The following is a 183,554-nucleotide window of genomic DNA, read 5'->3' as shown; positions in this document are numbered from 1 at the left end:
GGACGTCGGTGACGACGGCCGCAGTCGTGGCAGGAGGGCCTCGCGCCAGTGCTGTCGATTTCGCCATCGTGCACGCGGCGATCTACGATGCCGTCAACGCCATCGATGGTCGTCACGCCGTTTACAAAGTCGATCCGGCGGCACCCACGGCAGGTGCATCGAAGGAAGCGGCTGCGGCTGCCTATCGAACACTGAAAGGATTGTTCCCCGCGCAGGCCGCCACGTTCGATGTGGCCTATGCAACATCGATCGCGAGCATTCCCAACGGATCGTCGAAGTCGCGCGGCATCGCGGTTGGAGAAGAAGTGGCTGCCCGCATGCTGGAGTTGCGTTCGAACGATGGGCGAACCGCACCGGCTCCCGTGTATCAGTTCGGCACCGGACCCGGCGTGTATCAGGCTACTGTGCCGTTTCCGCCGGCGGGTCAACCGATCAACACCTGGCTGCCGAACGTCACGCCCATGGTAATCAATGCGCCATGGCAGTTCCGTGCCTATGGCCCCCCGGGATTGACGAGTGCGCGATACACGAAAGACCTGCTCGAGACGCGCGCCTGGGGATCGTCGACGAGTACGTTGCGTTCGGAGGCCCAGTCCGAGATCGCGCGATTCCACACGGAAAATCCCAACCAGTTCTGGGGACGCAACTTCGGTGCGTTCGTCGCCCGTCGCAATCTGGGCACGGCCGGCAGCGCGCGACTCATGGCGCTGCTCGCCTTCGCCCAGGCCGATGCGGCTATCGCCTGCTTCGACTCGAAGTACGCCTATGATTTCTGGCGTCCATCCACCGCGATCCAGCAGGCCGATACCGACGGCAATCCACAGACCTCTCCCGACGCAGCGTGGACCTCATTCGTGAATACGCCGCCTCATCCGGAATACCCGGCGGCGCATGCATGCCTGGCGGGTGCGACAGCCGAGACGATCCGTGCGTATTTCGGTACGCGGCACGTGAAGCTTGCTTTCGATAGCACAGTCACTGGCATGACTCACTACTACAGGACAACGGACGACCTCGTCGGGGAAATCATCGATGCACGTGTGTACGGAGGCATGCACTACCGACTCTCCGGTGAAGCCGGCGCGGTGCTGGGCCGGCAGGTGGCGAAGTGGATCGGCCACCACTCGCTGGAGAAAGTGAAATCTGGCAAGCGGTAACGCAGCGGGTCAGGGAGTGTGAGAGGACAGGGATGTCCGTTCACTTCTCCCGTTCCTCCTCTTGTCCTGCGCGTACCTTCGTGCGGGCGGCGCTTCACCGCTCGCACATGCGGGCGTGTTGCACTCCTCGGCTTCGAGGCGTTCCAGCAGGTCGTCGGTGGATGATGTCTGCACGATGGCCTCGGTCTGATCACCGAGCCCGCGCAGCAAGCAGCCGTGCATCTGGCCGGGCTACTCGAAGATCTCCGCGGACGCCAATACCCGCTGCTGCTCGTCGAGGCCACCGAAGATCAGGACCTTGCCGTTGGGCAGCTGCGTCGCCGTGTGGAGCGAGCGTTTCACGCTCATCTGCGGGCCGTCGCGACGCTCCGTCGGGGCGCCGAGCAGCTCAGTCGTCTGAGTGGCGGACGACGCAGATGCGGTGCTCTTGCCACCGACGATCAGTACGCGGGCATCGGTCAGTCGCGCGATGGCTGCAGAGCTGCGCGGCGTGGCCAGATTGAAGCTCTGCAGGAACGTCGACGCGGCCGGATCGAAGCGCTGAACCGACGTCAGCGGCTGGCCATCGAAGTTCTCGCCGCCGAGTACCCACACTGTGCCGTCCTGCAGGGTGTGAGCGACATGCAGATAGCGTCCGCCGTTCTCCGGAGCTGTCATGGTCGTCGAGTTGCCAGTCACGGGATCGTAGAGCTCCGGCGGTGCGGGCTGGTTGTCGAGTGTGACGCCACCGTAGATCAGGAATTTGCGATCGTTGATCCGGACCATCGTGTGGCCGGTGCGGCCGACGTTGAGGCCGCCAGGCAGCAGTGTGAACTTCTGGGTCCGCGGGTCGTACAGTTCCACGGCCTGTGAGTACGGCTGACCTGACACCGCGCCGCCGCTGATCAGGACGCGGCCATCCATCAGCTTCGAGGCGGCGGCGTAGAGACGATTGAACGCTGGCTGGTGGGTGGGCGGCGTCACTGCGCCCGTCTGTCCGTCGATGATCTCGGCATGCGGCGAACTCGTCAGTCCGGCGATACCGCCGTAAACAAGAATGTCGCCGTCATCGAGGGAGATCGTCGTGAAGGCGACCCTGCCGCTGCTCAGGGAGCCGAGATGCTTGAACGTTTCGTCTTTGGGGTCGAATACGTAAATCTTCTCGGGCAGGACGCTCTGCGTGTCTTCGCCGCCGAATACGACGACGCGTCCGTCGGACAGCCGCACCGCTGCATGCTCGGAGCGGGCAAATGGCGCCGCGATCGTGCGAACGCGCTCCCGGTATTTGACGGCGAGATCCAGATTGCGCGTGGCAGTCTCGCCAGCGTCGGTCACCGTCAGTTTGTAGCGAGTATTGGCGGTGAGGATCGGTGTCGTGATCGTCTGTCCGCTGGTCACCACGATGTCGCCAGGCTCGAGGCGGCCGGCACCCTTCGGGAAGGTGGCCGTGAGCTTTGCGGTTTCGCCCACGAAGTAGCCGCTGCTGTCAGCCTTCAGTTGAATGCTCGGGTCGTCGCTCTCATCGTCGCTGCCGCAGCCGGTGAGTGACGCTGTGAGTGCCAGGAGCACGGCCGGCAGGAATGCGCGGCGTTTCCATGCGAGATGTACTGCTGAGGGCATGATGATTCCTTTTCTTAGCCGGACGTGCGCCGGTCGATGACGCAGCGGATATCAGTCTGGTGGCGTATCCCGATGCGAGCATGGCCACGCGAGTCATCGTCGCATCGATGCCTGCGCGTTTCGTAATGGGTTTGTTACGGCGCTGTATTTGGTGTGTTGGGCACGCTCCGCCGCTCGGCGCCGGATGAGTGGACCAGTGTTGGCGGACACCTTCAGAACGCTCATCGGTTTGCGCGGCCAGTCTCTGCCTGTCCCCGCCCCTGAGCGTCGCAACGGAAGGGTGTCCCAGCTCTCATCCTGATCGTTTCAACCTTGTTTCCCGGCTTGAAAGTGCCGACTCGTTCACACAGCGTGGTGCTGGATTCTGTCGGTGGCTGCTAGAGTTCCGCGCACGACACACCCGGGTGAGGTTGAACGATGTCGCGGCTCAGACAGCTGAACGATCTGATCACCAGCATTGCCAGCGAAGCGAAGGCAATCGAGACGGTGAAGAGTGTGCTGCCGAACAGCAGGGAGATGACCGACAATCCAGGCTACGGCGAACCCGGCGTGCGTAACTGCGCGATCATCGCAGAGTTCGTGATCACGTTCCTCAAGCGCGGCAACGTCAACTACAGGCAACTCGTCAACAGCAACACGAAGATGGCGGCGCCTAAAAAAAGCGGAAACTTCGACCTGAAGAGCTACATCAAGGGCGATACGACAGCGCTGCTGTGCGAGTTTGGCGGCCACAATGCGGCCATCCTGCAGGAAGGCAATGCGTACGGCCTCTACCAGGCGGACGACGGCGTTTTTCACGTCTTTCCCCGCCTCAACGACGACGGCGAATCGCACAACATTTTCGGTACGGGAGACGACACGGTGTCGCTGATCAACAAGGAAGTGGAGCGGCTGCAATCCGAGTACGATGGCTATGCGGTCAAGGTGACGCTGGTGCCCTGAGGTCGCGAGGCTCGTCCAGTGAGATATTGCGATCCCGATGCGGACGAAGAACAGTGCGTGACGTAACTGCGATGGCATCGCGCCTCGGTCGCCCGGTCTCTGAATTCATCCAGCGAACCCCGGTCCGCGCCAGTCGTTGATCATTGCCGCAACGACACACAGATCACCGACAATGGATGGGGGTATCGAGACGAACGGCGGAATCGGACCGTCTGGACGTCGAATGGCGGCAAGGTCAGCGTGTATTCTCTCCACACCCTCGCATCGGCTGGGATGTTTCAATGCGTGCCGCATGACCGCGCGAATCGTGCGAATTCTGCTCCTTGGTGTTGTTGCACTGACGGCATCGCTCAGCGCTCTGAGCCGCGCCGACGAAGTCGCGAACTCGAAGCTGTCGCAACCGCTGCTTCCTGGCGTCGGCGCACGTGGCGTGTTCGATCCGTCGGTCACCGAAGTTCCTGAAACGCGCCGATTGTGGATGAGCTATTCGTCATTCGACGGTTCGTTGCATTCGCAATCGGGAGTCAATCTGCGCATTGCTTCCTCGGACGACGGCGAGACATGGCGGGATGTGGGTGTCGTCCAGGAATTCACGGACGTAGAGGTGGGTCCGCTCGCCGCCGCGTCGGATGTGGGAGAGCTCTACGTCGAGGCGGGCAGTCGCGGTACGTGGCAGAACGGGACGTCGACGCTCGTCTACGATCAGCATGCGCCCCGCGCCCAGCGGTGGAAGCTGTTCTGGCAGCAAGCGCTTTGGGTGAACGATGTTCCCAGGTATGCGAGCTACAGCTGGATCGCGCTGAAGATGGCGGACTCCCCCGGGAATCTGGCACATGCGCCGCCGATCAAACTGTTCACGGGCTACCTGACGCGAACGACAGGAGAGTCTGCCGCCGCACCGGCAGTCTCGCCGATCTCCGGTCCAGCGGCGATTCAGCTCGACAAGAAGGATCCGCAGCTCGGTGCATGCATGTTCGGCCAGCCAGCTGCGCTCTCTGCACCCGATGGTTTGTATCTCGCACTCGACTGTGCCTGGCTGGGTACTCGTGCACTTCTGCACACCGTGTTGCTTCGATGCACATATCCCGGTTGCGTTGTGACGGATGCCGCAACCTGGAAAGTTGTCGGCCGGCTCACGGAGCCGCGCGATGGTCCGCAGCTCGGCGAGCACTACGTGGGGCTTGGTGGCACTGCGCTGGTCGAGAAGGGCGGTCGCTACTATCTGATTGCGACGCCGATCGCATCGACAGACAATCGGTACGATGGCTGCAACGTCTATCGGTTCGAAGACCTCACACATGGCGAGCTCGAGCGGCGACGTGGCAAGCTCGTCGTCGCGCAGACTGTCCGCGGAATCCCGGGAACGCATCACGGTGCGTGCGCTGCTCACTCGCGATTGGTGGGCGGAATCCTGTTGAGCCAGATCGTCAGCACCGCCGCGCCGCGCGTCATGCAGATTCGCCGCAGCGGCGTGGAGTTGCCGCGGGATTGAAGTGTGCGTGGAACTTCGTTGGCGGTGTAGCGGAATGCCTCTCTGACGTGATGAGCGACGCTCATGAGGCACGCGCGGCCAGATTTTTGGACCGCACGTGTCATGAGCGGCTGGTCAGTCGTGTGTCGCCGGAAGTTTGACGAGGGCGGTCGTGCAGGTCTGCGCCTTTGCGGGGCCGTTACTGAAGCTGCCGACACCCGTGCCACCGCCAAATGGGCAGGTTGCGGCGCCTCCCGGACAAAACTTGATGTGGTCCGAACCGATCACACCGGACCCGAGATAGGACGGATCGGTACTGGAAATGGTGAACTCCAGCACCTTGCCATCGGTCGAGCGACATCCGGTGCCCGCCGATATGGCAACGACGCTCGAAGCCGTTTTCAAAAAGCCTGACCACCGCGAGCAGGAACCAGCCGCCGGCAACGTGAAGCCTTTGCCGATAAAGCTGGTGCCGCCCTGGCCGAAGCCGCTGTTCACAGCGATGCAATAGTCTGCTGCGTTGCTGCAGAGGGGCGCGATCAGCCCGAGCGTCAACATCAGATGGGATGGCTTCAAGCGAATCATGACGTGTCTCCTGGTCAAGTTGCGGTGTGGCATCGAAGCGAGGTCGTGTTCGCTGATTGCTCGAGAAAACGATGCCACGGATGCGACCGGATCCCGATCGTCCAAAGGGACCGCGTGCCCTTCGGTACGCCACACGCGTATGTCTTCTCTCTCATCCTTCGATGACGTGGGTCGGAAAAATGGCAGCATGCCGATTGATGGGTGTCCTTTCTTGCGTGGTCCTCTCTCAAGTGGTCACGAATCCGGCGTATCGGTAGGATCCGTATCGATCGACTTCGCGTGGCGACTGCGGCTTATGCGGGAGGTAGCGATGTCCACCGGGCACCCGATTGACACCGTGCAGCACGTGCTCGCGCCTGGGTTGCTCGACAAGGAGCGCACGATTGCGTCCTGGACGTTCAACCGTTGGCTCGTGCCCCCCGCGGCGTTGGCAATACATCTGTCGATCGGCATGGCCTACGGTTTCAGCGTGTTCTGGCTGCCGCTGTCGCGTGCGCTCGGGGTGCATGAGCCGGTTGTCTGCGAAGGCGTCGGCTTCGTCGCACGCGTGTTCTCGACACGCTGTGATTGGCCCGTCTCGATGCTTGGCTGGACATACACCTTGTTCTTCGTCTTTCTCGGGTCGGCTGCCGCACTGTTCGGTCACTGGCTCGAGCGCGCAGGTCCGCGCAAGGCAGCATTCATTGCGACGTTGTGCTGGTGTGGGGGCCTGTTCATCTCTGCGCTGGGTGTCTACATCCATCAGATCTGGCTGATGTGGCTGGGGTCGGGGGTGATCGGCGGCATCGGCCTTGGCCTGGGCTATATCTCGCCCGTTTCCACGTTGATCAAGTGGTTCCCCGATCATCGTGGCGTCGCAACGGGACTTGCGATCATGGGCTTTGGCGGCGGTGCGATGATCGGCGCGCCGCTCGCCGATCGACTGATGAACCTGTTCGCGACGGAAAATTCCGTGGGCGTCTGGCAGACCTTCGTCGCACTTGGCGTCATCTATTTCGTTTCGATGATGTTGGGGGCGTTCGGATACCGCTTGCCGCCGCCGGGATGGCAGCCTCCGTCCGGCGCCGTGAAGACAGAGAAGCGACTGGTTACTTCCGCGCATGTGCACGTGAACACAGCGGTCCGCACGCCGCAGTTCTGGCTGTTGTGGGGCGTTCTGTGTCTCAACGTGAGCGCTGGCATCGGCGTCATCGGCATGGCCTCGCCGATGCTGCAGGAGGTTTTCGGCGGTCGATTGATGGGGATTCCGGAGAGGCTCGCGAATCTCGACGAAAGCGAACGCGTGCAAGTGGCGACCATCGCGGCTGCATTTGCCGGGCTGCTGTCGCTGTTCAACATCGCTGGACGCATTGGCTGGGCATCGGCGTCGGACATCCTCGGCCGCAAACTGACCTACACCATCTTTTTCCTGCTGGGCTGTGCGCTGTATGTCTCAGCCCCCATCGCCGGTGAAGCTGGACGCATCGGCTTCTTCGTCGTGATCTTCTGCGTGATCCTCACCATGTACGGCGGCGGATTCGCCACCGTCCCCGCCTACCTGGCTGATCTCTTCGGTACGCAGCATGTCGGCGCGATCCACGGGCGCCTGCTGACCGCATGGTCTGTCGCTGGCATTCTCGGTCCGGTCGTCGTCAACTACATCCGTGAGTTCCAGCTTGGCCGCGGCGTGCCCGCGCATCAGGCGTACAACGTCACGATGTATGTGCTCGCCGGCATGTTGCTGCTGGGCCTGCTGTGCAATCTGATGATCCGGCCCGTCGATACCAAACATCACATGACGAACGAGCAGTTCGCGAGGGAAGTCGCCGCCTCACCCGGACGCCCGTCGAGGCCGGCATCGGATCGTGCCGACGACACGACCAACTATCGCGTGCTGCTCGTGCTCGTATGGACTGCGGTTGTGATTCCACTCGCGTGGGGTGTGGGGGTCACGCTGAGCAAGGCACTTGTCTTCTTTCAATAGCGAGGGCTGACGCGGACTGCCGATCTCACGCCCGCGACCGCCCTCGGGGCCGATATCGCGCCACGAGTAATAGCATCGAGAGCGCAACAGGCACCCAGCTCAGGTCGGTAGGTGACGGCCGACGCCGCGCGAAATCCGGGTCGCGCATCGCGTCGCTGAGCGACCCCAAGTCACTCAGGCGCGCGTACCCGAAGCGGATCTGTTCGGAAAGCGATCGAAGATGCGCCTCGCGCAATCCCGACAAGTGCTCGCCGATCGCTGAGTTCGGGTTGCGCAACCATTCCGGCGTTTGAACGACTTCGTCGGCGCGCCAGTATCCGTCGCGCCGTCCGTCCTCATCGATTCTCGGAATCGGACTCGGCACCGGCGAGCCGGTACCGATCAGCCAACCGCGGATCGGGCTGCTCTTCAGTTCCTGCAGCACTTGCGGTGCGTAGATGGGATCGAGCGGCGGCGCTTCCTGACCGTCGCTCAGGAAAACGATATCGGGTTGGCCGTTCGTCGCCTGGGCGGCGAGCACCGACCAATACAATCCCTTCATGACTTCGCTTGCGTTGGACCAGCGCATGCGGCCATCGATCTTGTCGAGCGAAACGAGCAGGTCATCGTAGTTCGCGCACACTTCCACCGGGGCGAGCAGCAACACGGTACGGTAGCCGGTGAAGGCGCCCCAGCCGACGCGAGAGCCGCATGGCAACGTGTGCAGCGTCTGTCGGGCCGCGGCGCGCGCGAAGGCGAGGCGGCTCACGGGTTCGCCGTCGAGCTCGTAATCCTCGACGTTCATGCTCTGACTGATATCGAAGACGACGACGTAGTCGAATGTATCGCGCGGCAGTTCCACCGCAGGAACGACGAGCGCCAGGATCAGCAGCGCCAGTGCCAGCGCGATGAGGCGCGAGTCCTTGCCGAAGGCCGCGCGCAGCATGCTGCTCATGGCAGGTCTATCCGCACGCCCTGCAGCGTGCTCGTGCTCTGCTCGCGTTCCGGCGGCTCGTCGGATTCGTCGATCTCGTACTCGACTTCGGGCGCAAGTCGCAATGCGAGCTCGAGGTTGTAGCGCGCATCCCAATCCGCCGGCTGCAGGCGCAACAGCTCTCGATAACTCTGTTTCGCCAGCTCGACGAGCGGCAGTGACTGAGTGGGGTCCGCCTGGTTCGCCAATGCATTGCGCATGTACAGATTGCCGAGATTGAACAGTGCATCTGGTCGCAGCTCATCGCGCCGCTCTGCGATCAGCGACTTGTACGCCTTGATGGCAGCGTCGAACTCTCCCGCTTTCGCCAGGGCCACGGCTCGCGCGAAGCGCGCCTGTGGAATGCTCGCGTCGAATTCGGACGCGCGCGCGCCCGTGACCGCGGCATTGACGTGCTCGCTCTCGTGCAGACGCAGTCCCTGGTGTGCGGCAAACGCCGCGCAGGCGAGCGCGATCCCACCGAACGTCCAATGCGCGATTCGTCGTCTCACGACCAGCCCCGCAGCAGCATGGACCGATACACCAGCAGCAGCAGGCATGCGAACGCGGCGAGGCCGATGAAGTAGCGGCTGAAATCCTGTCGCGGAATGCGCTCGAAGAAATCGAGCGGCAGGTTCTGCTGTCTGCCTACGTCTCTGACGGCCGTGGCAAGGTCTTCGGGCGCGTCCGCCTGATATGCGCGATAGGGTGTCTCGAGCGACTGAAAGAAGCGGTGCAGCGCCATCTCCGGCGCGTTCTCCCACCGGGGCAGCGTGGAATCCAGTTCGGCACTGTTGTACGAGCGCAAGTAGATCCAGTACAGCGAGATGCGATTGCGGGCCAGGCCCCGGCGGACACGGTCCGCAGTTTCTTCGTCGAGATACGCGCCGCCGTCCGAAACCAGCAGGATGATCCGGCTGCCGGTATAGGCGCGATCGTCGAACTCGGCGATCGCGGCGATCAGCGCACGTCCCACCTGCGTCTCCGACAGTCCGCGGCCGGTCGCGCCCGCCGCGATGCCCGCCTGCATGACTTCGTCATGTTGAGTGAACGGCACGACGCTGAGCGGCTTCTCGCTGAAGTACATGAGCGAGAAGCGATCGTTCTCGCGTTGTGCGACGAACCGCGACAGGAGATCGCGCGCCGCCGCGCTTTTCTGCAACCCGCGATCCTTGTGGTAGAGCAGAACCGTCGGATCGAGCTCGCGCCAATTGCCAGGCAGCAGGTGGTCGTCCATGCTGCGGCTCCTGTCGAGAAGCACGAGAATCTCCGCGCCGTGCCCGGTGCGTTGAACCTGCGTTTCCGGCCGGCCTGGCTGCGCGAGCGCAACGATGCAGCTCGCAAGCGCGAGCACGCCGAGCACCGGCCATAGCCAACCGATCACGCGACCCAGCGCATCGGTCGGCAGCCAGGCAACGCAGGAGAACGTCAGTGCATCGCGACGGCTGCGCAGCAGCGGCAGCAATGCAAGCGGCAGCAGCAACAGAGCCCAGGGCTGAGCAAAATCGAAAGCGCTGCTCATCGAGCGTACCGCCTCTCCCGTCGTCGCAGCTCGCGACACAGGGCGTGCGTCGAGACCGGCTCTTCCTGCAGCCCGCTACCAAAGAATCGCGCACTCGATTGCGAAAAGAATCGTTCGATCTCCTCGTGCAGCGGCCGAAGGTGCGGCGCTCGCTGAAACAACGTCGGCAGGGTCTCGAGCTGAATGACGCGTCCCGCTGTCCGGTCGAACGCCTGGTGCAGCACTTGCCACGACCGTGGCTCGGCATCGCCGAGATTCCGCATGTCGTGGAGTGCGCGCGCGAAAGGCAGGTTTGCGCGGTCGCGCAGATCGCGCCACTTCACCCATGCGAGCCAGGCGACCAGTGTGATCGCCAGCGCCAGCAAAGTGAGATGCAATCGCGTTCGTGTCGATGCGGTGGGAACGACGGGCGCCGCGCGATCCGCCCGCAATTGTTCGCTCGAGGGTGACGCGCTCGCGGCAGTCAGCGTGCCGGCGGTCATTGGCCACGCCGGAACGCTGAGTTTCGCTCCATCTGTCGACGCGAGATCCCAGGCAGGCAGAACGACGGAGCCGAGCGTCTGCGGCGCATTCATCAACTGATAGCCGACGAGCAGCCAGCGGTGTCCGTCGGGCGTCGTCTCGATCCTCGATCCGCGGCGCTCGAACCAGATGCTCACGCGTTGCGGCGTCAGCGCCGCAGGCTCGAACTGTTGCGGCAGCAGAATACGCTGCGTGACGACATCGCCGATCACGTAGCCGAACGGCCGAGGCTGCACGATCGTCGTGCTCGCTGCGGAATCGCCAGGTTGATCGAGTGCGACCATCGGCACAGGCGTGCCGAGCAACACCAGCGCGACCGAAGCGCAGGCGATGCATTGTCGCGGCCTCACGCAGCGATCTCGAAGAAGTATCGCGACAGCGCGTCGCCGTCGAACTCGCCACAGACGTGGAACGTCCGGATAGCGCGCGCGGCGAACAGCCTGTCGAGTTCCTGGCGCTTGTTATCGACGGACTCGAGCCAGCGATTGCGTACGCTCGGCCGCAGCCAGAGTGTGCGTCGAGCGCTGGATTCGGCATCGTGCACGGCCAGCAATGCATCCTGTGGCGGCGGACGCGTCTCAGCGGGATCCCACGTGACCATGGGCACGACGAATGCCGGTGCGAGTCGATCGAGCACGTCGTCGAGTCGTTCGAGTGGCCAGTGAAAATCGGACACCAGGAATACGAGACCGTCACGTCCGCCGATCCGCAGCGCGGCTTCCTCGAGCCCTTCGATACCGCCCGCCGATCCTTCGCAACCCTTGAGTGCCGCCGCCATGAACGTGCCGGCGCCGCGGTTCCGCAGCGCCGGCACGAACAGGTCGTCGCGCACGTGGTGGTCGAACGCCACCATGCCGAGTGGATCGCCGACGCGAAACGCGCTGTAGCCCAGGGCCTCGACGAAATCTGCGACGACCTGCAGCTTCGATCGAGGCGCGCCGAAGCGCATCGACGCTGATACATCGACGATCACGTGCACACGCACGCTGACACGCTGGCGATGAATTCTCACCAGCCAATCGCCGCGCACTTCACGCAGGCTCGCACGCAGATCCAATCGCCGCGGATCCGGTCGATCGTAAAGACGTCCATGCGAGACGAACTCCTGCCCCGTGCCGAGACTCGACCCGATATGCGAGCCGGGCCGCCATCCCGCGGAACGCCGCGGCACTTTGTAGTGAAATTCGTGCGAGGTGCTCATGGTCATCCCGCGGGCGTCGCGACCTTGTCGAGCATCTGCGCGATCAGCTCATCGGCGATCGGGCCGCGACGCAGCTCGTAGACGGGCGTGAAGAACACGCGATGACCCAGCGTCCAGGGCGCAACGGCGTGAATATCCGCCGGAGTGAGATGCAGTCTTCCCGCGAGCCACGCGACGACCCTTGCTGCGCGCGTCAGAGACATCATGCCTCGTGGGCTCAAACCGGCGAGGATCAGTTTCGACATATCGACGCCGTCGAGCTGCACGCCGAATTGCTGCGGCGAATGGCTCGCATCCCACAAGTCCATCACATAGCGTTGCAGCGTCTCGCTCGCACGCACGCTGCGCTGGATCGCGGCGCCGATCTGATTGAGTTCCTGCCATGGCAGGATTCCCGGCGCCACCCGATCCAGCAACTCATCGACGTCGTGGAAGGCGGGATCGAACACGAGTGAACGACGCACTGCCGGATCGGACGGTGTCGGCATCCGCAGCTCGAACATGAAGCGATCGCGTGCCGCCGATGCCAGCTCGAAGGTTTCCTCTTTCTCGACTCGATTGCGGTCCGCGAACACGATCATGTGCGGAAACCGATACTCCCGGTCGAAGGCCGACACGGTGCGCTCGGCCATCGCGCGTAACAGCAGCGACTGCACCTGCGGGCGTGCGCGGTTGATCTCGTTGAAAAAGAACGTCGCCAGCTGGTCGCCGTGCCGAAGCAGCGGGCCCGGATCGATGCGCGGCTTGCCGTCGCTGTCGACGTAGGTGTGATAGATGAGATCGCCCGGCATCAGATCGACGGTGCCTTCGACACGTTCGAACTCGCCGCCGATCGCGCGCGAGAACGCTCTGAGCACGGTCGTCTTGCCGACGCCGACGTCGCCTTCGAGCAGCACGTGGCCGCGTGCGAACAGGGCCACGTTGATCAGGCGGATGATATCGGGCTGGCCGATGACCGCCTTGGCGACTTCTCCTTCCACGCGCAACGCGCGGTTGCGCCAATCTTCCAATTGCTCCTCGGCTGTCATCGGCGCCTCGCTCGGGAGATGGGGACAAGGCGCTAGGAGAACGCAGTAGCGAGCCGACGTCTGTCAGGACGATCCGCAACGGGTATGGAATTCACTCCGAGGAGCGCCGTTGCGCGCGGCCCCGCCTGAGCGGACCCAAGTACCCGATTTACAGCACCCCATCACGCTCGGACCAACTGGAAGTCATGGAGTGGTCGCCCGACCTCGTTGACGATTGCCATGCCTGACGTGGACGAAATCCGCGAATCAGCGGCCCGGCACCGAACTGCCACTGTCTACGAATACATCAGCGACGTCGTCCCTGACTGCCCCGGATAATAGAGGCGTAACCGCACGATGTAGGTTCGCCCCTTGAAGAGCTTGTGCGTGATGCTGGCATTGCGGTCTTCGCCGCTGTCATCGTCACCCGCCACGAAGCGGGGTTCGCCGTCGATCTGTTCGAACAGTACGAGCAGCGTGTCCGATGCTCCCTTGGTTTCGATGGTGTACTTGCGGGACGCCGCCGGCGTGATCGAGAAGTCGATCTGCTGACCCGCAGCGAGGTTGAAACTCACTGCCTCGAACGGCTCCAGTGTGGTCATCCTGGATTTCAAAGCCGGATACCACTGCAGCGCCCATTGCCTGTCGGCCGCTGAAATCGTCCCGGGCGGAAACAGTCCATTGATATCGTACTTGTCCGGCACATCGATGAGGCCAGGCTCGAACTCGTACTCCATGATCGAGTCAGGATCCCACTTCGAACCCTGCACCTGTTGCGGTGAGAGCCGCTCGATGATGTTGTGATACGTGGTGTCGTGATCCCAATTGTTGGGCGGCGCGGCCAGAGCGTCGTAAACCGCCTGCTCATGCCATTTGATGCCGGCGAACGGATTCTGGTGCTCGTGCTCCATGCCCAGAACGTGGCCGATCTCGTGCAAGGCAGTGCCCGATCCATACTGTGTCGTCAGGCTCCAGCCATAGACTGTCGTTGGTTCATTCAGCGCCACATCCAGAATTTCGCGGCCGACTGCCGAGGCGGACTCGCCATCGGCCGTCGAGTAACCAATGCGAACTTCGGCTTCGCTGAGCTGGGTGACTTCCTGAAATTCGAGACCGATTCCCAACGCCTTCCATTGGGCAAATGCGGTTCGCACTGCATTTGCCTGAACCTTGGGCACGGAGTAGTGGCCGCTCTTGACGAAGCAATAATGCAGCACGGTGCCATTCGCCCATTTCGTCCGCGTCCGCAGGATGGCTGCCGCGCGGCGCGGATTCGCGGTCACATGGTCGGGTAAGCGGGGAATCGGCCGCGGAAGATTTTTGCAAAGCGGCCTGCGCATATAGGTGGACGCCCCGGCCTGGTTCGTTCGTCTGCTGCGCGTGCGTGCCATTGCCGTCCCTCCAGTGGTCCGAGGCTGCACGCTGGATAGCACTTTGGAAGCGAAAGCAACATCCGCTCATACGCGGACGGCGCGCGACTCTCGGCCGTTCGCACTCATCGCAAGAAGTGGCAAGTCACTCGACGAACCCAATCGCGATTACCGCGAGGCGGCGCCGGGGTCCCGATATACTCGCCGAAAATTCCACCGCATGGGGTCACGAATGAAGATTTCGCGCATGGTTGGTGCACTGGCGACGGCTCTCTGGCTGACGTTGCCGTTGTTTGCCCACGCAGCCGATTCTGCGGATACCCAGAAAAAACCAGGCAGGGAAGAGAGGCTGGACAAGCCCATTCCCGAACCGAGGGTGTGGACCTCCCGCCATCAGATCAAGATCGGCGGCAAGGCCATCGACTACGTGGCCACGGCCGGCACTCTTCTCATGAAGAATGAGAAAGACAAGCCCATTGCGCTCTTCGGCTTCACCGCATACGTCCGGCAGGGGCAGGACTCGAGCAATCGTCCCATCGTCTTCGCCTATAACGGCGGACCAGGCTCGGCATCCGCCTGGCTGCACATGGGTATCCTCGGACCGCGCCGCGCTTTCCTGGAAGACGAAACCAGCAACACACGCGGTCCCTTCAGGATCGTCGACAACGAATTCACGTTGCTGGATCGCGCCGACATCGTGCTGATCGATCCGGTGGGCACCGGCTTCTCGCGACCGGTCGGCAAGGCGAAAGGCAAGGATTTCTGGGGAGTCGACAACGACATTCGTTCCGTCTCGGACTTCATCGTGCGCTACCTCGGCGAGTACGGTCGCTGGGGCAGCCCGAAATTCGTGCTCGGCGAAAGCTACGGCGGCATCCGCACGGGAGGCGTGACCTACGACCTGCTGACGCGTCACAACGTCGCGCTCAACGGCATCATCCTCGTGTCGCCCTTCCTCGATTTCGCGACCGGCTCGGCGGGGCTGTCGGTGGACGAGGGCACGGTGAACTTCCTTTCCACGTGCGCCGCGACCGCCTGGTTTCACAAGGTCCTGACTCCACAACCGCCGCAATTGCAGCCCTTCCTGCGCGAGGTCGAACACTGGGCGGAAATCGTCTACGCCCCCGCGCTATTCAGGGGTTCGCGCGCCACCGCCGAGGAACGCCAGAACGTACTCGCCGGACTCGAACGCTACACCGGTATCAGCGCGGCGTACTGGGACAAGGCCAACCTGCGCATGGACGAGAACCGCTTCCTGCAGGAGTTGCTGCGCGCCCGCGGCATCACGGTGGGACGCATCGATTCGCGCTTCGTCGGCGGCATGCCGAACCGTATCGCGGAGAGCACCGCGTTCGATCCATATGCTGCGGCGATCGCGCCTGCCATCGTCGCCACGTTCAACGACTACGTGCGCCGCGAACTCAAGGTGGTGTCCGATCAGAAGTACGAACTTTCCGCGCCGCTATGGAAGGATTGGGACTTCGGCCACGTGCAGCCGGATTCGAACGGAATGAAGCTGCCTTACGCCAGCGTGATTCCGGATCTGTCCTATGCGATGACACTGAATCCGAAAATGAAGGTGCTGGTGCAACAGGGATACTTCGATCTCGCCTGCCCCTACGGTACGGTCACGCACGCCATCGACCATCTCAACATCACGCCGGAGCTGCGCCGCAACGTGCAGATCGAATATTACGAAGCCGGACACATGATGTATGTGCATCCCGGATCCATGAGCAAGTTCAGGGACACGTCCGCCGCGTTCATCGACGCGAACGCAAACTGAAGGGCCGGGCAGTTCGCACATAGGGCGAACCGCCCGACGGAGGCGCGGAGCCGCTGCTGTTCAGGGTGCGGCGCCAGAATGAGGCGCCGAGGGACAGCGCTCAGCTGTCGTATCCCATCGCCGCACGACGTCCGGCCAGCGCTTCCTTCAGGAAGTCCGGTGCTTCGGGTGGCCCGCCGGCGTAGCGCTCGACGTAGAACTCATCGAGCTGGTAATCCATTTTCCGCATGAAGAGCGGAAGCCACGCTTCAAAGCCACCGAGGCTGTGAAAGAAGAACTCGCCCAGGTTCGGGTCCATGAAAGTGATACCGCCCTTCTCCAGGCATGCCGCCATTGCGTGGCCGCCGCCGTCGACATAGTACTGGCCGATCCGCAGGTAGGGGTTGCCGCTGTTGATCAGTGCCGACGCCAGTTGCTGCGGCTGTGGGTCGGCATCGATGCGCGTCTCGCCGGCCTTCTTCAAACCAAACTTGGCGAGCCTGAACGAGGCGCGATCGTCGGTAGTGTTGGTGGCGGTACGGACACCCTGCGCGGCCATGATGAAGCGATACTTCGCGGCACCCATCTCGCTCATGTGTGTGCCCCAGAAGTCGATCTTCTGTGCCTTGCAACCGAGCCAATGCACCGACATTCCGAGGCACCAGCCATTCTCGGTCTTGTCGAACTGGTTCAGTCGATTGTCTTTGCCCTGGTTGTAATAGTGGGTCAGCGAACCGCCGTAGCGTCTCGCGATGTCGCGGCCCACAATTTCTCGTCCGTCATGAAACGCAGCGCGCGCTGCACTTCGTATTTCACGCGAAACTGCGTGTCGGCGCGGGACTGATTCACGAGACTCGCTTTGAAGCTCTGCGTTTCCGCGGCGGTGTGGTATCCGGGGACGCGATGGAACATCAGGCCGAGCCGCTTCAGCGCTCGTGTCTCCGTCTCGGCGTCGCGCTTGATGAGACGCACCCCGCCCAGTGACAACAGCTCGCTCAGTTGCGTCGTCTCGACATCCGACCAGTGTCTGTCGATGTCGCGCAGCACGATCTTGCGAATGACGCTGGTGTTGTAGCCGGTGAACAGGGTATCGCGCCACGCAGGCTGCGTGATTTCATCGAGCGTCTCATTCAAGCGGTCGTAAACATCTTTCTTTCCCACGAATCACTCCCCCCAAGGATGGTTCTCGATACTCCGGCGTTCTGAGTTTCCTGTCGGGTGCGGCACCGACGATTTCCTGTGCGTCGGTAGATTTTCCTGACGATGAAATATGCCAGGCCCTTCCGGCGTCAAGCCTCGCTATGGCACAGATTACCAGCATCGGTCAGGCGTTCGGGCGGTGCCGGTGCGCTGTCGGCCGCCGATTACTGATAATCGACAGCTGGCCTTGATGCAGAACTGCCGTGGAGGTGTCGTGTGCGTTTCTGGAGGACTCGGGCATATGTTCAATGACCGATTCCAAAAAGCGCTCCTGGCTGAATCAGGACGTAGTCGCTGGACGAAGCCAGGTTCTGTTTCACGCGATGCCGGAATTGCTCGAGCGACAAGGTGTCTACGTGCACGCGTTCGGTGTTCAATCCCTGGTGGATCGCAAGCGGCTCGAGCTCCGCGAGAGACATGCCACTGAAAAATACGTCCACATGTCGACTGGACGATGGAAATATCGAGGTCTGCTCGGCTCTCGTTCCGAAGGCGCCGATCACACGATAAGACGGCTCATGGCGGTCATGCCTCGGAACTGCCGGTACAGGATATCGGAGGCGGCTCTTCTGGCACACCCGAAGTGGCAAGCCTGAAAATCTGACCGAACCACCCAGCGCGTCCCTCGAGGAAGGTCTGATTAATTCCGTTCGTGCTGAGCTGGTCGAAGCACCTCCCGAAAACAGTGCGTCAGTTTCAACACTGCAGGGCTCACCCTTCGACCAGGCTCAGGGCGAACGGAGAATAAATCAGAGGTACCTCAAGTCTCCGGCCGTCGCCACAGCCACAGCGCTACGGCCAGCATCATTATCGGCACGGCGATTCGCAGCCACATCGGCACCGGCGCAAACTGCAAGCCAATCGCACTGATGGTCATCGCCAGGGTCGCGGCCATTTTGGCATTGCGCGGAACCACTCCGCGTTCTCGCCATATGCGGATGTGTGGACCGTACGTCGAATGCGCGAGCAGGCGCTGTTCCAGTGCCGGCCACCCCTTGCCTCCTGCCCAGGCCGCGAGGATAAGGAACGGCACGGTCGGCAGAACGGGAAGCGCTATGCCAACGATGCCGAGCCCCAGCGCAAGCAGCGCGGCCAGGCGCCAGAGCAGGATCTGCGTCGAGCGGAACATGCGACATTCTAGTCGTCGGCAGCGGTCTTCTGTGCTGGTGAATCCCTTCCATACCGTTCAGTGGCTCGCAGACCGTATTGTGACGATGGGGCGATGTCCTGACTGACACTCGATGCTGTCCATTTACTTGCCTGCCAGAATCTTCTCGACCGACGAGCAAATGGTGCAGGCGCAACTTCCACAAGATGGACTCCTCGATCGACGGGTTGTCGGAGCGGTGCAATCGCAGTTTCGGCGTTTGCGTCTTCACTACGGGCATGAAGGCATGCCGGATGCAGGAGCCGCCGTCGCGTTGTCGGCAACACGCGCCGAATAAGTCTTGCGCAATCCAAGGGAGCGTCCGCTGCTACAACGCATTCACGGAAGCCCGTGTGCTCTCAGCGGGCGACAATCCGGCGGTGTTCTACGAGCAGGATTCCGGCTCACTGAGACCCGAGTTCACCGCCCATGTCGATCGTCTCTGCGATTTGCAGGAGTTCAATCGGAATCTGATTACCGGAGCCAGTGAGCTGCGCGAGCAATTGCGTGCACGCTAGGGGCACAGGGCAGGGTCCGCACCGACCTGCCGCAGGTAGGCGATCACATCTGCGCGGTCCGTTGCATTGCCAATTCCTGCGAAGCCCATTTTCGTGCCAGTCACGTAGGCATACGGCATCGTGAGGAACTCATCCAGCGTCTTTTCGTCCCACGTCAGTTCCGATGTTTTCATCGCTTCGGAGTAGTCGAATCCGGGCACGCTGCCCGCGGGGCGGCCAATCAGGCCGCAGTGCTTCGGACCGGTGCTGCTGTTTTCCTGCAGCTGATGGCATCCGGAACATTGGACAAAGAGATCCTTGCCGCGCAGAGGATCGCCTGCAGGAGCGCCACTGCCACACGCGGTAAGGAACGTGGATAGCATGCCGAGGAGAAGCCATCGACCGGGATGGGTAGTTGAATTCATCAGTCGCAATACCGGAACCAGGGAAGAAGAGAACCTACCGCAGAATCGAGGTAGCTTCGACCGGGTCGGCGCGAATGAAGAAAAAGTCGCAAAAAATTCCTGTGGGGCTCGCGTGAACTCGTCGATGCGGCTCGGTCATCGCCGATTCATGCCGCACCTTGGGTTCAGTCCTTGAGTCCGTTGCCGCATCCGCGGATATCTGCTCGCGCTGATCCTTCGGAATCTCTGCCCTTGGGCATCTACCGATTCCCCGTCAAACGGGCGGTCAATCGCCGCCGCGTGGCTTCGTCCTCACCTATATCTCTGCATGCCCACTGCCTGTTCCAGGAGGCTATCGCCGCGATCACGCGCGATGTCAGCCAGTGCGCTGTGTGGCCCGACGTATCTCAGCCGCAAAACTCTTAACGGTGAACCCGTCGGGTAGCTGGTCAATGAAGATGACGTCGGAGATCGCGTTCCGGGTTCGAAGCGGCAGGATCGCCTGGTATTCGGCTGATCGATACCACGCCATCGCCGCTTCGCGGTTGGGGAATTCCATCAATATGACCCCGCCGGGCCACGCACCCTCGATCACATCCCCAGCACCCTGAGCCAGCCACTTGCCGCCGTGGGGCGCAACGGTTGCTTCCACCTGGTCGAGATATGTCAGCGCCTCGCTGTTCGGAACGTCGCCAGGGATGCGCAGATGATTGATCAGGTAGGTTTTCATGGATCACGTTTATATGAGATGGAAAAACGCTTGCACGTTGCCGCTTGCCTCGCAAACGCGTACCGCCAAGACTCCTGGCAGATCGTGTCGAAGTGATGTCGCCACTCAATGCGTTGCTTTCAAACGCAATCAACGCGCGCCGGCAGGAGCGGTGGCAAGCCATCGGTGCTGGTTGCTGGGGTGGCAATTAACCCGGCACACCAAGCCGGTGACGTTGCCTTCCAAACGCGGTCTACCGTCCGTCCGGCGACGGCTCGATTGCCGCCACGATCCGCTTCACGAACTCTGCTTCATTGCCTGAGTGCCAGCGCCATACGACCACCAGGTCCTGCTCGGGCAGGATCGTGATGGTGTTGCTGCCCGCGCCGCGCGCACCGTAAGCAGTCGTCGGCAGGTCCGGATAATTTTTACCCTGCGTGTTCAGCCACCAGAGATAGCCGTAGTCGGGTCCATGGTGGCTCGGGGCGAGTGCCGCCTTCACGAATCCGGCGGGCACGATCTGTTTCTCGCCCCACTTGCCGCCGCGCAGCCAGAGATAGCCGAAGCGGGCCATGTCCTGCGCGTTGATCCACATGCCGCCGCCCCAGCGCGTGCCGCCCGAAACCGAGGCGAGCTTGCGGCCGTCGACTTCGACGAAGCTGTTGTGATACGGAATCCAGCGCCATGTGTTGGACGCGCCAATGGGATCCATGACTTCGCGCCGGAAGACGCTGGGCACGCTCTGGCCGAACGTGTGCAGGAGCGACAGGCCGAAGCGGTTGATGCGCACGTCGTTGTATTCGTAGAACGTGCCCGGTTGCCTGAGTTGGCGCGGTTTGCGCTCGCCTTCACCGAACGCTTCCTTGCCGACGAAGTCGTCCTTCTTGCCGAACATCGTGCCCTGCCATTCGCTCTCCTGCTGCAGATGCATCTGCCAGGTCACGAGCGCGTTGTGCGGCGACTCGTAACCGCCGTCCTTCACGGTTTTGCCGACCGGTTCCTCGAGGCTGCGAATCCTGCCGTCACGAACGGCGATTGCAGCGACTGTCGACATCATGCTCTTCGCGACGGAGTAGGTCGGATCGACCCACGTCGTGTCGCCGAACTCGGCCACCACGTAACCCTTGTAGATGACGATGCCATTGGTCTTCGCGCGGATGTCCGGCACCGAGCCCAGCATCGATCCGAAGATGCGCTCCTGGTCGCTGAAATCCATTGCGCGTTCCGATTCGCGGGTGCGGGCAAACTCGATCGCAGACTCGAGCGCGACCGGATCCATGCCGAGTTCACTCGCTGATTTTTTCGCCCAGCTGCCTGCCGGCGGGTAGTAGACGACGGTGGAGGCAGGCTGCGCGGCACGTGCATTGTGGTGGAAGGCGACGAATGAAGTGCTCAATATCAGAGCGCAGGCCGCGAACGACAGACCAGGTTTCATGCCTTGTTCTCCCGCCGCGGTGACGCGCGGCAGGCTCTACTCTACGCTACCTGGCGTTGAGAACTATCTGCTCGTCCTCTACCGAAGCGCGGATCGGAAATCCGCTTTCGAGCAAGCGCACGAACGCCAGTACGTTCGTCGGTCGGAAATTGCCCTCGACCTTCAGCGCGCCGACTTCGGGGTCGGCCACGACGAGCTTGCGTACGTTATAGCGGTTGAATTCCGCAACGGCATGGGAAAGCGGCATCTCTCGGAGCATCAGCACGCCGCGCCGCCAACTCAGATTCAATTCCGCCTCCGCCAGACTCTTGCGCTGAACCAGTAACCCGTCTTCGCGCGAGCGGGCGATCATGCCTACAGTGAGAATGGTGTCGTCCAGTTTCACAACGCCCTCGGTGACAGTGACTTCCAGCGCGTTGCCGTCACGTCGCACCGAGAACTTGGTTCCCACGGCAACGACATGCCTTCCGTCCACGTCGACGATGAACGGCCGGTCATGATCCTTGGCGACTTCGAAGAATGCTTCGCCGCGCTTGAGTTCAATGCGCCGCTCGGTTCGTGTCAGTCTGACGCGCACCTGACTGTCAGTGTTCAGCGTAATCTGGGAGCCGTCGATCATTGGCACCGAAGTGAGTCCGCCCACCGGAGTCGCAAAGTGTTCGCCTTCTCGCTGCAGCTGATAAACGCCCAATCCAATTGCGACTGCAAGGAAAAGACCGGCTGCGATCGCGAAGTGGCGGCTGCTTCGCAGCGCTCTCCGGAAAAACGTCGCTGTGTCGGCCGAGTCTTGCTGGGTCCAGCCATCATTGGCCACGCTGTGAGCGCCGCCGTCCTGAGCGGGCCTGCGGTGCGAATAAAAAAAAGCGGTGAGATTCCATTCTCCAGGCGGCGGCGGGCGATCTCCCGGTACGCCCGCTCCGAGTGCCTTCAGCCGTGCCGATTCCTCCCACGCAAGTTCCAGCCGCAGGAAGGTGATGCGATTCAACGTCGAGGCATCGAGCCACTCCTCGAATCGCGCCTGGTCGGCGTCCGTCCAGGAGTCGGAGTCGCGCCGGATCAGCCAGCCGCTGGCGCTTTCTTCAATGTCGTTGTTGCGGTCCGTGGTCACGGCCTGTCTCGTCACTCTCGAGTTCGTCGGTGTCGTTGATTCTCGGTTCGAGCGCATTCTCTTGCGTGTAGCGCGCCAGCAGGCGCGTGCCGGTTCGCAGGTGCTTCTCGATCGTCTTCTCGGAAAGCCCCATGCGCTCGGCGACTTCCCTCTGCGACAGCTCCTTCACCCGCCTGAGCCATAGCACCTCACGGCACTGTGCCGGCAGTCGATCAAACGCACGAGCCAGCCGTGCGAGCTCCTGATGCGCACTGACCCGCCGTTCCGGCGAGATCTCCTCGACTATGACGTTCAGGAACTCATTATCCCCACCGGCACGGATCGAGACGATCCTCTCTCGACGGATGCGGTCGGCCATCAGGTGGCGGGCAGTCGCGAACAAAAATGCTTTGGGGGACTGCGGGCGAGCTACGCGGGTGGCCTCGTACACCCGAATGTAGGCCTCCTGGCGGATGTCCGCAATTTCGTGATGGCGCGGCCAGACGCGCGCGATGAAGCGCACGAGAATCTCTTCATGGCCGAGGATCTCGCGCTTGAACCAGGAATCGAGTGGTTCGAGCGACGACCCTGACACTCCAACGCAAACCGGCGGCAGTGGTTTCATCGGCTTGAGTGTCTCGTGTCGGCTGGACCTGTCTTGGTTACATGCAAGGTCGGAGCAATACGACACGGCGAATAGGAGTACGTGCTCGGAATCTTCTGCGCGCTCGCGAGCACGGGAGCTATAAGGCCTCTCATGAATCCTCCACAGAGTGCGCACAGATGCTGGTGACGCGGCTCGGTCGACCGTTCCCGGACGTCGCTGCTCTTCTTGGATAGAAAGCGCGGTCCGTGAGACAGCCGGTAGGTGACCGCTGATAGGGCAGGCGACGTTTAAGCACTAAGCATGCCAGTAAGGTGATGGCGACTCGATTGCGCGCGCGGAAGCGCGCTGCCCACGCTTCAGTGATCGCTCTCGTGTGTACTTCAGACTGACTTGTCGAGCGCCAACGCGATACGCGATTCAGCTGGGGAATGCCGTGTTGGCGGATCTACAAGAGAGCGCAGACGCGCAAGGCTCTCTGTTTTACGTCCGCATACCGAGTGATCAGAAAAATATTCGCAGACACTCCGGTGATGTGAGGAGCCGCAGACGCGACATCACGTTTGCTCCAAGAGTGGTGCACGTGATGAAACAGGCGCACCAATTTGCTTCGACATCGATCTGCGTCAGCGACAGACCTGTAGGAAATTTCTCGAACGTTTCTCCTTTCGCTACGAACAAAAAAATCAGGAGGGATTTTCAACATTCAATCGTCTCCTGTGTGTTCGAAAAACAAAGTGCCGGGATTGGGGGATGAGGATCTTGGGGTTCACGGATTTTGGGAGGGTCGGATGTCGAAGTTGATGAGTGTGCGCACCGCCGTGGCGGTCATTCTCGCGGGCTGTTGCATCTCGGCTCACGCAGCAACGGATGCAGCTCGTGCGGTCAATATCCCCGCGGGCGATCTTCGTCAGGCGCTTCTGCAAGCGTCCGAACAGTTCGGCACCGATCTCGTCTACAGGCCTGAGCAGGTCGGCGACGTCCGCACTACCGGTGCGGTGGGTCGGTTCACGACGCAGGAGGCTATCTTCCGACTGCTGCAAGGCACATCGTTCGAGCTGCGCGCGGACCCGAGCGGCGCGATGCTGATCGCGCAGAGCACGACGACGCCAGGTACTCAGACGCAAGAGGCGACCGGTAAGACGATTCGCGTAGCCCAGGTGACGGGACCCAGCAACGCCGCCGATTCCACCAGCGAGCAAAGCGAGCCGCTGGTGGAAGAAGTTGTCGTGACCGGCTCGAACTTGCGACGGACCGGCGCCGAAGATGTGCTGCCGGTCACCACGCTCAGCCAGGACCAGATGCAGCTGCGTAATGCACTTACGCCGGTCGAAATGCTGAGTTCCTTGCCGCAGGTGACCGGTTCGCCTGCTAACGAGTCGCCGCGGGGCGGCGCCGGTGCGCGCGGCGACATTGCCACTGTCACCATGCGCGGTCTTTCAGCCAGCGACACACTGGTGCTGCTGAACGGGCGGCGAATCATCGCGCATCCTACGACGGATGCGCTTCAGTACGCGCCCAACGTCAATCAATTGCCGACGCAGGGGCTCGCACGTATCGAAATCCTGCGTGACGGCGCCTCTTCCATCTACGGCTCGGATGCGGTGGCGGGTGTGGTCAACTACATCACGGCCCGCGATTTTCAAGGCAGCCAGATCAGTGTGCGCCTCGGCACCACGGAGCAGGGTGGTGGCGAGACCCAGCAGGTCGCGCTGACGCACGGCGGTGATTTCGCCAGCAATCGCGGCCGCTTCGTGACGACACTGGAAGCCTTCAATCGCGAAGCCATCTGGCTGCGCGACCGAGACTTCTCGACGACCACCAACAACACCTCGCGTGTACCTGCGCCGTTCAACGCCATCGGTGGCCCATTCGATGGCCGTTCGGGCACCGGCATCTACCCGGTGTTTCGTGTGGGCAGCGGGACGTCGGCCAACTACTTCCGGCCGGTGAATGGTGCGATGACCCTGACCACTGTCGCGCCGACCCGTGCGAACAATCCCGAGTTCTACGGCAACAACAACGCCTACACCATGGGTCTGGGTGAGAGCCAGCGCGTCAACCTGTTCACGGCGCTCGAATTCGATCTCACCGACGACATCACGCTGTTCAGTGATGTGTCGTACTACCACGCCGATTCGAAGATTATCCGCAATCCGATCAATCTCAATGCGCCTTCGGCCGATCAACTCGCGCCGATGTCGATCGACAATCCCTATAACCCGTACGGCTCGCGCTTCTACGATCCCGCCGGTCTGCCCAATGCCGACGGCATGGCGCGACTCGTCGGTACGCCACGCTCGATCACGCTGCAGTCCGTCATCTTCGACCCCAACCAGCGCGAACTCACGGATGTGTCGTCGCAGACGTATCGCGTGGTCGGTGGCGTGCGCGGCACGCTCGCGGATCGCTGGAATTGGGAAGTCGGTGCTCTGCACAGCTATGGATCGGTGACCGACAGCAATCCGTACTCAGTACGCGAAAGCCTCTTCCAGGCGGCGCTGATGCAGACGACGCCGAGCACAGCGTACAACCCGTTCGGTTATACGTTCAAAGTTCAGGACGGCGCGGTCGTGGCCGATCAGCCGTACACGAACAACGATGCCGTGCTCGATTCCTTCACACAGGAATGGCGCCGTGAAGGGCGCAGCGAGCTCACCAGCTTCGATGCCAGGATCGGCGGGTCGCTCCTGTCGATCTGGAGCGGCGACATCACGGCGGGCGTCGGCATGGAGTATCGCGAAGAAGCCTATCGCGACTTTCGCCCGCCCTATGCCGGCATGAATCCGCCGGATTCCGGGCTCAATCCGAACGACAACGATTTCATTCCGGCTTCGCCGAAGCCCGATGCGCGAGGCGATCGGAGCATCAAGAGCTTCTATGCCGAGACCATCGTGCCGCTGGTGTCGAGTGCCAACGATGTGCCGCTCGTCGATACGCTCGAGCTCAGTGCGTCTGTCCGTCACGAGCGCTACGACGATTTCGGCTCGACCACCAAGCCGAAGTTCGGCCTGAACTTCCGGCCGGTCAAGTCGGTGATGCTGCGTGCTTCCTACAACGAGGGCTTTACCGCGCCCAGCCTGCCTCTGCTGTACAACGCTTCGCAGTGGGCGTATGCCGGCGCGCCCGGAAGCATCGATCCTTACCGCCAGACTGCCACGGCGGAAGGGGCATACATTTATCGCAGTGGCACCGCGGGTAATCCGGACCTCGATCCCGTCGACTCCGAAGGAGTGAGCGCCGGTATCGTGTTCGAGGTGCCGTTCGTGCGGGGCCTGAGTATCTCGGCCGACTACTGGCAGATCGAGCAATCCAACATCATCGCATCGCTGGGCGCCGCGCAGATTCGCAACAACGACATGCTGCTGCTCACGGCGTACACGCAGGCGCAGATCGCCGCGGGCGTGCCGATCGACGCAATCGATTTCGGTGAGGGTACCGCGGGGTACAAAGGCGACGCTGCGGTCACCCGCGTTGCACCGACGCTTGAAGATCGTGGCCTGTTCGCCGCGTACAACGCAGCCAATCCAGGCGCGCCGCTCGGAGCCACTGGACGCATCTTCCAGATCGATGCGCCGCCGCTGAACCTCTCGACGGGCAAGGTGGCCGGCTGGGACTTCAACGTCAGCTACAACATGCCCACCGCCATCGGCGACATCGCAATCAGCGCTGATGCGACACATGTGCTGCGCTCGTACACAATTCTCAACGCCCCGGGAACCGCGCCGATCTACACCGAGCGTCTCGATGTGGACGGCAACGCCGAATGGCGCGGCTCGATGACGACCACCTGGCGCAACGGTGGCTGGGCAGCCGGAGTCAGTGCGTACTACATCGGTTCCTATGCGGACAGCAACGCGACCACCACAGGCACCATCTACGAGTCGCTCGGCCGTCCCAACTACATCGTTCCGCAGTACACCGGCAACGCCAATGTGTACCGCTACAAGATCGATGATGTCCTCTACTTCAACGCCTTCGGCTCCTATGCATTCGATTCCGACAACACGTGGCTGTCCGGTTCGAACATCAAGCTGGGAATCATCAACCTGAGCGATGAGGCGCCCCCGGTCGCCGCCGCCAACTTCGGCTACGGCTACAGCGTCGCGGTGCACAGCGGCTTGCTGCAAGGCCGCGCATTCACCCTCGAAATGAGCAAGAAGTTCTGATGACGAATCCAATGAGGAAAGGCGGCACGACCATGAACAGAATCGTCAAACATATAGTGTGCACAGTGCTGGCTCTCGGGCCTATGAGCGCCTTCGCGGCGGCAGCTCCGGGAATGCAGGCGCCTCCGGAGCGCAAGGAAGGCGAGGGACCGTACACGCAGCTGATTCTGCGCAACATAACGATCATCGAAGGCACGCTGGCACCGCCGATCAGTCCTGTCGATATCGTGATCGAGGGCAACCGCATCAAGTCGATCCATCTACCCGGCGCAGTGGGATCGTCCGCCTATTCCAAAGATGTGCCGGTGCTCAAGCCAGGCGGGCGCGAGATCGATGGCAAGGGCATGTATGTGATGCCCGGTCTCATCGACAATCACCAGCACATCAGTCCCCAGATGGAGTACGAGTTCAAGCTCAATCTCGCCCATGGCATCACGACCATTCGCGATCCGGGTACGACCTCCGGACTGGCCTTCATGCAGGAGATCAAGGACAAGAGCGCGAAGAACCTGATCACGGCACCGAAGATCAAGACGTATCTGCGCTTCGGTTACTACCCGGACGGCAGCTTCAATCTGCCGACGACGGAGAAGGCCGCGCGCGAGTGGATTCGCATGGCAAAGGCCGCCGGCGCGGATGGAATCAAGGATGCGGGCTTCACGCCGAACGTGATCAAGGCAGCGCTCGATGAAGCGAAGAAGGTCGGCCTGCGTTCCATGATCCATCATCGGCAGACCATGGTGGCGCGCTGGAACGCATTAGACAGCGCGCGTGCCGGCGTGACCCAGATGGAACACTGGTACGGCCTGCCGGAGGCGATGTTCCTCGATCGCACCGTTCAGGCCTATTCGGCGGACTTCAACTATCAGAACGAACAGATGCGCTTCGGTCAGGGCGGTACGCTCTACTCGCAGGGAGCGGCGCCATACTCCGAGAAATGGAATGCAGTCCTGGACGAAATGGTGGCGCTGGGCTTCACGCTCGATCCGACCATGGTGGTCTACGAAAAGCTTCGTGATTACATGCGTGCACGAACACAGGAATGGCTCGAACCGTATGCGTTTCCGGCAGCTTTTGAAAAGTCGCTGGTGCCGAGCAAGGAACATCACGGTGCGTCGCAACACAACTGGAGCACGAAGAACGAGGTCGACTGGCGTGAGCAGTTTCAGCTGTGGCAGGCGTTCATCAACGAATTCAAGAACCGCGGGGGCCGTGTAACCACCGGCAGCGACGAAGCGATGCTGTTCGGCTTCTCGCTCATTCGCGAACTGGAGCTGTTGCAGGAGGCGGGCTTCAGTCCACTCGAGGTCGTGCGTGCCGCGACTCTGAGCGGCGCCGAAGCGCTCGGTATCGATGACGACACGGGCAGCGTCGAGATCGGCAAGCTCGCGGATCTGCTCATCGTCGACCAGAACCCGCTGGAGAATTTCAAGGTGCTCTACGGCACTGGCTCCATCAAGCTGATGGACGACGGCTCCGTGCAACGGATCGGCGGCGTGAAGTACACGATCAAGGAAGGCGTCATCTTCGACGCGAAGAAACTGCTGGCCGATGCGAAGGCGATCGTCGACGCCGAAAAGGCCAGGACCGGCAAGAAGATCGTGCAGCCGGGTTTCACGCATTAGTTCAAGGTTCTGAGCAAACAAGGGTACGCAGCATCCCGGCGTTCGCCGTCGAGGTGCTGCGTCCAGGGGCAGTCTATGAATCGCATGTTGAAACATCTCGCCTGGAGCGCGCTCGCGGCCGGATCGATCAATGCCTTCGCCGCGGAGAGCGGCAGGCTCGATCCTCCGCAGCGCAAGGAGGGCGAAGGTCCTTACGCCCAGCTCATCCTGCGCAACGTCACCATCATCGAAGGGACGCTCGCGCCGCCAATCAGCCCGGTCGACATCGTCATTGAAGGCAGCCGGATCAAGTCGATCCATCTGCCGGGCGCGGTGGGTTCGTCCGCCTACTCGAAAGACGTGCCAGTGCTCAAGCCGGGCGGGCGCGAGATCGACGGCAAAGGCATGTATGTGATGCCGGGACTCATCGACACGCACCAGCACATCGTTCGCAATCCGGAATACCAGTTCAAGCTGGATCTGGCCCACGGCATCACGACCGTCCGCGATCCGGGTTCGGGTGCCGGCTTCGACTGGGTCCGCAAGCTCAGAGAGCAGAGTGCACAGCACCTGATCACCGCGCCGAAGATCTCGGCATTTTTGCGCTTCGGCTTCTATCCGGACGGCAGTTTCAACCTGCCGACCACAGAAGCGGGCGCGCGCGAGTGGGTTCGCATGGCGAAGAAGGCGGGCGCCGATGGCATCAAGGATGCCGGCTTTACGCCCGACGTGATCCGCGCCTCGATGGATGAAATGAAGAAGGTGGGGCTGCGCTCCATGATCCATCATCGGCAGACCATGGTGGCTCGCTGGAATGCGCTCGACAGCGTGCGTGCGGGCGTGGGCTCGATCGAGCACTGGTATGGCATGCCGGAGGCCATGTTCGAGGACCGCACCGTCCAGTATTTCCCGCCGGACTTCAATTATCAGAATGAGCAGGATCGTTTTGGTGAAGGCGCCAACCTGTGGTCGCAGGCAGCGGCTCCGTATTCAGAGAAATGGAACTCGGTGCTGAACGAGATGCGTCAACATGACACAACGCTGTCGCCCACTTACTCCGTCTACGAGAAGTATCGCGACTACATGCGGGCGCGTACCCAGGAATGGTTCGAAGACTATGCATTCCCCGAGGCGTACGTGCGGCGCTATACCCCCAGCAAGGACACGCATGGTTCGGGGCTGCACGATTGGACGACGAAGAACGAAGCCGACTGGAGCGAGCAGTTCCGCACGTGGATGATTTTTGTCAACGAGTACAAGAATCGCGGCGGCCGGGTCTCGACCGGCAGCGACGAAGCCATGCTGTTCGGCTTTTCCTTGATTCGTGAGCTCGAGCTGCTTCAGGAAGCCGGATTCATGCCGCTCGAAGCGATACGCGCCGGTACGCTGAGCGGTGCGGAGGTGCTCGGTATCGACAAGGACACAGGCAGTGTCGAGATCGGCAAGTTCGCCGATCTGCTCGTCATCGATCAGAATCCGCTGGAGAGCTTCAAGCTTCTCTACGGTACCGGCGCGGTGAAGTTGATGGGCGACGGTTCCGTACAGAGAATCGGCGGCGTGAAGTACACGATCAAGGACGGCGTCGTGTATGACGCGAAGAAGCTGCTGGCCGATGTGAAGTCCATGGTGGACGATGAAAAGGCAAAGACCGGCAAGAAGATCATTCCACCCGGGATGAAGCGTTGAAACGCGGCGCGCTGCAATCTGGAGTGGATCCGTCGGAAACGCGCCGCAATGGTGGCACCGTACCGGTGAGTCCGTTGCGATCGAATGGCGCGCGCCGTGAACAACTGCTCAACGCGACCGCCAAGGTGATCCTCGAAAAGGGCGTCGGCAATCTGACCCTGGATGCAGTCTGCGAGACGGCGCACGTCAGCAAGGGTGGATTGCTCTATTACTTCGACGGCAAGACTGCTCTGCTGGAGGCTCTGGTCGATATTCTGGTCGCACAGGTGGCAGATGCTGCTGAACAGCAGCGATGTTCCGATGCGGATGTGGGTGTCGAAGGTGCTCGTGCCCGCCTTCGCGCCATAGCGTGCATGGGGGAGTTGCCGCGAAGTCAGCAGCTCCGCCAGGTCCTGGCGCTCATTTGCGCTGCATATCCCGAGCTTGCTCAGCGTAGTCGAAGCAAGGCGAGTCAGCGGTCAGGACAGAGTGGGACCAAGGAAATGTCGATTGACGAGCTGCATCTGCGGCTACTGGCGGATGGTCTCTGGTTGGCTGATATATATGAATGCGACCGGATCACCGCCGAGCGCCGCCTTGAGCTGCTCGAGCTGTGTGGGGGCTGACGGCCTCCCGCCCAAGCGTCCCCGCGCGCTACACTCGCATTCTCGTCGTATCTGTCCGAGGGACTTTCGTGCTCGCTTCTTCGCAACAGCGCAACGTCGCGCGTCGTGCGTCCGCGCTGCTCATTGGTTCGATGCTGGCCATCGGGCTCGGTGCCTGCGCCGAGATGTCGCAGATCGTTCAGTCGGGCGCGGCGAGCTCGCAAACCAGCGAGAGCGCTCTGGTCCGGGGGATCAAGGAATCGCTGGAACTGAGCAGCGTCCGTGCCGCAGACCTGTTGTCGGCAGCCGGTGGTTATCAGAACAGCACGCGGTATCGCATCCGGTTGCCGGAGTCGGTGCAGCCACTGGCCTCGCGCCTGCGTCAGTTCGGCTTGGGCAGTCAGATCGACCAGGTAGAGAAGCTGATGAATCAGGGTGCGGAGCACGCGGCGGTCGAAGCGAAGGCCTTGTTCGTCAATACGGTGCGGACCATGACGGTCAATGATGCACTGAGCATCATTCGCGGCAATGACACGGCGGCGACTCAGTATTTTCGTGGACGCACCGAGGCAGAGCTACGCCAGCGCTACCAGCCGATCATCCGCAGCAACCTGCAGCAGATCGGTTTCTACGATCAGTACGACAAACTTCTTTCCGCCTACAAGCAGCTTCCGTTGGGCAACAAGCCGGACCTCGATCTCGAACAGCATGTGCTGAATCGCAGCCTCGATGCTCTGTTCACTCAGGTCGGCGAAGAAGAAAAAGCCATCAGAAAGGATCCGATCGGACGCGGCAGCAGTGCGATTGCCGCCGTCTTCGGTCGGTAGCAGTACATCGGACAGGCAGATCCTTGCCGCGCAGAGGATCGGAACCAGGGAAGAGCAGAACCTGCCCAGAGTCGAGGTAGCTTCGGCCGATGGAGTCTGCCAAAGAAAGGGCGCCGACCGGTCCCGGCCGGCGCCTCAACTTGCTTCTTCGTGTTGCCCGCGGAATCACCCGCACATCAGAATCGGTAGCTCACGTCCATGCCGATCTGGCGACGGAAGGGCAACGCCGCCTGAGCCGAGTACAGTCGGAATCCAAGCGGATCGCCCGCCGCGTCGCCCTGGTACGAAATGGATTCGAGCGTGTCGTCGTCGAGCAGGTTGCGCACCCGCAGCGATGCCGTCCACTTCTCTGCTTCGAGCCCGATCGACACGTTGAGATCGAACGACTCGCCGGTCTCGGCCATGTTGAGCAACGAGTCATACCGTGAACCGACGTAGATGCCATCGGCACGCGCGCGCCAATCGAGGGAAGCGTTGAACGCAGCGCGATACTGCAGATAGGCTGTGGCGGACAGGTCCGGAACGAATCCTTCCTTGCGGCCGGTAATGTCCCCGGTCTGCGTGATTGGATCGCCACCGAAGTAGCGGTAGACGATGTTGCTCGTCGAGCCACGCTTGAAATCGACCTCCGTCCAGGTTGCCGCGGCGCCGATTTCGATTGCATCGGTGAAGAGAAAACGCGTTTCGATTTCGACGCCATAGACATCCTCGTCTCCGGCAACGGCTGCCTGCCCCGAAAATGCCTCGCGGTTGGCGCCGGCCAGGCCGATGTCGATCGTGCCATTGCCGTTGAAGTCGACCTGCGCGCCCTTGGTGTCCTGCTTGCCCTCCCACTGCGAATAGAAGAGTGCCGTGTTGAAGGTCGCGCGACCATCGGCCAGTGTCTTCTTGAGCCCGATTTCGTAGTTGACGATTTTCGACTCGGGGACGATGAGCGGTATTCCCCAACTCGCGGCCAGCTGCCCCCGCCGCTCTGGCGTCAGGAACAGCAGCTGCGGGTTACCCTGCGTCGGCTGATTGCCTTTGGCGACGTTGAGATAGAGATTCGTGTCGTCGTCGGCCTGGAAGCTCAGGAGCAACCGCGGCAGAAAGGCACTGCTCTCGACCACGAGGCTCTGGGCACCCGCGCCCTGCGCCGGGGCGATGATCTTGTCGTTCTGATAACGCCCTTCGAGCGCGATTTCGAGCCGGTCCGTCAGGTCATAGCTGACCGATGCAAAGACCGCCTTGTTTTCGACTTCCTTCGGATTCGGCGCGGGCGCGGTCACCGTGCCCGTGAGACCCGGTACCCGGAAGGTGGGAATCGTGCCGTACGCGAACCGCGCCTGAGTGTAGTAGTCCTGCTCGAGATAGTAGAGACCGCCCATCCAGCGCAGCCGCTGCGACGAATCCGACGTCAGACGCAATTCCTGGGTGATCGTGTCCTGGTCGCGGAACGTCTCGGCCCAGTACGCATCGACGTTCGTCAGATCGTAGTCCATGACGGATTCCTGCTTTTCCGTCTGGTAGCTGCTCAGTGAGGTAAACGTGAGGTTGGCCGGCAATTCGACGTCGAGATTGAGCGACGCCGTGACCATGTCGCGTTCGGTTCTTGGCGAATCGAAAAAGAGCGTGCCCGCCGCCACCGGTATCGTGTCATTCAGATCCGGTTGTCCCCTGAAGCGTAGTTCGCCGCAGTAGAGCGTCGTGGCTCGACCGTTGTTCGTCACGGCGCCGTCGGCAAACGGGCCGCAGTTATGGTCAGCCTGGCGAGCGATCGTCTGTGAGGCGGGCGGGCCATCGACGTTTTGCGTGTAAGACAAGCGCAACAGGGCCGAGACGCGGTCACCCGGCGTCAACAGTGCCGAGAGGACGCCATAGGTGTCGCGCTGCTCGCCGAGACCGTCGCCGCTGGTCGCATCCTTGTACTGGCCACCGCGTGAGTTGTAGCCGCCAACGACACGCATCGCGAGCAGGTTCTCGATGACGGGAACGTTGACACTCAGGCGCCCGCTGTAGTCGTCGTACTCGGCGGCCGACAGATCGAGTTTCGCTTCGAACTCGTCATGCGGTCGTTTCGTGATGAAGTTGATCGCGCCTGCGAACGTGGAGCGGCCGAAATAGGCCGATTGCGGGCCTTTGATGACTTCGACGCGTTCGATATCGTCGAACGCGAGGCCGGCCGTCTGGCCCGAATAGTAGACGCCATCAATGAAGATCGATGCGATGTCGCGGGTCGTGTCGCCGGATGGCGTGACCTGCGACATGCCGCGAATGGCCATGCGCGAGATGCTGCGATCGCCCGGCGTGAAGAAGATGAGTCCCGGCGTATTGGACGACAGGTCCTTGAGATCGTCGATACCGCGTGCGGCGATTTCTGCTTCGCTGAACGCGTTCACCGTCAACGGGATTTCCTGCACGCTCTCGTCGCGCTTGCGCGCGCTCACGACGACTTCATGCAGCACGTCGATCCGATTCGACGCGGCGCCCTCCGTGGATTGCTGTGAGATCGCAGGTGTGCTGACTGTCACACTCAACGCCATTCCCGCGCCGGTCATCAGGCTGCGGATTGTTTTCCGATCTTTCATCAGGTCCCCTTGTTGCACAGAACAGAAAGCGGACGCGTCCTGCAACGCGACCGTGGTCAATGGCTCGCGAACGGTCACTTCAGCGGTGGAAAGATCTTTCCGGCGGCGTCATCTCGAGCGTTGCGACTGGATCCGCGATCATTGCCGGGTGCATGCGTCGGGCCAGTGCCATGATGTCCGACGGTACGTCGTCAACCGACCAGACCTTCTGTCCCATCGCGCGGGCCATGAGCGTGCCCTTGATGTCCCCCATCTTCATCCACGACCGCCAGGCGGTGACGCTCTGGTAGTGCATGACGGCGTCAACGCCCAGGAGTGATGGATCGAGCAACTGGCGAACGCTGCCTTGATATGTCGCCATGTCATTGCCTGAATAGGGCGCGCGGCCGGGTGTCGTCGGAGTCATCGTGGCCGAGACGTCTTCCTGCACCCAGATGTCATCGTTGTGCTGGGCCAGCACGCCGAGCGTCGACTTCAAGCGCATCTCCACGCCAGGGGTTTTATCGGGCGGAGCTACACCGTGGGGAGTTCTGGTCGAGGTCACGGGCCCGAAAGCGATGTGTTCGAGGTCATTCATCTGACCCGTGATCGGATTGCGCCATTTCTCGATGGGCTGGCCGGTCGCCAGATCCACGTAGTACGAAAGTTCGACGATGGAGGATTTGTAATTACCGTCGGGCTGACGCACGAAACGGTGCCAGCTCACGACGTAGTTGTTGAACAACGGCGTGACGGTGGTCCCGACGACGCCGTACCGCGGACCTTTCATCCACCAGAAAGCAATGCGACCATCCAGGCTGGCGCGCAGCTTGACGAGTGCATTCAGCACTTCGTTCGGGTCAGCGGAATTCAGCTGGCCGGCGGTCGTTGCGGACCCGGCCGCCGCCGCCAGGGCGGGCGCCGTGGCGCCGAGAGCAGCGCCTGCAGCAATGAAGGTTCGGCGATTCAGCATGGAGTTTCCTTCTGGTGGGTTTCTTGATTCGACCGTTCCACCCGCCAGAACGGCTGCGATCGAGTTATCCTGTGGACAGGGGGTGATCCCAGGCAATAAGTGTTCCGTCAACGACAGGGCGGTTTCGTCAACGACAGCGCCGTTTCGTGAACGACCGGGGCCATTCGTGAACGACTTGAGTGACGTATGCGATGAACTGGCGAGTGACCCAACTCCAGGTTTCCGAGCGCGCCGCAGTGGTGATTTCTGCGCCTGTATTGCTGGCGGTGGCGCTCGGCTGGTTCCGCGCCGGCGCTATGACGCGCGAGCTGTCACTCCTCGTCGCAATCGTGTTCTGGCTCTGTCTATGGCTCATCTACTGGATCGCCGCGGGCGGGTTCACGCTCGCGCTCCAGCGGCTCGTGCCACCTTTGAAACGCCGGCCATGGTTGCTGCTGCTGCTCGGCGGTCTGTGCGCGAGCGCAGCCTCGGCTTTCTACCTGGAGCCGTATTTCGGGCTGTTCGATTCGTGGCAGTCCGCGGAGCGACGTTTGCGAATCGCCGAGGTCGGTTCGCAGCCACTCACCACCCGGGTTCCGCTGGCGATACTGAACTCGCTTTTCGGCGTCTCGCTCTGGGTAGTCGTCAATCTTTTCGCTTTGCGCTTCGGTCGATCGGAATCACCGCGACAGCCCGCTGCGACGATGCCGATGAGCTCGTCGTCCGGATTGCCTTCGACGGCTTGTGGCGAACCTGCCGGGCACGCACAAGTGATGACAAGTCGTCTGGCGAACCTGCTCGGCGATCAGGTGACGCTCCAGGACATCATTGCCTTGCAGGCTCAGGACCATTACGTCATGACGTATCTGCCGCAAGGCAAGCGACTGATCCTCTATAGATTTCGCGATGCGGTGGCAGAGCTCGCATCCCTGGACGGTGCGCAGGTTCATCGATCCTGGTGGATCAGCGGCTCGGCCGCGCGCGCTGCCCGGCGCGAGTCGGGCAGCATGAGTTTTCGGGTCAGCGAGGATCTGGTCATCCCCGTGGGCCGCACGTGGCGTGAGCATGCACAACGGTTGCGCACGCGAGTCGTCAGTCACTGACGCGAGGCCATCGCGCACGATTGCCAGGTAGCGTCGTTCGAGCTGGCATTCGCGAGGCTCATCGACATGCATTTTCGTCATGCGGGCGTTGAGTCGCTACCCGATACCGCATCGCGGCGGGTCGTTCCAGCGTGCGAGAAGCACAGTTGCCGACAGACCCACCCAGTGGAGCAGATCGCATTTTGAAGTCCCATGCAGCGTCGAAAACTGGATCATCGGGGTCGCGAGTGGGAGCGCTTCGTGCTCGTCGACTACGGTCGCGAGATGCGCTCGATCACGACGACGCCGCAGCCGTTCATGGTCACAACCGTCGCTCAGCGAATCGGAATCTGGTGAGTGTGATCCGAACCAGGAACTGGCAACCGCGGAGGCTCGCCCGGTCGGCCTCCGCGGGATCCGACAAGGACACGCATCGATGGCGCAGCGGGCGCCACCCATTCTGCTATGGAGTCAGTCAGGCTACCTCGGCGTGGGCAGCAAGCCGTGAGCCAGAGCGTATCGCGCGATCTGGTAGCCCAGGGCGGTGCCTGCCCGCGTCGAGTACCGAAAGTGAAATCCGAGCCAGATGCGGGAGTCCGCGCATTCGCGCGCGGCCGCATGGAACGATCCGAAAGTGCGTGTCGATTCGCCCGGCGTAGCCGTCAACGAATCCAGAACGATTTCATCCTGCTTGCCGAACGCGGTGTCGAGGATTGCCAATGTGCAGGCGCACCCGGCCGCGTGCGCAGAAACATATTCCGGAAACGGTGGCGCCGGACGCAGCGACTGCCATTGGTGATCGGCGAGCGTGGCGGAATTGCCGTCGGTGTCCGCGTCGCGAATCGCCGTGTACGGGCGCCAGTGATTGAACGCGTACTTGCTGTCCCAGACGGCAACGTAGGTATCCACGAGGGCGGCATTCATCAACGCAAAGAGTCGCGTCGTTCGCCACAGTCCCCAATGATCATCCACGACCTGGCGGCGCGCCCATCGATTCATCAAGCCCTCGCTGAACTCCATCCACCACACGGCAGCATGTGTCTGATCGGCGGTGCGTACGCGGCTGTGCTCGGCACCGATCTGTTGCACTTCATTGAGCGCGCTCGCGTACGCGCGAGTATCGAGCGCGGGCGGTCCGTGCGGTCGCCATTGCGAGGCTGACTCGAGCAGGAATGGCTTGGCCTGCGCGAGGCCCGGATGCACCACAAACCCATGCCAGTCCGGCGTCGTTTGATACATCCCTGGACCGGCGCGGAATTCGTAGACACCCGGATCGTCCCACCCGTCATCCTGTCGTGCCTCGAGAATGGCAGCGGCCGCAGCGCGGCCGAGTGTCCGTCCGATCGTTCCATGCGACGAGTTACCGGCATCGCCCAGCTGCTGTGCGAGCAACGTATCGATCTGTGCTTGCGCCGTCGGATACTGACTCACCAGAACCTCGCGAGCGGCGTGAGCCACCGCGGCCCGCGGCTCGGCGGTCGGCGTTGCTTGACGAAATACATAACTGTCGAACAGCGGGCAGATCGAGTTCAATGCATCGTGCTGTGCCAGATGCATCATTGCGATGGCGCGCTGACCCTTGAAGGTCGTGAATCGATCCTCCGCGAAAGCAAGCTCATGGGCGAGTTCATTCCATTGCGCCACCATCGCCCCCGACGTTGAGCGTGTGCGGTCGACGTGCGCTGGTGGCGCATTGGTACTTGCACAGATGGGCATGCCGGCGAGGGCAGCGATGCAGGCCCCGAGAAAGGCGCTGAAGTGAGTCATGGCGGCACCCTTTCTAAAGTACGGTCGCAGGAGAGTAGGATCGCGGCATGGGTGCCGGACATGACCTGCCGTCCGCCGTCGATGACGAATCGTCCGCCGAATTCCCGGCGCTGCATTCGGGCTCAAGCGCGCAATCGCCCACCGATACGCTCTCCGAAGTGCTTCGCGAAGTACGCCTGGCGGGATCTGTCTTTTTCCTGGTCGACGCGCTGACTCCGTGGATCGCTGCAGCTCCGAGTGCACGCATGCTGTTGCCTGCGATCTTCCCGCGCGCGCAGCATCTGATTTCCTATCATGTCGTTCGCCATGGCCAGTGCTGGTGCCAGATGCCGCAGCACGAAGCGATGCTGCTCAGCGCTGGCGACGTGCTGGTGGTGCCCCACGGAGATCCGTATTCACTGTCGAGCGAACCGGACATGCGCTCGGAGTGGTCGCTCGAAACCACGTTGAGGTGGTTTCGCGACATGGCTCAGGGCAGGGGGCCGTTCGTGGTCAGCGAAGGCGGTGCGGGGCCGCAGCGTCTGGAGATCGTCTGTGGGTTTCTCGGCTGCGACGTTTTTCCCTTCAACCCCGTGCTGGCCAGCTTGCCCAGGTTGTTGCGCGTACGGCTGTCGGGTGCGGGTTCAGGTGAGCGGCTCGACAGGCTCGTCGAGTACGCCGTGGCCGAAGCACGTGAGCGATCCGCAGGCAGTCGCTGTGTGTTGCTGCGCATCAGTGAGCTGATGTGCGTCGAACTCGTGCGCCAGCATCTGCTCTCGCTGCCGTCGCTGGATACCGGGTGGCTCGCCGCGCTGCGCGACCCGGTGGTGGGTCGTGCACTCGCTCTGCTGCACCAGCGACCCAATGAGCGATGGACGCTGGAGGCATTGGCGCACGAGTCCATCACTTCACGCTCTGTACTTGCCGAGCGATTCACTCACTTTCTGCACGAGCCGCCGATGCAATATCTGGCGCGTTGGCGAATGCATCTGGCGGCGCAGATGCTGCGTGACTCGCAGTCGAGGATCGCGCGGGTGGCCTTCGAGGTCGGCTATCAGTCCGAGGCAACCTTCAGCCGCGCGTTCAAGAAACTGCTGGGTGTCTCGCCAGCGATCTGGCGCACACAGGCTGACGCCTCCATTGCATCGCACATTCAGTCGTCATCATCTCGATGAGTGCATGAGGCGGAATCCCGTCAGCGGCTTACGCTCTCACTTTACGCCGATCCCCACGTTGACCGGATTGAACAGCGTAGTGATTCCATCGACGGTTGCGCGCTGGCGGACAAGTTCTTCGATGGTGTGAACAAGTGCCTCGCGCTCGCTGCCTGACAGACTCAGTTCCTCGAGAATTCCGGCGACGATCGGATTGCTGGAGATGAGCCAGTCCCAGAAGGCGGCGCCGCTGGTGAAGGGCGTCGACTCCGTGATCGTCTCGACCTGCACGTCCTCGAGTCCGGCATCGACGAGTTCGTTGCGCAGCCGTCGCGGGTCCTGCAGTTGGAACGGCAGAGGCGGTGGGTCGGAAGGCGGCCCCGAGAAATCGGGGCGGAGCGTGCGCACGGCGAGGACGAAGAGCGTCAGAAAGTCGATCGAGTGCGGGTCGCCGTAGGCGGTGACGAGTACTTTGCCGCCCGGTCGAGTGACGCGGACCATTTCGCGAATGCCCTTGGGCATGTCGGGGAACAGCATGACACCGAACTGCGAGCCGACGATATCGAAGGTGTCGTCGTGAAACCCGAGAGCATGCCCGTCCATGACGTCACACTCGATCCGCAGATTTTCCCTCCGGGCTCGCTGCGCAAGCAGATCGAGCATTGCCGGAGATTGATCGATGGCAGTGACATTTGCTCCAAGTCTTGCCGCCGGAATTGCGAGCGCGCCGCTGCCGGCTGCGACGTCGAGAAACGACATGCCAGCGCGCAGTCCCACATGCAGCAGCCCTTCGCTGCCAAGCCGCATTTGCGAGGGCGTATTGGTCCTGTCGTAACCCGGTGCAATCGCGTCCCATGCGTCGGGCGGGATCTCATCGTGTGCTACTGCCGATGCTTTGAGAGCTCCGGGATGCATAAGGCCTCCGATCTTTGCGAGATGCCTGAAGGCAGTGTGCTGCGTCCATAGGAGTGGATCTTTGCCGGAACGCCGGGAGTCTTTGCTGCGTGCATGGACGAGTCGTGACCGAGGATCGATGGATGCTCTCTCCTATGCGTTGAACGCAGTGCACATGACCGGTGCGATTTTCTATTACGCCGAGTGCTCGGCGCCCTGGGGATTCGTAGTGCCTGCGCTGCAGCAAGTCGCGCACACCCTGGCGCCGGGCGCGGAGCGGCTTGTCCCGTATCACCTCGTGACCGAAGGTCGGGCACTGGTGAAGTTCGAGGACGAGACGGAGGTGCAACTCGAAGCAGGCGACGTCGTCATCATTCCGCTCGGCGATCCTCACACGGTGTCAAACGGTCGTCCGGCGGAATGGATCGACAGCGGCAGGTCGCTCGGCAGATTCCTTGCTGGCGATCTTCGTACGATGCAACTCGGTGGTGGCGGTGAGCGAACCCGGTTCATCTGCGGCTACTTCGGTTGCGAACGCCATGCCGACAGACTGTTCCTGGCCGGCTTGCCGAAAATGATCCGGATCAACGCACGCGATGATGCGACCGGTCGATGGCTCGAGGACTCGATCCGCTATCTCGTGAACGAAGCCGATCGGTCGCGACCCGGGCAATCCATTCTGCTGTCAAAAATGGCGGAGGCGCTGTTCGTCGAAACGTTGCGTCGTTACATGGAGTATCTGCCGCCGGAGCAGGTCGGCTGGCTTGCGGGGGCGAGGGATCCGATCGTCGGCAGCGCTCTTGCAGTCTTGCATCGACAGCCTGCCGCCCCATGGACCGTCGACGAGATTGCAACCAGGGTTGGGACATCGCGATCGGTGCTGACGGAACGCTTCGCGCGCTTTCTCGGCGAACCGCCGCTCACGTACCTTGCGCACTGGAGGTTGCAGCTCGCTGCCCGCCTGCTGAAGCAAGGAGCGAAGTCGATCGCCGAGATCGCGTTCGAGGTGGGCTACGAATCGCAGGCCGCGTTCAATCGAGCCTTCAAGCGCGAGTTCGGCATGGCGCCGGGACAATATCGGAAGGCTGCTGACTCTGTCTGACCAGCGGCGCAACCGCCACGATGTCGTCGACCGCGAATTTCGTGCCGTAGAGCAGTGCCTTTTTTTCCCAATCGATCGGCGCAGGCCTTCAATGCCGCAGGATCGCTGGGATCTCCGGTCTGAATCTCCGGGCAATTCACGGCACCCGAGGTTCCCGTGCCGCGCTTGTCGATGATCAGGATGTCCCGCTGATTGCGCAGCGAACCAAAAATATTCAGGTAAGCGTCGCGTGTGCCTGTCGTGGAGTAACCCGGTCCACCCTCCTGCGGCAGGAGCGTACCCAGCGCGGGTCGGCTCTGATCGAAACGAGGGCAGTACTCGAAACCAATCGTAATGGAGCCACGCACTGCACCGGTCGGATCGAGCGCTCGCCGGATGGAGCCGCAATAACCGGTGTAATCAGTGTTGCAGTAGTCGAGGGTGAGTGCTCCGACCGGGATGGTCCGTTCCGGCGGCGCGGCGTACGCAACCACGCTGACCAGAACCAGGAGCCAGATCGGACTGCGGATGCACGTGAATCCTGAATGACTCATTGCGCTCCCCTCGCAGATTGTCGTGCAAGGCATAAATGCATCGTGCATGAGTCATCGTCAATGAGAGCGTCCGGCAAATAGGAGCGGAGAGTCTCTACAACGCGGCTCCTGCGCCCCCGGACGCCCCTTGCAGGCAGGCAGATGCACGACACATCCAGCGAGTACCTGCGGATGATTTTCCAGGGTCGTGTTGTCGATGCGTGGCCGGATGGTTTGCAGCGCTTCGCGCGATGGATTCAGCGCCGCCGAAACTGATCGACCTGATCGTGCGCGTGCTGCAGTTCTTCCACGGACACTGCGCTATCGGCGGCAATCTTCTACAGATTGGCTTTTGCTCCGGTCAGTTGAGTTGTCGCTCGCGAATCTGCGAGCGTAGTCCGTCTGCCTGGGAGTAGAAGCCGCGAACGTCGCGAACTGTGCGGCAGGCACTGTAGCCCGCGCCGACGATGGCGACGAACGCACCGAGCAGCAACAGCCGTCTGTTCCGCGTGCCGTTGGTCGGCGCTTGCGGTGAATACGTACTGAAATATCGTCGGAGGTGGGGGCTCAGTCGAAGTTCGACGCAAGGCAGTGGTCAGGGAAGGACGGGGTCTCTGTCCGGCCCTAACGCCGGTAGTCGGGAGGGAGCCAGATGAAGACTGGCTTGGTTGTGTTCCTGATATTGACTGCCGGTGCAGCAATACGACTGTATGGAATCGATTTTGGCCTGCCGTTCCTCTACGACGTCGACGAGCCGGTTTTCGTCAACAGGGCATTTCATCTGTTGGCGCACAAAACGCTCGATCCCGGGTGGTTCGGGCATCCGGGTTCGGTAACGATCTATTGCCTGGCTCTGCTGTTTGCAATCTATTCTGCGGTCGGCGTCGCGGTGGGGCATTTCGCAGATTTCGCTGCGGTAGAGACGATCGCCCGCCTTGATCCCGCGGAGTTTTACCTCGCTGGGCGATTGATGATCGCTGCATTCGGGTTGGGGGTCATCTACCTGACTTTCGAACTGACGCAGAAGATCCTGCATCGCGGTGCCGGGTATATTGCATCCCTGCTCGTCGCAATGGCTCCGCTCGCGATTGAACTATCCCGCCTGATACGTACCGATATCCAGGTCACCTTCTTCCTGCTGCTGATTCTGTTTTTCTGTCTCCGCATCGTCGAGCGGGGATTGCTTCGGGATTACATCGGAGCCGGACTCGCGCTCGGCTTTGCCGTCGCAACCAAATATCCGGCGGTGATTGGCTGCCTGCCCATTGTCGTTGCCTCCATTCGCCCCAACGGCAATGACGGCAGATTTCGGGACATAGCCATCCGCCCGCTGCTGATCGCAGGCGCAGCGGCAGTGGTCGGTACGTTCATTGCGTCGCCCTTTCTGTTTATCGATATCGACACAGTTCTTCGGGATCTGGGCAAGGAGGCCAGAACGGAGCATCTCTCAGCCACTTCGGAGGGTTTCTGGAGTTCGCTGTTTTGGTACGTCACAGACGTATCGCGCAGGAACTTCACGATCATTGGGTTGCTGCTGGCCATTGTTGGCGTGATCGGGCTTCTGAGGAGTGGCCGCAAGAGCGGTGTACTTCTGCTGCTGAGCTTTGTCGTGCCCTTCCTGTTGTTCATCTCCAGTTTGAACCTGCGTTGGGAACGCTGGCTGATGCCGGCGATTCCAGTGATTGCAATGTTCTGCGCGATAGGCGTCGCGTTGACCTGGTATGCCATCCAGAGGCTTCCCCTGTTGATGGTACGAAGGGCAGTGCAGGTGCTTTTCGCTGTGGTGCTCCTTGCTTCAGGCTCCACTCTCATCCACGCGGACTACCTGCGGGCATCCGAGTTGTCGCGGGGGGACACGCGCACGCAGGCGGGCAACTGGATACTCGCCAATATTCCTGACGGGTCCGTGCTGATGATGGAGCGGGGCACGCCACAGCTGCCAAGGGGCAAGTACGTCCTGCTGTGCGAGCAGGATCGTCATGTGGAGGACTTTGGGTCTCTGGGCGTCAGCAATGCGAAGTATCAGAGGGTGAACGGTGTCATCGGGCAGTTGGGAAGCGTCGAGGAGATGCTGAACTCGGCTGCTCAGTATGTCGTCATCAGCAATGAGTACGATCGTCGATTGGCGGAGGGAGAGAAGTTTTCGGCTGACCTGCTGATTTACGACTATCTGTTCAAGCAGGCCAGCCTCGTGCATGTGAGCGTTCCCGTTCAGGGCCGGCTTGCTGGTCCACCCATCAGGGTTTTCAAGATCAAGTGAACTGGCGCAGAGATTCATCCATGAAGGGGATGCGGCCATACAGGTCGCACAGGAATTTCGTCGAGAGGTCGGAGAACTGAAGGCGCCGGACTCGAGCATCACGGGTCTTGTGTTCAGCCTTGCAGTGTCTGTGCCGCAGGATTGAGAGTCTCAAATGCAACAACTCAGCGACCACGCAACGTCGGCCCCGCAAGCGCCGGGCCCTTCCTTCAGTCGGGTCAAGGACGTAACGCTGAGTGTCGTCGTGCCCCTCTATAACGAGGAACTGGTCATCGATGCCATGTACGATCGATTGACCATGGCGCTGCGGGATTGTGTCGACAGCTATGAGATCGTCATGGTCAACGACGGCAGTCGCGACCGCACGTTGCAGCTCGCGCTGGAAATCTGCCGCCGCGACAAGGCGGTCAGGTTGCTCAATTTCTCCCGCAATTTCGGTCACCAGATTGCGATCACCGCCGGCATGGATCGTTGCCGCGGCAGGTGCATCGTGGTCATCGATGCAGACCTGCAGGATCCGCCGGAGGTCATCGCACAGATGCTCGAAAAATGGCGTGAGGGTTACCACGTGGTGTACGGCGTGCGTGCGCAACGGAAGGGCGAAACGTGGTTCAAGAGGGTCACGGCGAAGGCGTTCTACAGATTCCTCCGCCGCATGACGCCGGTGGAGATTCCGGTCGACACAGGCGATTTCCGGCTGATCGATCGTCGCGTCCTCAGCGAACTCTATCGCATGCGGGAGCAGGCGCGCTTTGTACGGGGCATGGTCAGCTGGGTGGGATTCAAACAGGCCGAAGTGCAGTTCGTTCGCGAGGAGCGGTTTGCAGGCGAGACCAAGTACCCGTTGAGGAAAATGCTCAGGTTTGCGATAGATGGCGTCCTGTCGTTCTCGCAGCTGCCGTTGAAAGTCGCCTCGGCGTTCGGGTTTCTGAGCGCCCTCGTGAGCTTCCTGTTCATGGTGTATGGTCTCGTGCAGAGGGCGTTCTATCCCGAGTCCGTGGTGCCGGGCTGGGCTTCGATCTTTTCCGCCATTCTGTTCATAGGCGGCGTGCAATTGATCTGCCTCGGCATTCTCGGCGAGTACGTGGGCCGCATCTACGAAGAGGTAAAGCGTCGCCCGCTTTATATCGTGCAGGACGAAGTCAACTTCGAATGATTCACGGCGCGAATCAGTTGCTGATTTTCGCGATCATCGGTTTGATCAACACGGCAGTCCATTTCCTGGTGTTCCTGCTGCTGATGCGGGCGTTCGATGTGCCGATACTCGTTGCATCGGCACTCGGTTACGGCGCCGGCGTGATCAATAGCTACCTGATGAACCGTCTCTGGACATTCCGCAGCGCTGCACGAGCGACGGCGGCGGAGTTCCTGCGCTTCATCATTGTGAATCTGGTGTCACTGGCGACGAATCTGACAGTCCTGAAATATCTGACTGCGGTTGTGGGTCTGGCGCCAGAGCCTGCGCAACTGGGCGCCATTGTCGCGTCGCTGGGAGTCAACTTCATCGGCAGCAAGTGGTGGGCCTTTCGCTAGCCTGGACGGTTCGACAGCACGCACGCCCCATTCGCTGCGCCATGAAGCGCGAAATTATGGAGCTGCGCCTCTCGTGAGCTCGGTTCCATCCCTCGAAGCGTACTCTAGCGGTCCGCCCGTGCTGTCGCTCCTGCCCGCGTGAAGTCGAATCGCAGCAGCATCGTCCGCTGCACTTCGCTGGTCGACGGAGTGAAAGTCCACTTCCTTGCAGCATCGACGGAAAGTCGTCGGAAGTATCGGCTGGGGCCAGGCTCTGCCAGCGTGGCGGTGATGACCGATCCTTGCGGATCGATGGTTACGCGAACCGCCACTCTGACGGTCCCCCGGATGGTTTGCAGCGCACTATGCGAAGGGTTCGGCAGCACTGTGCCAATGGGGAGTGTCACTTCCGTTCCGGTCACTGCTTTTGCAGCTGCGGATGACGGCTCGGCAGGGCTCACGGGCACGGCTTCGCTCGCAGCAGGCGCGGGTTGCGGCGACGGAGTCTGGATTTCCTTCGGCGCGGACTTGAACACGCTGATTCCGACCCAGGTCAGTGCCACGGCCGCAACTGCAGCGACAAGCAGCGCCGCTATTCGTCTGTGCGAGCGTTCCGGCACGGCGCTCAGGGCGGGGGGCTCCCGCGTGATGTCGGCGCGAATAACGAGCCGGATCGTGGACGGCTTGCCTGACTGAGACTTCGTCTCCGGGGTCGAATCCATATTTGAGTCTGCCATTGTGTCTACCGCGTGTCGGAGCGTTCCTCCAGGTCCCTGATGTCGTCCATCGTCAGCGGGCTCTGGCGCGGCAATCAGCTGCGGGCGGGAGTGTACTCTGCGATGCCCGTGCGCGTACGCGTCGGCTGCCACTTACATGCAGTCCACGGGAACGCGGGTGACGCGACGACGTTCCGGATTGGTCGAGCACGTCTGGTGCTGTAGCGTTGGCCGGGGACAACCGAGGTAAGTGCATGGCAGACCACTTCTGGGATCGCATCGCTCTGCAGCCGCAGACTGTGAACCCCCGGGTGCGATCGACGATCAGACGATCGTTCTTCGCCTACACCGCACTGCTATTGGTGATCGGGTGGGGATATGCACTGTGGTACATCTCCGAAGACCACAGCCGCACGACAGCATTCGCGGCTGAGCAGTTGCGTTCGGTCGCCGCCTCGCTCAATGCGCAGATGGAGGCCATGCTCGCAGATGGTATGGGTTCGGCGGAATCGGCGTTCAACGGCATTCGCAGCAGCGGCGGGCTCGCACAGCTGCCTGCCGGACAGGTCGTTGCGCAGGTCCGCGAAGAAGTAACGGGTGGCCGCTATATTCGCGCCCTGTTCGTCGGCAATGCAGGACGCACCATGGTCGTGGGCAGGAACTTCTCGGAGGAAATCTCCGGCGTGCCGTCGTGGCTGAAGGAGACTCCCCGCGATCTGCAGACGGTCGTGGCGGTGCCGATCCCCGATCCGGCACTGGACGGGCGCAAAGTGATCCCGGTCGCGCGCGGTGTGATCGGTGAGAACCAGGAAATCGCCTGGATCGGCCTGTGGTTCGACGTGAATGAGCTGCTGGATCGCTATCGAACCATCGGCATCGACAGGGGCGCCATCTCCATCCTTCGCGCCGACGGCTGGTTGCTCACCGGGACGTCGGTCGACGGGCGACCGGCGCCGACGCTGACCGACATCAGGGATACGGAACTGTTTGGCCGCATCAAAGCGCTGCCTTTCGACCGCGCTTACGTGCTCGAAGGAATTTCCGGGATCGATCAAAAGCACAAGCTGTTCGGGGTTGCGAAAGCTCACGGCAACGTGCCAGTGAATCTGATCGTATCGCGCGAGTACCAGGCGATCATCGCCCCCTGGAAGCGCAGCGCCGCCATGGTGGTGTTGCTTGCGCTCGGCTCCTCGGCAGTGTTGATTCTCATGACCGTGCTGCTGTATCGCTTCCTTGAAGAGATCAATCGCCGCGAAACCCAGTTTCACAAGCTCTTCGATAATTCACTCGCCAGCATCCTGTTGCTCAAGGATGGCCGCATCGTCGAGAAGAACGGCCAGGCGCGAGAGACCTTCAGGCTGCCTGCGGACCGCACGCTGCGCGGCAGGACGTTCGAGGAAATCTCCGTCGAGGTGCAGGCTGACGGCACGCCCAGTTCAGAGGCGGTCAAGAAGTATCTTGAAAAGATGCGGCGCGAAGGTGGCGCTGCGTTTGAGTGGTTGTTCAGGCGAGCCGACACCGGTGAGCCATTCGAAGCCGAGGTAAACATATCGGCGATCCAGATCGCCGAGGACTCTGTCACGCTCGCCATCGTGCGGGACATCAGCGAACAGGAAGCCGCCAAACGTGCGCTGCGGGACATGAATGCGCAACTGGAGGCGCGCGTCGCACAACGCACTGCGGAACTGCAAAGCGCCAATGCCCAGCTCGGAGCAACCAACCGCACATTGGAAGAGTTCACCGCGTCCGCCTCTCACGACTTGCGTTCGCCCCTGAGCTCGATTTCCGGGCAGGCTGGTCTGCTCGAGATCGACCTTGGCGCTCGACTCGACGGAAGAAGCAGGGAGCGTCTTGCGCGCATTCAAGGCGCCGTGAAACGTGCTTCGGATGTGATCGAAGGACTGCTGTCGCTGGCTCGCATCGCGCGTCATGAACTGCAGGCGGAGCAGGTCAATCTGTCCGAGATCGCCCGAGCAGTGGTCGATGAGCTGCATGATCCGGATTCGGGTCGCGATGTCGACATCTGCATCCAGCCGGAAATGATCGCGCGTGCCGATCGCGGGTTGATGACCTCACTCATCAGCAACCTGATCGGCAATGCGTGGAAGTACAGCGGCAAGCGCCGCCAGGTGTGGATTCACTTCACCCGGGTGCAGCGCGGGAACGAACATGTGTATTGCATCGCCGATCGCGGCGCCGGATTCAGGATGGAGCAGGCCGCGCAGCTCTTTCACGCATTTCGTCGCCTGCACTCGCTCGAGGAATTCAGCGGTATCGGTCTGGGCCTGGCAACCGTTGCACGTATCGTTGCCCGGTACGATGGCAGGATCTGGGCGGAGGCCGAACCGAACATCGGTGCGAAGTTCTTCTTCACTCTGCCGAACGCACAGATCTGTGCTGCGTCCATCGCCCGAGCGCCGCGACAGGTAGCGGCTTCCCGTTGATCTGTCCAGGCCACCGCCAGCGCTCCGCGGATCCTCTCTTATGTTGAGCGAGCGGCGTAGCGATAGGTGCAAGCCACCCGTCCAGGGTCAGATGATCCCTGATTAGGCCTGCTGTCAGCGGATTTTCCTGCTCCTGGTGTCATGCGGGCGCCGCGACGGTCGATATCCGACGCATACCAATCAAGGTTTGCCATCGGAATTCCACCCATGACGGGAAAACGTCACAGCCTGCGTACCCGCGTTCTCACGATCATCGTGTCCTTCGTGCTGATTGGTTTCATCGCCACCATTGCGGCGTTGACTCTGCAGGCAGGTACGATGCAGAGGAAGGTCGCGTTGCAGTATGCCGGCGAGTTGGCGAAGCGCGGTGGCAACGATGTCGCGGTCAGGATCGAGCGGGCGCTCGGCACTGCGCGCTCGACAGCGCAGGCGTTGGCCGGAATGAAAGCGGCGGGGCTCGCTGATCGCGCGGCTGCCGATGCGATGATGAAGGGCTTGCTCGAGGGCAACCCGGACCTTCTTGGCGTGTGGACCGGCTGGGAGCCGAATGCTTTCGATGGACAGGACGCCCACTACGCAGGCAAGAAGGGACACGACGCCACGGGCCGCTACGTGCCCTACTGGAATCGCGGCAGCGGGCAGATGCAGGTCGATGCGATGGTCGATTATGACGTGGCTGGTGCGGGCGACTATTACCAGCTGGCGAAGCAGAGCGGCAACGAAACCATTCTCGAACCCTTCAGTTACAACATCGGCGGCCGCGATGTGTTGATGACCAGTCTCGCTGTGCCAATTGTCGTCGGCGGAAAACTGCTGGGCGTCGCGGGCGTGGATATCGAACTGGCGGATCTACAGGAGATCATCGGCAGGATTCGCGTCTACGACACGGGCTATGCCAGCCTGATTACGCACGCAGGCCTCTATGTCGGCGACATCGATGCAGCCAATGTCGGCAAGGGTCTCGGCAGGGACGCTGGCGTCGACCTGACTCAGATTGCCAATGGGGTCGAGTTCAGCCGCAGCTTCGACAGCGAAGTGCTGAACACCGCTGTTACGCGTATCCATGTGCCGGTGCGCATCGGCGCGACGACCACGCCGTGGTCGTTCGCGATCACTGTCCCGGAGGAGCGCATCATGGCCGGCGTCAGCCGATTGCGTAACACGGCCATCGTGCTCGGGCTGTTGAGCATCGTCGCGGTGTCGCTGGGCCTCAGTTTCGTGCTCGATCGGCAGGTGCTGAGGCCCATCGGTGGTGAGCCGGAAGACGCGGCGAACATCGCCAACGCCGTGGCGCGTGGTGACCTGACGGCGCGTATCGACGTGCGGGACGGTGATACGTCGAGCCTGATGGCTTCGCTCAGGAACATGCAGGCGCAACTGTCCGGCGTCATCTCCGTGGTACGCGACAATGCCGATCGGGTCGCTGCCGGCAGTTCGCAGATAGCGCAGGGCAACGACGAGCTGTCCAGGCGTACACAGGAACAGGCGTCGGCGCTGGAGGAGACGGCGGCCAGCATGGAGGAGATGACGGCAACGGTGAAGCAGACGGCCGACAATGCCCGTCAGGCCAACGTGCTCGCCGTTGGCGTGCGCAACCAGGCGAACGAGAGCGGCGCCATCCTCGCGCGGACCATCGGCGCCATGGGCGAGATCAATGCCTCGAGCAAGCGCATCGCCGACATTATCGGTGTCATCGACGAGATCGCATTCCAGACCAATCTCCTGGCGCTCAACGCAGCAGTCGAAGCTGCCCGTGCGGGAGAGCAGGGTCGCGGCTTCGCCGTCGTCGCCTCCGAAGTGCGCAATCTCGCGCAGCGCAGCGCGAGTGCGGCCAAGGAGATCAAGGGACTCATCGAAGACTCGGTCGGCAAGGTCACGGTAGGTTCGACGCTGGTGGATCGATCGGGCAAGACGCTCGAGGACATCGTCGGCGGCATCAAGAAACTGACGGACATCGTCGCGGAAATTTCCACCGCGAGCCAGGAGCAGGCAGCCGGTATCGAGCAGGTCAACGACGCCGTTACCCAGATGGATCAGACGACGCAGGAGAACGCCGCGCTGGTCGAAGAAAGCGCCGCCGCAGCCGAGAGCTTGCGGGATCAGGCTCAGAAGCTCGTGGAGGCCGCTGCGGTCTTCCGGCTCGCACAGGGCCCATCGACTCCTGTAATAGATGCGACGCCGGTCGAGCAGCACTTCATCGAGCGGCGCGGGCCGCATCGCGCCAGGAACGTGGTACGGCCGGCATTCGGCGGCACGTCGGAAGTATCGGGCCGCGCCAGCGGCGGTTGAGTGCCTCGCGCTCCATCTCGCCGTGCGAGGAAGATCGCGGCTGCCGATGTCGAATGGTCGGCAGCAGATAGGGCATAGTGCCGCCCGGATTCCGCGATCTGGTGTACTCGGCGATGCTGCAGATGCTCGTATGCGATCTGGATGGGACCTTGCTCATGCGCGGCGAGCCCTTCGCTGCGGACGATGTGCAGGCGCTGCACGCGCTCGGTGAGCAAGGTGTCGTCCGGGTCATCGCGACGGGTCGCGCACTTGCGACTGCCAGGAAGGTCATTCCTGCCGATTTTCCGATCGACTATCTGGTTTTTTCCTCCGGCGCCGGCATTCTGGATTGGCGCTCGCAAGAGCTGCTCGTCTCGCACACCTTGCAGTCGCATGAGGCCGAGCGTGCGGTTCAGATGTTTCTGGCGCACGAGCTGGATTTCATGATCCATGCGCCGATCCCCGCGCAGCACGCCTTTCAGTTTCACCGGACCGGCAAACCGAATCCCGATTTCGAACGTCGGCTGGCGCGTTATGCTGCGGAGGGTCGCATGTTCGAGCTGAGCGCAGCGCGCCATCCGGCGAGTCAGCTGCTGGCGGTTGTGCCGGGGGGTGATCCAAACGAACCCTTCAAAACGCTGCGGCGCGAATTGCCGGAACTGAGCGTGATTCGCGCCACGTCCCCGCTCGATGGCCATAGCATGTGGATCGAAGCATTCGCCGCTGGCGTCTCCAAGTCGCAGGCTGCCGCGTGGATTGCACGAATGCGCGGTCTTGCTCGGGAGCACACGTGGGCCATCGGCAATGACTACAACGATTGGGATCTGTTGCGTTGGGCCGGCAGTGCCGCAGTCGTGCAGGGTGCGCCCGCCAGCATGAAGGCGGAATTCATGTCGGTGGACTCGATGAACTCGTGGCTCGGTCGACGTGAATAGGTCGATCGCTATCGCTATGCCTGCCCACTGTGATCAGCCGATCAAGGCGCACGCATCGGGATGAAGAACGGCATCGTACCGGTACTCATGTCATCGCCATCCAGGCAAGCACGCTTGTCGCTCGCCGCACGAAGCTCAGCCAGCGCCTGCGCATGCACCGCATCGGCCGGCACCTGCGCAAACGCCATTGCCAGGCGCTGGTCGAAGCGGTCGGCGTCGGCGGTGTAGTCGACGAGCAGGCGCTTGTTCAGCGCAAGGAAGCGCAACAGCATGGCGATGCTGCGATGCTGCGAAGCCGAATAGGCCCACAGATCTATGCCCAGGCGGCGTCCCAGCCATGCCGAATTGATCAGGCCCTGAGCGAGAAAGAGGCCGTAGTGCAAGGGACGGGTGCGCTTCAGTTCGTTGACTGGCACACCAAAGGCGCTGAGCTGGCTGGCGAAGCGCAGCGGCAGATCAGCCAATACCTCGGCTGCTCGCGCGTGCCGACCGACGAAGGCAGCCAGGGCCGCGACGACGAGGTCGTTCCATACCGCGATGTTGTTCGGTTCGCGCCCGATGCCGCGTGTATCGACATCCACCAGGAACGCCTCGAACCACGATTTCAAGGTGCCCTGTTCGTCGTCGCTCAGCAGGCCGGCACGCGAGGTCAGTACGATGGCGTCGAGCAGCGGCCAGAAACCGCGGAAGTCGACGATGCCCCAGGCATTGCCGGTCTCGCGTCCAGGCGTGACCTGAGCGAATCGCATATGTGGGTTCATGCGCGTGCCGGAAGCGATGAACCACGCACGAAGCATGCGCGCCGTATGTTCGAGAAAGGTCCGGTCACCGGTGAGAGTGCCGGCAAGAGCCGTGGAGCAGGCATCGGTCACCAACTGGTCGAGTGCGGCGCGATCGTTCGTGAGACTTGCCATCGTGCCGCGGGTGGCCGCGTCGTTGCGCTGACCATCGAGATGGCGAACGGTGCCGGCCGCGTCGATGTGGAAGTACGGCGCGACGCTCAGATAGTCGGCGGGGTCACCGCTGTGAGCGCAGCCGGTCTTGTCGCGTACGCTCGGTAGCGGGCGAGCCAGTGCAGCGCGGGCGTGTGCGACGAGTGCAGCCGCTTGCGGGCGTCTGTCCCCTCTGATGAGCGCTGCTTCGTCGTAGCAAAGCAGCCGGCCCGGTGGGTTGTTCGCCGCCACCAGCCGCGCATCGAGTTGTCGGCACAGTGTCTCGACGCCCTCGAAGCGCGAACGCCAGCGCACAATTTCACTGCTTTCGATGCGCTCCTCGCTGGTCGACGCCAGTCGGGCGACCCAGCCGCCTTGAACGAACCGCCCGCGCTCGGGATTGACGGCGGTGGGCTGCGTGTCCCACGCGGCGGTGCGCCACGCATGCCACGGTCCGGGCACACCGAGATTCCGCAGCAATGCAGCCTTGTTGAGATTGCCGTAGCGCAGACGCTCGTCGAAACGCGACTGACTGTCATTGCGAAAGCCGAGTTGTGGCTCGGTCAGGCTGGCGGACACAGAACCCGGTCGCAGCAGTGCGGCATTGTCCCGAACGCGCGCCAGCGACACGACCAGATGCAGTGCCGCAGCGTCGCTCGCAGCGAGGCCACGAATCTGTTCCCAGGCGTCGCTGCAGATGAAGCAGGCGGCATCCCAGGGCAAGGTCCAGCGCGCGATGGCCCGGCCGGCGTCGAGCGCCACATTGCGTGCTTCGTTCAGGCCGATCGCGTACAGGTTCTTGTGGCGGTACTTCCATTCGAGCGCGAAGCTCGAGGTGTCAAACGCAATCTGACTATGGTTTGGGTCGACACGGTCGACACCCGGCGGCAGATCGGACACATCGTTGAAACGCTTCGCGTAGTGGATCATCTCGAACGGCAGACGGATGCATTCATGGCCTGCCTGGCGTATGAGTTCGGCGCAGGCTGCTTCGACGCGCGCGTCCGCGATGCGGTTGAGCACCCAGTGTTTGCGACACCCAGGCAGCTCGGGCTCATGTTCGAGCGTGAAGCGCAGATGGGCCAGCATCTCGTCGGCCCCATGGCGCGGCGGCAAGCTGTTGCCGAGGATCCGATACAGCGCGAACTCCAGCAGTGACGGTGTCGGGACGAGCGAGGTCATGTGGTGATCACGGGTGCAAATACGCAGGAGACACCCACCTGTTCAGGTGGACTGCACAACGATCGAGATCTTCATGAAGGTCGGGAAGTCCGTCAGCTGTGCGCCTGGGCAGGTGTGTGGTTGTGCAGGCGCATGAAGGCCAGCGAAAAGACGCATAAGGCACGGCCGACATCTGGAATGTCATTGTTCTTCTCCGCCAGAGGCAGTCGTTCGCATCGCCGTTCAATCGGCTTGCAGTGCAGGATACCAAGAAAGTGTTCGAGGCACGGGTGGGCCTCGGGCCGATTCCATCATCAACCAACGAGTTCTATGCAGCGCGTGTCAGGCGTGGATACACTCCATTGCCAGCCCGGGGATCGAAAGAAGATGAACAACAGATCTCCGCTGCCACCCTATCGATTTGAATCGATGCATGCCGGGATGCCCTTGCTGCCGGCCTGCAGCAGCGATCAACGTGACGCGGCGGCTGACTTATGACGCAAGCGCTCGGACACCGACCCTCCCTGGCTACCATGGTCGGAATGTTCTTCGCGACGTCGCTCGCGATGCTCGGCAACTACTACATCTACGATTCGATCGGTCCGGTTGCCGAGCTGTTGTCGCGGCAGCTCGGCTGGTCCGACACCCAGATCGGCACGCTCAATGCGATCTACAGCTTGCCGAACATCGTCATGGTGCTGATCGGTGGCGTGCTCGTCGATCGTTACTCCGCGCGCTCGGTCACGTTGTTCACGTCGGTCCTGTGCCTGCTTGGTGCGATCGTCACGGCGCTGGGATCCGAATTCCCGGTCATGGTCGCCGGCCGGTTGCTGTTCGGGCTCGGTGCCGAGACCATGGTGGTGGCGGTGACCGTCGCCTTTGCGCAGTGGTTCGTCGGTCGCTACTTCGCGCTGATGCTCGCGCTCAACATTACGGCAGTGCGATTCGGGTCGTATCTCGCAGATCGTTCACCGACATTCGCCAGCGATCTGTACGCGCAGGGATGGCAATCGCCGTTGTGGCTCGCCGCAGCGTTCGGCGTGCTCTCTGTCGTCGGGGCGCTGGCCTACTGGATCATCGATCGCCACGAAGCGGCTCGTGGCACGCTTGCGATTGCGCCGCCGAGCGATCGCATCGACTGGAGCAACCTGCTGCGGTTTCGGGTCGAGTACTGGCTCATCGTGGGCATCTGCGTGACCTTCTATGCGGTGATCTTTCCGTTTCGCAGCACATTCTCGATCAAGTATTTCCAGGAAGCGCATGGCCTGACCCTGGAGGCGGCGAGCACGCTGAACAGTCATGTGTTTCTCGCTGCAATGTTTTTGACACCGGTGTTCGGCCTGCTCCTCGATCGCGTACAGCGGCACGGACTGCTTCTCACTGTCGGTGCGCTCGGACTGCCGGTGAGTTTCCTGTTGCTCGCTTCCAACGGTACGGAAAATCTGACTGCGGCAACGGTACTTCTGGGCGCGAGCTACTCGCTCGTTCCAGCAGTGTTGTGGCCGGCGGTCGCGCGCTACTGCTCCGCTGAGCAACTCGGAACGGCCTATGGCTTGATGACCGCCCTGCAGCAGGCGGGTGTCTTCGTCGCCAATATCGTGGCGGGGTACGTGAACGATCGCGGTGGCGCCAGCGTCGCGAATCCTGCCGGTTACGATGCAATGCTGTGGTTCTTCGGTCTGCTCAGCCTCGCCGCGTTCGTGTTCGCCATCTTGCTGTCGCGGCAGCGATCGAAGACTGCCGCAGGCGGGCTCGCCAGGGCAGAGATCTGAACGGCTGTCCTTGCTATTGCGACTCTATGGACACCTCCTATCCATCTATTCCCACTGACACCCGCAGTTGTGAAAATGAGAGGGCCCCGGCAAGGGCCCTCTCAAGCAAGAGCTACACAGCTGCCACTGCAGGCGCCTCGAGCGACTCCAGCGGACCAAAGAACTCATAGCGTATGCGGGCAGGCACGACCCCCAGCTCGAGAACGCTGCGATACACCTGCTGCATGAAGGGCTTCGGGCCCAGCAGGTAGAGATCCACATTGCGATCTGCAGGCAGGCGCTGCGCCAGAAGTTGCGTGGTCAGTCGTCCGACGACATCCGGCTGGTCTTCGTGCAGCGGTTCGTCGTAAGCATAAAGTCGGGTCACGGCCGCGTGCTTGTCCACGAGTGCATCGACTTCGCGGGCGAATGCATGCGTGCGACTGTTGCGTGCTGCGTGGATGAAGTCGACACGCCGGCCGGTGCTCGCGGCGGCATGCAGCATGCTCAGTGCAGGGGTGAGGCCGACGCCACCAGTCACGAGCACGAGCGGACGCTCGTTGCCTGGCGGGAGCACGAACTCGCCGCATGGCGGCAGCACATTGAGCAATGTCCCTGGCGTTGCCTGGTCATGCAGCCAGTTGGATGCCTTGCCGCCCTGTTCGCGCTTGACACTGATGCGGTACCCGGCGGTGTTCGGTGCACACGAGAGCGAGTAGTTGCGACGCGTGGACTGGCCATCGATATCCAGCACCAATGTCAGGTACTGCCCGGGTTCGAAGGCGGGAATGGGTCGATCATCCTGCGGGCGCAGATAGAACGATGTGATCACTTCGCTTTCCGTCTCGCGGCGTGCAACGACGAAAGGCCGCACTCCGCGCCAGCCACCCGATCGCCGTTCGTTGGTGCGATACACGGTTTCTTCGGCGGCGGTGAAGATTTTCGCCAGTGCGCCATACGCTTCGGCCCACGCGGCAATGATCTCTTCGGTCGCGGCCGAGCCCAGCACTTCGCGAATGGCTTGCAGAAGGCACTTGCCGACGATGGGATAGTGCTCGGGCAGTACGCCCAGCGCCGCATGCTTCTGCACGATGCGCGGCACTGCATTCGCCAGCGCTTCCAGTCGATCGATGTTGGCCGCGTATGCCAGCACGGCGTCAGCGAGAGCTCGCTGCTGCGTGCCGGCAGCCTGGTGCGATTGATTGAAAAAGGCCTGCACTTCCGGATGCTCGCGGAACAGCAGGTCGTAGAAGCAACGGGTGATGTGTTCCCCGTGCGCTTGCAGCGCCGGAACGGTGGCTTTGACGATCGCGATGGTCTGGGCGGTCAGCATGTCTCTTCTCATTTCATGTGGATGCCGGCAGGAGCCGGGCGATTTCACATATTCAAGTGTCATGCCACGTCTAAATTACTGATCCCACGTGGAATAACAGGGGAATAATCTCCGGGCGTGTCGTTTTGACATCAATGTATGATGTCTGATCGACATCAATGAGGTCACAATGACACCGCTGCGAAACCTGGAGGGCGAAGGCCGTTACGCGGAACTGCTCGCAGTGGCACGGGCGCTGGCGCCGTGCGATGCCATCGCGCTTCTGCGGTTGGACGACAGCGTGCTGGTTCCGGAGGCCACCGAGGGACTGACCGAGGAAACGCGGCACCGGCGTTTCGCCATTGCCGACCATCCGCGCCTTGCCCGCTTCGTGCAGTCCCGCAGTCCCGTCCGACTGCCGGCGGATTGCGGCTTGCCCGATCCGTACGATGGGCTGATCAAAGGAGTGTCTGAACTTTCACCCGTGCATGACTGCGTCGGGATGCCGCTGTGGATCGATGGTGAGCTTTGGGGTGTACTGACGTTCGATGCGTTATCGCCGGACGCGCTCGCGCCACTCGACGAACCACAGCTACGGCGCGTGGAGCAGCTCATGATCGAAGGCATTCAGGCGATTACCGCGAGCAAGGCAGCATCCGCGCATCGACGGCGCGCGGTCGTGGTCCCCCATGCCATTCGCTACGTCGATGCGCCGCGCGAACTGATTGGCAGCAGCACCGCAATGCGACAGCTCCTGCACGATATCCACACCGTGGCGCCATCGGACCTGACCGTGCTGATTCTCGGCGAGACCGGTGTGGGCAAGGAGCTAATTGCCCAGCGCCTGCACGAACAGTCGCCGCGACGCGATCAGCTGCTGGTGCACGTGAACTGCGCAGCGTTGCCCGAGTCGCTGGCCGAGAGCGAGCTGTTCGGTCATCGCAAAGGTGCATTCACCGGGGCGATGCAGGATCGCGCCGGCAAGTTCGAACTCGCGGACGGTGGCACGCTGCTGCTCGACGAAGTGGGCGAGTTGCCGCCGTCGGTGCAAGCCAAGCTCCTGCGTGCTCTGCAGAGCGGCGAGATCCAGCGTCCTGGCAGCGATGCGCCGCTGCACGTCGACGTTCGCGTCATCGCGGCGACGAATCGCGATCTGCGTCAGGAAGTCAGCGCAGGGCGATTTCGCGCTGACCTGTTCCATCGGCTCTCGGTGTTCCCGCTCATCGTGCCGCCACTGCGCGAACGTGGGCGCGATGTGCTCGCACTCGCGGGCGCCTTTCTGGAAGAGAACCAGCGTCGCCTCGAAGCGCGAAATTTCCGCCTGACTCCTGACGCGCGCGAGGCGCTGCTGGCATATGACTGGCCGGGGAATGTGAGAGAACTCGAACACACCTTGAGTCGCGCTGCATTGCGCGCGGTGGCTGAGCAGGGTCACGCTCATCGCTGGATCGGGATAGAGCCGCGGCACCTCGCGCTCGAAGCGGCAGGAGCAAGCGAAGCCGCAGGCGCACCCAGGTTTCGACAGGCGCCCGGGGAGCCCGCCGCTGCTACGACACTGCGAGAGGCAACGCAGTTCTTCCAGCGCGAATGGATCAGCGATGCACTGGGTCGAAACGACGGCAGCATCGCGGCTGCTGCGCGTGCGGCTGGTATGGATCGAGGCAATTTCCATCGACTCATGCGGCGACTTGGCGTGCGCCAGCGGCACTGACACGGGTGCTTGTCGATAGCCGGCACGCCGCTGTCCTGCAACAGTTGCAACTTGTCGAGGCCGGCAACCGCCAGAGGCGGTCGTTTCGATTGATTCGCCCGGTGCTCCGGCTGCCTCCGGTCACTTCACGGGGCCGCCGCGATCTCGTTCGCTGCGCGCAGTCCCGAATGCAGGGCGCCCTGAATCCAGCCTGGCCATGCGGAGGTGTGTTCCCCGGCGAAATGAATGCGCCCTTCGACAGTGGCGGCATGCTCCAGCAGCCCGAACTGCCCGGCCTTGGTGACGCAAAAGGCGCCGCGACTGTATTTCTCGTTGAGCCAGGACCATGTGGTCGCCGATTCGAACCCGTCGCGAACGCCTGGATGAACCTGCTCATACAGATCCAGCATGCGATCGATCTGTGACTGCGGCGCGAGCGCCGAATATTCCCGCGCCAGATCTTCGTAGATGTACGACATGATGATGCCGCGCCGGCCGGGCTGGTTGTACGTCGGGCTCCAGACTTCCATCGGCTGATCGACAGTCGCGAAACCGTTCAGCCCCTGCTGCTCCCAGAATCGAGTGCGTGTCTGTACGAACACACGCGCCACCGGACCGAGGTACATGTTGCGTACCGCATCCGCCTTGCCGGCACTCCAGTACGGCGCGACCTCGATGTCCCGCAACACCGTGAACGGCAGCGTGCAGACGACTCGATCCGCAGTCTCGGTGTGATCCACACCGCCGGCCTGGTACATCACCTTGACGCCTTGCGCCGATTGCTCGATACGGCGGATTTCCGCGCCGTAGCGGATGTGTTCGCTCAGTTCGCCGGCCATTGCCAGCGGCAGGCGATCGTTGCCGCCGCGAATCTTCCACAGCATCGGCACTGCGTGACTCAGTGCATCGTGCGCATAGTCGAGCAGCGAGTCCTCGTAGAAGCCTTGCGTGAGATAGGCGATCGCATCCGTCGATGCGCCCTGTTTGCGGAGGAAGTCGCCGAAACTCACGTCCTTGTATTTGTTGAAGCGCGGATACGGCCAACCGCCACTCGGCAGCGTCCCGATCTCGTCGCGCAGCCGATCGAAATAGAGCGCCGACAATCCACCGAACCCGGCCGCCCGTTCACGCGCGGTGAAGCTGAGCGGCAAGCCTTTCAGATCGCCGGCGCCGTCGTACGGTACGACCTGTCGCTGTCCGCGCCACAGGAACACGCCGCTTCCTGATGCGGGATAGAACGGATCGAGTTCGAGTCCGTAGCGCTTGACGTACTCGAGAGTGAGTTCGTGCGTCGAAGGTATTCTGCCCGCTCCGGCCTCGGCGTAAACGCCGTCGGAGAACGGCTCGCGGATCGTATGAACGCGACCGCCGGCCCAGGTTCGTGCTTCCAGCAGAGTGACCTGAAACCCGAGGTCAAGCAGCTTCAGCGCGGCAGCCAGGCCCGCCATTCCTGCACCGAGCACGAGAACCTTCTTGCCGTTGCCGGATGCTCCGGATTCGCCGATTGCAGCGAGCGCCTGCGAGCGGCTCAGGACCATGCCACCGAGGCCGAGACCGGCGGACTGCAGGAAATGTCGTCGCGATAGTTTCTTGTGCATTGTCATGCCGCGCGAGTCTGTTCGCCGTCGCCGCAGAATATCGCAGACTGGCCGGGGTGGGTCGCGTTTCCTGGCCGGCAGCCCGTGGTGATATCAACAGCTGCAGTTGTGATGAACGGATCGGTGGGCGTGCGGCGCGTCGGCGTTCTGGTTGCGGCGCAGCCGAGGCGTGCTCCCGCAAGGGCAGGAGCGAATCAACTCAATCCTGGCGAAGTGGCCGTCGCTTTGAGCGGCAGCGCGGCCGGGCGAGGAGCGCCGAATCGCTTTCTGATCCAGTCCGAGGCCGGCGTCTCGATGTAGCGGTAGGTGAGCAGTGCGATCACGATCAACAGCGCCAGATACGGCAGCAGCTGGCTGAAAGGTCGATGTCCGCCGTTCTCCCCCTGGCAGTACCAGTACAGCGTCCAGACAGGTCCCTGCAGGATGAACAGCGAATAACTTGTCTTGCCTAGCGTCACCAGCATTCCTGTCAGGGCGGAAGCCGGTACCCGCATCGAAGCGATCGCATAGATGAGCGCGCAGTAACACAGACCGAGATATGCGTCGCTCGCGACGCCGGCGATCTTCGCCGGCAGTACGAGAACGAATCCGGTGGCGGCGATGGCAACACAGCGCCAGATCCTGGGCATCGAGCCATGGCGCATGAACAGGAATGCGAGGGCGATGCCCATCAGGAACTGCACCAGGAAGGTTGGCGGGAAATAGGCGATGTAGCGCGACCATGGAGTCTCGAGCAGAGTGCCCTCCAGCATCAGCGCACGCGCCGCAGTCAGCTCCGCGCGGGCGACATAGATGAAGGCATTCACGATGACGAACACGGCGAGCAGCACCACCAGGCGCCTGGACCTGGCGATCAGGCGATAGGCCCAGGGGAACGTCAGCCAGAAAAATATCTCCGCCGCCATCGACCAAGCCGGCCAGTTCCAGCCGACGGCGGCTTTCGGTATCCATGACTGCGCGAAGATCAAGGTGGGCAGGCCATAGAACCCGAGTGTGCGCAGGAACGCGGTCAGCGTCGGCATCCACAGGAAAAGAAACAAACCGGTGCCAATCCAGGCGAGCACATAGACCGGATAGACGCGGGCGAGGCGCTTCACCCAGAAGTCCCGCAAAGTCTGATTCGGTCGCGCGACGTAGGTCAGCAGGAAGCCCGAGAGAATGAAGAAAAACGGAAAGAAGCCGCCGGAGAACAGATTGGCCAACAGAGGAGAGGGTGCCTGCGAGCGATCGTAGAAGTGATAGATCACGACACAGATCGCCGCAAAGAACCGGGCAATGGTGAGGCCGTCAAGCCCTGCTTTCTTCTGCACGTACGTCCCTGCGTCCACGTCGCAATCCTGGGGTTTTCGTCGGGCGCCTGCGGTGGACTGATCCTGCCTGCGCGAACTCACTCACGTCTGCTTCGATCGGCGAATGACGAGTACTGCAAGCAGGCATTCGGGCGCCGCTCGCATCAAAGGATATCGTTCACCCGCGCATACGTGCAGCGTTCTTTGGTGTGTGGCCATTCGAATCTCAGCGGATCGGGACGGCCAATGCGCGGTCGCCGTTCTCTGTTCCCCCGGGTCAGATCTGCTTGCGGCTGATAGCTGCATGGATTGGAAGTCCAGCGCTGCCCGGGAATGCTCCTTGCAGGTCATGTGGATTTCGCGGACAGTATCCGCGACGACCAAAGAAGAATAGCTGGCAGGCACGGGAGGTCGGCATGCGTTACATCGCGCTGGGGTGTGCCTCGCTCTTTCTGTGGGTGGCAACAGCGAAAGCCGAGTGGCTGGAGGTCAGCGGCGATCACTTCGTCATCTACAGCGATCAGAGCGAGAAGGTCGTAACAAGGTTTGCCGAGCGGCTCGAGCGCTTCCATGGCGCGATGGCGCATCTGTTCGTGAAATCGCAGAACAAGCCAGGTCCATCCAACCGCGTGACGGTCTTCGTCGTTTCGAGCTCGGCAAAAGTCCGCAAAGTCACCGGAACGCAGAATCGGTTTGTTTCCGGCATCTACATTCCTCGCGCAGGATCGTCCGTCGCGGTGATCCCGAGAATCGGCGGCGCATCGACGTACGAACTCTCAGGGGAAACGATCCTCTACCACGAGTACGCCCACCATTTCATGATTGCCGGCCTGACTGACCGGACGTACCCGCGCTGGTTCACGGAGGGATTCGCGGAGTTCTTCGCTGGCGTAAGGTTCAAGGATGACGGCAGTGTCCTGCTTGGCGCACCGGCGACGCATCGGTTCGCAGAACTGGTGTATGCCCCGGAAGTCCCCATCCTGCGATTCCTCGACTTCGACGGCGGCGCCAGTGAGAAGAAGTTCACCTATGACTCGTTCTACGGACAGAGCTGGTTGTTGTTTCACTATCTCCAGATGGGGTCCGGACGTAAGGGACAGCTATCCGAGTATCAGCGGCTGCTGGCAACGGGGCGTTCGGCTCTGCAGGCGGCCGAGGGCGCCTTCGGTGACTTCACGCAACTCGAGAAGGACATGGATGCCTACATGAGGCAACGCAGGATCAATGTCATAAACATCGATGGCGCGGGGCTTACCATTGCCCCGATCACGGTGCGAAAACTGCGTCCGGGCGAGGCGGCGATGATGCCCATCATGATCGAGTCGAAAGTCGGAGTCAGCCGCGAAGAGGCCCTGGGTCTGGTGCCAGACGCCCGCAAAGTCGCTGCGCTTCATCGAGATGACCCCGCAGTGCTCTCCGCCCTAGCCGAAGCCGAGTTCGATGCAGGCAACGACGACGCAGCAATTGCCGCGGCTGACGCCGCTCTCGCCATTGATCCGAAGAATATCAACGCCCACCTCCAGAAGGGCTACGCGCTCGCCAACAAGGTAGAGAGCGGTGTACTGCCGAAGGAATCCTGGAAGGACGTGCGCGGACAGTTCATCAAGGCGAATGCCGCCGAGAACGACCATCCGGTCCCGCTCGTGCGGTTCTATCTCAGCTACCTGAATCAGGGCGAGCGGCCCACGGAAAACGCTATCGACGGCCTCGAGTGGGCGATGCAGCTGGCGCCCTTCGATGCCTCGCTGCGCTGGCTCGTCGCACAGCAGATGATTTCCGATGAGCGCTACCAGGATGCAATTCAGGTGCTGGGTCCGCTTGCTTACAGTCCACACCCCGGTGAGTACACGGACGTGGCGCGCGAACTGCTGAAGAAGGTCGAGGCCGAACTGGACGAAGGCCAGAGGGCATCGCCAGTTTCGCCTGCGGTTGAGTGATCGCTTGAGTTTCTACGGCTTCGATTGTCAAGGCAACGTGGAGCCCAGCTACCTCATGCCAGCTGGCGTTCGCTGATCGGCTGACTGTCTGTCGATGCACTGGTCCGGGATTCCAATCGATGCGACGATCAATTCCAAACAACAATTCCAGTGTCATGTAGCACTGGACACAAGGGGAATCCGATGCGCTTGACTGCTTCTTTGCCGGCCACAATGGCCGCGCTGCTCCTGTCCGCCGTGCCGGCGCATGCCTCTTCTCTCGGCGATGCGATCGGCGCCGACTATCCGTACCTGGATGCGTTGTTCAGACACCTCCACGCCAATCCTGAGCTCTCGATGCAGGAATCGAAGACCTCGGATCGGCTGGCGAAAGAGCTCGGCCAACTCGGCTACAGCGTCACTCGCAACATCGGCAAGACCGGACTGGTGGGTACGTTGCGCAACGGCGATGGCCCGGTGCTGTTGATTCGCGCCGACATGGATGCGCTGCCGGTGCAGGAAAAGACCGGGCTCCCCTATGCATCGAAGCAGCGGCAGGTCGATCTCGAAGGCGAAGACGTACCGGTCATGCATGCCTGCGGCCACGACATGCACGTCACCACGTTGGTTGGGGTGGCGCGGCGGATGGTGGCATTGAAGGATCAATGGCGCGGCACATTGCTGCTGCTCGGGCAGCCTGCGGAGGAGGCGCAGGGCGGTGCACGGGCGATGGTGGCGGACGATCTGTACGGCCGTGTCGGCCGGCCAGACCATGCGCTGGCGCTGCATGTGATCCCGAAATACCCGGCAGGCAAGATCGCCTTCAGCGACGGGATGATGTACTCGAGCGTGGACACGGTACGCATCCATGTACATACGGTGGGCACGCATGGAGCATCCCCCCACCTTGGCAATGATCCGGTCATCATCGGCAGCCAGATCGTGCTGGCGCTGCAGAACATCGTCACGCGCGAAGTCTCTCCAATCGTACCGGCATTGATCACGGTCGGCGCCTTTCATGCCGGCTCCGCGTCCAACGTCATCTCCGATGGCGCGCGACTCGACGTTACGGTGCGAGCGAACGACGAGGTCACGCGTGCGCTGTTGCTGAAGAGTATCGAGAGGGTCGCGCTGAATACCGCGCGTGCCGCCGGCGTGCCCGAGAAACTGTTGCCGGAAGTCGTGATTAGAAGCGACGGCGCGCCGACCACCACCAACGATGCCGCGCTCGCCCAGCGCGTGCGTACTGCGATCCGCGCCGGTATGGGAGACGACGCCTTCGTCCAATGGCGCCAGACCGACATGGGTGCGGAGGATTTTCCCGACCTGGTCGGCGTTACGCCGCCGATTCCGAGTGTGTATTTCGAAGTCGGCGGCACATCGCCGCAGAGGCTTGCATCGGGTGACTGGGCAGACTCTCACTCGCCGCTGTTCATGATCGAGCCCGAGCCGTCCATCAAGGCGGGCGTGGAGGCGATGACATTGGCGGCGCTGGATCTCCTGAAGAAAGACCAGCGAAGTTCAGCCCGAGGCCATCCGTTTCGCGCTGGCTGTCACGGTAGTTTGTCCGTGCGGGTGCCGGCACTCATGACCGGCACCGCCTCTGCTGCGGACTCTGGCTACAGCTTGCGCAGATACGCCAACAACGCCGTGCGCTCCTCGGGCTGCGGTTGACGATCGAAGTTCACGCCATCCGTGGACGCCACCGGCGGTACGACGCCCGGCGCCGCATTCGCTTTCACGAACTTGTAGAACTCGACGTAGTGATCGACGAGTTCTTCGAGAGTGTTCGCACTGTTGTTGTGAAAGTAGGGGGCGGTGTGGCGCAGACCGCGCATGCCCGGAATGTCGAGCTTGTTCCAGTCGTCGAGTGGCGGCGGACCGCCAACGAATCCGGTCAGCAGCGCACGGCCCGGGTCCGAGCTCGTGCGGCGCGTCGTCGTGCCGTTCGCGAGCGTTATTTCATAAGTACGTGCATTGCGCGCCAGTCGCGGCGGGCACGGCGCAAAGTTGAAGCGCGCTGGCGTCACGACGTCCACTCGTCGTGGGCACTGCGTGAAGATCTCATGCATTCGCACGACCGGCGGCTGCGGTGTCGACTGACCGGGTCCGCCGTGACATTGAGCGCAGGCGCGTTCGAACACCTTCCTGCCCTGCTGCTCGAGCGTGTTGAGTCGCGGATCGGCGGTAGGCAGAGGGGTGATGCCGGCATCGATCGCCAGCGAGAGCGCTCGAACACGTTCGTTGGTGAATAGCACCCGCTGCAGGGAGCTCAGATCGTCGAGCAGCCGTTGCGGTGGGGCGGCAGTGATCTGCGCATGACTGGTGAGCGCCGCGAGTGCCTGTTCCTGCAGCGTCAGAAACCGTCCATCCAGCTGATAGCCGCCGCTCGCATTGGGCCCGCGCGGCCAGGGGTTGACCCCGTCTGCACCCGACAGTTTCACGTCCGTCACGCCGGGGACCATGCGCCAGAGATCGACCGTTTGTTCATCCGACGGTGCATTGGTCTCGGGGTCGATCAACCGGATGTTCGGCGGCAGCGCGAAGACGACCCTGATCAGGCCGTTCTGACGCAAATTGCTGTAGTCGCTGGCGTTCTCGCCGTTGATGCGAAAATCGTCGGCATCGATCGGCCGGAACAGCGGGTCATCGGCGTGGCGATTGTAGTGCCGTCGCTTCTGCAGCTTCTGAAATCGCGCCTCCACCGCCGCGGGCGTCAGCCGGAACTGTTCGGTGATCATGTGACAGTCGTTGCAGGAGCGGCCATTGCCATCGAGACCGTGCAGGTTGCGGTCGAAGAACGCGATCAGCCCTCGCAAGACGGCGTCGCAGGGTTCCCCATCGCAGCGGTTGGCGTCTTCGACACCCCGCTTCGAATCAGCCCAGGTCGGACCACCCCAGACCTGGAGGCTTGCCAGCAAGGCATAGATAAAGAGCGTCCTGGCCATCGTGCGCATCGATCTCATGGTGTCTCTCCAGTCGGTTGCCACTGCCGCGGGGGGGGGCTTTCGGGCCGTGACTATCGAGCGGAATCCGCGGAAGATCCTTGGCGGGTCGCTGAAGAGTTCTGATTTATTGTGATTTGCCCGATTTCCCGTTCATGACTGCGCCACGCACGCGCTACGAGTTCGGCGACTTCGTCCTGGACGTCGGCCAGCAGCGCCTGCTGCGTCGTGAATCGGGGGAGACGATCGCCCTGACCTCGAAGGTGTACGAGACGCTGGCCTGCCTGGTTGAGCACGCGGGCGAGACGCTGGACAAGGACGTGTTGTTGAGGGCGATCTGGCCGGAGGTGGTCGTCGAGGAAAACAGCCTCACGCAGAACATATCGACGCTGCGTCAGGTCCTCGGTGAAACGCGTGGCGAAAATCGATACATCGCAACGATATCCCGCAAGGGGTACCGGTTCGTCGCCCGGGTCACGCGGCAGGAGGATGCCGTTGTTTTCCCCACAGCGGGTAGCAGCGATGCGCCGGGGTCTGACTCTGTGGTCGGGCCGAAGCGACGTCGGCCCGGTCTCATGTGGGCGATCGCAGGCGTCGTGATCGTGCTGATCGCGATGGCCGCGCTGCTCGCGAACATTCCGCGCGCTTCCCGCACACCTGCAGATGCCGACCGTCAAACGATCGCGATTCTGCCGTTCAAGCCACTGGTACCGGCCGAACAGAACGCATCGCTCGAACTGGGCATGGCGGAATCGCTGATCTCGAGTCTCGGGCAGCACGGTTCCTACTCGATCGCGCCACTGAGTTCGGTGCGCAGATTCAGCGCGCTGGACCAGGACCCGATTGCGGCGGGTCGCGAACTGCAGGTGGGTACTGTGCTCGACGGTTCGCTGCAGCGTCGCGGCGACCGTTTGCGTGTGTCGGTACGACTGCTGCGTGTGGCCGATGGACGGCAACTCTGGGCGCAGAGCTTCGACCAGGAATTCACCACGATCTTCGAAGTCCAGGATCTCATCGCAGCCAAGGTCACGCAGGCGCTCGCCGTTCGCCGCGTCGGAAGCGAATCACTCCGCGGCGTTGCAACTACTCAGGATGCCGAAGCGTACGCACTTTACATGAGCGGCCGATTCGCCTGGACGAGGCAGAGCGAACAGGACCTGCTGCGTGCGATCGAATTCTTCGAACAAGCGGTTGCGCGTGATCCGAACTATGCACTTGCATACACGGGGCTCGCCGATAGTTACGCGGTCCTGGGGGTCTTCGGGATGCGCGCTCCGCACGAGGTATTTCCCAGAGCCATGGCCGCGGCGGAGAAGGCGTTGTCGATCGATCCCACGCTGGCAGCCGCCCATTCGGCATTGGGGCATATCCTGTTGCAGTACCAGCACGATCCGGCGGGCGCCCAACGCGAGTATCAGCGTGCAATCGATCTCGATCCGACTCTGGCGCTCACAGTTCACCGCTGCGGACTGCTGTCTGCGATGCAAGGCGACTTCGATCTGGCCGTGGCCGCGTCTGCGAAGGCACAGCAACTGGAACCTCTCTGGCTCGCGGCATGGGCTGCCGGGGGGAACTACCTCTACTACGCCAGACGCTACGATGAATCGCTGCAGCTCGTCGAGCAGGTGTTGCAGCTCGACGAACGCATCGACAATGCGCGCGGCTTCCTGATTCGCAATCTCATCGCTACTGGAAACCACGAACGCGCCATCGCGGAGTATGACGAGCGTCCGCTTCAGACTCCCGGCAGCAATGCCTTCCGCGCGCAGGCGCTGGCACTGGCGGGACGACGTGACGAAGCGCTCGCGGAACTGACCCGCGTATTGAAGAAGTCCAGGGAGCGCTACGTCGCCGCGCACGATGTTGCTTTGATCTACGCCGCGCTCGGTGATACGGAGTCGACGTTTCACTGGCTCGAACGCGCGATGGAGGATCGATCGACGCTGCTCGTCTTCCTCGCGCACGAGCCGGGGTTCGATGCACTGCATGGCGATCCGAGATTTGCGTCACTCGTTCGGAGGATCGGGATCAGCCGGGATCGGACAGAGGATCGTCTTCGATGTCGGCTATCGTCGGTTTGACGCGCCCTTCGACCGGGCTTCAGTTCAATAGCAGGAGAGAGTCCCTCATGCGTTGTGTGACCATTGCTCTGCTGAGTCTGCTGATTTCGTCCCCGGTCCTGAGTGAAACCGTGCCCGCAACAGAGATGAAAGCGGTGCTGGTGACGGGCGCCAGCTCGGGCATCGGTCGCAAGATCACCGAGCGCCTCGCGGCCAATGGATATTTCGTCTACGCGGGTGCTCGCAAGGAGCAGGATCTCAACGCGCTGGCCGGGATCAGGAATGTGCAACCCATTCGATTGGACGTGACCGATCAGCAGCAGATCGACGCGGCGGTGGAATCGATCACGACGGCGGGCAGGGGGCTGTACGGCCTGGTCAACAATGCCGGCGTGGCGACACTGGGATCGCTGACCGACATGAAGTCCGGGGAGTTCGGCCTGGTGATGGCCGTGAATGTCGAGGGCCCCTATCGCGTGACGCGGGCCGTTGCACCACTGATCGTTGCACAGAAGGGCCGCATCACGAACATCGGTTCGCTCTCGGGAATCGTCGCGATGCCGGACCTGTTGGCTTACGCCATGAGCAAGCATGCGATCGAGGCCCTTCACGGATTCGCTCGCGGCGAAGATGGCGCCGCTCGGTGTGCAGGTCAATGTGATCGAGCCGGGAAACTACAACACCGAGCTGGGCAGGAATGCCGTGGAGCGAAGCGGCGCCGGAGAGCGCATCGCGGATCGCAGCCAGTACCCGCCGCCGGACGAGGTCGCGGCAGTCGTCGAGCGGGCGTTGTTCGAGCCCAATCCACAGCGTCGTTACATGATCGTCCCGGTTGAACCTGAGGCCAGGCTCGTCATCCGCAAGGAGATCGAGAAGCTGGTGCAGTTGAATGAGGGGCAGCGCTTCACGTATGGACGCGAGGAGCTGATCAGGATGCTCGATGAGGCGCTGGCCACAGCGCGACCGCGCGTGCTTCCCGCGCCGTAGCGGCCGCCATCAGAGTCGAAAATACAGGCGTGACGCTGCATCCCGTGGTGGTCTCGCGGGTGCCGTTGCTCTTCAGGACGGGAATCTGTCGATACTCGGGATCGTTTCCAGTTCTTTATCCCACCCAGCCCGACTGGCTGTGAACAGATGAGCATCCGGTCTTGCGGCGACGGTGCCGCAGAGACAGGAACCGGAGTACTTGCCGCCCATTCGTTCTTCTCCGCCGTCTTGCTGAAACTCTTGCTGCCTTCGCAGCAGCGTTGCACCCGGCGGGTCGTTCGGCAAGTCTGACATCGCTGTGAGTTGCTGAACGCGGCGTACCCGGCGGCCGATTCAGCAGCACTTCTGCCTGTCCGTCCGCCTGGCTCTTCCTGGTGAACGAACCCCCCGGCGCGACCGGTCGACGGAAACAGAAATGCGGCGGATGTGCTGCCACACCCGCCGCATCGTCCGATCCGCTGTCGCAGCAGCGGACCGCTGACACCTCAGCGACCGCTGGCTACCTTGATCGGCAGCGGCGACTGCCTGGACGTACGCGTGGTGATGTACTCGGTGAGTATTGGCTGATCCACGCGAGCCACTGCATTCGCCAATGCGAACTCGACGCAGGCGGCATGCTCCTGCTTTTCGCGAATCGACGTGCCGTTGAGCGAGATGCAGACACTCCGGGCTGCATTCCTGATGCGACCAAACAAAGTGGCGGCACCTTCGGGCTTGTTCAGGTCCAGATCGGCGAACTGCACCGTCAGGGATTTCGTCGACACGTAGAGGCCATCCGCCCGTACACCGCTGACGGCGATGAGGGACAGCACGACGGCGCTGGTGATGTGGCTCAAGGTATTCATGGAAGTCTCCTGGATGGGCGAATGAATATTCAGGCGTGGACAAATCAGCGGCTGCTGGCGATGCGGACCGGCGCCCGGCGCTTTGCCGTGCGATCGTCGACATAGGCAGCGAGAGAAGGGCTGTTCACAGCGGCGACGGCGTTGGATACGGCGAACGCCATGCACGCCTGGTACTGCGTCTTCTGCTGCAACGCCGTTCCGTTCTCAGCGGCGCACACCGCCGCGGCGGCGGCGCGGATGCGACCGAAGAGCGTGGCCGCACCGGCGGTCGTGCCCAGATTCAGGTCGGCGAATGACACTGTCAGCGACTTCGCGCCGTCCGGCATGTCGGCGGAATAGGCGGCGCTCATCGCCGCAAACGTCAGGACGGCCGTGGCAGTCAGGCAGGTAAGAGTCTTCATGAGGGTTCTCCTGGTTGGTTTGGTTTCGCTTTCCGCTCCGTCCGGGCTATTGCCGGGGTGGGAGCGACTGGCGTGGGACGGACGTTGGGCGCGCCAGGTCTTGCGCTCCATGGCCTGACGCTGATGTGTGCGTACTTTGCGTGTGGTTCCGATCTGACGCGTTTCTGATCCGGCAACTGGCTGATCTGCATAGACAAAAAACGCGGCTACGGTATTCTCGTGGGCGTCGCCCTCACTTGGGATCGTCAGCCGCGTATGTCGCCGAACCGTTCGATCAGCTTCGACGGCTGGGTTCTGCGTACCGACGTGGGTGAGCTGGTCAAGGACGGTCGCAAGATCCGCCTGCAGGATCAGCCGCTGCAGATCCTGGACGAGTTGCTGTCCCGTCCGGGCGAGCTGGTGACTCGTGAACAGCTGATTGCACGGTTGTGGCCGAAGGGCGTGGTCGACTTCGACACCGGACTGAACTCGGCGATACGCAAACTGCGCGTGGCGCTGCGGGATGAAGCCGAGACCCCCCGATACATCGAAACCATCCCGCGGAAGGGCTATCGATTCATAGGCACGATCGATCCGCCTGTCGCAGCGGAACCGCCACTGCCGGGTCCGGGTGGGGCGATCACATCAGTCGGCTCACTCCCGCCGGCCGACTCGTCGCCGTTGATACAGCCATCGACCGCGGATCCGGGTCCATCGCCGATCGGGACTGGACCTGCGGCCGTAGCGACTGGCGGTGGGGCTCATCGCCATACGCGCCCTATACATATATATGTGTCCGCGGGTGTGGTGGCGTTGCTGGTCGCCGGGTTGATCGCCTTCGGCTCGTACCGCGAACCGTTGGTCACGAGAACGGCACCCGCTCATGAGGTCGCCTCCGGCGACCGCTCGATCGCTGTACTGCCCTTCATCGCAGCGGCGACCGACGAAAGCAGCGTGCTGCTGGCGCAAAGCATCGCGGATCTCATTCGCACCCGGCTCGAGTCGCTGAACGGCTGGACCGTGATCGCTACTGCGTCGACGTCGCGACTCACCGATGCCGCACAGGACAACAAGGCGGTCGCAGAAAAACTGCGTACACGATTTCTTCTGAAGGGAAGCGCCGCGCGAACTGGCAACCAGCTGCGCGTGGAAGTTCAGTTGCTGGATGCAGCCCGCGATTTGCAGCTGTGGTCGAGTGCATTCAACCGGTCCGTGGCTGACGTGAATACGCTTCGCGACGAGATCCTCCAGCGCGTTGCAAGGGCGTTGCAGGTTCCATCGGGTACTGCCGCATCGCGTATGGCCGCGGGGGAATCAGTCGACCTGGATGCGTATCAACTGTATGTGCGCGGTCAGCAGCTGATCGCGAACCTGCGGGTGGACGACGCGACGGCGGCGATCGAGCTGTTTCGACGCTCGACGACGCTCGACCCTGGCTTTGCGCGCGGCTATCTCGCACTTGCCCAGGCCTACCTGCTGGCGTCTGCGCTCGGCGACTCCAGTGAAGCCGCGCTGAATGAAATGCATGCCGCTGCGTCAGCGGCGCTGGATCGCGCACTGGAACTGAATCCATCGTTCGGTGAAGCAGTGATCGAGCGTGCCCGGCTCACCCGAGATCCTTCGAAAGCGGAGCCTCTGTTTCGCCGCGGACTGGAAAGTGCGCCCAACTACGGCATGGGCTACATGCGTTACGCGGAGTTCCTGTTCGGCGAGTATCGCAAGGGCGAAGCCATCCAGATGATGGAGCGCGCCCGGCAGATCGATCCCCTCAATCCGCGCCTGCATATCCGCCAGGCGTTCTTCACGATGGTGGGGTTCAGCAACGTGGCGGAGCACGACCGCCTGCTGCGCGAGGCACTGGCCATCAGCCCTAAATTCCCTGCCGCGCTCGGTGAACTTGCTCATTCGCAACATGACTACACGGGGGATTTTGCCGAGGGCATTCGGCTCATGGAACAGACGATCGCACTCGATCCGCAGTCGACAGAGACCAGGGAGTATGCGGCGATCATGTATCTGGACGTGGATGATCCGGAGGCGGCAGCGGCGTTGCTGGCGGGCGAGAATCGACCTTCGATGGCGCTCATCGAGCTGGCGCAGTATCGGCGGGATCGAAGCCGGGCTGCCGAGCTGGCCAGAATGCTGCCCGATGGCAGCTTGTGGAGCAGCGCTGCGTTTTCGTCGCCGGCCGATGCAATCCGCGACGAGGCCATTGCGACGGGTGACTACGCATCGGCGCTGAAGCTTCTCGAGTCGCGATATGCGCTCGTGTCGCCGACCCCCGGCTCACGTGGCGGCATGCGGATGTGGGATCGCGGGTTGGCGCTGGTGTATGCGCATACGCTGATACTTGCGGGAGAAGCGGAGCGCGGCCGCAAGCTGCTCACCGCGATCCTGGTGCAGATCGACAGCGAATCGGTGGGCCGGACCGAGCACTGGTTTGCGCGGGAACGTGCCATGGCATACACGCTGCTCGGCGATGACGAGCGAGCACTCCAGGAACTCGCGGCCAGTCTGAAGCTGGGACACTACGCTCGCTGGTGGTACACCGCTGAACTCAACCCGATTTACGATCATCTGCGCCACGATCCCCGGTTCCAGGCGCTCGCGGCGCAAGGCAGGAAGCATCGACTCGAACAGCGTGCCTTGGTCGATGTAATGAGGGAGAAGGGCGACATTCCCCGCCGTGCTGTGCGCGCAGAATGAACATGGCAGATCGCAGAGAGCCGGGATTCATCGAACAGGACGGGTGGCTGCGACGAGTTTTCTCGCGTGGCCGCACTCACGGCATGGCAATGCTGCTCCTGCCGGTGCTGGCTCACAGCGCCGACGAGCTGCAAAGCGATCCTCTGCAGAGCGTCGTAGTCACGGGGTCGCGGATTCGCAGCGAAACCGGCGAAAGCAGCGGTCCCGTTACCGTGGTGACGCAAGAGCAATTGACGCGCGGCGGGAACGATTCACTCGGCAAAGTGCTCCAGACCCTGCCGTACAACACCGGTGCGCCTCTCAATACCAGCGTCAACAACGGCGGTGACGGTTCTACGCGCATCGCGCTGCGTGGGCTTCAGCCCCAGAGAACCGTCATTCTGCTGAATGGCCGGCGTTTGCCGAATGGCGGCATCGGCGCCGACTCGTCCGTCGACATCGATGCCATGCCCTTGTCGATGGTCGAGCGGGTGGAGGTACTGACGACCGGCGCATCTGCGGTCTATGGCGCCGATGCGATCGGCGGAGTGATCAACCTCATCACGCGCCGGGACTTCGATGGCGTCGAAGTGGGCGTGCAACACTCGCAAACAGATCAGAGCGATGGCGCGATTTCCCGCGCCAACGCGCTGGTGGGCGGTGACATCGGCAGCGGCCACTGGATGCTCGGCGCGGACTTCGTGGATCAACGCGGCGTGTTGATGTCTGAGCGTGAGTATTCGGCGATTCCGCTGACGGTGGCATCGCTCGACGGCGCGCGTGTTCCCTTTGGCGCGCTGCAGATTGCGGACGGCCGCTTCGGGGTCGGCGGCGGCAATGCATTGGGACTGCGGCCTGGACCGTATACGCGAGTTGCGGGCGCGACCGGGCAGACCGCCAGCGACTGGCGTCCCGTAACGTCCAATGACGTGTTCAACTTCGCTCCGTACAACTATCTGCAGACACCCAACGAACGCTGGTCGCTCTGGCTGATGGGCAGTCAGCCGGTCGGTGGCGCAGAGCTCTTTGTCGAAGGCTTGTTCACTCACCGTGAGTCGGCGCAGAGCCTGGCACCGTCGCCCTTCATGGTGCAGTCGAACGCAGCGCCGACCTTGCCGGATGGCACGCCGTACATTCCACACAGCAACTATTACAACCCGTTCGGCGTCCCGGTCACCCAAGGTGCACGCCGGTTGGTCGAGCTCGGACCACGCGGCTATTCGCAGGAAGTGGAGATGTGGCGCGCGCTGGCGGGAATCCGCGGCCGCGTCGGTGACTGGAATTGGGAAGTGTCAGGCGCTGTTGCCGAGGCGGATGCAGTCACTCGTGAAAGCGGCGGAGCGCTCGCTGCGCGGGTCGCCGCCGGCATCGGACCGTCGGGTCCAGACGCGGCGGGCAATATCGTCTGCGGCACCCGCGATCCTGCAACGGGCGTCGTGCCGGCCAACGCAATCATCGAGAACTGCGTGCCCATCAATCTTTTCGGTGGCGCAGGCTCGATCACGCAGGAGCAGGTCGATTTCATGAGTGCGTTCGTCACCGACGAGGGCTCCAACTCGCAGCGCCTCGCCAGCATCGGATTCGGGGGCCCGTGGCGAAGTCTGCCTGCAGGCGATATCCAGTGGGCACTCGGCATGGAGTTCCGTCGTGAATCCGGCGCGTATCGGTACGATCCGCAACGCATCAACGGCGCCGTCGGCGCTGGATCCGGCGCCGACATTCCAGGTGGCGACTTCGAAGCTCGTGAAGCGTACGCAGAGGTGCGGCTGCCATTGCTCGATCGGCAGCGCGGTGCAGGTTCGCTCGATGCGACGCTGGGTGGTCGATGGTCCGATTTCAGCACCTTCGGCAGCAATGCGACGTGGCACGCCGGCCTGCGTTGGGCGCCCTCGACAGCCTGGGCAATCCGCGCCGATTACACGACCGTCTTTCGTGCGCCTGCGCTCAACGAACTCTATGAAACGCAGGTCACCAACGTGACGTTTACCCCTGTGGACCCGTGCGGACAGTCGCCGAGCCCCGAACAACAGATCCATTGCGCCGCAAATGGCGTCCCGGGCGGCAGCTATATACAAGCCGAGGACGACGTCAGCCTCCTCAGCGAAGGCGGCAATCTCGATCTCGACCCGGAGAAAGGATATGCCTTTGATGCCGGCATCGAGTTTGGATCGCAGGAAGGCGTTGACTGGCGGGCGAGCCTGGATTTTTTCCGGACCCAGCTCGACGCGTTCATCGAACGCGATGCTCCCGAGATCATTCTGCAGGAATGTGCCAGCCACGGAACGCCGCTGGCCTGCTCGAAAATCCAGCGTTTGCCAGACGGTGCGCTGCGCAGCATCGATGCGCGCCGGAACAATCTGGGCAGCGTGAGCCTGCAAGGGCTCGATTTGAATGGGCGGATGAGTTTTCCCATTCGCGACAGCGAGCTCAGTCTGCATGCGCTGGTGACCCATCTTCTCGAATACGACGTCCAGGTGTTCGAGGGCAGCGTCACGTATGAACGCGTTGGACGCGGCAACTTCGGACTGGTCCTGCCTGAGTGGCGCGCACTGGGCGGCATCAACTGGGCACGTAATGAATGGAGTGCGGGTTATACGTTGCAATGGATCGGCCCGTATGCCGATTGCTCGGAAACGCTCGAGCTAACCTTCTACTGCGGCCAGGTGCCTGCCGTGTTCTATCACGACATCGATGCCGTCTATGAGCGGCACGGCATCAAGGTGCGTGCCGGTGTCACCAACCTGACGGACCAGGACCCGCCGTATCTGAGTGGCGAAGCCAACACCAACGCTGCGACCTATCGACTGCTGGGCCGCACGTACTTCCTGCAGTTGAGCTATGCGATGAAACAATAGCCCTGCGTTTTTTCTGCAGCAGCTTGCTCCCGTGCTCGCGACCATGGAATCCAGAATCGACGAGCTGCCACGGTGTCGGGGGATTCACCGTCGCTGCGAATCCCCCGAACTTGCGTTCCGGCTCAGCTCAGAGCGTGATCGCCGCTTGCATCGCGAATGCGCGTCGGCAGCCCGATCCTGTCGAGCAGATCGAGGAATGGCCGCGGCGGCAGCTCCTCGACGTTCACCATCTTCTTCGCATCCCAGACACCTTGCGCAATGAGCAGGGCGGCTGCCACCGCAGGGACACCGGCGGTATAGGAAATGCCCTGGCTGCCCACTTCGGCGAAGGCTTCTTCGTGATCGGCCACGTTGTAGATGAAGACTTCGCGTTCCTTGCCGTCCTTCACGCCGCGCACCAGATCGCCGATGCACGTTTTGCCCTTGTAGCCAGGTGCGAGCGAGGACGGATCCGGCAGCACTGCCTTGACGACCTTGAGCGGCACGACTTCCTGGCCTTCGGCGGTGCGCACGGGCTGCTCGGACAACAGGCCCAGATTCTTCAGCACCGTGAACACGGTGATGTAGCGCTCGCCAAAGCCCATCCAGAAGCGGATGTTCGGCACATCGAGATTGCGCGACAGCGAATGGATTTCGTCGTGACCCGTGAGGTAGGCCGTGCGTTTGCCGACGACCGGCAGATCCCATTCCTGTTTGACTTCGAACATCTGGTTCGTCGTCCACTGGCGATTCTGCCAAGAATACACGACGCCCGTGAATTCGCGGAAGTTGATCTCGGGATCGAAGTTGGTCGCGAAGTAACGGCCATGATCACCGGCATTGATGTCGATGATGTCGATCGAGTCGATGCGGTCGAAGTACTCGTCGCGCGCCAGGGCGGCGTATGCGTTGACGACACCCGGATCGAAACCGACGCCGAGAACGGCAGTGATGCCTTTCTGTGCGCACAGCTCACGGCGCTGCCACTCGTAGTTGCCGTACCACGGTGGGGTTTCGCAAATCTTCAGCGGGTCTTCGTGAATCGCCGTATCGAGATACGCCGCGCCCGTGTCGATGCACGCGGCCAGCACGGACATGTTGACGAACGATGCGCCGACGTTGATGACGATCTGGCAGCCCGTTTCGCGAATCAGCGTCTTCGTCGCCTCGATATCGAGTGCATCCAGCGCATGCGCCTGCAGTACGCCATCGACCTTCAGACTCTGCTTCCCGCGCACGGATGCGACGATCGCGTCGCACTTGGAAACAGTGCGTGACGCAATATGGATGTCCCCCAGTACGTCGTTGTGCCGCGCACACTTGTGGGCGACGACCTGCGCAACTCCGCCTGCGCCAATGATCAAGACATTGCGTTTCATTCCGCTGTGAGCCTCCAGTGGTGGTGATGAACCCCCAAGCCTACGAGAGGCTTGTTACAAAATCGTCGAAAGAGAATTCGCGCTGCACGGTGAGGCTGCCGTCGAGCTCCCGCAGGACGATCGATGGCATGCGCACGCCGTTGAACCAGTTCTTCTTCACCATGGTGTAGCCCGCGGCGTTCTGGATCGTCAGGCGATCGCCAACTTCCAGCGGCTTGGCGAACGCGAACTCGCCGAAAATGTCGCCCGCGAGACACGACTTGCCGCACACCATGTAGCGATGCGAACCGGCGTTCGGTTCGATGCGGGCCGTCTCGCGATAGATCAGCAGATCGAGCATGTGCGCTTCGATCGAGCTGTCGACGATCGCCAGATGCTTGCCGTTGAACAGCGTGTCGAGGACCGTGACTTCGAGCGTCGTCGAATTCGTGACGGCCGCTTCGCCCGGTTCCAGGTACACCTGCACGCCGTAACGCCCGGAAAATTCTTTCAGTCGATCGCAGAAGCGGTCGAGCGGATAATTCTCGCCCGTGAAGTGAATGCCGCCGCCAAGGCTGACCCACTCGACACGTTCGAGAAGACTGCCGAAGCGTGCTTCGATCTGCGCCAGCATGCGATCGAACAGATCGAAATCCGCGTTCTCGCAATTGTTGTGGATCATGAATCCGGTGATGGCCTCCAGCACGCCTTCCACCTTCGCCGGGTCCCATTCGCCCAGGCGACTGAACGGGCGCGCCGGATCGGCGAGATCGAAGCTGGAACTGCTGACCTGCGGATTGAGTCGCAGGCCGCGCGGCAGATTCGCGGTGCGATCCTTGAAGCGATTCAGCTGCCCGATCGAATTGAAGATGATCTTGTCGGCGTTGCGCGCGACTTCGTCGATTTCGTGACGGGCGAACGCCACGCTGTAGGCGTGCGTTTCGCCGCCGAACTTCTCGCGCCCGAGCTTTACTTCGTTCAGCGAGGACGACGTCGTTCCGTCCATGTGCTCGCGCATCAGGTCGAACACCGACCAGGTCGCGAAGCACTTCAGCGCGAGCAGGACCCTGGCGCCCGAGCGCTCCCGAACACGCTGAATCCGTTGCAGATTCCCGAGCAGACGTCCCTTGTCGATGAGGTAGTACGGAGTCTCGATCATCTCTGCAGAAGGCCAGCCGCCACCGAAGGGGCGCGTATGTTACCGACCCCGGGCCTTTTTGGAAGGATTTTGAGCAGTTAGCGTCGCCGCAGGCGTTTGAACAGCCATGGACTTATCGCAAGATCCGCTTCCGCCTGACGTTGTCCGGGACAGGCCCCCACCGCCAGCGGCAGAGCCCGCCAGTGGCAAGCGTGTGCCGGGAAAGCACGTCGACCCGGATCGGGCTCTTCCGCCAATGCTGGGGTCGGCTTTCCCCGTAGGACTTGCATTGGCCGCAGGGAATCCCGCGATGAAGCTGCAGCACGAGAACGGCAGCGCGCTCACAGTGACGGGGAATAGCGCGGTGCAGGGCCGCGGTCGGCACACCACGTGGCACGAAGCCCTTGCCGCGCACGCGCCAGTCGGTCCAGGCCACGGCATCGATTCGATAGAATGGCTCGATGGATATTTTCGATAGTGCATCGGGCTCGTTGCAGAGCTACCCGTGGGTCATGACGACGTTGCAGGTCGTCCTGCTCGTGCTGGTCATCTGGTTTGCGAATACGCTGACCCGTTCGCTGCTGGTGCGCTCGGTCACGCGCGCCGTGAAGCTGGCGCCATCGCAGTGGGATGCTGCGATCCTCGGACGCGGCGTGATCGCCAGGCTCGCGAACGTGGTACCGGCACTGATCGCGTACTACGGGATCGCGTTCGTGGAAGGGTTGCCGCATGGCGCGGTGACGCTCGTGCGCGGCGTTGCGAGTGCGTATGTCGTGCTGACGATCGCGCTGTCGCTGGCGAATCTGTTGAATGCCATCGGGGCGATTTACGAACAGCGCGATCCCGAGCGGGCTCGTGCGCGTCCCATCAAGGGCTATCTGCAGGTCGCGAAGCTCGTGATCTACCTGCTTGCCGCGATCCTGATGGTTGCAACACTGTTCAATCGCGACCCGCTGTTGTTGCTGTCCGGCCTCGGTGCGATGACTGCGGTACTCATGCTCGTCTTCAAGGATACGCTGCTCTCGCTGGTGGCCAGCGTGCAGCTCTCCACGCACGACATGCTGCGGGTGGGCGACTGGATCGAGATGCCGCAACTGAATGCGGACGGCTTTGCGATCGACATATCGCTGCACACCGTGAAGGTGCAGAACTGGGACAAGACGATCACGACGATTCCGACGTGGCGCCTCATCAGCGAGAGCTACAAGAACTGGCGCGGCATGTTCGAGTCGGGCGGCCGTCGCATCAAGCGCTCGCTGTTCCTCGATCAGACATCGGTGCGGTTCCTTTCTGCCGAAGAGCGAACACGACTGCGGCGCTTGGCCCTGATGGCTGACTACCTGGATGGCAAACAGGCGGAGCTGGAAGAGTTCAACGCCAGGCTCCTCGCGGAAGGCAAGGACACGGTGAATACGCGTCGCGTCACCAACGTGGGCACCTTCCGCGCCTATGTGCAGGCGTATCTACGCAATCATTCGCTGATTCACCAGGACATGACGTTGCTCGTGCGCCAGCTGCAGCCGGGTCCGCAGGGCCTGCCGCTCGAAATCTACTGCTTCACGTCGACGACGGCGTGGGCCGACTACGAAGGCATTCAGGCGGATATTTTCGATCACCTGTACGCGATCCTGCCGCAGTTCGGCTTGCGCGTGTTCCAGCAGCCGAGTGGCGAGGATGTCCAGCGCGCAGTGGCGAGTTGGAAGATGGTTGCGAGTGGCGGGGCCCGTCAGATCGGCGGATGCGAGAACGCGACGGGTGATCGCTAGCGCCGTGCCGGTGATCGCCAGCGCCGTGCCGACGATCGCTGGCACGGGCCTGGCGATCGGTCGGCGGTGCACGGCGCTGGTCACTTATCTGTACTGGCGGTCGCGTGATTTCAGCGACACCTCGCGCCCGAAGTAGTACGACAGTCCGATCTGGAACGTGCGCGTTTTTGGCGATTCCTCAGTCATCGAATAGCCCAGTCGTACGCTGAGCACATCGCCGAGCATTTCGGGCTGATGCTCTACCAGGATGCCGTACGTGTTCTCGTCGTACAGATCGTGACCGGACAACGCAATCTTGAGGCTGTCGAGCGGATACCAGCTCGTCGTCAGCATCGTCGACTCGAGTTCCGGCCCATCGTCCAGCGTGGTGGTGGTGTGAGCCACACCGAACGTGAAGTCACCGAGGTAGTACTCGGCGTCGATACGATAGTGTTCGGTGCTCAGCGTGTTCTCGCCCGTGACCGGAAACAGCGAGCCGCCATTGCAGTCCGGCGACAGCTTGCCGGTGCCATAGCTGGCGCCGATCCGGCCCCACGTCGGCAGACGGAAGAAGAGCGAGGCATCGCCGCCGTAACTGTCGAAGTTGCACGAGGGACGTCCGCCGGGAAGTGATCCACTGTCGTCCTCCAGCACATCCCGTGTGCGCACGCTCGATTCGGAGTAGCGGCCGCCGAGTGACAGGCCGAAGTAGCGGCCGAGCGGCAAGGTCGCAATGAGATTGGCGCCGAGCGTGCCATTCGATGTGCTGTCCTTCGTGTCGCTGTCGATGCTCGACATGCCGAGTTCGAAATGCACGGTCTCGACGGCGCGATTCTCGGCCAGCGCACTGTGGCAGAGGAGCGCCGATGCGGCGACGGCCGCGCCCGCATAGATTCGTGGTGTCATGATGGTGTCGCCTTATGGATCGAGCGGGGCCGGCAGCACGACGATCTGTGTCGTACCCGCAATGAACAGTGTTTTGCCGTCCGCACTGATGGTCATCTTCGCGCTGGCGCCGGGCGCAGCGGCGAGGGGAGTTGCTGCACCGAGTGCCGTGAAGGCTGCGCCATTCTTGGTGGCCGAGATATCGAACGTCAGAATGCCGGCAGCCGCGCTGTCGTACGTGTAGGCGCGCTTGCCATCGGGACGCAGACTCACCGCAAGCGTCGTCTCGGGAAGCTTGCCGAGCAGCGCGAAGTCGGCGCCATAGACATTCACACCATTGAGCACCAGCCGCGTCGCATCGCGATCCAATACCGGTGCGACCGAGTTCTGATTCAACGCCACGCCCAAGGGGGAAAAGGTGCCCGACGCGGCGGCGTAGGTGTAAGCGGCCGGTGCTGTGGTGAGCGTGGAATCGCCCTGAATGATGCCGATGAGGGCGCCATTGGTGGATGAACCCATGCTGGCGTTGTTGAGCGCCGTGGGCAGCTTCGTCATGACGCCGGTGCGAACGATGTAGGTGTACAACTCGGTCGCTTTGCTTTCGGCAATGCCGGTGGTGACGATCGCCAGATTGTTGTTGGCGACGGCCAGAGTCTTCAGGAAGCTCTTTTCCGGCAGGGAAGGTGCGGCGATGGTCGTCGCCGGCGCGAGCGTAACGGGATCGAGCGGAGTCAGGCCGGTTCTGGACAGTGCGAGCAACTGCGCGCCGTCGGTCGATAACGCAATGTCCCGCACACCCGCGATGGCAGTAGTCGTCGCGGGTTCCCACGCACCGCCGGCATGGGCATAGCGGACCACGGTGCCATCTGCGATATCGGTCGAGACCAGCAGGGCATCACGCTGTGCATCGTGACGCAGGGACGTCACCGCGGTGACCGCCGCAGGCCACGGCAGCGTCTGCGCCGTGCGGGTAACCGCGTCGACTGCAATCAATGTGGCCGTGCTCGGCGGTGTGCCCTCGTGCGTCGGAATCCCCAGAGAAACGGCATAGCTGCCCGCGGGCAGCGCCGGATACGCCGCGCGGATTTCGCTGCCATTGACGACCGTCAGGGACGTTGCGGCAACGTCGCCGAACTTCACTGACTGGATGGCGTAGCCATTGAAACCAGAGCCGCGGATGACGGCAGTGCCCGATACGCCCGCGGTCGCGACATTCGGTGCGACGTAGTCGACCACCGGGGAGATCTGGTACTTCGCCGTAACGGTCTGTGAGCCACCGGCTTCAAGGCGGCTGCAGGCGGTGTCGGCGCAGAAATATCCGGTGACGGCGAGGGTCCCGGTGAACCGCCCGGCACCGATGGTGGCGGGATCGCTTGGCGTGACGACGATCTGCGCCGTCGTGCCGTTCACGGCCGTCGTGACTTTGGCAATTCCCTGGCCGGTATGGACCACGGACAGATTGGCAATTCCTGCCGAGAAACTTGCAGTAATCGTCTGTGCGGCGGGCGTTGCCGCGGTGGGTGCTGCCGCGCTGAAGGTCAGCGAGTGAGTGGATAATTCGATCTGCCTGGAAGTTTCGTTGTCATCGCTGCTGCCCGAACAGGCGCAAAGCGACAGCAACAATGCGACGCCCGCAACGCGGCGCGCACCGGTCAAATGATGCACTGGCTCTTCCTTTCAGTTGTATGGCGCGCACCGACAGGCGCACAAGCGTTTCATGCCGCGCGGGCGTGGATCAGTCGAAGTGTTCTTCAGCACGCAGTCGGCGGGCGGAACCGTAGCGTTCCGAGACTTAACGCAACCTGTATGGAGGGCAACATCAGAGCTTCCACTGGTCGTTCGCGCATTCGGTGCGACTGATCGTCTTGCGTAGCGGCCGATCGCAATCCCGCACTCGCGTTCGGCGTGTCTGTGTCTCAGTTCGACGAAGTTTTGTTCGCCGGACAGGACGCGCCGGCTATCCTCGGGCCCCCTTTCATCACATGGATTGACTCCTGACGTGGATTTTCGGATCCGACTGAAAATAGCGGCTGGCAAGCGACTGGCGCGTCGCGGTGGGATCAATCCGCCGCCGATCGGCACCTGGGAGCGCGCCGGCTGGGACGAATGGCACGACGCACTCGACTGGGAACGGCGTCAGCGCGAAGAGCGCGAAGAGCGCGAAAGCCAGGCACATATCACTACCGGTTACTTCAAGCCCATCCGCCGGAAACATGCCTGGTTGCCCGGCAGTATTACCACTTCCCCGATCAGGCAAATCGCCGTGGCGGTTTCCCTTTGCGGAATGTTCTATGTGGCCGGTCGATTCGCCTTTCGCTGGTTTTACTGACTTGAAACATTCGCATCGCCCGGCCAAGCGTCGAGCAGCAACAGTAAGCTCTCGGCATCAACGGTTGCCGGGATCGAACGCGTGGATGGGGAGTCCGGGTGCTACGCTCAGTTCCTGTTCACCCGTATTCCAGGCCCCATGACGGACACACCCCGCGAACCTGTTGTCATTCCTCATGCCGAGCTGTCGGGGGATGCGCTGCGCAGCGTGATCGAGTCATTCGTACTGCGCGAAGGTACGGAGTACGGCAGCCGCGACTATTCGCTCGATGAGAAAGTGGCGCACGTCATGCGCCAACTCGAGCGGGGTGAGGCGCGCATCGAGTTCGATCCGGTGATAGAGAGCGTCGATATCGTTCCAGTGCGTGCAGGCCGGTCGACGACCTCGCGATAGATCCGGATCGTCAGACGAGCGAGAGCTGAAGCATGTCCATTCGCCAACAGCTCAACCATGTCACGTTGGATTGAAAGATCAGGAAATCGATGGCGCATTCCGGTCGGCCGGCTTGACTTATAAATAACCATCGGGCTATAAAATAGCCAACAGGTTATCTATTACACATGCCCAACACTCACGACGTGCTCTTCAGAACGCTGTCCGATCCGACCCGGCGGGCTCTTTTCGAACGACTGTGTCGCGAGGGGGAGCAGACGGTCGGAGCCCTGACAGCGGAGGCCGGTATCTCGCAACCGGCTGTCTCCAAGCATCTTGGGTTGCTGAAGCGGGCGGGGTTGGTGCGTGAACGTCGCGAGGGTCGCCAGACTCACTACAACGCGCAACTCAGTGCGCTGGCGCCGCTGATCGACTGGACCAGTCAGATGACAGGGTTCTGGCAAAGCCGCTTCAATGCACTCGAAGACCTGTTGAAAAGGATGGACCAGTGAACGACACATCGACTGAAACGCTCAGCGTCGTTGTGGAACGGGAAATTCCCTTCCCGCCGGAAAAACTCTGGCGCGCGCTCACGCAACCACACCTCATCGAGGAGTGGCTCATGAAGAACGACTTCAAGTCAGTCGTGGGTCACCGTTTCAATCTTCGCGGCGAGTGGGGCGGCGTGCTGGATTGCGAGGTCCTCGCCATCGAGCCGCATCGGATGCTGTCGTATACCTGGGATTTTGCGCACGACGATGCGGCCTACGCTCTCAAGAGCGTAGTGACCTTTACGCTCACACCGACGAGTTCAGGCACGCATCTGCGCATGGAGCAGTCAGGCTTCCGCAAGACTCAGAAGCAGGCCTGCGGCGGCGCCAGGGCCGGATGGCAGAAGTTCTTTGCAAACCTGGAGCAGGTGGTGGCGCGGATCGACTGACGTCTGTCGACGTCGTCCGGTCACCTTGGGTGCGACTCCATAAGGAGGGTTCTCATGAGCGGGAGCAAGTGGATTCGGCAATTTCACCGCTGGGTATCCATTGCCTTTACGGTGGCCGTCATCATCAACCTCATCGCGCTGGCGCGGCAGGAACAAGCGGTCTGGGTGGGGCTGCTGGCGCTGTTGCCGCTCGTCCTGCTCCTGTTCACTGGTCTGTACTTGTTTGTGCTGCCCTATGCAGCCCAGTGGCGCAGCGGTCGGCGCGCTGTCGAAGTGGAGTGAGCGGCAGCGCCAGGTGAACAACATGAGACGTGCCGCCACTGAAAGGCAAACGCCGCCCGGAGGTGGCGTTGCTATGGAGGGTTGTTCGTCGGTTCGCAGCGTGACGATCAGGTCGGGCGCCTGCGCGACCTGATCGATCCTTGCTCAGATCACGCCGAAGGCCAGCATGGCCTCTGCCACGCGTTTGAATCCGACGATGTTGGCGCCGATGACATAGTTGCCGGGCGAGTTGAACTCCCTGGCCGTTTCGAAACAATCGCGGTGGATGTTCTGCATGATCTCGTGCAGCCGCTTCTCCGTGTGCTCGAACGTCCAGGCATCGCGGCTGGCGTTCTGTTGCATCTCGAGTGCCGACGTGGCGACACCGCCGGCGTTGGCCGCCTTGCCTGGGCCGTACGCGATCCCGGCCGACTGAAACACGCGCACGCCACCCGGCGTCGTGGGCATGTTCGCGCCCTCGCCGACGGCGATGCAGCCGTTCGCAACGAGCTTGCGTGCCGCCGTCTCGTCGAGTTCGTTCTGAGTGGCGCATGGCAGCGCGACCTGGCACGGGATGTCCCACAGGCGTCCGCGCTCGATGTAGCGCGAACCGCTGCGAATTTCGCTGTAGCGGCTGATGCGGCAGCGTTCCACTTCCTTGAGCTGCTTCAGCAGCGGCAGATCGATGCCGCCTTCGTCGTAGATCACGCCATTCGAGTCGGAACATCCCACGACGCGCGCGCCGAGCTGTTGCAGCTTCTCGATCGCGTAGATGGCGACGTTGCCCGAACCGGAGACCACGCACGTCTTGCCTTCGAGGCCTTCGCCGCGCGCCAGGAGCATTTCCTGCGTGAAGTAGACGGTGCCGAAACCGGTGGCTTCGCGGCGCACCAGCGCACCGCCCCAGCTTGGATTCTTGCCGGTCAGCACGCCCGATTCATAGCGGTTGGTGATGCGCTTGTACTGTCCGAACAGATAGCCGATCTCGCGCGCGCCCACGCCGATGTCGCCGGCCGGAACGTCGGTGAATTCGCCGATGTAGTGATACAGCGTCGTCATGAAGCTCTGGCAGAACCGCATGATCTCGCCGTCGGATCGGCCCTTGGGATCGAAGTCTGCGCCGCCCTTGGCACCGCCGATCGGCAGGCCCGTGAGCGCGTTCTTGAAGATCTGTTCGAAGCCGAGAAACTTGACGATGCCCAGATACACCGACGGATGAAAGCGGATCCCGCCCTTGTACGGGCCGAGCGCACTGTTGAAGCCCACCCGGAAGCCGCGAGCAATCTGCACCTCGCCGCGATCGTCCTGCCAGGGCACACGGAAGATCAGCTGACGTTCGGGTTCACAGATGCGCTCGATGATCTTGTGTTCTGCGTACTCGGGATGTTTGTCCAGCACCGGACCCAGGGTCTCCAGTACTTCTTTGACGGCCTGGTGAAATTCGGCTTCGCCCGGATTCCTGCGGATGACCTCACGATAAATTTCTTCGATGCGCTCGACGCCTTTCAAAATAGCGATCCCCTCGGTCCGGCCGTGTGGATGAAGTAGTTATCAGCAACGGCCGCTACCTGGCCGCACCATACTGGAGCATACAGGAGTGAGTTATGGGTCGTTCATCCGGGAGGACCCGCAACATTCACTCAGGATCGGCTCCGTCGCCTAAGCGTGCGAGATCACGATCTTGCCGACGTGCCCACCGCTCTTGAGGAACTCGTATGCGGCAGGGGCTTCCGCAAACGGGAATACGCGGTCCACGAGCGGCTTGATGTTGTTTGCGGCAAAGGCGCGCAGGACATCCTCCAGTGTCCGGCGGCTGCCGCTCGTGATGCCCCGCAGCAGCAGGTTGCGCAGCGTGACCGGGCGCAACGTGGTGGAGATCGCGCCATCGAGCGCGCCGATCAGGCCGATGCGTGCGTTGGGCGCCGTGCAGGCGAGCGATCGGTCGAGGGATGAACCGCCCACTGTGTCGACAACCACACCCACACCGCGACCATCGGTGGCCTCGAGCACGCGTTTTTCCCAGTCTGCATGCGTCCGGTAGTTGACCGTGATCTGCGCGCCGAGCGCACGCATTCGCTCCAGCTTGGCGTCGCTCGATGAAGTGATGACGACGCGTGCCCCGGCCATGCGTGCAATTTGCAGCGCCATGACCGATACGCCACCCGTGCCGAGCGTGAGCACGGTTTCGCCGGCCTGGACCTGTGCGAACTGCTGCAGCGTGAACCACGCGGTGACCGCCGCGGCGGGCATGGCCGCGGCCTCGACGTCGCTCAGTTCGTCAGGAACCCTGACGAGCGATGCGGCCGGTCGCACGACCCTGTCCGCGAGCCAGCCATCGGTGCTGCTGCCGAGATCCTGTTCGAGCACCCGCGGGTCGTAGCGTCCGTCGAGCCAGTTCACGAAGTGCGGACACGACACGCGATCGCCGATGTTGAATCCGGTGACATCGGCGCCCAGTGCGGTGACAACACCTACACCATCGCCGAGCGGGATCATCGTGGCGGGCCGAGGGCGCACGCCGTAGCCGCCGCTCACGATCGCAAGATCGCGATTGTTGAGAGCGCTGGCGCGGACTGTGATCAATACCTGGCCGGGGCCGGGAAGAGGTTGTGGCCGGCTCGCACGCCGCAGCGATGCGATGCCCTTGCGCTCGCCAAGTTCCCAGGCCTCGATCCGTTGCATGGACGTCAGTCCTGCTGATTTGCCCTGCGCGGTCGTGCTACCCGCCAATGCGGCGCTGGCGCCGAGCCCGGCAATCGCTCCGAGCGCGGAGCGGCGAGAGACGGTGATATCGGACACGCATGGACCTTCGTTGGTGGTCTCGCCGAAAGCGAGGGCGCAATGGTGTCAGCAACCACAGTGCCGGCCTATTCCTCTGGCTCATCCCCCCTGTACTTGGCTCATGACTCGCGACGCTGCGCGGGGGTTTCCGGAATGGCGACGATGAACGAGTGTCATCGAACAGCCAGCGGGTCACTCCGAACGGGGCCATCGCCGGTTTGTAATCCAGCCTGCAGGGGGCGCAGGATCGCTCTGTCTGGTTGAGATTCCCGAGCCTGGAATCGATGAAGTGTTCCCCAGCCACAAGGACGACACGCGATGATGGGATACACGAGAGTACTGATGCTGCTTGGCGCAGTTCTGTTGTCGGGCTGTGCGGCGTCGACGTTCACGACGACATGGAAGACACCCGAGGCGACGCCACTGGGGTTCAGAGGCCAGAAAGTCGTGGCAGCGGTGCTGCTCCAGGACGAGGCCGCGCGTCGTCTGGCAGAAGACCGGTTGGCCTATGAAATCTCCGCCCGTGGCGCGGAGGGCCGAACCTTGTATTCGCTGGTGCCGGGCGCGGCTGTCGGCAATGAACAAGAGGCGCGTGCCGCGCTGGAGGCAGCAGACGTGAAGGGCGTCATCGTGATGCGCCCGATTCATGTCGACAAGAATGTCCGTGTCACGCAACCGTATCAGGAGCAGTCCTATGCGAGCTTCTGGGGCGGCTACTACGGCTCCGGCGTTGCGCTGTCGTATTCGTCGCCACGGGAAAGCACGGTGAGTGAGACGACCGTCGTCTACGTTGAAACGCTGGTGTACTCGCTCGAGCAGAACAAGCTGGTCTGGGGCGGTCTGAGCAAATCGACGAATCCCGAGACCCTGGCGGAGCTGATCGCAGAACTGTCGAAAGCGGCGACGTCCGAACTCGAGAAGGCCGGACTGATCAGTAAGCCGTGAGATTCTGGCCCGAGGTCTCCTGCCGCGTCGCCCATCGAACGCCTGGATTCACCCGGGCAGTCGCAACTCCAGGAATTTTGTGGGCGTCAGCCAGTCGCGGAATCCGAGCTGGTCGTACAGCTTCACGGCGATGGGATTGTCCGTTGCGACTTCAACGTTTACGAAGGCGCAGTTGCGTTCCCGCCCCAGCCCGATGGTTGCCTCGACGAGCGCTCGTCCATAGCCGCGCCCGCGATACCGATCGCATACGAAGAGATCATGCAGCTTGAGCATCTCCTTCCCTGAGAACGTGGAGAGCTGTCGAAAGCAGATGGCCAGTCCGCAAACTTCCGTGCCTTCGACCAGCAAGAGCACGTGCTTTGCCGGGAAGTTCGCCAGCGCTGGAATGAGTCGTGCGCGTTCATCATGGGTCATCGCTTGCCGCCGACCGAACTCGCTGGCGGCATGCGCTGCAATCATCTCCACGATGGCACTGCAATGCCGTTCATTCGACAGGTCCGCTTCAATGATCCGATGCATGAATCAGTCTCCGTGAAGCGTGATGGTGCACGGCTGAATCCATCGACTGCGCCCGCGATGCCCGCGGGCGCTCGACCCGAAAACGACAGCGGCTTGCGATGGATTAAAGCAGCGCTCCGAGGATGCCGCTGATCTGCGGGCTGACCATCTGGCTCGCGGCCTCGCGAGCCAGCGGTGAGGCCACTGCGGTTGCGAGCGCACTGTTGAGGTTCTTCGAAATTGCCTGGGTCTGTGCCCCCGTGAGTTCCCTGGCGCCGGCGGTGATCTGTGCGCTCGTCAAAGGTGCCGCACAGCCGCCACCGAGCGAGGCGCACAGCTGGTTCGCGATCTGCCCCGTCAACGCCGACCGGTCGGCGCCTTGAAACAAGCTGCTCAGTTGCGAATCCTGGCTCGAGGACTGCAGGAATATCGAGGCCAGTTGCATCACCGTGTTCATGCCGCCGAGTTGCTGGAAGAGCGAGCCGCCGCCTGCGGACGAGCCGCCGCCCGTCTGGCATCCGCCCAGAACCATCGCAAGTGCGGCAATGGCAAGAGGACGGCATGCAAGGCGTTTGAGGTGCTGTTTCATTGAATCGATCCGAATGGTGATGATGGACTGCGCATCCTACATTTTGCGGCGCCCGCAGGGCTGCGGCGAATGCGCCCGATCGGTACGTGCGGGCCTCCGGACCGAGGGGTTGAGGGTTCCTCGGCCCGCGCGATTCATCCATTCGCTGCACACATGCGATCTGGACCGTGAGCGTCGCAGCCTGCTACGTCGGCAATGGTTGGCCCGCTTGCTCCCGGACGACGAACTGCGCGTACCAGTCCGGCCAGTTTTCATCTCGCTCGCCGGTCTTCTCCTCGTGCTCGCCGTGCGCGACCGATGCGCGTCGCAGCGCAGCCGCGAGCTCAACCGGCGAGGTGAATTTCGTGTCCGATGCGTCCACCCGACCGGGCAATCGCGTGGTGACTTCCTGCAGCAGCCAGCCATTGCCGTCCGGGTCACTGAACGAGGCATACGAGGCGTAACTGTGTCGCTGTGGGTCGCGGCCGGGGAGTGGCGGCGTTCCTGGACCGGCAACGTGAAACACCTCGCTCACTTCGATGCCGCGATCGACCAGGTCGGCGCGCGCGGCTTCGATGTCGGACACGACGAGAAACAGACCGCGTGCCGTACCGGGTGCAGCCGGTGTCACTCCCTTGCCGAAGTGGATCGAGCACGCTGAGCAGGGCGGGGTGAATTGCACGCCCCGAAACGTGTCGCCGACGACGAAGTCGGCATCGAGCCTCCAGCCCAGGTCGCTGTAGAAGCGCTTGGCACGCTCGATGTCAGAAACGGGGATGGCGACGACCTCGAGCGCCATGGTGATTCTTTGTGCTCGTGTCGTTCCGACTGCGGCATCGCTGCGTACCTGCGTACTGCTCATATCCGGCTCCTCAGGTTGGATTGACGGCAACTCCACGGCGCGGATCTCAGCACGGGCGTGGGGGCGAATCCATTGGGGCCTTCCGCGCGGAATTTCTGGCAGTGATGGTCCCGTTACCTGCCAGCCGCGACCGGACTCAACGGATATACTGCGGCGCCTGCCAGCGAATCTTCCCATCTTGCACGCCGCATCCGCTTCGCTCCATCGTCCCGTCCTCGGTATTGCCCTGAAGCTCGGCTCGGTCGTGCTTTTTGCCGGGATGACGTTGTGCGTCAAGCTCCTCGGGCCGCAGATACCGCCCGGACAAAGCATTTTCGTGCGGGGCATCATCTCGGTGCTGGTGCTTGCCTTCATCGCCTGGCGGACGCAGGGGCTGCAACTGTTGCAGACGCGTAACTGGCGATCGCATGCGTTGCGCTCGCTGTCAGGCACGGTCAGCGTGTTCTGTCTCTTCATCGCGGTCACGATGATTCCGCTGGCAGATGCCACGGCGATCTCCTTCACCGCGCCGATGTTCCTGACCGTCCTGGCCCTGGTGTTCCTCGGCGAGAAAATTCATCGATTCCGCTGGACTGCGCTCGGCATCGGCTTTCTGGGCGTGCTGATCATGATTGGCCCCCACCTGTCTTTTTCGCAGGGCGTATCACTCGGCGTGATGGCGGCGCTGGGAAATGCCGTTTTCTCGGCGATCGCCATGGTGTTCCTGCGCAGCATGAGCGGCCGTGAGCATGCGATCACGATCACCTTCTACTTCTCGCTGACGACCATGGCCTGCGCCGCCCTGACCGCGCTGCAGGGATGGCCAGTGCCAACGACGACGCAATGGCTGTTGATCGTGCTGACCGGACTGTTCGGTGTCTTCGGGCAATTGCTGCTGACGTATTCCTATCGCTACGCCGAGGCGTCGGCCATTGCACCGCTCGATTACAGCAACATGATCATGGCGGTGATCCTCGGCTACGTGTTCTTTGGTGAAATCCCGTCGCTCGCCGTGTGGATCGGTGCGCCCCTGGTGGTGGGGGCAGGCCTGATCATCCTGTGGCGCGAGTATTACTTGAAGAAGCAGCTCAGCACGCCGACCGTGGATGCGTGAGACTGGACGACGCTTCCGTAGGTCAGTGCCATTGTCCCGAAGGAAGGCGGGCGCTCGCTCGGTAGCGCCCGCGGGTAATTCCGCCTCGATCAGCGCCAGCGCCAGGCAATTCCCGCGCCGACGAAATCGATGTGATCGTGGTCGATGCCGTAACGCGTGCCTTCGATGTGCAGGCTCAGGTTGCGATACAGGTTCACTTCCACGCCGACGCCGAAGAGCGCATCGCTGCCGTCGTCCTTGCGCTTCACGGTCTGGACGGATGCATTGTCCGTGCGGATGTCAGCGTCCCAGACAAACATACCGGCCCGCGCAGTGATCGCTGCTCGCGATGCAAAGTCATAGCGGGCCACTGCAGCAAGATCGAAGCCGCCGCCGGACACGGGATGCAGGTGATTGGTGTCGGCGACGAATTGCGGCACATCGGCGATTGCGCCGGCAAAGCGCGTTTCGAGTTCGCCGAGATCGACGTAGCCTGCTTCCAGCGCCAGGTAGCTATTCCATTGATAGCCGGCATGCACGCGCCACGCGGTGCGTCTCGCATCATCTACCGACGCAGTCGCGTCGTGGCCCAGTGCCTGCAGCGCGCGAGTCAGTTCACCCTCGCTGATGTCGCTGCGTGCCTGGCCCAGGGTTGCGCCTGCGTACCAGTGAGGTTGCTCATCCGCGGTCGCCGTCATGCTCAGTGTCGACAGCGCGGCGACCGAGGTCCAGCGACCGCTGCGCTTCGCGCCGCGCAGTGCTGCGATCGCAAGGCCCGCGGACAGCAGCCAGAAGTTGAATGAGCCACCGCCACCGCTGCCCCTGGATTTGCCAGTGACGACGACGTTGTTCAGTGAACCCACGCCGCCTGGATCGACCACCGATCCATTGGCCTCGTTGTCGGCATCGTTCGGACCGCCGTCGCGAATCGTCAGGCGCACGCACCAGTCACCGGGATTCAGGCCGGGGCGATAGGCGCTGCTGGATGGCGGTGGGCAGAAGCCTTCTTCGCCCGCTGCAGAGGCCAGTCGATTGCTGTCGTCCTCGACGAAGTTCTGCCAGCGACCCGACGCATTGTCGAACTTGCGATACACGGGCTGCGCCGGGATCACCGCGCGCTGCGGAATCACGACGCCGGTACTTGCGCCGGCCACCGGCAGGTCGGAGACCACGAAGTCGAAGTAGCCGCCCACATTGTTGATGGAGTCCGCGACCAGTCGGCTTCCTGTCACACCGCTCGCGAGTTCCGTCTGATACTGGCCGTGCATTACCGCGTAAGCGCCGAGGGCGAGCCGGGTACCGGGATCCGACTCCATCAAGTGATGGGTCAGCTGTCCGGACCGCTCAGGCAACACGTTCGGCACTCTCGGTGCGTAGCCCGGATGATCCGGCAGACCGTTGGGCAGGAATTGCGTCGCGCCCGCTGGCAACGCCGGCACTGTTTCGAGCACGACGAGTTCGAAGACGTTGCGTGACACCGCCTGCGGTGTGCCGTTGTCCGTCACGACCAGCTCGAAGCGATGGACGCCGACAGGCAGGCTCGCCGGATCGATCGTGATGCCCTGTGCGGTGGTCGTGAACACGGCGCCGCTCGGACCGCTCCACCGCAGGGTGTGCGTATCGTTGCTGTTCGGGTCATTGATGTAGGCATCGAGTGAGATCGGACCGCCGTCACGCGCGACGGCGGGACGCGCAACGCCGTCCTGCGTCTGCGACAGTGTGATCGTCGGTGCCTTGTTGAGCGACGTGAACGTCACCGTCAGCGGGCGACTGTTGCGACCGGCATCGTCCTGCACGGTCAGCTGCACGTGACGATCCGGCGAGCCGGCTGTCATGGTGTGCAGGACTGCGAAGCCGACTTCCTTTTGTGTTTCGCCTTCGTCGAATACGACCTGTCCGTCTTGCAGGTCGTGACCCTGCAGGTCGCCGCTCGCGGCGTAGTTCACGGTGAGCGGATACACCGGCGACGGGCCGTTCAGCGCGATGCGGAAAAAGCCCGAGTTGCCGGCCTGTCCGCCGATCGTCATGTCCGGACCAAGCGAAATCGTAGGCCAGACGTACAGGATCTGCTGCACCGTCGAGCGCACACCACGTGCGTCGGTGGCCTGCCACGTGAGTACGTGCCGGCCGGGTTCATAGCGCGCTGGCGCGTCCACGAGTGTCACTTCGAGTTCAGTGCCATCGAATGCAAGCGCCTGCGGGCGTTCGCTGCCTGGCAGCTGTGTGAGCAACTGCGATGCGTGCAACTCGAGCGAAGCGGGCGGTTCCGAGCCGAAGGTCGGTTCAGTTCTGTGGAAGCTGGCGGTGATCGAGCAGGTGCCTGCGATGGCGGCGGTCGTGAACGTTGCGCCATTCAAGGTGCCGCTGCAGCCCGTCACACCGCTGATGCTGTAGCCGGTTGCAGCCGACACGGCAAAGGACGCGGCTTCGCCGTGGAGCACTGACACACTGGCCGGCGTGATGCTGCCGCCCGTGTCGGCAGTCGCACTGACGGTGTATTCCAGGCGGGAGAAGCTCGCGGTGACTTCGCAGGCACTCGTGATGGCGCCCGTCGTGAAGGTGCCGCCCGAGAGCGTGCCGTTGCAACCGGCGACGTCCGCGACGCGGTAACCGGCATTCGGCGTGATGTTGAAAGTCGTCGTGCTGCCGGAAGCAACGGTTGCGCTGCCCGGATCGATGGTGCCGCCAGTGCCCGCCGAAGCCGTGACCGCGATGCCGCTGTTGCCCGTATCGACCGCGACGTCACCCACGATGGAGTCGAGGCTGTCCAGCGAACCCGCCGCGTAGTACCAGGTGAATTCCTCGCTCGTGCCGGGAGCCAGATCCGCCATGCGCACGAACAACGCGTAGGAGCCATCGCCGCTAGCCGTGATGGCTGACGTGGCCGGGTTCTGGCGGTAGGAGTTGCTGAAACCGCAGCAGGAGTTGATCGACGTGTGCGCCTTTGGCGACGTGGAATAGAACAGGACGCCGGTGGCGTTGGAGGAAATCTTCAGTGCCGTTGCCTGGGTCGCAGCTGAGCTGACGGCCGTGAATGTGCCATCGACAAGATTGCCGCGCAGCTTGGTGGGGCGGTCGCTGGTGCCGACGTAGTCATCGCGGGTGCCGACCCACAGTCGCACGTTGCCGATGCTTGCAGCACTGGTGTTGGTCAGTCGCGTCGTGATCTTGACGAATGATTTGTCGGCAGGCAGCTCATAGGCGCTCCTGAGTTCCAGCGTCTTGTCGCCGATCGTGACAGTGCCGGTCGACACGATCCGTCCATAGCCCTTGGTGGCGCTGGTAGCCGTATGGCCGCTGATGTCCAGGACCTGGTTGGTCAGCGTGGGCTCGACCACCGTGCCGTTGATGTTCCATTCACTGGCGCCGTCACCGTCGATGCCGATCGCGGTGTCGAGCGGATAGGACGAGAAGGTCAGCCGGTACCACTGTGATGCGGTGCCGTCCCAGTAGAAGGGCTGCAGCAGATTGCCGCTCGCGTTGACTGACGCCGCGGCGCCGGTGCCGAAGCGCAGCAGATCATTGTCGAGAACCTGGTACGCAGGTTCGGCGGCGGCGGGGGCTGCGGCACTCAGAAGCCCAAGCAGGGTCATTGCGCAGGCCGCCACCATCTTGCGGGCGTCCGCGAACTTGCCCAGCGGTGCAGGGCAGATCGAACTCAGATTCATCGTCATGGATCTCGGTGTGGTGCAGGACGGCGCAAAGTGTGTTGCGCAGCGCGGACACCGATGTGTGATTCAGTCCTCCTTCCTCAGGACGGCGCGTGTGAGGACCATCACGTGCTTGTGCATTGCAGAGTTAGCGCCATTGCTCGCCCATGGCGGAAGAGTAACGGCGGCCTCGGCGTTTCTCTCAACGACGCGCGCGCTGTTCAGGGGTGATCTAGCAAGCGGTGTCATGGCGCCGGGCGTGAGGCGATTCGGGCGATGTCGCGGTGCGAGCTACGGCGAATCAATGAAGACGGTTTCTGCGCCGCGCTTTTCAAAACACAGATTCACCGTCCGCCCGATGGCGCGGGTTCGGTGATGCGTCATGGCTGGAATCGTGACGGCCTGCCAGGGTTTCAGGCGCAACTCGCGTCCACCCGGCAATTCGATGGCGAGGCAGCCATCGACGACCAGGAAGAGTTCATCCGAGGTGGGATGGAAGTGCCATCGGTAAGTCTCGTCGAACACCGCCAGTCGCAGGCAACTGTCGTTCACCCGGTTGAGGACCATGTTCCGGTACCGCTCGGTAACGGCGGCGCCCTCCGCGAAGAGATCCATGGCGTGAAGGGCCGGATAGCGGACCGGTTCGTTCGAGTAGCTCTCTGCCGTGAACTGCATTGGTTGCTCCTCTGCATGTCAGGGGAGAGTAGAACCTGACTGAACGTGCGAGAAGCGACACTTTGTGCATCAGAACTGTGACTTCAGATTGCAGGTCGCTGCGTCGCCGAAGGCGCTCATCTTTTGGCGAGGAACAGGCGATGACAGCTCGAACAGGCCTCGCGCAGGGTCTTCACCTGCGCCCTGATGGCGGGGAGGTCGTTGGACGCCAGCGTGGTCGTCAGTGTTTTCGATTCCGCCGCCAGCTGGCTCGCGAGCGCCTCGAACTTCACGCGCTCCTGCCAGATGCCGGGAAGCGCGTCGGTGTCGACGCCCGATTCACGGCCGCTGCCGACGGGAAACCAGTGAGCGATGTCGGACGCGAGGGAGCGGATCGTGGCCGCTGCCGTCGTCATCTTGCCGACATCCGGCGAGCCGCTCTTCAGTTGATCGCTGAGCGCCTTGGTGGCCCAGCCCATCGTGTTGAAATTTTCCTGTCGCAACTCGATCAGCTGTCGGGCAGATGCATTTGGGAATGGGGTGTTCGCCATCGCTGTTGCAGCCAGGGCCGCGACGGCGGCACACGTGAGTAGCGCGAGGCCGGCATTCATATGAGCGGAATTGAAAAATCGCATGGAAGTTTCAGTGTGAGTAGGATTCAGGGTGATGAAACCACTGGCTTGCCAGTCGCAGCCTGCGCGGTGAGTTTGTCGATCATGCGGCTGACCACCTGCGGCGTACGGGCGTTGCGCGCCAGCATCGAATACACGACCGGCACGACGAACAGGGTCAGTACCATCGACACGACCACGCCGTAGATCACGACGACACCGACGGGATGCCGGTTCTCGGCGCCTGCGCCGTGAGCGAAGTAGAGTGGAATCGCGCCACCGGCAGCGCAGAAGCTGGTCATCAGCACCGGACGCAGGCGTGTGGCGGATGCTTCGACGATGGCCTCGCGAAACTCACGCCCGGCATCGCGCAGTTGATTGGCGAACTCGACGATCAGTACGCCGTTCTTGGCGGCGAGTCCGATCAGCATGACGATGGCGATCTGGCTGTAGATATTGATGGTGACGCCAGTGATGTACATGCCCAACACAGCGCCGACGATCGCCAGGGGGACGGTCGCCATGATCACCAGCGCATTGACGTAGCTTTCGAACTGCGCTGCGAGCACGAGAAACACGACGAGCAGTGCCCAGGCGAACGTCCAGTACAGCTCGCTCGAGGAGTCCAGGTACTCGCGGGTCGCGCCGTCGAACTCGAGCGCCGCGCCGTCCGGCAGGCGATCTGAAATGAGGTTGCGCATGAAGCCGACCGCTTCGCCCTGTGAGTAGCCATCCTTCAGGCGGACGGTCAATGTCATGGCGCGCAATCGATTGAATCGTTTGAGCTCCTGGGCTCCGGCGGTTTCTTCGAGTCGCGCCAGATTGGCGATGGGGATCAGCTCGCCGGTCCGTTCGGAGCGCACGTAGATGTTGTTCAGATCGGCGGGTGTCGCCCGCTCCGTCTTCAGTCCCTGCAGCACCACGTTGTATTCGCGCCCTGCCTGCACGAACGTCGTGACGATACGCGAGCCGAGCATGGTTTCGAGCGTCTGCCCGAGTGTCTGAATGGAGACGCCGAGTTCGGCGACGCGATCACGGTCGATCTTCACGAGCATCTGCGGCTTGCGTTCCTGGTAGTCGACGTCCACGCGCGAGAAGCCCGGGTTCTTTGCCAGTTCCGGCTGCAGGATCTCGCGCCACTCCGCCAACGTCGCGTAATCAGGTCCCTGCAGGACGAAGGTCGCCTGCTGCGTGTTGGCGCCGAAGCTGCCCATGCCGCTGCCTCGTGCCGTGATCTGTACTTCCGGAAAGTTGACCAGATGATTCTGGATCGCGCTCGCCACTTCTGAACCTGAGCGTGTGCGTTCGTCAAAATCGACGAGGGACACATTGACACTGGCGCGATTCATCGCGGAGCTGCCCATGCCGGCGCCGGACGGCACCGTCGAATAGGCACGCCGGTAGTCCTCGGCCCCCGGCATCGTCTGGATTGCCGTTTCGATCTGCCGCGTTACCCGGTCCATGTACTCGAAGCTCGCGCCCTCCGGCCCGACAATGGACGTCACGATGAAGCCGCTGTCCTGCACTGGCGCTCCTTCCGAGCGCAGCTGGGTGAACAACCATGCCGTGCCGGCGAGCGCGAGGACGGACGCGGCGATGATCCAGCCGCCGCGCGGCAGCAGTCGGTGGAGAATGGATTCATAGCGCTTCGAGATGCGTACGAACGCCACATCGATTGCGTGCGCGACACGACCGCGCGCGATGCCGTTGCGAAACATCTTCGACGACAGCATGGGAACCAGGGAGAGCGCGACGATGCATGAAATGAAAATCGAGGCCGCCAGGGTCAGTCCGAACTCCACGAACAGCCGTCCGACAGCGCCGGTGAGAAAGGACAACGGCACGAACACGGTGATGAGCACGACCGTCGTGGCAATGACCGCAAAACCGATCTCGCGGCTGCCATGCAAAGCCGCCATCAACCCTGACTCGCCGGCTTCCATGTGACGATGGATGTTCTCGAGGACGACGATCGCATCGTCGACGACGAGGCCGATCGCGAGCACGATGGCGAGCAGGGTCAGCGTATTCAGCGAATACCCCATTGCATAGATGAAGATCGCCGAGGCGATGATGGAGACCGGAATCGTCAGCGCCGGGATGAGCGTCGCGCGCCAGCTGCCAATGAATGCGTAGATGACGATCAGCACGCAGCCGAGTGAGAAGAAGACAGCCAGTTCGACTTCGTCGAGCGATGCGCGAATGAAGGTGCCATTGTTGATCAGGATGCTCAGCTGGATGTGATCCGGCAGCGTGGCGGTAATCGCTGCGGTCTCGGCTTCCACCGCCTCCGCGACCTCCAGGGCATTCGCCGTCGATTGCTGTTGAATGGTGAAGTTCACGCCAGGAGCGCCGTCCGATCGCGAGGCGCTGCGCTCGTTCTCCGGTGCCAGCTTCACCTCCGCAATCTCGCCGAGTCGTACGAGATAGCCATCGCCGCCACGCTGGACGATCAGCTGACGGAACTGTTCCTCATTCGTCAGGCGCGTGTCCGTGCGCAACGTGAATTCGCGGTCGGTGGATTCGAGGCGTCCGGCGGGCAGTTCGACGTTCTGTGCGCGCAGTGCTGCCGTGATATCGGCGACGGTCAGATTGCGTGCGGCCGTCGCCTGCCGGTCAGGCCAGATACGCATGGCGGGTCGGCGCGCACCGGCCAGACCGGCGCGCGCGACGCCCGGCAACGCTGCATAGCGATCGATAATATTCCGCTCGGCGTAGTCGGTCAGCTCCATGGGCGACAATCGGTCACTGCGCAGATTGATGAAGGCAACCTGCGATTCGCCGCCGTCGGATTTGAGGATCTGCGGCGTATCCGCTTCCTGCGGCAGCGTCGACACCAGGCGCGAAAGGCGATCGCGCACGTCGTTCGCGGCTTCGTCCATGTCGCGATCGAGCGCAAACTGGATCGTGATGCGTGAGGTCTCATCGGCGCTCGAGGAGGCGAGCTTCTCGATGCCCTCGATGCCGGCGACGGCGTCCTCGATGGGTTGTGTGATACGCGATTCGACCACGGGAGCGGAGGCGCCGCGATACGTCGTCTGCACTGTGACGGACGGACGCTCGGTGCGCGGCATCTCGCGCACGCCGAGCCGAGACAGGCACAGCAGTCCCACGAATACGAGCAGCAGGCACAGCACGGTGGCGAACACCGGCCGGCGGATCGACAGCTCCGAGAGCGTCACGAGCCGGACCCCGCTGCGACCGTCGCTGGCGTTGCATCGGAGACTGTCATGCCTTCGCGAAGCTTGAGTGCCCCGTCCACCACGATGCGCTCGCCGGGAATCAGTCCTGACAGAATCTGCACGCGTCCGGGGACGCGGTGACCGACCTCGACTTCGCGTCGCACGGCCTTGTCATTTTCGACGATGAAAATGTACTGCTTGCTCTGTTCCGGCAGCACGGCACCTTCCGGCACGACGATCGTCGTCTGTCGTTCACGGACGAGCGATGCGGCGACGAACATGCCGGGCGTAAGCTCGCCATTCGCGTTGGAGAATCGTGCGCGCACTTGCACGGCACGCGTGTTTGGATCGATGCGGGGATCGACACTGTCGATCTTGCCGGTGAACACGCGCCCCGGATACACGGGAGTCGTCGCCACCACCGGCAGGCCCTGACGCAGTATCGGTAGCGTCGGTTCTGGCACGGCGAAGTCCACTTTCACTTCGGAGAGATCGTCGAGCGTCGTGATGAGGGTGCCCGGACTCACGAACGCACCCAGGCTGATCCGCCGCAAACCCACCTGGCCGCTGAACGGCGCCCGGATGACTGTCTCGGCCAGTCGGGCGCGCGCAGCTGCGAGCCGTGCTTCATCGCGGAGCAGGTCCGCTTCGAGTTGCTGCAGTTGGGCTTTGGACACGGCGGCCGCTGCGGCCAGGTCGACGCTGCGCTGATACATGCTCCTGCTGTTCGCGAGTGCCGCCTCGGCCTCGGCCATTGCGGCGCGGGGTTGTGCGCCGTCGAGTTCCAGCAGGACATCGCCGCGTGCGATCCGCGCGCCTTCCTTGAAGCGAATCGCGGTGACGAGTGCCGCGACTTGCGAGGTGATCTCGATGGCTTCGTTGGCGCGTACGGTGCCGGTCGACTCCACGACGATGTCGAGCGCCTCCTCGCTTGCGAGCGCGGTGCGTACGACCGCCGCGGTTGCAACGGACGCTCGCGACGACGGATTGGTGCTGTGCTCAGATTTCGTGGACCACAGCAGCACACCAGTGACGATGGCAGCGACGACTGCGCCCGCAACGAGGATCTTCTTCAAACGACAGGTCCTCTATGCCCATGCGACGCGAACCGATCGGGAGTCATTGCGATCGAGCGCCGCGGCGCCGTCTGATCGATCGATCTGCGTTTTCTCTGCTTCATCTTCAATTGCGAGCGCTCCAGTGACAGCGCCCGTTCCATCATCGGCTATCGCTATTGGTTTATTCAGTGCAGCGCATTCGTTTTTGCGCTCCGCTGAGCCAGGGTCATCGAGAGGCGTCGCCTTGCACTGCTTGCGAATGTCTGGATGCACGCATCGCACTGTGTCGCATGCGCGCGCGTGGCGCGACACTATTCGAGTAAATGCGCGTGTCGGTCAAGCGAAATTGTCGTCGTGATTTTCTTGATAAAGATTCATGTCTGCTGCGTCTTACTACGATGGTCCGGGCCATGCTTCGCGAACGAATGCGTGACGCACGAGTGCTGATGCTCACCTGGTTATGTGATCGCACTGCCGAGTCGCAGCACATTTTTCTTCTGCACCTCCGCTGTGCCTGATATGCGACGCCGAACCCCACCCGAATGATTCCCGAATGATTCGTGAACCATGGAATAGCCGCATTGCGGACCAGGTTCGCGCGACGGTGACTGATTTTCGTGACTGGTGCGTCTTAGTTGGTAATGACAAGAAGTATTCGTGAGTGGATGACGGTCGCCAGACGGCTTCGTGGCTGGAATCTCCTGGTAGGCACCGAATCTTGCATAGGAAGGGTCAGTGGGCTGCTGCGAGCGGCAGCCGCTGCCAAGGGATAGTCACTTTCAGAGGGAACTGGCCAATGCAAGTCGAGCCGTGGGAGGAAGAGCGTTGTCCGTCGCGTGTCCCGAAGTCGAGTTACAGCAGTCGTTTGAGCAGTTGAATCGGCGTTTTCGGCCGGGGCTGATGGTGTTTTTCTTGCGTCGCCTGGGTAATCACGCGGAAGCAGAAGACATGATCCAGGAAGTCTTCATGCGGCTCGCCACGATGGATGCCACGCGGGTGCAGTCCCCGGAGGCCTATATTTTCCGCATGGCCGTCAATCTGCTGCGCGACCGCAGTCGCCGCGAGAAGGTCAGGTTCACCCATCGTGCCGAATCGATCGCTGCCGATGAGGCCGGCATCGATCTGCTCGATCCGTTGCGCGTGGTTGCCGGTCGTGAATCGTTGGACGATCTCGCCACGGCACTGCGTGAGCTACCCGAGCGCACCCGTGACATATTCATTCTCTACCGGCTCGAGAACGTGGATAAGCGCGACATCGCGCAGGCGTTCGACATCTCGCTGAGCACGCTGGAGCGACATCTGACGCGTGCCATGGCGCATATCACCCGCTGTGTCAGGGGAGATGCATGAGTTTGCACAGGGAGGGCAGCGCGCCAGCAGAGGATCGAATCGAGCAGGCGAGTTCGTGGTGTGCGCGTCTTGCTGAAGGGACACTCGCGCCGGAGGATCGCAAGGAACTCGATGCATGGCTCGCATCCGACAAGGAAAACGCGCGTGCCTTCGAAGACGTTGCACGGATGTGGCAGTCGTTCGACCAGACGGAGGTGTCGGCCGGCTTGATCGGCATGCGTCGCGATGCACTGGACCGGTTCGAGCAAGGGCACGCGGCGCGGTGGCAGCGCAGTGCGAAGCGCCGCACGGTGGCTGCCATTGCGGCGGGAATCGCGGTCATGACGATCTGCGCCGGCCTATGGATGCGATCTGCGCCGGAGAGCTACATCACCGGGCCTGGCGACCGTCGTGTCGTCACATTGACGGACGGCTCGGCCATCTCGCTGGATGCGCAGACCCGCGTTGACGTGCTGTACAGCGGTGGCCGCCGCGAACTGCAGCTGCAACACGGTCGAGCCAAGTTCTCGGTGGCGCGCGATCCGATGCGTCCATTCAGTGTGACGGCAGCGAACAAGGTCGTCGTCGCCACCGGTACGCAGTTCAGCGTGGAACTGCTCGCTGCTCAGGTGCACGTCATTCTCTACCACGGCAGCGTCGATGTGCTTGCCGGAGAAAATCGGCGCCTGCAGACCATCGGTCAAGGACCGGCACGCGGGCTGGTCCCCGGGAGCGAGCTGATCGCTCCCCTGGTCGACGATGTGGCGCAGGTGAGGGCGGTCGATCTCTCGCGCTCCCTGAGCTGGGAGTCGGGCCAGATCAGCTTCAATGAAGAGCCGTTGTCCGAGGCCGTCGAGCGCATGAACCGTTACACGGATTCGCCGCTCGTCATTGCCGATGAAGCAGCAGGACAGGTTCGCATCAGCGGTACTTTCTTTGCCGGCGACACGGCCGCGTTCATCGAAGGTGTGACCAGTGTGTTCCCCGTGGGAATTGCGACGTTCGACGGTCGAGTCTCATTCGTCAGTACACCCCCTAGATAACCACGCATTCGTCATGAGTTGCGGTTCAGCCAGACGCCGTTACCCGATCGCTGTGCTGGTAACGCTCGCGGCGGCCTCGGCCGGAACCGACTACGCTTCGCCGCAAGCTCAGGACATGACGACGGTCAGCGCGGAGGTTTTCGAGTTCGACATCCCCGCGCAGCCGCTGGGCGACGCATTGCAGTCGTTCGCGCAGCAGCTGCGCCAGCAGGTCACGTTCGACGCCACGGCGCTCGGCGGTTCCCGTTGCAACGCAGTCCTTGGCAGCTTCACCGCAGAAGAAGCATTGCGGCGCTTGCTGGACGGTACCGGCATCAACTTCCGACGCGGTCAGCGCGGCGTCTGGCTCGTAGGTCACACCCGGACGGCGGCGGTATCCAAGGGTCGCGATCGCACGGAAGTCCCACCCACCTCCTCGAGAAGCGCGGCGAACCTTGCCGCTGAACGCCGCTCGCGGGCGGTAGGGGGTGCTGCCACAGCGCCGGAAACCCTCATCGTCTCGGCGTCGCGCACGCCGCTTGCGATGAACCAGATTGCCAGCAGCGTCACTGTCATCTCTGCCGTCGAGATGTCGATACAACAGATCACGGATCCGAAGAGCGCCCTGGCGCAGCAATCGGGCGTCACCGTCGTGACGACTGGCAACGTCGGCGGTGGGACGGGCATCTATGTGCGTGGCGCCTTTCCGCATCACACGCTGTTCATCGTCGATGGCGTGCGCATGAACGATCGTGAAGCGACTTACAACGCGTTCATGGGTGGCGCGGATCTGGGCGGCATCAACCGTATCGAGATTCTGCGCGGACCGCAGAGCCCGCTCTACGGCAGCGCTGCGATGGGTGGCGTCGTGCTGTTGAACAGTGCGCAGGCAACGGCGGAGCCCGCGGGACGGGTGATGCTGACGGCGGGATCCTTCGACACGTATTCCGCTGCAGCGACCGCCATGGGCCGGGCAGGTGCCTTCGGCTATAGCGCATCGCTGAGTCATTACAGCACTGCCAACGATCAGCCCTTCAACGATTTCAAGAGCTGGAACTACTCGACCCACCTGAGCTATGACCTGTCGCCGCTGCTGAAGGTCGGCATGACGTGGCGTGGCCAGGAAGGCGATTACGCGTCGATCGGCTCGCGTTTTATCGACACTCCGGGGATTGCCGACACCTCGAACGACCTGGGCACGCTGTACCTGAACTGGCAGAGCTCCGACACCGTGACGTCGCGCCTTGTCGCCGGCATTCACCGCCGCGAGTACCACTGGCTCAGTGAGACGCGAGAAAGCCTGCAGATCAACAAGCGTCGCATTCTGGAGTGGCAGTCTGCGTGGAAGCCAGCGCCCGCCGTGGAGCTTGTCGCGGGAGTCAACCATGAGAGCTCGGAATACGACGTGGGCGGCAGCCACAGCGACGAAGAAATCAGCGCTGCATTCCTGTCCGGCACGTATCGGGTCACCAACACGCTCACGCTCAATGCCGGCGTTCGTAACGATGCATTCGACTCTGTCGGCGGCGCATCCACCTGGCGTGTGGGCGCTGCCTGGATGGTTCTGCCGCAAACAAAGTTGCGAGCGACGTACGGAACCGGGTTTGCAGCGCCCGGTTCATCGGGTCGCTATGGCGTGCCCGCGTGGGGGCAGCTGCCGAATCCCGACCTCATGCCAGAGCAGTCGCGCGGTTGGGACGTGGGAGTGGATCATGCCGTCATCCCTGGGAGGCTGACGCTCACGGCGACCCATTTCGAGAATCGTTTCGACGATCTGATCGACTGGGAATACATCGATTCATCGCAATACGAAGGCACATATGTGAATCGCGGTCGCGCTTCGACGCGAGGCGTGGAATTCGGTATCAGTGCGCAGCCAGTGACGGGATGGCATTCGCGCTTCGGCTACACGTATCTCGATGCCCAGGACGAGGACGCTCATCAGCGCCTGTCGCGTCGTCCGCGCCATTCGCTCTATGTATCGACGTGGTTCGAGTTTGCCAGCCAGTGGAGCGTTGGCATGGCGGTGCGCGCGCACTCAGATCGTGTCGAGGGCACGGTCCCGGTCGGGGACTATACGGTCGCACGACTGTTCGCGAGCTGCTCGCTTTCGGATCGAATGGTGATCAAGGCGCGTGCCGAGAATCTGTTCGACGAAAGGTACGAAGAGGTCTACGGCTATCCGGCGCTGCCGCGCGGTGTGTACGGCAGCGTGGAATGGAAATTCTGATCGACTGCCGCGGTCCTCGCCGGCAATCGCGCGAAACGACCACGCTGCACACGAAAATAATCTGACGCAGATCGAGCGCGCATCGCTGCTTGTTGCCAAGAAAAATCACACGACTTCCCGCGTGACAGATCGCGAGTCAATGACGTTGATAAAGATTCGATTCTGCTGCGTCTTACTCTGTAGCCGCGCAAAAAAAAACACAGCGGCGCCACGCGAACAACTGGCCAGGTTCAACAGAGAGGGCGAATCAGATGGGAACTGCACCTTCAAGTCGCAGGTCGATTAAATCCTGCACTACTGCTGTGCTTACGACGATGTTCACGCTCGCAGCAAACAATGCGCACTCACAGGAAGTGAAGCGTGCCGCAAATGAATCCGAATCGCTCCACGAGGTCATCGTGTCCGCCGCGCGAGCACCGCAGGAGTGGCGCCAGACATCCAGCAGCGTCAGTGTGATCTCGATGGCCGATCTGGAGACGATGCAGATTCCCGATCTCAAGACGTCGCTGCAGCAGGAGTCGGGCGTGAATGTGATCACGACCGGCGCCGTCGGCGGCGGCACGGCCGTCTACATCCGCGGTGCCTATCCGCATCACACATTGTTCATCGTGGATGGCGTACGCATGAACGATCGCTCGGCAAGCTACAACAACTTCATGGGCGGTTCGGGCGCGGAGGGGATCGATCGCATCGAAATCCTGCGCGGCGCGCAGAGCCCGATGTACGGCAGTGCGGCCATGGGCGGCGTCATCCTGATGAATACGTCGAAGGGCAGCGAAACGCTGGGCGGCAATGCCGCTCTGTCGGGCGGCTCGTTCGATTCGTATTCCGGATCCATGGCGGCGACGGGCAGTGCCGGGGATCTCGGCTTCAGCGCATCCGCCACCCGCTATCACACGGCCAACGAACAACCGGCCAACGACTACGATTCGGAAAGCTATTCGGCACGCCTCAATTACGACGTGTCGGAATCCTGGGAGGTCGGCGCTACGTACCGTGGGCAGCAGGCAACGTTCCAGTCGCCCGGCTCGCGCTTCGTTACTACATCGCAGGGCGTGGTCGATTCCGAAAACACCCTTGCTACGGCGTATGCGGAATGGCAGGCATCCGCAACCGTGAATTCGAAGTTCACCGTCGGCTATCACCAGCGCAAGTATGACTGGACCGATCGCTCGGGAACCAGCAAGCAGACCAACGAGCGGGAGATTTTCGAATGGCAGACCGCATGGACGCCATCGAATGCGCTGTCGGTCGTGGTGGGCGCCAACTACGAGCAGTCGGAGTACGACATCAATTCGTCCCTGAGCGAGGATGAGATCCTCGCGGGCTTCCTCTCCGGCACCTATCAGATCACGGATACGCTCACGTTCACGGCCGGTATCCGCCGTGACGATTTCGAATCGGTCGGCAGTGCCTTCACCTGGCGCTCCGGGGTCGCCTGGATGGTGTTGCCGGACACGAAGGTACGCGCAACTTACGGTACTGGTTTCGCCGCACCGGGATCGTCCGATCGCTACGGTGTGCCCGCCTTTGGCCAGTTGCCCAATCCCGATCTGCGCCCCGAGGAGTCGAAGGGCTGGGATCTCGGCGTCGATCAGTCTTTCATGGGTGGCGCACTGACCCTGAGCGCTACGTATTTCGACAACCGCTTCAAGGACCTGATCGATTGGAGTTACGTCGACCTGGTCACCGACGAAGGCATGTACATCAATCGCAGCAAGGCATCGACCAGCGGCGTGGAGTTCGGCATCACGGCCCGTCCTGTCGACTCATGGAACGTGCGATTCGGTTACACCTATCTCGATGGCCGGGACGAAGGGACCGACAAGCGCCTGACGCGTCGTCCGCGCAATTCGTTCGACGCCTCGACCTGGTTCGACATCACGGATCAGTGGACGGTCGGCCTCGGTGTTCGCGGTATGTACGACCGCTTGGATACGCCGGGACCGCTGGAGGACTACAACGTGGCACGCGCCTTCACCAGTTATCAGCTCGGTCAAAACCTCTCGATCAAAGCCAGGGTCGAGAATCTTCTCGATGAGAAGTACGACGAGGTGTACGGCTATGCGGCTCTGTCGCGTGGCTACTACGGCAGCGTGGAGTGGAAGTTCTGATGAGCACTCGTTCAACCATTCGCGTGCACCGTCCTGGCGGCAACGCGCGACGCGCAACGGTCAACCGGCTGGCAATGCTGTTGTTGGCCGCGTCGACCGCGGTGACCGCTGGCGCGCCAGCGACGGCCGCGGAGTTCAATCTGTCGACGGCGACGATCGCAGATATCAACGCTGCCTTCGCCGCCGGCAGTCTGAACTCCGAAAAGCTGGTCTCGCTGTATCTGGCGCGCATCGAGGCGTACGACAAGAAAGGTCCCGCCGTCAATTCGGTGATCAATCTCAATGCACGTGCGCTCGAGGAGGCGCGCGCGCTCGATGCCGAGCGCGCGCAGCGCGGTCCGCGCGGGCCGATGCACGGCATGGTCGTGCTGGCGAAGGACGTGTTCGATACCAAGGACATGCCGACCACTGGTGGCTTCAAGCCCATGGCGACTTCGCAGCCGGAGCGCGATGCATTCGTGGTCGAACGATTGCGCGATGCCGGCGCGATCATCCTCGGCAAGCTGAATCTCGCTGACTGGTACGGCTCCGCGCCCAACGGCGGCAGCACGCTGCTCGGTCATTGCGTGAGTCCCTACAATCCGTCGAAGTACTCCGGCGGCTCCAGTTCGGGCACCGGCGTTGCCATGGCTGCGTGGTTCAGCACGATTGGTCTCGGCAGCGACACCGGCGGCTCGACCGTGATCCCCAGCACCCTGAACAACCTCGTCGGCTTCTCGACGACGCATGGGTTGATCAGCCGCCGCGGCATGATGTGGAGTTCGCCCACCCAGGACAATCCCGGCCTGATGGGACGCAGCGTGTATGACGGTGCGGCAACGCTCGACGTAGTGGCCGGCTTCGATCCGGCCGATCTCGCCACCCAGCGCACCTTCGGCAAGCTGCCGCAGGTGTCGTATACAACATTCGTCGATGCCAACGGGCTGCGCGGTGCGCGCGTCGGTGTGCTGCGCGAGATGGTTCGTCCCGGTGAGGATCATGCCGAAGGCCGTGCGTTGTTCGAACGCGAACTCGCAGCGATCACGCGGGCTGGTGCAATCGTCGTGGACCCCGTGCTCACCGGCCTCAATCTGCCGGTGACGCAGCTCGATGCAAGTACGAGTTCGTACGAACGCGCCTTCGCGGTACGTCAGTATCTTGCTGGCCTGCCCGCCGACGCACCGATCCGGACGCTCGAGCAGATGCTCGCCACGGGACAGGTCTCCAAGAGCACGGTGAGCTCCGCGAAAATTCCGGCGCTCGAGCGGCATCCGGAATTTCTCGCGCGCCGTCAGCATCAGGACGTGCTGCGCGCAGCCCTGGTCGAGTTGATGGACAGGCATCAGCTCGATGCACTCGTGCTGCCATATCGGACGACGGTTGCAGCGTCGCTGGGCACCGTTCCTACGAGTACGGCGCCTTCATCCGCAGCACGCCGCTCGAATGCAAACAACAGCCTGCATGCGTACACCGGCCTGCCGACGATCATCGTTCCCGGCGGATTCTTCGCCTCCGACGGCATGCCGTTCGGCATGCAGTTCCTCGGTCGGGAGTTCTCGGAGCCGACGCTCATCAAGGTGGCGAGCGGTTACGAGGCGGCCTCGCATCACCGGCGCGCACCGGCGTCGACGCCGCCGCTCCAGGGCGAAGTGTTCTCTTATTGATGAAGGCGTACAGATGAATCGTTCCCGTCTTTCCGGACTGATCGCCGCCGTTGCACTTGCAGCGGCGAGCGTGCCCTCACCGTCGCACGCAGCGCGATTCGATCTGTCGACGGCGACGGTCGACGACATCCAGGCCGCGTTTGCGGCAGGGACGTTGACCTCAGAGCGCCTGATTGCGCTCTACCAGGCACGCATTGACGCCTACGAGCGCAAGGGCCCGGCCATCGGAGCCATCATCGCCATCAACGGCAAGGCGCTCGAAGAAGCGCGCTCGCTCGATCAGGAGCGCAAGGCGAAAGGATCGCGCGGTCCGCTGCACGGCATTCCCGTGGTGCTGAAGGACAACATCGATACCGTCGACATGCCGACGACCGGCGGATCGTTCGTGCTGGATGGCGCGCAGCCTAGCGCTGATGCGCCGATCGTGCGCCGGCTGCGCGAAGCCGGAGCGATCATTTTCGCAAAGGTGAATCTCGATGATTTCGCGGCGGGTGGTTCAGGCTTCAGCTCGGTGCGGGGACAGACTCGCAATCCCTACGATCCCGGGTTCACGCCGCTGGGTTCCTCGGGTGGTTCGGGCGCCGCGCTGGCTGCGTGGTTTGCGCCGCTGGCGCTCGGTACGGACACGGGCGGATCGCTGCGCAGTCCGTCCTCGGTCAACGGCGTGTACGGATTGAAGCCGACCACAGGGCTTCTGTCGCGCACCGGGATCATCCCAACATGCTATTCGTTCGATGCGGCAGGTCCGATGGCGCGCAACGTGACGGATCTTGCGGCCATGCTCGGCCCGATGACGGGCGCCGATGCCACCGATCGTGATACGAGTGCGAGCCTGGGGCTCGCACATCGCGACTACTCGGTGTTCCTCGGCAGAAAATCGCTCGCAGGTCTGCGGATCGGTGTGATGCGCGAGGGCACCGGCGCCGATCCGGAAGTGGATGCGGCGTTCGAGCAGGCACTGGCCCGATTGAAGGCGCTCGGTGCCGACGTGGTCGACAACGTCAAGTACCCGCCGCAAGTCGTGGACGGAGCGACCCGACGCGCTGTCGTGAAGGTCGTCTGCGACACCGAGAAAGCCGTGTACTTCGACGATTACCTCGGCAAGCTCGCCGACGGCTATCCAAAGACACTGTCGCAACTCGCCCAACGCGGTCTCGAGTTGCGCGAACCTCGCGGCAGCTACGGGCCGCATCCCGTCATCTATGACGGACTGGCCAGGCGCGTGAGCAGCGGACAGGGCATGGACTCGCTCGCGTACCTCTCCGCGAAGCAACACGGTGTGGAGATGATGCGCACAGGCGTGATGGGAATTTTCGAAGGGCAACGGCTCGACGTGCTGGTGTATCCGACCCGTCCACGCCGGCCGCATCGAATCATTCCCGATGAGCCGTTGACCGGACGCAGCGTACCGCCGCCGCCACCTGGCACCGCGCCGGTGGGTGTGGGCTTGACGAACATCGCGAACATCACCGGCTTTCCTGATCTCGTCGCCCCCGCGGGTCTGACGGCGGAAGGCCTGCCCGTATCGATCTCGTTCTTCGGGCCCGCGTTCAGCGAACCGCTGTTGCTCGCGGTGGCCCATGCCTACGAACAGGCCATGCCGCGCCTGCCGTTGCCCGCCCATACCCCTGTGCTTCGCGGCGAGGTTTTCAAATACTGATGCGTTACCTGCGACTCATTCCTGTCCTGACGGCGCTGCTGGCGTGGCACATTCCTCAGGCGCACGCGGACAGCTTCGATCTGTCGACTGCGACAATCGCGGACATCAACGCAGCGTTCGCTGCGGGCAGCCTGAATTCCGAGCGCCTCGTCTCGTTGTATCTCGCTCGCATCGAGGCGTATGACAAGGCAGGTCCGAAGCTCGGTTCGGTCATCAACCTCAACCCACATGCGCTCGAAGAGGCCCGTGCGCTCGACGCCGAGCGAGCGAAGCGTGGGCCACGCGGGCCGTTGCATGGGATCGTCGTGCTGGCGAAGGATGTCTTCGACACGCAGGACATGCCCACGACCGGCGGCTTCAAGCCGCTCGCCGCCTCGCAGCCCGAACGCGACGCATTCGTCATCGAACGCTTGCGTGCTGCCGGCGCCATCGTGCTCGGCAAGCTCAATCTGGCCGACTGGTACGGCAAGGCTGCAGGCAGCGGCAGCACACTCGGCGGCGTGGTGATCAGTCCCTACAACGCGACCAAATACCCGGGCGCGTCGAGTTCCGGGTCCGGTGTAGCAGCTGCCGCATGGCTCGGCACGGTCACGCTCGGCAGTGATACCGGCGGATCGCTGGTGATTCCGGCGGCGCTCAATGCCGTCGTGACGATTGCGCCGACCCGTGGCCTCGTCAGCCGCAACGGCATGATGTGGAACTCACCGCTGCAGGAGAAAGCGGGGCCGATGACACGCAGCGTGTACGACGCGGCCGCCGTTCTCGATGCAATCGCGGGTTACGACCCAGGTGATCTGACGACGGCGGCCAGTTTCAATCGCATGCCGTCGGCGCCGTACACATCGTTCGTGGCCGCGGATGGCTTGCGTGGCGCGCGCATCGGCGTGCTGCGTGAAATGGTTCGCCCAGGCGCGATGCATGACGAAGGCCGGGCAATGTTCGAGCGCGAACTCGCCGCGTTGGCGCGCGCCGGCGCAATCGTGGTCGATCCGGTGCTGACCGGTCTCGACCTGAGCGCTTCGCAAGCGGGCGCGAGCACGGCGACCTACGAACAAGGCATTGCTGCGGACTACTACTTCTCGACGTTGCCGCCTGGCGCGCCGATCCGTTCCCTCGATGAACTGCTGGAGAAGGGCGGTGATTTGCTGGAGCCCACGCTGCGGCAAGTGGCGGCACTGCGCTCGATCGATCATCATGCGCCGTTCCTCGCTGCACGCGAGCAGCAGATCATGTTGCGCGATGCACTGGTCGGATTGCTCGATCGGTTTCAACTCGACGCGCTGGTATTGCCGTATCGCACGGTGACCGCGCCGAAGCAGGGTGCTCCCTTCGATGCAATCTCGCGTCGTGAGATGCGCAATGGGTTGCATGCCTATACGGGACTGCCGACCGTGCTCGTGCCCGGGGGCTACTTCAAGGCCGACGGCATGCCGTTCGCGTTGCAGTTTTTCGGCCGCGAGTTTTCCGAGCCGGTCCTGATCAGGCTGGCGAGCGGCTACGAAGCAGCGACCCATCATCGTCGGGCGCCATCATCGACACCGGCATTGGCCGGTGAGAGGTTCGAATTCAAACAATGAACATAGCGCGCTGCTTCGTACTCTCGAGCCTCGGCCATCACCAACCTTCGATCTGAAAGTGCCATGCCCCAGCTATCCCGGCGTTCATTGTTCTCTGGTGTGCCGATCTTCGGTGCGGCGTCCGCTGCGACCACGCAGGGCGCGGTGTCACAGCGCTACATCGACAGCGGCGACGATCCGCTGTTCATGTCGGCCGCGAAGCTCGCGCGGCTGATTCGTGCGAAGCAGTTGTCCGCCACTGAAGTCGTAAAGCTTCACATCGCACGCATCGAGGCGGTGAGTCCGAAGATAAACGCGGTCGTCGCGATGTGCTTCGAGCGCGCCCTGCAGGAAGCAAGCGATGCGGACGATGCGCAGGCCCGCGGCAAGCAGCTCGGCCCGCTGCATGGCGTGCCGATGACGATCAAGGACTCCTTCGATACCGAAGGGGTCGTGTCCACCGCCGGTACGCTCGGGCGCAAGACGTTCGTTCCAGCAAAAGATGCCACAGTCGTTGCGCGTGCGCGTGCAGCCGGTGCGATCCTGCTTGGAAAAACCAACACACCGGAGTTCACGCTGGGGATCGGGCCGCGCGGGACCGACAACCTCATCTACGGACTGACGCGCAATCCATACCACCCCGACTACCAGCCCGGCGGTTCGTCCGGCGGCTCTGCCGCCAATGTCGCGGCGGGCGGTGCGAGCTTCGACATCGGCTCGGATTGGTACGGCTCCATTCGCGATCCGTCGCATGCGTGCGGCGTAGCGGGACTCAAGCCTTCGCAGGGACTGTGTCCGCGCACCGGTCACATCATCGGTTACGGCGGGTTGTTCGATTCCTTCCAGCAGGTCGGTCCGATCGCGCGCCGGGTCGAAGACCTGGCACTGCTGCTGCCGATCCTGGCGGGGCCGGACAATTGGGATGCCGCCACAGTGCCGGTACCCGTCGGTGATCCCGCCGCCATCGATGTGTCGCGTTTGCGCGTGGCCTTCTATCCGACGAACGGCCTGAACCGACCGAGCGATGAAATGCAGGCGCTGGTGAAGCGCTGCGCCGCACTCTTCGAACAGGCAGGGTGTCGCGTCACCGAAGACATGCCGCCGAAAATGAGCGAGCTGGCCGGAGCGCGTGGGGACTTCAGCGGTACGACGGGCGGCCTTCTGACTCGCAGGCTGCTGGAGAAGAGTGGAACGACCCAACCCTATCCGCACCTGCCGATGGGTGGGCAGGAGAAGCCGTCGGCCGATCTCACGCGCTTCGCCGAAGAGCTGGATGCCGCACGCAGCGAACAGCTCGCATGGTTCGAGAACTATGACGTCATTCTCTGTCCGGCGAGTCTGAGAGCGGCACTGCCGCTCGATCGCGTAGTGCCGCCGCCGCAGCCGCCGCCCGGCAAGGACGGCAAGCGTCCACGCAGCCCGTACTATCTGGGCGTCTACAACTCCAATGGCTGGCCTGCGGGTGTCGTGCGAGCCGGAACATCGGCCGAAGATCCCGGTATGCCGCTGGGTGTGCAAGTCATCGGCCGACCCTGGCGGGACGATCAGGTGATTGCCGCGCTCGCCTACATCGAGCATCACACGGGCGGCTATCAGCGGCCGCCTCTCTGAGCACAACAATCACGGCGCAACGAATCATGTCGACGCGAGATGCGACGAAGCCAACGGCGGCACTTCCCTTGAAACAGAATCCAACCCTGCAAGCGACTCCATCCTTCGCTCCGTCCGGTCTGCCGCGACGCACGTTCCTGCGTGGCGCCGCAAGCGTTTGTGCGCTGGCTGCCGTGTCGAACTCGACGCCGCTGCAAGCGCGCTCCACGTCGGCTGCGGCAGTTGCGGTCAAGGATTCCGACGAGATCATTTTCATGTCGGCAACGAAGCTCGCCGCGCTGCTGCGTTCGCGCAAGCTGTCGGCGCGCGAAGTCGTGGATGCCTACATCGGCAGACAGATCGCGATCGATGACCGGCTCAATGCAGTCGTCATGACCTGCTACGCGCGTGCGCGCGACGAAGCGACGGTGCTGGACCAGCGGGCGAAGCGCGGCGATTTCGCCGGTGCGCTGCATGGCGTGCCGATGACGATCAAGGATTCATTCGACACCGAAGGCGTGATCTCGACCGGCGGCACTTATGGTCGCCAGCAATACGTGCCGAAGAAGGATGCCGCGGTCGTGGCCCGCCTGCGTAGCCAGGGCGCGATCCTGCTCGGCAAGTCCAACACGCCGGAGTTCACGCTCGGTGGTGTCGGCGGCATCAACACGACGGGCAACATGCTGCACGGCTCGACCCACAATCCCTACGACCTCACGCGCACGACGTCGGGTTCGTCCGGCGGTGCGGGCGCCAATGTTGCAGCGGGCGGTGCGGCGTTCGACATCGGTTCGGACATCGGTGGCTCGTTGCGCCTGCCGGCTCACATGACCGGTACCGCGGCACTCAAGACGACAGCGGGTCGCGTGCCGCGCACGGGACACATCGTGGACTACGGCGGCGTGCTCGATTCATGGCAGCAGCTGGGTCCGCTGGCTCGCCGTGTCCAGGACCTTGCGCTGCTGGCGCCGATCATCAGCGGGCCCGACTTCCGTGATGCGGCGTGCGCGCCAGTGCCGTGGGCCGATCCGGCTGCAGTGGATCTGGCGAAGTTACGCGTTGCCTTCTATCCGCAGAATGGCCTGTCGAAAGTGCATGAGGACGTACAGCGTACGGTGAGCCAGGCGGCGTCCTGGCTGGGCGAGATCGCCGCGAGCGTGAATCAGGATTGTCCGACGGCGTTGATTCAGGATTTGCACAAGGCACGCGGTCAACTGGCGATGGGCGATGGCTGGGCGTGGTACCAGCGGCTCGCGAAGAAGTGGGGCACGAATCACCTGTCGCCCACGATGGCCGAAGCCGTCACGGCAGCGAAACCCATTTCGTCGTCTGCATTTGCCGAGGCCGCGGAGAAAGCGGACGAAACCAAGTCGCGCCTTCTGTCCTGGTTCGCGAAGTACGACGTGCTGATCTGTCCGGTCGCCGAGAACGCAGCGACGCTGATCGACTGGGATCCAGCGATTGTCAGTGATTGGAGCGGCGTGTTGAGCGATGTCGGTACGTTCAACAGCACCGGCTGGCCGGTGGCCGTCGTACGTTGCGGTACGTCTGCCGATGGCGGCATGCCGATCGGTGTGCAGATCGTTGCGGCGCCGTGGCGTGAAGACATCGCGCTCGCCGTGGCGCGCTATCTCGAAGGCCGCAGCGGCGGCTGGGTCCCACCATCCATTGTCTGAAGTGAAGCTATGACACGGTGGTCCCGCTGGCGGGCTTGGTGTTTCGTCATGCTGCTCCTGTGCGGGCCGCACGCATGGGCGATAGCGCCGGTGTCATATCGAACGGCGACCGAGGAGACGTGGGAGCAGATCGCCCTGCGCCACGGAGTCACCGAGCCCGCATTGCGAGCGTCGAATCCGCAACTGAGCGTACCGGCGCAGGACTGGATACGTCTGCCGCCGGGTGTGGGGCCGCGGAGCGAGCCCTCGATCGCCATCATCGCCTCGGCCTATAAAGAGATCGCCGACATCGTGGCTGTCACGCGCATCGGTGGCGTGTATCGCATCGTGGGTCGCGAGTTCCATGTGGGTACGCTGGACGGCAACCGCATCGTGGCCGGCGTGGCCGGCGGCAACATGAACAACGCGGCGATCGGCGCGACCGTTCTGTTGCAGCACTTCGATATCCGCGTGATGGGATTCGTCGGCATCGCCGGCGGCGGCCCCACGACGCGTGTCGGCGATGTGCTGGTGGCGTCCGGTGCGATCCAGCATGACCAGGGCAACTGGTATGACTTCGAGGTCGGTGAAGGGCGCGCATTCTCCGGACTCACATGGCAGATGCGTGGCCAGCCAGTGATCTCCGATGCGGGCCGGGAGGCGAGCCTCGTACTGTTCCCGCAGCAAGAGATGCTCGCGCGCATGCACCGCAGCGTCGCGGCAGTGGAACTGCCGCCGATCGGCGCGGATGTGGCCGCGTTTCATGGGACGGAGCGTTATCGCCCATCGGTATTGATCGACGGCTGGTCGGCAAGCGGTGCGCAATTCGTGACGAGCTATCACCTGCGCACGACGCTCCAGCATCGTATAGAACTGGCGGCGCAGCGCATGAGCGTGTCGACGCCACGACATTTCATCGTGGATCAGGAAGATTTCGCCGCTATCCATGCGGCCACGGAACATGGTGTTCCATGGTTCATCGTGCGCGCGGTGGTGGACCTTGCCGCGTCGAAGAAGCCGGGAGCGGGAATTCCGCTCGATCTCTACAACACCCCCGAAGAGATTCCCGCGTGGCTCGCCGCCAATGGGCAGCAGTCGCACAAGAAAGATTTTGACTGGTCGTATTTCTATCGGGTGCTGACGCTCGTCGTTCGCCCGATTCTCCAGGAACTCGGCACGGAAGGAACGCCGTCGCGCGAATAAGCGACGTCAACGCCGGTTGAGTCCAATGGTACTGGCTTAAGGTGATCGACTTCATACTGTGGGTTCGACTTCCCCGCGGGGTTCCCTGCGGTCGCAGTCGAACATCTCAATTCTTCGGATGTCCTGCTGAAGCCGGACCCACAAAAGACGAGAGGACGTGCCCTCCGTGATCTCCGTGTGAAATTCCGTATTCCCGGTAGTTCGCCAGATCTTCATCCGTCTAAGTCAGCGGCCATTCGTTGCGCCGACAACTGCATCGATCACGATGCCGCGCATGAGATGAAATCAATTCACCTCAGTCGTACTTTCTTTCATTTCACCTGCTGACAAAGACGCAGCACTGCTGCGTCTTTCCTAATAACGGACGCAAAAAAATCGCGTCCGCCAAGAACGATTCCTACCTGGCAGGGCTGAAGGAAAAACAAATGCAAACCGCACCATCATGTTGCCTCGGGCGTCGGCGCAGCACCGTTGCTGTGCTGGCGGCACTTTCCACACTCATCGCCGTCGAATCGCAAGCGAGCGATGCAACGTCGGCTCCGGGCGCGAACGAAACGCTCGACTACATCATCGTCAACGCCTCGCGAATTCCCAAGGCCGTCATCGAACTCACCAATTCCGTGACGATCATCGATGAAGCGACGCTTCAGCAGGGTGCGTTCACGGATCTCACCGAAGTGCTGCGCATGCAGCCTGGACTCGAATTCAAACAGGCCGGCGGTCCCGGTCAGTTCACGTATCCGAAAATGCGCGGTTTGCCATCACAGTCGATTCTCGTCGTCATCGACGGCATCAAAGTGAATTCCGGCGGCTCCGGCGATGTCGGCAATCTGTTCGGGCAGCTCGATGTGAGCGCGATCGAGAACATCGAAATCCTGCGCGGGCCGCAGGCGACGCTGTACGGCGCAAACTCCACGGCGGGCGTGATCGCGATAACGACGAAAAGCGGTGCACGGCCGGGTGCGGGAATCGATTTCGAGGCCGGCTCACTGGAGTGGAAGAAGGCGAGCGCTTCGTTTCGGGGCAACACCCAGGCAGGCGACGGGGAGTTCCGGTATTCGTTCAACGGCGCACGGACCGACAGCGGCGGTGTGAAGCCGGGCGAGGGCTACGAAGACGTCACCGGACAGTTGAAACTCGACATCGTCGGCGGCGTGTTCGAGGCCGGCGTCAGCGCGTTTTATTCCGATTCGGAATTCCAGACGGCGGAGCTCGACGAGGCCTACTGCTGCCAGACCTACGATTCGCACTGGGCATTTCAGACGCGCGATCCGCACAACGACAGTCTCACTGAGCAGTACGTCATCGGCGGGTACGTCAAGCACAACGTCACGGACAATCTGAGTCATACACTGCGCGTCGGCTACACGACGAAGGAATACGAGAACATCGATCTCGACGACGGACTGCTTGGTTACCATCCCGCCCCGTACAACGACTTCACGTACTACGATCCGTTCTTCAACCCCGTGGTGTATCAGCGCGGCGAACTGGTGCCGATTTACGACGACGGCTTCGATATCGACGCGTTCTACGAGGACAAGAACAAGCAGTACACGTATGACTGGCTGTATCGAGGCGGCAACTACAATGTGATCGCGGGCATCGAGCGCCTCGAGCAGGAGGCTTCGCAGGCGGGAACCTGGGGCGCATTGTCGGGCTCGCAGGCGACGACTTCGTTGTTCATGAACGGCGATATGGGTCTTTTCGACCGTGCCCTGACGCTCGCGGCGGGTGTGCGTCGCGACGATTTCGACAGTTGGGGCGCCGAGGTGACGGGCAACGTCGGCGCGGCCTGGTTCATCGCCGCCAGCAACACCACGGTCTACGCAAACTACGGCACGAGTTACGCGGCGCCGACGATGTCGCAGCTCTTCAGTACGAGCTACGGCAACATCAACCTGCAGCCGGAAAGCGGTACGACGCTGGAAGTCGGTATCCGGCAGAGCTTCGGTGATCTCTCGTTCGACGCCGCGTACTGGGACGCGGAGATCGAAGACGTGATCTTCTTCGATTACACGGCGAACAATCCGGCAAACGTGTACGGCGCGCAGTACAACAATGGCTCCATGCAGCGCTCGCGAGGCGTGGAGTTCGCGACGAAATACACGTTGACCGATTCGATCGAACTCTACGGCAACTACACCTATACCGATTCCGAGAACCAGCCTTACGGCGGCGCCTGGCTCGACACCGTGCAGATTGCGCCGAACAAAGCCAACCTCGGCGTGCGCCTGTCCCAGGAGCGCTGGGGTGTCACCGTCAACAGTTACTACTCTGACGAGCGCCTGCGCTGGGCGGGTGATCTGCAGAATCCGAGCTATGTCCGCGTCGATCTCTCCGGTCGCTTCAACGTGACCGACCGCATCGAATTGCACGCGCGTATCGAGAATATCCTCGATCGCGAGATCGTCGAGGAAATGGGCTACGAGCAACCCGGCGTCTACGGCATCTTCGGCGTCAGCATGAAGCTCAATTGACGAGCACGGTGACGATGACGTGGCCCGCCCGCGATGCCGCGGGCGGACGTTTGCGCGATACGTCTCGCCGCGCTTGCCTCGCAAGCGGCATCGAGATCGAACGCGACGACAACCCTCAGGCAACGAAGCATGATGATGAATGGAAAAACAGCTCAGAAACTGGTCGGACTCGCGCTCGCCGCGTGCGTCGGTGTTTCTTCCGCGCAGGCGGCGAAGTTCGATCTGGCCACTGCGAGCATTGCGGATATCAACGCCGCGTTCGACGCGGGCGCGCTGACATCCGAGAAGCTCATTTCGATGTATCTCGCGCGCATCGAGGCGTACGACAAGCAGGGGCCGAAGATCAACTGCGTGATCAGCCTGAGCCCGACTGCGCTCGAGCAGGCGCGTGCGCTCGATCTCGAGCGTGCGAAGAGCGGGCCGCGGTCGCCGCTCCACGGCATTCCGGTCGTGTTCAAGGACAACATCGACACCGTCGACATGCCGACCACCGGCGGCTCGTTCGTGCTTGCCGGCGCAATGACTCCGGACGACGGCACGCTCGTGCGCCGCTTGCGAGAAGCGGGCGCGATCATTTTCGCCAAGGTGAATCTCGACGATTTCGCCACCATGGGTTCCGGTTACAGCTCGATTGGCGGACAGACGCGTAATCCGCTCAATCCCGATTACACGCCGGCAGGTTCTTCGGGCGGCAGCGGCGCATGCGTTGCAGCGTGGTTTGCGCCGCTGGCGCTGGGTACCGATACGGGCGGCAGTCTGCGCAGTCCCAGCTCGGTGGGTGGTCTCGTTGGTCTGAAGGGCACACGCGGACTCATCTCGCGCGAGGGCATCATTCCGACGTGCTATTCGTTCGACTACGCCGGGCCGATGGGACGCAGTGTCTATGACGTCGCCGCCTCGCTGGGAATCATGGCCGGGTACGACCCGAAGGATCTCGATTCGCAGGCCGGCATCGGTCTCACGCTCAACGACTACACGCAGGGCCTGGACAAGAATGCGCTGCGTGGCGCGCGCATCGGCATCGCACGTTCCGGCAGTGGCGTGGATCCCGACGTCGATCGCGTGCTCGATCAGGCCATTGCGGAGATGCGCAAGCTCGGCGCGGAGGTCATCGATCCGGTGAAATATCCGGTGCAGGTCGTCAGCCGCTCCCGTCAGTACGTGATGAGCAAGGTGTGCGAAACCGAGAACTCGATCTACTTCGCCGATTACTTCACGTCGCTCGAGCCGAAGTATCCGCGCACGATGGCCGAACTCGCGGAGCGAGGGCTTGCGGTGCGTGAACCCACGAACGGCGTCGGCGCCTATCCGCGCGTGTATGAATGGTTGAAAGGCCGCTCCGTCGGCGGCCCGCCGATGGAATCGTTCGCCTACCGCTCGCTGCGTGAGCACGGCGTGAAGATGGTCCAGGACGGCGTGATGGGCGTGTTCGAGCAGCACAAGCTCGACGCGATCGTGTATCCGACGCGGCCGTGGGCGCCGCACAGGATCGAGATCGATGAGCCCTTCAAGGGGCGCGTCGAGGTGCCGCCGAAGCCGCCGGAACGTCCGGAGGATGATCCGATCGGCGTCGGTCTGACGAGTATCGGCAACATCACGGGCTTCCCCGATCTGGTCGTGCCGGCCGGGTTGAGCAGCGCAGGCATGCCGATCTCGATTTCATTCGTCGGCCCTGCATTCAGTGAGCCGAAGTTGCTTGCCTACGGCTATGCATTCGAACAGGCGACGCAGCACAGGCCTGTGGCGAAGTTCACGCCGCGCCTGCGCGGCGAACAGTTCGAGTACCGTCGATGAGTCGCCCCATTCGCCGAGTGGACGCACATTCGAGTTCGCGACGCGCGTTCCTGCGCGCGACGGCGGCCAGTGCTGCCGGCATCGCGATGGCGCAGTCGCTGCTGCGCGCGAATCCCGCCCGGGCCTCGGCCATCGTCTCGCCGGATACGTCGGACAATCCGATTTTCATGTCCGCGGCGCGCCTCGCGAAGCTGATTCGCGACCGGAAGTTGTCCGCGACGGAAGCGGTGAGGACGCATATCGCGCGCATCGAGGCGGTGAATCCGAAGATCAACGCCGTGGTCGCGATGTGCTTCGAGCGCGCGCTCGAGGAGGCCGCGACGGCGGACGCTGCGCTTGCCCGTGGTGAGTCGATGGGTCCGTTGCATGGCGTGCCGATGACCATCAAGGATTCCTTCGATACGCAGGGCGTCGTGTCCACGGGCGGTACGCTCGGTCGCCGCAATTTCGTGCCGGCGCAGGATGCAACGGTCGTGGCGCGTGCGCGTGCGGCGGGCGCGATCCTGCTCGGCAAGACGAACACTCCGGAGTTCACACTGGGTGGCGGTTGGAAGGGCACGATCAATCTCGTCTACGGGGTCACCCGCAATCCCTACGATCCGAATTACCAGCCTGGCGCATCGTCAGGCGGCTCTGGTGCCAACGTTGCGGCCGGCGGTGCGTCCTTCGACATCGGTTCCGACTACGGCGGCTCGATGCGCATTCCGGCGACCTCGAATGGCATCGTCACGCTGAAGCCCACTTACGGACGCTCACCGCGCACGGGCCACATCATCGGCTACGGCGGCCCGTTCGACAGCTTCCAGGAAACGGGCCCGCTCACGCGATGGGTCGAGGATCTGGCGCTCCTGATGCCGATTCTCTGTGGGCCGGACAACAGAGATTGCGCCATGGCACCCGTGCCGTTCGGCGATCCCGCGGCGGTCGACCTCACGAAGCTGCGCGTCGCGTATGCGATTCCCGAGGACGGCACGCCCGAAGTGCAGGCCGCGCTCAAGAAGTGTGTCGGCTATTTCGAGGAGCTGGGCTGTTCTGTGAAGGACGATGCACCGCCGAAGGTGAAGGAACTCGGCGCAGCACGCTCGGCCTTCTCTGCCGGCCCGGGTGCGGACTGGATGCAGCGTCAGCTCGCCAAACATGGCACGAAGCAGGCGGCGCCGGGCCTGTGGTTCGGCGGTGAGCCCACGCCATGCGCCGATTTCACGCGCGCCTGCGAAGAAATGGATGTTCTGAAGAGCGAGCAGCTGGCGTGGGTCGAGAACTACGACCTGTTCATTTGCGCCGTCTCTTCGCGCGGCGTGCCGCTGCCGGTGGACGACGGTGATCTGGCGAAGGTTCGCGCCGAGATGGAACGTCCAGCCAAGTCGCTCTCGTTCACGGGCAACTTCAATACGAACGGCTGGCCCGCCGGTGTCGTGCGTGTCGGTGAGTCGGTGGCACATCCTGAGCTGCCGTTCGGCGTGCAGGTCGTCGCACAGCCGTGGCGCGACGACGTCGTGATTGCGGCGCTCGCCTACATCGAATCGCGAACGGGCGGCTACAAGCCGCCGAAGATCTGAAAGGCCTATGAACAAAAAATCGCTCGCACCGGTAGTGCCGCTGCGTCGGGAATTCCTGCGGGGAGTCGGCTATACCGCCGCCGCCCTGGCGGTGTCCTCCCGGCTGCGCGCCGATGATGTGCCGCAGCCCGCGTATCGCGCATCGACTGATGCGTCGGACGATCCGTTGTTCATGTCGGCAACGAAGCTCGCTGGTTTGATTCGCAGCAGGCAGATCTCTGCCGCCGAAGCCGTGAAGCTGCATATCGCGCAGATCGAAGCGTGGCATCCGAAGATCAACGCGGTGGTGGCGACGTGCTTCGAGCGTGCGTTGTACGAGGCCGAGACCGCCGATGGGGCGCTCGCGCGCGGCGACAAGCTGGGCGCGCTGCACGGTGTGCCGATGACGATCAAGGATTCGTTCGACACCGAAGGCGTCGTCTCGACGGCGGGCACGCTCGGTCGGAAGGACTTCGTGCCTGGCTATGACGCGACCGTCGTCGCAAGGGCACGGGCGGCCGGTGCGATCATGCTGGGCAAGACCAACACGCCCGAGTTCACACTCGGTGGCGGCGGCCGCGGCACCTTCAATCTCGTCTACGGCATGACCAACAATCCGTACGACATTCGCTACCAGCCCGGCGCGTCCTCCGGCGGCTCGGGCGCCAACGTCGCGTCCGGCGGCGCATCGTTCGACATCGGCTCCGACATCGCCGGCTCGGTTCGCTATCCCGCGCATATCAACGGTGTCGTGGGGCTGAAGCCCACGTTCGGTCGCACCTCACGCTTCGGCCACATCGTCGGTTACGGCGGCGCGTACGACAGCTTTCAGGAGACCGGACCACTCGCGCGGCGGGTCGAGGACCTCGCGTTGCTGATGCCGATCATCAGCGGACCGGACAATCGCGACTGCGCGCTGGCGCCGGTGCCGTTCGGCGATCCGTGGGCTGTGAACGTGCGCAAACTCAGGGTCGCATTCTTCGCGACCAACGGCGAGAACCATCCGACGCAGGAAATCCAGGCGATGGTGAAGCGCTGCGCACAGTACTTCGCCGCCGCCGGCTGCAGGGTGACCGAAGACATGCCGCCGATGATGGGCGAGCTCGGCTACGCACGCGGTGTCGTCAGTTCAGCGTCAGACGGCTATCTCACGAAGACCTTGCTCGCGCGGGCAGGCACGAAGCAGGCGGGACCGGGGCTCATGTATCCGGGCGATCCCAAGCCCGCGGGCGAGTTCACGCGCGCATACGAATTGCTCGACGCGGCACGCAGTGCGCAGCTGGCCTGGTTTGAAAACTACGACGTCATCGTGTGTCCGGTCAGCACGCGCGCGGGGAATCCGCATGGCTATGAATCGCCGCCGTCGCCGCCTTCCAAGCCGGGACGCGCCAATCCTTATTACATGGCTGGCTTCAACACGAACGGCTGGCCCGCGGGTGTCGTGCGCGCGGGCACGTCGAAAGAAGACCCTGGTCTGCCGCTCGGCGTGCAGGTCGTCGGTCAGCCGTGGCGCGATGACGTCGTCATTGCCGCACTGGCCCACATCGAGAAACACAGCGGCGGCTTCGTGCCGCCGAAGTTACCGGCTTGAGCTCCAGAGGAACCATCATGAGTACCACCGCAATTCCTTCCACGGTTCTTCCACGCCGCGCCCTGTTGCGCGGCCTCGCCGGATTTGCCACCTCTGCCGTCGCTGCCAAAAGTGCGAGCGCCGCATCCACGGACACGTCGGATCAGATCGTGTTCATGTCCGCGACGAAGCTCGCAGGACTGATCCGGGCACGCAAGGTTTCCGCCGTCGAAGCGGTCAACGCCTACATCCAGCGAACGGAGGAAGTGAACGATCGCCTGAACGCTGTCGTGATGCGCTCGTTCGCGCGCGCACGCAAGGAAGCTGCCGAACTCGACAAACGCGCAGCACGACGCGATTTCGCGGGGGCACTGCACGGCGTGCCGATGACGATCAAGGATTCGTTCGATACCGAAGGTGTGATTTCCACCGGCGGTACGTACGGGCGTCAGCAGTACGTTCCTGCGCGCGATGCGACGGTCGTCGCACGCCTCAGGCGCGAGGGTGCGATCCTGCTCGGCAAGACGAATACGCCGGAATTCACGCTCGGCGGTGTCGGTGGCATCAATACCTCCAGCAACAAGCTGTACGGTTCGTCGCATAATCCCTACGACCTCACGCTCACGACCTCGGGCTCGTCGGGCGGCGCAGCAGCCATCGTGGCGGCCGGCGGCGCGGCCTTCGACATCGGCTCGGACCTGGGAGGCTCGATCCGGCTGCCGGCGCATGTCAACGGCGTTGCCGGTCTCAAGACGACCGCCGGACGTGTGCCTCGTACCGGACACATCGTCGACTATGGCGGCGTGCTCGATCTGTGGCAGCAGCTCGGACCGATCACGCGTCGGGTCGAAGATCTCGCACTCATCACGCCGCTAATCAGTGGCCCTGATTACCGCGATGCCGCGTGCATTCCGGTGCCGTGGAGCGATTACCGCAAGGTGCAGATCGACAAGAAACTGCGCGTGGGCTTTTTCGCCGGCGGCGGCGAGTCGTTCAAGGCCGATGAAGATACACAGAAGATGATCCGGCAGGTCGCGGGCTGGGTCGGCGATGCGGCGACGGTCACAGAAGCGTTCCCGACGGAATTGCTCAGGGCGCTCAATGCGACCAGCAGCAAGCTTGCGATGGGCGATGGCTGGCAGTGGTACAAGCGCCTCGCCGATAAGTGGGGAACAAAGAACCTGTCTTCCGAGATGGGCGAACTGATCGCATCGACGCCGCAGATGTCGACGGCCGACTACGTGCGCGTCTGGGACGAGGCCGATCAGATCAAGACGAAACTGCTCACGTGGATGGAGCAGTTCGATGTGTTGCTGTGCCCGGCGTCGAAGAACGCGGCGACCCCGATCGATCGGATCTACAACGCTGCCGACGGCGGCGGTTCGGTAAACCTGCTCGGCGCCTTCAACTGCACCGGATGGCCCGTTGCCGTCGTGCGCGCCGGCACGACCAATAACTCATTGCCGCTCGGCGTGCAGGTCGTCGCCGCGCCCTGGCGCGAAGATCGCTGCCTGGCAGTGGCTGGCTATATCGAAGCGCGTTCGGGTGGATGGCGCGCGCCGCCGATCTGATACGGCAGGCAGCAAGTTCGGTCTGGCCGCAGGTCCAGCTGCCTGCGTGCACCGAATGCCTACCGCGGCGTTTCATTGCTCAGCTGGTAAGCAGACGCCTGTTCGGGTTCGAGTTCACGTATTTCAAAGGACAGACCGCAGGCGATACACGGATTGTCCGCTGCGATCCTCGCCGCTTCCTCCAGACTGTCCGCCAGGATGAACCAGTAGCCGCCGATGACCTCCTTGGATTCGGTGAACGGTCCGTCCGTGATGCCCAGCTGCGAGACGAGCTTCACCTCGATCTTCAGTCGATGACCCGGTAGAAATTTTCCCTCCGCCACCAGCCGCTCGTGCCAGGCATAGAAGCTGTCGATGGCCGTCTGGATCTGCGCCCTGGAGATTTCCGGATTCCACTGGCCGCGCGACAGCAGCAGATACTGTGTTTTCGGAGGGGGCGAATCAGTCATGCGGATCTCCCATGTCGGGCGGTGCGTCAACTCAGGCCCGCAAGATTACCGCCACGAGGCTGCAGGGCCGGATTATTTGATCACAATCCGATGGCCAGTCAGAGGCAGGGACAGATCTTCCCGGCGCACTGATCGAACCCCGCCCGCGAGCGGCATGTTCGATATCCGCAACCCGAGTTCGGTGCAAGGCGAACCGTTGCCGCTGTCGCTGGAGAACTCAAGGCAGCCGCGACGCCGACGTATCTTCCGCGGCGGCGATGGGTGGTCGGACCTGATGGATTCTCGCTCCCTTCCTCGCGGCGCGTGTGGTACATCACGTGGCGGGTACTTCACGGGAGAGCATCATGAGCAAGGGACAGGATCAGAAACGCGAGCAGAAAAAGAAGCCGGCCAAGACGCTCGAAGAGAAGCGAGCGGCCAAGCGGACCAAGAAAGCAGGCCGATAACGCGGCCCCTGTGGGTTCGGCTTTCCCGTGGGATTTCCTGCCGATCACAGTCGAGCGCTGCATCTCCAGATTGTCCGGCTGTGACCCGAGGGGAATTCCACGTGGAAGCCGGACCCACTCGTGAGCAGGTTTCCGGGACGCAGAATGTCATGCAACTGCAGCGCCGCGAAGCCATCGAGCAGCGGCATCTTCAGTCCCGCGTCGATCTCAGTTCGGGACTCGTTCACTCCCGCATCGATGACTCGTCGGCTCCGCGATTGACGGACCGCGAGCTCAGGGTGATTACGACCACTGCCGGGCATCGGGCAATCGCGACGCACAGTGCTTTGCGGAGCCGGACAGGTTCGAATGGATCGGGGCAATGCCAACCAGCAGGCCTTCGGCCCTGACGTTCACTACTGGCTCTCGCGCAACAAGAGAGCAGTGCGCGAGCAGAGAGATCGGGAATGTCGTGGAGTCGCTGGAACCCGCAGTGCCGGATCAGTTCGAACTGAGCAACAGCATGGTCATTCTGCGTGGCTGAAGAGTCTGCCCGTGCGGTTTCGGAACCTGGGCACCTGAGCGCTTGCGCTCAGCGAGAAACGAGAGGCGTTGGCAGGCCGCCAACGTCGGGCTACTTCGGACGGTAATCCTTGTTGCGCGCCTCGAACGCACGAATTTCCTTTTCGGCTTCCGCGCGAGTCACGCCGTAGGTCGTCTGAATGCTTTTCAGCAACTCAGGGCGCTTGCCTGCAATGGTGTCGAGCTGGCCTTCGTCGAACTTGATCCACCTTGCGCGGATCCGACCTCTGAACTGGTGCCAATTGGTTTCCGCGATCGTCCAATCCATCGTCGTCTCCGTGGGGCAACAGCGACGATGAACCGTCAGGAACTGGCCGGGCGGCGCAGCGTACACGAAAGGCCCCTGGCCGGCTGGCCTTTCGCGGCGTGCGTAGGTGCTCGCGCAGCGCTGGAGTAGGGAAAAGACGCTACTGCAGCAAGGACGGATCCTTGCTCTTGCGCTCTGCTTTGCGCTGCTGTTCTTCCTGATTCTTGCGCTTCTGGGCCTCTTCGCGGCGCTTCTTGTCCTGTTTGTAGTTCGGTGGCTTTGCCATGGAGTACCCGGATTTCGTTGGAAGATACGCTGACAGCGGATAGGCACGCCGAGCGCATGGACAATCTCTTGCGCTACAGCTTGACCGATCTGATCGGAGATAGCGAATTCACGCGTCCAGCTCCGACGATCACTGCTTCTGCAGTGCTGCCCGCAGTGCCGCAATCACCTTGTCCGATTCGATTTTCGGATCGGAGGCGCGCCGCAGATTGCTGATAGCGATGAGCTTGCTGCCAGCCAGGACGCCGGCAGCCGTGCCGTTGTAGTACGCTCTGTCACCCACGCCCTCGAGTTCGATCGACTTGCCGCCCATCTGCAGCATGCGCAGGCGACTGTCGAACTGCTGCTTTGCATTGGTCGAGCTGACGCCGATGGTGAGCTTGCGCTGCGGGTTCGTCTGTTCGGCGTAGTGACACAACGGCGAGCCATCGCCCGGATTCCTGCTGGCCTGACCCTCGGCGAAGGTGCGACCCGTCAGCGTCTGCAGTTGTTGGGGTGTCAGCAGACATGCTTCATTCGCGTACGCTGCGACGCTCATCAGTAGCGCCGCGCTCGCGACAATCGCAACGACTGGCCGCGGGTTCCTGTTCTTGTGACGACTCATTGCGGATCCTTGTTGTCGGGCTTGGCGGATTCTGGCGGGATTGGGCTCTTCAAGGAAGAACCTGCATGGTTTTTTTCGGATGCGGCGAGTGCTCTGGCATTGCTCCCGTGGCGGCCGCTACCCTTGAAACTTCCTTCTATCCCTGCAAGTACACGAGTCCATGAACGAACGAGTTGACGTGCAATCGCACGGCCACGTCCGGCTGCTGCGTTTCCGCAATCCGCCGCAGAACTTCGCCACCGTGAGCCTGCTGCGCGAAATTGCCGACTGTCTCGAGACCACGGATGCAGATCCGCAGGTACGGGCAGTGGTGCTCGCTTCGGACGGCAAGGCGTTCTGCGCGGGTGCGGATCTGATTTCTCCCAATGGCTTTGGCGCTGTCGGTGACGATCCGTTGGCGGAGTTTTATGCGCAGGCAGTGCGGATTTTCGCCAGCCGAAAACCAATCGTTGCGGCCGTGCAGGGTGCGGCCGTGGGAGCCGGATTGGGACTCGCGCTCGCGGCTGATTTTCGCGTGGCCACTGCCGAGGCGCGCTTTGCCGCCAATTTCGTGAAGCTCGGTTTCCATCCAGGCTTCGGCCTCACGCATTCATTACCGCGCGTCATCGGTCACCAGCGGGCGACCCAGATGTTTCTCACCGGTGCTCGTTACAAGGCCGAAGACGTTGCAGCCTGGGGGCTCGTGGATCGTCTCGCATCGAGCGACGGGCTGCTGGAGGCCGCGCTCGCTTTCGCCAGTGAAGTCGCTGAGAACGCGCCACTTTCCCTGCTGGCCACGCGCGCCACTCTGCGAGCGGGCCTCGTCGATGACATTCGCGCCGCACTCGCGCACGAGCATCGGGAGCAGCTCAAGTTGCAGAACACTGCGGACTTCGCCGAAGGAGTTCGCGCCATGACCGAGCGGCGCCCCGGTCGATTCGAGGGCCGCTGATTTTCTGCTCGGGTGGGCGTAATTTCACAAGCTGAATCCGACTGGCCGGACTCAAGGAGATCTCCCCATGAAAATCGGACTGCAGGTTCCAAATTTCACATGGCCCGGCGGCGCCGCGGCGATCGGCCGCACGCTTGCGAATATTGCCCGCACCGCCGACGACTCCGGCTTTCACAGTCTCTGGGTCATGGATCACTTCTTCCAGATCACGTACGTGGGTCCGCCGGAGCACGACATGCTGGAGGGATACACCGCACTGGCGGCGATGGCGGCGGTCACACAGCGCATCCAGCTGGGCACGCTGGTCACCGGAGTGACTTATCGCCATCCCGGGATCCTTATCAAAACCGTGACGACTCTCGATGTGCTCTCCGGCGGTCGTGCCTGGTTCGGCGTCGGAGCGGCGTGGAATGAAGAAGAGTCGCGCGGCCTCGGTACGCCCTTTCCACCGCTCGGCGTGCGATTCGAATGGCTGGAAGAAACGCTGCAGATCGCGAAGCAGATGTGGTCGGACAACAATGGCCCGTACCAGGGCAAGCATTTCCAGCTGGCCCGGACGCTGTGCAGCCCGCAGCCACTGTCGCGTCCGCATCCGCCGATCATGGTTGGCGGTGGTGGCGAGAAAAAGACGCTGCGACTGGTGGCGCAGTACGCCGATGCCTGCAATCTGTTTGGCGAACCTGCGGCGGTCGAGCAGAAGCTGGCAGTGCTCAAGGCGCACTGCGACCGGTTGGGTCGTGATTTCAACACGATCGATACCACCGTGCTGAATACCGTGCATCTCGCTCCGGGAAAAATGAGCGCGAACGATATCATCGGGAAATGTCGCGCCTTCGCGGCGGTCGGCGTGAAGCACGTGATATTCAACATGCCGAATGTGCACGAGATCGTTCCGCTGGAACGGTTCGGTCGCGAAATCATTCCGGCGGTGACGGACTTGTAAGCGCGATTGCGAGCTCCGCACGCCTCAGGCATTCAACGGGGTATTCGCGGCGCAGCTCGCCCGACGCGGGTACCATGAGCTTATGCAACTGGGTTTCGAACATAGTTATTTCGCACTGCCGGCATCGTTCTACGCGCGCGTCAGTCCCGCCACCGTCGCGAATCCACGGCTGATCGTTTTCAACCGGCAGCTCGCTGCCGAGTTGGGGCTCGATGCCGAGGCGATCGAACAATCGGCGGCAGTCATGCTGTCCGGGAATCAATTACCCGACGACGCGACGCCCATCGCGATGGCCTATGCCGGACATCAGTTTGGCGGGTTCGTGCCGCGACTCGGTGACGGACGCGCGATCCTTCTCGGCGAGCTCCGCGATCGCGAGGGCGTCCTGCGTGACGTGCAGCTCAAAGGCGTCGGCCCGACGCCGTTCTCACGCAATGGTGATGGCCTGGCGGCCTTGGGGCCGATGCTGCGCGAGTACCTGATCAGTGAAGCGATGTACGCGCTCGGAATCCCTACGACGCGATCGCTGGCAGTCGTCGCGACCGGCGAAGAGGTGTTTCGTGATCGCCCGCTGCCCGGCGCCGTGCTGACCCGCGTCGCTGCGAGTCATGTGCGGGTCGGGACCTTTCAGTACTTTGCCGCACAAGGCAACGAACAGGCGATTCGCGAACTGCTCGACTATGTCATCGCGCGTCACTATCCGCAGGTCCGCGACGACACCGTGCCCGCACTGGCACTGCTCAAGGCGGTCGCCGAGCGCCAGGCCGCACTCATCGCGGACTGGATGCGGGTCGGCTTCATTCATGGCGTCATGAACACCGACAACATGGCGATCTCCGGCGAGACGATCGACTACGGGCCCTGTGCATTCATGGACGAATACGATCCGGGTACCGTGTTCAGTTCCATCGATCGAGGCGGCCGCTATGCGTACGTGAATCAGCCAGCCATCGCGCAGTGGAATTTGTCGCGATTCGCGGAAACGCTGCTGCCGCTCATCGATACGGATTCGGAACGAGCGGTCAGTGTTGCGACGCAGGTGCTGCAATCCTTCCTCGTGCAGGTCAACACGAACTTCCTCGCCGCCATGGGCCAGAAGATCGGGCTGGTAGCGCTGGCCGATGGCGATATGGAACTGATCGGGCGTCTGTTGACTGCGATGCACGCGGCACACGCGGACTTCACGCTGACATTCCGTGCGCTCGCTGACGCAGCTGCCGACCCCAACGATCAGCAGGCGCTGCGTGGGTTGTTCGGTGAGGGCGTCGACCTGCCCGACTGGCTGCGCGATTGGCGTGCGCGCCTGGCAAGCGATCCGCAGACCGCTGCCGACCGGGCGGCGAACATGCGGCGCGTGAATCCTGCGTTCATCCCGCGCAATCATCGCGTCGAGGCAGCGTTGAATGCGGCATCGGATCACGGTGACATGGCGCCATTCAACAAGCTGCTCGCAATCCTGCAGCGCCCGTATGAGTCTCAGCCTGAGAACGCCGAGTACGCATTGCCGCCGCAGCCCGCGGAGCGTGTGCTGGCCACATTCTGCGGCACCTGATTCCGGTAGCGCTCATCGACACGTCGCGCGAACCAGTTGGTGGTGAGCTGGCGTGTGATCTTCACGCTTTGAGACGGATGCCCGGCACGACCGCGCGCATGGCAGAGGATGATTTTTTCGGTCGCTGCTGCCGCGTCAGGGCGCTTTCACTGCGAGTTTGAGGCTCTGAATGCTGGATGGCTGCGTCGGCGCCAGCAGCACGCTTCCTGCTACCCGGCCGTGGGAGCAACGCCAGGTGAAGTCACCCGACAGTGTGCCGGTCGGTTTTACGGTGGCTGTCGTATCGCATTCGCCCACTTTCTTCCTCAGATCGGCGAGGTCGCGTCGCCAACCCTGCGCATCGCGGTCCATCAGGAAATTCATTGCGAGCCGATCGCCGGCCGCGCCGACATCGCCCTCCCGATAGATCGTTCCGACGGCAAGATAGGCGCTTGCCAGATCTGCACTCACCGGCAACGACCCATCCTTGAAAAATCCTGCATCGTGCAATGCGACGGCCGCGTCCCACACTGCGCCGGACGGGCCCGCGTAGGTACGGTTCGCCAGGGCAAAAATGCCGACGCCGTGATCCGGCAGCAGCAGCACATGCGATCCATAGCCGGGATATCCCCCGCTGTGGCTGAGCGTGAGTCCCAGGTCGCAGTCGACCGCGACCCACATGCCCATGCCATATGTTGCCGCTTGCCGGCACGCGTCCGCGCCGCTGTGTCCAGCACGTTGCCGCAGTCGTGGGAAATTCGATCCGTGCGCCAGCTCGCGTACGGTTGCGCGCTTTACCGGTCCGATGTCTGCGTCGTCGCGTGGCGGCCATGCCGACAGCAGATAGGCCACCCACTTCGCGTAGTCGTTGGCGCTCGTCTGAAGTCCACCCATGGCGCCGAAGGCGCCATGGATCATCGTCGGCTCAGGTTGCCAGGTGTCATCTTCCCATCGGTATCCCAGGGCACGACGGTCCGCGGGCGCGGCATCGACGCTGAAACCCGACGATTGCATGCCGAGTGGTTGCAGAAGCGTTCGCGCAATGGTCTCTGCGTACGGTTTGCCAGAGGCATTGGTGATCGTGCGACCGAGCAGGGCGAATCCCAGGTTCGAGTACTCCATGGCGGTGCCCGGCGCATGTGCGAGCGGCACCCCTGCACGCAGAAATCGTGAGAACTCGGCCTCCGGCAGCGGAGTCTGCCGGTCACCCCAGGGATCGTCGGTCACGAGTCCGCCGGTGTGATTCAGCAGATCACGCACGCGAATGCGCGGCGAATCCTGTGTCGGATACTTCCAGCTGCGCATTTCGGGGACATAGTTCTCCGCCAGGATATCGAGTTGCAGCTTCCGTTCGTCACGCAGCTGCAGGACGGTCAGCGCTGTGAACGCCTTCGTCATCGAAGCGATGCGGAACAATGTATCTGCCGTGACGGGCCGCTTCGATTCGAAATCCTGGACCCCGAGGCCGTGGACATGCACCAGCCGGCCGTCGGCGACGACTCCGTAGACCATCCCGGGGATATGGGAGTCGAGGGCATAGTCCGCGAAGATCTCATCGATCTTCGCCAGGGTCTTCGCATCGCTCGCGCCGGACTGCGCTGGCGCACTGTCTGCCCGCGCATGCCACGCAGGCATTTGCAGTAGTCCTGCAATGAATGTCGCAGCGAGAATCCGGATCGCGAGATCGGTTCGGCCTGGAACGGTCCGACGGTGGCTGCGCGTCATCGATGGTCCTGTTCGCAAGGGCGCGATGCGCGCTGGCGAAAGCGCGTATGCGTGTCCCGACTGGGACACGGAGAATCTACCAGCCCGCTCGCAAGGGTGCACGACCAGGCCCGGACGCTGATGAGCGACAAATCCGCGGAAGATCGGCGGGCTCGTCCTTCTGCCTCATTGCAGTGTCATCGACAGGAACATCGCGTCAGTACGCGGGTTCAAATGCCCCAGGCCGCCCAGACAGAAACGGATGCCCCGGCATCGGTGCCGGTGCTGACGGCGCGCAACATCGGTATCGGGCTGATGTAGAGCAGGCAGGATGTGTCGTGCGTTTCGCCAATCTGCGCCCAGGGAGCATTGCGATGCAGGCGACCCTGAATGGCGACCGTGGCCGCTCCCGTGATCGCAATCTGTATCGACATGCTCACCGGCGGGATCTGGCTGCCGATCATGCGGATCGATACTTCGCGGCCCACGGTGTCCGTCTTAACGCCATCGAGCAGAACATCGGCGGCCATGACTCTCTCCACACTGAAACGATAGTTACAACGTCACAGGGTGGCACATTCAACCCGGTGATACGCGCTAATCGCTGAGGAGAAAAGAATGGCGCTCCGGCGAGTCTGGCAAGCGACGGATCTACACTCGCCATGCTCTCACTTACGCCTCTGTATCTGTCACGGATGCGTGGTTGTGACAGATACAGGGTTAACGCGCTGCGTCAGCTGGAGAAAAACGTCGGCTTCACTCCGGGTAGCAGCACGAACTGCGGATTCCAGATCAACTTGAGCCAGGACTTCGGCGCAAAGGGGCCATACGGCGGTTCATGCGTGAAATCACATTGCAGTTCGATGATCGGTGGCAGGCGTTGATAAAACGCCGTGGTCGATGCCAATGCGGCGGCGTCCACCCCTTTGAGGACCACCCCCGAGTCGGCATGCCATTGCCCCATCCGCCAGCGTGAACCAGAGGGTACGACTTTGTCCGGAGTCGGACCACGAAGAATGACGATCTGGTCGGAGGCAGCTCCGGCGCCCGAATAGATGAGCGCGTCGCAGGCGAAGTGGTAGGCATCGATCTTGTACGCGATACCGCTGGTCTGCGTGTTCGCTGCGCTATCTATGATCACATGGCCGAGAATGTGCCGGTCGTTGACGGAAATTCCTGCTGCAGAATATGCGACTTTCATTTTTCCTGCTCCTTGGGTTCTTCACGGCGTGCGCCCTTGCGAGAGTCGAATCTACAGACCTGGCCGCGTAACAGTCACTGACCGAATGGACTAAGCGATTTACAGCGGGCATCTGGAATCCGATTCGATCACGTACGTACTACCGGTGATGAGTTTCCGGATTCGACTATGCGTGTCGGGCGACCGGAGATTCACAAGGTCTGATGTAACCTGTCCCAGGCTCCACGAACATCGCAGAAAGGAATGGACGGCGCTTCCTGCAAACGTCCGTCAGGTCGGCCCCGGCGCAATGACCACGACGACCTTGCCTCTGGCGCGTCCCGTTTCCAGATACCGAATGGCCTCGGCGGTCTCGCTCAGGGGATAGGTGCGATCGATTACCGGCGTCAGTTTTCCGGAGGCCATGAGATCTGCAACGAACTGCATATCCTTCTGTGTCGACTGCGCGATCATCATGCCCATCTTCTGATCGACGAACGGCGCCGTCATGAATGCTTTGAGCGGCAGGGAGAAGGGTGCGATCCAGTTTCCATGGGCGCCGCCGATGATGACGAGCCGACCATCTGCCTTGAGAGCGCGGCGCAGATCGGACAACGATCGATTGGCGACGTTGTCGATGACCACGTCGTAGCGCTGCCCACTCCTCGTGAAATCCGCCTGCGTGTAGTCGACGACGTGATCTGCGCCCAGCGAGCGCACGAGTTCGACGTTCCTGGTGCTGCAGACGGCCGTCACTTCGGAGCCGAGCGTCTTCGCGATCTGGATGGCAAACGTACCGACGCCGCCCGATGCGCCGTTGATCAGTACCTTGTCGCCTGCCTGTACTTTCCCGTGATCACGCAGCGCTTGCAGTGCGGTCATCCCGGCGACGTTGACAGACGCGGCTTGCTCGAACGTGATGCCGGCGGGCTTCACGGCGAGCGGCCCATTTTCGCGCCTGGTGATGTACTCAGCCAGCGCGCCATTCGCAGCCCCGAACACTGCGTCTCCCGATTTGAATTTCGTGACGCTGCTGCCGACCGCTGCCACCGTGCCAGCGAAGTCAGCGCCGAACCGCGCCACCCCCGGTGTGCCCAGACCGCGCTGCAATCGCAGCAAGTACGGACTGCCTCGCAACATGCGCCAGTCCAGCGGATTCACGGAGGCGGCGTGCACTCGGATGAGGATCTGGTCGTCGGCGGGCACTGGCTTCGCGACCTCTTCGAGCTGGATCACGTCCGGTGGTCCATAGCAGCGTGCCACGGCGGCCGTCATCCGCGATGTTGCCTGAGGCGTCGGCTCCGCTGTCGTGCAGGGCGCGTTGTAGCTGAGTGCGAAGGCCAGCCCAGCCAGTGTGACGGCCAGGAAGATCGCTATGCCACTCAGGATCGTTCTGCGTCGGCTCACCGTTCGTCCCTCCCGTTATTTGTGCCGACTATGCATTTCCGTCAGTACTGGAGCAGTTGCATGCGACGAAGCGCGATCCGGACCGGCGAACGACCGTCCTGAAGGATGAGGGGTGACGAGACATTTCGGCATCTGGTCCTCGCGCTCGGAGGTCGACGATTTTACGCCGGGACTGCCAATCGACCCATGAGTGATGCAAAGTCGACCGCCTTTGGGGCCGGCGTCGCCGGTCCTTGTGGAATGCCAGGATCAACAGCGTGACATTTGAATTACTCGTTCTGGATTGCGACGGCGTGCTCGTGGACAGTGAACGGCTTGCCCACGAGGTGCTCGTGCAGCTGCTGGCGGAAGTCGACATTCAGTTGACCACGGAAGCGGCTTTCGACACATTTCTTGGACGATCCACGGCCCAATGCGTCGACATTCTCAATGCAATGCTGGGAAGGGACGTTGGCGTCGACATGATGAGGTCGTTCAGGCAGCGATTGCGCGAGGCCTTCGAGACCGGGCTGCGTGCGCTACCGAATATCGAGGCCGCACTGGACGAGATCCGGTTGCCCTGGTGTGTCGCTTCCAGCGGCGAGATCGAGAAGATGCGCCTCAGCCTCGGGCTGACCGGGTTATTGCCGCGTTTCGAGGGGCGGCTGGTGAGCGTCACTGAAGTCGCGCATCCGAAACCTGCGCCGGATGTGTACCTGCTGGCGGCGCACAGATTCGGAGCCGATGCGCGCGCCTGCGTGGCCGTCGAGGATTCCCCCACGGGGGTGGCGGCAGCCGTCGCCGCAGGCATGACGGTGGTCGGCTATGCGGGGCACACGCCGGCTGCAAAGCTGATGGCCGCGGGTGCCCATCAAGTCATTGCTGACATGGCGCGGTTGCCTGCATTGATCGCGGCGGGGAAACCATAGGCCATGATTGGGACAATCGATGCAGGCGAGAAGTCAGTGCGCTACGGCTTGCCGTCGGATACTCACCTGCTGCGCCGCGATGCGCGTGGCTCAGTTGCCTGATCTATCCGGGATATGTCGGATTCGTCGGCGCTCGAACGTCCTGGTCACAGGCAACTATCGAGCGCCTTGCCGGGTTGTGGTTCGCACACGGGGCGATGTGTCGGTGGTTGGAGTGAGATCAATCCCAGGAGTGGCTATGTCATATATCGATGGTTTCGTGATCGCGGTACCGAAGGACAACAAGCAGAAGTTCATCGACCATGCGAACAAGGGCGACAGCGTGTTCATGGATCTGGGCGCCATCCGGGTTGTGGAGTGCTGGGGTGACGATGTGCCGGATGGCAAGGTCACTGATTTCCGGCGGGCCGTGCAGGCGACGGCGGATGAGGCCGTGGTCTTTTCCTGGATCGAATGGCCGGACAAGCAGACACGTGATGCCGCGATGTCAAAAATGGAAGAGGTGGTGAAGACCGATCCGCGCATGGGTCCGCAAAACCCGATGCCGTTCGATGGTAAACGGATGATCTTTGGCGGCTTCGCGCCTGTTGTGACGCTCGAAAAATAGACGGTCATGGACGGCAGGTGCGTATCGAAAGATGCGCACCTGCTCAAGTGAGGCAGCGGCCGTCACTCGATCTCCCGCGCAACCATCCGTCCGACTTTCAGCGCCAGATCCTGGTTTACGAGGGACTGCAGCTTGGCGCGTAGTTCCGGTCGGCTATCGGTAAACGCGCGTACATCGAGCGCCGGCCAACGCATGTAACGGCCGCGCTCGGCGAATCTGCCCTCGATCAGCGACGGCGTGCCCGTCAGTGCCAACGCCAGGCCGATGACGTGACCTGGTGCGAGCGCGCCGAGCACCTGTCCATCGCGACAGATCTGCGCTGATCCCTCGATGGCGATACTGATGCTCGCTGTGGTTTCACCCTGTTTCAGTATCACTTCACCGGGCTGCGCCGTGCGCCACTCGCCGAGCATTACGAACGCCAGAAACTCGCGTGGCCGCAACACCCGGAAGGCGAGGTCATAGAGCCGCTGCTCATCGGCGGACAGTACCACCGGCCGCCGTTCTGCGTAGATCCGCGCGATCTGATACAGATTGATGATCGCAAACACCGTGCCCCACATGACCGGAGGCCACAGGATGGTGGGTTGTGCGAGATAGTAGGGCATGACGATGAACGCCGCGGCGACCGCGAACCATCGCAGCCACAGGATGTCGCGTACGGAGTACGAGATGAGAAGCAGCACATTGGACGCGTGCGCGAAATAGTCAGCGAGCGGCAGGGACATGGCATCACCCCTCTGTGCGAGCGCCAGTATCGATTCCCACCGCCGCCGTGACGATTCGTAGTTGGGGCAGATCCGGGCGCCCGGAAGGTTCGCCGCATCCTGGAACATCGTCAGGGGCGAAACGTCTCTCTAGTTGGGGCGGACAGGTGATTCACTGACGAGGAGAGATCGATGATCAAGAAAGCGTGGGCCGTGTGGCAGGGCAGCATCAAGGAAGGTGGCGGGACGATCTCGACCGAGACGGGTGTGCTCAAGGAAGCGCCCTATGGATTCAAGTCGAGATTTGAAAATGGCAAAGGTACGAATCCTGAAGAGCTGATTGGCGCCGCGCATGCGGGATGCTTCTCGATGGCGTTGTCGCTGATGCTCGGTGAGGCGGGTCTGACTCCTGAAAGAATCGAGACTCACGCCGCCGTGACGCTCGACAAGGTTGGCGAGGGATTCGAGATCACGAAGAGTCATCTCACGGTGAAGGCGAAAATTCCCGGGGCGGATCAGGCGAAGTTCGAGTCCATCGCCAACAAGGCGAAGACGAACTGTCCGGTGTCGAAGCTGTTGAAAGCGACGATTACGATGGAGACGACGCTGGAGAGCTGATCCTCTGCGATCGTACGCCTGGGGGTCGTCGCTCAGTGCCTGCGCTTTGACACCGCATGCACCAGGGCGACGATCACACCGCCGATGATGATTCCGAGTACGGCCGAGCACACCGCAAAAGCAATCCATCCGGCGATTGCGCCAACTCCCGGAGCGTGCGCAACCCACGCCGAGAGTCGTTCGATGAGGTGCGGTACCAGTGTCAGGTCGAAGTGTTCGAGCCCGTGCACGATGATGCCGCCGCCGACCCACAGCATGGCCGCTGTGCCGACGACGCTCAGTCCTTGCAGAAGATGCGGCATCGACTTGACCAGTCCTCGTCCGAAGGTGCGGGTGACTGTCGAATCTCGTCGTGCGAGGTGCACTCCGATGTCGTCCATCTTGACGATCAGTCCGACAACGCCATACACCGCGGCCGTGATGCCGAGACTCACGATGACGAGCGCGCCTGCCTGGATGGCAAGGGGACGGTCGGCCACGGTGGCGAGCGCAATGGCCATGATCTCGCCCGACAGAATGAGGTCGGTGCGAATGGCGCCGGATACTTTCTGTGCTTCCAGCGCTGCCGAACTCAGTGCCAGTTGCGATACCTGGGGCGCTGCATCGGCTTTTCCGGCGCTTTTCGCGACCGCCTCGATGATTTTCTCGGTGGCCTCGAAACACAGATAAGCGCCGCCGAGCATCAGAATCGGTGTCACCGCCCACGACGCGAAGGCGCTCAGCAGCAGTGCACCAGGCAGGAGGAACAGAAACTTGTTACGTAACGATCCGAGCGCAATCTTCCAGACGATCGGCAGCTCGCGGTCGGGCGTGAAGCCCATGGCATAGCCGGGCGTCACGGCGGCGTCGTCGACCACGACACCGATCGCTTTCGACCCGGCCTTGCCGGCCGCCGCCGTCACATCATCCAGGGATGCGGCCGCCAGTTTGGCGATCGCCGCGACGTCATCGAGCAGTGCTGCAAGTCCGGATGCCATGCGCAAGGGTGGCGTGCGGGCGTGGGAGAAGGCAATACCTCGCTGCACAAATCGTTCTAGGTTGCCGCAGAGCGAGGAGAGTCATCGGCACACGAAGCGCCGCTTACGGACGTCAGTGGCCCCAGGGTGCCGGCGGTGTGTCGACGGGACGCGTGATATCGAAGTCGATGCGGAACTCACGTCCGGGGCGCACCAGTGCGTAGCTGAGACGTTCGCCTGGCACGATGTCTACCAGCCAGGTGTTGTCGATCGAGGGCGTCAGGCCTTCACGCTCGAACATGGCTTTCGATTCGGCGTCGGCGGGGAAGCTCAGCTTCGATGCGCTGCCAGACTCGATCGAGTCACCACCGTACATCGTGACGGCATCTGACGACCCGTCTTCGTGCCGATGATCGTGCTTGAATTGGATGGCATCCCCGACACGCGTGAACACCCAGGTTCGCGAGCGATCGTCACCGACATGGAACGGTACGTGGATCGCCGTCGATGAGCATTCGCGAGCATGCATGATCAGCGCCTGTCCTTCGAACGGATCCGGTGCGGCGCCGCCGCCTTCGTTCGAGGTGATGTGTCCCTGGAATGCCTTGCCGCAAAGTGCCGTGAGTTCATTCCAGAATTTCCGGGGAGCACCGTCTGAAGCCACGGATGGCGGGGCATCGGGTGCGCCACAGCCTGCCAGCAGCAACAGCGTCATCAGCGGCACCGCGCGAATGACAGGAATCACGGTAGCGATGGTGTTCATGGTGGATGAGACCATAGCCCCTTTCACGGCAACGCTCACGTCCGCCCTGCGTGAGTGAAGGGCGAGCGGCGGACGGCGACCGTCAACGCAATGAGTGCGATACGCCGCAGGCTGTTGGGCCCTGGCCGACCCCGCGTGGGTCAGCGCACTTCAGCGCGGGCAAACTCGAATGCGCCAGCAAAGGCGTAGGCGGTGAATCCCTCCATCACGGTGAGAAACGGCGAGTCGGGCCCCGTTGCCCAGCGCGTTCCGGAACGTCCGGACGCCGTCGATATGGTCGCCTCGAGCATGCTGGCCAGGTGCGGCGAACGCTGGGCCGCGCTCAGCGCCGACGCCCAGGCGATGGCATCGACACTCTCCACGCACTTGGAGTCGCGCGCATCGCCGGGTTGATAGTCGTGCCGTGCTACAGGTTCTGTTCGGGCGCGATGCTTTGTCGTGGGGAACCCTGCGCCCACGTACGTGGTGCCGTGTTGGTCCCATCCGAATGATACGGCCACTTGCAGCAGCAGCTCCCACGCCACGAGATCGCAGACGAAGCGATCACGGTGATCACGGTTGTCGAGGCTGCGGAACAGGCTGACGTGTACGGGCGTCGTGGCGCTGCAAGTCAGGAGCTGGGGGGCGGCTGATGCGGGCTGCCAGTCGGCCAGCGGTGATATCGATGTCACTGCATTCATGATCTCAACGCTCCTCGGCTGTGCATGAGGAGGATTCCTTGCGATAGCCGTTGTCGCAGGTCCAGTCGTTGCCTGAGTTATCCAGATGCGAGTTCGCCGGCAGGACCAGCGTCTCGCAGATCGACCCCCTGGCGCGCAGGCCACGGTCGCATCTCCAGCCATTACCCGCGGAGTCGAGATAGCCTCCCTGCGGAACTGCGACAGCGACACAAGCACCGTTGGCGGGAATGAAGCCGCGCTCGCATTTCCAGTCCCTGCCGCTGCTGCCGAGGAATGCATTCGCAGGGACTCGCACCGCTACGCAGGTGGCCTGTTCCTGCCGGTAACCGCGTTCGCATTCCCAGCCCTGACCGTAGGTGGTGTCGAGTGCGTACGCATTGGCAGGCATCGCGATCTGCAGGCATTGCTTGTCCGCTTCCCGATAGCCGCGATTGCATTTCCAGCCGTCGCGTCCATCGTCATCGATGTATGCATTGCGCGGCACGGCGATGGCAACGCAACCGGCACCAACGGCGCGGAAGCCTCGGTTGCATTTCCATGACCTGCCATAGGTGTCGAGGTAGGCATTCGCCGGCACGGGCACAGCGACGCAGGTCGTGCCGCTGCGTTCAAAGCCGCGTGCGCATTCCCAATCCCCATAGCGGCTGGCGCGCGCATTGGCCGGCAGGGTTGGTCGAGGCTGCATCGACCCTGACTTCGCGGCCATTGCCGTGTGCGTCGTGCCCATCGTGCCCAGAAGCAGCAACGCGACCGCATACGCAGCCAGTCGTCTTGTCGTGTTCAGGTAGGAATCCTTCGCTGTGACAGCGTGATGAGCGGGTCGCGCGGAGCTGTCCAGCTCAGGTCACGACGAGGATCGACAGGCTCGCGAACGCAAGGGGCCGGTTCGCAGCCGATGGGTAAAGAGAGATGGGTCCAGTGTGCGCCCTGGACCTGCGAATAGATACCTGAATCGAGGCGGGGCAGGCCGGGCCTGCATTTGCCAATGCGGTCATGAGCGATGTGGCGATCGGGAGGTTCTTTTCATCGGCGGCGAACGCTGTCGCAGCCCACACTCGGGTTCTACAATCGCATTCTGACTACCATGGGCCTCTGCAACCACTCGAGCATGGGTGGCATCCTCGCCGGGATACGAGCCAATGTCGGCTGCAAAGGCTGGCTCCTGAACATGGTCGCGCCGCTGGTGAGTCCGATACCCGAGCGCGTTCACCGCATCGCGCGCGTGGTTGAGTTTCTTGCGGACGACTGCCTGATGATCCTGCAAAGTGATGGTTGATATCGAATGACCCCTGCCACGTTGACGAAAGCACTCCTTCGAGCCGCGGAACAGCTGGACCTCTCCGCGGACCTCGCGACATTGATGCGGATGTCGCCGGGTGATCTGGTGCATCTGCAGTCCGGCGCAAGCACGCTGGATCCACAGAGCGATGAATGGAACAGGGCGTTGCAGATCATTGGTCTGTTCCGCACGCTGGTGTTGTTGGTGGGTTCCGCGGAGCACGCGCGTCACTGGCTGGTTCAGCCCAATCAGGCGTTAGCCGCCCGTCCCATCGACCTCTTGCGCTCGCAGGAAGAAGCGCGCGTCTATCGATACCTGGATGCCGTGCAGAAGCACGAACTGCGGCTGCCGGGACGACGCGATGCGGGAAGCGAGCCTGATTCCCGGGACACCTGAGTATCTGCGCGTTCCGGTATCCGGCTGCGATGGCGTGTGACTTTTCCTGAGCAGCGCATCGGACCAACCCTGTCTGTCACGCAATTGCGAGCGGCGTCGCGTCCACACTGCATCCCTGCCAGCACACTGCCGGTCCATGCTCTCGCAATCCGCAGGGTTCATGTTTCGCTCGCTGACGATTTCTCCGCTGCCCGCCTGACTTGCGTCCATCGGCCGTGTCCGTCCGTTGTGCCATGCCGTACTCCCGCGTCTGCAGACGGTGCTTTCGGCCTTGGGCGCCCTGCGTGGCATGGGTGGCACGGCGCTGCCGGCTGCGCACCCAGGTCAGACGGGTGCGGTATTTGGCCTCTACTCGGCTCCGCCGCAGCGTGGATGACAGTCGGATATCCGACACGGCAGCACTGGTTGCTGGCGTCCAATGTCGCCTACCTGATGCTTGCCCTGAAGGGGTGGATGTTCTGCGCCGGGCTGTCTGCAAGGCGCGGCTTTTTCCGTGAAAAACCTGTAACGTCGCGCCCCAGAAACAGAACTACCGTGAGAACAGATTGAGAATCCCCGATGGACTGCAGCCGTTGCTCGACGACGGCATCATCGATGAGGTCGTGCGTCAGCTCAAAAGCGGCAAGGAAGCGTCGGTCTACGTCGTGCGCTGTGGAACGGAAGTCCGCTGCGCCAAAGTGTACAAGGACATGGCGCAGCGCAGTTTCCAGCAGCGTGCGCAGTACCAGGAAGGCCGCAAGACCCGCAACAGCCGTGATTCGCGCGCAATGAACAAAAGCACGCGCTACGGCCGCAAGGAACAGGAATCGGCCTGGAAGAACACCGAAGTCGATGCGCTCTATCAGCTGGTCGCGGCCGGCGTGCGTGTGCCCCAGCCGTTCGGTTTCTTCAATGGCGTGCTGCTGATGGAGCTGGTGACCGATGCCGACGGCCAGTCGGCGCCGCGTCTGGGCGAAGTCGCCTTGTCTGCAGAGCTGGCGCTCGAGTACCACGCCGTGCTGATTTCACAGATCGTGCGCATGCTGTGCAGCGGCCTGATTCACGGCGATCTGTCGGAGTTCAACGTGCTGCTCGATCAGCACGGGCCCGTCATCATCGATCTGCCGCAGGCGGTCAACGCGGCCGCCAACAACAATGCGTTCGCCATGCTCGAGCGCGATGTCCGCAACGTCACTGAAACCCTCGGCAGATTCGCGCCGGAACTGCTGACCACGCAGTACGCTCCGGAAATGTGGGCACTGTTCGCGGCCGGGGAGTTGAAGCCCGAGACGCAGCTCACCGGCAAGTTCGTCACCGACGAAGCCGTCGCCGATGTCGACGAAGTCCTGCTCGCCATCGACGAGGCCCGTGAAGAGGCCGTCCGTCGTCAGCAAGGCCGTGAGGAAGCGCTGGCCGAAGGGAGCTGAGCGCGTTTCCAGGGCTTCCGGATCGCAGTGGCGTCAGCGAGGGAGAATCGGAGATTCTTTTCCTCGGATCCGGAATCCCACCACACACGCTAAGTAAGTGGCACCAGGCTCAAGCCGGACACAGCCAGATCGCCTGGATCACAGCCTGTATCGATCAGTGGTTACAGCTCACTACGCAGCGATGACCTCGCCCCCACGCATGCGTACACGGTGCAGCGTGATGCCAAGTTCGTCTGCGTAGCGTGGAATCACCCGCGCTTCGATTTCGGTGACCAGCGATACCGCCAGCCCCTTGGTGCCCGCACGGCCGGTGCGGCCGACGCGGTGCAGGTAGGCCTTGCTCAGGGTCGGCACATCGAAGTTGAACACGTGCGTAACTCCCTTGATGTCGAGGCCGCGGGCAGCGATGTCAGAGGCGATCAGGACACGGATGTCGCCGCTGCGAAATCCATCCATCGCGTGCTTGCGATCCTGCTTGTCGAGCGCCGCATTGAGATCGGCAGCCGCGATCTTGTGATGCGCGAGCTTCGCCGCAATCCGCTCGGACTGGTCGTTGCGATGGACGAAAACGATCGCGCGTTCCGGTTCGAGCGCGTGCAGGAGCTTGCGCAGTTCATCCAGCTTGTCGCGCTCCTCGCACACCAGGTAGATATGTTCGATGTCCTGGTTGACGGCTGCAGTCCCGGCTTCGAGCATGACGAGGTCAGGTGAAAGCGTGGCGATGACCTCGCGGCTTTCAGGCTCCAGCGTAGCCGATGCAAATATCAGCTGACGCGCAGGCGGCGCGGACTGAATGATGGCGCGCACCGCGGACACGCTCTCGTCGTTCAGCAGCCGGTCCGCCTCGTCGATCACGATGCTGCGCACGAACTTCGACTTCAGCTTGCCCTTGTCGATCAGCTCCGCGATGCGGCCGGGAGAACCGACGACGATGTGCGGCTTCTTCTTCAGCTTGTCGATCTGGCGTTCCGTCGATGTGCCGCCGATCAGGAGCAGCGAGCGCACCGGCATCGCAGCATTCACCGCCAGCTCACCGCATTGCCGATGGATCTGGATCGCCAGCTCATGCGTCGGCGCGACGATCACCGCTTGTGTTGCCGCCTGGGTCGAGTCGATACGGCAGAAGATCGGCAGCAGGTACGCCAGCGTCTTGCCCGTGCCGGTCTCGGCGTGCAGGTAGGCATCCTTTCCGGCCGTCAGGATCGGCAGTGCCGCGCTCTGGATCGGTGTCGGATCGGCAATCTGCTGTCGGGCCAGTGCTGCGATGAGGGCCGGTGGCACTTGCAGATCGGCGAATGTCATGAACACAACCTCGGAAGAATCGATGGATCGGCGGCGAGACTAACCTGTTCAGCCCGTCCTCTCATAACTGGAGCACGCATCCGCTGCCAATCCGTTGTTTCGACCGGTGCGTGGTTGGACTTTGCCAGCGCAGGTGGTCTAAGTTCGGAGCGGGCGTCGCCTGTGGACGCCACTATCCCTGCTCAATGTGGAGTCACGATGTCTCAACCGAACTGGAAACTCGAAACGATCGCGGTCCACGGTGGCTATACGCCGGATCCGACCACGCGCGCAGTCGCTGTGCCGATCTACCAGACCGTGGCCTACGCTTTCGACAACACCCAGCACGGCGCCGATCTGTTCGACCTCAAGGTCGAGGGCAATATCTACAGCCGTATCATGAATCCCACCAATGCCGTGCTCGAGCAGCGCGTAGCCGCGCTGGAAGGCGGCATCGGGGCGCTGGCGCTGTCGTCGGGGCAGGCCGCGGTCACGTATGCGTTGCTGACGATCAGCGAAGCGGGTGACAACATCGTGTCCGCCAGCACGCTCTATGGCGGCACGTACAATCTTTTCGCTCATACATTGCCGCAGTACGGCATCGAAGTGCGCTTCGCCGATTATCGCGATTCGGATGCATTCGAGTCCCTGATCGATGCCCGCACCAAGGCGATCTTCTGCGAGTCCGTCGGCAATCCCCTCGGCAACATCACCGACTTCGAGAAGCTCGCGAAGATTGCGCATGCGCATGGTATTCCGCTGATCGTCGACAATACGGTGCCGACGCCGTACCTGTGTCGTCCGTTCGAGCATGGCGCCGACATCGTCGTGCACTCGCTGACCAAGTATCTCGGTGGACACGGCACGAGCATTGGCGGTGCGATCGTCGACTCCGGGAAATTCCCGTGGGCGCAGCACAAGGAACGCTTCCGCCGCCTGAACGAGCCGGACGTGAGTTATCACGGCGTCGTGTACACCGAAGCGCTCGGTCCCGCGGCCTACATTGCGCGTGCGCGTGTCGTGCCGTTGCGCAACATGGGCGCGGCGCTGTCGCCGTTCAATGCCTTCCTGATCCTGCAGGGCATCGAAACGCTGGCGCTGCGTCTGGACCGGATCAGCGACAATGCGTTGCGGGTCGCGCAATACCTGAGCAGTCATTCGAAGGTGAGCTGGGTCCGGTACGCCGGCCTGGAGTCGCATCCCGATCATGCACTCGTGAAGAAATACCTTTCGGGCAAGGCGTCCGGCATCCTGACCTTCGGCGTAAAAAGCGGCCGCCAGGGTGGCGAGAAATTCCAGGATGCGCTCAGGCTGGTGACGCGACTCGTGAATATCGGCGACGCCAAGTCGCTGGCATGCCATCCCGCATCGACGACGCATCGCCAGCTGTCGCCGGCCGAGCTGGCCAAGGCCGGCGTGACCGAGGATACCGTTCGCTTGTCGATCGGCATCGAGCACATCGACGACATTCTCGCGGATCTCGACCAGGCACTCGCGCAGTCATAGCGCCCAGTCGATGAGTTGCCGGCACCGAACGAGCGATCAGTGCCGGCAGCTCCGCGATCCGGTCAACTACAGCCGCTGCACCGAGATATCATCAACGAACACGTCGACGCCTGCAGCCGTTCCCTCGAAGAAGATCGCGACATCGACGATGTCGCAGTCCGGGATGACGAGGTTGGCGGCGAGCCGTGTCCACGTTGCCGGCGGTACTGCGCCGTCATTCTGTAGCCAGGGATAGGTGTTGTGGCCGCTGGGTGCGGTGGCCGCCGTGCATTCCACTTTGGCCGCGAGGCGTCCCACATCGCTTGTTGCGGCGGTGTGAAGCAGCCATGCGCTTACTGCATAGGTGGTGTTGCGCTGAACAACACTCGTGAGGTTGTAGACAGCGTATTGATTGGTGTTGGGGCGATTGGTCGCGCTCAGGCTTTGCGCGCCGCTGCGTGCCTGAGTTGTGCTTGCGGCCAGCGTCGAGCCATTCCACGAATCCCACCCTGCGACGCCGGTTTCGAAGCTGCCGTCATTCACGAGATTGCTGGTGGGTGGAACGACCTTTACTTCGTCAATGAAGACGTCAGCGGTGGGAGCGCTGCCTTCGAAATAGATCGCCGCGTCCGTCACTGTGCAGCCAGCCGGAATCACCAGATTGCCGCCGAGTTGCGTCCACGTATTGGGGGCAACGGCGGCGTTGTTCTGCAGCCAGCTGTACGTGTCGGTACCCGAGCAGCTCACCTTGGATGCCAGTCGAACCGTGTCGCTCGCGGCGCCGGTATGCAGGACCCAGGCGCTGACCGCGTAAGTCGTGTTCGCCGTGACTGCGCTGGTGAGACCGTAGGCGGCAAATCCGCCCGTGCCGGTGCGACCCGTTGAACGCAGGCTCTGCGATCCGCTTTGCGCCCGCAACGTGCTGGCGCTGAGCGAACCATTGCCCCAGTTGCTCCAGCCGGCGCTGCCTGTTTCGAAGCCGCCATCGTTCACGAGGTTCACTCCCGAGTCCGGTTGCGGCTTGCCGAAGCGGATGTTGTCGAGGTTGCCGATGCCGCCAGCGCCGTTGAACCGGATGTAGACATCATGGGTGCCGGTGATCGGTGCCCATTCCTGTTCCAGTCGCTCGGAACTGTTCCATCCGGCAGTGGGTGGCAGGTCGAGCGTGAAAGCCGCGGCATTCTCCAGGCTGTCGAGATGGACGGAAATGCTGCCGGGATCGGTGTTGCCCTTGGCGTAGGTGAGCCAGAAACGATCCCAGCCCTGCTGGAAGCTCACATCCCTGAAAGCGATCCAGTCGCCGCCATCGGTGTACGCGACCACGCTGCCGAGTGCGGCGACGCCCATGCCCTCGTCGTATTCTTCCGCTTCCAGCGTCACGCCGAATTCGCCGCCGCTCCAGCCGGCAGGCACGTACTGCGGAACGGTGCAGGTGTCGCCGCCGCCGCCCATGTAGCACACGATCCAGTCGAGTGCAGGACGGGCCGTGCCGTCAGTGCGCACCAGGCCTGCGTTCGTACGCCACATCGCGCCTTCGCGGAATCCCCAGTGAGTGACGCCTGCGACGGACGGGTGGTCCCAGAACACCTTGAAGAGATCACGCATCACATTGGCCTGACGCGCGTCGTCGGCGAAATTGAGATCGAACTCGGAGATGTAGATCGGCAAGCCGGTGGTGGCGAGCGTATCGAGATTGGCGGCCACGACTGGTACATCAGCACGCTCGAGGAAATGCGCCTGTTCGCCGATGCCGTCGATGAGCTTGCGTTCCTGCAACAGCTGGACGACGGTCATGTAGTTCGTCGTGAACTGCTCCAGTATCAGTGTGTTGTATTCGTTGAGGATGAGTTTCGCTTTCGGGAAGTGCTTGCGCGCCAATTCAAACGAGGTGATCACCCAGTCATAACCGGTTTCGCCGGCGCCACCCAGTGCCTCGCGATATCCCGCAGGTGCGTTCAGTGGTTCGTTGACGACGTCGATCAATTCGATGTCGGGATAGCGTGCCGCCACCTCGCTCATCCATTCCTCGATCTCGGCCAACTGTTCTTCAGGGGGCAAGTCGGCGATCCACGCTGGTTGTTGCTGTCCCCAGATCAACGTGTGGAATTTGAATGGCAGGCCATTGTTTCTGGCGAAGTGGTAAGCGTCATCAACGCCCTGCCAGTTCATGACGTCACGGATCGCTTCGACGCTGCCCCATTTGCCGGCGTTCTCCGGAGTGACCTGGTCGAACCAGTTGAGCAGCGTCGCATAGTCTGCGGCTGCGGCCGCGGCAGTTCCGAAGAACTTGATCTGATTGACCGTGACCGTCGCCGAATCGGATTTGCTCTTGTAGCCGCGCTCGTACATGACCACGAGCTGGAACGTCAGCGTCTGCTGCACGTCTGTCGCAGGAGCCGTGAAGGTCAGCACGCCTTTCTTCGAGACCTTGAGTGTGACCTTCGGCCCCGCTGTCTGCGTCCACTTGTAGTCAACGATGTGATCGAGAATGTTGGCCTTCGCCCGCAGCGTAACGCTGGCACCTTCGCTGACGACCTGGTCCGGGCCGGCGTCGGCGATGAGTTCGGGTATCGGGCATCCAGTCAGCAGTAACGATGCCGCGAGCAACAGCGCGCAGCCAACAGGGCGGAAATTCATGACTATCCCCTTGTTTGATCTACTCCCGTCGAGCGGGTTGTGGTCGGTCTTTTGTCGCGTCCGGTGCCCCGGTGTCATCGCCGCCGGGTAATGGTAACGCTAACATCGCCACGCGGTGGTCCACAAGTACGCTCGATGATGAGTCAACAGTGCGGCGTCACCGTGTTCTGCGGCATCCGGGTGCGGCCGCCGGCTGTGTCGGGGGGAATGCCGGCGGCGACCGCTACCGCTGCCATGTCCGTCCATCGATATCGATGCGCGTCGTGCCGGGCGGTTCAGCGGCACCGATGCGAAGTTCGCGTTTCCAACGGGTTAGCCTGTTTCAGGCGCGCGAGGCTTCCTGCCGTCCGTCGCGCTGCGGCTGGCGAACGCCGAGCAGCGTGAGTAACGGGCCGGTCATCATGGTCGTGATCACCGCCATGATCACCAGCATGGTGAAGATTCGCGGCGACAGGATGCCCAGGTCGTAGCCGATATTGAGCGCGATCAACTCCATCAGCCCGCGTGTGTTCATCAGTGCGCCGAGTTGCAGGGATTCTCGCCAGTTCATTCCGGTGACGCGAGCTGCAAGGGTGCTGCCTCCCAGCTTGCCAGTCGTGGCGACGGCGATGATCCCGAAGCAGATCAGCCAATCCGGGAGGCCATCGAGCAGACCGAGTTCCGTGCGCAATCCGGTGAAGGCAAAGAAGAGCGGCAGCAGCAGTACGGAACTGAACTTTTCGAGCAACGCGGAGATCCGCCGGCGGAACTCTCCGGCATCCGGCATGATCGCACCCGCGAGGAAGGCGCCGAATAGCGCATGGATGCCGATGATTTCGGTGCACAGCGCCGCTGCGAGGACAACGCAGACGATGATGCCGAGCGTGCCGCTCGACGGCTCCTCGCGACGCAGTTGTGCACTGCCGATCCACAACGGCAGCGCCCGCCGTACGCCGAGCGTCATGACAGCAATGAACGCAAGCGCCAGCAGCAGCGTCAATCCGGAGGCGATCACGCTGGTTGCCTTCGCCACGGCCACCACGAACGCCATGATGCTCCAGGCCGTCACGTCGTCCACCGCGGCGCAGGTGATGGCCGTGCTGCCGAGTGAAGTCCGCGACATATTCCGTTCCTGGAGGATTCGCGCCAGAACGGGAAACGCAGTGATGCTCATGGAAATGCCCATGAACAAGGCGAAGCCGACGAAGCTGGCCCTGGGCCCCGCCATGCTGCTGAACAGGTAGTACGCGAGGATCACGCCGAGCAGAAACGGAAACACGATGCTGGCATGACTCACGGCCACGGCGGTCGCAGCCTTGTTGCGCACATGTTCCACGTTCAGTTCCATGCCGACCGCGAACATGAAGAGGCAGATGCCGACCTGACTCAGCAGCCGCAGCGTGCCGAGCGAATCCGCGGGAAAGACGAACGCGAAGGCATCGGGAGCCAGCAGGCCGAGCAGGGAAGGACCGAGCAGAATGCCGGCCGACATTTCCCCAACGACCGCCGGCAGACCGATGCGGACGAAGAGTTTGCCCATCAGTCGGCAGGCCGCGATGACGACCAGCAGCTGGATGAACAGATGGCTGAGCGGATGATCGAGATTGCTCCGCAGGTTCTGAAGTAACGCTCCGGCGCCGGATGTCGCATCGAGTGAAGCGACCGCTTGCTGTGTGTGGGGAGCCGCGTCTGGAGCGGGCAGGGACGCCCCCATCTGCAGCACGGCGACGATCATGGCAATCGCCAGCGCGAGAGTGCCCAGGTACAGGCCGGCTTGCTTGATGGGTCTCATTGGGATCGAAACATCCGGGAGATGGGGCGATTATTGTGAACTGCAGCCATCCTGCCGTCATCTGGCCGGGATCGTTGCCGGAGGCATTCGCCGCCGGCGCCTATTCCTTCAGCCACTGCAATGCCTCTTCCCGGGTTCCGTAGATACGGATAGAGATGCGGGGATTGTCGTTGAGCGACTGGAACATGCGCGCATAGCCGATATGCAGGGGCCGTCTCGCAATGAGCGCCGATCGCATCGGCACGGCCAGAACGAGGGCGCGACGCACGTTCGCCAGCGCTTCGATTTCGAGGAAGCCGAGGTTGAGCGTTTCGATGCTGGTGAGATCCGCGATGCGCGGGAACGACGGGTTGGCTTCTTCCAGCGTCCGCAGTTCGCGTCCCATCGCCAGTAATTCTTCGCCGCTGAGCGAACCGGAGAGTTGGATCAGCAGGTGGTCAGTCTCTTTTGATATTTCGAAAGGCATACGCTCACGGCGCAGTCCGCTGATCCCGATTCACCGCCAGTCTAGTGCGAAATCCCGATGGCGTCTGCGGTCGCGGATACGGCCTGCCTCGCGCCGCAGCGCACACAGGGGAACAAAGCACGCAAACGAGGATTGTTTCCATAGGTCTGTGACGGGAGCGTGTCATGAGCAGCGGGATTTCAAGCGCACTACGACTATTCATCTGCACGGCTGCGGCGGCTGCGAGCGTGGCAGTCGGGGCGGAAGATCCGCGCAATGTGCCTGACACCACCCCGGCGCCGCTGGGTACGGCGTCATTCGTGCCGCCCGCGAACATCGACCAGCAGCCGCTGACCCCCGAATCCTTCGTGATCCGCGCGGCCATGATCAACATGGAGGAAATCGAAATCGGTGGCCTGGCGCAGAACCGTTCGGCCACCCCGGCAGTCAAGGAGTTTGGCGCGCAGCTGGTCGCGGACCATCGGGCGGCGCTGGAGAAGCTGAAGTCCATCGCTGCGCAGGCAAAAATCGCGCTGCCGGGTGAGGTCGATCCCGAGCGGCAGGCGCTGCGCGACGAGTTATCGGCATTGGAAGGGCCGGCATTCGATGCAAAGTTCGCAACGGCCATGGTCGATGGTCACCAGCAGGCCATCAGCATGTTCAGGGCCGCATCGGGGTCCGCCACGCTGACGCCAGCCCTGCGCAGTTACGCCCAGTCGATGCTGCCGACGCTGGGGCAGCACGCACAGATGGCGAAACAGCTGCAGTCGTCGCGGTAGCGTCGGTTGCTGAGCTGACGGACCGTGAGCGCATGACAGCTCCGGGACCTGGTCATTGACCTCAATTATCTGCGTCGCTGCGTGCGGTACTCGCAGTGTCATTTCAGTCTTAGCCAATCAGTCTCACCAAAGGCAGCTCGACCCGGCGAAGCGGTTCCGGTTGAATGCGTCCCAAGGCATACGCATCGATCGATCGGAAAGCTCTCAATGTATCTGCGCCATTCGCCGGCCGTAAGGATCGGCCTTTCCATCGCCGTGGCCACGGGACTGTACGGCGTGTCTTTCGGCGCGCTCGGTGTTGCCGCCGGCCTTACCGTCTGGCAGACCATTGCGCTCAGTGCATTGATGTTCACGGGCGGATCGCAGTTCGCGTTCATCGGTGTGATCGCGGGTGGCGGCACGGGCGCGGCGGCATTCGGCGCGGCGGCGCTGCTGGGCATACGCAACGCGGTCTATGGCATGCAGATGAATCGAATGCTGCGTCTGACGGGCTGGCGCAGATTCGCCGCCGCGCAGGTCACGATCGATGAATCGACGGCAACCGCGTCAGGTCAGAGCGACCCGGCAGAACAGCGACGCGGATTCTGGACCGCCGGCCTGGGCATATTCGTGTTGTGGAATCTGTTCACCGCGCTCGGTGCGCTGCTCGGTGACGCATTGGGCGACCCACGTCGCTGGGGCCTCGACGGGGCTGCGGTCGCGGCCTTTCTCGGGTTGTTGTGGCCGCGTCTGCGTGCACGCGAGCCGGTGGCGCTGGCTGTCGTTTGTGCAGTTGCAACCGTGTTGGCCGTGCCCTTCGTTCCGCCGGGCGTGCCAATCATCCTCGCTGCGGCGGTGTCGGCCATCTGGGGCTGGTTCAGTCGCGGCCCGGCAGACGAAGGGCTCGAGCCCGACGTCGAACCTCGCGTTTACGACGCGACATCCACGGCGAATCGGTCCGATGCACAGACTCCACCGCAGGGGCGATCCTGATGTCCTTGTGGGGATGGATTCTGTTGGCGAGCGCTGTGGCCTATGTGATCAAGCTCGCGGGTCATCTGGTTCCGGCGCACTTGCTGGAAGACGATCACATGACCCGCGTTGCCGGAACGTTGACCATCGGCCTGCTCGCTTCGCTCACCGCGATGAATGCGTTCAGTGCAGGTCAGGCGCTGGCTCTGGATGCGCGTGCCGGCGCCCTGGTTGCCGCCGGCATCGCGCTCTGGTTGCGGGTGCCGTTTCTCGGTGTGGTGATCGTCGGCGCGGTGACGGCGGCGTTGCTCAGGATGGTATGAGCGCTTCGCGTCGGCTGCCGCTCACGGAGACGCGAAAACGAGCCGCACGGAATTTCGCTTACACCAGTTCCGGGCGTTGGTAACGATGTTTTCCCACTCGGTGTCCGTCCAGGCCGGGTCGCTGCCCTTGCGCATCCGCGAGAGCACCAGCGCCTGCACGTCTTCGGCGATTTTCAGCCGCTTGAATATGTGGGCCTCGACGAGATCGTTGGCATCGTTGGTGTCGGGCAGGACCAGGTTTCTGTAACAGCTGTCCCAGAGCGCCTGCATCATGCTCGGCGCTGCGTGTTCCATCAGTGCGCCAATGGTGTTGAATCCCGCCTGGCTCGCCGTGCCGCTGCGTGACGCAAGGAAGAACGTATCCTCCGGATAATAGAAGGCGTTGGTCTTGAGGGCTGGGGTCAGTATGAGATGACTGAAGCCGTAGTACGTGCACGATCCGTGCAGCCGACCGCCGTAGTTGAGCGCCGCAAAAACCTGCTTCGCCTCCGGATTGAAATCCTTGTTCTTCGTCTGATAGCCCGAAGCGCTGTCGCCCGTGATCTTCTTTGCGTTCTTCGGGTCCGCCAGCGTGGACTTCGTCTCGGCCAGTTTCTTCATCGAAACGCCTGAGGCATTCAATGCTTTATGCAGGCGTTTGCGCTGGCTGAACGGGTGCGCATTGGCCCACTCATCCGGGATCGTCACCAGATCATCGGCCATCATGCGTGGGACCGCGGGATTCTTCGGGTCATTGTCGGTGAGCACCATTTTTCCGCCGGGGCGGACGGCGCGCTCGTACATCTGAGTGTAGGTGTCGTACTTGTTGTCGGCGCGAAACCAGTTACCCGCCTCGACATTGATCGTCAGATCCCGCGACTGCAGCGCCCGATGAATCTTCAGATAGACCTCATGCCAGTCGCCCTGCACCGAGTTCCTCGCCATCACGGCTTCGACCTTTTTGCGAACCCGCTCGGTCTTGGCGGGATCGTTCGCATAGAGCGCGCGCTGGCGCTTCTCCACGTACTCTTTCTGCAGGCTCTTGGTGGTCGGGTTGATTTTCGAGAGAAAGGAAGACATCGGGCAATTCCTTATTCTTGTTAGTGCTCCGAGAGATCGTTCCCGACGGTGCCACCGTGATTGGCAGTGACACCGCGGCAACGGCCCGCAGGACCCGCCTTTGATTATGTGACGTGGCGGTGCCCTGGTCGACCTCGAGCATACTCGATCTCATTTGCCGTTCCGTATCCTTTGACGCACCTCATCCGTCTATACGGCGTCCCTTCCAGAGGCTGACCATGAAAGAACTGTCCGACGCCGTGCAGACTGCCTGGCACCGATTCCTCGATGTCTATGAGCCGCTGCGGCCCGATCTTTATCGCTATTGCCGCTACCTCACGCGCAGTCCCTGGGATGCCGAGGATCTGGCGCAGGACACGCTCGCGCGCGGCTTCGTTACGCTGGGTTGTCTGTTCAAGGACGTGCCGTCCAATCCCAGGGCATGGCTGTTCCGCGTCGCGTCGAACTTGTGGATCGATCGCGCACGACGTTCGCGTGAAGTCGTCGGCCACTTCCCCGACGGCCATGTTCCCGATGTCGCATCCGAGCCGTTGCCGCAGGTTGATCCCGAAGCGCTGGGAGCGCTCCTGGTCAAACTGTCGCCGCAGGAGCGTGCGGCAGTGGTCCTCAAGGATGTGTTCGATTTCACCCTGGAAGAAATTTCCGAGTCCCTGTCGACCAGCGTTGGCGCAGTCAAGTCCGCGTTGAGCCGGGGACGGAGCAAACTCTCGGAGCCACTGCGCGATGGTGCAGAAATCCGGCTTCCGGTGCCCGCCGTGCTGAATGCCTTTTGTGACGCATTCAATGCCCGCGATCTGGATCGCATGACGGCGCTGTTGCTCGACACTGCGGAAGTGGAGATGGTCGGCCTGGTGACGGAGTACGGGCCGGCAACCGCACGCGATGCCGCGACGGGTTCATTCCACGGCATGTTGTACAGCGATCTGAGCTCCGAGGATCCGCGCGGTGGCGTTGATCGCCCACTGCGTCACGGCGTGATCGGCACGCCGCCGAGAAGCGAAGTTCGTGACTATCGCGGCGAGCCCATCGTATTGTTCTGGTATCAGCACTCGGGCGGCGAAGCCGTGCGTGCCGTGGCCCGGATGACAGCCGAGGCAGATCGCCTCGCCCGGGTGCGCAACTACTTCTTCAACCCCGATGTGATCGCCGACATCTGTCGCGAACTCGACGTGCCGTATCACGTCAACGGCTATCGTTACTGGAGCGCGGCATGAGAAAGATCATTCTGTCGATGATGGTCTCGCTGGACATGCAGATCGCGCGGGCCGATGGCAATCTGGATTGGTTCCGGTCCGACGCCGGGTTCGAAACAGAGATGCTGCGCCTGTTGCGCCGCGTGGACGGCATGATGTTCGGCCGCGTGTCCTACGAAATGCTCGCTCAGTACTGGCCCACCGCTGGCGCGAGCGATGCGACGGTATCTGGCGGATTCAGTAACACGGAGGTCGAAAAAGAGTTCGCACTGCTGATGAACACAGTGCCGAAGAGGGTTTACTCACGGACGCTCAAAAGCGCGGCATGGGGCCCCGTCACGATCATCGATGAAGTCGACGCCGATGAAATCGACAAACTTCGACGACAGCCGGGCAGGGATCTGGTGCTGTTCGCCGGTGCGAGCCTTGCTTCCGAGTTCATGCGCCACGATCTGATCGACGAGTACCGGCTGATGGTTCATCCGGTGGTGCTGGGCAATGGCATTCCCTTGTTTCAGGAGCTCACCGCGGAACGTCCGCTCGAGCTGCAACGATCAACGGCACTGCCCTGCGGCGTCGTGTTGCTCGAGTACGAGCGCAATCGCTAGCGGTCTGCCGCAACGCGCTTTTCTGTGTGGTCCGACTTTCCCGCGGGAAAGCCGGACCCACAGACAACCACTCATACTGTCACTCACGCAGGTCCGTGCAACCTTGTAGCCAGGTGTCGCGTCAAACACGCTCTCTACTTGCAGTCGAGGCGACCAGTGATGCGAATCATCGTGCTGTTACTTGCCATGGGTATGGCGTCGTTCGCCGCTGCAGAAGGGTCGTGCTATTCAGGCGCGTATGAACTGTCCGATGGTTCGAAGCTCGTCATCCAGCCGAGCGACGACGACAATCTGCGCTATCGATTTCCGGACGGAGTGTCAGGCAAGCTCTTTCCGGTCGCCGATGGATACGAGTCCGGCGACGGGTGGTCGGGCCGCGAGCCCGTCACCTTGCGCGTTTCCTTCGGCCCCTGCGGCGCAGGCGCCATCCGGTTTCAGCGGCAGACGGGTCCGTTACTGACAGGTCGCAAGCTGGCGCTGCCCACCACGGCGATTTCATTTCAGAGCGACAACGCTACGCTTTACGGCGAATTGGTCCTGCCGCTGCAGCGACCGCCGCGCGCGGTGGTCGTATTGCAGTACGGCAGTGGGCCCGATTCTGCGGTGACCGATAACTTTCTCCAGTACTTGCTGCCGTTGAAGGACATCGCCGTCTTCGTCTTCGACAAGCGCGGCACGGGTCGCTCGACCGGCGAGTTCAGCGCGCACATCGGCAGGCTTGCAGAAGATTTCGCGGCAGCTGTTCGCGCAGTGCGCGGGCATGCCGCCGTGAAAGATGTCCCGCTCGGCGCGATGGGCGAGAGCCAGGGCGGATGGGTGGTGCCGCTCGCTGCCACCCTGGTGCCGGTTGATTTCGTCGTGGTGAGCTATGGACTGGCGGTCAGCATGGCAGAGGAAGATCGACTGGAAGTCGCGCAGGCGCTGCGGGCGAAGGGACATGGTGCCGACGTGCTTGCGAAAGGCGAGGAGATTCACCTGGCCACGACGCGAGTCATGGTTTCGCGATTCAGCGCAGGACTGGATGAACTGAAGCGCCTCAAGGCCGCCTATCGCAACAGTCCATGGTTCGCGGACCTGGGCGGTGACTACACGGCGCCGCTGATGTCGACACCCGACGAGCAGCTGCCGCAACTGCAGAAGGTTTTCAACTTTCCTTACGATCTTGAATACGATTCGTTGCCGGCGATCCGCAGCATCGCCGTCCCGCAGCTGTGGGTACTGGCCGGTGAAGACACCGAAGCGCCGCACGAGTCGACGCTCGCACGACTGCAGCAACTCCAGGGCATGGGTGTGAATATCGAGGTCAAGGTCTTTCCTCGAGCGGACCACGGGATGATCGTTGTCGAGCAGGGCCCGCAGGGCCAGCGGCTCGCCGGGCGTACGGCCCCGGGCTATTTCGAGTTGCTGGGCGATTGGATCCTGGCGCGCGCGGCGAAGGTGTCGCAGACCGCTCGCGGCGCACAGTGTCCGGATTGTCCGGCTGTGACTGACAACGAATCCCACGGGAAAGGCGCACCCACAAGGAAATGAAGAAACCAGCGCCCGGCTTGGTCTACCCATGGTCCTCGAGCAGCAGCGCCATGAGGCATTCGTCCGTGTAGTGCGCATCCGTCGCGCGCTTGTAGGCCTTACGCAGAATGCCTTCATGCTTGAAGCCCAGCTTTTCGTAGAACGCAATCGCACGCGGGTTGTCGCGCTCCGCTGTCAGCTCGATGCGACTGACGCCGCGGGCCTTCAGCGTGGCGATGACGTTCTGCATCAGGAGTCGTGCAATGCCCTTGCCGCGGCTATCGGGTCGCACGGCCAGCGGACCGACGAGCGCGGAGTGGTGCGAGCGACCCTCGTGGCGGATGGCCTTGCAGAACCCCAGCACCTGGCCGTCCGCTTCGCAGACATCGAAAATTTCGCTCGCCAGCAACTGGCGAAAGATCGGTTCGAATTGCGCCAGTGGCATCGGGTCGTACCCCAGGTAGGGCACGACCTCTTCATGCATGTAGATCGAGTAGACCTGCTGAAGATCATCCGCCGTGGCGCGTCTGATATTCATGGGCTGCCCGTCACGCCTTCTTCACGAACTCCGATTTCAGTTTCATCGCGCCGATGCCGTCGATCTTGCAGTCGATGTCGTGGTCGCCGTCGACCAGGCGGATGTTCTTGACCTTGGCGCCCATCTTCACCACCAGCGAGGTGCCTTTTACTTTCAGGTCCTTGATCACCGTGACGGCATCGCCGTCCTGCAGTTCATTGCCGACGGCATCGCGAATCACGCGCTTTTCTTCGGTGGCCGTCTCAGCGGCTGCGGTCGTCCATTCGTGCGCGCACTCGGGGCAGATGAACATGCCGTGATCTTCGTAGGTGAACTCTGAATTGCATTGGGGGCACTTGGGCAGGTCGGTCATCGTGGTCATCCGTTCATTGAAATCATCCAGCGGCGAGAGCATGACAGGATGGCCACGGTCCAGTCGACCTCGCCGGGAGGGGGCGGGCAGCATGTGCGGAAATCGAGGAGCCGATCGTCACGTCGCGGTGGGCGTTCTGAAGAACGGCAGGTGAGCGCGCAGATCTACTCCTGAGGCGCTGCGTCACCGGTTGTCGTAGCGACTGTAGTCCAGAATTCCGGAGGTCAGCGGCTCGTCGCGTGCGTAGTCGGCCAGAACGGTGTCGCTGAGCTGCCAGAACCCGGGATCCGTCCGGCGCATCGCGAAGCGGTCGAGCAGGCGACTGTAGTCGGCTTCGGTGCGCAGGGCGCTGACGAGACCGACGAACTCCGCGATGTCGCCTTCTTGCATCTGAAAGAAGACATTCGGATAGGCGCCGACGATGCCGTTGGCCACCGTCAGACTGTCTTCTGCCACCAGTCGTCGCGACGCTTCGTCGAACATCGACGAGATATTGGTGTAGGCACTGTTGCTGAGTACGGTGAGCAGGCCCCGGTCCCTGATCTTGACGACGGCGGCCTGCGGCATGATCGATGCAGCAACGCCACGCACCCGATCGATCTTCGCCAGTTCGCTGATGCTGTTGCGCGAGAGTCCTGACTGATCCGGGTCGTAGCGATGATTGAGTACCGGTTGCAGGCGTTGCTGGAGCAGGCCGAACAGCTCCTGCTTGGGCTCCGTCGTGCGGTAGGCGATCGGCGCTGGCAGGACTTCATGCTCGAAGTAGGCATCGAGATATTCCTGGACATCTTTCTGCGCGCCGCGATACCACTGGTCTACCTCGGCAATGCGTTGCGGCTGCGGCAGGTACGTCAGAAAGTTCATCTCCGATTCCATGCGCAGGAAGTCCATGTACATGCGCGTCATCGCCTGGTGTCCTGCCGTGCCGTACACATCGAAGCCGGCGACCAGCAGGTAGTGGATACGCTCCAGGATCGGATAGTCGATCAGCCACGCCGTCTGGGGTCGTTCACCGACCAGACCCTGCACGACGGTTGCGCTGTCGAAATGACGGAACACTGTCAGCGCGGCATTGCGGTTCGTGCCGCCACCATCCCAGTACATGTTCAGTGAAGCGCCATCGATCGTTGCGATGTTGTTGCGGATGAAGTCACCCTTGGCGCTCAGGTAGGCGTTCTGCGCCTTCGCATACGCGCGCCAGTGCACGATCGACCACAATCCGCTTTCAGCTTCTGCGGGCAGGCGCAGCTCTCCGGTGTGATCCGCCAGAAATCCCGAGAATTCTTTCGAGACGGCCGATTGCGGGGTCGCGAAGAATACCCAGAAGCGATCCTGAATCACGTCGAGCGCCACGTTGCCACGACACACCGGGCCTTTGATGAAGTTCATGATCGTGAACTGCGCTTCATCCAGCAGGAAGGCGTAGCGCGACTGATACGGAATCAGCTGAAACGCGCGGAACGGATTGGAGGCCGTGGGTGTGTCGTAACCCGGCAGGGCAGCGACGCCGTAATCCGCATCGATGAACCATTGACGCCAGTGATCGCGTCGTGCGGACGTGAGCTGGTATGGCATGTGTGTCTTGGCAATCGTGCTGGTCGGATCCCGCCACAGCCGGTAGTAGACGCGCGCCACGCCGGGATCATCGTAGGGACGACGCGTCGATATCAGACTCAGCGGTTGGCCGGGCGGCGTGCGCGAGCGGACGAGTTTGAAGTAGACCGTCTGGTGTCCCTGATCCTGCAGATAGAGATGCGCCAGGAACAGATGCTCGTAGAGATAGCGAGCGGCAAGACGGTGTTTGAGACCGTCGCCGTTGAAGAACGTCTCCCAACGAGCAACTTCCTGTGCTGTCGATTCAGGCAACTCGGCAGGCTTCGCCGCGGGGGCTCCGGCGGCCAGCCAGTCGGTGAGCGTGCGATGCTCCCTGGGACTCAGGCCGGGCAGCCCGAACGGCATGCCCCACTGCGGATACTTCGCGGCAAACGCGTCGAAGTCCTCGATGCGAGGGCACTGCTGCGAACGGGACAGCGAAAAATCGAAGGTGGCCGGCAACACCTTGACTGCAGGCAGCGGATGCTCCTGCTTGAGCTGCAGCATCCGGGCCATGACGCCAGCCTGCAAATTTGCGTCCGGCGAATCCTGTCGCTCGTTCAGAACGGGATAGAAGCCGGCGGCGCGCCAATCGGCCGTGGTCTGAGCATCTTCGAACAGTCGCGTGAGGGGAGACGGAGTCAGGCGTTCAACGTGATAGATCTGCGTCGCGCTGGCGCCGCGCAGAACGCCTTCGTAGGAATCAAGTTTCAACTGACACGGTGCATCGTAACAACCGTGACAGACGAGACAGCGATTGTTCAACACTGGTCGAACGTCGCGGTCGTATTCGATCGGGACGGTGGCCGGCGCGGCGACATTCTCTTTCGGCTGCGGCGTGCCGAAGCGCTCGTCGAGCGCCGAGCGCGCGACCGTAGCGCAGCCAGCAATGAGCGTAAGTCCCAGGAGGGCAGACCGGAGTCGATACGTCATTGCCTGACGATAGCATGGGCGATGCAGGCTTCGCGAAGCCCGCCGGGAGCGGTTTAGAACTCGCGCCGCAGCCCGATCGTTGCGCCGTAGCGGTCGATGTATTCGTGACCGAACAAGGCTTCGACACTGCCGAAGGCGCTGAAACCGTGCGGGAAGACGGCAACGAGGCTCAGGCGGCCGACGTAGACATCGCGGTCGGGCGGCGCATCGAGAAATGCCAGCTGCGATGGACCTGGCCGCAGGTCTTCTGCGAAGTGCGCGGTGATCACGCGCTGGTTGTCTTCGAACTCGTGTACCCAGTCGGCATTGAGTTGAGCGACCCATACGGACCCATCGCGCATGAACGCGCGACTCGCCTGGAAGCCGACGGCGCTGCGCAGCGATTCCTCGGTCTGCGCATCGAACGTCAACGTCATCGGCGTCAGGCCCGTTTCCGTGAAAGCGTCTGTATCCGTGTGCCGCGAAGTGATGGTGAGGCGTGGGCCCAGCGTCATCTTGCCGGCCGGAAAATCTGCGCCGGAGCGCAATTCGATATCCCATTCGGTGCCACGAGTGTCCGCATCCACTGCAGCAGGCGGCGGATCGTAGGAGACAGTGGGCGGGAACATCGGATTACCGAACACCTCCTTGCGTACGGTCACGATCCGTTGCGCGTCGTATTCCCGGCGATCGATGCCTGCGCTCGCATCGACGAATACATTCGGACTCGGAAACCACGAGCCGTAGAGCACGGCGCCACCTGTGCGCATGCGGAAATCACCCGCGTCGTGATCGAAGTCGCCCGAGCGCTGGTTGAGCCTGATTCCCAGACCGACCAGGCCACGGGTGCCGAAGCGGTAGTCGGAGCCCAGCAACAGACCGGCCAGATCGGAACGCCGGCCTGCTTCGTAGTGCGTCGCGTGCTGATGTTCATTCTGATAATCCATCGAGAAGAACGCGCTCAGCCGTCCCATCTCGACGATGCTCATATCGTCGGCGACGTCTGCATCCTCCTGACGCGCCCGGTCGCGACGCTTGCGCGGTGCTGCGTCGGTTGCAGCGGCACCGCTCTGTCCCGATGACGAGCCTGCCGCACCGCCTGATGCGCTGGTGGACCCTCCGCCACCGGTGTTCGGTAACCCGGAGCAATAGGCTTGCATTTGCGGCCCCGCCTGACCGGGAATCAGTATCGCGTCAGCGTCGCGCTCGAAGTCCATGGCCGAGCACTTGCCATCGAGATAGAACACGTACTGCTCGTCCAGTGTCTGCGCCGCTACCGGCGTGGCGACGAGAGCCGGAAGGACGAGCCAGAGTGGAACTCGCTCGCGGAGATGACGAGGTGCGTCCTGATTCTTCATTGTTCTGACCCCACCGGGCATCTGCCGCGCGTTTCATTCGGCCATGAGCGATTGCCAGCTCGCGTCGCTCAGGCTCTGTCGTTCACCAGTTTGTATGGGGTCTTGCAGATCCACGCGTGCGCATGAGGGCGATCGGGCGCTGCTTCACCGGCAGGTGCTGAACAGGCGGATGTTGAGCTGCGCTGCGCAGTAAGACGTTTGCCACTTGCTGCGGCGGCGGTGCGGATGTTTCATTCACCACCTGCAGCACGCAGGTCGATCATGACCACGGCGACCCTGTCATCTGGGCAATGCAAGATCGTGCGGTCTGGGATAGGTGCATCGCAGCGCCTGATGCGCCTGCATGTGGATTACCATCGCGATCAGCGGTGTGACAGCGCCGGATCGGGCGTGATGTCCTCGACCTTGCGGCACTGCATTGGATAGCATCGCGCGCCCTTGGTACACCGTTAATGCGTTTGGAGTTCGTGAGACATGGCCGAAGCACAGATATTCCAGTCCGCCGCGGAAGCGTTCGAGTACGCATGCGACCACGTCGACTGCTCGCTCAAGGACGGCCGGGCCGTGCTGGCGGTGGTGCTTGGGGTGCAGGGCCGCATGTGCAGCGTGAAAATCGCGAATACCGAAGACAAGACGATTCCGAGCGGCACGCTCACGGAACTGCTGGCGCGAACCGACCTGGTCGGCGTGTGCTTCAGTACGATGATCGAAGACAAGGTGCCGCACCTCGAGCCCGGCGACCTCGTCATGTACACCACGATGCCCGAGCTCGCAGCCGTGGGTAAGACGACGGTGGCCGGCACGGTCATTTCCAGAGTGAACCCGCATTACACGGCCAAGGGCGGATGGCAGGTGCGTCCGGTCGAAGAGAAAAAAGCACCTTCCGGCGAAGACCAGAACGCCGCGCCTTCAGAGGGGACTCCCTAGCTGCTGCCCGGTGCATATCCGACGTTGAAGTGGCCGCATTGCGGACTTACTGCGACAGGGAATCGGGTCGCATCCGTCATTTATTGACCTGTCAACTCGGGGCTCCGCCATCCCAGGAAGCAGCAGACGTTTATGACGCCTGGCTTTGGCGCCAGCTTCGGTGCGGCGTAGGCGAGGGTGGCTGATCGTGACACTCTCCCCACCGCGGACGTGCGGCGTGCGCTTCAAGGTCGACTACGTGAGACTGCAGGGCATCGCCTCACTGTGACCGACCGGCCACTCGCGCCGGTCTGGTACTCTCGCGCCCATCCATGGGTCCACTACTCACTCTTTCCGTCCACGAGGCGCTCCTTGCCGCTGTGCGCGCTGGCGCTACTACGCTCGAGTGTTCGCTCGATCTGGATCGCTCCACGACCACCGTTGCCGTTGCGAGCGACGGCTGGGAATGGCAGGGGCGGCGTTATCCGTTTCTCGACAACTGCAAGGACCGCACGATCTATTACTGGGCGGACGAGTCGTTTGCACCGGTGGCGCGTTTCGCGAATTCATTGATCAAGCTGGTGCCGACGCCGTGGGGTCCGCCGACCTTCGAGATCGACGGCATCAAGATGCTCCCGACGGCGCAGGTGTCCCCCTGGGCGGATGCCGGGCGCAAAGTGGGGTTGATCAAGCCGCGCGGGAAGGTCGTGCTCGATACCTGCGGTGGACTCGGTTACTTCGCGGCCTGGTGTCTGCAGGGGCAGGCCGAACGGATCCTTTCGTTCGAAAAAAATCCCGATGTGCTGTGGTTGCGAACGCTCAATCCCTGGTCGCCGCGCACGGACGATGCTGCCGGTCAGCGCCTGACGCTCACGCAGGGAGATATCGCCGAACAGATCCTCGGCCTCGCGGACAACTCGGTCGATGGCGTCCTGCACGATCCACCGCGCTTTGGTATCGCCGGCGATCTGTATTCTCAGAGTTTCTACGACCAGCTGGCGCGGGTCCTGCGGCGCAAGGGCATACTCTTTCACTACACAGGCACGCCGAACCGGCTGACGAGCGGACGCGATGTCCCGAATGAAGTGGCCAACCGGCTGCGAACGGCCGGCTTTACCACGAGCCTCAACGGCGATGGCGTGCTGGCGGTGAAGCAGGGGCGATAAGCGCCGTCGATTGCGTGTGTCCAAAAACCGGAGAAAACCATGAAAAGACTGGTTCTGGCGATGGTTGCAATGACTGCAGCATTCTCGATGCCCGCAGACGCGCAGACGCAGGCGTACCAGGTCAAGGCCCGGGAAATTTATGCGCGCATCGTTTCCTTCCGGACCGCTGCCGGGCAGAAGCAGACGCCGGTGATGGTCGCGTATCTCGTCGACGTACTGAAGGCGGGTGGCGTACCGGAATCGGACATCGCCACGATCGACGCAGCGGGTGAGATGGCGATGATCGTGCGGCTGCCGGGCAAGAAGCCGGGCCGGCCGATTCTGTTCTCTGCGCACATGGACGTCGTCGATGCGCGTCCCCAGGAGTGGCGGCGCGATCCGTTCACGCTCGTCGAAGAAAACGGCGATTTCTACGGTCGCGGCACCATGGACAACAAAGCCGGCGTCACTGCGCTGGTCTCGACCATCCTGCGTCTCAAAGCGGAGCGGCTCAAGCCTGCGCGCGATCTCGTTTTCGCCTTCGTCGGCGACGAGGAGACGAGCATGGATACGACGCGGCTCATCGCGGCGCACCCGTGGGTCAGGGAGGCCGAATTCGCGATCAACACCGATGCGGGCGGCGGCCTGCTCGACGACGCGACCGGCAAACCGCTCATCTACCTGGTGCAGGGCGCCGAGAAGACGTATGCCACGTTCGATCTGATCGTCACCAATCCCGGCGGCCACAGCTCGCGCCCCCGCAGTGACAATGCGATCTATCGACTCGCGCATGCACTGGAGAAGATCGAGGCTCATCAGTTTCCTGCGATGGCTAACGACCTGACGCGCGCCTACCTGGGAGCGGTCGGCAAGACACAGTCGGGTGAAGTCGGAGAAGCGCTGCGGAAATTTTCCGCCGACCCGACCGATGCGGGTGCTGCGGCTGTGCTCGCGAAGTCACCCGAGTTCATCGGTACGACACGCACGACCTGCGTCGCGACGATGGTGGAGGCGGGTCACGCAGAAAACGCGCTCCCGCAGACCGCCAAGGCCGCAGTCAATTGCCGCATCTTTCCGGACGTCCCCGTCGATGCGGTGCGCGATGCCCTCGTCGCAGCGATTGCCGACCCCGACGTGAAGGTCGTGACGCGCGGCGAGCCAGAAGCGAGCCCCGTGTCGGACATGCGGCCGGACGTGATGTCCGCGATCACGCGCGCAGTGCATGCGGACTATCCCGGTGTGGCCGTTGTGCCCTATCTCGAATCGGGCGGCACAGACGGCAAGGTCTATCGCATCGCAGGGATTCCGACGTTCGCCAGTTCCGGCCTGTTCGCCAAGCCGAGTGAAATGTTTGCGCACGGTCTCGACGAGCGCTTGCCCGCGGTCGCTTTCTATCAGGGACTGGATCACATCTACCGGTTGGCCGTCGAGCTTGGCGGCGCCCGACGCTAGTCGAGTCTTGCCATCGCGGCGGCGTCGAGCGAGAAGTCGACGATCTCCACGGGGTGACACGGGGTGACACGGGGGAGAAGGCTGCAAAATGCAATTCTTCCACCCGTCCCGCGGGATTTCCCCGTGTACCCCGTGGACAGTCTTCAATCTCTTGATCCGGAATCCCGGCACACACGCGAAGTAAGGGGCATTGGGCTGTGCTGCGGCTGTCATGTCCGGGTGATTCGCATTCATTTCCCAGATGAAATCATGCGCTGCGGCGCCATGATTCGCCGTGGTCGCACGCGTTCGACCGTGCGATCATGCCGATCATCGCTCGCGCGGTTCTGCGCGAGTGCGCCCCGGAGATTGGAGATGTCGAGATGAGTGCGAACGACTACGTCAACCTGAAACTCGAGAAGCGCGGCCATACGGCCATCGTCCTGCTGTCGAATCCACCCGCCCACACGTGGACGGCCGAGTCCCTGCAGTCCCTCAAGCGTCTCGTGCACGATCTCGATGCGGATCGCGATATCTATGCGCTCGTCATCACTGGCGAAGGCAGCAAGTTTTTCTCGGCAGGCGCCGATCTCAAGCAGTTCGCCGACGGTGACAAGGCGAATGCCCGCACAGTGGTGCGACGCTTCGGCGAAGCGTTCGAGGCACTGGCTGCATTCCGCGGCGTCAGCATTGCGGCAATCAACGGCTACGCGATGGGCGGCGGTCTCGAATGCGCGCTCGCATGCGATCTGCGCATCGCCGAAGAACATGCGCAGCTGGCGCTGCCGGAAGCGTCGGTCGGATTGCTGCCGGGCGCGGGCGGCACACAGCGTCTTGCCTGGCTCGTCGGCGAAGGCTGGGCGAAGCGCATGATCCTGTGCGGCGAACGCGTGGACGCCAATACTGCAAAAGCCATCGGCCTGGTCGAAGAAGTCGTTGCTAAGGGCGGTGCACTGGATGCGGCGCTCAAGCTTGCCGACCAGGCAGCCCAGCAGAGCCCGGTCGCCGTCTCGGCGTGCAAGCAGCTGATTCAGGGAGCACGCAACGACGCGCTGCAGCCGTTGCTGCCGGCTGAGCGTGAAGTGTTCGTCGACCTGTTCGATACGGATGATCAGAAGGAAGGGGTCGCTGCGTTCCTGGAGAAGCGCAAGCCGGTCTGGAAGAACAGCTGATCCGGATGCGGATCGAGGGAGGCCGCAGTCTCCCTCGATCTTTCAGGAAATGCAGAAAGCTGGTCCTGCGTTTTTGCGGGTCCGGCTTTCCTGCGGGAAGTCGAACTCAGATCGGAATCGCGATCCACCTTTGCGTGCTGGATCGGGTCGAAGCGAATGGCTCACCACGACTTCGGAATCGATGTCGCATCCAAAGGGAGGCGTGCACGCCACGACTGTAGAATCCGCGCATGCCGTCGATCTCCGCGCCCGATATCGCCCAGCGCTATCTTCCCAGTCGCTACCACTATTGGTACGCGCGCTCCAAGATCGCGTCCGATCCGCTATACGTCGACGTGCAACGCATTCTCGCGGGGACCCAGGCGCCACTGCTCGATGTAGGCTGCGGTATCGGCTTGCTGCTGCACGCGCTGCGTGCGACTGACGTGAGCATCGACTATCGGGGCGTCGACATCGATGCGCAGAAAATCGCCATTGCGCGTGGCGCGGCAGAGGCGGGCAAGCTGGCGGCAGTCCGCTTCGAGGTCTGCGATCTCACACGCGAATTTCCTTCGCATGCCGGCAGCGTGGCGCTCCTCGACGTCGTGCAGTACCTGGATGCCCGATCCCGCGATGAGTTGCTCGACAGTGCGGCGCGTAGCATCGCAGGCGATGCACGACTGGTGATTCGCGCCGGCGTCGACGATGGCAGCTGGCGCGCGCGATTCACGCGCATGACCGATCGCGCCGGACACGCCGTGCGCTGGATGAAAACACCGCCAAAGTCGCAGCCGACCCGGGTCGATCTGTCCGAACTGCTCGCCCGGCATGGATTCCACACCGAGTTCCGGCCGGCGTGGGGTGGTACGCCGTTCAACAACTGGCTGGTGATCGCGTCGCGGGGCGCATCCGGGCCGGGCAGTAAAGCCGCCGGGATCCCGCAATCCGGACGCCGATAGCGGACGAGGTGTCGATGAGGGGAGGGGATGTGCTATGAGTTCTACTCATCGCCGTGCATTTCGTGCAATTTCTTCCTGATCCCGTTTAGTCCACCCTCGCACCCAGGGCTACGCCCCGCGTTCAGGAACATCCTGCTGCCGCTGCGACGTTCGCCCGTTCGCCAATAAAAATCCCACGACCCCGCCGGGTGGTCCGCACCCACTTCGCCAGGAGAATTTCGACAATGGTTCGACTGACCATCAACGGTGTCACGCGCGATATCGAAGTTGATCCCAGCACACCGCTGCTCTGGGTGCTGCGCGAACAGGCCGGGCTCACCGGGACCAAGTACGGTTGCGGCGTCGCTCAATGCGGAGCCTGCACGGTGCATCTCGATGGCAATCCCGTGCGCTCCTGCCTGTTGCCGGTGGCCGCTCTCACGGAGGATCAGAAGATCACGACGATCGAAGGTCTGTCCGCGGATGGTTCGCATCCCGTGCAGCAGGCCTGGGTGAAGCTGGACGTGCCTCAATGCGGATACTGTCAGTCGGGGATGATCATGGCAGCGGTCGGGTTGCTGCAGCGAAATCCCAAGCCCAGCGATGCGGACATCGACGCCGAGATGACCAACATCTGCCGGTGCGGCACTTACATTCGGGTGCGTGAAGCCATCAAGCTGGCTGCCTCGAACCTGCCTGTCACGCCGAGCACCTGAGGAACCGCACCCATGACACTGGCAGCAACAGCGGTTTCGCGCCGCAACTTCCTGATCGGATCCGCTTCAGCCGTCGGCGGCTTGTCGCTCGGTTTTCACATCCCTGACGTATTGGCGACGACGCCGTCCGCGGCGATGCCGCCCGAAGTGAATGCATGGGTGGTCATCAAACCCGATGACACCGTCGTCATCCGCATGGCGCGCACCGAAATGGGCCAGGGCTCGCTCACCGGTCTTGCCCAGCTCGTTGCCGAGGAGCTGGAATGCGACTGGTCCAAGGTCACGACCGAATACGCCTTGCCGGGCCAGAACGTTGCTCGGGGTCGCGTCTGGGGTAGCTTCGTCACCGGCGGCAGCACTGCGATTCGCGGTTCGCAGGAATACTTGCGCAAAGGCGGCGCCGCGGCGCGTGAAATGCTGATTGCTGCCGCAGCGGCCAACTGGAAAGTGCCTGCGGCCGAATGTTTCGCCGCTGACAGCGTGATTACTCATCGGCCGAGCGGCCGCAAAGTGACGTTCGGCGTAGTAGCTACGGCTGCTGCCGGCATGACGCCACCGGAGAATGTGACGCTCAAGGATCCGAAGGAATGGAAACTCATCGGCAAGCCGGTCGCTCGTCTGGATACGGTGGACAAGACCAACGGCAAACAGATCTTCGGCGCGGACTTGCAGTTGCCGGGCATGCTGAATGCGACGGTGCGCGCCTGTCCGATTTTCGGCGGCAACGTGAAGAGCTTCGACGAAGCTGCGGTTGCCAGGATGCCGGGCGTGCGCAAGGTGCTGCAGATCGATGCACGGACGATGGTGGTCGTTGCCGATACCTGGTGGCAGGCAAAGACCGCGATGGACGCACTGCCGATCGTCTGGGACGAAGGTCCGAACATCGGCATGTCTTCCGAGAGCATCGCCGCGACCCTCAAGGAGGGGCTCGAGGCATCTGACGCGTTCATCGACGCAGAGGTCGGCGATGCGCCGGCGGTGATTGCGAAGGCCACGCGGAAGATTTCCGCCGTCTATGCCTATCCTTTCCAGGCTCACGCGACGATGGAGCCCATGAATGCGACCGCGCGTTACACGCCGCAGAAGTGCGAAGTGTGGGCGCCCACGCAGAACGGCGAAGCCGCTCTGACCGTCGCGGCCGAGACTGCCGGTCTGCCGGTCCAGCAGTGCGAGGTTTACAAGCTCCATCCCGGCGGCGGTTTCGGTCGGCGTGCCGTTCAGGATTTCGTTCGCCAGGCGGTGCTCGTCGCCAAGGCGATTCCCGGCACGCCCGTCAAGCTGCTGTGGACGCGCGAAGAGGACATGGTGCAGGGGCCGTTTCATCCGACGTCGCAGTGCAAGCTCACCGGCGCGCTGGATGACGAGGGCAATCTGACCGCTTTGCGCGTGCGCATCGCGGGTCCGTCGATCGCCGCGCACGTGCGGCCCGAAGCCATGCAGGGCCGCAAGGATTCGGGCGTCTTCCACGGGCTGTCGCTTACCGACGCCGACCACCTCGGTTACAACGTGGACAATCTGCTCATCGACCACGCGATGCGTAATCTCCCGATCCCTCCTGGTTACTGGCGCGGTGTGAATCTCAACCAGAATGCGGTGTACCTCGAGTGCTTCATCGATGAACTGGCGCACGAGGCGGGCGTCGATCCGCTGGTCTTCCGCCGCAAACTGATGACGAAGCACCCGAAGCATCTGGCGGTGCTGGACGCCGTGGCGAAGGGCATTGGCTGGGAAACGCCGCCGCCGAAGGGTGTGCATCGTGGCATCGCGCAGTTCATGGGTTATGGCAGTTACGTTGCCGCCGCTGCCGAAGTGTCCGTTACCGCAGGTCAGCTGAAGATCCATCGCCTCGTCGCGGCGAGCGACATGGGCTACAACGTCAATCCCGCGCAGACGGTGCGGCAGGTCGAGGGCTCATTCGTCTTCGGACTGTCGGCGTTGCTCTATGGCGGCTGCACCGTGCAGGGCGGTCGCATGGTTGAAGACAACTTCCACACCTACCAGGTGATGCGTCTGGCCGAAATGCCGGCCGTCGATACGCACATCGTGCCGAGCGGTGGTTTCTGGGGCGGTGTCGGCGAGCCCACCATCGCAGTGGGGACGCCGGCGGTGCTCAACGCGATCTTCGCCGCCACGGGCAAGCGTATCCGCAGCCTGCCGCTGAAGAATCACAACCTGGCCTGACGATCCGGCACGCACGCTGGTGACGGCGATACTGATCGCCGCGCCGGCGTGCGCACTGCATGCTGCGCCATTCGGCGCTGCATCGTGCATGCCCGCAGCTGCTGCCGCAGGTAACGCCACAGCTTTCATTTCATGCTTCAGGTCAACGACGACGCGCACTGGGATCGCATCGCGCTGGTACTCGAGAGCGAGACGTGGGAGCACGAGCCGCCACCCAGCGGCGGCTGATGAGTCTGCGTACCTGCGCATGTCACAGTTCGGTGATCTGGTTCTCTCCGGTTCGTGGCGCCGTCGGGGGAGCACGGACAATACGGGTTGACAGGCCGGGCGCGGCTCGCGAGCCTTCGGTGTGCGGTTGCTCCTCTGTCTGCAGCGTCGGGATGCGCGAGAACTTCAATACACAGACAAGGCAGGCCGGTACGACAACCATGGCCGACTCCGTAGCGAACACTGCTGAGCGCAATCTCGAGGAGCGTGTGCTCGTCGAGCAGGTCGCGTTGATGTCGCGCCTGACGACGTCCCCGCTGTTTGGCAGCATCATCGTGGGCGCAATGCTGTTGTGGCTCACCATGAGCGAACATGGCTGGTGGCTGAGCGGCGGCTGGTATGCGCTGCTGATGTTCGTAACGTTGCTGCGCTGGCGCGTGGCGCGCGACTACCTTGCGAAGGACCGTTCGGCCTCGGAGACACGCCGCTGGCGCACGCTCATGCTGGTGCTGGCTGCAGTCGCGGGTGGCGTGTGGTCGATGTCGGGCACCGTGCTTCTGCCGCAGGATCCCCTGCGCGAGATCATCGTCGCCGTGTTCTTCGCGGGTGTAGCGTCGGCCGGCATCGGCTCGCAGGCACCGGTGCGGTATGCATATGCGGCTCTGCTGATCCCGTTCATCCTGCCGTATGCGATCAATCAGATGCTGATGGGCGGCGATCGTATCGTGCTCGGCCTGGCCTATCTTTCCTACATCCCGGTCATGCTGGTGATTTCGAATCGTCAGACGAAGTCGATCGAACAACAGATACGCCTGGCGTTCGAGAATGAGGCGCTGATCGGGGAACTGCGCCGCGAGCGCGACCGCGCGACGCGAGTCAACGGCGAACTGCAGCGGCAGGTTGAGGAACAACGGCGCGCGACGCAGCGCATCCGCTCGCTCAATCGTCATCTGCAGACACAAACGGCGGAGCTGCTCTCCGCCAACAAGGACCTGGAAGGGTTTTCCTACTCGGTGTCGCATGATCTGCGCGCACCGCTGCGCGCCATCGATGGCTTCTCGAGTCTGCTGCGCGACGAACTGGCTTCTCCCGGCGCTGGCAAGGCGCACCACTACCTGGGACGCATTCGCGACAATATCCTGCGCATGTCGACCTTGATCGACGATCTGCTGGAGTTCGCCCGTTGCGGTCGGGAGACATTGGAGCGCAGCGAGCTCGACATGAATGCCATCGTGGCAGAGGCGGCGGGTCACGCGCGAACTGCGTACGATGCTACGGCCGCGCTGCGAATCGTGATCCATTCGCTGCCTCGTGCACGCGGCGATGCACGGCTCATGCAGCAGGTCTGGCAGAACCTGCTGGACAATGCCGTGAAGTACACCAGTCGCATCGAACGGCCACTGATCGAGGTGACTGGTCGCGAGGAAAAAGAACGCGTGGTGTTCGAAGTCAGGGACAACGGCATCGGGTTCGACAGCCGCTACAGCGAGGCGCTGTTCGGCGTCTTCCAGCGATTGCACGACGCCCACGAATACCCGGGTTCCGGCGTGGGCCTGGCCATCGTGCAACGCATCGTTACGCGTCATGGCGGCGAGGTGTGGGCACAGTCGCAAGCGGGTCAGGGCGCATGCTTCGGCTTCTGGCTGCCGCTTCAACACGAGCACAATGCATCGGATCCGAATGTGCCGGTGCCGGAGCTGCAGCGACCGTAGTCACGGAACTGCGCATCCGTGCCCACCGTCTGATCTCGGTTGTTACGGCCCCGCGGTGGTTCGGTAAGTTTCTTTCCGTTCGTCCTGAGCTTCCAGGACGCACGCAAGAACCGGAGTGCTTCGACCCGGCTCAGCACGAACGCAGAAGAATCGAAACGGCTTCCTCATCCGTTCGTCCTGAGCTTGTCGAAGGACTGCTATCTTTGTCCGCGCATGCGCAAGCTTCTCGTCTTTCAGCATTCGGCCAGGGAGCCGCTCGGGATTCTCGATCCGCTGTTGCGGCGGTCGGGATTCCGCGTGCGCTATGTGAACTTCGCACGTGAGCCCGATCTGCAGCCGGACGTCAGCCGGTACAGCGGTCTGATCGTCCTGGGCGGTCCGATGAACGTGGACGAAGTCGACCGGCATCCGCACCTCGCCAACGAAATCACTGCCATCCGCGAGGCGCTGTCTCGTGACATGCCGGTGCTGGGCATCTGCCTCGGCGCACAGCTGCTGGCTGCTGCGCTCGGTGCGAATGTACGACCCAACCCGGTTCGCGAAATCGGCTGGTACCGCATCCACCCGAGCTCGGCGGCGCAGTCGGACCGCCTGTGTCGACACTTCGACGGCAGTCAGCATGTCTTCCAGTGGCATGCGTATACGTTCGATCTGCCGCATGGCGCCGTGCATCTCGCCAGCACGCCGACGTGCGCCAATCAGGCGTTTCGCTATGGCGAGCGCGCCTATGGTCTGCAATTCCACCTCGAGGCGGACGAGCATCTCATTCAGCGCTGGGTACACGTTCCGGAATATCGCGCCGAGATGGAAGCGGCCGGTCCCGAACATCACCTCGAACGAATACTGCGCGACACGCATGGGCACGGCATCACGGCCCGCCGCCTGAGCGAACGCGTTTTCGGTGAGTTCATCGAGCTGTTCGACTGGCGCCCGCCGGTCCGGCTAGGCAGCCGCTGAATCAATCACTTCGCGGTTGGCGGTGCAGCCTTTGCGCGCGCACTCACGTGGCTGGGCTCGCTACACCGTCCGCTTCAGTTGACTGAACATCGCCGGGAAATCCGCTTGCAGCGTACGACGCAATGCCAGCTCATCTTCCTTGCGGCGGTCACGACGGGCCTGCAGCAGTCGATGGATGCAGCGATACTGCATTTCGCCCGCGCTGCGGCCATTGGGCAGATCTTCCGCGAGATGTCGTGCGAGGCCGGGTTCGTGCAACAGCAGCCAGGCGGGAAAATCCGTGGCGCTGAGTTCGATGTCGTCCTCGCTGTCGAGGAAATGCTGCCACAGGCCAACCATGCCGCCGTCGGGCTGGGTCCGCGCGCCAAGCGCCTGATCAGCCTGTGTGGGATGCAGCCAGCACAGATGGCACCAGGCGGTGAGTGCCTCGAGGCGCTGCTGACGATAGAAGGCACTGTGTGCGAGACGCAGGCACAACTCGGCATGCTCCCACCAGTGCGGCTCATTGCGCACGCTCTCGCTGACGCCGGCCCAGTCATGAGCCTGGCCGAGCGCATAGCTGCGATGGAGCAGGGGATGCTCAGGCAAGAACGGCTGATCGCGCAGCATCTGGGCAAAGTGATTCCACAGCGGCGACAGCAGGTCGCGCGATTGCGCACCGAGCAGGCGTTTCGCATTCGGCGCGATCTTCTGCAGAAAGCTCAGCGTCGCCGCTGCGTCGCTCGCGGGTTGATCCAGACTCAGCAATGCCGTCAGCAACTGATCGAAGGCTGCGAGGTCCGCATGATTCGGCGCCTGCGCATAGAGACGATCGAGCTGGCGTTGCGCCTCGGCTGCATCGCGCGCCGACAGCGCCCGTGCGATGCCGTTGGTCAGCGCCACGACAGGATTGTCGAAGAACAGATCCATCTGCGGCACGCTTTGCGCAGGCACATGGCGAATGGCGATCAGGCGATGCAGCCGACTGTCCGCACTGACGCGCAGCAGTTTTGCCGCCGCTCCCGGCGATGGCGTCTGCCACGAATGAAACTCCTGCGGCTGCTCGACGAGCCCGATGCGGCGCGCATACGAGCTTGCGGTTTCGACCTGCGCGCGGATTTTTTCCGGACTGCCCATCAGGACGTCATCGAGCGATTCGATGTCACCGCGGCGCCAGGCTTCGTAGTCACCATAGGTCAGGCGGCCGGAATTGATCAGCAGTTCCAGTGGCGCGAACCCGCCTTGCTCCAGCAGCTGTGCGTCCACCTGCGCCTGCAGGGCCGGGTCGATCTTCGTCATGGCAGGAACAGTTTCTCCAGTTCGGTGGCGCTCAGCTGGGTGGGCGATGCGGTGGCTTCCGAGTACAGCTGATTCGCCAGCGCGCGCTTGTCGTCCTGCAGCTGCAGGATTTTTTCTTCCACCGTGCCCTGGGCGATGAGTTTATAAACGAAGACCGGCTGCTGCTGGCCGATGCGATGCGCGCGATCGGTGGCCTGCGCTTCGGCGGCGGGATTCCACCACGGGTCGTAGTGAATCACCGTGTCCGCCGCGGTCAGGTTCAATCCCGTGCCGCCGGCCTTGAGACTGATCAGGAACAGCGGCACGGCGCCGCTCTGAAAGCGATTGACCACATCCGTGCGATTCTGGGTCGAGCCGGTCAACAGGCAGTAGGGAATTCCGAGTTCGCGCACCGCGGCCTCGATCAGTCCCAGCATCGTGGTGAACTGCGAGAACAGCAGGATACGCCGGCCTTCGGCGACCAGTTCCGGCAGCACGGTCGTGAGCCAGTCCATTTTGGCCGAGGGAATGTCGTGGGTATCGGTATCGGTGCTGACAAGCCGCGGATCACAGCAGGCCTGCCGCAGTTTCAGCAGTGCATCCAGCATCGTGATGTGACTGCGTCCCAGGCCCTGCTGCTCGATGGCTTCGCGAACCCGTGCGTGCATGGCGAGCCGGATGCCGTCGTAGAAATCGCGCTGGCGTTCGTCGAGCAGGATCGATTCCACGATCTGGGTCTTAGGTGGCAGTTCGCGCGCCACGGCATCCTTGGTACGGCGCAGCACGAAGGGCGCGATGCGCTCGGACAGCGCCGCGGCACGTTGCGTATTGCCGTTGCGTTCGATGGGCATGCGGTAGTGACGCTGGAACGATCGTTCGTCGCCGAGCAGGCCGGGCTGCACGAAATTGAACAGCGACCACAGTTCGCCGAGGTGGTTCTCCATCGGTGTGCCGGTCAGGCAGAGACGGTGCCGCGAACGTAGCGCGCCCGCCATCCGCGACACTTTCGCGCGCGGGTTCTTGATGGTCTGCGCCTCGTCCAGAATCACGAAATCGAACTCGTGCGCGAGCAGGGCTTCGCCGTCGAGCTGCAATGAGGGATAGCCGATCACCACGACGTCGACGCTGCGAATGCGATGGAACAGTTCCCGCCGTCGCGCGCCATGCAGCGTCAATACTTCGAGCGAAGGCGCGAACGTGCGCAGCTCCTGCTGCCAGTTGCCGATGACACTCACCGGGGCGACGATCAGCGATGGTCCGCGCAGCCTGCCTTGCTCTTTTTCCAGCTGCAGATGCGCCAGCGCCTGCACGGTTTTTCCGAGTCCCATGTCGTCGGCCAGGACGCCGCCCAGCGCGAAGCGCCGCAGGAACTGCAGCCATCCCAGGCCCTCCTGCTGGTACCCGCGCAAGATCGCGTTGAACGACGCGGGCGCCGGTATCGGTTGAATGCCGGCGAATTCTTCGAGTTCATGCAGGCGCTGCTGCAGCGACGCGTCGTCCGACTGCAGCGTCGGTAACTGCAACGTCTGGGCGAGATGCGTCAGGCGATGCGCTTGACCTAAAGGCAAGGGCAGCGCGCTGCGTTTGTTCAGACTGTCGCGATCGAGCAGTTCGACGAGCGTGTTGCTGATGCGCTGCACGCGTTCGAGAGGGATCGGCAGGTAACGCCCGTCATCCAGGCGCATCAGCAGCAACCCGCCGACGACGCAGTGAGCATCGCCACTTGCGGCATTGGACTGCAGATAAGCGACCAAGCCCGGCAGCAGGTTGACCGATTGATCTTCCACTGTGACGCCGAGGCGCAGATCGAACCAGCGATCGTTGCTCGGCGTGCCGAGATCCGCGTACCACTGTCCGGCGGTCGCTGTGCGATAGGGGAAGGTGTCGTCGGCGCGGATTTCCCAGCCTTCGGCTTCCAGGACCGGTGTCGCCTCCAGCATGAACGTCAACCATTCCTGCGCACCCTGCAGCGCATTGGGCAACAGACGGTCCAGTCGCGATCGCAGCTCACGCTCGACAGAACGATCGCGTTCGAATTCCAGGACGATATTCTCGTCGGTTGGATCCAGCAGTCGCGCCAGCGAGTGGTCGTCGTTCGATGATTCGGCGACAGCAGCCGTATCGTAGAGAAAATGCAGCGTGCCGGCAGGACCCGCACCCAGGACCAGTCGCGGCTTTAGTTGCGAGAATTCGTGTTTTCGAACTTGCAGTCGCCGCGGCGCAGGAAATCCGCTGGCTCCTGCGTCCTGCGCAATCTCGTGCTCGATCTGCGCGACCTGTTCCGGTGCGATGGGTGTCTGATTCCAATAGCGAGGCAGCAGCGTCGGCGAACAATCCGGAAGCAGTGTTCCCCACTCGCAACGACTGGCATCCACATACAACGGCGGCTGTGTCTGCGCGAATACAGTCACCGCTACGTCGACTTCACAGGTGAGCCGTTGGTCGCCGCGCTCACCCGTGCGCCACGTGAAGCGACCTGGGCGCGCTGAGCCTGCACGGAGCGGACGGCTGTCGAATGTCCGCCAGTGGGTGCGTCCGGTAGCGACGAGTCGCTGCAGAAATTCGGGCGTCGTTGCATCGGGCAGCAACCAGGGGCCGCTGGCGGATTGGTGGGCGAGGGCGCGAAGGATCTGCGCATCCTCCAATCCGACATAGCGAGGGAATTCGCCGCTGCCTGCGCCGGCCCGATGGGCGAACGCGCACAGGTTTTCCGGATGCCTGCGACCGTCACCGGCGATCTGGCCCACCCAGGCGGAGACGCGCAGCGCACCCGCTGCCTCATCGCAGAGATAAAAGAGTTGTTGCGCCTGCGCGCCGCGGTCGGTTGCGGACGGCGCTCGCGCCTGCACCGGTGCAAGCGACGGCTGGGTCGCAGATTGCGCTGCCGCCAGCGACACCGCGGCGGCATGCACGCAGGGCGCGGCCGCGCTGCAGCTGCACTCGGCCTGCATTCGCGATCCGGACTGGTACTGCACGTACACGCGCGAGTCCCCGCCGGCATCGCCAGCAGTGACGCCCGTGACCACGGCGCCATCCTGAAGCACGCGAATCTTGCTGACACCGCCGGCGTCGATGAGCTGCTGCGCAGCGCTCATCAGGCCATCGCCGAGGATCGCCCGCAATCGTTCTGCGCTGAGCGGCAGGGAGTTCGTCAATGCGTCGTCGCCGGGTAAAAAAGGGCGCGCATTGTCGCTGGAATGATCCGGTGTCACCAGCGGCGGGCGGGATAACCATTAAGGCCTGCTGGGCTGCTGGGCTCTGGCGTGCCCGGCAGCCCTCAGATCCGCTTCGCTTCTGGTCTTTGCGCGGTTGCGGCGCGGCGTTGAACCAATGAAGCACCGGAGTTCACCCAGGTCCGTATCGGCGTTTGGCCGAATGGGTCATGGAGCACGCTTCTGAAGAACAGAGCCCACCGACAAGGGGCTATTCTTGAGGAACTTAAGTGGTCAGGAGCTGAGCGCGGCGGGGCTATGACTGTGGCTGAGTGCGGGGTGCGGCAAAGCTCTGACCGCGCGTGCCTGTCGGCCGGCGATTGGAGGAGGCTGTGCCGGAAATCACCCGCAGAGGTGACGAGGACAAGGTAAGTGTCTTGGCGAGACCGTTGGTTGTCTCATCTCAGCGTCGAAGAGGTCGCCGCAGCATATGGACAGTGGCTGCCTTGCCTGTCGATACGCCGTCGCCTGCCGAGAGGCGCGCGCGGCGAAATGGTCCGCAGCCAGAGTCAGTAGCTGTGCTCCGGTCCCGGGAACGACCCGTCTTTGACCGCTTTGACAAAAGCCTCGAACGCACCGCGAATGCCGGTCTGGCTTTCGGCGAGGAAGTTCTTCACGAACTTGGGCACCTTGATGTCGGGGGGTGTGATGCCGAGCAGGTCGTGCATCACCATGATCTGTCCGTCGACGTGCTTGCCGGCGCCGATACCGATCACCGGTATATGCAATCGTTCGGTGATGCGCTGCGCCAGCGGCGCGGGAATGGCTTCCAGTAACAAAAGGCTGGCGCCGGCTTCTTCCAGGAAGAGTGCTTCATCGAGAATGGTCTGTGCCTGATCGGGATCGCGGCCCTGCACGCGAAAGCCGCCGAAGCGATTGATCGATTGCGGCGTCAGACCCATGTGCGCACACACCGGAATGCCTCGTTCGACCAGCAACCGCGTCGATTCGGCGATCCACCGTCCGCCTTCGAGCTTCACCACGTGCGCGCCGGCGCGCATGATCTGTCCGGCGTTTTCGAGGGTCAGGCCTTCCGAGTAGTAGCTCATGAAAGGCATGTCGCCCATGATCAGGGCGCCGCGGTTGCCGCGCCTGACCGTATCGAGGTGATACAGGATGTGGTCCATGGTGACGGGCAGGGTCGAGTCGTGTCCCTGGACCACCATGCCCAGCGAGTCGCCCACCAGGAGCACTTCGACACCGGCGCTGCTCGCGATCTCTGCGAAGGTCGCATCGTAGGCAGTGACGCACGCGAACCGTTCTGCCTTGCGCTTGATCGCTTCGAGCGTCTTGAGGGTGATCTTCGTCGTGGAGCTGGTGCTGGACATTACGATCTCCGTTGCGGTACCGGCCGATGCGAACCCAACGACAGGCAATCACCCGTACTGGCGCCGGCGCGTCCATAGTATATGTACGTCGACACTGCAAGTCGGAGAGCGTCATGTCGAACCGCAGCATCACCCTGAACGACGACCTGTACGGGTACCTGTTGTCCGTGTCCCTGCGCGAGCATCCTGTTCTCGAGGAGTTGCGCAAACGCACTGCACGACTGCCGAACGCGATGATGCAGATCTCGCCGGAACAGGGGCAGTTCATGCAGTGGCTGATCGGCGCGCTGCAGGTGCGTCGCGCCATCGAAGTCGGTGTCTTCACTGGCTACAGCTCATTGTCGACCGCTCTTGCCCTGCCGGCCGATGGCGAACTGATTGCCCTCGACATCAGTACCGAATACACCGATATCGCCCGGCCGTACTGGAAGAAGGCGGGTGTGGATCAGCGCATCCAGCTGAGGATCGGGCCGGCGCTGGAGTCCTTGCGTGCGCTTCTTGCTGCGGGCGGTGCGGGGACGTTCGATTTCGCCTTCGTCGATGCGGACAAGGAAAACTATCTGAACTACTACGAAGCGCTGCTGCAGCTCGTGCACACGGGTGGCGTCATCGTCGTCGACAATGTGCTGTGGAGTGGCCGCGTTGCCGACGAGTCGGACACTGACAGCGCGACGGTGGCGTTGCGCGAGTTCAATCGCAAGTTGGCCACCGACGAACGTGTGGCTCTCAGCATGCTGCCCGTCGGTGATGGGCTGACGCTGGCCAGAAAGCTCTGACGATCTATCGGCAGGGGGAACAATGCCGATCCTGGTGATCGGCGTCGCCGCCCGGAATGCCAACGCGCGCGGGCCTGGCGAGTTAGCGGCGGAGTGACCGCGCACAGCTGATCGTGCGGTCCGCAGGCCGAGCATGCGCGCTCGATCCCATGGATTGCTTCTTTGCGGCGGCAGGCCCGCGACGCTGCCCCCTGCGTTGACATGTGACCAGATGGTCACATATGGTTTCCCCATGCCCGATGACGACCTTGTTTTCAAAGCGCTTGCGGATTCGACGCGTCGCTTCCTGCTGGATCTGCTGTTTGTGCAGGATGGACAGACACTGACCGAGCTCGAATCGGCGCTCGCGATGTCCCGCTTCGGTGTGATGAAGCATCTGCGTGTACTGGAAGGCGCAGGGCTCGTGGTGACGAAGAAATCCGGGCGGGAAAAACTTCACTTCCTGAATCCCGTGCCCATCCGGCTGCTTCATGACCGGTGGACACGCAAGTACGCCGAGCATCACGTCTCGGCGCTCGTTGAACTGAAATCACAGCTCGAGGAGAAGAAATGTCAGCCGAAACGCAAGCGGGCCTAACGACCCCGACCACCCAGGTATTCGAGATCTATATCAAGGCGCCCGCGGCAAGCGTGTGGGATGCCATCACCGATCCGCAATGGAATGCGAAATATGGCTACCGCGCGCCGATGACGTACGGCCTGCGTCCCGGCGGCGAGTTCCGGGTAAACGCCAATGCTGAAATGAGATCCATGGGCCTGCCCGACGTCATCATCGATGGCGAGGTGCTGGAATGCGCGCCGCCCCATAAACTCGTGCAGACCTATCGCTGGCTCTTCAGCCCGGAAAACAAGGCGGAAGGCTTCACAAAGGTCACCTGGGAGATCGTGCCCACCGAAGCAGGGTTCACGCGACTCACGGTGACTCATGAACTCGACGGCGCGCCGCAGATGGCCGCCGCGGTCAAGAGCAAGTTCAGCACGCACGGTGGTGGCGGATGGAGCTGGATCCTCAGTGACATCAAAACGCTGCTTGAAACAGGCAAGACCCTGTCCGAGTGATGCCGCTGGCAGGGGTGACTCGCGCGAGACACCCCTCAGGTATTGATGCGCGTACCTCGGGATGCGCATACATTTGGCGCTCTCACGCCCGGGAGTACGCCAGCCGATGACTGACGAGGCCATTGCGGTCGCATGGACTGCGCAGGAACGCGAGTCATTCTTTGCGGCGATCGAACGCCACCAGGGCGCCGCCAACCGGATTCGCTGGCTGAGTCTCGGATGTGCGTTCGTTCTCGGGCTGGTGGTCGCGATGCTGATGGCGCCGTTGCTGTACGGCGTCCTCGGGCTGCTCCTCGATCTGGTCAACTTCATCGTGCCGACGCCGGATCTGTTCAAGATCGTCATGGATGCGATCAGTCCGCTCATCGACACCCCGGATCAGGTTGCGACGGGGCGCTGGATCTACCTCGCGTTCATGGCGGCGATTCCGGGGCTCGTGATCATGGCGTTGCTATCGCTCGCGCTGGGACGGGTGCTGCGCGAGGCGTCGATGAGCGAGGCGGGAAATTTCAACGTACGTGCGCCTGATACCACCCGGCTTGCCGAACAGCGCTTCGCCAATGTCATCGCCGAGATGGCTGTCGCCGCGAACCTGCCGCAACCGCGGGTACTCATCATTCAGAGCGAGGCCGCGAATGCAGCGGCCTTCGGTCAGGACGGCGCTCATGCCACTGTCGCCGTATCGACAGGGATGTTGCAGGGATTGAATCGGGCGCAGATGCAGGGCATTGCGGCTCATCTGGTCGGATCGATCGCCAACGGCGACGTGGGTGTCGGTTCGCAGGTGGCCACGAC

The 183,554-nt window shown here is 62.5% G+C and carries 153 protein-coding genes and 2 pseudogenes; 84 read left to right on the top strand and 71 right to left on the bottom strand.

What is annotated here, in order from left to right:
* Positions 1–1,157 (top strand): vanadium-dependent haloperoxidase (locus tag VIZ63_RS14695; RefSeq protein WP_331610416.1); only part of this gene is annotated, 1,157 nt, incomplete at its 5' end.
* A 231-nt stretch (positions 1,158–1,388) separates the two neighbouring features.
* On the opposite strand, the gene VIZ63_RS14690 is transcribed toward VIZ63_RS14695, so the two are convergent.
* On the bottom strand, positions 1,389–2,756 hold the full coding sequence (locus VIZ63_RS14690; protein WP_331610415.1) for a Kelch repeat-containing protein: 1,368 nt from the start codon (positions 2,754–2,756) through the stop codon (positions 1,389–1,391).
* A gap of 417 nt (positions 2,757–3,173) precedes the next feature.
* Here VIZ63_RS14690 and VIZ63_RS14685 point away from each other — a divergent pair, with 417 nt between their 5' ends.
* Together VIZ63_RS14685 and VIZ63_RS14680 are read left to right on the top strand one after the other, a co-directional pair.
* Entirely contained in the window at positions 3,174–3,698 is a 525-nt protein-coding gene (locus tag VIZ63_RS14685; RefSeq protein ID WP_331610414.1) for a hypothetical protein, read from the top strand.
* A 292-nt stretch (positions 3,699–3,990) separates the two neighbouring features.
* Positions 3,991–5,190 carry a hypothetical protein gene (locus VIZ63_RS14680; protein ID WP_331610413.1) on the top strand — a complete coding sequence of 400 codons (1,200 nt, stop codon included), beginning with the start codon at positions 3,991–3,993 and terminating at the stop codon, positions 5,188–5,190.
* Positions 5,191–5,304: 114 nt separating this feature from the next.
* Here VIZ63_RS14680 and VIZ63_RS14675 read toward each other — a convergent pair whose 3' ends face one another.
* Complete coding sequence (locus VIZ63_RS14675; RefSeq protein ID WP_331610412.1) at positions 5,305–5,754, bottom strand: hypothetical protein; 450 nt, start codon at positions 5,752–5,754, stop codon at positions 5,305–5,307.
* Between the two features lie 310 nt (positions 5,755–6,064).
* Here VIZ63_RS14675 and VIZ63_RS14670 point away from each other — a divergent pair, with 310 nt between their 5' ends.
* The gene (locus VIZ63_RS14670; protein ID WP_331610411.1) at positions 6,065–7,717 is read left to right on the top strand and encodes an OFA family MFS transporter; all 1,653 of its coding nucleotides are present in this window, start codon (positions 6,065–6,067) and stop codon (positions 7,715–7,717) included.
* Positions 7,718–7,742: 25 nt separating this feature from the next.
* On the opposite strand, the gene VIZ63_RS14665 is transcribed toward VIZ63_RS14670, so the two are convergent.
* From VIZ63_RS14665 to VIZ63_RS14635, 7 genes are all read right to left on the bottom strand, one after another.
* Positions 7,743–8,651 carry a vWA domain-containing protein gene (locus tag VIZ63_RS14665; RefSeq protein WP_331610410.1) on the bottom strand — a complete coding sequence of 303 codons (909 nt, stop codon included), beginning with the start codon at positions 8,649–8,651 and terminating at the stop codon, positions 7,743–7,745.
* Complete coding sequence (locus tag VIZ63_RS14660) at positions 8,648–9,181, bottom strand: hypothetical protein (protein WP_331610409.1); 534 nt, start codon at positions 9,179–9,181, stop codon at positions 8,648–8,650. The genes VIZ63_RS14665 and VIZ63_RS14660 overlap by 4 nt, the downstream gene beginning before the upstream one ends.
* Positions 9,178–10,191, bottom strand: coding sequence for a vWA domain-containing protein (locus VIZ63_RS14655; RefSeq protein ID WP_331610408.1), 1,014 nt, complete (start codon positions 10,189–10,191; stop codon positions 9,178–9,180). The genes VIZ63_RS14660 and VIZ63_RS14655 overlap by 4 nt, the downstream gene beginning before the upstream one ends.
* On the bottom strand, positions 10,188–11,063 hold the full coding sequence (locus tag VIZ63_RS14650; RefSeq protein ID WP_331610407.1) for a hypothetical protein: 876 nt from the start codon (positions 11,061–11,063) through the stop codon (positions 10,188–10,190). The genes VIZ63_RS14655 and VIZ63_RS14650 overlap by 4 nt, the downstream gene beginning before the upstream one ends.
* A complete protein-coding gene (locus VIZ63_RS14645; protein ID WP_331610406.1) occupies positions 11,060–11,914 on the bottom strand; it encodes a hypothetical protein in 855 nt (284 codons plus the stop codon). The genes VIZ63_RS14650 and VIZ63_RS14645 overlap by 4 nt, the downstream gene beginning before the upstream one ends.
* 2 nt (positions 11,915–11,916) lie before the next feature.
* A complete protein-coding gene (locus VIZ63_RS14640) occupies positions 11,917–12,942 on the bottom strand; it encodes a MoxR family ATPase (protein ID WP_331610405.1) in 1,026 nt (341 codons plus the stop codon).
* Between the two features lie 275 nt (positions 12,943–13,217).
* Entirely contained in the window at positions 13,218–14,075 is an 858-nt protein-coding gene (locus VIZ63_RS14635; RefSeq protein ID WP_331610404.1) for a hypothetical protein, read from the bottom strand.
* A 448-nt stretch (positions 14,076–14,523) separates the two neighbouring features.
* On the opposite strand from VIZ63_RS14635, the gene VIZ63_RS14630 reads away from it, so the two are divergent.
* Positions 14,524–16,077 carry a S10 family peptidase gene (locus VIZ63_RS14630; protein WP_331610403.1) on the top strand — a complete coding sequence of 518 codons (1,554 nt, stop codon included), beginning with the start codon at positions 14,524–14,526 and terminating at the stop codon, positions 16,075–16,077.
* Positions 16,078–16,177: 100 nt separating this feature from the next.
* Here the strand turns inward: VIZ63_RS14630 and VIZ63_RS14625 are convergent, their stop codons facing one another.
* The 4 genes from VIZ63_RS14625 to VIZ63_RS14610 form a co-directional block, all read right to left on the bottom strand.
* Complete coding sequence (locus VIZ63_RS14625; protein ID WP_331610402.1) at positions 16,178–16,822, bottom strand: YopT-type cysteine protease domain-containing protein; 645 nt, start codon at positions 16,820–16,822, stop codon at positions 16,178–16,180.
* Positions 16,783–17,217, bottom strand: a complete 435-nt coding sequence (locus VIZ63_RS14620) for a hypothetical protein (RefSeq protein WP_331610401.1) — start codon at positions 17,215–17,217, stop codon at positions 16,783–16,785. The genes VIZ63_RS14625 and VIZ63_RS14620 overlap by 40 nt, the downstream gene beginning before the upstream one ends.
* Positions 17,218–17,501: 284 nt before the next feature.
* On the bottom strand, positions 17,502–17,675 hold the full coding sequence (locus VIZ63_RS14615) for a hypothetical protein (RefSeq protein ID WP_331610400.1): 174 nt from the start codon (positions 17,673–17,675) through the stop codon (positions 17,502–17,504).
* A 341-nt stretch (positions 17,676–18,016) separates the two neighbouring features.
* Complete coding sequence (locus VIZ63_RS14610; RefSeq protein WP_331610399.1) at positions 18,017–18,385, bottom strand: YbaN family protein; 369 nt, start codon at positions 18,383–18,385, stop codon at positions 18,017–18,019.
* A gap of 112 nt (positions 18,386–18,497) precedes the next feature.
* Between VIZ63_RS14610 and VIZ63_RS14605 the strand changes: the two genes are divergently transcribed.
* Both VIZ63_RS14605 and VIZ63_RS14600 read left to right on the top strand, forming a co-directional pair.
* Positions 18,498–18,701: a hypothetical protein gene (locus tag VIZ63_RS14605; RefSeq protein ID WP_331610398.1), complete on the top strand. Its 204-nt coding sequence runs from the start codon at positions 18,498–18,500 to the stop codon at positions 18,699–18,701.
* A gap of 55 nt (positions 18,702–18,756) precedes the next feature.
* A complete protein-coding gene (locus tag VIZ63_RS14600) occupies positions 18,757–18,921 on the top strand; it encodes a hypothetical protein (RefSeq protein ID WP_331610397.1) in 165 nt (54 codons plus the stop codon).
* Here VIZ63_RS14600 and VIZ63_RS14595 read toward each other — a convergent pair.
* From VIZ63_RS14595 to VIZ63_RS14575, 5 genes are all read right to left on the bottom strand, one after another.
* On the bottom strand, positions 18,918–19,325 hold the full coding sequence (locus tag VIZ63_RS14595; protein ID WP_331610396.1) for a cytochrome c family protein: 408 nt from the start codon (positions 19,323–19,325) through the stop codon (positions 18,918–18,920). The genes VIZ63_RS14600 and VIZ63_RS14595 overlap by 4 nt on opposite strands.
* A gap of 355 nt (positions 19,326–19,680) precedes the next feature.
* Positions 19,681–20,034: a DUF1330 domain-containing protein gene (locus VIZ63_RS14590; protein WP_331610395.1), complete on the bottom strand. Its 354-nt coding sequence runs from the start codon at positions 20,032–20,034 to the stop codon at positions 19,681–19,683.
* A 232-nt stretch (positions 20,035–20,266) separates the two neighbouring features.
* Positions 20,267–21,448: a serine hydrolase domain-containing protein gene (locus VIZ63_RS14585; RefSeq protein ID WP_331610394.1), complete on the bottom strand. Its 1,182-nt coding sequence runs from the start codon at positions 21,446–21,448 to the stop codon at positions 20,267–20,269.
* 46 nt (positions 21,449–21,494) lie between these two features.
* Positions 21,495–22,556 carry a FecR family protein gene (locus VIZ63_RS14580; protein WP_331610393.1) on the bottom strand — a complete coding sequence of 354 codons (1,062 nt, stop codon included), beginning with the start codon at positions 22,554–22,556 and terminating at the stop codon, positions 21,495–21,497.
* The gene (locus VIZ63_RS14575; protein ID WP_414703801.1) at positions 22,528–23,058 is read right to left on the bottom strand and encodes an RNA polymerase sigma factor; all 531 of its coding nucleotides are present in this window, start codon (positions 23,056–23,058) and stop codon (positions 22,528–22,530) included. The genes VIZ63_RS14580 and VIZ63_RS14575 overlap by 29 nt, the downstream gene beginning before the upstream one ends.
* Before the next feature lie 872 nt (positions 23,059–23,930).
* Between VIZ63_RS14575 and VIZ63_RS14570 the strand changes: the two genes are divergently transcribed.
* The 5 genes from VIZ63_RS14570 to VIZ63_RS14550 all read left to right on the top strand — a co-directional run bounded on the left by VIZ63_RS14570 (position 23,931) and on the right by VIZ63_RS14550 (position 32,009).
* Entirely contained in the window at positions 23,931–27,308 is a 3,378-nt protein-coding gene (locus VIZ63_RS14570) for a TonB-dependent receptor (RefSeq protein ID WP_331610391.1), read from the top strand.
* Between the two features lie 83 nt (positions 27,309–27,391).
* On the top strand, positions 27,392–28,933 hold the full coding sequence (locus tag VIZ63_RS14565) for an amidohydrolase family protein (RefSeq protein ID WP_331610390.1): 1,542 nt from the start codon (positions 27,392–27,394) through the stop codon (positions 28,931–28,933).
* Positions 28,934–29,008: 75 nt separating this feature from the next.
* Entirely contained in the window at positions 29,009–30,598 is a 1,590-nt protein-coding gene (locus VIZ63_RS14560; protein ID WP_331610389.1) for an amidohydrolase family protein, read from the top strand.
* Positions 30,595–31,203: a TetR/AcrR family transcriptional regulator gene (locus VIZ63_RS14555; protein WP_331610388.1), complete on the top strand. Its 609-nt coding sequence runs from the start codon at positions 30,595–30,597 to the stop codon at positions 31,201–31,203. Before VIZ63_RS14560 ends, VIZ63_RS14555 begins: the two co-directional genes overlap by 4 nt.
* A 68-nt stretch (positions 31,204–31,271) precedes the next feature.
* Positions 31,272–32,009 carry a DUF4197 domain-containing protein gene (locus tag VIZ63_RS14550; protein WP_331610387.1) on the top strand — a complete coding sequence of 246 codons (738 nt, stop codon included), beginning with the start codon at positions 31,272–31,274 and terminating at the stop codon, positions 32,007–32,009.
* A 176-nt stretch (positions 32,010–32,185) separates the two neighbouring features.
* On the opposite strand, the gene VIZ63_RS14545 is transcribed toward VIZ63_RS14550, so the two are convergent.
* Complete coding sequence (locus tag VIZ63_RS14545; RefSeq protein WP_331610386.1) at positions 32,186–34,576, bottom strand: TonB-dependent receptor; 2,391 nt, start codon at positions 34,574–34,576, stop codon at positions 32,186–32,188.
* Positions 34,577–34,655: 79 nt separating this feature from the next.
* Positions 34,656–35,528 (bottom strand): DUF1838 family protein, encoded by an 873-nt coding sequence (locus VIZ63_RS14540; protein WP_331610385.1) that lies wholly within the window; start codon positions 35,526–35,528, stop codon positions 34,656–34,658.
* A 203-nt stretch (positions 35,529–35,731) separates the two neighbouring features.
* Here VIZ63_RS14540 and VIZ63_RS14535 point away from each other — a divergent pair, with 203 nt between their 5' ends.
* Together VIZ63_RS14535 and VIZ63_RS14530 are read left to right on the top strand one after the other, a co-directional pair.
* Positions 35,732–36,610, top strand: a complete 879-nt coding sequence (locus VIZ63_RS14535; protein WP_331610384.1) for a LytTR family DNA-binding domain-containing protein — start codon at positions 35,732–35,734, stop codon at positions 36,608–36,610.
* Between the two features lie 192 nt (positions 36,611–36,802).
* Complete coding sequence (locus VIZ63_RS14530; RefSeq protein WP_331610383.1) at positions 36,803–36,946, top strand: hypothetical protein; 144 nt, start codon at positions 36,803–36,805, stop codon at positions 36,944–36,946.
* Between the two features lie 123 nt (positions 36,947–37,069).
* Here the strand turns inward: VIZ63_RS14530 and VIZ63_RS14525 are convergent, their stop codons facing one another.
* On the bottom strand, positions 37,070–38,356 hold the full coding sequence (locus VIZ63_RS14525) for a hypothetical protein (protein WP_331610382.1): 1,287 nt from the start codon (positions 38,354–38,356) through the stop codon (positions 37,070–37,072).
* A 47-nt stretch (positions 38,357–38,403) separates the two neighbouring features.
* On the opposite strand from VIZ63_RS14525, the gene VIZ63_RS14520 reads away from it, so the two are divergent.
* The gene (locus tag VIZ63_RS14520; protein ID WP_331610381.1) at positions 38,404–39,510 is read left to right on the top strand and encodes an AraC family transcriptional regulator; all 1,107 of its coding nucleotides are present in this window, start codon (positions 38,404–38,406) and stop codon (positions 39,508–39,510) included.
* 36 nt (positions 39,511–39,546) lie between these two features.
* Here the strand turns inward: VIZ63_RS14520 and VIZ63_RS14515 are convergent, their stop codons facing one another.
* Entirely contained in the window at positions 39,547–40,404 is an 858-nt protein-coding gene (locus VIZ63_RS14515) for a class I SAM-dependent methyltransferase (protein WP_331610380.1), read from the bottom strand.
* Positions 40,405–40,522: 118 nt separating this feature from the next.
* On the opposite strand from VIZ63_RS14515, the gene VIZ63_RS14510 reads away from it, so the two are divergent.
* The gene (locus VIZ63_RS14510; protein WP_331610379.1) at positions 40,523–41,485 is read left to right on the top strand and encodes an AraC family transcriptional regulator; all 963 of its coding nucleotides are present in this window, start codon (positions 40,523–40,525) and stop codon (positions 41,483–41,485) included.
* On the opposite strand, the gene VIZ63_RS14505 is transcribed toward VIZ63_RS14510, so the two are convergent.
* Complete coding sequence (locus VIZ63_RS14505) at positions 41,395–42,018, bottom strand: hypothetical protein (protein ID WP_331610378.1); 624 nt, start codon at positions 42,016–42,018, stop codon at positions 41,395–41,397. The two genes, VIZ63_RS14510 and VIZ63_RS14505, sit on opposite strands and share 91 nt — an antisense overlap.
* A gap of 631 nt (positions 42,019–42,649) precedes the next feature.
* Between VIZ63_RS14505 and VIZ63_RS14500 the strand changes: the two genes are divergently transcribed.
* From VIZ63_RS14500 to VIZ63_RS14490, 3 genes are all read left to right on the top strand, one after another.
* Positions 42,650–44,257 carry an ArnT family glycosyltransferase gene (locus VIZ63_RS14500; RefSeq protein WP_331610377.1) on the top strand — a complete coding sequence of 536 codons (1,608 nt, stop codon included), beginning with the start codon at positions 42,650–42,652 and terminating at the stop codon, positions 44,255–44,257.
* Positions 44,258–44,411: 154 nt separating this feature from the next.
* On the top strand, positions 44,412–45,413 hold the full coding sequence (locus tag VIZ63_RS14495; protein WP_331610376.1) for a glycosyltransferase family 2 protein: 1,002 nt from the start codon (positions 44,412–44,414) through the stop codon (positions 45,411–45,413).
* A complete protein-coding gene (locus VIZ63_RS14490; protein WP_331610375.1) occupies positions 45,410–45,790 on the top strand; it encodes a GtrA family protein in 381 nt (126 codons plus the stop codon). Before VIZ63_RS14495 ends, VIZ63_RS14490 begins: the two co-directional genes overlap by 4 nt.
* 104 nt (positions 45,791–45,894) lie before the next feature.
* On the opposite strand, the gene VIZ63_RS14485 is transcribed toward VIZ63_RS14490, so the two are convergent.
* Positions 45,895–46,506 carry a TonB family protein gene (locus VIZ63_RS14485; RefSeq protein WP_331610374.1) on the bottom strand — a complete coding sequence of 204 codons (612 nt, stop codon included), beginning with the start codon at positions 46,504–46,506 and terminating at the stop codon, positions 45,895–45,897.
* Between the two features lie 233 nt (positions 46,507–46,739).
* Here VIZ63_RS14485 and VIZ63_RS14480 point away from each other — a divergent pair, with 233 nt between their 5' ends.
* The 3 genes from VIZ63_RS14480 (at position 46,740) to VIZ63_RS14470 (ending at position 52,132) form a co-directional block, all read left to right on the top strand.
* The gene (locus tag VIZ63_RS14480) at positions 46,740–48,929 is read left to right on the top strand and encodes a sensor histidine kinase (protein ID WP_331610373.1); all 2,190 of its coding nucleotides are present in this window, start codon (positions 46,740–46,742) and stop codon (positions 48,927–48,929) included.
* A 207-nt stretch (positions 48,930–49,136) separates the two neighbouring features.
* Complete coding sequence (locus VIZ63_RS14475; RefSeq protein ID WP_331610372.1) at positions 49,137–51,218, top strand: methyl-accepting chemotaxis protein; 2,082 nt, start codon at positions 49,137–49,139, stop codon at positions 51,216–51,218.
* A gap of 77 nt (positions 51,219–51,295) precedes the next feature.
* Positions 51,296–52,132 carry an HAD family hydrolase gene (locus VIZ63_RS14470; protein ID WP_331610371.1) on the top strand — a complete coding sequence of 279 codons (837 nt, stop codon included), beginning with the start codon at positions 51,296–51,298 and terminating at the stop codon, positions 52,130–52,132.
* Between the two features lie 41 nt (positions 52,133–52,173).
* On the opposite strand, the gene VIZ63_RS14465 is transcribed toward VIZ63_RS14470, so the two are convergent.
* On the bottom strand, positions 52,174–54,246 hold the full coding sequence (locus VIZ63_RS14465) for an alginate lyase family protein (protein ID WP_331610370.1): 2,073 nt from the start codon (positions 54,244–54,246) through the stop codon (positions 52,174–52,176).
* A 512-nt stretch (positions 54,247–54,758) separates the two neighbouring features.
* Here VIZ63_RS14465 and VIZ63_RS14460 point away from each other — a divergent pair.
* Positions 54,759–55,997: an MFS transporter gene (locus VIZ63_RS14460; protein WP_331610369.1), complete on the top strand. Its 1,239-nt coding sequence runs from the start codon at positions 54,759–54,761 to the stop codon at positions 55,995–55,997.
* 112 nt (positions 55,998–56,109) lie between these two features.
* Here the strand turns inward: VIZ63_RS14460 and hmpA are convergent, their stop codons facing one another.
* Positions 56,110–57,309: an NO-inducible flavohemoprotein gene (gene hmpA / locus VIZ63_RS14455; protein WP_331610368.1), complete on the bottom strand. Its 1,200-nt coding sequence runs from the start codon at positions 57,307–57,309 to the stop codon at positions 56,110–56,112.
* Positions 57,310–57,478: 169 nt separating this feature from the next.
* On the opposite strand from hmpA, the gene norR reads away from it, so the two are divergent.
* On the top strand, positions 57,479–58,999 hold the full coding sequence (gene norR / locus VIZ63_RS14450; protein ID WP_331610367.1) for a nitric oxide reductase transcriptional regulator NorR: 1,521 nt from the start codon (positions 57,479–57,481) through the stop codon (positions 58,997–58,999).
* 125 nt (positions 59,000–59,124) lie between these two features.
* Here norR and VIZ63_RS14445 read toward each other — a convergent pair whose 3' ends face one another.
* Positions 59,125–60,576: an NAD(P)/FAD-dependent oxidoreductase gene (locus tag VIZ63_RS14445; protein WP_331610366.1), complete on the bottom strand. Its 1,452-nt coding sequence runs from the start codon at positions 60,574–60,576 to the stop codon at positions 59,125–59,127.
* Between the two features lie 194 nt (positions 60,577–60,770).
* Positions 60,771–61,904 (bottom strand): acyltransferase, encoded by a 1,134-nt coding sequence (locus VIZ63_RS14440; protein WP_331610365.1) that lies wholly within the window; start codon positions 61,902–61,904, stop codon positions 60,771–60,773.
* Positions 61,905–62,281: 377 nt separating this feature from the next.
* Between VIZ63_RS14440 and VIZ63_RS14435 the strand changes: the two genes are divergently transcribed.
* The gene (locus VIZ63_RS14435) at positions 62,282–63,802 is read left to right on the top strand and encodes a hypothetical protein (protein ID WP_331610364.1); all 1,521 of its coding nucleotides are present in this window, start codon (positions 62,282–62,284) and stop codon (positions 63,800–63,802) included.
* A 213-nt stretch (positions 63,803–64,015) separates the two neighbouring features.
* Positions 64,016–65,455, top strand: coding sequence for an amidohydrolase (locus VIZ63_RS14430; protein ID WP_331610363.1), 1,440 nt, complete (start codon positions 64,016–64,018; stop codon positions 65,453–65,455).
* Here VIZ63_RS14430 and VIZ63_RS14425 read toward each other — a convergent pair.
* Positions 65,401–66,747 carry a hypothetical protein gene (locus tag VIZ63_RS14425; protein WP_331610362.1) on the bottom strand — a complete coding sequence of 449 codons (1,347 nt, stop codon included), beginning with the start codon at positions 66,745–66,747 and terminating at the stop codon, positions 65,401–65,403. The genes VIZ63_RS14430 and VIZ63_RS14425 overlap by 55 nt on opposite strands.
* Before the next feature lie 134 nt (positions 66,748–66,881).
* On the opposite strand from VIZ63_RS14425, the gene VIZ63_RS14420 reads away from it, so the two are divergent.
* From VIZ63_RS14420 to VIZ63_RS14415, 3 genes and pseudogenes are all read left to right on the top strand, one after another.
* Positions 66,882–68,807 (top strand): winged helix-turn-helix domain-containing protein, encoded by a 1,926-nt coding sequence (locus tag VIZ63_RS14420; RefSeq protein ID WP_331610361.1) that lies wholly within the window; start codon positions 66,882–66,884, stop codon positions 68,805–68,807.
* A pseudogene (locus VIZ63_RS25655) lies at positions 68,786–69,349 on the top strand (SDR family oxidoreductase); the annotation flags it as partial. The gene VIZ63_RS14420 and the pseudogene VIZ63_RS25655, both read left to right, overlap by 22 nt.
* 28 nt (positions 69,350–69,377) lie before the next feature.
* Positions 69,378–69,773 (top strand): hypothetical protein, encoded by a 396-nt coding sequence (locus VIZ63_RS14415; RefSeq protein WP_331610360.1) that lies wholly within the window; start codon positions 69,378–69,380, stop codon positions 69,771–69,773.
* 485 nt (positions 69,774–70,258) lie between these two features.
* On the opposite strand, the gene VIZ63_RS14410 is transcribed toward VIZ63_RS14415, so the two are convergent.
* Both VIZ63_RS14410 and VIZ63_RS14405 read right to left on the bottom strand, forming a co-directional pair.
* Positions 70,259–70,618 carry a UrcA family protein gene (locus tag VIZ63_RS14410; RefSeq protein ID WP_331610359.1) on the bottom strand — a complete coding sequence of 120 codons (360 nt, stop codon included), beginning with the start codon at positions 70,616–70,618 and terminating at the stop codon, positions 70,259–70,261.
* A gap of 44 nt (positions 70,619–70,662) precedes the next feature.
* Positions 70,663–71,019: a UrcA family protein gene (locus VIZ63_RS14405; RefSeq protein WP_331610358.1), complete on the bottom strand. Its 357-nt coding sequence runs from the start codon at positions 71,017–71,019 to the stop codon at positions 70,663–70,665.
* 219 nt (positions 71,020–71,238) lie between these two features.
* On the opposite strand from VIZ63_RS14405, the gene VIZ63_RS14400 reads away from it, so the two are divergent.
* Both VIZ63_RS14400 and VIZ63_RS14395 read left to right on the top strand, forming a co-directional pair.
* Positions 71,239–73,704, top strand: a complete 2,466-nt coding sequence (locus VIZ63_RS14400) for a winged helix-turn-helix domain-containing protein (RefSeq protein ID WP_331610357.1) — start codon at positions 71,239–71,241, stop codon at positions 73,702–73,704.
* 2 nt (positions 73,705–73,706) lie between these two features.
* Complete coding sequence (locus VIZ63_RS14395; RefSeq protein WP_331610356.1) at positions 73,707–76,538, top strand: TonB-dependent receptor plug domain-containing protein; 2,832 nt, start codon at positions 73,707–73,709, stop codon at positions 76,536–76,538.
* Between the two features lie 122 nt (positions 76,539–76,660).
* On the opposite strand, the gene VIZ63_RS14390 is transcribed toward VIZ63_RS14395, so the two are convergent.
* Both VIZ63_RS14390 and VIZ63_RS14385 read right to left on the bottom strand, forming a co-directional pair.
* The gene (locus VIZ63_RS14390) at positions 76,661–77,896 is read right to left on the bottom strand and encodes a saccharopine dehydrogenase family protein (protein ID WP_331610355.1); all 1,236 of its coding nucleotides are present in this window, start codon (positions 77,894–77,896) and stop codon (positions 76,661–76,663) included.
* A 40-nt stretch (positions 77,897–77,936) separates the two neighbouring features.
* The gene (locus tag VIZ63_RS14385; RefSeq protein ID WP_331610354.1) at positions 77,937–79,034 is read right to left on the bottom strand and encodes a carboxynorspermidine decarboxylase; all 1,098 of its coding nucleotides are present in this window, start codon (positions 79,032–79,034) and stop codon (positions 77,937–77,939) included.
* A 289-nt stretch (positions 79,035–79,323) separates the two neighbouring features.
* Here VIZ63_RS14385 and VIZ63_RS14380 point away from each other — a divergent pair, with 289 nt between their 5' ends.
* A complete protein-coding gene (locus VIZ63_RS14380) occupies positions 79,324–79,491 on the top strand; it encodes a hypothetical protein (protein ID WP_331610353.1) in 168 nt (55 codons plus the stop codon).
* Positions 79,475–80,779, top strand: coding sequence for a mechanosensitive ion channel family protein (locus tag VIZ63_RS14375; protein ID WP_331610352.1), 1,305 nt, complete (start codon positions 79,475–79,477; stop codon positions 80,777–80,779). Before VIZ63_RS14380 ends, VIZ63_RS14375 begins: the two co-directional genes overlap by 17 nt.
* A gap of 84 nt (positions 80,780–80,863) precedes the next feature.
* Here the strand turns inward: VIZ63_RS14375 and VIZ63_RS14370 are convergent, their stop codons facing one another.
* Together VIZ63_RS14370 and VIZ63_RS14365 are read right to left on the bottom strand one after the other, a co-directional pair.
* Positions 80,864–81,664, bottom strand: coding sequence for a hypothetical protein (locus tag VIZ63_RS14370; RefSeq protein ID WP_331610351.1), 801 nt, complete (start codon positions 81,662–81,664; stop codon positions 80,864–80,866).
* Between the two features lie 12 nt (positions 81,665–81,676).
* A complete protein-coding gene (locus tag VIZ63_RS14365; protein WP_331610350.1) occupies positions 81,677–83,308 on the bottom strand; it encodes an IPT/TIG domain-containing protein in 1,632 nt (543 codons plus the stop codon).
* Between the two features lie 334 nt (positions 83,309–83,642).
* Between VIZ63_RS14365 and VIZ63_RS14360 the strand changes: the two genes are divergently transcribed.
* The 5 genes from VIZ63_RS14360 to VIZ63_RS14340 all read left to right on the top strand — a co-directional run bounded on the left by VIZ63_RS14360 (position 83,643) and on the right by VIZ63_RS14340 (position 85,566).
* Positions 83,643–83,972 (top strand): hypothetical protein, encoded by a 330-nt coding sequence (locus VIZ63_RS14360; protein WP_331610349.1) that lies wholly within the window; start codon positions 83,643–83,645, stop codon positions 83,970–83,972.
* A gap of 138 nt (positions 83,973–84,110) precedes the next feature.
* Entirely contained in the window at positions 84,111–84,365 is a 255-nt protein-coding gene (locus tag VIZ63_RS14355) for a YheU family protein (RefSeq protein WP_331610348.1), read from the top strand.
* A 167-nt stretch (positions 84,366–84,532) separates the two neighbouring features.
* Entirely contained in the window at positions 84,533–84,856 is a 324-nt protein-coding gene (locus VIZ63_RS14350; protein WP_331610347.1) for a metalloregulator ArsR/SmtB family transcription factor, read from the top strand.
* Complete coding sequence (locus VIZ63_RS14345; RefSeq protein WP_331610346.1) at positions 84,853–85,284, top strand: SRPBCC domain-containing protein; 432 nt, start codon at positions 84,853–84,855, stop codon at positions 85,282–85,284. Before VIZ63_RS14350 ends, VIZ63_RS14345 begins: the two co-directional genes overlap by 4 nt.
* Before the next feature lie 54 nt (positions 85,285–85,338).
* Entirely contained in the window at positions 85,339–85,566 is a 228-nt protein-coding gene (locus tag VIZ63_RS14340) for a hypothetical protein (RefSeq protein WP_331610345.1), read from the top strand.
* Between the two features lie 144 nt (positions 85,567–85,710).
* Here the strand turns inward: VIZ63_RS14340 and gdhA are convergent, their stop codons facing one another.
* Positions 85,711–87,054 carry an NADP-specific glutamate dehydrogenase gene (gene gdhA, locus VIZ63_RS14335; RefSeq protein WP_331610344.1) on the bottom strand — a complete coding sequence of 448 codons (1,344 nt, stop codon included), beginning with the start codon at positions 87,052–87,054 and terminating at the stop codon, positions 85,711–85,713.
* A 150-nt stretch (positions 87,055–87,204) separates the two neighbouring features.
* On the bottom strand, positions 87,205–88,344 hold the full coding sequence (locus VIZ63_RS14330) for an NAD(P)-dependent alcohol dehydrogenase (RefSeq protein ID WP_331610343.1): 1,140 nt from the start codon (positions 88,342–88,344) through the stop codon (positions 87,205–87,207).
* Between the two features lie 300 nt (positions 88,345–88,644).
* On the opposite strand from VIZ63_RS14330, the gene VIZ63_RS14325 reads away from it, so the two are divergent.
* Positions 88,645–89,271, top strand: a complete 627-nt coding sequence (locus VIZ63_RS14325; protein ID WP_331610342.1) for a hypothetical protein — start codon at positions 88,645–88,647, stop codon at positions 89,269–89,271.
* 48 nt (positions 89,272–89,319) lie between these two features.
* Here the strand turns inward: VIZ63_RS14325 and VIZ63_RS14320 are convergent, their stop codons facing one another.
* From VIZ63_RS14320 to VIZ63_RS14310, 3 genes are all read right to left on the bottom strand, one after another.
* Positions 89,320–89,790 carry a GNAT family N-acetyltransferase gene (locus tag VIZ63_RS14320; RefSeq protein WP_331610341.1) on the bottom strand — a complete coding sequence of 157 codons (471 nt, stop codon included), beginning with the start codon at positions 89,788–89,790 and terminating at the stop codon, positions 89,320–89,322.
* Between the two features lie 103 nt (positions 89,791–89,893).
* Positions 89,894–90,358, bottom strand: coding sequence for a hypothetical protein (locus VIZ63_RS14315; RefSeq protein WP_331610340.1), 465 nt, complete (start codon positions 90,356–90,358; stop codon positions 89,894–89,896).
* A gap of 184 nt (positions 90,359–90,542) precedes the next feature.
* Entirely contained in the window at positions 90,543–91,199 is a 657-nt protein-coding gene (locus VIZ63_RS14310; protein WP_331610339.1) for a VOC family protein, read from the bottom strand.
* Positions 91,200–91,377: 178 nt separating this feature from the next.
* Here VIZ63_RS14310 and VIZ63_RS14305 point away from each other — a divergent pair, with 178 nt between their 5' ends.
* Positions 91,378–92,292 carry a DMT family transporter gene (locus tag VIZ63_RS14305; protein ID WP_331610338.1) on the top strand — a complete coding sequence of 305 codons (915 nt, stop codon included), beginning with the start codon at positions 91,378–91,380 and terminating at the stop codon, positions 92,290–92,292.
* Between the two features lie 89 nt (positions 92,293–92,381).
* On the opposite strand, the gene VIZ63_RS14300 is transcribed toward VIZ63_RS14305, so the two are convergent.
* The 5 genes from VIZ63_RS14300 to VIZ63_RS14280 all read right to left on the bottom strand — a co-directional run bounded on the left by VIZ63_RS14300 (position 92,382) and on the right by VIZ63_RS14280 (position 101,444).
* Positions 92,382–95,939 (bottom strand): outer membrane beta-barrel protein, encoded by a 3,558-nt coding sequence (locus VIZ63_RS14300; RefSeq protein ID WP_331610337.1) that lies wholly within the window; start codon positions 95,937–95,939, stop codon positions 92,382–92,384.
* A 273-nt stretch (positions 95,940–96,212) separates the two neighbouring features.
* A complete protein-coding gene (locus VIZ63_RS14295; protein ID WP_331610336.1) occupies positions 96,213–96,596 on the bottom strand; it encodes a cupin domain-containing protein in 384 nt (127 codons plus the stop codon).
* Between the two features lie 116 nt (positions 96,597–96,712).
* Complete coding sequence (locus VIZ63_RS14290) at positions 96,713–97,210, bottom strand: cytochrome c (protein ID WP_331610335.1); 498 nt, start codon at positions 97,208–97,210, stop codon at positions 96,713–96,715.
* A gap of 23 nt (positions 97,211–97,233) precedes the next feature.
* Entirely contained in the window at positions 97,234–100,368 is a 3,135-nt protein-coding gene (locus VIZ63_RS14285) for an efflux RND transporter permease subunit (protein ID WP_331610334.1), read from the bottom strand.
* Positions 100,365–101,444, bottom strand: coding sequence for an efflux RND transporter periplasmic adaptor subunit (locus tag VIZ63_RS14280; protein ID WP_331610333.1), 1,080 nt, complete (start codon positions 101,442–101,444; stop codon positions 100,365–100,367). The genes VIZ63_RS14285 and VIZ63_RS14280 overlap by 4 nt, the downstream gene beginning before the upstream one ends.
* Positions 101,445–102,161: 717 nt before the next feature.
* Here VIZ63_RS14280 and VIZ63_RS14275 point away from each other — a divergent pair.
* The 15 genes from VIZ63_RS14275 to VIZ63_RS14205 all read left to right on the top strand — a co-directional run bounded on the left by VIZ63_RS14275 (position 102,162) and on the right by VIZ63_RS14205 (position 126,381).
* On the top strand, positions 102,162–102,776 hold the full coding sequence (locus VIZ63_RS14275) for an RNA polymerase sigma factor (protein ID WP_331610332.1): 615 nt from the start codon (positions 102,162–102,164) through the stop codon (positions 102,774–102,776).
* Positions 102,773–103,798, top strand: coding sequence for a FecR family protein (locus VIZ63_RS14270; RefSeq protein WP_331610331.1), 1,026 nt, complete (start codon positions 102,773–102,775; stop codon positions 103,796–103,798). Before VIZ63_RS14275 ends, VIZ63_RS14270 begins: the two co-directional genes overlap by 4 nt.
* 13 nt (positions 103,799–103,811) lie before the next feature.
* The gene (locus tag VIZ63_RS14265) at positions 103,812–106,007 is read left to right on the top strand and encodes a TonB-dependent receptor domain-containing protein (protein WP_331610330.1); all 2,196 of its coding nucleotides are present in this window, start codon (positions 103,812–103,814) and stop codon (positions 106,005–106,007) included.
* Positions 106,008–106,321: 314 nt separating this feature from the next.
* Positions 106,322–108,121 (top strand): TonB-dependent receptor plug domain-containing protein, encoded by a 1,800-nt coding sequence (locus tag VIZ63_RS14260; protein ID WP_331610329.1) that lies wholly within the window; start codon positions 106,322–106,324, stop codon positions 108,119–108,121.
* Positions 108,121–109,764 (top strand): amidase family protein, encoded by a 1,644-nt coding sequence (locus VIZ63_RS14255; RefSeq protein WP_331610328.1) that lies wholly within the window; start codon positions 108,121–108,123, stop codon positions 109,762–109,764. Before VIZ63_RS14260 ends, VIZ63_RS14255 begins: the two co-directional genes overlap by 1 nt.
* Positions 109,765–109,777: 13 nt before the next feature.
* Positions 109,778–111,424 carry an amidase gene (locus VIZ63_RS14250; RefSeq protein ID WP_331610327.1) on the top strand — a complete coding sequence of 549 codons (1,647 nt, stop codon included), beginning with the start codon at positions 109,778–109,780 and terminating at the stop codon, positions 111,422–111,424.
* Positions 111,424–113,001 (top strand): amidase family protein, encoded by a 1,578-nt coding sequence (locus tag VIZ63_RS14245; RefSeq protein WP_331610326.1) that lies wholly within the window; start codon positions 111,424–111,426, stop codon positions 112,999–113,001. Before VIZ63_RS14250 ends, VIZ63_RS14245 begins: the two co-directional genes overlap by 1 nt.
* Before the next feature lie 63 nt (positions 113,002–113,064).
* A complete protein-coding gene (locus VIZ63_RS14240) occupies positions 113,065–114,591 on the top strand; it encodes an amidase (RefSeq protein ID WP_331610325.1) in 1,527 nt (508 codons plus the stop codon).
* A 68-nt stretch (positions 114,592–114,659) separates the two neighbouring features.
* Entirely contained in the window at positions 114,660–116,246 is a 1,587-nt protein-coding gene (locus VIZ63_RS14235) for an amidase (protein ID WP_331610324.1), read from the top strand.
* Between the two features lie 48 nt (positions 116,247–116,294).
* Positions 116,295–117,428: a hypothetical protein gene (locus tag VIZ63_RS14230; RefSeq protein WP_331610323.1), complete on the top strand. Its 1,134-nt coding sequence runs from the start codon at positions 116,295–116,297 to the stop codon at positions 117,426–117,428.
* 425 nt (positions 117,429–117,853) lie between these two features.
* Positions 117,854–119,908, top strand: coding sequence for a TonB-dependent receptor plug domain-containing protein (locus tag VIZ63_RS14225; protein WP_331610322.1), 2,055 nt, complete (start codon positions 117,854–117,856; stop codon positions 119,906–119,908).
* Positions 119,909–120,043: 135 nt separating this feature from the next.
* A complete protein-coding gene (locus VIZ63_RS14220) occupies positions 120,044–121,702 on the top strand; it encodes an amidase family protein (protein WP_331610321.1) in 1,659 nt (552 codons plus the stop codon).
* On the top strand, positions 121,699–123,261 hold the full coding sequence (locus tag VIZ63_RS14215; protein WP_331610320.1) for an amidase: 1,563 nt from the start codon (positions 121,699–121,701) through the stop codon (positions 123,259–123,261). Before VIZ63_RS14220 ends, VIZ63_RS14215 begins: the two co-directional genes overlap by 4 nt.
* Positions 123,262–123,268: 7 nt before the next feature.
* Positions 123,269–124,831 carry an amidase gene (locus VIZ63_RS14210; RefSeq protein ID WP_331610319.1) on the top strand — a complete coding sequence of 521 codons (1,563 nt, stop codon included), beginning with the start codon at positions 123,269–123,271 and terminating at the stop codon, positions 124,829–124,831.
* Positions 124,832–124,848: 17 nt separating this feature from the next.
* Positions 124,849–126,381 (top strand): amidase, encoded by a 1,533-nt coding sequence (locus VIZ63_RS14205; RefSeq protein WP_331610318.1) that lies wholly within the window; start codon positions 124,849–124,851, stop codon positions 126,379–126,381.
* Between the two features lie 59 nt (positions 126,382–126,440).
* Here the strand turns inward: VIZ63_RS14205 and VIZ63_RS14200 are convergent, their stop codons facing one another.
* The 4 genes from VIZ63_RS14200 to VIZ63_RS14185 form a co-directional block, all read right to left on the bottom strand.
* On the bottom strand, positions 126,441–126,830 hold the full coding sequence (locus VIZ63_RS14200; protein WP_331610317.1) for a YciI family protein: 390 nt from the start codon (positions 126,828–126,830) through the stop codon (positions 126,441–126,443).
* A gap of 1,059 nt (positions 126,831–127,889) precedes the next feature.
* Entirely contained in the window at positions 127,890–128,105 is a 216-nt protein-coding gene (locus VIZ63_RS14195) for a general stress protein CsbD (protein WP_331610316.1), read from the bottom strand.
* 139 nt (positions 128,106–128,244) lie between these two features.
* Entirely contained in the window at positions 128,245–128,370 is a 126-nt protein-coding gene (locus VIZ63_RS14190; protein ID WP_331610315.1) for a hypothetical protein, read from the bottom strand.
* Positions 128,371–128,499: 129 nt separating this feature from the next.
* Positions 128,500–128,973 carry a hypothetical protein gene (locus VIZ63_RS14185; protein WP_331610314.1) on the bottom strand — a complete coding sequence of 158 codons (474 nt, stop codon included), beginning with the start codon at positions 128,971–128,973 and terminating at the stop codon, positions 128,500–128,502.
* Between the two features lie 160 nt (positions 128,974–129,133).
* On the opposite strand from VIZ63_RS14185, the gene VIZ63_RS14180 reads away from it, so the two are divergent.
* The 3 genes from VIZ63_RS14180 (at position 129,134) to VIZ63_RS14170 (ending at position 132,399) form a co-directional block, all read left to right on the top strand.
* The gene (locus VIZ63_RS14180; RefSeq protein ID WP_331610313.1) at positions 129,134–129,904 is read left to right on the top strand and encodes an enoyl-CoA hydratase/isomerase family protein; all 771 of its coding nucleotides are present in this window, start codon (positions 129,134–129,136) and stop codon (positions 129,902–129,904) included.
* A gap of 67 nt (positions 129,905–129,971) precedes the next feature.
* Positions 129,972–130,847 (top strand): LLM class F420-dependent oxidoreductase, encoded by an 876-nt coding sequence (locus VIZ63_RS14175; protein WP_331610312.1) that lies wholly within the window; start codon positions 129,972–129,974, stop codon positions 130,845–130,847.
* An 82-nt stretch (positions 130,848–130,929) separates the two neighbouring features.
* Positions 130,930–132,399 carry a protein adenylyltransferase SelO gene (locus VIZ63_RS14170; RefSeq protein ID WP_331610311.1) on the top strand — a complete coding sequence of 490 codons (1,470 nt, stop codon included), beginning with the start codon at positions 130,930–130,932 and terminating at the stop codon, positions 132,397–132,399.
* Here VIZ63_RS14170 and VIZ63_RS25425 read toward each other — a convergent pair.
* The 5 genes and pseudogenes from VIZ63_RS25425 to VIZ63_RS14150 all read right to left on the bottom strand — a co-directional run.
* Positions 132,324–132,496: pseudogene (locus VIZ63_RS25425) on the bottom strand (DUF1615 family protein); the annotation flags it as partial. The gene VIZ63_RS14170 and the pseudogene VIZ63_RS25425 sit on opposite strands and share 76 nt — an antisense overlap.
* Before the next feature lie 38 nt (positions 132,497–132,534).
* Positions 132,535–134,103, bottom strand: coding sequence for a serine hydrolase domain-containing protein (locus tag VIZ63_RS14165; RefSeq protein WP_331610310.1), 1,569 nt, complete (start codon positions 134,101–134,103; stop codon positions 132,535–132,537).
* Between the two features lie 209 nt (positions 134,104–134,312).
* Positions 134,313–134,612: a hypothetical protein gene (locus VIZ63_RS14160; RefSeq protein WP_331610309.1), complete on the bottom strand. Its 300-nt coding sequence runs from the start codon at positions 134,610–134,612 to the stop codon at positions 134,313–134,315.
* Between the two features lie 203 nt (positions 134,613–134,815).
* Complete coding sequence (locus tag VIZ63_RS14155; protein WP_331610308.1) at positions 134,816–135,283, bottom strand: hypothetical protein; 468 nt, start codon at positions 135,281–135,283, stop codon at positions 134,816–134,818.
* Positions 135,284–135,553: 270 nt separating this feature from the next.
* Positions 135,554–136,537: an NAD(P)-dependent alcohol dehydrogenase gene (locus VIZ63_RS14150; protein WP_349261194.1), complete on the bottom strand. Its 984-nt coding sequence runs from the start codon at positions 136,535–136,537 to the stop codon at positions 135,554–135,556.
* A gap of 389 nt (positions 136,538–136,926) precedes the next feature.
* Here VIZ63_RS14150 and VIZ63_RS14145 point away from each other — a divergent pair, with 389 nt between their 5' ends.
* Both VIZ63_RS14145 and VIZ63_RS14140 read left to right on the top strand, forming a co-directional pair.
* Entirely contained in the window at positions 136,927–137,577 is a 651-nt protein-coding gene (locus VIZ63_RS14145) for an HAD-IA family hydrolase (RefSeq protein WP_331610306.1), read from the top strand.
* Between the two features lie 238 nt (positions 137,578–137,815).
* On the top strand, positions 137,816–138,184 hold the full coding sequence (locus VIZ63_RS14140; protein WP_331610305.1) for a DUF1428 domain-containing protein: 369 nt from the start codon (positions 137,816–137,818) through the stop codon (positions 138,182–138,184).
* A 62-nt stretch (positions 138,185–138,246) separates the two neighbouring features.
* Here VIZ63_RS14140 and VIZ63_RS14135 read toward each other — a convergent pair whose 3' ends face one another.
* The gene (locus tag VIZ63_RS14135; RefSeq protein WP_331610304.1) at positions 138,247–138,912 is read right to left on the bottom strand and encodes a cyclic nucleotide-binding domain-containing protein; all 666 of its coding nucleotides are present in this window, start codon (positions 138,910–138,912) and stop codon (positions 138,247–138,249) included.
* Positions 138,913–139,083: 171 nt separating this feature from the next.
* Between VIZ63_RS14135 and VIZ63_RS14130 the strand changes: the two genes are divergently transcribed.
* The gene (locus VIZ63_RS14130; RefSeq protein ID WP_331610303.1) at positions 139,084–139,509 is read left to right on the top strand and encodes an OsmC family protein; all 426 of its coding nucleotides are present in this window, start codon (positions 139,084–139,086) and stop codon (positions 139,507–139,509) included.
* A 32-nt stretch (positions 139,510–139,541) separates the two neighbouring features.
* On the opposite strand, the gene VIZ63_RS14125 is transcribed toward VIZ63_RS14130, so the two are convergent.
* The 4 genes from VIZ63_RS14125 to VIZ63_RS14110 form a co-directional block, all read right to left on the bottom strand.
* On the bottom strand, positions 139,542–140,486 hold the full coding sequence (locus VIZ63_RS14125) for a DUF808 domain-containing protein (protein ID WP_331610302.1): 945 nt from the start codon (positions 140,484–140,486) through the stop codon (positions 139,542–139,544).
* 112 nt (positions 140,487–140,598) lie between these two features.
* Positions 140,599–141,228, bottom strand: coding sequence for a hypothetical protein (locus tag VIZ63_RS14120; RefSeq protein WP_331610301.1), 630 nt, complete (start codon positions 141,226–141,228; stop codon positions 140,599–140,601).
* A 140-nt stretch (positions 141,229–141,368) separates the two neighbouring features.
* Complete coding sequence (locus VIZ63_RS14115) at positions 141,369–141,908, bottom strand: hypothetical protein (RefSeq protein ID WP_331610300.1); 540 nt, start codon at positions 141,906–141,908, stop codon at positions 141,369–141,371.
* Positions 141,909–141,912: 4 nt separating this feature from the next.
* Complete coding sequence (locus tag VIZ63_RS14110) at positions 141,913–142,593, bottom strand: hypothetical protein (protein ID WP_331610299.1); 681 nt, start codon at positions 142,591–142,593, stop codon at positions 141,913–141,915.
* Positions 142,594–143,016: 423 nt separating this feature from the next.
* On the opposite strand from VIZ63_RS14110, the gene VIZ63_RS14105 reads away from it, so the two are divergent.
* The 3 genes from VIZ63_RS14105 to VIZ63_RS14095 all read left to right on the top strand — a co-directional run bounded on the left by VIZ63_RS14105 (position 143,017) and on the right by VIZ63_RS14095 (position 144,989).
* Positions 143,017–143,184 (top strand): hypothetical protein, encoded by a 168-nt coding sequence (locus VIZ63_RS14105; protein ID WP_331610298.1) that lies wholly within the window; start codon positions 143,017–143,019, stop codon positions 143,182–143,184.
* 6 nt (positions 143,185–143,190) lie between these two features.
* Positions 143,191–143,583 carry an MbcA/ParS/Xre antitoxin family protein gene (locus VIZ63_RS14100; protein ID WP_331610297.1) on the top strand — a complete coding sequence of 131 codons (393 nt, stop codon included), beginning with the start codon at positions 143,191–143,193 and terminating at the stop codon, positions 143,581–143,583.
* A 545-nt stretch (positions 143,584–144,128) separates the two neighbouring features.
* On the top strand, positions 144,129–144,989 hold the full coding sequence (locus VIZ63_RS14095; RefSeq protein ID WP_331610296.1) for a PA4780 family RIO1-like protein kinase: 861 nt from the start codon (positions 144,129–144,131) through the stop codon (positions 144,987–144,989).
* Between the two features lie 171 nt (positions 144,990–145,160).
* Here VIZ63_RS14095 and VIZ63_RS14090 read toward each other — a convergent pair whose 3' ends face one another.
* The gene (locus tag VIZ63_RS14090; RefSeq protein WP_331610295.1) at positions 145,161–146,291 is read right to left on the bottom strand and encodes a DEAD/DEAH box helicase; all 1,131 of its coding nucleotides are present in this window, start codon (positions 146,289–146,291) and stop codon (positions 145,161–145,163) included.
* Positions 146,292–146,489: 198 nt separating this feature from the next.
* Here VIZ63_RS14090 and VIZ63_RS14085 point away from each other — a divergent pair, with 198 nt between their 5' ends.
* Entirely contained in the window at positions 146,490–147,776 is a 1,287-nt protein-coding gene (locus tag VIZ63_RS14085) for an O-acetylhomoserine aminocarboxypropyltransferase/cysteine synthase family protein (protein WP_331610294.1), read from the top strand.
* Positions 147,777–147,842: 66 nt separating this feature from the next.
* Here the strand turns inward: VIZ63_RS14085 and VIZ63_RS14080 are convergent, their stop codons facing one another.
* From VIZ63_RS14080 to VIZ63_RS14070, 3 genes are all read right to left on the bottom strand, one after another.
* Positions 147,843–150,392: an endo-1,4-beta-xylanase gene (locus VIZ63_RS14080; protein ID WP_331610293.1), complete on the bottom strand. Its 2,550-nt coding sequence runs from the start codon at positions 150,390–150,392 to the stop codon at positions 147,843–147,845.
* A 322-nt stretch (positions 150,393–150,714) separates the two neighbouring features.
* The gene (locus VIZ63_RS14075; RefSeq protein WP_331610292.1) at positions 150,715–152,163 is read right to left on the bottom strand and encodes a cation:proton antiporter; all 1,449 of its coding nucleotides are present in this window, start codon (positions 152,161–152,163) and stop codon (positions 150,715–150,717) included.
* A gap of 100 nt (positions 152,164–152,263) precedes the next feature.
* Positions 152,264–152,629, bottom strand: coding sequence for a hypothetical protein (locus VIZ63_RS14070; protein ID WP_331610291.1), 366 nt, complete (start codon positions 152,627–152,629; stop codon positions 152,264–152,266).
* Between the two features lie 164 nt (positions 152,630–152,793).
* Between VIZ63_RS14070 and VIZ63_RS14065 the strand changes: the two genes are divergently transcribed.
* From VIZ63_RS14065 to VIZ63_RS14055, 3 genes are all read left to right on the top strand, one after another.
* Positions 152,794–153,387 (top strand): DUF4142 domain-containing protein, encoded by a 594-nt coding sequence (locus tag VIZ63_RS14065; protein WP_331610290.1) that lies wholly within the window; start codon positions 152,794–152,796, stop codon positions 153,385–153,387.
* Between the two features lie 207 nt (positions 153,388–153,594).
* Positions 153,595–154,359: an AzlC family ABC transporter permease gene (locus VIZ63_RS14060; RefSeq protein ID WP_331610289.1), complete on the top strand. Its 765-nt coding sequence runs from the start codon at positions 153,595–153,597 to the stop codon at positions 154,357–154,359.
* Entirely contained in the window at positions 154,359–154,661 is a 303-nt protein-coding gene (locus tag VIZ63_RS14055; protein ID WP_331610288.1) for an AzlD domain-containing protein, read from the top strand. Before VIZ63_RS14060 ends, VIZ63_RS14055 begins: the two co-directional genes overlap by 1 nt.
* Before the next feature lie 21 nt (positions 154,662–154,682).
* Here VIZ63_RS14055 and VIZ63_RS14050 read toward each other — a convergent pair whose 3' ends face one another.
* Positions 154,683–155,720 carry a hypothetical protein gene (locus VIZ63_RS14050; RefSeq protein ID WP_331610287.1) on the bottom strand — a complete coding sequence of 346 codons (1,038 nt, stop codon included), beginning with the start codon at positions 155,718–155,720 and terminating at the stop codon, positions 154,683–154,685.
* Positions 155,721–155,938: 218 nt separating this feature from the next.
* Here VIZ63_RS14050 and VIZ63_RS14045 point away from each other — a divergent pair, with 218 nt between their 5' ends.
* The 3 genes from VIZ63_RS14045 to VIZ63_RS14035 all read left to right on the top strand — a co-directional run bounded on the left by VIZ63_RS14045 (position 155,939) and on the right by VIZ63_RS14035 (position 159,051).
* Entirely contained in the window at positions 155,939–156,934 is a 996-nt protein-coding gene (locus VIZ63_RS14045; RefSeq protein WP_331610286.1) for an RNA polymerase sigma factor, read from the top strand.
* Positions 156,931–157,521: a dihydrofolate reductase family protein gene (locus VIZ63_RS14040; protein WP_331610285.1), complete on the top strand. Its 591-nt coding sequence runs from the start codon at positions 156,931–156,933 to the stop codon at positions 157,519–157,521. Before VIZ63_RS14045 ends, VIZ63_RS14040 begins: the two co-directional genes overlap by 4 nt.
* Positions 157,522–157,680: 159 nt before the next feature.
* Positions 157,681–159,051: an alpha/beta hydrolase gene (locus VIZ63_RS14035; RefSeq protein WP_331610284.1), complete on the top strand. Its 1,371-nt coding sequence runs from the start codon at positions 157,681–157,683 to the stop codon at positions 159,049–159,051.
* A 22-nt stretch (positions 159,052–159,073) separates the two neighbouring features.
* On the opposite strand, the gene VIZ63_RS14030 is transcribed toward VIZ63_RS14035, so the two are convergent.
* The 4 genes from VIZ63_RS14030 to VIZ63_RS14015 form a co-directional block, all read right to left on the bottom strand.
* A complete protein-coding gene (locus VIZ63_RS14030; RefSeq protein ID WP_331610283.1) occupies positions 159,074–159,568 on the bottom strand; it encodes a GNAT family N-acetyltransferase in 495 nt (164 codons plus the stop codon).
* 10 nt (positions 159,569–159,578) lie between these two features.
* Positions 159,579–159,920 (bottom strand): zinc ribbon domain-containing protein YjdM, encoded by a 342-nt coding sequence (locus VIZ63_RS14025; RefSeq protein WP_331610282.1) that lies wholly within the window; start codon positions 159,918–159,920, stop codon positions 159,579–159,581.
* A 183-nt stretch (positions 159,921–160,103) separates the two neighbouring features.
* The gene (locus VIZ63_RS14020; RefSeq protein ID WP_331610281.1) at positions 160,104–162,446 is read right to left on the bottom strand and encodes a fatty acid cis/trans isomerase; all 2,343 of its coding nucleotides are present in this window, start codon (positions 162,444–162,446) and stop codon (positions 160,104–160,106) included.
* A 53-nt stretch (positions 162,447–162,499) separates the two neighbouring features.
* Entirely contained in the window at positions 162,500–163,783 is a 1,284-nt protein-coding gene (locus tag VIZ63_RS14015; protein WP_331610280.1) for an autotransporter outer membrane beta-barrel domain-containing protein, read from the bottom strand.
* Positions 163,784–164,257: 474 nt separating this feature from the next.
* Between VIZ63_RS14015 and VIZ63_RS14010 the strand changes: the two genes are divergently transcribed.
* The 9 genes from VIZ63_RS14010 (at position 164,258) to VIZ63_RS13970 (ending at position 175,127) form a co-directional block, all read left to right on the top strand.
* Positions 164,258–164,710, top strand: a complete 453-nt coding sequence (locus tag VIZ63_RS14010) for a hypothetical protein (RefSeq protein ID WP_331610279.1) — start codon at positions 164,258–164,260, stop codon at positions 164,708–164,710.
* A gap of 311 nt (positions 164,711–165,021) precedes the next feature.
* A complete protein-coding gene (locus tag VIZ63_RS14005) occupies positions 165,022–165,855 on the top strand; it encodes a hypothetical protein (RefSeq protein ID WP_331610278.1) in 834 nt (277 codons plus the stop codon).
* Between the two features lie 39 nt (positions 165,856–165,894).
* On the top strand, positions 165,895–167,286 hold the full coding sequence (locus VIZ63_RS14000) for a M20/M25/M40 family metallo-hydrolase (protein WP_331610277.1): 1,392 nt from the start codon (positions 165,895–165,897) through the stop codon (positions 167,284–167,286).
* Between the two features lie 362 nt (positions 167,287–167,648).
* On the top strand, positions 167,649–168,437 hold the full coding sequence (locus VIZ63_RS13995) for an enoyl-CoA hydratase (RefSeq protein WP_349261192.1): 789 nt from the start codon (positions 167,649–167,651) through the stop codon (positions 168,435–168,437).
* Between the two features lie 230 nt (positions 168,438–168,667).
* A complete protein-coding gene (locus VIZ63_RS13990) occupies positions 168,668–169,375 on the top strand; it encodes a class I SAM-dependent methyltransferase (RefSeq protein WP_331610275.1) in 708 nt (235 codons plus the stop codon).
* Between the two features lie 224 nt (positions 169,376–169,599).
* Positions 169,600–170,070: a (2Fe-2S)-binding protein gene (locus VIZ63_RS13985; protein ID WP_331610274.1), complete on the top strand. Its 471-nt coding sequence runs from the start codon at positions 169,600–169,602 to the stop codon at positions 170,068–170,070.
* Between the two features lie 12 nt (positions 170,071–170,082).
* A complete protein-coding gene (locus VIZ63_RS13980) occupies positions 170,083–172,251 on the top strand; it encodes a xanthine dehydrogenase family protein molybdopterin-binding subunit (protein ID WP_331610273.1) in 2,169 nt (722 codons plus the stop codon).
* Positions 172,252–172,679: 428 nt separating this feature from the next.
* Positions 172,680–174,170 carry a sensor histidine kinase gene (locus VIZ63_RS13975; RefSeq protein ID WP_331610272.1) on the top strand — a complete coding sequence of 497 codons (1,491 nt, stop codon included), beginning with the start codon at positions 172,680–172,682 and terminating at the stop codon, positions 174,168–174,170.
* Positions 174,171–174,383: 213 nt separating this feature from the next.
* Positions 174,384–175,127, top strand: coding sequence for a glutamine amidotransferase-related protein (locus VIZ63_RS13970; RefSeq protein ID WP_331610271.1), 744 nt, complete (start codon positions 174,384–174,386; stop codon positions 175,125–175,127).
* A 60-nt stretch (positions 175,128–175,187) separates the two neighbouring features.
* Here VIZ63_RS13970 and VIZ63_RS13965 read toward each other — a convergent pair whose 3' ends face one another.
* From VIZ63_RS13965 to panB, 3 genes are all read right to left on the bottom strand, one after another.
* Positions 175,188–176,405 carry a hypothetical protein gene (locus VIZ63_RS13965; protein ID WP_331610270.1) on the bottom strand — a complete coding sequence of 406 codons (1,218 nt, stop codon included), beginning with the start codon at positions 176,403–176,405 and terminating at the stop codon, positions 175,188–175,190.
* Positions 176,402–179,539 (bottom strand): DEAD/DEAH box helicase, encoded by a 3,138-nt coding sequence (locus VIZ63_RS13960; protein WP_331610269.1) that lies wholly within the window; start codon positions 179,537–179,539, stop codon positions 176,402–176,404. Before VIZ63_RS13960 ends, VIZ63_RS13965 begins: the two co-directional genes overlap by 4 nt.
* Positions 179,540–180,105: 566 nt before the next feature.
* Positions 180,106–180,924, bottom strand: coding sequence for a 3-methyl-2-oxobutanoate hydroxymethyltransferase (gene panB, locus VIZ63_RS13955; RefSeq protein WP_331610268.1), 819 nt, complete (start codon positions 180,922–180,924; stop codon positions 180,106–180,108).
* A 113-nt stretch (positions 180,925–181,037) separates the two neighbouring features.
* Between panB and VIZ63_RS13950 the strand changes: the two genes are divergently transcribed.
* From VIZ63_RS13950 to VIZ63_RS13935, 4 genes are all read left to right on the top strand, one after another.
* Positions 181,038–181,700, top strand: a complete 663-nt coding sequence (locus tag VIZ63_RS13950; protein WP_331610267.1) for a class I SAM-dependent methyltransferase — start codon at positions 181,038–181,040, stop codon at positions 181,698–181,700.
* 232 nt (positions 181,701–181,932) lie between these two features.
* Entirely contained in the window at positions 181,933–182,277 is a 345-nt protein-coding gene (locus VIZ63_RS13945) for an ArsR/SmtB family transcription factor (RefSeq protein ID WP_331610266.1), read from the top strand.
* Positions 182,250–182,759 (top strand): SRPBCC domain-containing protein, encoded by a 510-nt coding sequence (locus tag VIZ63_RS13940; protein ID WP_331610265.1) that lies wholly within the window; start codon positions 182,250–182,252, stop codon positions 182,757–182,759. The genes VIZ63_RS13945 and VIZ63_RS13940 overlap by 28 nt, the downstream gene beginning before the upstream one ends.
* Before the next feature lie 106 nt (positions 182,760–182,865).
* On the top strand, positions 182,866–183,554 hold a 689-nt coding region (locus tag VIZ63_RS13935), incomplete at its 3' end, for a M48 family metalloprotease (RefSeq protein WP_331610264.1).

The sequence above is a fragment of the Povalibacter sp. genome (assembly GCF_036520495.1).
In the GTDB taxonomy this organism is placed as follows: domain Bacteria; phylum Pseudomonadota; class Gammaproteobacteria; order Steroidobacterales; family Steroidobacteraceae; genus Steroidobacter.
Note: the sequence above shows the minus strand (reverse complement) of the source record. Positions and strands in the feature narration are given on the sequence as shown.

Coding starts and splice junctions, on each gene's coding strand:
- VIZ63_RS14690 (WP_331610415.1), bottom strand. CDS start 2,756: ATGCCCTCAGCAGTACATCTCGCATGGAAACGCCGCGCATTCCTGCCG.
- VIZ63_RS14685 (WP_331610414.1), top strand. CDS start 3,174: ATGTCGCGGCTCAGACAGCTGAACGATCTGATCACCAGCATTGCCAGC.
- VIZ63_RS14680 (WP_331610413.1), top strand. CDS start 3,991: ATGACCGCGCGAATCGTGCGAATTCTGCTCCTTGGTGTTGTTGCACTG.
- VIZ63_RS14675 (WP_331610412.1), bottom strand. CDS start 5,754: ATGATTCGCTTGAAGCCATCCCATCTGATGTTGACGCTCGGGCTGATC.
- VIZ63_RS14670 (WP_331610411.1), top strand. CDS start 6,065: ATGTCCACCGGGCACCCGATTGACACCGTGCAGCACGTGCTCGCGCCT.
- VIZ63_RS14665 (WP_331610410.1), bottom strand. CDS start 8,651: ATGAGCAGCATGCTGCGCGCGGCCTTCGGCAAGGACTCGCGCCTCATC.
- VIZ63_RS14655 (WP_331610408.1), bottom strand. CDS start 10,191: ATGAGCAGCGCTTTCGATTTTGCTCAGCCCTGGGCTCTGTTGCTGCTG.
- VIZ63_RS14645 (WP_331610406.1), bottom strand. CDS start 11,914: ATGAGCACCTCGCACGAATTTCACTACAAAGTGCCGCGGCGTTCCGCG.
- VIZ63_RS14640 (WP_331610405.1), bottom strand. CDS start 12,942: ATGACAGCCGAGGAGCAATTGGAAGATTGGCGCAACCGCGCGTTGCGC.
- VIZ63_RS14630 (WP_331610403.1), top strand. CDS start 14,524: ATGAAGATTTCGCGCATGGTTGGTGCACTGGCGACGGCTCTCTGGCTG.
- VIZ63_RS14615 (WP_331610400.1), bottom strand. CDS start 17,675: ATGTCTCTCGCGGAGCTCGAGCCGCTTGCGATCCACCAGGGATTGAAC.
- VIZ63_RS14610 (WP_331610399.1), bottom strand. CDS start 18,385: ATGTTCCGCTCGACGCAGATCCTGCTCTGGCGCCTGGCCGCGCTGCTT.
- VIZ63_RS14605 (WP_331610398.1), top strand. CDS start 18,498: ATGCTGTCCATTTACTTGCCTGCCAGAATCTTCTCGACCGACGAGCAA.
- VIZ63_RS14595 (WP_331610396.1), bottom strand. CDS start 19,325: ATGAATTCAACTACCCATCCCGGTCGATGGCTTCTCCTCGGCATGCTA.
- VIZ63_RS14590 (WP_331610395.1), bottom strand. CDS start 20,034: ATGAAAACCTACCTGATCAATCATCTGCGCATCCCTGGCGACGTTCCG.
- VIZ63_RS14585 (WP_331610394.1), bottom strand. CDS start 21,448: ATGAAACCTGGTCTGTCGTTCGCGGCCTGCGCTCTGATATTGAGCACT.
- VIZ63_RS14570 (WP_331610391.1), top strand. CDS start 23,931: ATGTCGAAGTTGATGAGTGTGCGCACCGCCGTGGCGGTCATTCTCGCG.
- VIZ63_RS14565 (WP_331610390.1), top strand. CDS start 27,392: ATGAGCGCCTTCGCGGCGGCAGCTCCGGGAATGCAGGCGCCTCCGGAG.
- VIZ63_RS14560 (WP_331610389.1), top strand. CDS start 29,009: ATGAATCGCATGTTGAAACATCTCGCCTGGAGCGCGCTCGCGGCCGGA.
- VIZ63_RS14545 (WP_331610386.1), bottom strand. CDS start 34,576: ATGAAAGATCGGAAAACAATCCGCAGCCTGATGACCGGCGCGGGAATG.
- VIZ63_RS14540 (WP_331610385.1), bottom strand. CDS start 35,528: ATGCTGAATCGCCGAACCTTCATTGCTGCAGGCGCTGCTCTCGGCGCC.
- VIZ63_RS14530 (WP_331610383.1), top strand. CDS start 36,803: ATGCAGCGTCGAAAACTGGATCATCGGGGTCGCGAGTGGGAGCGCTTC.
- VIZ63_RS14525 (WP_331610382.1), bottom strand. CDS start 38,356: ATGACTCACTTCAGCGCCTTTCTCGGGGCCTGCATCGCTGCCCTCGCC.
- VIZ63_RS14520 (WP_331610381.1), top strand. CDS start 38,404: ATGGGTGCCGGACATGACCTGCCGTCCGCCGTCGATGACGAATCGTCC.
- VIZ63_RS14515 (WP_331610380.1), bottom strand. CDS start 40,404: ATGCATCCCGGAGCTCTCAAAGCATCGGCAGTAGCACACGATGAGATC.
- VIZ63_RS14510 (WP_331610379.1), top strand. CDS start 40,523: ATGGATGCTCTCTCCTATGCGTTGAACGCAGTGCACATGACCGGTGCG.
- VIZ63_RS14505 (WP_331610378.1), bottom strand. CDS start 42,018: ATGAGTCATTCAGGATTCACGTGCATCCGCAGTCCGATCTGGCTCCTG.
- VIZ63_RS14500 (WP_331610377.1), top strand. CDS start 42,650: ATGAAGACTGGCTTGGTTGTGTTCCTGATATTGACTGCCGGTGCAGCA.
- VIZ63_RS14495 (WP_331610376.1), top strand. CDS start 44,412: ATGCAACAACTCAGCGACCACGCAACGTCGGCCCCGCAAGCGCCGGGC.
- VIZ63_RS14490 (WP_331610375.1), top strand. CDS start 45,410: ATGATTCACGGCGCGAATCAGTTGCTGATTTTCGCGATCATCGGTTTG.
- VIZ63_RS14485 (WP_331610374.1), bottom strand. CDS start 46,506: ATGGCAGACTCAAATATGGATTCGACCCCGGAGACGAAGTCTCAGTCA.
- VIZ63_RS14480 (WP_331610373.1), top strand. CDS start 46,740: ATGGCAGACCACTTCTGGGATCGCATCGCTCTGCAGCCGCAGACTGTG.
- VIZ63_RS14475 (WP_331610372.1), top strand. CDS start 49,137: ATGACGGGAAAACGTCACAGCCTGCGTACCCGCGTTCTCACGATCATC.
- VIZ63_RS14465 (WP_331610370.1), bottom strand. CDS start 54,246: ATGACCTCGCTCGTCCCGACACCGTCACTGCTGGAGTTCGCGCTGTAT.
- VIZ63_RS14460 (WP_331610369.1), top strand. CDS start 54,759: ATGGTCGGAATGTTCTTCGCGACGTCGCTCGCGATGCTCGGCAACTAC.
- hmpA (WP_331610368.1), bottom strand. CDS start 57,309: ATGCTGACCGCCCAGACCATCGCGATCGTCAAAGCCACCGTTCCGGCG.
- norR (WP_331610367.1), top strand. CDS start 57,479: ATGACACCGCTGCGAAACCTGGAGGGCGAAGGCCGTTACGCGGAACTG.
- VIZ63_RS14445 (WP_331610366.1), bottom strand. CDS start 60,576: ATGCACAAGAAACTATCGCGACGACATTTCCTGCAGTCCGCCGGTCTC.
- VIZ63_RS14435 (WP_331610364.1), top strand. CDS start 62,282: ATGCGTTACATCGCGCTGGGGTGTGCCTCGCTCTTTCTGTGGGTGGCA.
- VIZ63_RS14430 (WP_331610363.1), top strand. CDS start 64,016: ATGGCCGCGCTGCTCCTGTCCGCCGTGCCGGCGCATGCCTCTTCTCTC.
- VIZ63_RS14425 (WP_331610362.1), bottom strand. CDS start 66,747: ATGAGATCGATGCGCACGATGGCCAGGACGCTCTTTATCTATGCCTTG.
- VIZ63_RS14420 (WP_331610361.1), top strand. CDS start 66,882: ATGACTGCGCCACGCACGCGCTACGAGTTCGGCGACTTCGTCCTGGAC.
- VIZ63_RS14415 (WP_331610360.1), top strand. CDS start 69,378: ATGCGATCGAGGCCCTTCACGGATTCGCTCGCGGCGAAGATGGCGCCG.
- VIZ63_RS14410 (WP_331610359.1), bottom strand. CDS start 70,618: ATGAATACCTTGAGCCACATCACCAGCGCCGTCGTGCTGTCCCTCATC.
- VIZ63_RS14405 (WP_331610358.1), bottom strand. CDS start 71,019: ATGAAGACTCTTACCTGCCTGACTGCCACGGCCGTCCTGACGTTTGCG.
- VIZ63_RS14395 (WP_331610356.1), top strand. CDS start 73,707: ATGGCAGATCGCAGAGAGCCGGGATTCATCGAACAGGACGGGTGGCTG.
- VIZ63_RS14390 (WP_331610355.1), bottom strand. CDS start 77,896: ATGAAACGCAATGTCTTGATCATTGGCGCAGGCGGAGTTGCGCAGGTC.
- VIZ63_RS14385 (WP_331610354.1), bottom strand. CDS start 79,034: ATGATCGAGACTCCGTACTACCTCATCGACAAGGGACGTCTGCTCGGG.
- VIZ63_RS14380 (WP_331610353.1), top strand. CDS start 79,324: ATGAAGCTGCAGCACGAGAACGGCAGCGCGCTCACAGTGACGGGGAAT.
- VIZ63_RS14375 (WP_331610352.1), top strand. CDS start 79,475: ATGGATATTTTCGATAGTGCATCGGGCTCGTTGCAGAGCTACCCGTGG.
- VIZ63_RS14370 (WP_331610351.1), bottom strand. CDS start 81,664: ATGACACCACGAATCTATGCGGGCGCGGCCGTCGCCGCATCGGCGCTC.
- VIZ63_RS14355 (WP_331610348.1), top strand. CDS start 84,111: ATGACGGACACACCCCGCGAACCTGTTGTCATTCCTCATGCCGAGCTG.
- VIZ63_RS14350 (WP_331610347.1), top strand. CDS start 84,533: ATGCCCAACACTCACGACGTGCTCTTCAGAACGCTGTCCGATCCGACC.
- VIZ63_RS14340 (WP_331610345.1), top strand. CDS start 85,339: ATGAGCGGGAGCAAGTGGATTCGGCAATTTCACCGCTGGGTATCCATT.
- VIZ63_RS14325 (WP_331610342.1), top strand. CDS start 88,645: ATGATGGGATACACGAGAGTACTGATGCTGCTTGGCGCAGTTCTGTTG.
- VIZ63_RS14320 (WP_331610341.1), bottom strand. CDS start 89,790: ATGCATCGGATCATTGAAGCGGACCTGTCGAATGAACGGCATTGCAGT.
- VIZ63_RS14315 (WP_331610340.1), bottom strand. CDS start 90,358: ATGAAACAGCACCTCAAACGCCTTGCATGCCGTCCTCTTGCCATTGCC.
- VIZ63_RS14310 (WP_331610339.1), bottom strand. CDS start 91,199: ATGAGCAGTACGCAGGTACGCAGCGATGCCGCAGTCGGAACGACACGA.
- VIZ63_RS14300 (WP_331610337.1), bottom strand. CDS start 95,939: ATGAATCTGAGTTCGATCTGCCCTGCACCGCTGGGCAAGTTCGCGGAC.
- VIZ63_RS14295 (WP_331610336.1), bottom strand. CDS start 96,596: ATGCAGTTCACGGCAGAGAGCTACTCGAACGAACCGGTCCGCTATCCG.
- VIZ63_RS14290 (WP_331610335.1), bottom strand. CDS start 97,210: ATGCGATTTTTCAATTCCGCTCATATGAATGCCGGCCTCGCGCTACTC.
- VIZ63_RS14270 (WP_331610331.1), top strand. CDS start 102,773: ATGAGTTTGCACAGGGAGGGCAGCGCGCCAGCAGAGGATCGAATCGAG.
- VIZ63_RS14265 (WP_331610330.1), top strand. CDS start 103,812: ATGAGTTGCGGTTCAGCCAGACGCCGTTACCCGATCGCTGTGCTGGTA.
- VIZ63_RS14260 (WP_331610329.1), top strand. CDS start 106,322: ATGTTCACGCTCGCAGCAAACAATGCGCACTCACAGGAAGTGAAGCGT.
- VIZ63_RS14255 (WP_331610328.1), top strand. CDS start 108,121: ATGAGCACTCGTTCAACCATTCGCGTGCACCGTCCTGGCGGCAACGCG.
- VIZ63_RS14250 (WP_331610327.1), top strand. CDS start 109,778: ATGAATCGTTCCCGTCTTTCCGGACTGATCGCCGCCGTTGCACTTGCA.
- VIZ63_RS14245 (WP_331610326.1), top strand. CDS start 111,424: ATGCGTTACCTGCGACTCATTCCTGTCCTGACGGCGCTGCTGGCGTGG.
- VIZ63_RS14240 (WP_331610325.1), top strand. CDS start 113,065: ATGCCCCAGCTATCCCGGCGTTCATTGTTCTCTGGTGTGCCGATCTTC.
- VIZ63_RS14230 (WP_331610323.1), top strand. CDS start 116,295: ATGCTGCTCCTGTGCGGGCCGCACGCATGGGCGATAGCGCCGGTGTCA.
- VIZ63_RS14225 (WP_331610322.1), top strand. CDS start 117,854: ATGCAAACCGCACCATCATGTTGCCTCGGGCGTCGGCGCAGCACCGTT.
- VIZ63_RS14220 (WP_331610321.1), top strand. CDS start 120,044: ATGAATGGAAAAACAGCTCAGAAACTGGTCGGACTCGCGCTCGCCGCG.
- VIZ63_RS14215 (WP_331610320.1), top strand. CDS start 121,699: ATGAGTCGCCCCATTCGCCGAGTGGACGCACATTCGAGTTCGCGACGC.
- VIZ63_RS14210 (WP_331610319.1), top strand. CDS start 123,269: ATGAACAAAAAATCGCTCGCACCGGTAGTGCCGCTGCGTCGGGAATTC.
- VIZ63_RS14205 (WP_331610318.1), top strand. CDS start 124,849: ATGAGTACCACCGCAATTCCTTCCACGGTTCTTCCACGCCGCGCCCTG.
- VIZ63_RS14200 (WP_331610317.1), bottom strand. CDS start 126,830: ATGACTGATTCGCCCCCTCCGAAAACACAGTATCTGCTGCTGTCGCGC.
- VIZ63_RS14195 (WP_331610316.1), bottom strand. CDS start 128,105: ATGGATTGGACGATCGCGGAAACCAATTGGCACCAGTTCAGAGGTCGG.
- VIZ63_RS14190 (WP_331610315.1), bottom strand. CDS start 128,370: ATGGCAAAGCCACCGAACTACAAACAGGACAAGAAGCGCCGCGAAGAG.
- VIZ63_RS14185 (WP_331610314.1), bottom strand. CDS start 128,973: ATGAGTCGTCACAAGAACAGGAACCCGCGGCCAGTCGTTGCGATTGTC.
- VIZ63_RS14180 (WP_331610313.1), top strand. CDS start 129,134: ATGAACGAACGAGTTGACGTGCAATCGCACGGCCACGTCCGGCTGCTG.
- VIZ63_RS14175 (WP_331610312.1), top strand. CDS start 129,972: ATGAAAATCGGACTGCAGGTTCCAAATTTCACATGGCCCGGCGGCGCC.
- VIZ63_RS14170 (WP_331610311.1), top strand. CDS start 130,930: ATGCAACTGGGTTTCGAACATAGTTATTTCGCACTGCCGGCATCGTTC.
- VIZ63_RS14165 (WP_331610310.1), bottom strand. CDS start 134,103: ATGACGCGCAGCCACCGTCGGACCGTTCCAGGCCGAACCGATCTCGCG.
- VIZ63_RS14160 (WP_331610309.1), bottom strand. CDS start 134,612: ATGGCCGCCGATGTTCTGCTCGATGGCGTTAAGACGGACACCGTGGGC.
- VIZ63_RS14155 (WP_331610308.1), bottom strand. CDS start 135,283: ATGAAAGTCGCATATTCTGCAGCAGGAATTTCCGTCAACGACCGGCAC.
- VIZ63_RS14150 (WP_349261194.1), bottom strand. CDS start 136,537: ATGACGGCCGCCGTGGCACGCTGCTATGGACCACCGGACGTGATCCAG.
- VIZ63_RS14140 (WP_331610305.1), top strand. CDS start 137,816: ATGTCATATATCGATGGTTTCGTGATCGCGGTACCGAAGGACAACAAG.
- VIZ63_RS14135 (WP_331610304.1), bottom strand. CDS start 138,912: ATGTCCCTGCCGCTCGCTGACTATTTCGCGCACGCGTCCAATGTGCTG.
- VIZ63_RS14130 (WP_331610303.1), top strand. CDS start 139,084: ATGATCAAGAAAGCGTGGGCCGTGTGGCAGGGCAGCATCAAGGAAGGT.
- VIZ63_RS14125 (WP_331610302.1), bottom strand. CDS start 140,486: ATGGCATCCGGACTTGCAGCACTGCTCGATGACGTCGCGGCGATCGCC.
- VIZ63_RS14120 (WP_331610301.1), bottom strand. CDS start 141,228: ATGAACACCATCGCTACCGTGATTCCTGTCATTCGCGCGGTGCCGCTG.
- VIZ63_RS14115 (WP_331610300.1), bottom strand. CDS start 141,908: ATGAATGCAGTGACATCGATATCACCGCTGGCCGACTGGCAGCCCGCA.
- VIZ63_RS14110 (WP_331610299.1), bottom strand. CDS start 142,593: ATGCAGCCTCGACCAACCCTGCCGGCCAATGCGCGCGCCAGCCGCTAT.
- VIZ63_RS14105 (WP_331610298.1), top strand. CDS start 143,017: ATGGGTGGCATCCTCGCCGGGATACGAGCCAATGTCGGCTGCAAAGGC.
- VIZ63_RS14100 (WP_331610297.1), top strand. CDS start 143,191: ATGACCCCTGCCACGTTGACGAAAGCACTCCTTCGAGCCGCGGAACAG.
- VIZ63_RS14090 (WP_331610295.1), bottom strand. CDS start 146,291: ATGACATTCGCCGATCTGCAAGTGCCACCGGCCCTCATCGCAGCACTG.
- VIZ63_RS14085 (WP_331610294.1), top strand. CDS start 146,490: ATGTCTCAACCGAACTGGAAACTCGAAACGATCGCGGTCCACGGTGGC.
- VIZ63_RS14080 (WP_331610293.1), bottom strand. CDS start 150,392: ATGAATTTCCGCCCTGTTGGCTGCGCGCTGTTGCTCGCGGCATCGTTA.
- VIZ63_RS14075 (WP_331610292.1), bottom strand. CDS start 152,163: ATGAGACCCATCAAGCAAGCCGGCCTGTACCTGGGCACTCTCGCGCTG.
- VIZ63_RS14070 (WP_331610291.1), bottom strand. CDS start 152,629: ATGCCTTTCGAAATATCAAAAGAGACTGACCACCTGCTGATCCAACTC.
- VIZ63_RS14065 (WP_331610290.1), top strand. CDS start 152,794: ATGAGCAGCGGGATTTCAAGCGCACTACGACTATTCATCTGCACGGCT.
- VIZ63_RS14060 (WP_331610289.1), top strand. CDS start 153,595: ATGTATCTGCGCCATTCGCCGGCCGTAAGGATCGGCCTTTCCATCGCC.
- VIZ63_RS14055 (WP_331610288.1), top strand. CDS start 154,359: ATGTCCTTGTGGGGATGGATTCTGTTGGCGAGCGCTGTGGCCTATGTG.
- VIZ63_RS14050 (WP_331610287.1), bottom strand. CDS start 155,720: ATGTCTTCCTTTCTCTCGAAAATCAACCCGACCACCAAGAGCCTGCAG.
- VIZ63_RS14045 (WP_331610286.1), top strand. CDS start 155,939: ATGAAAGAACTGTCCGACGCCGTGCAGACTGCCTGGCACCGATTCCTC.
- VIZ63_RS14040 (WP_331610285.1), top strand. CDS start 156,931: ATGAGAAAGATCATTCTGTCGATGATGGTCTCGCTGGACATGCAGATC.
- VIZ63_RS14035 (WP_331610284.1), top strand. CDS start 157,681: ATGCGAATCATCGTGCTGTTACTTGCCATGGGTATGGCGTCGTTCGCC.
- VIZ63_RS14030 (WP_331610283.1), bottom strand. CDS start 159,568: ATGAATATCAGACGCGCCACGGCGGATGATCTTCAGCAGGTCTACTCG.
- VIZ63_RS14025 (WP_331610282.1), bottom strand. CDS start 159,920: ATGACCGACCTGCCCAAGTGCCCCCAATGCAATTCAGAGTTCACCTAC.
- VIZ63_RS14020 (WP_331610281.1), bottom strand. CDS start 162,446: ATGACGTATCGACTCCGGTCTGCCCTCCTGGGACTTACGCTCATTGCT.
- VIZ63_RS14015 (WP_331610280.1), bottom strand. CDS start 163,783: ATGAAGAATCAGGACGCACCTCGTCATCTCCGCGAGCGAGTTCCACTC.
- VIZ63_RS14010 (WP_331610279.1), top strand. CDS start 164,258: ATGGCCGAAGCACAGATATTCCAGTCCGCCGCGGAAGCGTTCGAGTAC.
- VIZ63_RS14005 (WP_331610278.1), top strand. CDS start 165,022: ATGGGTCCACTACTCACTCTTTCCGTCCACGAGGCGCTCCTTGCCGCT.
- VIZ63_RS14000 (WP_331610277.1), top strand. CDS start 165,895: ATGAAAAGACTGGTTCTGGCGATGGTTGCAATGACTGCAGCATTCTCG.
- VIZ63_RS13995 (WP_349261192.1), top strand. CDS start 167,649: ATGAGTGCGAACGACTACGTCAACCTGAAACTCGAGAAGCGCGGCCAT.
- VIZ63_RS13990 (WP_331610275.1), top strand. CDS start 168,668: ATGCCGTCGATCTCCGCGCCCGATATCGCCCAGCGCTATCTTCCCAGT.
- VIZ63_RS13985 (WP_331610274.1), top strand. CDS start 169,600: ATGGTTCGACTGACCATCAACGGTGTCACGCGCGATATCGAAGTTGAT.
- VIZ63_RS13980 (WP_331610273.1), top strand. CDS start 170,083: ATGACACTGGCAGCAACAGCGGTTTCGCGCCGCAACTTCCTGATCGGA.
- VIZ63_RS13975 (WP_331610272.1), top strand. CDS start 172,680: ATGGCCGACTCCGTAGCGAACACTGCTGAGCGCAATCTCGAGGAGCGT.
- VIZ63_RS13970 (WP_331610271.1), top strand. CDS start 174,384: ATGCGCAAGCTTCTCGTCTTTCAGCATTCGGCCAGGGAGCCGCTCGGG.
- VIZ63_RS13965 (WP_331610270.1), bottom strand. CDS start 176,405: ATGACGAAGATCGACCCGGCCCTGCAGGCGCAGGTGGACGCACAGCTG.
- panB (WP_331610268.1), bottom strand. CDS start 180,924: ATGTCCAGCACCAGCTCCACGACGAAGATCACCCTCAAGACGCTCGAA.
- VIZ63_RS13950 (WP_331610267.1), top strand. CDS start 181,038: ATGTCGAACCGCAGCATCACCCTGAACGACGACCTGTACGGGTACCTG.
- VIZ63_RS13945 (WP_331610266.1), top strand. CDS start 181,933: ATGCCCGATGACGACCTTGTTTTCAAAGCGCTTGCGGATTCGACGCGT.
- VIZ63_RS13940 (WP_331610265.1), top strand. CDS start 182,250: ATGTCAGCCGAAACGCAAGCGGGCCTAACGACCCCGACCACCCAGGTA.